Source organism: Synechococcus sp. PCC 7502, assembly GCF_000317085.1.
Taxonomy (GTDB): Bacteria; Cyanobacteriota; Cyanobacteriia; order Pseudanabaenales; family Pseudanabaenaceae; genus PCC-7502.
On sequence record NC_019702.1, the window covers coordinates 1495784 to 1721739 of the forward strand.

257 protein-coding genes, 6 tRNA genes, 3 pseudogenes and 1 other annotated feature (2 of these 267 running past the window's edge) are annotated in these 225956 nt (G+C 40.5%); of the genes and pseudogenes, 121 read left to right on the forward strand and 145 right to left on the reverse strand.

Annotated elements, in window-relative coordinates; genetic code table 11:
* Positions 1 to 413 carry the 5' portion of a hypothetical protein gene (locus SYN7502_RS07285; protein WP_015168204.1) on the reverse strand. It extends 286 nt beyond the left edge of the window, so 413 of the gene's 699 nt are visible here — the first part of the coding sequence; its start codon is at positions 411 to 413; the stop codon falls past the left edge of the window.
* A gap of 28 nt (positions 414 to 441) precedes the next feature.
* On the opposite strand from SYN7502_RS07285, the gene SYN7502_RS20500 reads away from it, so the two are divergent.
* Positions 442 to 726, forward strand: coding sequence for a hypothetical protein (locus SYN7502_RS20500; RefSeq protein WP_144050184.1), 285 nt, complete (start codon positions 442 to 444; stop codon positions 724 to 726).
* Positions 727 to 971: 245 nt separating this feature from the next.
* Here the strand turns inward: SYN7502_RS20500 and SYN7502_RS07295 are convergent, their stop codons facing one another.
* Positions 972 to 1307: a hypothetical protein gene (locus SYN7502_RS07295; RefSeq protein ID WP_015168206.1), complete on the reverse strand. Its 336-nt coding sequence runs from the start codon at positions 1305 to 1307 to the stop codon at positions 972 to 974.
* A gap of 189 nt (positions 1308 to 1496) precedes the next feature.
* Between SYN7502_RS07295 and SYN7502_RS07300 the strand changes: the two genes are divergently transcribed.
* Genes SYN7502_RS07300 through SYN7502_RS07315 form a run of 4 tightly spaced genes read left to right on the forward strand, consistent with a single transcriptional unit; the run spans position 1497 to position 3226 of the window.
* The gene (locus SYN7502_RS07300) at positions 1497 to 2135 is read left to right on the forward strand and encodes a hypothetical protein (RefSeq protein WP_015168207.1); all 639 of its coding nucleotides are present in this window, start codon (positions 1497 to 1499) and stop codon (positions 2133 to 2135) included.
* 42 nt (positions 2136 to 2177) lie between these two features.
* Positions 2178 to 2453, forward strand: a complete 276-nt coding sequence (locus SYN7502_RS07305; protein ID WP_015168208.1) for a hypothetical protein — start codon at positions 2178 to 2180, stop codon at positions 2451 to 2453.
* A 26-nt stretch (positions 2454 to 2479) separates the two neighbouring features.
* Positions 2480 to 2692, forward strand: a complete 213-nt coding sequence (locus SYN7502_RS07310; protein WP_015168209.1) for a hypothetical protein — start codon at positions 2480 to 2482, stop codon at positions 2690 to 2692.
* Positions 2693 to 2704: 12 nt separating this feature from the next.
* On the forward strand, positions 2705 to 3226 hold the full coding sequence (locus SYN7502_RS07315; RefSeq protein WP_015168210.1) for a hypothetical protein: 522 nt from the start codon (positions 2705 to 2707) through the stop codon (positions 3224 to 3226).
* 223 nt (positions 3227 to 3449) lie between these two features.
* Here SYN7502_RS07315 and SYN7502_RS07320 read toward each other — a convergent pair whose 3' ends face one another.
* Positions 3450 to 4316: a hypothetical protein gene (locus SYN7502_RS07320; RefSeq protein ID WP_015168211.1), complete on the reverse strand. Its 867-nt coding sequence runs from the start codon at positions 4314 to 4316 to the stop codon at positions 3450 to 3452.
* A gap of 3 nt (positions 4317 to 4319) precedes the next feature.
* Complete coding sequence (locus SYN7502_RS07325) at positions 4320 to 5423, reverse strand: tyrosine-type recombinase/integrase (RefSeq protein WP_015168212.1); 1104 nt, start codon at positions 5421 to 5423, stop codon at positions 4320 to 4322.
* 282 nt (positions 5424 to 5705) lie between these two features.
* Here SYN7502_RS07325 and SYN7502_RS07335 point away from each other — a divergent pair, with 282 nt between their 5' ends.
* Positions 5706 to 6806: a site-specific integrase gene (locus tag SYN7502_RS07335; RefSeq protein WP_015168213.1), complete on the forward strand. Its 1101-nt coding sequence runs from the start codon at positions 5706 to 5708 to the stop codon at positions 6804 to 6806.
* On the opposite strand, the gene SYN7502_RS07340 is transcribed toward SYN7502_RS07335, so the two are convergent.
* The 16 genes from SYN7502_RS07340 to SYN7502_RS07405 all read right to left on the reverse strand — a co-directional run bounded on the left by SYN7502_RS07340 (position 6787) and on the right by SYN7502_RS07405 (position 13807).
* Positions 6787 to 7236 (reverse strand): thermonuclease family protein, encoded by a 450-nt coding sequence (locus SYN7502_RS07340; RefSeq protein WP_015168214.1) that lies wholly within the window; start codon positions 7234 to 7236, stop codon positions 6787 to 6789. The two genes, SYN7502_RS07335 and SYN7502_RS07340, sit on opposite strands and share 20 nt — an antisense overlap.
* A complete protein-coding gene (locus SYN7502_RS07345) occupies positions 7233 to 7421 on the reverse strand; it encodes a hypothetical protein (protein ID WP_015168215.1) in 189 nt (62 codons plus the stop codon). Before SYN7502_RS07345 ends, SYN7502_RS07340 begins: the two co-directional genes overlap by 4 nt.
* On the reverse strand, positions 7418 to 7669 hold the full coding sequence (locus SYN7502_RS07350; protein WP_015168216.1) for a hypothetical protein: 252 nt from the start codon (positions 7667 to 7669) through the stop codon (positions 7418 to 7420). The genes SYN7502_RS07345 and SYN7502_RS07350 overlap by 4 nt, the downstream gene beginning before the upstream one ends.
* Positions 7666 to 7830, reverse strand: a complete 165-nt coding sequence (locus tag SYN7502_RS20165; protein ID WP_015168217.1) for a hypothetical protein — start codon at positions 7828 to 7830, stop codon at positions 7666 to 7668. The genes SYN7502_RS07350 and SYN7502_RS20165 overlap by 4 nt, the downstream gene beginning before the upstream one ends.
* Positions 7830 to 8402: a glycoside hydrolase family 24 protein gene (locus tag SYN7502_RS07355; protein ID WP_015168218.1), complete on the reverse strand. Its 573-nt coding sequence runs from the start codon at positions 8400 to 8402 to the stop codon at positions 7830 to 7832. The genes SYN7502_RS20165 and SYN7502_RS07355 overlap by 1 nt, the downstream gene beginning before the upstream one ends.
* A 4-nt stretch (positions 8403 to 8406) precedes the next feature.
* Positions 8407 to 9081, reverse strand: a complete 675-nt coding sequence (locus SYN7502_RS20505; RefSeq protein WP_210391332.1) for a nuclease A inhibitor family protein — start codon at positions 9079 to 9081, stop codon at positions 8407 to 8409.
* A gap of 124 nt (positions 9082 to 9205) precedes the next feature.
* Positions 9206 to 9937, reverse strand: a complete 732-nt coding sequence (locus SYN7502_RS07365; protein WP_015168220.1) for a hypothetical protein — start codon at positions 9935 to 9937, stop codon at positions 9206 to 9208.
* 134 nt (positions 9938 to 10071) lie between these two features.
* Entirely contained in the window at positions 10072 to 10248 is a 177-nt protein-coding gene (locus SYN7502_RS07370) for a helix-turn-helix domain-containing protein (protein ID WP_015168221.1), read from the reverse strand.
* 160 nt (positions 10249 to 10408) lie between these two features.
* Positions 10409 to 10687, reverse strand: coding sequence for a hypothetical protein (locus SYN7502_RS07375; protein WP_015168222.1), 279 nt, complete (start codon positions 10685 to 10687; stop codon positions 10409 to 10411).
* Between the two features lie 284 nt (positions 10688 to 10971).
* A complete protein-coding gene (locus SYN7502_RS20510; RefSeq protein ID WP_015168223.1) occupies positions 10972 to 11292 on the reverse strand; it encodes a DUF3768 domain-containing protein in 321 nt (106 codons plus the stop codon).
* A complete protein-coding gene (locus tag SYN7502_RS20515; protein WP_041429309.1) occupies positions 11293 to 11808 on the reverse strand; it encodes a siphovirus Gp157 family protein in 516 nt (171 codons plus the stop codon).
* A 1-nt stretch (position 11809) separates the two neighbouring features.
* On the reverse strand, positions 11810 to 11947 hold the full coding sequence (locus SYN7502_RS20170; protein ID WP_015168225.1) for a hypothetical protein: 138 nt from the start codon (positions 11945 to 11947) through the stop codon (positions 11810 to 11812).
* Between the two features lie 67 nt (positions 11948 to 12014).
* A complete protein-coding gene (locus tag SYN7502_RS07390) occupies positions 12015 to 12569 on the reverse strand; it encodes a hypothetical protein (RefSeq protein ID WP_015168226.1) in 555 nt (184 codons plus the stop codon).
* A gap of 81 nt (positions 12570 to 12650) precedes the next feature.
* A complete protein-coding gene (locus SYN7502_RS07395; RefSeq protein WP_015168227.1) occupies positions 12651 to 12956 on the reverse strand; it encodes a hypothetical protein in 306 nt (101 codons plus the stop codon).
* Positions 12957 to 12967: 11 nt separating this feature from the next.
* On the reverse strand, positions 12968 to 13267 hold the full coding sequence (locus SYN7502_RS07400; RefSeq protein ID WP_015168228.1) for a hypothetical protein: 300 nt from the start codon (positions 13265 to 13267) through the stop codon (positions 12968 to 12970).
* A gap of 93 nt (positions 13268 to 13360) precedes the next feature.
* Positions 13361 to 13807: a hypothetical protein gene (locus SYN7502_RS07405; RefSeq protein WP_015168229.1), complete on the reverse strand. Its 447-nt coding sequence runs from the start codon at positions 13805 to 13807 to the stop codon at positions 13361 to 13363.
* A gap of 97 nt (positions 13808 to 13904) precedes the next feature.
* On the opposite strand from SYN7502_RS07405, the gene SYN7502_RS07410 reads away from it, so the two are divergent.
* On the forward strand, positions 13905 to 14330 hold the full coding sequence (locus tag SYN7502_RS07410) for a hypothetical protein (RefSeq protein ID WP_015168230.1): 426 nt from the start codon (positions 13905 to 13907) through the stop codon (positions 14328 to 14330).
* A gap of 113 nt (positions 14331 to 14443) precedes the next feature.
* Here SYN7502_RS07410 and SYN7502_RS19670 read toward each other — a convergent pair whose 3' ends face one another.
* The 5 genes from SYN7502_RS19670 to SYN7502_RS07425 form a co-directional block, all read right to left on the reverse strand.
* Positions 14444 to 14887 carry a hypothetical protein gene (locus SYN7502_RS19670; RefSeq protein ID WP_015168231.1) on the reverse strand — a complete coding sequence of 148 codons (444 nt, stop codon included), beginning with the start codon at positions 14885 to 14887 and terminating at the stop codon, positions 14444 to 14446.
* Positions 14888 to 14923: 36 nt separating this feature from the next.
* The gene (gene rppB, locus SYN7502_RS07415; protein WP_015168232.1) at positions 14924 to 16252 is read right to left on the reverse strand and encodes a two-component system sensor histidine kinase RppB; all 1329 of its coding nucleotides are present in this window, start codon (positions 16250 to 16252) and stop codon (positions 14924 to 14926) included.
* The gene (gene rppA, locus SYN7502_RS07420) at positions 16252 to 16932 is read right to left on the reverse strand and encodes a two-component system response regulator RppA (protein ID WP_015168233.1); all 681 of its coding nucleotides are present in this window, start codon (positions 16930 to 16932) and stop codon (positions 16252 to 16254) included. The genes rppB and rppA overlap by 1 nt, the downstream gene beginning before the upstream one ends.
* A complete protein-coding gene (locus tag SYN7502_RS20175; protein ID WP_015168234.1) occupies positions 16929 to 17084 on the reverse strand; it encodes a hypothetical protein in 156 nt (51 codons plus the stop codon). The genes rppA and SYN7502_RS20175 overlap by 4 nt, the downstream gene beginning before the upstream one ends.
* A gap of 79 nt (positions 17085 to 17163) precedes the next feature.
* Positions 17164 to 17622: a hypothetical protein gene (locus SYN7502_RS07425; protein ID WP_015168235.1), complete on the reverse strand. Its 459-nt coding sequence runs from the start codon at positions 17620 to 17622 to the stop codon at positions 17164 to 17166.
* A 305-nt stretch (positions 17623 to 17927) separates the two neighbouring features.
* Here SYN7502_RS07425 and SYN7502_RS07430 point away from each other — a divergent pair, with 305 nt between their 5' ends.
* The 7 genes from SYN7502_RS07430 (at position 17928) to SYN7502_RS07460 (ending at position 23194) form a co-directional block, all read left to right on the forward strand.
* Positions 17928 to 18365, forward strand: a complete 438-nt coding sequence (locus SYN7502_RS07430; RefSeq protein WP_015168236.1) for a heavy metal-responsive transcriptional regulator — start codon at positions 17928 to 17930, stop codon at positions 18363 to 18365.
* Between the two features lie 5 nt (positions 18366 to 18370).
* Positions 18371 to 19009 carry a DUF3105 domain-containing protein gene (locus tag SYN7502_RS07435; protein ID WP_015168237.1) on the forward strand — a complete coding sequence of 213 codons (639 nt, stop codon included), beginning with the start codon at positions 18371 to 18373 and terminating at the stop codon, positions 19007 to 19009.
* Positions 19010 to 19188: 179 nt separating this feature from the next.
* Positions 19189 to 19929, forward strand: coding sequence for a DUF305 domain-containing protein (locus tag SYN7502_RS07440; RefSeq protein WP_015168238.1), 741 nt, complete (start codon positions 19189 to 19191; stop codon positions 19927 to 19929).
* Positions 19930 to 19974: 45 nt separating this feature from the next.
* A complete protein-coding gene (locus SYN7502_RS07445; protein WP_015168239.1) occupies positions 19975 to 20169 on the forward strand; it encodes a heavy-metal-associated domain-containing protein in 195 nt (64 codons plus the stop codon).
* A 17-nt stretch (positions 20170 to 20186) separates the two neighbouring features.
* Entirely contained in the window at positions 20187 to 20408 is a 222-nt protein-coding gene (locus SYN7502_RS07450; protein WP_015168240.1) for a hypothetical protein, read from the forward strand.
* Positions 20409 to 20456: 48 nt separating this feature from the next.
* Positions 20457 to 22691, forward strand: coding sequence for a heavy metal translocating P-type ATPase (locus SYN7502_RS07455; protein ID WP_015168241.1), 2235 nt, complete (start codon positions 20457 to 20459; stop codon positions 22689 to 22691).
* An 11-nt stretch (positions 22692 to 22702) separates the two neighbouring features.
* A complete protein-coding gene (locus SYN7502_RS07460) occupies positions 22703 to 23194 on the forward strand; it encodes a cupredoxin domain-containing protein (RefSeq protein WP_015168242.1) in 492 nt (163 codons plus the stop codon).
* 3 nt (positions 23195 to 23197) lie between these two features.
* On the opposite strand, the gene SYN7502_RS07465 is transcribed toward SYN7502_RS07460, so the two are convergent.
* The 9 genes from SYN7502_RS07465 to SYN7502_RS07505 form a co-directional block, all read right to left on the reverse strand.
* A complete protein-coding gene (locus SYN7502_RS07465) occupies positions 23198 to 24580 on the reverse strand; it encodes an MFS transporter (protein WP_015168243.1) in 1383 nt (460 codons plus the stop codon).
* A gap of 18 nt (positions 24581 to 24598) precedes the next feature.
* Complete coding sequence (locus SYN7502_RS07470) at positions 24599 to 25513, reverse strand: cation diffusion facilitator family transporter (protein ID WP_015168244.1); 915 nt, start codon at positions 25511 to 25513, stop codon at positions 24599 to 24601.
* Between the two features lie 51 nt (positions 25514 to 25564).
* Positions 25565 to 25984, reverse strand: coding sequence for a hypothetical protein (locus tag SYN7502_RS07475; RefSeq protein WP_015168245.1), 420 nt, complete (start codon positions 25982 to 25984; stop codon positions 25565 to 25567).
* 51 nt (positions 25985 to 26035) lie between these two features.
* Positions 26036 to 29173 (reverse strand): efflux RND transporter permease subunit, encoded by a 3138-nt coding sequence (locus SYN7502_RS07480; protein WP_015168246.1) that lies wholly within the window; start codon positions 29171 to 29173, stop codon positions 26036 to 26038.
* Between the two features lie 160 nt (positions 29174 to 29333).
* Positions 29334 to 29750 (reverse strand): PIN domain-containing protein, encoded by a 417-nt coding sequence (locus SYN7502_RS07485; protein ID WP_015168247.1) that lies wholly within the window; start codon positions 29748 to 29750, stop codon positions 29334 to 29336.
* A gap of 12 nt (positions 29751 to 29762) precedes the next feature.
* Positions 29763 to 29996, reverse strand: coding sequence for a hypothetical protein (locus tag SYN7502_RS07490; RefSeq protein WP_015168248.1), 234 nt, complete (start codon positions 29994 to 29996; stop codon positions 29763 to 29765).
* A 52-nt stretch (positions 29997 to 30048) separates the two neighbouring features.
* Positions 30049 to 31620 carry an efflux RND transporter periplasmic adaptor subunit gene (locus SYN7502_RS07495; protein WP_015168249.1) on the reverse strand — a complete coding sequence of 524 codons (1572 nt, stop codon included), beginning with the start codon at positions 31618 to 31620 and terminating at the stop codon, positions 30049 to 30051.
* Between the two features lie 33 nt (positions 31621 to 31653).
* A complete protein-coding gene (locus SYN7502_RS07500; RefSeq protein WP_015168250.1) occupies positions 31654 to 32274 on the reverse strand; it encodes a DUF305 domain-containing protein in 621 nt (206 codons plus the stop codon).
* Between the two features lie 125 nt (positions 32275 to 32399).
* Positions 32400 to 33062 carry an XRE family transcriptional regulator gene (locus SYN7502_RS07505; protein ID WP_015168251.1) on the reverse strand — a complete coding sequence of 221 codons (663 nt, stop codon included), beginning with the start codon at positions 33060 to 33062 and terminating at the stop codon, positions 32400 to 32402.
* A 197-nt stretch (positions 33063 to 33259) separates the two neighbouring features.
* On the opposite strand from SYN7502_RS07505, the gene SYN7502_RS18230 reads away from it, so the two are divergent.
* The 3 genes from SYN7502_RS18230 to SYN7502_RS07520 are packed head-to-tail and all read left to right on the forward strand — an operon-like array spanning position 33260 to position 37092.
* A complete protein-coding gene (locus SYN7502_RS18230; RefSeq protein WP_168130337.1) occupies positions 33260 to 35980 on the forward strand; it encodes a DUF3987 domain-containing protein in 2721 nt (906 codons plus the stop codon).
* 7 nt (positions 35981 to 35987) lie between these two features.
* Entirely contained in the window at positions 35988 to 36737 is a 750-nt protein-coding gene (locus SYN7502_RS07515) for a DNA cytosine methyltransferase (RefSeq protein WP_015168253.1), read from the forward strand.
* Entirely contained in the window at positions 36727 to 37092 is a 366-nt protein-coding gene (locus SYN7502_RS07520; RefSeq protein WP_015168254.1) for a hypothetical protein, read from the forward strand. Before SYN7502_RS07515 ends, SYN7502_RS07520 begins: the two co-directional genes overlap by 11 nt.
* 36 nt (positions 37093 to 37128) lie before the next feature.
* Here the strand turns inward: SYN7502_RS07520 and SYN7502_RS07525 are convergent.
* From SYN7502_RS07525 to tnpA, 4 genes are all read right to left on the reverse strand, one after another.
* Positions 37129 to 37202 (reverse strand) — tRNA-Pro (locus SYN7502_RS07525).
* Positions 37203 to 37273: 71 nt separating this feature from the next.
* The gene (locus tag SYN7502_RS07530; RefSeq protein WP_051023577.1) at positions 37274 to 37864 is read right to left on the reverse strand and encodes an IS982 family transposase; all 591 of its coding nucleotides are present in this window, start codon (positions 37862 to 37864) and stop codon (positions 37274 to 37276) included.
* Between the two features lie 4 nt (positions 37865 to 37868).
* Positions 37869 to 38183, reverse strand: coding sequence for a hypothetical protein (locus tag SYN7502_RS20520; protein WP_210391333.1), 315 nt, complete (start codon positions 38181 to 38183; stop codon positions 37869 to 37871).
* Position 38184: 1 nt separating this feature from the next.
* On the reverse strand, positions 38185 to 38628 hold the full coding sequence (gene tnpA, locus SYN7502_RS07535) for an IS200/IS605 family transposase (protein WP_015168255.1): 444 nt from the start codon (positions 38626 to 38628) through the stop codon (positions 38185 to 38187).
* A gap of 441 nt (positions 38629 to 39069) precedes the next feature.
* On the opposite strand from tnpA, the gene SYN7502_RS07540 reads away from it, so the two are divergent.
* Together SYN7502_RS07540 and SYN7502_RS07545 are read left to right on the forward strand one after the other, a co-directional pair.
* The gene (locus SYN7502_RS07540; RefSeq protein ID WP_015168135.1) at positions 39070 to 39381 is read left to right on the forward strand and encodes a transposase; all 312 of its coding nucleotides are present in this window, start codon (positions 39070 to 39072) and stop codon (positions 39379 to 39381) included.
* Positions 39335 to 39805: a transposase gene (locus tag SYN7502_RS07545; protein WP_371257766.1), complete on the forward strand. Its 471-nt coding sequence runs from the start codon at positions 39335 to 39337 to the stop codon at positions 39803 to 39805. The genes SYN7502_RS07540 and SYN7502_RS07545 overlap by 47 nt, the downstream gene beginning before the upstream one ends.
* A gap of 309 nt (positions 39806 to 40114) precedes the next feature.
* On the opposite strand, the gene hisD is transcribed toward SYN7502_RS07545, so the two are convergent.
* The 3 genes from hisD to SYN7502_RS07560 all read right to left on the reverse strand — a co-directional run bounded on the left by hisD (position 40115) and on the right by SYN7502_RS07560 (position 44854).
* On the reverse strand, positions 40115 to 41413 hold the full coding sequence (gene hisD, locus SYN7502_RS07550) for a histidinol dehydrogenase (protein WP_015168257.1): 1299 nt from the start codon (positions 41411 to 41413) through the stop codon (positions 40115 to 40117).
* A gap of 116 nt (positions 41414 to 41529) precedes the next feature.
* Positions 41530 to 43968 (reverse strand): phenylalanine--tRNA ligase subunit beta, encoded by a 2439-nt coding sequence (gene pheT / locus SYN7502_RS07555; protein ID WP_015168258.1) that lies wholly within the window; start codon positions 43966 to 43968, stop codon positions 41530 to 41532.
* Between the two features lie 76 nt (positions 43969 to 44044).
* Positions 44045 to 44854 (reverse strand): fumarylacetoacetate hydrolase family protein, encoded by an 810-nt coding sequence (locus SYN7502_RS07560; protein WP_015168259.1) that lies wholly within the window; start codon positions 44852 to 44854, stop codon positions 44045 to 44047.
* Positions 44855 to 45119: 265 nt separating this feature from the next.
* Between SYN7502_RS07560 and rplS the strand changes: the two genes are divergently transcribed.
* The 10 genes and pseudogenes from rplS to murD all read left to right on the forward strand — a co-directional run bounded on the left by rplS (position 45120) and on the right by murD (position 50827).
* Positions 45120 to 45485, forward strand: a complete 366-nt coding sequence (rplS, locus tag SYN7502_RS07565; RefSeq protein ID WP_015168260.1) for a 50S ribosomal protein L19 — start codon at positions 45120 to 45122, stop codon at positions 45483 to 45485.
* A gap of 68 nt (positions 45486 to 45553) precedes the next feature.
* Positions 45554 to 45626: transfer RNA gene (locus SYN7502_RS07570), tRNA-Trp, on the forward strand.
* Between the two features lie 88 nt (positions 45627 to 45714).
* Entirely contained in the window at positions 45715 to 45954 is a 240-nt protein-coding gene (gene secE, locus SYN7502_RS07575; RefSeq protein ID WP_015168261.1) for a preprotein translocase subunit SecE, read from the forward strand.
* Positions 45954 to 46559, forward strand: a complete 606-nt coding sequence (nusG, locus tag SYN7502_RS07580; protein WP_015168262.1) for a transcription termination/antitermination protein NusG — start codon at positions 45954 to 45956, stop codon at positions 46557 to 46559. Before secE ends, nusG begins: the two co-directional genes overlap by 1 nt.
* Positions 46560 to 46650: 91 nt before the next feature.
* The gene (gene rplK, locus SYN7502_RS07585) at positions 46651 to 47076 is read left to right on the forward strand and encodes a 50S ribosomal protein L11 (protein WP_015168263.1); all 426 of its coding nucleotides are present in this window, start codon (positions 46651 to 46653) and stop codon (positions 47074 to 47076) included.
* A gap of 98 nt (positions 47077 to 47174) precedes the next feature.
* A complete protein-coding gene (rplA, locus tag SYN7502_RS07590) occupies positions 47175 to 47891 on the forward strand; it encodes a 50S ribosomal protein L1 (protein ID WP_015168264.1) in 717 nt (238 codons plus the stop codon).
* Between the two features lie 45 nt (positions 47892 to 47936).
* Positions 47937 to 48059, forward strand: a sequence feature (ribosomal protein L10 leader region).
* Positions 48060 to 48084: 25 nt separating this feature from the next.
* Entirely contained in the window at positions 48085 to 48609 is a 525-nt protein-coding gene (gene rplJ, locus SYN7502_RS07595) for a 50S ribosomal protein L10 (protein ID WP_015168265.1), read from the forward strand.
* 98 nt (positions 48610 to 48707) lie between these two features.
* Entirely contained in the window at positions 48708 to 49094 is a 387-nt protein-coding gene (gene rplL / locus SYN7502_RS07600; protein WP_015168266.1) for a 50S ribosomal protein L7/L12, read from the forward strand.
* Between the two features lie 70 nt (positions 49095 to 49164).
* A pseudogene (hisE, locus tag SYN7502_RS07605) lies at positions 49165 to 49443 on the forward strand (phosphoribosyl-ATP diphosphatase); the annotation flags it as partial.
* Positions 49444 to 49495: 52 nt separating this feature from the next.
* Entirely contained in the window at positions 49496 to 50827 is a 1332-nt protein-coding gene (gene murD / locus SYN7502_RS07610) for a UDP-N-acetylmuramoyl-L-alanine--D-glutamate ligase (protein WP_015168267.1), read from the forward strand.
* Here murD and SYN7502_RS07615 read toward each other — a convergent pair.
* From SYN7502_RS07615 to malQ, 4 genes are all read right to left on the reverse strand, one after another.
* The gene (locus tag SYN7502_RS07615) at positions 50817 to 52262 is read right to left on the reverse strand and encodes a mechanosensitive ion channel domain-containing protein (protein WP_015168268.1); all 1446 of its coding nucleotides are present in this window, start codon (positions 52260 to 52262) and stop codon (positions 50817 to 50819) included. The genes murD and SYN7502_RS07615 overlap by 11 nt on opposite strands.
* Positions 52263 to 52268: 6 nt before the next feature.
* Positions 52269 to 52538, reverse strand: a complete 270-nt coding sequence (locus SYN7502_RS18240; RefSeq protein ID WP_051023595.1) for a hypothetical protein — start codon at positions 52536 to 52538, stop codon at positions 52269 to 52271.
* Positions 52539 to 52569: 31 nt separating this feature from the next.
* Positions 52570 to 52869: a photosynthetic electron transport-dependent transcriptional regulator PedR gene (gene pedR / locus SYN7502_RS07625; RefSeq protein ID WP_015168270.1), complete on the reverse strand. Its 300-nt coding sequence runs from the start codon at positions 52867 to 52869 to the stop codon at positions 52570 to 52572.
* Between the two features lie 156 nt (positions 52870 to 53025).
* Complete coding sequence (malQ, locus tag SYN7502_RS07630) at positions 53026 to 54522, reverse strand: 4-alpha-glucanotransferase (protein WP_015168271.1); 1497 nt, start codon at positions 54520 to 54522, stop codon at positions 53026 to 53028.
* An 87-nt stretch (positions 54523 to 54609) separates the two neighbouring features.
* Between malQ and SYN7502_RS07635 the strand changes: the two genes are divergently transcribed.
* Together SYN7502_RS07635 and SYN7502_RS07640 are read left to right on the forward strand one after the other, a co-directional pair.
* Complete coding sequence (locus SYN7502_RS07635) at positions 54610 to 55683, forward strand: histidinol-phosphate transaminase (RefSeq protein ID WP_041430037.1); 1074 nt, start codon at positions 54610 to 54612, stop codon at positions 55681 to 55683.
* Positions 55684 to 55721: 38 nt separating this feature from the next.
* A tRNA-Met gene (locus tag SYN7502_RS07640) sits at positions 55722 to 55795 on the forward strand.
* Between the two features lie 194 nt (positions 55796 to 55989).
* Here the strand turns inward: SYN7502_RS07640 and SYN7502_RS07645 are convergent.
* Genes SYN7502_RS07645 through ftsY form a run of 3 tightly spaced genes read right to left on the reverse strand, consistent with a single transcriptional unit; the run spans position 55990 to position 59244 of the window.
* Positions 55990 to 56256, reverse strand: coding sequence for a hypothetical protein (locus SYN7502_RS07645; protein ID WP_015168273.1), 267 nt, complete (start codon positions 56254 to 56256; stop codon positions 55990 to 55992).
* 57 nt (positions 56257 to 56313) lie between these two features.
* Positions 56314 to 57672, reverse strand: coding sequence for a PP2C family protein-serine/threonine phosphatase (locus SYN7502_RS07650; protein WP_015168274.1), 1359 nt, complete (start codon positions 57670 to 57672; stop codon positions 56314 to 56316).
* Entirely contained in the window at positions 57673 to 59244 is a 1572-nt protein-coding gene (gene ftsY / locus SYN7502_RS07655; protein WP_015168275.1) for a signal recognition particle-docking protein FtsY, read from the reverse strand.
* Positions 59245 to 59491: 247 nt separating this feature from the next.
* On the opposite strand from ftsY, the gene SYN7502_RS07660 reads away from it, so the two are divergent.
* Both SYN7502_RS07660 and SYN7502_RS07665 read left to right on the forward strand, forming a co-directional pair.
* Positions 59492 to 59974, forward strand: coding sequence for a Dps family protein (locus SYN7502_RS07660; protein ID WP_015168277.1), 483 nt, complete (start codon positions 59492 to 59494; stop codon positions 59972 to 59974).
* 307 nt (positions 59975 to 60281) lie between these two features.
* On the forward strand, positions 60282 to 61445 hold the full coding sequence (locus SYN7502_RS07665; RefSeq protein ID WP_015168278.1) for a GuaB3 family IMP dehydrogenase-related protein: 1164 nt from the start codon (positions 60282 to 60284) through the stop codon (positions 61443 to 61445).
* Between the two features lie 16 nt (positions 61446 to 61461).
* Here SYN7502_RS07665 and SYN7502_RS07670 read toward each other — a convergent pair whose 3' ends face one another.
* Positions 61462 to 61851, reverse strand: a complete 390-nt coding sequence (locus tag SYN7502_RS07670) for a VOC family protein (protein ID WP_015168279.1) — start codon at positions 61849 to 61851, stop codon at positions 61462 to 61464.
* Between the two features lie 234 nt (positions 61852 to 62085).
* Here SYN7502_RS07670 and SYN7502_RS07675 point away from each other — a divergent pair, with 234 nt between their 5' ends.
* On the forward strand, positions 62086 to 63723 hold the full coding sequence (locus SYN7502_RS07675) for an iron uptake porin (RefSeq protein ID WP_015168280.1): 1638 nt from the start codon (positions 62086 to 62088) through the stop codon (positions 63721 to 63723).
* A 76-nt stretch (positions 63724 to 63799) separates the two neighbouring features.
* Here the strand turns inward: SYN7502_RS07675 and SYN7502_RS07680 are convergent, their stop codons facing one another.
* Positions 63800 to 65392 carry an NB-ARC domain-containing protein gene (locus tag SYN7502_RS07680; protein ID WP_015168281.1) on the reverse strand — a complete coding sequence of 531 codons (1593 nt, stop codon included), beginning with the start codon at positions 65390 to 65392 and terminating at the stop codon, positions 63800 to 63802.
* Positions 65393 to 65514: 122 nt separating this feature from the next.
* Between SYN7502_RS07680 and SYN7502_RS07685 the strand changes: the two genes are divergently transcribed.
* Entirely contained in the window at positions 65515 to 66126 is a 612-nt protein-coding gene (locus SYN7502_RS07685; protein ID WP_015168282.1) for a DedA family protein, read from the forward strand.
* Here the strand turns inward: SYN7502_RS07685 and SYN7502_RS07690 are convergent.
* Positions 66119 to 66811 carry a response regulator transcription factor gene (locus SYN7502_RS07690; RefSeq protein ID WP_015168283.1) on the reverse strand — a complete coding sequence of 231 codons (693 nt, stop codon included), beginning with the start codon at positions 66809 to 66811 and terminating at the stop codon, positions 66119 to 66121. The genes SYN7502_RS07685 and SYN7502_RS07690 overlap by 8 nt on opposite strands.
* Positions 66812 to 66892: 81 nt before the next feature.
* On the opposite strand from SYN7502_RS07690, the gene SYN7502_RS07695 reads away from it, so the two are divergent.
* Positions 66893 to 68485 (forward strand): hypothetical protein, encoded by a 1593-nt coding sequence (locus tag SYN7502_RS07695; protein WP_015168284.1) that lies wholly within the window; start codon positions 66893 to 66895, stop codon positions 68483 to 68485.
* 2 nt (positions 68486 to 68487) lie between these two features.
* Here SYN7502_RS07695 and SYN7502_RS07700 read toward each other — a convergent pair whose 3' ends face one another.
* Positions 68488 to 69615 (reverse strand): aldo/keto reductase, encoded by a 1128-nt coding sequence (locus SYN7502_RS07700; RefSeq protein WP_015168285.1) that lies wholly within the window; start codon positions 69613 to 69615, stop codon positions 68488 to 68490.
* A gap of 158 nt (positions 69616 to 69773) precedes the next feature.
* On the opposite strand from SYN7502_RS07700, the gene SYN7502_RS20180 reads away from it, so the two are divergent.
* On the forward strand, positions 69774 to 69935 hold the full coding sequence (locus SYN7502_RS20180) for a hypothetical protein (RefSeq protein ID WP_015168286.1): 162 nt from the start codon (positions 69774 to 69776) through the stop codon (positions 69933 to 69935).
* Positions 69936 to 70549: 614 nt separating this feature from the next.
* On the opposite strand, the gene SYN7502_RS20945 is transcribed toward SYN7502_RS20180, so the two are convergent.
* The 4 genes from SYN7502_RS20945 to SYN7502_RS20535 are packed head-to-tail and all read right to left on the reverse strand — an operon-like array spanning position 70550 to position 71719.
* Positions 70550 to 70699, reverse strand: coding sequence for a hypothetical protein (locus tag SYN7502_RS20945; RefSeq protein WP_246829022.1), 150 nt, complete (start codon positions 70697 to 70699; stop codon positions 70550 to 70552).
* Positions 70657 to 71223 carry an IS630 family transposase gene (locus SYN7502_RS20525; protein ID WP_015168288.1) on the reverse strand — a complete coding sequence of 189 codons (567 nt, stop codon included), beginning with the start codon at positions 71221 to 71223 and terminating at the stop codon, positions 70657 to 70659. The genes SYN7502_RS20945 and SYN7502_RS20525 overlap by 43 nt, the downstream gene beginning before the upstream one ends.
* Positions 71224 to 71225: 2 nt before the next feature.
* Positions 71226 to 71441, reverse strand: a complete 216-nt coding sequence (locus SYN7502_RS20530; protein WP_210391335.1) for a winged helix-turn-helix domain-containing protein — start codon at positions 71439 to 71441, stop codon at positions 71226 to 71228.
* The gene (locus SYN7502_RS20535) at positions 71438 to 71719 is read right to left on the reverse strand and encodes a helix-turn-helix domain-containing protein (RefSeq protein WP_210391303.1); all 282 of its coding nucleotides are present in this window, start codon (positions 71717 to 71719) and stop codon (positions 71438 to 71440) included. Before SYN7502_RS20535 ends, SYN7502_RS20530 begins: the two co-directional genes overlap by 4 nt.
* A gap of 34 nt (positions 71720 to 71753) precedes the next feature.
* Here SYN7502_RS20535 and SYN7502_RS18805 point away from each other — a divergent pair, with 34 nt between their 5' ends.
* The 4 genes from SYN7502_RS18805 to SYN7502_RS07735 all read left to right on the forward strand — a co-directional run bounded on the left by SYN7502_RS18805 (position 71754) and on the right by SYN7502_RS07735 (position 73816).
* A complete protein-coding gene (locus SYN7502_RS18805) occupies positions 71754 to 72065 on the forward strand; it encodes a transposase (RefSeq protein ID WP_041429315.1) in 312 nt (103 codons plus the stop codon).
* Positions 72019 to 72603: a transposase gene (locus SYN7502_RS07725; protein WP_041429317.1), complete on the forward strand. Its 585-nt coding sequence runs from the start codon at positions 72019 to 72021 to the stop codon at positions 72601 to 72603. The genes SYN7502_RS18805 and SYN7502_RS07725 overlap by 47 nt, the downstream gene beginning before the upstream one ends.
* Entirely contained in the window at positions 72593 to 73282 is a 690-nt protein-coding gene (locus SYN7502_RS07730; protein ID WP_015168289.1) for a hypothetical protein, read from the forward strand. Before SYN7502_RS07725 ends, SYN7502_RS07730 begins: the two co-directional genes overlap by 11 nt.
* A 75-nt stretch (positions 73283 to 73357) precedes the next feature.
* Positions 73358 to 73816, forward strand: coding sequence for a hypothetical protein (locus SYN7502_RS07735; protein WP_015168290.1), 459 nt, complete (start codon positions 73358 to 73360; stop codon positions 73814 to 73816).
* 173 nt (positions 73817 to 73989) lie between these two features.
* Here the strand turns inward: SYN7502_RS07735 and SYN7502_RS07740 are convergent, their stop codons facing one another.
* Together SYN7502_RS07740 and SYN7502_RS07745 are read right to left on the reverse strand one after the other, a co-directional pair.
* Entirely contained in the window at positions 73990 to 74781 is a 792-nt protein-coding gene (locus SYN7502_RS07740) for a hypothetical protein (RefSeq protein WP_015168291.1), read from the reverse strand.
* Between the two features lie 85 nt (positions 74782 to 74866).
* Positions 74867 to 75268 carry a hypothetical protein gene (locus SYN7502_RS07745; RefSeq protein ID WP_041430039.1) on the reverse strand — a complete coding sequence of 134 codons (402 nt, stop codon included), beginning with the start codon at positions 75266 to 75268 and terminating at the stop codon, positions 74867 to 74869.
* A 228-nt stretch (positions 75269 to 75496) separates the two neighbouring features.
* Between SYN7502_RS07745 and SYN7502_RS07750 the strand changes: the two genes are divergently transcribed.
* A complete protein-coding gene (locus tag SYN7502_RS07750) occupies positions 75497 to 75691 on the forward strand; it encodes a hypothetical protein (RefSeq protein WP_168130339.1) in 195 nt (64 codons plus the stop codon).
* Between the two features lie 120 nt (positions 75692 to 75811).
* On the opposite strand, the gene SYN7502_RS07755 is transcribed toward SYN7502_RS07750, so the two are convergent.
* From SYN7502_RS07755 to SYN7502_RS07765, 3 genes are all read right to left on the reverse strand, one after another.
* A complete protein-coding gene (locus SYN7502_RS07755; protein ID WP_015168294.1) occupies positions 75812 to 77032 on the reverse strand; it encodes a heavy metal-binding domain-containing protein in 1221 nt (406 codons plus the stop codon).
* 300 nt (positions 77033 to 77332) lie between these two features.
* Positions 77333 to 77722 (reverse strand): type II toxin-antitoxin system VapC family toxin, encoded by a 390-nt coding sequence (locus SYN7502_RS07760; RefSeq protein WP_015168295.1) that lies wholly within the window; start codon positions 77720 to 77722, stop codon positions 77333 to 77335.
* Between the two features lie 8 nt (positions 77723 to 77730).
* Complete coding sequence (locus SYN7502_RS07765) at positions 77731 to 77976, reverse strand: type II toxin-antitoxin system Phd/YefM family antitoxin (RefSeq protein WP_015168296.1); 246 nt, start codon at positions 77974 to 77976, stop codon at positions 77731 to 77733.
* Between the two features lie 165 nt (positions 77977 to 78141).
* On the opposite strand from SYN7502_RS07765, the gene SYN7502_RS07770 reads away from it, so the two are divergent.
* Together SYN7502_RS07770 and SYN7502_RS07775 are read left to right on the forward strand one after the other, a co-directional pair.
* Complete coding sequence (locus tag SYN7502_RS07770) at positions 78142 to 78966, forward strand: M90 family metallopeptidase (RefSeq protein WP_015168297.1); 825 nt, start codon at positions 78142 to 78144, stop codon at positions 78964 to 78966.
* 436 nt (positions 78967 to 79402) lie between these two features.
* Positions 79403 to 80104 carry a putative antibiotic biosynthesis monooxygenase gene (locus tag SYN7502_RS07775; RefSeq protein WP_015168298.1) on the forward strand — a complete coding sequence of 234 codons (702 nt, stop codon included), beginning with the start codon at positions 79403 to 79405 and terminating at the stop codon, positions 80102 to 80104.
* On the opposite strand, the gene SYN7502_RS07780 is transcribed toward SYN7502_RS07775, so the two are convergent.
* Positions 80085 to 80849, reverse strand: a complete 765-nt coding sequence (locus SYN7502_RS07780) for an SIMPL domain-containing protein (protein ID WP_015168299.1) — start codon at positions 80847 to 80849, stop codon at positions 80085 to 80087. The two genes, SYN7502_RS07775 and SYN7502_RS07780, sit on opposite strands and share 20 nt — an antisense overlap.
* Positions 80850 to 80974: 125 nt before the next feature.
* Here SYN7502_RS07780 and SYN7502_RS07785 point away from each other — a divergent pair, with 125 nt between their 5' ends.
* Positions 80975 to 82090, forward strand: coding sequence for a GNAT family N-acetyltransferase (locus SYN7502_RS07785; RefSeq protein ID WP_015168300.1), 1116 nt, complete (start codon positions 80975 to 80977; stop codon positions 82088 to 82090).
* Positions 82091 to 82112: 22 nt separating this feature from the next.
* On the opposite strand, the gene SYN7502_RS07790 is transcribed toward SYN7502_RS07785, so the two are convergent.
* Both SYN7502_RS07790 and SYN7502_RS07795 read right to left on the reverse strand, forming a co-directional pair.
* Complete coding sequence (locus tag SYN7502_RS07790) at positions 82113 to 83489, reverse strand: hypothetical protein (RefSeq protein ID WP_015168301.1); 1377 nt, start codon at positions 83487 to 83489, stop codon at positions 82113 to 82115.
* Between the two features lie 206 nt (positions 83490 to 83695).
* Positions 83696 to 84958 (reverse strand): efflux RND transporter periplasmic adaptor subunit, encoded by a 1263-nt coding sequence (locus tag SYN7502_RS07795; protein WP_015168302.1) that lies wholly within the window; start codon positions 84956 to 84958, stop codon positions 83696 to 83698.
* Between the two features lie 215 nt (positions 84959 to 85173).
* Here SYN7502_RS07795 and SYN7502_RS07800 point away from each other — a divergent pair, with 215 nt between their 5' ends.
* Positions 85174 to 85422, forward strand: coding sequence for a Ycf34 family protein (locus SYN7502_RS07800; protein WP_015168303.1), 249 nt, complete (start codon positions 85174 to 85176; stop codon positions 85420 to 85422).
* Here SYN7502_RS07800 and SYN7502_RS07805 read toward each other — a convergent pair.
* Positions 85408 to 87306 carry a polysaccharide deacetylase family protein gene (locus SYN7502_RS07805; RefSeq protein WP_015168304.1) on the reverse strand — a complete coding sequence of 633 codons (1899 nt, stop codon included), beginning with the start codon at positions 87304 to 87306 and terminating at the stop codon, positions 85408 to 85410. The two genes, SYN7502_RS07800 and SYN7502_RS07805, sit on opposite strands and share 15 nt — an antisense overlap.
* A 136-nt stretch (positions 87307 to 87442) precedes the next feature.
* On the opposite strand from SYN7502_RS07805, the gene SYN7502_RS07810 reads away from it, so the two are divergent.
* The 7 genes from SYN7502_RS07810 to SYN7502_RS07840 all read left to right on the forward strand — a co-directional run bounded on the left by SYN7502_RS07810 (position 87443) and on the right by SYN7502_RS07840 (position 94013).
* The gene (locus tag SYN7502_RS07810; protein WP_015168305.1) at positions 87443 to 88726 is read left to right on the forward strand and encodes a SufS family cysteine desulfurase; all 1284 of its coding nucleotides are present in this window, start codon (positions 87443 to 87445) and stop codon (positions 88724 to 88726) included.
* A gap of 173 nt (positions 88727 to 88899) precedes the next feature.
* Positions 88900 to 89247, forward strand: a complete 348-nt coding sequence (gene rplU, locus SYN7502_RS07815) for a 50S ribosomal protein L21 (RefSeq protein WP_015168306.1) — start codon at positions 88900 to 88902, stop codon at positions 89245 to 89247.
* A 55-nt stretch (positions 89248 to 89302) separates the two neighbouring features.
* Positions 89303 to 89581: a 50S ribosomal protein L27 gene (gene rpmA / locus SYN7502_RS07820; RefSeq protein ID WP_015168307.1), complete on the forward strand. Its 279-nt coding sequence runs from the start codon at positions 89303 to 89305 to the stop codon at positions 89579 to 89581.
* Between the two features lie 216 nt (positions 89582 to 89797).
* Positions 89798 to 90547, forward strand: coding sequence for a nickel pincer cofactor biosynthesis protein LarB (gene larB, locus SYN7502_RS07825; protein ID WP_015168308.1), 750 nt, complete (start codon positions 89798 to 89800; stop codon positions 90545 to 90547).
* A gap of 124 nt (positions 90548 to 90671) precedes the next feature.
* Positions 90672 to 92249, forward strand: coding sequence for a photosystem II high light acclimation radical SAM protein (locus SYN7502_RS07830; RefSeq protein WP_015168309.1), 1578 nt, complete (start codon positions 90672 to 90674; stop codon positions 92247 to 92249).
* Complete coding sequence (locus SYN7502_RS07835) at positions 92249 to 92665, forward strand: hypothetical protein (RefSeq protein ID WP_015168310.1); 417 nt, start codon at positions 92249 to 92251, stop codon at positions 92663 to 92665. The genes SYN7502_RS07830 and SYN7502_RS07835 overlap by 1 nt, the downstream gene beginning before the upstream one ends.
* A 142-nt stretch (positions 92666 to 92807) precedes the next feature.
* Positions 92808 to 94013, forward strand: a complete 1206-nt coding sequence (locus SYN7502_RS07840; protein WP_015168311.1) for a site-2 protease family protein — start codon at positions 92808 to 92810, stop codon at positions 94011 to 94013.
* 169 nt (positions 94014 to 94182) lie between these two features.
* On the opposite strand, the gene SYN7502_RS07845 is transcribed toward SYN7502_RS07840, so the two are convergent.
* The 3 genes from SYN7502_RS07845 to SYN7502_RS07855 form a co-directional block, all read right to left on the reverse strand.
* Complete coding sequence (locus SYN7502_RS07845) at positions 94183 to 95193, reverse strand: phosphoribulokinase (protein ID WP_015168312.1); 1011 nt, start codon at positions 95191 to 95193, stop codon at positions 94183 to 94185.
* Between the two features lie 105 nt (positions 95194 to 95298).
* The gene (locus SYN7502_RS07850; RefSeq protein ID WP_015168313.1) at positions 95299 to 95868 is read right to left on the reverse strand and encodes a DUF3611 family protein; all 570 of its coding nucleotides are present in this window, start codon (positions 95866 to 95868) and stop codon (positions 95299 to 95301) included.
* Between the two features lie 21 nt (positions 95869 to 95889).
* Complete coding sequence (locus tag SYN7502_RS07855; RefSeq protein ID WP_015168314.1) at positions 95890 to 96513, reverse strand: Mo-dependent nitrogenase C-terminal domain-containing protein; 624 nt, start codon at positions 96511 to 96513, stop codon at positions 95890 to 95892.
* Between the two features lie 272 nt (positions 96514 to 96785).
* Here SYN7502_RS07855 and SYN7502_RS07860 point away from each other — a divergent pair, with 272 nt between their 5' ends.
* From SYN7502_RS07860 to SYN7502_RS07875, 4 genes are all read left to right on the forward strand, one after another.
* Entirely contained in the window at positions 96786 to 98012 is a 1227-nt protein-coding gene (locus SYN7502_RS07860) for a hypothetical protein (RefSeq protein WP_015168315.1), read from the forward strand.
* 15 nt (positions 98013 to 98027) lie between these two features.
* A complete protein-coding gene (locus SYN7502_RS07865) occupies positions 98028 to 99719 on the forward strand; it encodes a SpoIID/LytB domain-containing protein (protein ID WP_015168316.1) in 1692 nt (563 codons plus the stop codon).
* A gap of 87 nt (positions 99720 to 99806) precedes the next feature.
* Positions 99807 to 101522 (forward strand): diflavin flavoprotein, encoded by a 1716-nt coding sequence (locus tag SYN7502_RS07870; protein WP_015168317.1) that lies wholly within the window; start codon positions 99807 to 99809, stop codon positions 101520 to 101522.
* 11 nt (positions 101523 to 101533) lie between these two features.
* On the forward strand, positions 101534 to 101854 hold the full coding sequence (locus tag SYN7502_RS07875) for a DMT family transporter (protein ID WP_015168318.1): 321 nt from the start codon (positions 101534 to 101536) through the stop codon (positions 101852 to 101854).
* A 200-nt stretch (positions 101855 to 102054) separates the two neighbouring features.
* Here the strand turns inward: SYN7502_RS07875 and SYN7502_RS07880 are convergent, their stop codons facing one another.
* Positions 102055 to 103155, reverse strand: a complete 1101-nt coding sequence (locus SYN7502_RS07880) for a hypothetical protein (RefSeq protein WP_015168319.1) — start codon at positions 103153 to 103155, stop codon at positions 102055 to 102057.
* A 334-nt stretch (positions 103156 to 103489) separates the two neighbouring features.
* On the opposite strand from SYN7502_RS07880, the gene SYN7502_RS20540 reads away from it, so the two are divergent.
* Positions 103490 to 103651: a hypothetical protein gene (locus SYN7502_RS20540; RefSeq protein WP_210391336.1), complete on the forward strand. Its 162-nt coding sequence runs from the start codon at positions 103490 to 103492 to the stop codon at positions 103649 to 103651.
* A gap of 121 nt (positions 103652 to 103772) precedes the next feature.
* Here SYN7502_RS20540 and SYN7502_RS19700 read toward each other — a convergent pair whose 3' ends face one another.
* Positions 103773 to 103934 carry a hypothetical protein gene (locus tag SYN7502_RS19700; RefSeq protein WP_015168320.1) on the reverse strand — a complete coding sequence of 54 codons (162 nt, stop codon included), beginning with the start codon at positions 103932 to 103934 and terminating at the stop codon, positions 103773 to 103775.
* A gap of 196 nt (positions 103935 to 104130) precedes the next feature.
* Between SYN7502_RS19700 and SYN7502_RS07885 the strand changes: the two genes are divergently transcribed.
* The 5 genes and pseudogenes from SYN7502_RS07885 to SYN7502_RS07895 all read left to right on the forward strand — a co-directional run bounded on the left by SYN7502_RS07885 (position 104131) and on the right by SYN7502_RS07895 (position 106752).
* Complete coding sequence (locus tag SYN7502_RS07885) at positions 104131 to 105144, forward strand: methyltransferase (RefSeq protein WP_015168321.1); 1014 nt, start codon at positions 104131 to 104133, stop codon at positions 105142 to 105144.
* Positions 105145 to 105224: 80 nt separating this feature from the next.
* Positions 105225 to 105344 (forward strand): IS1 family transposase, encoded by a 120-nt coding sequence (locus SYN7502_RS21380; RefSeq protein WP_371257815.1) that lies wholly within the window; start codon positions 105225 to 105227, stop codon positions 105342 to 105344.
* Between the two features lie 191 nt (positions 105345 to 105535).
* A pseudogene (locus SYN7502_RS21385) lies at positions 105536 to 105910 on the forward strand (IS1 family transposase).
* A 57-nt stretch (positions 105911 to 105967) separates the two neighbouring features.
* Positions 105968 to 106258 carry a hypothetical protein gene (locus SYN7502_RS18245; protein WP_051023597.1) on the forward strand — a complete coding sequence of 97 codons (291 nt, stop codon included), beginning with the start codon at positions 105968 to 105970 and terminating at the stop codon, positions 106256 to 106258.
* Entirely contained in the window at positions 106201 to 106752 is a 552-nt protein-coding gene (locus tag SYN7502_RS07895; RefSeq protein ID WP_051023598.1) for a hypothetical protein, read from the forward strand. Before SYN7502_RS18245 ends, SYN7502_RS07895 begins: the two co-directional genes overlap by 58 nt.
* Here the strand turns inward: SYN7502_RS07895 and SYN7502_RS07900 are convergent.
* Positions 106741 to 107569, reverse strand: a protein-coding gene (locus tag SYN7502_RS07900; RefSeq protein WP_144050186.1) for an IS5 family transposase whose coding sequence is annotated in 2 segments (ribosomal slippage) — positions 106741 to 107185 and positions 107184 to 107569 — 831 coding nt in all. Because the reading frame shifts where the segments join, the coding sequence is not laid out codon by codon here. The two genes, SYN7502_RS07895 and SYN7502_RS07900, sit on opposite strands and share 12 nt — an antisense overlap.
* Before the next feature lie 151 nt (positions 107570 to 107720).
* Here SYN7502_RS07900 and SYN7502_RS07905 point away from each other — a divergent pair.
* The 10 genes from SYN7502_RS07905 (at position 107721) to SYN7502_RS07950 (ending at position 114671) form a co-directional block, all read left to right on the forward strand.
* Entirely contained in the window at positions 107721 to 108281 is a 561-nt protein-coding gene (locus SYN7502_RS07905) for a Uma2 family endonuclease (RefSeq protein WP_015168322.1), read from the forward strand.
* Between the two features lie 11 nt (positions 108282 to 108292).
* Positions 108293 to 108871 (forward strand): NUDIX hydrolase, encoded by a 579-nt coding sequence (locus SYN7502_RS07910; protein WP_015168323.1) that lies wholly within the window; start codon positions 108293 to 108295, stop codon positions 108869 to 108871.
* Between the two features lie 63 nt (positions 108872 to 108934).
* On the forward strand, positions 108935 to 110041 hold the full coding sequence (wecB, locus tag SYN7502_RS07915; RefSeq protein ID WP_015168324.1) for a non-hydrolyzing UDP-N-acetylglucosamine 2-epimerase: 1107 nt from the start codon (positions 108935 to 108937) through the stop codon (positions 110039 to 110041).
* 112 nt (positions 110042 to 110153) lie between these two features.
* Positions 110154 to 110750 (forward strand): PFE-CTERM domain-containing protein, encoded by a 597-nt coding sequence (locus tag SYN7502_RS07920; RefSeq protein WP_015168325.1) that lies wholly within the window; start codon positions 110154 to 110156, stop codon positions 110748 to 110750.
* A 185-nt stretch (positions 110751 to 110935) separates the two neighbouring features.
* Positions 110936 to 111379: a T3SS (YopN, CesT) and YbjN peptide-binding chaperone 1 gene (locus tag SYN7502_RS07925; protein ID WP_015168326.1), complete on the forward strand. Its 444-nt coding sequence runs from the start codon at positions 110936 to 110938 to the stop codon at positions 111377 to 111379.
* Between the two features lie 28 nt (positions 111380 to 111407).
* Positions 111408 to 111956, forward strand: a complete 549-nt coding sequence (locus tag SYN7502_RS07930; RefSeq protein ID WP_015168327.1) for a hypothetical protein — start codon at positions 111408 to 111410, stop codon at positions 111954 to 111956.
* A gap of 197 nt (positions 111957 to 112153) precedes the next feature.
* Entirely contained in the window at positions 112154 to 112681 is a 528-nt protein-coding gene (locus SYN7502_RS07935) for a phosphate-starvation-inducible PsiE family protein (protein ID WP_015168328.1), read from the forward strand.
* 106 nt (positions 112682 to 112787) lie between these two features.
* The gene (locus tag SYN7502_RS07940; protein WP_015168329.1) at positions 112788 to 113279 is read left to right on the forward strand and encodes a CGLD27 family protein; all 492 of its coding nucleotides are present in this window, start codon (positions 112788 to 112790) and stop codon (positions 113277 to 113279) included.
* Positions 113280 to 113286: 7 nt separating this feature from the next.
* Positions 113287 to 114039, forward strand: coding sequence for a M15 family metallopeptidase (locus SYN7502_RS07945; RefSeq protein WP_015168330.1), 753 nt, complete (start codon positions 113287 to 113289; stop codon positions 114037 to 114039).
* A gap of 2 nt (positions 114040 to 114041) precedes the next feature.
* Positions 114042 to 114671, forward strand: coding sequence for a hypothetical protein (locus SYN7502_RS07950; protein ID WP_015168331.1), 630 nt, complete (start codon positions 114042 to 114044; stop codon positions 114669 to 114671).
* Positions 114672 to 114685: 14 nt separating this feature from the next.
* On the opposite strand, the gene SYN7502_RS07955 is transcribed toward SYN7502_RS07950, so the two are convergent.
* From SYN7502_RS07955 to SYN7502_RS07965, 3 genes are all read right to left on the reverse strand, one after another.
* The gene (locus SYN7502_RS07955; protein ID WP_015168332.1) at positions 114686 to 115828 is read right to left on the reverse strand and encodes a glycosyltransferase; all 1143 of its coding nucleotides are present in this window, start codon (positions 115826 to 115828) and stop codon (positions 114686 to 114688) included.
* A 264-nt stretch (positions 115829 to 116092) separates the two neighbouring features.
* Positions 116093 to 117136, reverse strand: coding sequence for a PRC-barrel domain-containing protein (locus tag SYN7502_RS07960; RefSeq protein WP_015168333.1), 1044 nt, complete (start codon positions 117134 to 117136; stop codon positions 116093 to 116095).
* A 275-nt stretch (positions 117137 to 117411) separates the two neighbouring features.
* Positions 117412 to 119004 (reverse strand): NAD(P)H-quinone oxidoreductase subunit 4, encoded by a 1593-nt coding sequence (locus SYN7502_RS07965; protein WP_015168334.1) that lies wholly within the window; start codon positions 119002 to 119004, stop codon positions 117412 to 117414.
* A 276-nt stretch (positions 119005 to 119280) separates the two neighbouring features.
* Between SYN7502_RS07965 and SYN7502_RS07970 the strand changes: the two genes are divergently transcribed.
* On the forward strand, positions 119281 to 120138 hold the full coding sequence (locus SYN7502_RS07970; RefSeq protein ID WP_015168335.1) for a class I SAM-dependent methyltransferase: 858 nt from the start codon (positions 119281 to 119283) through the stop codon (positions 120136 to 120138).
* 14 nt (positions 120139 to 120152) lie between these two features.
* Here the strand turns inward: SYN7502_RS07970 and SYN7502_RS07975 are convergent, their stop codons facing one another.
* Positions 120153 to 121883 (reverse strand): hypothetical protein, encoded by a 1731-nt coding sequence (locus SYN7502_RS07975; protein WP_041429321.1) that lies wholly within the window; start codon positions 121881 to 121883, stop codon positions 120153 to 120155.
* Positions 121884 to 121909: 26 nt separating this feature from the next.
* Positions 121910 to 123613 (reverse strand): ABC transporter permease, encoded by a 1704-nt coding sequence (locus SYN7502_RS07980; RefSeq protein WP_015168337.1) that lies wholly within the window; start codon positions 123611 to 123613, stop codon positions 121910 to 121912.
* A gap of 91 nt (positions 123614 to 123704) precedes the next feature.
* On the opposite strand from SYN7502_RS07980, the gene SYN7502_RS07985 reads away from it, so the two are divergent.
* Positions 123705 to 124784, forward strand: a complete 1080-nt coding sequence (locus tag SYN7502_RS07985; protein WP_015168338.1) for an ABC transporter ATP-binding protein — start codon at positions 123705 to 123707, stop codon at positions 124782 to 124784.
* Positions 124785 to 124916: 132 nt separating this feature from the next.
* Here the strand turns inward: SYN7502_RS07985 and SYN7502_RS07990 are convergent, their stop codons facing one another.
* Positions 124917 to 125798: a glycine-rich domain-containing protein gene (locus SYN7502_RS07990; RefSeq protein WP_015168339.1), complete on the reverse strand. Its 882-nt coding sequence runs from the start codon at positions 125796 to 125798 to the stop codon at positions 124917 to 124919.
* A 167-nt stretch (positions 125799 to 125965) separates the two neighbouring features.
* Between SYN7502_RS07990 and SYN7502_RS07995 the strand changes: the two genes are divergently transcribed.
* The 7 genes from SYN7502_RS07995 to psaI all read left to right on the forward strand — a co-directional run bounded on the left by SYN7502_RS07995 (position 125966) and on the right by psaI (position 132673).
* Complete coding sequence (locus SYN7502_RS07995; protein WP_371257816.1) at positions 125966 to 127033, forward strand: Fe(3+) ABC transporter substrate-binding protein; 1068 nt, start codon at positions 125966 to 125968, stop codon at positions 127031 to 127033.
* 127 nt (positions 127034 to 127160) lie between these two features.
* Positions 127161 to 127535, forward strand: a complete 375-nt coding sequence (gene trxA / locus SYN7502_RS08000; RefSeq protein ID WP_256377872.1) for a thioredoxin — start codon at positions 127161 to 127163, stop codon at positions 127533 to 127535.
* Positions 127536 to 127637: 102 nt separating this feature from the next.
* Entirely contained in the window at positions 127638 to 128720 is a 1083-nt protein-coding gene (locus SYN7502_RS08005; protein ID WP_015168342.1) for an alkene reductase, read from the forward strand.
* Positions 128721 to 129039: 319 nt separating this feature from the next.
* The gene (locus SYN7502_RS08010; RefSeq protein WP_015168343.1) at positions 129040 to 129408 is read left to right on the forward strand and encodes a YccF domain-containing protein; all 369 of its coding nucleotides are present in this window, start codon (positions 129040 to 129042) and stop codon (positions 129406 to 129408) included.
* 307 nt (positions 129409 to 129715) lie between these two features.
* Positions 129716 to 131329: a B12-binding domain-containing radical SAM protein gene (locus tag SYN7502_RS08015; RefSeq protein WP_015168344.1), complete on the forward strand. Its 1614-nt coding sequence runs from the start codon at positions 129716 to 129718 to the stop codon at positions 131327 to 131329.
* 126 nt (positions 131330 to 131455) lie between these two features.
* A complete protein-coding gene (locus SYN7502_RS08020) occupies positions 131456 to 132421 on the forward strand; it encodes a LysR family transcriptional regulator (RefSeq protein WP_015168345.1) in 966 nt (321 codons plus the stop codon).
* A gap of 147 nt (positions 132422 to 132568) precedes the next feature.
* Positions 132569 to 132673 (forward strand): photosystem I reaction center subunit VIII, encoded by a 105-nt coding sequence (psaI, locus tag SYN7502_RS18815; RefSeq protein WP_015168346.1) that lies wholly within the window; start codon positions 132569 to 132571, stop codon positions 132671 to 132673.
* A gap of 140 nt (positions 132674 to 132813) precedes the next feature.
* On the opposite strand, the gene SYN7502_RS18820 is transcribed toward psaI, so the two are convergent.
* The 5 genes from SYN7502_RS18820 to thiD form a co-directional block, all read right to left on the reverse strand.
* The gene (locus SYN7502_RS18820; protein WP_015168347.1) at positions 132814 to 132933 is read right to left on the reverse strand and encodes a photosystem II reaction center protein J; all 120 of its coding nucleotides are present in this window, start codon (positions 132931 to 132933) and stop codon (positions 132814 to 132816) included.
* Between the two features lie 36 nt (positions 132934 to 132969).
* Positions 132970 to 133086: a photosystem II reaction center protein L gene (locus SYN7502_RS18825; RefSeq protein WP_015168348.1), complete on the reverse strand. Its 117-nt coding sequence runs from the start codon at positions 133084 to 133086 to the stop codon at positions 132970 to 132972.
* A 39-nt stretch (positions 133087 to 133125) separates the two neighbouring features.
* Positions 133126 to 133254: a cytochrome b559 subunit beta gene (gene psbF, locus SYN7502_RS18830; RefSeq protein WP_015168349.1), complete on the reverse strand. Its 129-nt coding sequence runs from the start codon at positions 133252 to 133254 to the stop codon at positions 133126 to 133128.
* A 24-nt stretch (positions 133255 to 133278) separates the two neighbouring features.
* The gene (psbE, locus tag SYN7502_RS08025) at positions 133279 to 133524 is read right to left on the reverse strand and encodes a cytochrome b559 subunit alpha (RefSeq protein ID WP_015168350.1); all 246 of its coding nucleotides are present in this window, start codon (positions 133522 to 133524) and stop codon (positions 133279 to 133281) included.
* Positions 133525 to 133608: 84 nt separating this feature from the next.
* Positions 133609 to 134421, reverse strand: coding sequence for a bifunctional hydroxymethylpyrimidine kinase/phosphomethylpyrimidine kinase (thiD, locus tag SYN7502_RS08030; RefSeq protein WP_015168351.1), 813 nt, complete (start codon positions 134419 to 134421; stop codon positions 133609 to 133611).
* Positions 134422 to 134506: 85 nt separating this feature from the next.
* On the opposite strand from thiD, the gene SYN7502_RS08035 reads away from it, so the two are divergent.
* A complete protein-coding gene (locus SYN7502_RS08035; protein WP_015168352.1) occupies positions 134507 to 135118 on the forward strand; it encodes a Uma2 family endonuclease in 612 nt (203 codons plus the stop codon).
* 148 nt (positions 135119 to 135266) lie between these two features.
* Here the strand turns inward: SYN7502_RS08035 and nuoH are convergent, their stop codons facing one another.
* Together nuoH and SYN7502_RS08045 are read right to left on the reverse strand one after the other, a co-directional pair.
* Positions 135267 to 136385, reverse strand: coding sequence for an NADH-quinone oxidoreductase subunit NuoH (nuoH, locus tag SYN7502_RS08040; protein WP_015168353.1), 1119 nt, complete (start codon positions 136383 to 136385; stop codon positions 135267 to 135269).
* A complete protein-coding gene (locus SYN7502_RS08045; RefSeq protein WP_015168354.1) occupies positions 136385 to 137566 on the reverse strand; it encodes an NAD(P)H-quinone oxidoreductase subunit H in 1182 nt (393 codons plus the stop codon). The genes nuoH and SYN7502_RS08045 overlap by 1 nt, the downstream gene beginning before the upstream one ends.
* 274 nt (positions 137567 to 137840) lie before the next feature.
* Here SYN7502_RS08045 and SYN7502_RS08050 point away from each other — a divergent pair, with 274 nt between their 5' ends.
* Entirely contained in the window at positions 137841 to 138209 is a 369-nt protein-coding gene (locus SYN7502_RS08050; RefSeq protein WP_015168355.1) for a DUF2614 family zinc ribbon-containing protein, read from the forward strand.
* 6 nt (positions 138210 to 138215) lie between these two features.
* Here the strand turns inward: SYN7502_RS08050 and SYN7502_RS08055 are convergent, their stop codons facing one another.
* From SYN7502_RS08055 to SYN7502_RS08065, 3 genes are all read right to left on the reverse strand, one after another.
* Positions 138216 to 138533, reverse strand: coding sequence for a DUF1825 family protein (locus tag SYN7502_RS08055; RefSeq protein WP_015168356.1), 318 nt, complete (start codon positions 138531 to 138533; stop codon positions 138216 to 138218).
* A gap of 18 nt (positions 138534 to 138551) precedes the next feature.
* A complete protein-coding gene (locus SYN7502_RS08060) occupies positions 138552 to 138998 on the reverse strand; it encodes an FHA domain-containing protein (RefSeq protein ID WP_015168357.1) in 447 nt (148 codons plus the stop codon).
* 75 nt (positions 138999 to 139073) lie between these two features.
* Positions 139074 to 142100, reverse strand: coding sequence for an AAA family ATPase (locus SYN7502_RS08065; protein WP_015168358.1), 3027 nt, complete (start codon positions 142098 to 142100; stop codon positions 139074 to 139076).
* 86 nt (positions 142101 to 142186) lie between these two features.
* On the opposite strand from SYN7502_RS08065, the gene SYN7502_RS08070 reads away from it, so the two are divergent.
* Positions 142187 to 142366 carry a 50S ribosomal protein L32 gene (locus SYN7502_RS08070; protein WP_015168359.1) on the forward strand — a complete coding sequence of 60 codons (180 nt, stop codon included), beginning with the start codon at positions 142187 to 142189 and terminating at the stop codon, positions 142364 to 142366.
* Positions 142367 to 142392: 26 nt separating this feature from the next.
* On the opposite strand, the gene SYN7502_RS08075 is transcribed toward SYN7502_RS08070, so the two are convergent.
* Positions 142393 to 143142: a GvpL/GvpF family gas vesicle protein gene (locus SYN7502_RS08075; protein WP_015168360.1), complete on the reverse strand. Its 750-nt coding sequence runs from the start codon at positions 143140 to 143142 to the stop codon at positions 142393 to 142395.
* 4 nt (positions 143143 to 143146) lie between these two features.
* Positions 143147 to 143329, reverse strand: coding sequence for a hypothetical protein (locus SYN7502_RS08080; RefSeq protein ID WP_015168361.1), 183 nt, complete (start codon positions 143327 to 143329; stop codon positions 143147 to 143149).
* 101 nt (positions 143330 to 143430) lie between these two features.
* On the opposite strand from SYN7502_RS08080, the gene SYN7502_RS08085 reads away from it, so the two are divergent.
* Positions 143431 to 143832, forward strand: a complete 402-nt coding sequence (locus SYN7502_RS08085) for a cupin domain-containing protein (RefSeq protein ID WP_015168362.1) — start codon at positions 143431 to 143433, stop codon at positions 143830 to 143832.
* Between the two features lie 111 nt (positions 143833 to 143943).
* On the opposite strand, the gene SYN7502_RS08090 is transcribed toward SYN7502_RS08085, so the two are convergent.
* Both SYN7502_RS08090 and chlG read right to left on the reverse strand, forming a co-directional pair.
* Entirely contained in the window at positions 143944 to 144885 is a 942-nt protein-coding gene (locus tag SYN7502_RS08090) for an aldo/keto reductase (protein WP_041430046.1), read from the reverse strand.
* Between the two features lie 13 nt (positions 144886 to 144898).
* A complete protein-coding gene (gene chlG, locus SYN7502_RS08095; RefSeq protein ID WP_015168364.1) occupies positions 144899 to 145888 on the reverse strand; it encodes a chlorophyll synthase ChlG in 990 nt (329 codons plus the stop codon).
* Positions 145889 to 146099: 211 nt separating this feature from the next.
* On the opposite strand from chlG, the gene psbA reads away from it, so the two are divergent.
* A complete protein-coding gene (gene psbA / locus SYN7502_RS08100; RefSeq protein ID WP_015167006.1) occupies positions 146100 to 147182 on the forward strand; it encodes a photosystem II q(b) protein in 1083 nt (360 codons plus the stop codon).
* Between the two features lie 481 nt (positions 147183 to 147663).
* Here psbA and serS read toward each other — a convergent pair whose 3' ends face one another.
* From serS to metG, 10 genes are all read right to left on the reverse strand, one after another.
* Positions 147664 to 148938: a serine--tRNA ligase gene (gene serS, locus SYN7502_RS08105; protein WP_015168365.1), complete on the reverse strand. Its 1275-nt coding sequence runs from the start codon at positions 148936 to 148938 to the stop codon at positions 147664 to 147666.
* Positions 148939 to 149253: 315 nt separating this feature from the next.
* Complete coding sequence (gene ctpC, locus SYN7502_RS08110; protein ID WP_015168366.1) at positions 149254 to 150522, reverse strand: carboxyl-terminal processing protease CtpC; 1269 nt, start codon at positions 150520 to 150522, stop codon at positions 149254 to 149256.
* A 231-nt stretch (positions 150523 to 150753) separates the two neighbouring features.
* On the reverse strand, positions 150754 to 151809 hold the full coding sequence (locus SYN7502_RS08115; protein WP_015168367.1) for a hypothetical protein: 1056 nt from the start codon (positions 151807 to 151809) through the stop codon (positions 150754 to 150756).
* A gap of 282 nt (positions 151810 to 152091) precedes the next feature.
* Positions 152092 to 153708, reverse strand: coding sequence for a dipeptide ABC transporter ATP-binding protein (locus tag SYN7502_RS08120; RefSeq protein WP_015168368.1), 1617 nt, complete (start codon positions 153706 to 153708; stop codon positions 152092 to 152094).
* A gap of 65 nt (positions 153709 to 153773) precedes the next feature.
* The gene (locus tag SYN7502_RS08125; protein WP_015168369.1) at positions 153774 to 154211 is read right to left on the reverse strand and encodes an ATP-binding protein; all 438 of its coding nucleotides are present in this window, start codon (positions 154209 to 154211) and stop codon (positions 153774 to 153776) included.
* A 16-nt stretch (positions 154212 to 154227) separates the two neighbouring features.
* Positions 154228 to 155577 (reverse strand): gluconeogenesis factor YvcK family protein, encoded by a 1350-nt coding sequence (locus tag SYN7502_RS08130; protein ID WP_015168370.1) that lies wholly within the window; start codon positions 155575 to 155577, stop codon positions 154228 to 154230.
* A gap of 19 nt (positions 155578 to 155596) precedes the next feature.
* Entirely contained in the window at positions 155597 to 156025 is a 429-nt protein-coding gene (locus SYN7502_RS08135; protein ID WP_015168371.1) for a secondary thiamine-phosphate synthase enzyme YjbQ, read from the reverse strand.
* The gene (locus SYN7502_RS08140; RefSeq protein ID WP_015168372.1) at positions 156019 to 156840 is read right to left on the reverse strand and encodes an RsmE family RNA methyltransferase; all 822 of its coding nucleotides are present in this window, start codon (positions 156838 to 156840) and stop codon (positions 156019 to 156021) included. The genes SYN7502_RS08135 and SYN7502_RS08140 overlap by 7 nt, the downstream gene beginning before the upstream one ends.
* Positions 156841 to 156920: 80 nt before the next feature.
* Entirely contained in the window at positions 156921 to 157523 is a 603-nt protein-coding gene (locus SYN7502_RS08145; RefSeq protein WP_015168373.1) for a LabA-like NYN domain-containing protein, read from the reverse strand.
* Positions 157524 to 157760: 237 nt separating this feature from the next.
* Positions 157761 to 159344 (reverse strand): methionine--tRNA ligase, encoded by a 1584-nt coding sequence (gene metG, locus SYN7502_RS08150; protein WP_015168374.1) that lies wholly within the window; start codon positions 159342 to 159344, stop codon positions 157761 to 157763.
* Positions 159345 to 159513: 169 nt separating this feature from the next.
* Here metG and psbU point away from each other — a divergent pair, with 169 nt between their 5' ends.
* The 4 genes from psbU to SYN7502_RS08170 all read left to right on the forward strand — a co-directional run bounded on the left by psbU (position 159514) and on the right by SYN7502_RS08170 (position 162384).
* Positions 159514 to 159888, forward strand: coding sequence for a photosystem II complex extrinsic protein PsbU (gene psbU / locus SYN7502_RS08155; protein WP_015168375.1), 375 nt, complete (start codon positions 159514 to 159516; stop codon positions 159886 to 159888).
* A gap of 225 nt (positions 159889 to 160113) precedes the next feature.
* Positions 160114 to 160404 (forward strand): hypothetical protein, encoded by a 291-nt coding sequence (locus tag SYN7502_RS08160; RefSeq protein ID WP_015168376.1) that lies wholly within the window; start codon positions 160114 to 160116, stop codon positions 160402 to 160404.
* Positions 160405 to 160509: 105 nt separating this feature from the next.
* Complete coding sequence (locus SYN7502_RS08165) at positions 160510 to 161517, forward strand: sulfate/molybdate ABC transporter ATP-binding protein (RefSeq protein WP_015168377.1); 1008 nt, start codon at positions 160510 to 160512, stop codon at positions 161515 to 161517.
* A 6-nt stretch (positions 161518 to 161523) separates the two neighbouring features.
* Positions 161524 to 162384 carry a sulfite exporter TauE/SafE family protein gene (locus SYN7502_RS08170; RefSeq protein WP_246828990.1) on the forward strand — a complete coding sequence of 287 codons (861 nt, stop codon included), beginning with the start codon at positions 161524 to 161526 and terminating at the stop codon, positions 162382 to 162384.
* Between the two features lie 203 nt (positions 162385 to 162587).
* Here SYN7502_RS08170 and SYN7502_RS08175 read toward each other — a convergent pair whose 3' ends face one another.
* From SYN7502_RS08175 to SYN7502_RS08190, 4 genes are all read right to left on the reverse strand, one after another.
* Positions 162588 to 163364, reverse strand: coding sequence for a sulfite exporter TauE/SafE family protein (locus SYN7502_RS08175; protein WP_041429323.1), 777 nt, complete (start codon positions 163362 to 163364; stop codon positions 162588 to 162590).
* 181 nt (positions 163365 to 163545) lie between these two features.
* Complete coding sequence (locus tag SYN7502_RS08180) at positions 163546 to 163881, reverse strand: ribulose bisphosphate carboxylase small subunit (protein ID WP_015168380.1); 336 nt, start codon at positions 163879 to 163881, stop codon at positions 163546 to 163548.
* A gap of 75 nt (positions 163882 to 163956) precedes the next feature.
* Positions 163957 to 164331, reverse strand: a complete 375-nt coding sequence (gene rcbX / locus SYN7502_RS08185; protein WP_015168381.1) for a RuBisCO chaperone RbcX — start codon at positions 164329 to 164331, stop codon at positions 163957 to 163959.
* 86 nt (positions 164332 to 164417) lie between these two features.
* Positions 164418 to 165848 carry a form I ribulose bisphosphate carboxylase large subunit gene (locus SYN7502_RS08190; RefSeq protein ID WP_015168382.1) on the reverse strand — a complete coding sequence of 477 codons (1431 nt, stop codon included), beginning with the start codon at positions 165846 to 165848 and terminating at the stop codon, positions 164418 to 164420.
* Positions 165849 to 166409: 561 nt separating this feature from the next.
* Here SYN7502_RS08190 and SYN7502_RS08195 point away from each other — a divergent pair.
* The 4 genes from SYN7502_RS08195 (at position 166410) to SYN7502_RS20185 (ending at position 168184) form a co-directional block, all read left to right on the forward strand.
* Positions 166410 to 166754, forward strand: coding sequence for a Uma2 family endonuclease (locus SYN7502_RS08195; protein ID WP_051023599.1), 345 nt, complete (start codon positions 166410 to 166412; stop codon positions 166752 to 166754).
* A gap of 29 nt (positions 166755 to 166783) precedes the next feature.
* A complete protein-coding gene (gene lpxD, locus SYN7502_RS08200; RefSeq protein WP_015168383.1) occupies positions 166784 to 167818 on the forward strand; it encodes a UDP-3-O-(3-hydroxymyristoyl)glucosamine N-acyltransferase in 1035 nt (344 codons plus the stop codon).
* Between the two features lie 70 nt (positions 167819 to 167888).
* A tRNA-Lys gene (locus tag SYN7502_RS08205) sits at positions 167889 to 167960 on the forward strand.
* A gap of 86 nt (positions 167961 to 168046) precedes the next feature.
* Positions 168047 to 168184, forward strand: coding sequence for a hypothetical protein (locus SYN7502_RS20185; RefSeq protein ID WP_168130343.1), 138 nt, complete (start codon positions 168047 to 168049; stop codon positions 168182 to 168184).
* Here the strand turns inward: SYN7502_RS20185 and SYN7502_RS08210 are convergent.
* From SYN7502_RS08210 to SYN7502_RS08220, 3 genes are all read right to left on the reverse strand, one after another.
* On the reverse strand, positions 168173 to 169213 hold the full coding sequence (locus tag SYN7502_RS08210) for a WD40 repeat domain-containing protein (protein WP_041430048.1): 1041 nt from the start codon (positions 169211 to 169213) through the stop codon (positions 168173 to 168175). The two genes, SYN7502_RS20185 and SYN7502_RS08210, sit on opposite strands and share 12 nt — an antisense overlap.
* 8 nt (positions 169214 to 169221) lie before the next feature.
* Positions 169222 to 170349, reverse strand: coding sequence for a DctP family TRAP transporter solute-binding subunit (locus tag SYN7502_RS08215; protein ID WP_015168385.1), 1128 nt, complete (start codon positions 170347 to 170349; stop codon positions 169222 to 169224).
* Positions 170350 to 170452: 103 nt separating this feature from the next.
* Positions 170453 to 171229, reverse strand: coding sequence for a class I SAM-dependent methyltransferase (locus tag SYN7502_RS08220; protein ID WP_015168386.1), 777 nt, complete (start codon positions 171227 to 171229; stop codon positions 170453 to 170455).
* 281 nt (positions 171230 to 171510) lie between these two features.
* On the opposite strand from SYN7502_RS08220, the gene SYN7502_RS08225 reads away from it, so the two are divergent.
* Together SYN7502_RS08225 and SYN7502_RS08230 are read left to right on the forward strand one after the other, a co-directional pair.
* Positions 171511 to 172494 carry a WD40 repeat domain-containing protein gene (locus tag SYN7502_RS08225; RefSeq protein ID WP_015168387.1) on the forward strand — a complete coding sequence of 328 codons (984 nt, stop codon included), beginning with the start codon at positions 171511 to 171513 and terminating at the stop codon, positions 172492 to 172494.
* Between the two features lie 10 nt (positions 172495 to 172504).
* Entirely contained in the window at positions 172505 to 173518 is a 1014-nt protein-coding gene (locus SYN7502_RS08230; RefSeq protein ID WP_246828978.1) for a WD40 repeat domain-containing protein, read from the forward strand.
* 308 nt (positions 173519 to 173826) lie between these two features.
* On the opposite strand, the gene SYN7502_RS08235 is transcribed toward SYN7502_RS08230, so the two are convergent.
* The 9 genes from SYN7502_RS08235 to SYN7502_RS08275 form a co-directional block, all read right to left on the reverse strand.
* Positions 173827 to 174264, reverse strand: a complete 438-nt coding sequence (locus SYN7502_RS08235; protein WP_246828979.1) for a GlcG/HbpS family heme-binding protein — start codon at positions 174262 to 174264, stop codon at positions 173827 to 173829.
* 251 nt (positions 174265 to 174515) lie between these two features.
* The gene (locus tag SYN7502_RS08240; protein WP_015168390.1) at positions 174516 to 175520 is read right to left on the reverse strand and encodes a polysaccharide deacetylase family protein; all 1005 of its coding nucleotides are present in this window, start codon (positions 175518 to 175520) and stop codon (positions 174516 to 174518) included.
* 14 nt (positions 175521 to 175534) lie between these two features.
* Positions 175535 to 176410: an alpha/beta hydrolase gene (locus tag SYN7502_RS08245; protein ID WP_015168391.1), complete on the reverse strand. Its 876-nt coding sequence runs from the start codon at positions 176408 to 176410 to the stop codon at positions 175535 to 175537.
* A 2-nt stretch (positions 176411 to 176412) separates the two neighbouring features.
* A complete protein-coding gene (locus SYN7502_RS08250) occupies positions 176413 to 177279 on the reverse strand; it encodes a sugar phosphate isomerase/epimerase family protein (RefSeq protein ID WP_015168392.1) in 867 nt (288 codons plus the stop codon).
* The gene (locus tag SYN7502_RS08255; protein ID WP_015168393.1) at positions 177276 to 178076 is read right to left on the reverse strand and encodes a cupin domain-containing protein; all 801 of its coding nucleotides are present in this window, start codon (positions 178074 to 178076) and stop codon (positions 177276 to 177278) included. Before SYN7502_RS08255 ends, SYN7502_RS08250 begins: the two co-directional genes overlap by 4 nt.
* Positions 178077 to 178100: 24 nt before the next feature.
* Complete coding sequence (locus SYN7502_RS20190; RefSeq protein ID WP_041429326.1) at positions 178101 to 178310, reverse strand: hypothetical protein; 210 nt, start codon at positions 178308 to 178310, stop codon at positions 178101 to 178103.
* Complete coding sequence (locus SYN7502_RS08265; RefSeq protein ID WP_015168395.1) at positions 178301 to 179140, reverse strand: cupin domain-containing protein; 840 nt, start codon at positions 179138 to 179140, stop codon at positions 178301 to 178303. The genes SYN7502_RS20190 and SYN7502_RS08265 overlap by 10 nt, the downstream gene beginning before the upstream one ends.
* Before the next feature lie 36 nt (positions 179141 to 179176).
* Positions 179177 to 179545 carry a putative quinol monooxygenase gene (locus SYN7502_RS08270; protein WP_246828980.1) on the reverse strand — a complete coding sequence of 123 codons (369 nt, stop codon included), beginning with the start codon at positions 179543 to 179545 and terminating at the stop codon, positions 179177 to 179179.
* A 433-nt stretch (positions 179546 to 179978) separates the two neighbouring features.
* Complete coding sequence (locus tag SYN7502_RS08275) at positions 179979 to 181766, reverse strand: SpoIIE family protein phosphatase (RefSeq protein WP_015168397.1); 1788 nt, start codon at positions 181764 to 181766, stop codon at positions 179979 to 179981.
* Between the two features lie 470 nt (positions 181767 to 182236).
* Here SYN7502_RS08275 and petP point away from each other — a divergent pair, with 470 nt between their 5' ends.
* From petP to SYN7502_RS08295, 4 genes are read left to right on the forward strand one after another with little or no spacing between them, the layout of a single operon-like run.
* On the forward strand, positions 182237 to 182431 hold the full coding sequence (gene petP, locus SYN7502_RS08280) for a cytochrome b6f subunit PetP (RefSeq protein ID WP_015168398.1): 195 nt from the start codon (positions 182237 to 182239) through the stop codon (positions 182429 to 182431).
* A complete protein-coding gene (locus SYN7502_RS08285; protein ID WP_015168399.1) occupies positions 182431 to 182784 on the forward strand; it encodes an HU family DNA-binding protein in 354 nt (117 codons plus the stop codon). Before petP ends, SYN7502_RS08285 begins: the two co-directional genes overlap by 1 nt.
* Positions 182756 to 183814 (forward strand): Get3/ArsA fold putative tail anchor-mediating ATPase NosAFP, encoded by a 1059-nt coding sequence (locus SYN7502_RS08290; protein WP_015168400.1) that lies wholly within the window; start codon positions 182756 to 182758, stop codon positions 183812 to 183814. Before SYN7502_RS08285 ends, SYN7502_RS08290 begins: the two co-directional genes overlap by 29 nt.
* The gene (locus tag SYN7502_RS08295) at positions 183814 to 185091 is read left to right on the forward strand and encodes a sensor histidine kinase (RefSeq protein ID WP_015168401.1); all 1278 of its coding nucleotides are present in this window, start codon (positions 183814 to 183816) and stop codon (positions 185089 to 185091) included. The genes SYN7502_RS08290 and SYN7502_RS08295 overlap by 1 nt, the downstream gene beginning before the upstream one ends.
* 28 nt (positions 185092 to 185119) lie before the next feature.
* On the opposite strand, the gene SYN7502_RS08300 is transcribed toward SYN7502_RS08295, so the two are convergent.
* Positions 185120 to 185812 carry a Bax inhibitor-1/YccA family protein gene (locus SYN7502_RS08300; RefSeq protein WP_015168402.1) on the reverse strand — a complete coding sequence of 231 codons (693 nt, stop codon included), beginning with the start codon at positions 185810 to 185812 and terminating at the stop codon, positions 185120 to 185122.
* Positions 185813 to 186001: 189 nt separating this feature from the next.
* Here SYN7502_RS08300 and SYN7502_RS08305 point away from each other — a divergent pair, with 189 nt between their 5' ends.
* The 4 genes from SYN7502_RS08305 to chrA all read left to right on the forward strand — a co-directional run bounded on the left by SYN7502_RS08305 (position 186002) and on the right by chrA (position 190080).
* Positions 186002 to 186415 (forward strand): hypothetical protein, encoded by a 414-nt coding sequence (locus tag SYN7502_RS08305; protein WP_015168403.1) that lies wholly within the window; start codon positions 186002 to 186004, stop codon positions 186413 to 186415.
* A 318-nt stretch (positions 186416 to 186733) separates the two neighbouring features.
* Positions 186734 to 187711 carry a LysR family transcriptional regulator gene (locus SYN7502_RS08310; protein ID WP_015168405.1) on the forward strand — a complete coding sequence of 326 codons (978 nt, stop codon included), beginning with the start codon at positions 186734 to 186736 and terminating at the stop codon, positions 187709 to 187711.
* 29 nt (positions 187712 to 187740) lie between these two features.
* Positions 187741 to 188781 (forward strand): anthranilate phosphoribosyltransferase family protein, encoded by a 1041-nt coding sequence (locus tag SYN7502_RS08315; protein ID WP_015168406.1) that lies wholly within the window; start codon positions 187741 to 187743, stop codon positions 188779 to 188781.
* A 111-nt stretch (positions 188782 to 188892) separates the two neighbouring features.
* On the forward strand, positions 188893 to 190080 hold the full coding sequence (gene chrA, locus SYN7502_RS08320; RefSeq protein ID WP_015168407.1) for a chromate efflux transporter: 1188 nt from the start codon (positions 188893 to 188895) through the stop codon (positions 190078 to 190080).
* Between the two features lie 47 nt (positions 190081 to 190127).
* On the opposite strand, the gene SYN7502_RS08325 is transcribed toward chrA, so the two are convergent.
* Genes SYN7502_RS08325 through pyrH form a run of 4 tightly spaced genes read right to left on the reverse strand, consistent with a single transcriptional unit; the run spans position 190128 to position 192169 of the window.
* Complete coding sequence (locus SYN7502_RS08325) at positions 190128 to 190391, reverse strand: TMEM165/GDT1 family protein (RefSeq protein WP_015168408.1); 264 nt, start codon at positions 190389 to 190391, stop codon at positions 190128 to 190130.
* 36 nt (positions 190392 to 190427) lie between these two features.
* A complete protein-coding gene (locus SYN7502_RS08330; RefSeq protein ID WP_015168409.1) occupies positions 190428 to 190871 on the reverse strand; it encodes a DUF29 domain-containing protein in 444 nt (147 codons plus the stop codon).
* A 28-nt stretch (positions 190872 to 190899) separates the two neighbouring features.
* Positions 190900 to 191448, reverse strand: a complete 549-nt coding sequence (gene frr / locus SYN7502_RS08335) for a ribosome recycling factor (protein ID WP_168130345.1) — start codon at positions 191446 to 191448, stop codon at positions 190900 to 190902.
* Positions 191435 to 192169 carry a UMP kinase gene (gene pyrH / locus SYN7502_RS08340; protein ID WP_015168411.1) on the reverse strand — a complete coding sequence of 245 codons (735 nt, stop codon included), beginning with the start codon at positions 192167 to 192169 and terminating at the stop codon, positions 191435 to 191437. The genes frr and pyrH overlap by 14 nt, the downstream gene beginning before the upstream one ends.
* 150 nt (positions 192170 to 192319) lie before the next feature.
* Between pyrH and SYN7502_RS08345 the strand changes: the two genes are divergently transcribed.
* Positions 192320 to 192391 (forward strand) — tRNA-Gln (locus SYN7502_RS08345).
* A 34-nt stretch (positions 192392 to 192425) separates the two neighbouring features.
* Here the strand turns inward: SYN7502_RS08345 and SYN7502_RS20950 are convergent.
* The 5 genes from SYN7502_RS20950 to SYN7502_RS08370 form a co-directional block, all read right to left on the reverse strand.
* On the reverse strand, positions 192426 to 194399 hold the full coding sequence (locus tag SYN7502_RS20950) for a bifunctional serine/threonine-protein kinase/formylglycine-generating enzyme family protein (protein WP_246828981.1): 1974 nt from the start codon (positions 194397 to 194399) through the stop codon (positions 192426 to 192428).
* 116 nt (positions 194400 to 194515) lie between these two features.
* A complete protein-coding gene (locus SYN7502_RS08355; protein WP_015168413.1) occupies positions 194516 to 196366 on the reverse strand; it encodes a ribonuclease J in 1851 nt (616 codons plus the stop codon).
* A gap of 107 nt (positions 196367 to 196473) precedes the next feature.
* Complete coding sequence (dapA, locus tag SYN7502_RS08360; RefSeq protein ID WP_015168414.1) at positions 196474 to 197403, reverse strand: 4-hydroxy-tetrahydrodipicolinate synthase; 930 nt, start codon at positions 197401 to 197403, stop codon at positions 196474 to 196476.
* 86 nt (positions 197404 to 197489) lie between these two features.
* A complete protein-coding gene (locus SYN7502_RS08365) occupies positions 197490 to 198509 on the reverse strand; it encodes an aspartate-semialdehyde dehydrogenase (RefSeq protein ID WP_015168415.1) in 1020 nt (339 codons plus the stop codon).
* A gap of 348 nt (positions 198510 to 198857) precedes the next feature.
* Entirely contained in the window at positions 198858 to 199130 is a 273-nt protein-coding gene (locus SYN7502_RS08370) for a DUF3143 domain-containing protein (protein WP_015168416.1), read from the reverse strand.
* 131 nt (positions 199131 to 199261) lie between these two features.
* Here SYN7502_RS08370 and SYN7502_RS08375 point away from each other — a divergent pair, with 131 nt between their 5' ends.
* From SYN7502_RS08375 to SYN7502_RS08385, 3 genes are all read left to right on the forward strand, one after another.
* Positions 199262 to 199699 (forward strand): NfeD family protein, encoded by a 438-nt coding sequence (locus tag SYN7502_RS08375; protein ID WP_015168417.1) that lies wholly within the window; start codon positions 199262 to 199264, stop codon positions 199697 to 199699.
* Positions 199700 to 199843: 144 nt separating this feature from the next.
* Positions 199844 to 200785 carry an SPFH domain-containing protein gene (locus SYN7502_RS08380; RefSeq protein ID WP_015168418.1) on the forward strand — a complete coding sequence of 314 codons (942 nt, stop codon included), beginning with the start codon at positions 199844 to 199846 and terminating at the stop codon, positions 200783 to 200785.
* Positions 200786 to 200869: 84 nt separating this feature from the next.
* Entirely contained in the window at positions 200870 to 203452 is a 2583-nt protein-coding gene (locus tag SYN7502_RS08385; RefSeq protein WP_015168419.1) for a trans-splicing intein-formed DNA polymerase III subunit alpha N-terminal partner DnaE-N, read from the forward strand.
* Positions 203453 to 203503: 51 nt separating this feature from the next.
* Here SYN7502_RS08385 and trpA read toward each other — a convergent pair whose 3' ends face one another.
* Positions 203504 to 204298 carry a tryptophan synthase subunit alpha gene (trpA, locus tag SYN7502_RS08390; protein WP_015168420.1) on the reverse strand — a complete coding sequence of 265 codons (795 nt, stop codon included), beginning with the start codon at positions 204296 to 204298 and terminating at the stop codon, positions 203504 to 203506.
* A gap of 147 nt (positions 204299 to 204445) precedes the next feature.
* Here trpA and SYN7502_RS08395 point away from each other — a divergent pair, with 147 nt between their 5' ends.
* The gene (locus tag SYN7502_RS08395) at positions 204446 to 205183 is read left to right on the forward strand and encodes an SDR family oxidoreductase (RefSeq protein ID WP_015168421.1); all 738 of its coding nucleotides are present in this window, start codon (positions 204446 to 204448) and stop codon (positions 205181 to 205183) included.
* A gap of 133 nt (positions 205184 to 205316) precedes the next feature.
* The gene (locus SYN7502_RS08400; RefSeq protein ID WP_015168422.1) at positions 205317 to 205745 is read left to right on the forward strand and encodes a SufE family protein; all 429 of its coding nucleotides are present in this window, start codon (positions 205317 to 205319) and stop codon (positions 205743 to 205745) included.
* Positions 205746 to 205974: 229 nt separating this feature from the next.
* Here the strand turns inward: SYN7502_RS08400 and SYN7502_RS08405 are convergent.
* The 13 genes from SYN7502_RS08405 to SYN7502_RS08465 all read right to left on the reverse strand — a co-directional run bounded on the left by SYN7502_RS08405 (position 205975) and on the right by SYN7502_RS08465 (position 214509).
* Positions 205975 to 206046, reverse strand: a tRNA-Asn gene (locus SYN7502_RS08405).
* Positions 206047 to 206174: 128 nt separating this feature from the next.
* Positions 206175 to 206684: a carbonic anhydrase gene (locus SYN7502_RS08410; RefSeq protein WP_015168423.1), complete on the reverse strand. Its 510-nt coding sequence runs from the start codon at positions 206682 to 206684 to the stop codon at positions 206175 to 206177.
* 12 nt (positions 206685 to 206696) lie between these two features.
* Positions 206697 to 208355 (reverse strand): SulP family inorganic anion transporter, encoded by a 1659-nt coding sequence (locus tag SYN7502_RS08415; protein WP_015168424.1) that lies wholly within the window; start codon positions 208353 to 208355, stop codon positions 206697 to 206699.
* A 220-nt stretch (positions 208356 to 208575) separates the two neighbouring features.
* Positions 208576 to 208983 carry a DUF4259 domain-containing protein gene (locus SYN7502_RS08420; RefSeq protein ID WP_015168425.1) on the reverse strand — a complete coding sequence of 136 codons (408 nt, stop codon included), beginning with the start codon at positions 208981 to 208983 and terminating at the stop codon, positions 208576 to 208578.
* 151 nt (positions 208984 to 209134) lie between these two features.
* Entirely contained in the window at positions 209135 to 209530 is a 396-nt protein-coding gene (locus SYN7502_RS18590; RefSeq protein WP_015168426.1) for a DUF2283 domain-containing protein, read from the reverse strand.
* 76 nt (positions 209531 to 209606) lie between these two features.
* A complete protein-coding gene (locus SYN7502_RS08430; RefSeq protein WP_015168427.1) occupies positions 209607 to 209798 on the reverse strand; it encodes a DUF4258 domain-containing protein in 192 nt (63 codons plus the stop codon).
* Between the two features lie 24 nt (positions 209799 to 209822).
* On the reverse strand, positions 209823 to 210305 hold the full coding sequence (gene tadA, locus SYN7502_RS08435) for a tRNA adenosine(34) deaminase TadA (RefSeq protein WP_015168428.1): 483 nt from the start codon (positions 210303 to 210305) through the stop codon (positions 209823 to 209825).
* A gap of 35 nt (positions 210306 to 210340) precedes the next feature.
* Positions 210341 to 211243, reverse strand: coding sequence for a 2-carboxy-1,4-naphthoquinone phytyltransferase (gene menA / locus SYN7502_RS08440; RefSeq protein WP_015168429.1), 903 nt, complete (start codon positions 211241 to 211243; stop codon positions 210341 to 210343).
* A 106-nt stretch (positions 211244 to 211349) separates the two neighbouring features.
* Positions 211350 to 211616: a TIGR03643 family protein gene (locus SYN7502_RS08445; protein WP_015168430.1), complete on the reverse strand. Its 267-nt coding sequence runs from the start codon at positions 211614 to 211616 to the stop codon at positions 211350 to 211352.
* A gap of 5 nt (positions 211617 to 211621) precedes the next feature.
* Positions 211622 to 212944, reverse strand: coding sequence for a PP2C family protein-serine/threonine phosphatase (locus SYN7502_RS21160; RefSeq protein ID WP_015168431.1), 1323 nt, complete (start codon positions 212942 to 212944; stop codon positions 211622 to 211624).
* 154 nt (positions 212945 to 213098) lie between these two features.
* Positions 213099 to 213593 (reverse strand): hypothetical protein, encoded by a 495-nt coding sequence (locus SYN7502_RS08455; RefSeq protein WP_015168432.1) that lies wholly within the window; start codon positions 213591 to 213593, stop codon positions 213099 to 213101.
* A gap of 335 nt (positions 213594 to 213928) precedes the next feature.
* On the reverse strand, positions 213929 to 214279 hold the full coding sequence (locus SYN7502_RS08460) for a DUF5615 family PIN-like protein (protein ID WP_015168433.1): 351 nt from the start codon (positions 214277 to 214279) through the stop codon (positions 213929 to 213931).
* On the reverse strand, positions 214276 to 214509 hold the full coding sequence (locus SYN7502_RS08465) for a DUF433 domain-containing protein (protein WP_015168434.1): 234 nt from the start codon (positions 214507 to 214509) through the stop codon (positions 214276 to 214278). Before SYN7502_RS08465 ends, SYN7502_RS08460 begins: the two co-directional genes overlap by 4 nt.
* Positions 214510 to 214832: 323 nt before the next feature.
* Between SYN7502_RS08465 and SYN7502_RS08470 the strand changes: the two genes are divergently transcribed.
* Positions 214833 to 215444: a hypothetical protein gene (locus tag SYN7502_RS08470; protein WP_051023602.1), complete on the forward strand. Its 612-nt coding sequence runs from the start codon at positions 214833 to 214835 to the stop codon at positions 215442 to 215444.
* Here the strand turns inward: SYN7502_RS08470 and SYN7502_RS08475 are convergent.
* Positions 215428 to 216012, reverse strand: coding sequence for a transposase (locus SYN7502_RS08475; protein WP_371257757.1), 585 nt, complete (start codon positions 216010 to 216012; stop codon positions 215428 to 215430). The two genes, SYN7502_RS08470 and SYN7502_RS08475, sit on opposite strands and share 17 nt — an antisense overlap.
* Positions 215966 to 216277: a transposase gene (locus SYN7502_RS08480; RefSeq protein ID WP_041429164.1), complete on the reverse strand. Its 312-nt coding sequence runs from the start codon at positions 216275 to 216277 to the stop codon at positions 215966 to 215968. The genes SYN7502_RS08475 and SYN7502_RS08480 overlap by 47 nt, the downstream gene beginning before the upstream one ends.
* Positions 216278 to 216402: 125 nt before the next feature.
* Between SYN7502_RS08480 and SYN7502_RS08485 the strand changes: the two genes are divergently transcribed.
* The 9 genes and pseudogenes from SYN7502_RS08485 to pgeF all read left to right on the forward strand — a co-directional run bounded on the left by SYN7502_RS08485 (position 216403) and on the right by pgeF (position 225308).
* Positions 216403 to 216843 (forward strand): hypothetical protein, encoded by a 441-nt coding sequence (locus tag SYN7502_RS08485; RefSeq protein ID WP_051023603.1) that lies wholly within the window; start codon positions 216403 to 216405, stop codon positions 216841 to 216843.
* An 11-nt stretch (positions 216844 to 216854) separates the two neighbouring features.
* Positions 216855 to 218474 carry a tubulin-like doman-containing protein gene (locus SYN7502_RS08490; protein WP_051023604.1) on the forward strand — a complete coding sequence of 540 codons (1620 nt, stop codon included), beginning with the start codon at positions 216855 to 216857 and terminating at the stop codon, positions 218472 to 218474.
* Between the two features lie 23 nt (positions 218475 to 218497).
* A complete protein-coding gene (locus SYN7502_RS08495) occupies positions 218498 to 218809 on the forward strand; it encodes a transposase (protein WP_015168729.1) in 312 nt (103 codons plus the stop codon).
* Positions 218763 to 219347, forward strand: a complete 585-nt coding sequence (locus tag SYN7502_RS08500) for a transposase (RefSeq protein ID WP_371257817.1) — start codon at positions 218763 to 218765, stop codon at positions 219345 to 219347. The genes SYN7502_RS08495 and SYN7502_RS08500 overlap by 47 nt, the downstream gene beginning before the upstream one ends.
* Positions 219337 to 221010, forward strand: coding sequence for a hypothetical protein (locus SYN7502_RS08505; protein WP_041429329.1), 1674 nt, complete (start codon positions 219337 to 219339; stop codon positions 221008 to 221010). Before SYN7502_RS08500 ends, SYN7502_RS08505 begins: the two co-directional genes overlap by 11 nt.
* 47 nt (positions 221011 to 221057) lie before the next feature.
* A pseudogene (locus SYN7502_RS19325) lies at positions 221058 to 221876 on the forward strand (IS1 family transposase).
* A 98-nt stretch (positions 221877 to 221974) separates the two neighbouring features.
* Positions 221975 to 223720: an ABC1 kinase family protein gene (locus SYN7502_RS08515; protein WP_015168435.1), complete on the forward strand. Its 1746-nt coding sequence runs from the start codon at positions 221975 to 221977 to the stop codon at positions 223718 to 223720.
* A 10-nt stretch (positions 223721 to 223730) separates the two neighbouring features.
* Positions 223731 to 224498 (forward strand): PP2C family protein-serine/threonine phosphatase, encoded by a 768-nt coding sequence (locus SYN7502_RS08520; protein ID WP_015168436.1) that lies wholly within the window; start codon positions 223731 to 223733, stop codon positions 224496 to 224498.
* Between the two features lie 39 nt (positions 224499 to 224537).
* The gene (gene pgeF / locus SYN7502_RS08525) at positions 224538 to 225308 is read left to right on the forward strand and encodes a peptidoglycan editing factor PgeF (RefSeq protein ID WP_015168437.1); all 771 of its coding nucleotides are present in this window, start codon (positions 224538 to 224540) and stop codon (positions 225306 to 225308) included.
* Positions 225309 to 225318: 10 nt separating this feature from the next.
* On the opposite strand, the gene SYN7502_RS08530 is transcribed toward pgeF, so the two are convergent.
* On the reverse strand, positions 225319 to 225810 hold the full coding sequence (locus tag SYN7502_RS08530; RefSeq protein WP_015168438.1) for a hypothetical protein: 492 nt from the start codon (positions 225808 to 225810) through the stop codon (positions 225319 to 225321).
* Positions 225811 to 225897: 87 nt separating this feature from the next.
* A protein-coding gene (locus tag SYN7502_RS08535) for a GNAT family N-acetyltransferase (protein WP_015168439.1) crosses the window boundary here: on the reverse strand, positions 225898 to 225956 show its 3' portion. The gene runs 1141 nt beyond the window's last position; the window shows 59 of its 1200 coding nt (coding positions 1142–1200); the start codon falls outside the window, past its right edge; it ends in the stop codon at positions 225898 to 225900.

Below are 225956 nucleotides of genomic sequence, written 5' to 3' on the forward strand. Positions count from 1 at the left end.
ATACTCTCAAATATGGCATTGCTGTAGATATACCCAACCTCAATACCATCCTCTTCAAGTTGCTTAGTCCTCTCTGGTTTACGGCTTAATTGCTGTAACCTTTGGTGAAAGTTTTCAGATAGTTCTTTCACTAGGTTAGATTCATTCTCCACACTGGGTTTAGCGGCTTCGACTGGGTTAATCTTAACCTCTAACTCTGACAATGCTTTATGGAGACTGGCAACATCATTAATTAGCGTCTCGACTAGGTAGCTATCCCCGCCATCTCCCAGATTTTGGTTAAACAGACTGTCATCGTTGCCAGTGTCATCTATGGAGAGCGATCGCCATAAGGTTTTTAACTTTCCTGCTATTGAAGCTGTCTGAGTCTTAAGTTTGGCTATTTCTAACTCTCTGTTTAATTCGATATTCATTGCTAATTCTCCTAATTGATTTTATGTTTTGGTTAATTTGAGTGTTGCGATCGCATTGTTGAGTAAGTCTTATTTATGCGATCGCTCTTGGGGTAAAAGTTATAACTGGCAGTCCCATTTAGTGCGGACAACCTTATCTAGTAATTTGCAGACTAGGCGATCGCCACCTAGCGATCGTGCATTTGGGCAGTTCCCACAGGTTTTAGTTTTGGTTTCAGTGGTAATCATGATTCACCACCATCAAGGCGATCAAAGTATTGACTTCTTAACTGGGTGCGCTGATTGCTGGTTAAAGATTGCCAATATTGCTTAGTGAATCCCATACGGGCATAGAGGGGAGATTCTTGATTGCTTGGACTCCAAGAGCCACAATCTTTGTAATGGTGTTTTAGGACTGTTCTTGATAGCATTGGATTAATTCCTTAATTGGGTTTTGTAGAAGAAGCGATCGCCGTGGTAAGTGAGTCGCTTTTTCTATATCTAAATAGTACTTTATTTATCAAATACTTGTCAAATACTTGTCAAGTAGTTTATAAAGTATTTTATTTGTAAATTACTTTAAGCAATTACAAGCTTTTTAGGTCTGCCCCGTTTCCTTTGAGTCATTGGTACTATGACAACTCCAGAACTAGGCAAAACAGGCGGGGTTATTAGCGTTCTAGGCTGCGTACCTGAGAGTAACCCAATTACAGTAGATGCACTTAGAGTAAGGGTTTTAGGATGCGTACTTGATTGATCATCACACCATTTATTAAGTGACTTTATCACCAATGCGATCGCCTTAATAGTTATTGAAAGTAGTTGGATTACGCTAGAGATTAGAACTATTGTAAGCAGAGCAAAACCAGTAAAAATGAGCTTTGTAGCGGTTAAAGTTAATTTAGTATTGTTCATTGTTGGTTCCTGTGTAGAGGTTAGGAGTAGCTATCAGCGTGTAGAGATTGCTGAACTTTTTGTATAGTACTTTATTTATAAACTACTTGTCAAGTACTAAACAAATAAAATACTTTAGATATACTTTATATTGTACTTTTATTTAAGGTACTTGGTATATACTTTATAAGTACCTTATAAATAATTGATATGGCAAAACCTCTAAATATCAAGCCTGTGCAGATTTACCCTAGTCCAGAGCTTTATGATGCTATTAAAGAAACTGTCGATAATGGTACTTATAGAAGCATGAATGCTGCTGTGATTGCCTTGGTAGAAAATGCTCTATTAGGGAGTAACAAAGCTGAAAATAATCAATCCCCTGTCGATATTGGGACTGTAAAGCAGTTAATTAAAAATGAAATTGCAGGGCTAAAACAGCAATTATTAGATGAGTTATCAATTCTGATCGCTAATTTTGGCAGTGGTCAGGCTGATAATGTGATCGCTATCCCTGAAACTCAACAGAACAAAGTTGATTTAACGGATATTCCTGCTACTCAGGCGATTCCTACGGATGCGGTTCCCGCCGCAGTTAGTCCAGAAATTACCCCAGATAATCCAAAACCCGCTCAAGTTAGTTCAGAGCATCCTTACCCCATTGGCACTGAGATAAGGCTTAAAGAGTTATCAGAGCATCTAGGGTTCAACCTAATTAATTACTCAACCTATGCCAAAAAGCAGGGTATTACCCCTGATGAGTACGTTAACCAACGGGCGATCACTAAAGGGGAATTATGGGAAATTGCCACGGTAGGTAACAAGAAAATTGCTACTAGAGTTGGTTGAAATGTTAGGTTTTGTTAGGTTTTACACTAAGCGATCGCAACCATGAACCAAACCCTTAGATCGTTGCATTTACTCTGGGAAGTTGACTCGAATAACTATCCTATAGCCCGTGCTTATTTGAGTAAGTTAGGGGTACAGCTACCAAAGAATCCTAGTCCTGAAAGAGTTAGATGTGCAATGGTAGAGGTGCTTAGTAAATCGGGTTTGACTAAGGTTAGTAAAAACGAGTTGAGGGTTTTAAGAAAAAATGCAACTGAGGCAGATAAGGAAGCTAAACATTTAGCTCCATACCCAATCAACCCCAGTAAGAGAGGATAATTTAGTAAATAAAGGAGGGACAAAAAATGAACCAAAAAGTGACTCAAATAAATCAACCGATGCGGGGCAAAGCTAAACAGACACTTAGCGACCTAGAAATGATCGATTCAGCTATCCAAATATGCTACGAAGCTATTCAGAAGCTTGAGTTTCAAAGTAAAGAGGGGGCGGTAGAGGCTTTCGTTAGAATGTCAGAGCTGCGATTGAAATATATAGATTGGCTAGATAACCAGAAATAAGCTGAGGTAATAATGGCTAAATATGACTGGACAAAAATTAAAGCTGAGTATGTCGAGGTAGTCAGTGAGTCTGAACGCCCTACACTAGATGCCCTTGCTAAAAAGTACGGTTGTAATCCAGATTATTTAAGGGCTAAAGCGAGCAAAGATAATTGGTTAGAAGACTCGAACAAATTTCTAACATTAACCTCACAGAAACGGCGGGTTAAAAAGTCAGACTTAATGGCAGAGGCACAGTCACAGTTTGATACAGAGTGCTTAAGACTCGCTAAAGCGGGTTTAAGCTATGTTGCCCGTGAGATGGAAGATTTACAAAATAATCCAGATAATCGCCGTTTTATAAGTGTTATGAAAGTTTTAGAGATGTCTCAAAAGGTCGGGAAAACTGCAATAGGCGATATTAATTGGGCAGTCGGTCAAATCCTGAACTGGGGATATATAGTTTCAGCCCCTACAGAAGAACAGACAGAGGAATATTTTGGGTTTACTGATGTGATCGATCCAGAACCTAGAGAGCCTAATTACCTAAAATAATACTATTGGAGCAAGCGATCGCAAAGTAAGGGTGCTGACATACGGGAATGTTTGAGGCATGATAGGTTTAACTGCCATAGGTTAATAAACTCCTAAGTTATTAATTTGTGGTTTGGTTAGTCCAATAGCTTGCGGGTGAGATCGTTGGGCTATTGGGCTTTTACTGGGGAATAAGGCTTTTTGGAAGCTGTAAATTAGGATATTAGAGACAGAAAACCCATAGTTATTCTGCGGACAAAATCCATCCTTTGTAATCTTTCTTAATAATAGATAGTGCTTGAAACTCTTTGGATCGTTCAATGGTTCGAGCCATTGCATTTTCTGCCCTGTGGAAATCTTTCCAAGCGTCAATAACAGATTGGTCTTTTTGGCAATTTCCAAGCTTCAATATAAAGTCCTTAATAGATATGAATTCCTCTAAAGTCTCAAATGTAATTTCACGGGGAATCCTTACAGATTCAATTGGAGCAATTTCAATCTTATTAAGGTTAATTCCAGTAATGTCTTTAATACGGGTTAGATTTCCTTTGCTATCTTTTTTATAAAAAGTATTGCCAATCGGGTCTTGAGCGTATTCAGACATCAATTGGGTAGCTTTATACATCGCTTGCTTTGTCATTCCTTTTCTTAAAGGTTCATTCCCTAGGATTCCATTATTTCTAAGTTCTTGTTCGCATTGCTGCAAAATATGATTACAAAATAAGCTATCGATTGTCCACACCTTAAAAAGATTGGGGCATCTAGTTTCCACCTCATTTGATACAGCCATTTTCTTTAATAACGTGAATAGACTAATGTCAACCTGTGCAAAACTTTCATATTTTTTCGCTTCTTTAGAGTGTTTAATTTCAAGTCTTTGAGATATATCGTTGAGAACAAGATACCTAAACCATAAAGATTTTGCTTTATAAATTTTTTTAACAGCATTGAAGTTCTTTCTGTGGAGATCGGATGGGAAGTCCTCATAGTTAGTGCAAGCAGATGTTGGAAACCAATACTGGATTAATTTGTTTGGGACTTCCTGATAATGCAAAAGGAATTGGTTTATATATCCTTCTGGGGTATTGTTCGGTATGTAGATTTTCTTCATGCTCTAAAACTCCACAAATATAGATTTTTGGTTTATTGAACTAGCGTAATTCTGAAACATCACCTTGGGATTATGCCCAGATGCCTCCGCAACATCAAGATAATTTGCTCCATTGGCTAAAGCATGAGATATAGCAGAATGTCTTGTACAGTATGGTTTACGGTATTCAATTCCAATCTGATTAATTATCGTTTTCCATGCCCTGCGATTGAAGTTATGGTCATCTATCGGATTTCCTTTAGGAGAGGTGAATACTAAATCATCTGGTTTGTGGGGATGTTCAGAATGCAGTTTAAGCATTGCCGATACCCTAGGACTAAGAACCACTGTCCTAGCTTTACCCGTCTTGGTAGTATTCCTATGCTCTCCCCTGCTTATCGTTTCGCAAAAGATAATGTGACTAAAATCATCAGCTACATTTCTCCATCGCAAACCTACAGCCTCACCAAATCGGCAACCCGTGCCAAACAGGAAAGATACTAAGGGGTAATAGTGGGAATAGTAGCGATCGCACTTAAACGCATTCAGGATTAATTGAATCTCATTAGCAGTGAAAGGTTTAACTCGTTTGGATTCACTTACTTTAATCTTGGGTATATGGGCAGTCCAAGGGTTAGCATCGGCAATCTGATATTTCCCCCTTGCCCACTCCCAACAACTTTGTAGTAACCAGAGCCTAGCTTTTGCTGTGCCATTGGTTACTTGCTCTAATTGCAATGCCACAAAATTACCTGCCAGAGTTTCCGTAACCCTATTAGCGGGAATATTTAGCGATCGCTCTAAATGTCTCTGGAGTGGTTTATATCTTGCCTCAACAGAGCGTGGGGATAAACATTTCTGCTTTGCCTGATACTGAGTAAATTTCTGGAATAACTCAACCGTACTAATTTCTGTAGCAGTTTTACCCCTTGTTCGAGGTTTGTACTTTAGTAATGTCGGATCAAAATATCCTGCTTGAATATCTAGCTCAATCTGGGCTGCTTTCTGTTTTGCTACGGCTCTACCAGTTGGATCGTCATTAACACCACAAGACATTTGAAGTCGTTTGCCTTGGTATATCCAACGTAGCCTTAGTCTGCCATCGTGATTTTCTATGGTAATTTTCATCGGGGTAAAAATCGGGGTAGTTTTACAACCCAAATAACCCTTAAAAGCCCATATTTAACTCTCTTAATGAGAATGAATGATCTTTTAGAAGTTACTTGGAACTCCCAAAAGCCTTACCAGTTATGGCTCCCCAGCCAATCGGAATGTTGGGATTTGAACCCAAGACCCCCACTACCCCAATGAGAGGTACAACCTAGCAATAGCTTGATTTTATTAAGTCTCCGACAAGATTCTGTCGAAAACCTGTCATAATTTATCATGACTTATACAGGAAATTGGTAGATGAATGGTAGACAAATAATCAAGATTGGAGAAGATAAGGGATGGCTCCGATTGCGATGGACTTTTCAAGGTAAACGGTATGCTCTAACCCTTGGGCTGCCTGACTCTAAAACAAATCGTGTGGTGGCAAGCAGACGTGCTAATGAGATCGAGATTGATATCATCTCTGGGCATTTCGATTCTAGTCTGAATAAATATCGCTCCAATTGGCAGAAAGTGGAAACGATGCAGAAAACACGGGTTTTCTTGTCGGGTGCTGTAGCACAGTTTGTCCAATACAAATGCGATCGTGTGGATGTGAGAACAAAGGAAAGGTACGGACTATTTCAGAGACAGTTTGTAGAGTTCTTTGGTGATATTGATTTACTGCTGTTCTCACAGGTAGAGTGCGAACGATATACTAAGGAACTATTCAGCAATCTATCTCACAGTACAGCTTCAGAGAAAGTAACTATCGCTAGGTCTTTTTTTGATTGGGCTATCAAGAATGACCATGCTACGGTCAATGTCTTCAGCGATTTACCTATACCACGCCGACCACAAAAAGAGAGTGCCAGACCTTTTAGCCAAAGTGAAGTAAAGACGATCATTTCAGCTTTTGAAACTAACCGATATTATGCTTGGTACTATCCGTTTGTCTCGGTTCTATTTGGAACAGGTATGCGCTTGGGAGAAGCCTCGGGTTTGGAGTGGTCAAAGATTAGTAGCGATCGCACTCAAATTGAAGTTAGTCAGTCCTATAGCGATAGCAGGATGAAACCCACAAAAACTAACCGTAGTCGCATTTTTAAGGTATCAGCTAGTGTTACTAAGATTCTTGAATCTCTGCCAGTAAGGGATGGTTTTATCTTCCAGTCAGCTAAAGGAAATCCAATAGATCTTCGTAATTTTAGAAATCGGGCATGGGCGGCGATTATGGAACAGACGGGAATTGAGTATCGTAAGCCTTACATAACTCGTAGCACTTTCATCTCTCATGCCTTGGCTTCTGGGATGCACCCGCTTATGGTTGCTCAAATTACTGGACACGATCCAGAGACTATGTTTGCTAACTATGCAGGATTTATCAATTCAATTCCAACTACTCCCGATCTATTCTAATTTTTGATTGGGTTCTTCGATATTCCCAAGGGCGTTGTTGTCCACTTACGCCAGATTGCCAAACTCCAAATTTATTGGCGATCGCACTTTTCTCAGCATTTCCTAAAACTGTCTTTTGCGTGGGGCAGGTGCCATAGGTGTAAGCAAGTCCAGACCTGATAAGCTCGGCATTGAGTAGTCGATTATCTAACCAAACTTCCGCAAGGATTCTGTGGTAAATATCGATGCCATTACTGACAAGACGGACATTTTTGTTTAGTGCCAGTTGGGTCAGCTTGGCGGTGGCGGCTTTACCAAACGGTTGTAATTTTTCAGGAGCGTCCGCGCCACAGAGCCTGATTTTCAGTTTGTCGCACTCAAGGGTATCTCCATCAATCACGCGCTTAACGTGGCATATTCCAATGTTCGGGGGTACAAAGTAGGGTGTCATCCGCCCTCAGTTGATTTGGCATCATCTAAGGGTTCTTTGGTGCCTTTTTCATCTGTATAAGGATTGACGTTGCCCTTGGCGGTGTAGTTGTCGGTATCGGTATGATTGGCTTCGGTGCGGAAGTGGTTTTTAACCTCAGTGCCATCTTTACGGATGTACTTTTTGACGTAGGTATCGTTGTTCATTTTTTAGTCTCCAGTTGTCGTTCAATGTTGCTAAGTCGGCGTTCTAGCTGCATATCATGCTGTTCAGCTATGGCTTTGAAGGCAGCGAATTCTTTTGAGACTACTAAGTTGCTCATCTGATCGCGGAGTAGGGCTACATCCTGCCTGAGTTGTAACACTGTTCCAGTTAGAGCTATCAGTAAGGCGATCATGCAAGCTTGGGCGATCGCACTTGGGTCTATTCTGAGATTGTTGGGTGCGTTGTTCATTTTGCTCGTGAGGTATCGGTGGGTGTGGGCAACCAGTAACCTAAAATGCCTGATAGGGTTGACCAGTATGCAGCTTCTGTTCTGCCAGACATGATGCTGACAATACAAAAGCTGATAATAATCAGGCTTAGTAAAACTTGAATGCGAAAGCGTTTGTCCATTACTGCAACTTGCCTCCAAACTTTACAAATAGTGCCTCGCACTCTATATAACTAATTGAGGGCTGCCCATAGCGACCAGGGGGCAGACTTGCCCATTCCCATGAGCATTTATCCAAGGCAGTTCTGATATTGCCATCTAGGATGTTTTGATAAGCGAACCGCCTTTTGATTAGTTCTATTGCCCCTCTATCTTGATTCTCTGGGGAGAAGTCTGGCAAATTAAGAGAATCCCAAGTGGTACTGAGAAACTGATAGGCACCTGCGGCATCAGAGCAAAGTTCTCCTGCACATTGGATGATTCTAGGATGGTCGGCAAAGGATGAAAATCGCTTGCCTGTGAACATGATGCGATAACCGTCTATTCCAGTGGTACCTTCAGGAACTCGGATGAGGTTTAGGAAAGCTTTGATTTGGCTGTTTTCCTGATCTGGGGAAACTGGTTCAGGAGTACGCCAAATATATGCAAACTTGTCTATGACTGGCTTGGAAATGTTGTTTTGCAGGTAGGCGATCGCTTTCTTCTGGTGGTCTAGTCCTTTGTAGAAAGCGATGACATCAAGTAGTTGAATCATAGATTTAGGTTTCTACAAGTTTGGTTTTCAATGCTACGGTGCCTTGGGGGTGAAGCAACAGCACTATTAGCTCGTGGGTATATTTCTTCTGTTTGACGGGATAGTGCCATGCAGTGACAGAAGCATTGTTTTTGATAAAGCTATACAAGGCTTGCCATCTGTTAGCTAAACTTGCCCTTTCGACATTGCCAGATTGTTGATCATCGGGATCAATATTGCGTAGAAAGTTGGGAATTACCCGATCTAGGCTGCGAACTTCAATCCCCTTGATGGGTGGCATTTTGCTGCTAAATCCTTTTGATAGAATTTCGATGGGGAAGTCGGACTCGCTAGGATAGAGTAATCCTTTGGTAAGAGTGGTTAGCTGTTTTTCGAAGTCAGCTAGGTTTAGCTTGGAATCAAGATCGCAGTAGCAATGTTCGGTCGGTGCTGGTGGCACTGGCTCCACTACTAGGATAGATACTGGTGGTGAAGGCTCAGTCACAGGTATCGGTTCAACTACTGGGGGGAGTGGCTCGGGTACAGGTGGAGTTATTGGAGAATCTATGATTACAGGTGGTATAGGTTCTGGTTGTACTGAGATAGGAGGAGCAGGATCGATTACTAAAATTATCTCAACTACAGGCTCAGGAGTTGGTTCAATAACTGGTGGTAATTCAATTATTGGAACTGGTTCCATAGCTACTTCTTTGCAAGAGACTCTGATTACAACCTCAGTGTTGCAGGGGATTTCGATATTATGTTCGGTCATTTTCTTTTATTGGAATAAGTGATTTAAGGATTAATTGAGAACTAAATACGAGTTAGGCGAAGTAAATATCAAGAATTTGAGCTACGTTATACGCTCCATTTTGGAGGTCATAGAACTCACCGCTTACCTGTTGGTAGAACTTGATTGCTATGGCAATGATCACCAGTTCGGTAGTTGGGGCTTCGTAGATAAGTGGAGGTAAGGAAATAGGTTCGCTCTTAGTGGCGATTTCGGATTGGGCTACGATAATATCCTTAACCTGTAGGACTTCAGGCGAGATGTCGATTATGGCTGCTATGGCGATCGCTGCGGCGTGAGTGGTGCCATCGGGGCTGTATAAATCCTTCAAGGTGACATCTCCATCAGTGAGGCTTTTTATCTCAATCGCGGTTTCAGTTGCTCCAGTATTGAAGTTGATTTTGATCGGGGCGACAGATAACAGATTAGCATTGCCGTTTAGCTCAAAGCCCTTGAGGACGGTCTTTGCTTCGTTGTTACTGAGAATACGCTTGCCGCGTTCGTTGGTTTCGTCTAGGGCGATTCCACTGCGAACTGCTTTGACCATTCGAGAAGAAAGATATTTGTCGCCTACATCTAGAACTCGTAAGGCATCACGAATGACTTTGCCTTGTTTGGAGGCGATCGCAAATTCGGAATTGTTTTCTTTGGTACGGCTAGAGGTGATGGTACGAGACTTGGCTGCCATTTTAGCTACGCCGTCCTTGTCAATCGTTACGCCATCAAGGGTTCCTTGGAATTTGATTAAACTGGTTACTTTTGCCATTGATCTGGGGGTGATATGGGACTGATCTGAACTATCCCTGAATCATCTCTGGATTTGCTATGGATTACAACCACAAGTGATACCCCAGATAACGCATCACTTGTTGAATTACTTGGGGTATTACTTGTTGAATTTTAATGCTTACTGAGTTGGGTAATCTTCTCTAAAGCTAAGGGTGAAGGATGGGATTTACCATTTTCCCAACGGTTGATCGTGTTGAGGGTTACTCCCAATTCCATAGCAAACTGTTCTTGGGTCATTCCCAAGCGATAACGCAGTTCTTTAACAAATTTGGCGGTGTGAGTAATCACGATTAATTATAGAAGTCTACCTATATTTAGTGTATTTTAGCTTTATTTCACTAATTATCATACTAAATATGAAGAGCTTAAGTAATATGGATAATTGTCACATTACTAAAAAAAGGAGTAATTGGGAATAAGGAACCGATATTTCCCTAATCTGAAACTCTTAAAACTTTTTAACTTCTGGCTCTGCGTAGCAAACCATCTGGAATTCACAATTTACTGACATCATTAGTGCATTCATGCTGTCTAAATTGGGAGCATTTTCACCCTTAAAGTATCGCTGAACTTGAGCAAATTTACCTCGCTCATTAGTCTCTGTTATCCTTGCATATTCTTTGACAATCTTAGCCAGCCACTTATCTCCCCATAAGGCGATCGCTCTTTCTTTAATGGCTTGTATCTGCTTTTCAGTTAGCTCCTTATACTTTAGTTTTTCCGACATATTACACAATTTGATTGTTATTCAGCTAACAGCATAGCCTAAAGTTTTAACTAATTGTTTTCATTAAAGGTAACTATTGTTGATAGATTTTTACCAGTTTAGTTCAGGTCAAGGCGGCTCTGCCGACTAAAACAATTTAGAACAAGGCAGCTATGCTGCACAGGATAAATAAATCGGCTCTGCCGTCTGCTTTGAGGGTGGGCGGGTTGGGTAAGAAAAATCGGGCTTGTCCCGTCAACATCTCGATCCGTTTGACTAGGGTTAGTATCTTCCCCTAGTAATAATTAATATTCGCTGCTGTGCATGATGGTCATAACTCTACGGGTGAGTTCTGGATCGCTTGGGTCTTCGCTTCCGTATTCTAAATCTAGGTCAAAGTAATCTATCTTCCAGAAATATCTCTCTCCTTGGATTTCAATACTTCCGAAGTCATGCTCTCTGTATGGATCGTTGTCTTCGGTAAAGGTGTCAAATGTAGCGATCGCTTTCAAAAGTTCTACCGCTTCTTCTCTAGCTCCTTGTGTAAATCTCCAATCCTGATTAGGCGGTAATTTACGAAACCGATCGTTTAATTCGGCAATTGGGTTTTTAGTCGTGGTTTTCATTTATTTAATTCTCATTGAGTAACTGCGATCGCCCAGTCGGGCAAATTCTAAAACTTCACCTTTTTCCAAGGCTTTACGGATTGCTTCACGGTCTGGCTCACGGCTTGTTAACCGATCTGGGATGTTGGTAGTTGGGTAGTTTTCGTCAAGAATCATAGGAGCTTTGCCGCCGTTCTTGGCTAGGGTCAATCTATATCGATCTGTTTCGATGGTCTTGAGTTCGTGGGCTTGAAAGAATCGCTGTAAATTGGCTTTGAGAGCTTTTATTTTGTTCTCGTCAATCTGTGATCGCTTGCTAAGTCTATTAGCTTCTGCCTTTCTTGCATCTGCTCTAGCCTGTAATTCTTGGATCAAGGCTGCATAGTTGTCTAGCTTTTGGTCTCGTTGGGCTTCAATATTTTCAAGCCAAAACCATCGGTCTATCAATCGATCCTGTGCTTCAGGATTATCGAATAACTCCTCTAGCTGTTCTTCAAGTTCGATTAAATCTCTGGAAATTTGGATAAGTGTAGTCATTTTATTGGTTCCCATATCGTAAATAGTCATCCATAAGCTCGTTTTCCTCTTCTTTTAGAAATGCTTCTTTCTCTTCATCGTTTAGCTTTAAGCTCTCTAAATCTTCATTTTCGATCTCAAAATCATCAATTATCTGCATAATGGTTAAATCCTTAATTAGGTGATGCCCTAGCCGCTCTGATAAATTGACTAGGGCTTAATTGTTTCTAAGCTGCGATTAAGGCTGGTTGCTCTCTGACTGGCAACATCTCACGGGTTCCGTTTGAGTCTCCCAAGATTGGGTTAGTCTGCATGAATCCGATGATCTGGGTTAACTGCTTCTTTTCTTCTGGAGTTTTACGCTGTCTCCAATCAAACTTTACAGATTTGTATGGATCGCCTTTGCCGTTTTGGTGACTCAGGAAAGAAAGGATAAAAATACCTTCGGCGGGTTCGCCATTTTCCATCAATCGGGTAATGGTCTGGGTAAATTGAGATAGAGAGCGAGTTTTGATGTAGCTGACACAGACTGTATTAGCTGGTAAAAACTTGCAAGTTGGAGCAGGAATGTAGAAAATCTGTAGCCACTCGGTTTGCTTGGTTTTGCCCAAGTTCCCAAAAAGTTGCTTAACTCCGATTATGGAGATTTCCATTGAGTTACCAAGAAATTCATCATCACCGATCGCTACTTGTCCAGCTTGGCAATTTAGTCTCACTGCGTATGGATTTTGTGGAAGAAAGATAGAATCTTTGGGTTTGGTTCCAAATACTGTTAATGACATAGTTTTATTTGTTGTTATTGTGTTGAATTGGTTGAATTGATACCCTAGCTTTTAGAGACATCGAGGGCGTTGGTCATTTGGTTAGAGATTATTAGCTATCTCTTCGATTACTCCGTCCATCTTGATCGCTTGTCCAGTGGTGCATCTGCCCCACCAAGTACCGTAATCATTGTCTAGGATTGGCTGTTTATGCTCTCTTAGCTTCTCGGCTAACCAGTTAGAGATCGACCACCATTCAAAGATTTCTCGATACTCGTCTGTCTCTTCATCGTTTAGATTTTCGATGTCTTCGATAGAGAATAAAGAACTCTCAAAACACTTTTCGATTAGTGAGCTTTGGCATAGATAGACATCTTCACTTACGATCCTCTCGGTTACTGCACACATGGCTATTACCTCTAGGCTGCTAGGATTTGATCGAAGATATGCTGATCGTATTCATCCTCTACGGTGTGATCTGGCTTGAGCCTAGCGATCGCATTATGGAAACTATAAGCAAACAATTCATGCTTATTGGTGCCTCCTGCTGCCCAAGGCATACATTCTTCTAAAAGATTTTCGATAGCAGTTTCGAGCCATGCTGTGTAAATCCCTTTCAACTTGTCTAGGTCGTGGGATTCTCCGAACTCTGCCCACATTTGCTGTCTGGCTTTGAATGCTGCTGCTGCGATCGCCTGTTCTATTTTTTCGTTAGTCATGGTATTTTTTAAGTTAAGTAATTTGGTTTACTGCCTCTCCGACTCTGACCAGTCTTTGAGGCTCTTTTTTTGCTCATTTCTGAATTGATAAAATTATATCAAATTAGAAGCTAAAATACAAGCATTATTAATATAATCTTTTAAACTTGAATAACCTAATTGGGCTAAAACTGCGTAACCATGCTTGCAGACTCCACGCCCAAAAAACTCGGTTTGATTGCGATAATCTTCACACTCACAAGCGATCGCTGCCGCTCCCAGAACAACTGTGTAAACACTTCTTTTAGCCTCATTTTTAACGCTATAAGAACAACTTTGATAAGCATTTCGAGTAACGACTAATCCCCGTGCTTGAGCTTTGCGGCGATCTACAAAGTGCTGCTTAAATGCTTTTTTGCTGATAAATGTAGGGCGTTTACCTTTAATCCACACCCAGACAACTTTTGCGAACTCTTGAATTTTGACTAGGGTGCGATCGCCTAAGCCTAATAACCGCTTGACTGCGGAAACTGAGTAGAGAATGTTTGAAGAAGTAACCATGTGAATAACTTTGAATGAGTATATAGATATTATAGCAAAATAGAAGCTAAAATACAATCAATAATAATATAATATAGAAAAGAAAGTAAGGAAAAAGATGCAAGTGATAGGCGTAACGGGGGCAAGAAAACTAACAGCCGTAGAAATAGAACAGGTAAAGTACGAACTATGGGAATTAGACCGTGATGGAACTCACTGGCACATAGGAGACGCTGATGGAGTGGATAAAACTGCGAGAAACTGGGTAGCTGGTGAGCAAACCCACTACAACACTGAGGGAATGCAAAAATGGCAACTAGCAGCTAGAAGTACAAAACTGGTAAAAGCACTGGCGGCAAACGGGGGAATGCTCCACGCATGGGCTAATAAACCAGCACCCGTAGGGCTAAAACCCAGTAGATGCTGGAAGTGTGCAAGCGGGTCGGGAACTTGGGGAACTGTAGCTCTGGCGGTGGGACTGGGGGTAAAAGTAGAATTGCATTGGCTGGGGGAGGAACGGGTAAAACCTGACTGGTTGCTGTAGATCAAAATTTGGGATTGAGGGCTTCGCCCCCTCTACATATACGCACTCATATTCCACCACCACACAGTAAATAAATCGGCTTTGCCGTCAATATAAATAGCGAGCGAAACACACTACAAAATCATCTCCACAGGTACTCCTGTGATAAAATCGCCCATCCTGAGCAGCGAGCCAAAATTCCGAAATGCGTAGCAACAATAAATCTTTCTGCCGTGCCTCGCGGCGTTCGAGCGTAGGGATTTTATTATTGAGCAAGTGAGGTTTGAGTTAGGGGTTATTCTTATGCGATCGCGAGAATCTAAATGTTTGAAATGGGGTGGGCGATCGCAACCCACAAATAAGCCAAAATGCACGGCTGGGTTTCCCCTGAGGGCAGTGGTGCCAGAGAGTAAAATTGAAGTGGGCTTTAGCTGACTGAAGTCAATATAATTACCATGCCGATGCTGCACCGATTCGGCTCCCGTGAGTTGAGCGAAGGCACAATAAACCGCTACTGTCAGCGCACGATAGGAGTAGGCAGACTGGCGGATAAGTTGAATGCAGTGAATCCTTATCATTTAATGGGGGTGGCAATGATTGTATACACATAAATATTATTTGTCATACAGCAGGACTATAAACTTACTACCTTTATCTGATTCGCTGCTTACTGTGATGTTTCCTTTGTGACTGAGAGCGATCGCCTTGGCAATTGCTAAACCCAGACCAGAACCACCTGTAGTTCGAGAACGATCGCTACTAATACGATAAAAACGCTCAAAGATTTTTTCTTGTTCTTCTGGGGCTATGCCGATGCCTGTGTCTTGGACTTCGATGATGGCATAGTGATCTTTATGGGAGAGCGTGACTGTAACTTCTCCTCCTTCATGGTTATAGCGGATGCCATTGGCGATCAGGTTGGCAAATAGACGATAGAGTTGGTCTTCGTTTCCTGTAATTTGGATTGGGGTAGTGGAAATACTAGATTTGAGGGCGATCGCTTCAGAAACTGCTAAGGGTGCTAATTCTTCTAATAAATCATTCAGGATGTCATTTAGACAACAAGGTTGTTTTTGGGCTTGGTGTATGTGTAAATCCATGCGGGACAGTAGCAGCAAATCTTTAACCAGTTGTGACAGTCTTTGATTTTGGCGATCAATGGTTTTAAGGGTGTCTTTTGCTTCAAGTTCAGAGAGAGTATCTTGGCGCAGGACTGATTCTGTGGTGGCTTGAATTGCGGCTAAGGGAGTCCTCAATTCGTGGGCAGCATCGGCGGTAAATTGTTGAATTTGCTGATAAGACCGATATATAGGCTGCATGGCTTTGGCAGAGAGCCACCAACTGGCAATACTAATCAGTGATAGGGCAATCGGTACGCCAATTAATAAGGCAAGTTTCGATTCTCCTAAATGGCGGTCATAGTCGTTGAGAGATCGCCCTACTTGAACATATCCCCAGTCTTGTCCTTGAGCAGTTTTGAGTAAAAGCGATACTTGATGATAGCGTTCTCCTGTTTCGTCAACTATAGTCTGCCAATTTTCTGTAGAGATAACTAGAGAACTATCTGCGGGTTGAGGCTTGAGTGTGGCTAATAATTTACCTGAGAGAGAAACTAGACGCAGATAATAGCCGTCTTGATGCACTCCTCCTAGGATATGCTGCTGAGTATTTGCAGAGCGATCGCATACTTTATCCACTATACAAAGTTTGGGTAATATCTGTTTTGAGCGATCGCTCAGTTGATTGGGAACATTTAAGTTTGGTTCGAGAATGTCATGAAATGTACCTGCTACTGAGGCTAATTCTCGATCTAAGGATTGCCAGTGGGCGTGTGCCATTACCAGATAGGAGCCAATGCCACTGAGACATAAAATTCCTCCCATGACCCCTGCATACCAAATGGCTAGACGAGATCGCGCTGTTAGGAAAACTTTCTCTCTCATTATTGGGGTTTGAGCCTATACCCTAATCCGTACACTGTCTCTATTATATCGTTGCAGCTATATTCAGCAAATTTGCGCCTTAATAATCGCATCTGAGCAGCAACCACATTACTAGAAGGTTCAGAATTGATTTCCCAGATTTGTTCAATAATTTGATCACGGGTGAGAATTTGATTTGGAGGATGTTGGAGGAAATATTCTAATATTTGAAACTCTTTGGCGGTAAGTGGCACGACTGTATTTTGAATGGAAATTGAGGAGGTGCTGTAGTCAAGGGTCAAATTGCCGACTTGCAGATTTTGAGTTTGAAATTGGGGCGATCGCCTAGCTAAAGCTCTTACTCTTGCCAGTAATTCGGGGGTGTTGAAGGGTTTGATTAAATAATCGTCGGCACCTGCATCTAGTCCTTGTACTTTGTCTTCGATCCCATCTTTAGCAGTCAACATCAAAATGGGGAGTGAACTAGATTGAGAACGCAAACGCCGACATAGCTCAATGCCTGTAAGTTTGGGTAGCATCCAATCAAAAATGCCCACTTGGTATTGTGTCCATTTATATTCTAAATAATTCCATGCTTCCAGTCCATCTTGCGCCCAATCCACCACATATTTTTCTTGGTTGAGCGTATGCTGAATAGCTTTGCCTAAGTCGGGTTCATCTTCTACTAGGAGGATTCTCATATTTCGACACGAATTAAGCTAATAAAAATAGGTTCTTGATTGCCTTGTAATTGGACTGAAATTGCCCCGTCCCAAATCCGCTCCGTTTTAGCTTTGATGCCGTGAATATAAAAGTTGAATTTTGTGTCCAAGTCATACTTTTGCTCCATCATTGCTAACACACCAAGTTTTAGATTAGAAGGTGAATATGAAATTAGGATGAAATGAGGAAGTTGATTTTTTTGCGATCGCCTATTTACTCTGATAGCCCAACATCTGATGTTTAGCCATGTACAAAACTAAAGGCGGCAGGATTATCCATTGCAGGAGTGGCAGCCAGCTAATGTTAAACACTGGCACAAGTAGCACTGAAACGCCGTAAAGTTTGGCAATGTGAACGCGATAAATTTCTGAAATGAAGGTATACATCCAACCTAGAGCCGTAAATAGAACTATTGATTTCCAAGTTGGGCTAAGCATCCATTGACGCGATCTATATAATCCAGAGATCGCCCAGCCACTAATCACAGTGATTACTCCGTCTCCCACAGTGCAGTGGGTAATGTAGTTGACCTTGTCTGACAAAGAAGGCATGGCGTAGAAGTCAAAGTATGGAGATTGCCAAACTTCATAGACAAAGTGCATTAAAAAGGCGAATAAAAATAAGTTTGTTTCTGGGGCAGCCAGAATGTGGGCGATTAACTTCTTCATCTTTCTTTAGGATTTGAGATGGAGTTTGATGGTTGACTGGGCAGTGTTTTCATGTCACTTAGTCCCCAAGCGATGGTCAGGATGATCACCAAACAGTAGCCAAGTATTTCGAGCCGAGTCATAGAGCAGATTTTTAACTATTTAGCCACAAAATAACGCAACAAAATGAAATCAGGATGAAAAGTCATTTAGAATTTCATTCCCATTTCATAATTGCCTGTAAAAATAGGGCTTGACTCTCCACTCAACCAGAGAGTGTATAAATTACTTACTTGAGAAATCGGGTGCTTTTAGGAGGTTTCAATATGCTCGCGATCGCTAAATCAGTACAAAGTTTGGATTTGCTGCAAATTGGTAGCGTTGCTGATCGCAGTAATGTGCCGATTAAAACCATTCGCTACTACGAAGAAATTGGCTTGCTAAAGTCATCAGGGCGGACGGAAGGAAAGTTTCGTTTATTTGCCCCAGATGTAATTAAGCGAATTGGCTTCATTAAAAGGTTGCAGAAACTGGGCTTGAGCCTCCAAGAGATTGCCGAGATTTTACAAGTTTACGATCAAGGGCTAACTCCCTGTGAGGAAATTGAGCAACGCCTGAAGGGGCAAATCCTTGAGATTGATCGCCATATTGCCGAACTAACAACTTTACGCGGTGAGATTAGCAATTTGCTCAAAGACTGGATACCTGTGCAAGGACTAGAGGCAGGAAAAATTTGTCCGATATTACAGAAAGATGATTTTTAGAAGTTATGAACAAATCAAACAAAATATTGCGTAAACGTCCTTCTCATTTTTGGGAAAAAGTTAGAGAACACATTTGGCTAGTTTTTCCATTTGGGATCGTGGCGATCGTGGTGATATTAGCAATTGTCAACAATAAACCACAGATATTTGAGCCATTTGAGATAACTACCCAAGGCAATCCCCTTCCACCTTTGAAAGCTGGGGTTATTCTTGCTGGTAAAACATTCCCAAACTTGGGGCAGAAGCACATTCCAGAAGGAGAACGAGTTACTTATAATTCCAATCCTCCCACATCTGGATCGCACTATCAGATACCTGCGGCTTGGGGAATTTATAGCTCAAACCCGCCTGTTGATGAGCGTTTAGTGCATAACCTTGAACATGGTGGCATTATTATTAGCTACAATCCTGACCTGATTAAGACTGAGGATTTAGAAAAGGTAAAAGCTCAGGCAAGAGAATTAAGAGCAGTCAATCCCCGCCTAATTGTGGTTCCGAGAACAAGTATTGATACGGCGATCGCTCTAACTGCTTGGGGATACTTGCAAAAGCTTCAAGGTTATGACTCTCAGGCTATAAAGACATTTTATGATGCTCATATTGCTCGCAGCCCTGAATGTCAGAACGGATTATGTCCGATTTAATCTTTATACCTAAAAAAGTTGGTCAACCCTCTATCTTACTAGAGAGTAGGTTGAATATTGGATGAAGATCATCACGTTTTGTTCTGAAATCAATCAATTCCGTTAAATCAAACCCGATATCAATCAGTAGCGTGAATTAATAGAAGTGAAAAAGCTTATAAATTACCCAATCTAAAATTATGAATAAGAAGTTTTTAGTTTACAGCCTAGTTGGGCTACTCAGTAGTGTTGCTGCCACTGGATTTGAGCTTGCTAATAGTATTCAGGCTCAGTCATTACCCCCATCAAAAAATCCTCAAACCATGCGATCGGTTCAAGTTGATCAGCACTTTATCGAAATGATGATTCCTCATCATCAAGATGCGATCGCTATGGCTGACATTGCTTTAACCCGTACCAAACGTCCTGAAGTGAAGAAATTAGCTGAAGCGATTAAAAAAGATCAAGCTCGTGAAGTTCAAGAGATGCGGACTTGGTACAAGCAATGGTATGGCAAAGAAGTTCCTCTAACTTCAATGAATATGGCTTCAATGAATATGGGCATGATGGGAAATTCTGCCATGCAAGGTACTCCGATGATGGGGATGGGTAAAGACATGATGAACATGGGACAGGACATGATGAAACCAAACTCCATGATGGGAAGAGGGCAAGAGATGATGAATATGGGACAAAATATGATGAGCATGGGGCAGAACATGATGACTATGGACATTGAAGCTCTCAAGACAGCCTCAGATTTTGACAAGGAATTTGTGCGTCAGATGGTTCCCCATCATCAAATGGCAGTAATGATGGCTCAAATGGCAATTAATCGGGCTACTCGTCCAGAGACTCGGACTTTGGCTCAGTCAATCATCAAATCTCAGAATGCTGAAATTGCTCAGATGCAAGGATGGCAAATTGCTTGGAATCGTTAGATTAACCAATGAGATAGAAGAATGCAAACGTAAGGATTTAACATTATGAAACTCGAATTAAAAGTTCCTGACATGACCTGTGGTGGCTGTGTGAACAACATCACTAATGCGGTTAAGACCATTGATGCTAATGCCACCGTGCAAGGCGATCCAAAGACCAAGATTGTTTTGGTGGAAACTCAAGCTTCTGAAGCTGCTATTAAGAGTGCGATTACTACGGCTGGCTACCAAGTGAATTAATTTACAGGATGAATTTAATGAATAGTAAAGAGCCAAATAACCAGAGTAATGAATCGAAGGATTCCAATATGTCTGGAATGAAGATGATGATGGCAATGATGATTGCCTGTTGTGCTATTCCGATCGCTATTATCTTTTTTACAGGAGGAGGTTTGGGCTGGTGGCTAGGACGATCTAACCAACCATCTAACACTCAACCAACCAATCAGCCCAGCAATTCCCCAAAACCTCAGAATTAGTAACAACGGGTTAGACCCAATAGATATTTAGCTAACAAGGATTTAAAGATGAGTAAAGTCACGCTTAATTTAAAAGGAATGCACTGCGCTGGTTGTGCTAGTAGTATCGAAGCCAAAACTCAATCTGTAGTTGGTGTTGCTAGTAGTAATGTCAATTTTGCGACCGAAGAAGTAGCGATCGAATATGATGCTCAAAAGACCAGTCCTGCGGCAATTCAAAAAGTGATTAAGGATATAGGCTATGAGGCGGTCTTGCCAGAGCAAGTAAATGAAGACGCTGATAAAAAAGCCCGAATAACAGAAACTCAAGATTTAACCCGTAAAGTCTGGGTTGGTGGTGTAAGTGGCGTAATTTTAGTAATCGGTTCGGTTTCCATGATGACAGGATTATCTATTCGCATAATTCCTGAATGGCTGCATAATCCTTGGCTCCAACTTGCTCTTGCCTTACCTGTGCAGGTATGGTGTGGGAGTTCATTTTACATTGGAGCTTGGAAGGCATTTAAGAATCACACAGCCACAATGGATACGCTGATTGCCTTGGGAACACTTGCAGCATTCTCTTACTCGATTACCGTTACTCTCAATCCTAATTTCTTTATTTCCCAAGGTCTACAACCTGAAGTTTATTATGAAGTTTCAGTAGTCGTGATTACCCTAATTCTTTTGGGTAAATTATTTGAGAATCGGGCAAAGGGAGAAACATCGGAGGCAATTCGCCAGTTGATGGGATTACAAGCAAAAACTGCCAGAATACTTAAAGATGGTCAAGAGTTAGATATCCCCATAGAAGATGTGCAGATTGGCGATGTAGTTTTAGTGCGCCCAGGAGAGAAAATTCCTGTGGATGGTGAAGCGATCACGGGGTTATCTACCGTAGATGAATCGATGGTGACGGGTGAAAGTATTCCCATTGAGAAAAAAGTGGGCGATCGCTTAATTGGCGCAACAATTAATAAAACTGGGAGCTTGCAAATTAAAGCCAGTCATATCGGTAAAGACTCAGTGCTATCGCAAATCGTGCAACTGGTCAAGGATGCTCAGGGTTCTAAAGCTCCAATTCAAAGACTTGCCGATCAAGTTACGGGTTGGTTTGTGCCTGTAGTAATCTCCATTGCGATCGCCACATTTGTGATCTGGTTTGAGATTATGGGTAATGTCACTCTGGCAACCATTTCGGCTGTGGGTGTGCTGATTATTGCCTGTCCTTGCGCTTTAGGCTTAGCGGCTCCGACTTCGATTATGGTAGGGACTGGGAAGGGAGCCGAGAACGGGATTTTAATTAAAGATGCTGGCAGTTTGGAACTTGCCCATAAAATTCAAACGATTGTTTTGGATAAAACGGGGACTCTAACGGAAGGGAAGCCAGTTGTGACGGATATATTCTCTGTGAATAAGAATGATGATGAATTATTAAAGCTAGTAGCAGGGATCGAGCGTAATTCTGAGCATCCTTTGGCTGAAGCAATCGTAAATCATGCCAAGCAAAAGAATATTACTATTCCTGAAGTGTATGATTTTATAGCGATCGCTGGCAGCGGAGTTCAAGGAAAAGTCAATAATTCCTTAGTTCAAGTTGGAACAAGACGATGGATGAACGAGTTAAAGATTGATACCAGTGGATTACACCAATATCAGGATTCATGGGAAACAGGTGGAAAAACTGTGGTTTTAATTGCAGTTGATAATATTGCCCGTGGTTTAATTGGCATTGCTGATAAGCTTAAACCTTCATCTCAGTTAACAGTTGCGGCTTTACAAAAACTGAAAATAGAAGTGGTAATGCTGACAGGGGATAATCAATCAACGGCGGAGGCGATCGCCCGTGAAGTTAGAATTAAGCGCGTATTTGCTGGGGTACGTCCCGATCAGAAAGTGGAAAAAATTAGAGAGTTACAAGCTGAAGGTAAAGTTGTGGCAATGGTTGGTGATGGGATTAATGATGCTCCAGCTTTGGCTCAGGCAGATGTCGGATTGGCAATTGGGACGGGAACTGATGTGGCGATCGCAGCAAGCGATATAACTTTAATCTCTGGCGATTTACAGGGTATTGTGACCGCAATTCAACTCAGTCGTGCCACGATTAGTAACATTCAACAAAATCTCTTCTTTGCCTTTATCTATAATGTACTGGGGATTCCAATTGCGGCTGGGATTCTCTATCCGATTTGGGGTTGGCTGCTGAATCCAATTGTGGCGGGTGGAGCTATGGCACTTAGTTCTCTTTCGGTAGTCACAAATGCTTTAAGGCTGAGAGGGTTCCATCCTTCTGCAAGTAAATAGGACAAATAATTATGAAAAAACTAACAAGTATTTTACTCAGTATGGGCTTATCCGTTGGGATCGCTTCTAGTATGTCAGCACAGGAGATGAAACACAATTCCGCTAAATTTCAACCAATTGAACAGCCTATTACTCTGAAAATTGCGATCGCTCTCGGTGGTTTATCTCTAATCGGTGCACAGCTTTGGTGGTTTCTGGGAAGTAAGCCTAAATCTCAAAAGGCAGAAATAAGTGATGGTGTTCAAGAGGTGACGATTACGGTTGATGGTGGTTATGTTCCATCTTTAGTAACGGTTAAGCGGGGTCAGCCTGTACGCTTGCAATTTAATCGCCGTGATCCTAGCAGTTGTTTAGAAAAGGTTCTTTTCCCTGACTTTCATGTTGCTCAGGATTTAACTCTCAATCAAACTACGCCTGTGGAATTTACGCCTGACAGCCTTGGGGTATTTCAGTTTAGTTGTGGGATGGGAATGTTTCACGGGGCGATCGCTGTGGAGGAGTAGAATTTAGTGGCTATGTAAATGATGAATGTCGGTGTAATGAGCATGACTATGGCGCACTGGAGAATGCTCGTGAGAATGAGTATGCGGCTCAGTTAGCAATGCACCTTCAGGATGATCGTGTTGATGATGCTCATCGTGAGTATGCTCATGATCGTGCCAGAGATACTCGTGTTGATGTTTGTGAATTTTGGGAGATAGCAATACCTGGACTCCTGCTAGAAGGGTGAATCCAATCAAGCTGCCGTAAAGAAAAGAATTATTCCCCTGACTGCCTAACCACCCTGCAATGGGATAGGAAACAGCCCACCAGAGATGACTCCATGCAAAATGTGCGCCATAAACTCGTCCTTGAAAGTTAGTCGGAATCTGTTCGGCAATTAGGGTTTGAGTTGGGAGATTTACTAAAACTTGCCCCATTCCTGCGATCGCCCAAAGTAGCATTAATGGCACTAAGCCTACATAATTGGCGGGTAGAATTGCTGAAGTAATTAAAACTGCGCCAAATAGAACTACAGCCGTGCGTTCCCATTTCTTCCCAATCGCCCCTACCGTCACCGCCGCTATGGTTGCCCCAATCCCAAAAGCTGCCATTACCCAGCCGTATTCTAAGCTACTCAGTTTGAGAGTTCCTTTGATGTAGCCTACGGTATTTACTAAAATTTGCGCCCCAGAGATCGATGCTACGAGTTGCAGGAAAAGAGCATAGCGAATAAAAGCATTGGCAAATAAACGGGTTGTTCCTTCTTTAACATCACCGATAATTTTGCTTAAAACTCCTCGTTCCAAAGGCTCACTTTGCTTAACTTTAAGTTGATTTGGAAGTGTAAATATGAGAACTGCGGCGATCGCAAAAGAAATTGCATCTAGGAAAAATATCTGTCTCGATCCAATCCATGCCGAAACACTACCAGCAATGCCCGGACCTAAGACTCCCAAAAGTTGATAAGTTGCCGCTGAAAGAGCGATCGCACCTGCATATTCAGCTTTACCTATGACTAAGGGAATTGTGGCTTGATAGGTTGGGGTAAAGAAGGCATTGAATACATTCAGCCCAAACACCAAAATATAAATTTGCCAAACTGCATTTACAAAAGGCATTGTGCCAATAATCAACATCCGCGCAATGTGAGTGATAACTAGGATTAATTTTCGATCTAGGCGATCGGCGATCGCACCTGCTATTGGCGAAAGAATCACAAAAGCCGTTACCCGCAAAGTTAAAGCTACAGAAAGAACTACGGCACTATCTTTTCCTGCTAATTCAAAAGCAAGTAAAGCCAATCCCAACCAAGTCAGAGCATCGCCAAATAAGCTGATAGTTTGAGCAAGATAGAGCCTAGTAAAAACTGGATTTCTTAAACTTTGAAATAAGGTGAAGTAATTCATAAAGAAAGTAGATTTTAATTACACAGCACGATCAGAGACAGGGTGATGAAGATGCGCCGAGTCACCTAATTCAATTTGAATGGTGGGATGTACGATATCAAAGCGATCGTGTAATTCATGACGAACTTCTTCTAAAAATCTATCTCCTGGATGTCCGTCAGGCATAACCAGATTAACTGTGAGACAGATTTCAGTAGTACTCATCGCCCAAATGTGCAAATGATGAACCCTAGTTACTCCCTGAAGTTGCTCAAAATAGCTAGAAACTACAAGGGGATTGATTGCTTCGGGAACAGCATCCAAAATTAAATTGCCAGATTCTCTAAATAACTGCCATGTGCCAGATGCAATCACTGCAATTACAACTAAACTCATCACAGGATCGATCCATTGCCAGCCAGTGAATATGATTACAATTCCAGACAAAACAACTCCTATTGATACAAGGGCATCAGCAGCAAGATGAAGAAATGCTCCACGGATATTCAGATCGCCTTTGCGTCCAACGAAGAACATTGCTGCACTGATGGAATTAATTAAAGTTCCCACCAATGCCACAATAATTACAGTTCCTCCTGCTACAGCCGAAGGTTCGCGTAGCCGCTGAATTGCTTCCCATGCGACACCACCTGATACGATTAGCAAAAAAGAAGCATTCAAAAGTGCTGCCAAAATTGACGATCGTTTCAGCCCAAAAGTACGGCGTGGTGTCGGTAAGCGGCGCACAAGCAGACTTGCACCCCAAGCCAACAGTAGACCAAGAACATCACTTAAATTATGACCAGCATCAGCAATTAATGCTAAAGAATTAGCGAGAATCCCATAGCTCACTTCAACTATGACAAATCCAGTATTAAGGGCAATACTAACGGCAAAAGCCCGACTGAAGTTTTTTGGGGTATGCGAGCGATCGTGACTATGGGAATGTGTCATTTATTTTTATTCAAAGCTTGGATATAAAGATGTAAATGCTTTAGCTAAACATTATCGCTTAAAGCTAAATCTGCCATTCACCTTCTTGCCCCCAATGTCACAGAGTATCGCCACCTTAAAATCTCCTTTAGCTTTAGTTTCCAGCAAGGCAGTGTAATGCTTTTCCTTAGCATCGTACTTGAGGGCTAGAGTTTGCTTTTTGCCATCGGGCATAGTCACTTCAGCTTTCACATTTGCATTGCCTACAGATGAATGGTTATCACCTTTTTGCAGATAGAAGTCGAGATGTGCGCCCTTATCAGTTTTTTCTGGCACAAATTCCAAATGATAGCCTTGGGTTTCTACTACTTGTCCACCATTTTTGCTTTCTGAATTGGCGATCGCCGCAAACTGCCCAAAAGAAGTGTTAGAGATAAATGGGGAGCCTGAGACTGCCAGTATTGCAGTAAAGACAAGAATTTGATTACGCATATTTTTTAGTATGGATTAACAGCAATTAGAGAATGACACACAATTATGAAATCAGGATGAAATATATTTTTCTACCCCTAAGAAATTATCTTCAGTAATCCCTTCTAACTTTTTAGGAACAATATATTTACCAAACATAGAATACAAAGCTGGCAGCACCAGCAAGGTTAGGGCTGTGGAAGTAAATAATCCTCCTAAAACCACAACTGCTAAGGGTTGGAGAATTTCTTTACCTGCGCCAGTGCCAATTACTAAAGGAACCATACCCAAGGCTGAAGAGAGAGCAGTCATGAGGATGGCAACGAGGCGTTCGAGTGAACCTTCCATTAACACTTCGGATAGTGGGATGCCCTTGGCTAATTTGGTGTTGTAATTATCCACTAACAGCAATCCGTTCCGAGTAGCAACGCCGAAAAGCGTAATGAATCCTACCATTGAGGCGACTGAGATAATACCTCCACCTAAAGCCACCGAGATCACACCACCCACAAGGGCTAGAGGTAGATTGACCATAATCATCAAAGTCGCAGGAATAGATTTGACCGCAAAGTAGATCAAAATTGTGATCACAGCGAAGGCGATCGCCCCTGCAATTAGTAAGGTTTCAGTTGCTCGTTCTTGGGATTCAAACTGTCCGCCGTATTGAATGTAATAACCCGATGGTAGTTGAACTTGAGTTTTAATGCGATCGCGGATGTCGGTAATCACTGAGCCTAAATCTCTACCATTCACATTCGCCGATACTACAATCAGCCGTGAGACATTTTCTCGATTGATCGTGTTAGGTCCTGTGCCGAAGGAAACTTTTGCCACCTGAGAAAGTGGGACTTTTTTGCCTTCAGGTACATCTACCAAGAGATTGCTGATGGTTTCTAGGCTATTGCGAGAACTCTCATTCAGCCATACTACCAAGTCAAATACCTGCTGTTGTTCCAAAACCTGAGAGACAATATTGCCATTGAGGGCAGTTTCGATGGTTTCCGCTAAATCTCCGACTCGCAATCCATACCGAGCCGCCGCCAAGCGATCAAAGCGAATCTGTAGTTGTTTGATTGGTACCTGTGGCTCTACTTGCAGATCGACTACGCCATTGATCCCACTCATGGCAGATTGTACCTGTTGCCCCAGATTACGCAATTGATCTAAATCGGAACCAAAAATCTTGACAGCGATCGCACTTCGCACACCAGAGAGAACTTCATCTAGTCGGTGAGAAATAAATCCACCAATGTTTACAGCTACACCGGGGATTTTGGCAAATTCTTTTCGGAGAATTTCGATACTTTCTTCCCGTTTCTTTACGCCATCTTCGCTCAATTCTACATCTAGTTCCGCAAAGTTTACGCCTCCCACGTCGCTATCTCCCGGCGCACGTCCTGATCGCAGTTGCAAGGCGTTGAAATGTTTGTCGGTTTTGAGGTTTTGTTGAATGGCAAAGCTTGCTTGATTAGTAGTTTCCAGCGAAACCCCTGGATAGAGAACTGTAGAAATCACTAGCGATCGCTCTTGAAATTCAGGTAAAAATACTCGTCCTAATGATGGCAGAATAATTCCAGAGGCAATTAAAGTGGCGATCGCTACACCTAAGATAATACTAGGGCGGCGAATGGCAAAGGTTAAAGCAGGACGATAGATTTGTTGAGATTTATGGGCGAGCCAAGTTTCATCGGGCGGTAAGGGACGATTGACCAGTAGCAAAGCACAGAGGGCGGGAGTCAGAGTTAAAGCTACCAAAGTAGAAGCAACAATGGAGAGTAAATATGCCACACCCATCGGTGTAAAAATTCGACCTTCCACCCCAGACAGGGCAAAGATAGGAGCGAATACCACAGCAATAATTACCGTAGAAAAGAGGACGCTGACTCGGACTTCCACAGAGCCATTAAAAACTACTTCCAAAGGCGGTACGGGTGTTCCTGCTAGTTGATTCTCCCGAAGACGACGATAGACATTCTCCATATCCACGATCGCATCATCTACTACTGAGCCAATTGCTACAGCTAGTCCACCCAAAGTCATGGTGTTAATGCCTTGCCCCGTCCATGATAGAACCATCATCCCCATTAAAAGTGAGATTGGTAATGCACTCAAACTGATGATCACCGTGCGCCAGTTCATCAAAAACATCACCAGTACTACCGATACGATAATCATGCCATCTCGTAATGCTTCTTCTACATTCTTGAGTGAGGCTTCGATAAATTCGGCTTGACGGAAGGTATTTTCAACTTTGATATCGCTTGGTAATCCTTGCTTAATTTCAGCGATCGCCATTTCTACGCCTTTGGTCACTGTGGGAGTATCAGAGATCGGTTGCTTGTTCACGATTACCACAACTGCCCTTTTCCCATTAACAATGCCATCTCCTCGTTTTAGTTCTGCGCCAATTTTGACATCAGCAACTTGCCCTAATAGAATTGGCACGCCTTTGTGGGATTTAATTACCGATTGCTGTAATTGCTCTGCGGATTCAATTCTACCGATCCCACGCATTAGTAATTCTCGATCTGGACTGATTAAAAACCCACCTGCGGCATTCACATTCGCTTTTCTGGCTGCTTCGGTCACTTCTGCCAAGGTAACATCGTATTGCTGCAATTTGGCTGGATCGACTAGCACCTGATACTGACGAATATCGCCTCCAAAAATTACGACTTGAGTTACCCCCGGCACTGCTAAAAGTCGGTTTTTCACCTGCCAATCCACAATTCGCCGTACTTCCATTAGGTCGGTCTTGCCGCCTTCTTCTATGGTAAAAGCATATTTAGCGATTGCTCCAATCGGAGAACTAACGGGCGAAATTTGAGGTATGCCCACGCCTTTGGGTAATTGGCTTTGAGCCTGTTGCAATCGTTCTGTTACCAGTTGTCTCGCTCGATAAATATCTGTATCCCAAGTGAAAATCACTTTTACCACCGAAATGCCTACTGCCGAAGCCGATCGCACTTTTTCTACGCCCGGTGTGCCGTTAATTGCACTCTCAATTGGTCGGGTAACTAAGGATTCTACTTCTTCAGGAGCAAGACCTGCCGCTTCGGTTTGAATCTCTACCTGTGGTGGGGCAAAGTTGGGAAATACATCTAAGGGCATCTGAGTAAGTACCCGAAATCCCCAGAGACTGATTAAAATTGAGGCAATTACGATTAACCAGCGCTGGGCGATCGACCATTTGACAACGGCATTGAGCATAATTTCAGGTAATTTTAGGCTTTATATTGCCTACTCTGCCATGAGATTATGAAATCAGGATGAAATTTAGCCCCTTGGTGTAAGCTGTGACTATCTAGACATACAAAAAATTCCCCACTTCTCAGGTTCTCTAGGATATTTTTTACACGCCTACTAGGAATTATCGCCAATTATCTAGGAGTAGGCTGTAGCCAAAATTTTGAATGCGTTGATAGTGAGAAGTATTTCCAGTAACTAGAGTAATTTTATTATTGATAGCGATCGCCCCAATGATACAGTCAGGATAACCAATCCTTTGTCCAGTACGCTCCAAATCCGCATAAATTCTACCTGCTAAGTCTGCATCGGCTAAAGTCATTGGTAATACTTCTTCAGTAATTAAAGTGCTTAAAAACTGTTTGATCCGTGCTTCATTTTGCCGTCTATGCCAACCTTCGACAATCTCCATTACCGAAATAACAGAAGTTGTATAAAACCCAAACTGACTTCTATAGGCGATCGCTTTTGTCCGAATATTTGGATCGATGCCCTTAAGAATTTCTGAAATAATATCGGTATCTAGTAATGACTTACTCAATTTAAAGACACCTTAAATAAAAGATTTACGATTCTCAAAAGCCTCATTAGATATATCCGTCATTATTTCACTTTCTTCTGCAAAAATTCCCAACCAAGGGTTTTCAGGAGACAACGTACCTTGGCTTAAAGAATTTTCAGGAATTTCTTGATCTAGCATCTGGCGTAGAGTGATTTTTTCCTCAAGACTCAGGGAGTGAATTGATTCAGCTAATGCTTCTGAAGGAATTGTTACTGTAATTGGCATAAAGACCTCATTGCTAACTGGCTAATTAAGAGTATAACCTGCGTTAATAGTTCTAACGATCAATGCGGCGGGACGCATCCCTGCTGAGTGGGGAATCGCTTGTAAGTTCAGGCTCACGCAGGATCACCATTTTTGTACCAGACCTTCTGCCTAGCCAAAAGGCACCAGCCACAATTCCACCACCCGCGATCGCTCCTGTTAAAAGCATTGTCCACACGGGAGGAGAAAAACTAGATTCTTTTACTTCATTTGGTTTAGGTTCTGATTCGGTGGGTTTGCTGCCACCTCTTAAAGACTGGGCATAGAGTTGGGTAGCTCTTTGGGTGGCGATCGCATCTCCTTCAAACAAGCCATTATCCACTTCGACAAAATCCCCAGAGGTTCTGCCTAAAACCACTTCTACGGGTTGAAAAGCATTGCCATTTTGGACGAATACCAGATTTCTGCCATTTGCTTCCACTACTGCTGCCGCAGGAATTGCCACAACTGATTCAGATTTTTCGGTAAGGACTTCTAACTCGGCAAACATTCCTACGGTGAGAGTGCGATCTGGGTTTTCAATCTCGGCTTGAACGGGAATAATTCGAGTTTCACCATTCACAACTGCGCCGATGGTTCTGACTTTACCTGTGAATTTACGTCCTGCTGCTGTTACTCTCACCCGTTGACCGATTTTGATTTTGTTCAAGTCTTTTTCATAGATATTGGCGGTTGCTAGGAGGCGATCGCTATTCACAATGGTCATTATGGGTTTACCAGCATCTTCACCCGATTCTGCCAGAGTAGCTTTTAGTTCGGAAACTGTACCTGTAATTGGTGATGTAATGGCGATCCTGCCATCGGCATTGGCATTTGCCCCCAATTGATTTAGTCGAGCATTATAGGTAGAATCGCTGAGTTGAATCCGTTCTTTTGCTACTTGGAGTGCTGATTTTGCATTTTTTACTTCGGCTTCAGCTTTTAAAACTTCTAATTTGCTTTCAGCTTTGGTAAGCGCAGCTCTGGCGGTGGATAACTTCGACTCTGATTCCATCACTTGACGGCTGGGAATTGCTCCACTCGCTAAGAGTTCTTTATCGCGATCGTAACGCTCTCGATCTACTTTTAGTTCGATCTGTGCTTGTCTAATTTCAGCATTAGCTATTTGCTGGCTGCGATCAAGGTTTTGTAGGGCTAGGGTTAAGTTTGCCTGTGCTTCTCGCAAATTCCCATCGGCTTCGGCTCTCTTCTCAAAAGAGGCTACTCTTAATTCGGCAATCTCTGGACTGGATAGAATTGCTATGGGTTGTCCCGCTTGAACGCGATCGCCCAGTTTGACTAGCAGTTGAGTGATTTGCCCTTTAGTTGGAGTGGTGATTTCGACTTTGCGATCGGGCATTGCCTCAATTTGTCCGTTAGTCTTGATGCCAAGTTCCAATTGCCGACTGGCGACAGATTCAACTTTGATCCCAATTTGTTTGGCGGTATTTGTATCTACTTGGATTGCATCTTTAGGCTGAGTATCGCCACTTTTAAATTCATCACCATGACCACCGTGGGCAAAGACTTTAGTAGGTGCAGAAAAAATTACAAAGCTAGTGATAATTACTGATACAAATCTATGGGCATTTTTGGAGCTAGGCATAAGGTTATTCTCTCAAATTAAGGTTTACATTAACTATTTTCCATACCAAGCTTTACGCCACTGCTGCATTTGCGTAATTTCTGCTTTCTGAGAAGAGAGAATGTCTTGGGCGAGTTTTTTGACTTCGGTACGCTTGGTTTTACCTTGTGCCTCTGTTGCCATCATTAATGCCGCTTCATGATGGGGAATCATCGCATTAAGAAAGCGCAGATCGAAGTTGGCATCAGAGGCTCCTAAATCTTCACTCATCATCATTCCTTTCTTCTGGGAGTCTGTCATTGTCATCATGTGACCCATTTCTGAATTCCATGCCATAGGAGTGCTGCCCACATTTGGATACCAAGATTTACGCCATTTTTGCATTTGAGCGATTTCTACTTCCTGTGCTTTGATGATTTCGGCTGCGAGTTTCTTGATTTCGGGACGCTTAGATTTTTGTAATGCTTCTTTTGCCATTGCGATCGCCCCTTGGTGGTGAGGCATCATACCGTCAATAAAGCGAAGATCGAGGTTGGCATCGGCTTTACCCAGTTCCATCGACATTCCGCTCATGTTGTGGTTCATTTTGCCCATCTGTGCGGCGGACTGCCATGTCCCAATGCCGATCGCTGCGGTTAAGGCGATTATTGCTAACGTGTGAGGTTTTAGTTTCATGAGTTTGAGTTTGTAATGCTTGCAGATTAAGCTTTACACAAGATTATGAAATCAGGATGAAATTTGTTTTACTTTGGGCGATCGCTTCTGTCACTAATCCCGGTTCGGACGGATCGCCTCCCAAATTATCCCGTAACCTTGTGGACAGTCCAGACTACTTTACCAACTACTCGAAAATCGGTGGACTCATCCGCAAAGTTCACAATATATGGCTGATAGGCGGGATTATCACTTGTCACCCTAAGCTGACCACCGGGCTGCCGTTGCAATCGTTTTACTTGTAATAATCCATCCGAATGCAACACATAAATTCCATCACCAATCTGTTCCACATTAGAAGAGACCAGTAGCACATCGCCATTATTTAGAGTCGGCATCATGGAATCGCCTCGCACAAAGATTAAGCTGGCATCTTCAGGTCGGACTTTAAGCTGATTTTCTAGCCAATCTTTATCTACCCTTACCATCTCTGCTTCAGGTTCTCCATCCACAAAAGCACCCATTCCTGCCGAAGCTGCGACATCAAACTGGGGAATTTTTACATACCGTTCTGCTTCAGTGCGAGAACCTCTGCCCGTAATCAGCCAAGTGTAATCAATATGGTGACGTTCGCAAACTCTGGCAATCACTTCAGCATCGGGTAAGCGATCGCCATTTTCATAACGAATGAGCGTACTTTTAGCAATATTTAGACTATTGGCAAAAGCCTGTTGGGTCATCTTTCCCCGTACTTCAAGAATGCGATCGCCTATGCCAAAACAAAGATCGGCAGTTGTAGTGGTATCCATTTTGCAAATAAAAATAAATTGTTAAAAAGTTCAAAAGTAGTCCAAACGGACAACATTATTTTCTTAATCCATGATACCATTATTTCAGTCGAAGTTTTCAACAACTAAATAATTCAAATTACTGATGATGATTCTACATATTCTCTCGAATGGCTATGTTCGAGGTCTGGTTTTACTATGTCTACAAACTACTAACTATGCAAGAAAAAAGAGGCAAGATGAATAGTTTTCGGACTTCTGCGAGAAATCCCTGCCCTGTCTGTGGCAGAACTAAGGATGGTGATTGTGCGATTGATGAAGTTGAGTCGGGGCTTAAGGTGCGGTGCCATACTCATCTGAGGGATGCTGGGATTGAAGATTTTGTCTATCGAGGTCAGACTGAATGTGGGATGTGGGGTTTGTATTATTCGGTACCTCAAGATAGTTCAGATAGACCTAAAGCGATTCGAGTTAAAGGTACTCAGGAGTATTTCTATCCTAATATCAAGGGCGATCCTCTGGCTAAGGTGGTAAGAACTGATGATGGTCAAGGGATTAAGAAGTTTGCCCAGTGGCATCGGATTCATGGCAAGGGAATAGTCTGGTCTTTGGGTTTTCCTGAGAAGTTGCAGAAACAGGTGCATCTTTATCGGATTGGAGATGAGATTAATAAAGGGGCGATCGCTAGTAATGAGCAGATTCTAATTGTTGAGGGTGAAGGGAAGGTCGATCTGCTTTTATCTATGGGTATCGCTGCTACTTGTGTGATCGGTGGTGCTGGAAAATGGCGTAGATATGGCTATCCCAACTATCTTGAAGATTTACAGGGTGCTGCTGTAGTTCTGGTGCCTGACCGAGATACTAAGGGCTTGGAACACATGAAGGATGTTGAGAAAGATTTTCCTAATTCTCAATGGCTCTATCCCTATCCTGATTCACCGCTTTGGAATAGATTACCAGAGAAGGGAGGTTTAGATATTGCCGATTGGATTGAAGATTTTAAGTTAACCAAAGTGCAAATCATGGATGCTGTGGGCAAAGTTCCCTTACCTCCAAAAGTGGCTAATCCACAAGAACTTAATGAGCAAGAAGATAATGACATTCTCAAAAGTGAAACTCAGACTTTACTCGGTTGGGTATCTGAATCTATTGCGATCGACTCGCTGATTCCTAGTCTGGCTATTCCTTTTACTCAAGTTGCTAAGGCTTTTAATATTCCCGAAGTTGTCTTAGTGTCTGCCCTTCTGCCAATTGCAGCATCCCTTTTAAGAGTCGGCACTAAGATCGAGATTGCTGCGGCTACAGAATTTTATCCACCTCCCATTATCTGGACTGGCATTATTGCTGAGTCTGGGGCTACAAAGTCCCCTATCTTCAAAATACTTACTAAACCTCTTAAGGTGCTACAAGCTGAAGCTGAGGAAGATTACAAGGCTGTTCTGCAAGAGTACGAAAAGCAATTGGCTAAGTTTAATGCTAACCCTAACACCGACCAAGAAAAGCCAATTAAGCCCAATCCTCGCAACTATTTCTTTCAAGATTTCACGACTGAAGGGCTGGCTCAAAGCTTAGAGGGTACAACTCATGGTACGGCGATCGCTATTGATGAACTGGCAGAGATGTTGGCTGGCTTTAATCAATATAAGGGTGGCAAAGGTAACGACAGACAAAAATGGTTGACGATTTATGATTCTGGGGGGATGAAGGTTGACCGCAGTAGTGGGAAGAGAATGTTTCTAACCCATACACCCGTGAGTATTTTAGGCACGATTCAGCCTGACGTTCTAAAGCAACAGATGGGAGATTTATATACGGTTGATGGTTTGTGGCAGAGATTTCTATGGGTTAATTTGCCTGTGACTCGTCTACCTGCTCCCAATGATGGCGTGACTTGCAATATTAGTGAGTTATTACTGGGGATATATCGGCGTTTGGAGAATTTACCTGCGATCGCCTACTCCATTTCCAAAGAAGCAAGAAAGCTCTGGTCACGCTGGCATGACTGGTGTGAAACCCAGAAATTAGCTGAAGCACATCCAAGTATTAGGACACTTTACCCAAAGGCTCGTGAACGGGCAGCGAGAATAGCATTGGTATTCCATATTGTGGAGGCTGTGGCTAAGGGGCAGATGCCGAGCCATGAGATTTCTGCTGATACTTTAAATGCTGCTATTCAGTTTGTCCAGTGGACGATCAAACAGACACGGTTGCTCTACGCCGATTTAGGGATTACTGAACATCAAGACTCTGCCAAAATTACTCGTTTTGTCGAGCGGTTTAGGTATGCAGATTGGATTACAGCTAAACAAGTTAGGTCTTGGATTCCTGCCCGACAAAAGCCAACTTGTGATGAGTGCCGAGAGTTTATGCAACAGATTGTGGCTATGGGTTATGCCATAAACAACGGGCAAACGGGTAGAAAATATAATATTAAAATACTCTCTAGTAGTCCCTTTAGTCACTTTGACCCTCAGACCCAGACAGAGTATACACCTGAGCGTAGTCACTTTGGTAGTCCACAGGTAGTCACTTTAGTCACCTTTAGCCAAGATTTACCCCTAAATTCTGAGAAAGCCAATTCAAATTGCCAAGTTGGTTGTAATTTATCGTTAGAATCTGAGTCTTCTAATTTACATCTAAACTCTGCTGTCAAAAGTGACTACGGTGACTACGCAGTGACTACAAAGGTGACTACGTTTAAACCCATTCAGGGAGAGGATTTGAACCCCATAGTGACTAAAGTGACTACCCCTATAAATATAAGTGTTGGGGATAGAGTGCGCTATCGGGGCAAAGGTGAGAATGGGCTATTTACTCTGAAGGGCTTGAAGACTGATGAGTTAACGGTTGTGGCGATCGCTGAAGACATGGTTGTGGTGTCTAGTCCACGTTGGCTGACTACCCAGAATATTCCTGCTAAAGATTTAGAGAAAATTTAGACGCTATATGAAACATCTCGACCTGTTTTCGGGCATTGGTGGCTTTACTGTGGCTGCGCGATCGCTCGGTATTCAAACAATCCAGTTCGTAGAAATTCACGATTACTGCTGCCATGTCCTTACCAAAAACTTTCCAAATATTCCAATCCACCGAGATATTCATACCTTCTATGCAAAACCCAATCAATTCGACCTCATCACTGGCGGATCTCCCTGTCAAGACCTTAGCCTCGCTGGAACAAGAACTGGAATTACAGGAGAGCGATCGTCCCTCTGGTTTGAAATGCTCCCAGTCATCAAAGAATGTAGACCCAAATATGTTGTCTGGGAAAATGTCAAAGGTGCAATTTACGCAGGCGGACTTGCCGAAGTCTTACGAGGACTCAGTGAACTTAGCTATAGCTTTGATGTGGAAATCATATCGGCTGCGGAAGTTGGTGCGCCGCATTTGCGGGAGAGGGTTTTCGTGGTTGCCTACGCCTATGAGCTATTCGGGAAAACGTCATGCTGGTCAAACCAAGTTAGATCGGAAATTAAGGCTGTTACCCACCCCGACAGCTTCTCAGGGCGGGGACTTTCCGAAAAGGGTAAAGGCTTATCTCCCCACTGGTCAAGTGTTGAATCCCCAGTTTGTGGAGTGGCTTATGGGCTTCCCCACCGATTGGACAGACTTGCGGTGTTAGGTAATTCGGTTGTGCCTACGGTGGCGGCGATCGCCCTTAAACGAGTTTTATTTTTGGAGGAATATGGCAGTTAAAATTACTATCGAAGTGGATGGTGCCGATCCTTACCTTGGCGATCGGCTACAAGCAATATTGCAAAGTATATTTGAAGCCAGTGGCAGCGATGAGGATAGAAGCAACAGTGCCGATAAACACATTGCCGCTAAAGCATTGGGCATAACCGTCACTAAGCTCAGAGATTTACGACTGAGTGGGGAATTGCATGAAGGAATACATTACTCCCGTATTTCGCCCCAAACTATTCGTTATAACTTGCCTATGCTCAAGGATTGGTGGGTAAATCGCAACGATCCTGCTGCTCATCAAAGAGCAATCGACCAACATTTACGCAGTTTACCGTCTAACCAGAAATCTAAAAGTGGTAGATAATTGGTAGACGATTAAATTGCGATCCTTGAAACCCTATCGGAATGTTGGGATTTGAACCCAAGACCCCCACTACCCCAAAGTGGTGCGCTACCAAGCTGCGCTACATCCCGTTTTTAGTGCGTCTATAAATATAACATCAATTCTAAATTTTGATAGATGCAAATCTTTGTAATATTAAAACCTAAGTTGCTACCCATAGATTAACGCTAAGAGCAAGGACAAAGAGCATAGCTTTAAGCTCAAATCCCTTAGCCGTGACAGCATGAATAGATTTAGGTAAAAGTTGGGATATTAAACTGCCAGTGGTTTCAATAACTTTGCGCTTATGGTGTTGAAGAAACTGAACATAACCAGCAAGAGGTCGAGTTGAGCTGCTTTTTCGCATAGCTGAGAGCTGGATATTTTCGGCTTCAAGCAACAAATCCTCAACCTCATAATCGTTGTAAGCTCTATCTGCATAGACCACAGAGCCTTCAGGTAAATCAAATGGAAATACTCTCAAGCCCTTAACATCAGCAAATGAACCATTAGTTAGAAAAAATTCCACAGGCTCTCCTGACTCCGTCACCATCAGATGAATTTTAATACCATAAAAGTATCTTCTCTTGCTGGCTTGATAGCCTCGATACTCTTGTTTGCCATCATAGATTTTTGACCTTGGAATGCGGATATTGGCACAGACAGGTATGGGAAAACTATCAATGCTGTAAACCCATTCCGTGTTTAGTTGTTTCCATGTTTGCCCCAACGCTTCAAACAATATCAACAGCATTTGCTCAACTCGATATAGTCTGCGGTTGATCTGATAAATATTTTCTTTCCCTCTCGTAATTTCTACAAAAATACATAGTGGCAACTATAGCGGTGGTCATTACTTCGCCATCACTCATTTCTTGTTGTCGATCACCACGATGATTCATTGCTCTTAGAATGTCATCGCATAAGCAATAAATCGCTATAATTTCATCATTCATTTTTCTTGCTGCTACTTGCATCTTTTCCTTTGTAGCAGATTTCTTTCCCTCAGCTATTAGGTAGCAACTTGGGTTATTAAAAATGAATAACCCCGCCGCTTGCGGCGGGGTATCCAACTTAAAAGAGTTCTAGCTGATTATTTATGTGTAAGCCTGTGTAATCTTTTCCTTGAGCTTCTACATACTTTTTAACCATTCCTTCGTTTCCATGCTTTCCAACTATACTTGCGTAATACCCGTCACTCCAAAATTCACCTCCCCACAATTTTTTCTTGACCCATGGGCATTTCTTAAATATTTCTCTTGCTGTTAGACTTTTGATCAGTCTTACCAATTTTGTAACGCTATATGTCGGTACTGATTGAACAAGATAATGAACATGATCTTTATCTACTCCTATTTCTAAAAATTTAACCTCATATCGTTTCTCTATCTCTAAACAAACTTCTTTTAGTACCTGATCTACTTCTTGATCAAATACCGCCCTTCGATATTTTGCTGGAAATACAAGATGATATATCAATACACTTACGTTATGTTTTTTGTGTATATATTCACTCATTCCTGAATGTTAATCGAAAGCCGCCCCAACGGGCGGGGAATTTACCCAAGAGATTAAAAAAGTCAGCTTGGAGATGTATTAGATAATTAATTCGCATTCTTCGATTTTCACGAGAAACCTGTCCACAATCAGCAAACATCATTCTTATAGGACTTACGCAAAGGGGGGAATGAGTTAAAAAGGAAGAATAAAATGTCAAACAACTTTACTACGTTAGATTATTGGCAGTACTTGCTAAGTAGTCAGATAAATTACAAAATCATAAATTTAGCAGACCATTTAGAAGGACATAATCATGACAAGATCAAGCGATATTTGGCATCACAAAGATTAATACCGAGATTGCTATGGCAGAACGTAAAGTCAACAATCATTACAAATGAAACTGAGTATAGAGCCTGTTTCATATCTATTATGAGCAAGATGTATGATGCTTAGAAAATGCTAAATCCATACTCAAGTAGCCTAACAGATAAAGAATGGGAAATTATAGAACCATTGCTCCCAAAGAAAAAGCAAACTAGACCGCCAACTTGGACAAAAAGACAAATTTTAGACGGCATACTCTACCAACTCAAAAACGGCTGTAATTGGCGAGATATGCCCCGAGACTTACCACCATTCTCTACAGTGTATCGATACTACAAGGAGTGGAAAGATACAGGTACATTTACTGCGATTATGGAAGCTTTGCATTCAACAGCCCGTGAACAGTCAAAAAAAATCAAAATGGACAACTTTAATCATCATTGACTCACAAGCAGTGAAAAATACTTGTAATGCAAGTATAGAATCCAAGGGCTTCTGCTCCTACAAAGCAACTAACGGGATCAAAAGACATTTAGCCGTTGACACTCTGGGATTTCCTTTCTTTACCTATTTAACAAGAGCAAATGTATCAGATGACCAAGGACTGATTGAGATGTTAACGTTTAACATTGATTACTTCAAATCGAAGCCAGATGACATTACCCTAACTACGATATTGCTGGATAGTGGTTATCATATCGAAAAATTGACGACTGATTTACAGAAGGTTTATCCTGAGATTATGACTAAGATTAGGTTTGAAATTTCTCCTAAGGTATCAAAGCAACAGAAGGCAGAAAAAGGTCTGTCTGGGTTTGTAGTTGTGCCGACAAGGTGGGTACTTGGGTTGAAAGATGCAAAATCTTAGTTAAGAACTTTGAGAGAACTCTTTTTAATGCTACGGCTAAACTCAATCTTTGCTTTATTCGTTTGATGCTAAAAACAATTGCTACTCATGAGATATGAAACAGGCTCTATACTCCTGCCATTTTTTTCTTTGAACTCGGTTTATATATTTATACCATCTGTAGCCTATACTCTTCGATTTGGTATAAGGAGAAATTTATCACTAGAAAACTTACAGTTATGATTCACCTCAAAGATATAGAATCTGTTGATTTCTATGAACTTGAAGAGTTTTTAACATCAGCCTGTTTTTAGTTCAAATTTATGAGGTTTACAAGTCTTGAAGCCTCAGTCTTACAGAATCACCGTGGGATGGTAAGCCTTCTGCTTCGGTTAAAGCGGCGATCGCCCCCGACACATCCTTTAATGCCTCCGGGCTGAACTGGATAATGCTGGAATGTTTCATAAAGGTCTCTACGCCCAAAGGTGACGCATAGCGGGCTGCTCCCGAAGTTGGCAAGGTGTGATTAGGTCCTGCTAGATAATCTCCCACCGCCTCTGGGGTGGAATGCCCGAGAAAAATGGCTCCTGCATGGCGAATCATCTCTAACATTTCCCAAGGTTCTTCGATCGCTAGTTCCAAATGTTCTGGCGCAAATAGATTAGATAGATCAGCAGCAGTTTTGAGGCTATCTACAACAACGACTAAACCATAATTTGCGATCGCTTTTTCGGTGAGGATACGACGGGGATGTCTTTCTAGTTGAACTTTGACCTCTTCTGTCACTTTATTTGCCAAACGGGCATCGGTGGTAATTAAAATCGCCGCAGCTAAGGAATCATGCTCTGCCTGTGCCAAAAGATCGGCGGCAATATGCACGGGATGGGCAGTTTGATCGGCAATAATTAAAACTTCTGAAGGACCAGCCAAAGAATCGATCCCAACTTTGCCATAGACTTGTTTTTTAGCAAGGGTAACGTAAATATTCCCAGGTCCAGAAATCACATCAACGGCGGGAATAGTTTCGGTTCCATATGCCAAAGCGGCGATCGCCTGCGCCCCCCCAATCCGATAAATTTCATCAACCCCAGCAATATCGGCAGCAACTAAAATGGCGGGATTAATAGTTTTATCTTTACCCGTCGGTGTGACCATGACAATCCGCTTTACCCCAGCCACAACCGCAGGCACGGCATTCATCAACACTGTACTTGGGTAGGTGGCTTTACCACCAGGTACATAAATTCCCGCAATATCCACGGGACTGTAACGTTTACCAAGCACTGTATTTTTATCACCGAATTGTACCCAACTTTTCGGTACACGCTGTTTATGGAAACTTAAAATGCGTTCATGGGCAGTTTCGATCGCTTTCAGCAATTCACTATTGACTTTTTGATAAGCTACATCTAGCTCTGCTCCACTAATGCGGAGATCAGCTTGGGTAATAGTCTGCCCATCAAACTCAGCCGTATAGCGAATTAGAGCAAGGTCTCCCTGTCGGCGTACTGTTTGAATTATTTCACTGACGGTAGCTTCTTTATGAGTTACTTGGTCATCATAAATGCGATCGCAGATTCTTTTTATTTCAGTTTCTGCCTCAGGTCGCTGAGTAATAATTCGCAGCATAGGTATTAGAGCATATAAAATCTAGACTATTAACCCCAGCTTAACCTGATTTTTTAAGATCAAGCTCAGTTCTGGTATGTATCCTATTGTAATGGTTTGCAATTTAATCTGTAAGCCTAGCTGCGTAAGGTTGCCCTAAATTTTTCTTCTAACACATCTCGAATTTTCTGGTGTACAGGATTAATATCGGCATCGGTCAAAGTGCGATCGCTAGCTCGATAAATTAAGCGAAAAGCCAGACTTCGTAAACCCTGTGGTACTCCTTCCCCTAGATACTGATCAAATAATTGCACAGACTCAAGTAAATTTCCACCGGTAAAAGTAATAGCCCGTTGAATTTCTGCCACCGATACCTTTAATGGCACAAAAAAGGCAATGTCCCGATCGCTAGGGGGAAAACTGGAAAAACCTTGAAAAATTGTGATCGCCTTCCGATCAATTGCCTCTAGTAATGCGCCTAAATCCAACTCAAAGGCATAAATCTCCGAGGGTAAATCATGGATTTGACAAACTTGGGGATGCAGTTGCCCAAAGGTGCCAAGGCGTTCCCCTGAAATCCACAGTGAAGCGGTGCGACCGGGATGGAGACGGGAATTTTGTTGATCGGGCTGGTATTCTACCGTTACGCCCAAACGCTGAAATACAGTTTCTAAGACTCCCTTAGCGGCATACCAATCAAGGGGTTTAGTATTATGCTGCCAAGTCCCAACCGTTGGATCACCACCAAAAATACCACCAACATGATCTGCTTCAACGCTACCTTCTTCATCCTGCCAAAACACCCGCCCAATTTCAAAGCCCCATAACCAACCATTACCTTGATTTAAGTTATAGGCAAACGCCTCAATTAAGCCTGACAGTAAATCTAAGCGCAAAGCACTATACTCTAAGGCAACGGGATTGGTGATTTTGACTTGAGTAGATTGAGTTGGACTACACAAAGAACTATGGGTAACTTCAGTTAAGCCCACACCCCGAAGACATTCTCGAATTTGTCGTTTTAGTAATTCATCGGTGCCTAAATAGCCTAGTTCTGTCCGCGGGGGCAAGGTTTCTTGGAATTTATCGTAGCCATAGATGCGAGCAATCTCTTCAATTAGGTCAATCTCCCGCTCTATATCCGCATAACGATAGGTGGGCACGGCTACTTCCCAAGTATCTGGGTGCAAATTATCAGCTTTCAATTCATCATTAGCTTTTAACTCAAAGGATAAGGCTGTTAGAACCTTAGTCACGATTTCCGCCGATAAATCAACGCTATCCCCATCCTCAGTTTCAATGGAACCTAAAACTTCCTGTACTCGTTCTAGCCTGAGGGTAATTTTTCTGGTTTCCGTGGGGCGGCGATCGCTAATACTTTGACTGATAATCTCACCACCTGCCAGTTCCAAAATTAATTCTAAGGCTCTTGCTGTGGCAATTTCTAACCCCGCTTGATTTACCCCTCGTTCATAGCGTGCCGATGCCTCTGTGCGTAACCCCTGCGCCCTTGCTGACTTGCGCACTACAGTTTGATCAAATAATGCTGCTTCTAGGACTAAATTGACCGTGCGATCGCTTACCTCTGTTTCTTTACCACCCATGACCCCGGCGATCGCCACAGGGATATCACCTGAAGTAATGAGTAAATTTTGACTAGATAAATTTCGAGTTTGTCCATCTAGGGTAATTAGGGTTTCCTGTTCACGGGCAAAGCGCACACCGATCTTTAGATCAGACTCTAAATCGGAACCTAAAGTATCGGCATCAAAACCATGCAACGGCTGTCCCCATTCCAACAAAATATAATTAGTAATATCTACAATATTATTAATTGATCGCATACCTGCCGCTTGAATCCGCCGTTGTAGCCACTGGGGAGAATCTTGAACTTTTATGCCCTTAATTAAAGTGCCAATATAGGCAGGACAAGCTTTAACTGCATCTCTAGAATCTACAGATACCCAATTTTCAGACTTGATCTCATAGTTTGATTTAGCGATCGGTAACTTAACTTTCTCACCGATCAAAGCTCCTAATTCCCGTGCCATCCCGACCATACTCAAGGCATCAGCCCGATTTGCCGTAGAGCTAACATCTAAAATCACATCATCCAATCCCAACAACGGACGCACATCTGCCCCAATAGTTACACCTTCAGGAAATTCATGAATACCACTGGATTCCTTTGCCAAACCTAATTCTGACAAGGAGCAAATCATGCCCTCTGAGCGCACCCCCCGTAATTTTGTAGGACGTAATTTTAAATCTACCGTAGGTAAGTAAGTGCCAATAGTCGCCACAGGTACATATAACCCAGTTCGGGCATTTGCCGCCCCACAGACAATGTTTAAAGGTTCATTCCCACCCACATCTACGGTACAAACTTGAAGGCGATCGGCTTGGGGATGACGCTCTGCATTTAAAATTTTGCCCACCACCACACCATCAGCCCAGGTACGGCGATCTTCAATACCCTCTACTTCAAACCCAGCCATAGTCAAAGCATCTGCAACTTCTTGGGGAGATAAGGAAAAGCTTACTAATTCTTGCAGCCAGTTTAGGGAAATATGCATTGATCAGCTGTGGGTTAATTTAACTAGAGGGAGTTTTAAGTCTAATTTATCATGTTTAAGGATGGCTCAAAACCGCTTAGCTCTCATCCTCTTCCAAGTTTGCTAAAGGGCTACGTAGGTCTACATAATTTTGCAACTTGCCAATTCCTTCGATTTCAATGGCAATGCGATCGCCCACTTGTAAAGCTCCAACCCCTTGAGGTGTTCCTGTCAGGATTATATCTCCTGGGAGCAATGTCATAATTTGACTGATATAAGCTACTAAAAACTCTGGACTAAAAACCATATTGTCGATGGTATCAGCCTGTAAGGGTTGCTTAGAACTTTGTAAGAAAGTTTGAATCTGTGCTGTAGGGCTGATCTCGCGCACAATCCAAGGACCCAGGGGGCAGAAAGTATCAAAGCCTTTAGCCCTTGTCCACTGATTATCCTGTCTTTGTAAATCCCTTGCGGTTACATCATTGGCGATCGTATAACCCCAAATAGCTGAGGAGGCTTGATCTAAGGAGCAGTTAGTACAGTAGCTACCAATTACTAAAGCCAATTCTCCTTCATAATCAATTTGCTTAGACTGCGATGGTAATAAAATCTTCCCCTCTGGCGCAAGAATAGCACTCGATGGCTTTAAAAATATTAAAGGTTCTGTAGGTACTGGGCTATTCATTTCCGCAGCATGTGCCACATAGTTTTTACCAACTGCCACAATCTTACTGGGTTCACAGGGAGCCAATAATTCATAACCATCTGGGGCAATTAAGTCATTAGTAGGCTTACCTCCCAACCAAGGAGCCGCACTTAATATCTGTACAGATTGGTTTAATTGCAAAATACCGTAAAAAACTCGCTCATGACTGGCGGTTTTGACTCGAACATAGCGATCTGCCATATTGTCTTGGCTTAAGTTTTATTAATGATCATTTTACCTGAATCTGCCTTGATCTCACCTCGTCCAATTTAATCTACAGCAATTTATTTGCAGATTACAGTCTATTTGAGGATTAAGGGATAGGTTGGGTTAGGGGCTGCGGGTTTTACCCCTGTACCCCGTACTACGCAAATCCATAAAAAACTGTAATTGCAGAAATTTATAACTTCTAGACTTATTAACAAAACTAAGATATCATTAAAGACTGTGATTTTTTAAGACTCCTATGAATGCCCAAGCGATCATCAGCGAAATTGAAGCTAAATACTTAAAGTCAGATATCCCTCAACTCTATGTGGGAGATACTGTCAAAGTTGGTGTCAAAATTAAGGAGGGTGATAAGTTCCGTACTCAACCCTACGAAGGTGTAATTATCTCCAAAGCTCGTAGTGGTATCAACTCTACTATGACTGTGCGTAAAACTTTCCAAGGTGTTGGCGTAGAAAGAGTATTTTTACTCCACTCCCCCCAAGTCGAAAGTATAAAAGTTATACGTCGAGGTAAGGTCAGAAGGGCTAAATTATACTATCTGCGCGATCGCATCGGTAAAGCCAGCCGTGTTAAGCAAAGATTTGATCGAGATCTCACCTAAGTCCCTGCGAAAGTACGAGGATTATGCTAAAGTCAATTTATCTCAAGTTTAATTAAGCTACGAAAATTGCGCTCTTAGTTCAGTTGGTAGAACGCAGGTCTCCAAAACCTGATGTCGGGGGTTCAAGTCCTCCAGGGCGCGCTCGCCTATCACCTTCAAGCCTAAAATTTGAAACTTAAACTTTTCAAAAATTAGCAACCAAAAAATTAGCAACCAAAAAATTGCAATCATGACTCACAACGAAGCTAAAGATATTAAAGACGGGGAAAAGCGATCGCTAAGTCCTAGTTCTGATTTATCTGATTTTTTTAAGAGTACTAAGGCTGAGCTAGATAAAATTGTATGGCCCTCACGTCAACAACTAATTAGTGAGTCCGCAGCCGTAATTCTCATGGTTGTAGTTTCTGCAGGCTTAGTATTTTTGGTAGATAGTATTTTTGGATGGATTTCTAGTCGGATATTTCTGTAATGTTTGCTGAAAATCAAGATACAACCCAAGCTACAGACCCTAATGTGTGCCACTGGTATGCAGTTCAAGTTGCTTCAGGTTGTGAGAAACGGGTTAAGTTAAGCCTTGAACAAAGGATTCAAATGCTTGATGTTCAAGATAAAATTGTCCAGATAGAGATTCCTCAAACTCCTATTGTTAAGGTGCGTAAGGACGGGTCACGGCTTAGTTCTGAGGAAAAGGTTTTTCCTGGCTATGTACTGATCAAGATGTTTATGAGTGATGATGCTTGGCAGGTAGTGAAAAATACTCCCCATGTAATTAACTTTGTTGGCACTGAACAGAAGCGTCATTATGGTCGAGGAAGAGGGCATGTAACCCCCCGTCCCTTTGGCAGAAGTGAAGCAGAACGCATTTTCAAAATCGCTGAACTACAAGAGCCAGTCATCAAGATTGATATGTCTGTGGGAGACAAGATTAAAGTCCTCTCAGGACCATTTAAAGATTTTGAAGGAGAAGTGGTTGAGGTAACGCCTGAACGCAGTAAACTCAAAGCCCTACTTTCAATTTTTGGTAGAGACACTCCCGTAGAATTGGAGTTTAACCAAGTTCAAAAAAATAATTAAAGTTTTTCATTTCAAGCTTTGAGTGAGGCTTTAAGACTATCGTGTCAATCCAAATTAATATAAAAAGTTAATCCAAAATTAATCCAAACCAATGGCAAAAAAAGTTACCGCAATTATTAAACTCGCACTCAATGCGGGTAAAGCAAACCCTGCACCTCCTGTTGGTCCAGCTTTAGGACAACATGGTGTCAATATCATGATGTTTTGTAAGGAATACAATGCCCGTACTGCCGATCAGGTGGGTACGGTAATCCCTGTGGAAATTTCTGTGTTTGAGGATCGGAGCTTTAGCTTTGTGCTGAAGACCCCTCCAGCTTCGATTTTGATCCAAAAGGCAGCAGGACTAAGCAAGGGCTCAGGCGAACCTAATCGTAAAAAAGTCGGTTCTATTACCCGTAATCAGTTGCGAGAAATTGCTCAGATTAAGCTCCCAGACTTGAACGCCAATGATATTGATGCTGCCATGAACATTATTGAAGGCACTGCTAAAAATATGGGTGTCACAATTACAGCTTAGTTGACCATATTGGCTTGTTTGAGTTAAGATTAAAGACTTAACTAATTATTTATCGGGGGAGAGGCTCTAAACTTCGTTATTACCCCAAGGAAGGAAAAATGGCTAAAAAAGCTTCAAAGCGGGTGCGTTTAGCGCAAAGCAAAGTCGAGTTAAGGGCTTATATGCCCTCGGAAGCGTTAGCTTTATTAAAAGATACAGCTACTGCTAAGTTTATAGAATCTGCCGAGGCTCATGTGCGGCTGGGTATTGATCCAAAATATGCAGACCAACAACTAAGAACCACCGTAGCATTACCCAAAGGGACAGGAATGACTGTGAAAGTTGCGGTAATTGCGCGTGGGGAAAAAGTAGCTGAGGCAGCGGCGGCTGGGGCAGATATTTCTGGTTCTGAAGACTTGATTGATGAAATCAGTAAAGGAATGCTGGATTTTGATCTATTAATTGCTACTCCAGATATGATGCCTCAGGTGGCTAAATTAGGGCGGCTTTTGGGTCCAAGAGGGCTTATGCCTTCTCCTAAGGGTGGTACGGTTACCTTTGATTTAGCAACGGCGATCGCTGAGTTTAAGGGCGGTAAGATTGAGTTCCGTGCTGATCGAACTGGTATTGTCCATGTCTTGTTTGGCAAAGCTAATTTTACCGTTGAGGATTTGCTGACAAACCTTAAAGCGCTCCAAGAAGTGATTGATCGTAATCGTCCTTCGGGTGCTAAGGGTAGGTATTGGCGATCGCTGTATGTATCTTCAACTATGGGTCCTGCCATAGAAGTGGATATTAGCTCTTTGCGAGACCTAAAATTAGGTGAAGCTGCCTAACTATACTAGACCTTAGATGTGGAGATATTGCCTACTGAAATTTTTTACAACTTGATATTGTAGCCGTAGATAGCAGGGGCATTGCTTAATTTCCTGCTGAGGTGAAGTTAATAGGGTAAATCTCTATTGCCTCGCCTTGCTATAGGTTGGGGCTTTTATTTTTGCAAAATATACCGTTAAGGAGGTGAGAAATATGGGAAAAACTTTAGAACAAAAGCAAGATGTAGTCGCTAAGCTGGAAGCAGAAATTGCTGATGCCCAAATGATTATAGTGCTTGATTTTGCCACATTAACCGTAGCAGAAATTACTAAGCTGCGTCGGCAAATGAGACCCTCTGGGACTGTGTGTAAAGTGACTAAAAACACTTTGATGAAAAAGGCGATCGAGTCTAAATCCGAGTGGCAACCTTTGGAAACTTTTTTAAAGGGAACCTCTGTGTGCTTAGTGATTAAAGAGGATGTTGGTGCTGCGTTCAAAGCCTATCAGGGATTTTTAAAGGAAACTAAAAAAACTGAACTGCGGGGCGGAGTATTTGATGGTCGGGCTTTAAATCCAGAACAACTTAAGGCGATCGCCGATCTGCCATCTAAGGAAGTACTTTTGGGACAAATTGCTGGCGCAATCAATGGTGTTGCTACAAAACTGGCATTTGGCATCAAAGAAGTACCTCAATCTTTGGCGAGGGCAATCAAAGCCATTCACGAAGAAGCTGCGTAAAAGTAGCTTAATCCTTTGCTCAATTAACTTGATTAATTAAACATTCAAGTAAGCATTCAAATAAACAATCAACATAATTAAACTTAAGGAGAAATTCGATGTCTGCTGTAACTGATGAAATTATTGAGAAACTAAAATCACTAACCCTACTAGAGGCTGCTGAATTAGTTAAGGCAATTGAAGAAACCTTTGGAGTATCTGCTGCTGCTCCTGTAGGCGGTGTGGTCGTTGCTGCTGCTGCTGCTGCTCCTGTGGAAGAAGTAGAAGAAAAAACTGCATTTGACTTAGTATTAGATGCTGTACCTGCGGATAAGAAAATTTCAATCTTGAAGGTGGTACGGGAAATTACTGGTCTTGGCTTGAAAGATGCTAAGGATTTAGTGGAAGCTGCACCTAAAACCGTTAAAGAAGGTCTGCCTAAAGCCGATGCTGAGGCTGCTAAGAAGCAACTAGAAGATGCCGGTGCTACTGCTTCTGTTAAGTAAGGTTTTGAGTTAACTGTAGGGATGCTATGGTGTCTCTACAGATTTTTTATGATTTTTTATGACTGATCAACCATCAGATCCGCTATCAGAGCTTTTCACCGTAATTTGTGATCGGCTTGAGCATCCTCGCCCTAATTCCTATACCTGTCAGCTATTTGCAGGGGGCGATAATAAAATCCTCAAAAAAATTGGCGAAGAAACTGCCGAGGTAGTAATGGCTTGTAAGGATAATGATCCTGATGCGATCGCTTCTGAGGTGGCTGATCTTTTTTATCACACGCTTGTGGCTATGGCATATCACCAAGTAAGTTTAGCCAGTGTCTATACAAAACTAGAACAACGCCGCTAGTAATTAAAAATCAAGAATTTAAAAACTAAATATTATTTATCCAAAAGCAAAAATGCCGATCGCACATGTATTAGGGCTAGGAAAATCTGGAGTTGCGGCAGCCCGTTTGTTAAAATCTAATGGCTGGCAAGTGGCGGCAAGCGATCAAGGAACTAACCCCAGCTTAATGCGACAACGAGATTTGCTAGAGTCTGAAGGCATTGAAGTAACACTAAATAGTAGCCCTAGCTGGGAAGACACCTCAATTGAATTAATTATTGTTAGTCCAGGAATTCCTTGGGATAGCCCTATTTTACAAAAAGCGAGAAATTTAAGCATTGAGACCATTGGCGAAGTGGAGTTGGGTTGGCAATACCTTCATAAAATTCCTTGGTTAGCAATTACTGGCACCAATGGTAAAACTACAACTACAGCTTTAGTGGCGGCAATTTTTCAAGCGGCAGGGATAAATGCTCCCGCTTGCGGCAATATTGGTGTACCTGTGTGCGACGTTGCCTTAAATTCTCAACTACCTGATTGGATTATTGCCGAAATTAGTAGCTACCAAATTGAGTCGGCTCCCAGTATAAATCCGCAAATTGGTGTGTGGACAACCTTTACTCCCGATCATCTCAATCGTCATCGTACCGTTGAGGCGTATCGAGATATTAAATATAGTCTGATCAAGCGATCGCGGCAAATTATTTTAAATAGCGATGATCAATACCTGTCCCAACATGGTGCTTCCCTATGTCCTCAGGCTGTATGGACATCCTGCACTAATTCTACTAATGGGGCATACATTGAGGCGGGATGGGTAAAATTTGCTGATCAAGATGTAGTAGCTGTACATAAATTTAAGTTGATCGGGCAGCACAATCTCCAAAACTTATTAATGGCGGTAACCGCAGCAAAACTGGCAGGAATTAGTTCTGAAGCTATTGCCGCAGGAGTAGCTGAATTTAATGGGGTTGCCCATCGCTTGGAATATATTTGTGATCGCCAAGGGGTACAGTTTATTAATGATAGTAAAGCCACTAACTACGATGCCGCATTGGTGGGATTACAAGCCATAGAAAATACAACCATCCTAATTGCTGGCGGCGAACCTAAAACTGGAGAACCCCAAGCATGGCTAGAACTAATTAAGCAAAAAGCAGCTAAGGTACTTTTAATTGGAGAAGCTGCTCCCTTATTTGCCAAATTGCTCCAAGGGGTAAATTATTCTACCTATGAAATTGTAAATACCCTTGAAGTAGCAGTCCCTAGGTCATTAACTTTAGCGGTAAGCCTTAAGGTTAAAACAGTTTTATTCTCTCCTGCCTGTGCTAGCTTTGATCAGTTTGCTAACTTTGAACAACGGGGCGATCGCTTTCGAGAACTATGCCTAGATATTAACGCCTAAGATTAGGTTGGATTGATTTTTGGAGATTATTTAATGCCCTCCGTCGGATTTCTAGAACTTGACTAATTTCACGGGAAAAACTCGGTTGGCGCTCGATCATTTTATCCACTTCATTGGCAGAGATCATCATCAGTTCTAAGTCCTGCTTCGCCCTAACAGTAATCATGCTGACCTCTCCTGAAAATAGCGTCATTTCACCAAAAAACTCACCCGGATTAATTTGGAGTACCTCATGTTCATCGCCATTGGGATCAACTACGGTCATTACGGCGATACCGACAATCACGATATATAAGGCACTACTAGGATAACCCTGTTGAATCACATTCTCCCCTGCACCAAAATGTTGCAAATTTATATCAGGCGATCGCAGGTTATAGTCCCGTTCCAGTGGCACAAAAGCAGGAATCGAATCTAGGCTTTGGGCAAATTTCTTACTACCCTCTGCCTGTGAAGTTGGTCCGTGGAAATGATAGAGAGTGCGAATCGGAAAGGGAATATTGAGATTATTGCGTTGGGCAGCATACCAAACCCTGGTCATAAAGCGATCGCGAATTTCTTCTAAGTCGGCATAGTCTTCGATAAAAAACTTCACCTCATAGGTAATTGATGAATCGCTATAGCCTAAGGTAAAAATATACGGCTCTGGATTAGCCAAAATGCCTTGAGTCTCTAGGGCAGTGTTTTTTAAGACGTACTTAGCAAGGTTAGGGGGGTCTTTATAGGAAAACCCCACTTGGACTCGTTCCGCATGAATCCGTTGGGGGCGACTAAAATTACGAATTACTTCCCCCGAAATTACTTTATGGGGAATAACCACCATTTCCCGTTCTAGGGTGACAAGACGAACCGATCGCCAATTAATATCAATTACCTGTCCCACTAAACTACCAACTTTTAACCAGTCCCCTACCGAAAATGGTTGCTCAAAAAGGAGTGCAATTCCTGACATAACACTGCCCAGAGTATCTTGCAATGCCAAACCAATGACGATCGAGCTTACGCCTAAGGCAGTCACAAGTCCAGCTAAATCAGCATTCCACACCGTTGCCAAGACGATCGCTGTCCCTAATAGCACCAAAAACAAGCGGGACAAATCAATTAATAACTTAGGAACCTTTGCCTGCCAAGTGTCCGCCTTTGCCTGCTCAAATAAAACTGTATTTAGTAGTGATAACGCACCATGAATGACACAAATCCAGAGGAGGGTCTGGATACTTCGTACCCGTTCATCTTGAGGTGGTAGCTCTAAAACATGTTGAGTAAATAGTAAAAAAATTAGTACGGGTAAAACTAAATTTCTAATAATTTGTAAGGTAGCGACAAAGGGCTGTTTTTGCTTTTGCAGACGATGAATTAATTCTCCCAATAGAACCACTGCCACAGGGAAACCAATAATTAAAGCGATCGCCCAAAGCCAGAGACCGTTAATCAAGATCAATTAGCTCCAATTACTTGTCATTACCTCTAAATCAACACTAGCTTTAGTCTCAGCTACTTGGTGCCATGTGCCGTAGTGATTTAGGATTCGAGTGATTAGCTCTGGCATAGCATTATTATTATCCGAGTTGTGATTAACATCGGGATCAAAGGTAATACTTATCGCCGCAATTTGACTGTCATTATAGTCAAAATTCTGAGCATCTTGCCAATGTAACTCAGTACTTACGGCGGGTACTTGCCCTAGGTGAACAGCCAACTCTTTATACATAGCTAGGGGCAGAGATGGCGAAAAACTAATTCTATGCACTCTGCAATTCATCTTGAGACTTGGGAGACTTGGGCTTGTTAATTATGCAACAATTTACCTGATCAATACAGACTTTGCCCCATTGCAAAGCCCATCGTACTAATGCCACCCGATTATCGGTATGGGTTTTTGTCAAAATATTACTGATGTGATTATCTACGGTGCGTTTACTAATTTCCAACTCGGCTGCTATCTCTTGATTGGTTAACCCCGAGGCAACTAGCTCAATTACCTGAAGTTCTCTGTCTGATAAGGATGTGACGTTGGGAGTGAGTTGGAGTGAGTTGGTCATAGCTAGGTGATATAAATACTTATCAATATGTTATCAAGATGGGGATCATAATTGGTGACTAGTTTTTGGCTAATTTTCACCAATGTTGCCTAAATGTTGCCTAACGGAAATTACCAAAGTGTATATTCAACCATTTAAAATGACTTTTACAACCAACTATCGGCTGTATAGCTGCGTTAAATTGCGGAGGCGATCGCTTAAGTCAGAAGTTAATAAATCGTTAGAACTATAACGCCAAGCCCAGTTACCTGTGGCAGTGCCGGGCATATTCATCCTTGCTGTGTTATCTAAGCCCCAAATATCCTGTAAAGGGATCACCGCCAAATCAGATACCGATGCTAAAGCTAGTCGAATTAATAGCCAATTTATTTCCTTAACCTCATCTACTCCAACATAATTTGTCAATAATTCTTGCTCATGCTCACTTGCACGTTGCCACCAACCCACTGCCGTATCATTATCATGGGTGCCAGTATAAACTAAGCTATTTTTAACATAGTGGTGGGGGAGATAAATATTGTTAGAGTCGCCCCCAAAGGCAAACAGTAAAATCCTCATCCCCGGAAATTCAAATTGATCCCTGAGTGCCTCAACTTCAGGGGTGATAATTCCTAAATCCTCTGCCAAAATTGGTAACCCACCTAAAACTGCCCTTAAAGTCGTAAATAGCTCCTGCCCTGGTGCCAATTTCCATTCTCCATTTATGGCTGTATCTTCACCCGATGGTACCTGCCAAAAGGACTCAAACCCACGAAAATGATCGATGCGAATAATATCCACATACTGCAACATGAACTTAAAACGATTAATCCACCAGCTAAAATTATCCTGTTGCAATACCTCCCAGTTATAGACTGGATTTCCCCATAACTGCCCTGTCTCACTAAAATAGTCCGGTGGCACACCAGCCATTAATGCAGGTTCAAAACTTTCTGGATCAAGGACAAAGATACTAGGATTTGCCCAGACATCAGCACTATTGTGTGCAACATAAATGGGAATATCGCCAATAATTAAAATTTCCTTTTGATTGGCATAGCCGCGTAATTCTGCCCACTGCTTAAAAAACTGGAATTGCAAAAATTTATGGAAGCTAATTTGCTCTTGGAGAAGTTCAGTATGGTGACGGATTGCCTCTGGTTCCCGTTGGGCGATCGCCTCCTCCCAGGTATGCCAAGGCTTATGTTCGTAGGTTTCCAAGATTGCCATGAATAGGGCATAGTCATCTAGCCAGATACTTTGGTTTGCACAGAAATCTGTAAATTCAGGATTTTCATTAGTAATAAAGCGATTTTTAAATCGATCATACGCCAGTCGGAAAATATTAGTCTTATAGGGAATTACTCGATCAAAATCCGTGAAATCTCGCTCAAAATCTGGTAAGGATTCCAAATCTGATTCCCATAGTAATTCCTGCTTGATCAATAGATCGGGACTAATTAACATAGGGCTGCCAGCGATCGCACTGAAACACATATAGGGAGAATTACCGTAACCAGTGGGTCCTAGGGGTAAAACCTGCCAAAGCTTCTGTCCACTTGCTTCCAGAAAATCTATAAATCCATAGGCAGAGGTGCCTAGGTCACCAATTCCAAATCGACTAGGTAAGGAGGTGGGGTGAAGCAGGATTCCACTGGAACGTTTGAACGACATGGCAAAGTCTGAATATAGGGATTTAATTTACTCTATCAGTAACTGGTATGATCTTCTATGTGTCAGATTTCAAACTCTAAAACTCCAATGCCCTCACCTATTCGACCTGATTTAGCTGCGTTGTCCTCCTATCAAGCTGAGGAATATTTAAGTCTAGATCATCCTATCGATAAACTTGACGCCAATGAGGTCTCCGTAGATTTACCCGATTGGTTTAAACAAAAATTAGGAGCGATCGCCCAGTCGGAAATTTTGGCTAATCGTTATCCCGATGGTAGTTATTTAAATTTAAAGAAATTGATTGCCGAATACACAGGAGTACAGCCCGATCAAATTTCCCTAGGTAATGGCTCCGATGAATTAATTCGTTCTCTATTAATTGCCACCTGTTTAAGCTCTGATTCCAAGCATGGTAGTATTCTGACCCTAGAGCCGACTTTTTCTATGTACGGAATTTTAGCGCAGGGACTGGGGATTCCTGTAATTAAAGTGCCTCGTCACCACAATGATTTCAGTATAGATATAGAAGCTGCCAATATCGCCATCTTATCTGGAACAATTAAGGTTGTCTGTTTAGTTCATCCCAACTCGCCAACGGGCAACTTATTAAATGCTCAAGAATTAGCTTGGGTGCGATCGCTCCCTGAACATATACTGGTGGTAATTGATGAGGCATACTTTGAGTTCTCAGGTCATAGCCTGGTCCCGGAGTTAGCTCAGCATCCCAATTGGTTAATTTTGCGTACTTTTTCTAAAGCCTTTCGTTTAGCAGCCTATCGTGTTGGTTATGCGATCGCCAACGTCGAATTAGTCACTGCCCTCGAAAAGATTCGCCTACCCTATAACCTGCCCACAATTTCTCAACTGGCGGCAGAGTTAGCCATGGGACATCGCCATGAACTGCTGTCGAATATTCCCGAAATTTGTCAAGAGCGGGATTTTCTATTTACACAAATTAAAAATCTAGGCATTTCAGTATGGAAAAGTGATGCCAATTTTCTGTATCTTCGTACCCCTAAGGACTCAGAAATCCTGAGTTCTCTAAAAACCAAGGGTACACTAATTCGGCAAACTGGCGGAGGACTGCGCCTCACCATTGGAACTCCAAACCAAAATCAACGGACTTTAGAAAGATTAAAGGAATCGATCAATTATTTTTAACACAATTCCTCTTATTTCTGATACACTAGTACAACTGTCGCGGGGTAGAGCAGCCTGGTAGCTCGTCGGGCTCATAACCCGAAGGTCAGTGGTTCAAATCCACTCCCCGCCATTTTTTATTCTGTATCTGCAAATCAAGGCTCGTTAATTATAAGTGTTCAATAGGGTAATCAAAAATGGGTACCCAGACATTTTTTAAGGTGGTTTAACATCGATTTATCTGGATTTAGGTCATTTAATAATGAACCTTAAGTACCCCACATTCATAACCCCTTGGACGATTACCTTTTATTTTTGAGCCAAGATTTAGAACGAGGTAATACTCTTAAATAGGTAGCCTAAGGTAAGTCCAATCAGTAATGCCCATACCTGTCCGCTTCTAATAAAGTTGTTCCAGCCGCCAGCTATATCTTTAGAGACATCTTGTTTGAACTGTTGTGCAAGTGGCTGCCAATCTAGGTGCAAATGACTAAAATTTAACGAACTAAAGTCAAAAGAGCTAAGGTCGAAAGAACTTAGTTCTAATGTTGCGATCGCATGGTTAACTGCATCTAAGCCGATTTCAATCATCATATTTTTGTGGTTTTGCTTAAGTTTGATCTGAAGTTTAAATATATATACCTTACTTTTCTAATTTTGTACCTGTAAAACTATTAGAGTCATGTCATCACTGTAGGTTGATTCTTTGCCTATAAAGTTTTCCAATTTTTCAAAAATGTAATCTAGGATTAACTGTGGATAGTTATTGGTTTCAGGTTTATAGTCTTTAGAAATTTTTTGACAAGCTTGATTAAGGTAGAATCTCAAATTTTCCTCATCAAAGCGATCTCCTTTAGTGTTGGCTGCCTCCGTAAAACCATCGGTGTAGTAGATCACAACATCTCCAGCATAAAGTTGGACATTGCGTTCATCGTACCTAGAACCGGGTTCTAAGCCAATAATGGCACCCAATGTATCCAGGGAGCAAATACTGGAGTTCTGAGATCGCCATAATAGAGCGGGTAAATGGGCAGCATTACTGTAGGATAGGACTTGCTTTTTAGGGTCATATTCTGAGTAAAACATCGTTACAAATCTGTGTGACTTATCTAAGTCATCAAACATAATTTGATTAAGATGCTCTAAAATCATGCCAGGACTATGACCATTCAAAACTTCAGCCCGCAGCATCCCCCTAGTCATGGTCATAATTAATCCTGCTGGCACCCCCTTCCCCATGACATCACCGACCACAATACTCCAACGTTTACCTTTTTGAATGGGAATGAAATCATAATAGTCACCCCCCACCCGACTAGCAGTTAAACATCTGGCTGCTAATTGCAGTCCTTGAATATGGGGACAGTTTTTGGGCAAAAGTTGGCGCTGGATTTCGGCACCAATCTCTAATTCTCGATCTTGCCGTTCTTTTTTTATTAATTCTGTAGCTAAGGTATTATTCTCGATCGCCACTGCCGCTTGATCTGCAACTAGGCGTAGTAATTTTTGTCTTGTCGTATTCCAAGTGTAATTTTGGTCATAACTAAAAACGTATAATCGACCAACTACCGCATTTTTAATTAAAATTTGGGTGTAAAAAAGCTTAACGACAGAGCCGAGGGCATGCTGGACTACTCGATCTAAAACTTCAACCGAACCAGAAAGTGATTGAATCTCCTGCTCTAGCCGCCGCCGTAGGTGCTGGAATTTAACCTGATTAGAGACTTGCTCATTGTACTGTAAAGACTCTAAACGAGCCTGTCCATCGGGCTTAAATATGATTAAAAGGGAACCATCAGCATTATTTACTCGACTGGCGAAAAGTGGTACTACTTCCAAAAACTGATTAAGATTATTGAAACTTCTAAGCCCAAATCCCAAAAATCCTAGTAATTCCTGAATCTGCTCTTGCTCTTGTTTTGTCTCAGCTTCATTTTTCCCCGTTGTTGCTAACAGCGTAGGAGTTTTTTGCGGGTCTGGGGTTTTACGAAGTGAGGGAATAAAGGACATTTAACTACTCAAAAGTGCCTCAACAAATTCATAACTAGAGAAAGGTCTAAGGTCATTAATACCCTCTCCAGCTCCAATAAACCGAATCGGTAGTCCAAGTTGTTGTACCACAGCGATCGCCACCCCACCTCGGGCTGTACCATCTAGCTTAGTAAGGATAACCCCACTAATCCCAGCAGACTTAGTGAAAACTTCCGCCTGTCTTAAACCGTTCTGCCCTAGAGTTGCATCTAAGACTAGCAGAGACTCTACCTTTGCACCAGTAGCTTTTTTATCGACAATGCGGCGGATTTTACTCAATTCATCCATTAAATTCTGTTTGTTTTGTAGCCTTCCCGCAGTATCTACCAAGAGAAGTTCTGTCCCACGAGATTGAGCAGACACGATCGCATCAAATACCACTGAAGCTGGATCAGTATTTTTGCCAATATTAGCAATGACTTCAACCCCAGAGCGATCGCCCCACACTTGCACTTGTTGCACAGCAGCAGCCCTAAAGGTATCGGCGGCGGCAATTAAGGTACTATACCCAGAATTTTTAGATAAATGTGCTAACTTACCAATGGTTGTGGTTTTACCTGCACCATTTACCCCAGTAATTAACCAAACATTAAGCTGATTCTGTTCGGGAGCTAATCTCACTGGAGTTCGGGTATTTTGAAATGGCTGCTCTAATATTTCCTGTAAAATTTGTTTTAAAAAAGCGATCGCGGCCTCGGGAGGTAGAACTTCATCACGGATTTTAGCTTGAAGTTTTTGAATAATTAAGTCCGTAGCTTTTACACCCACATCGGCTTGGAGCAGTAAAGCTTCAATCTCATCGACCGCATCAGCATTAAGTGGTCCCTTACCCACCAGAGCTTTAAGCTGATTTACTAAACTAAGACGAGTTTTATCTAAACCCTGCCGTAGTCGTTTTAACCAAGCAATTTCCTCTACTGAGACATCTTGAGGACGACGACCCTGAGCCGCTAAAATTTCGGCTGACCACAGAAACCCCTCATCCAATCCTTGATCTACTGGTAATTCTGGAATTGAACTAGCGATCGCAATTGATTCTGTTACATCGACTGGTTCTTCGATCACATTAGCATTTAGGGCAGCAATCCGAGCTTGGCGATCACTATCTGCCCAAAAGGGTAAAGACTCAGGTTCTTTAACTTCTATAGCTTTTATAACTTCAACTTCTGAAATTTCCGAGATTCCCTCACTCGATTCTGAGCGATCGTTTACTACTTGCGGATCAACATTATCGACAATAGTTTCAATAGGGGTTTCTGATAATGCCGTCTCTGTAAGTTCTAAAACTTCTGGCTCAGATATTTGTACACTTAATGATTCTGGTGGGCTAACTTCCGTAGATTCAGATAATGATTCAGTAGCTAAGGTATTAGATGTATTTTCATTATTCTCCCTTGCCTGAATATTGGCATAGGCGGTTTTTGCCCAGTTGAGTAAATCTTGAGCGGGGACAGCAGGTGTATCAACTTTCTCCACAGGTTTTTCGTCAGGAGTTACCGTATTTTTCTCCTGCTCATCATCAAATTTGCGCCGAAACCAGTTGAATACCATGTCAAAACCTGCTTTAACCTTATAAGACAAATATTATGGGGGTAATTAATCGAGAAATTATTAAATTTGAGAAATTATTAAATTTTAATTTTAAACAAACAAATTCTAAACAAACATTAGACAAACATAAATTGAGATTACTGCGTCTGGATCTAAATCTTTGATCAAAACCCATTGAGCTTCAACTGCTCTAAACTTATGATTAAGGCAATAAAAGACTAAATTAAACACCTCAGGTAAAATTACTATGCCATCATCAGCTATTGAAATTAATCTTGGAATTGATGCCCAAGATAGAGAGGAAATTGTTGCAGGACTATCTCGGCTCCTTGCAGATACCTATACCCTTTATCTAAAAACCCATAACTTTCATTGGAATGTCACAGGACCAATGTTCCAGACATTACATCTGATGTTTGAAGGACAATATACAGAGTTGGCATTAGCTGTAGATTTGATCGCTGAACGGATTAGATCACTGGGATTTCCTGCCCCCGGCACCTATTCCGACTATGCTCGACTTACTTCAATTCCAGAAACCATCGGAGTCCCCAAGGCAGAAGAGATGATTCGCCTGCTGGTAGAAGGACAAGAAGCAGTGGTGCGTACTGCTCGATCAATTTTTGCCGTGGTAGATAAAGCCAATGATGAACCTACAGCAGATTTATTAACTCAAAGAATGCAGGTACATGAAAAATCTGCATGGATGCTCAGAAGCTTATTAGAGTAGTCTTCTCACCGAATTAAATAGAATTGAATTAGATGACATCGGATAAATTTTAGAATAATGGGGTAGGCTTCAGGGATGTAAAAACTCTCAAAAATTTTGAGCCTACTCTTTAAAAATATCTTTAATGCTTTTAGCATTTTTAGCTATGGCTTTATGGGATTTAGATCTAGGATATTTACAAAATTAAAGACAAAAAATAAAAATTTAATAAAAGTTTATCTAACGTCCTGATTTTTGGTATTATTTAATACCTTTGACAACATTTCTCAGACTCTGTTAGTCTGTCTTAAAGATCGGGAGCAAAATAGTGAATATTCAAATTGGACGGGGAAAATCAGCGAGAAGAGCCTACGGCATTGATGAAATTGCCCTAGTTCCTAGTGGTAAGACTCTTGATCCTAGCCTAGCCGATACCTACTTAACCATAGGTAATATCCGTAGAGAAATTCCCATAATTGCCAGTGCTATGGATGGAGTGGTTGATGTCAAAATGGCGGTGTTACTCTCAGAGTTGGGTGCTTTCGGAGTCATTAATCTGGATGGCATTCAAACAAGGTACGAGGATACAGCCCCGATTCTCGATAAAATTGCTTCTGTGGGTAAAGAAGAATTTGTCGGTTTAATGCAGAAACTCTATGCCGAACCTGTCAAGCTTGAACTAATTGAGCAAAGAATTAAGGAAATTAAAAATAGCGGAGCGATCGCTGCCGCAAGTAGCACTCCTATTAATGCTGAAAAATATGGGTTCCTAGCTACTCAAGCAGGCTGTGATTTGTTTTTTGTCCAATCTACCGTCGTCTCCACAACTCACTTGTCTCCAGATGGCTTTAAGTCCTTAAATCTGGCTGAATTTTGTCAGAAAATGCCTATTCCCGTAATTTTAGGAAACTGTGTAACCTACGATGTCACCCTCGAACTACTACAGGCGGGTGCCGCAGGAATTTTAGTGGGAATTGGACCTGGTGCAGCTTGTACCTCTAGGGGTGTTTTAGGTGTGGGCATTCCCCAAGCAACGGCTGTAGCTGATTGTGCAGCAGCTAGAGATGATTTTTATACCCAAACTGGAAAATATATTCCCATAATTGCCGACGGCGGACTAATTACAGGTGGGGATATTTGTAAATCGATCGCCTGTGGTGCAGATGGAGTGATGATTGGTTCACCTTTAGCACGGGCAGCAGAGGCTCCGGGTAGAGGTTTTCATTGGGGCATGGCAACGCCTAGTCCAGTTTTACCAAGGGGAACAAGAATTAAAGTTGGAACTACGGGTACGATTGCCCAAATTTTGAGAGGTCCTGCTGGACTAGATGATGGCACCCATAATCTATTAGGCGCACTTAAGACTAGTATGGGTACCTTGGGAGCAGAAACTATCCGTGAAATGCAACAGGTTGAAGTGGTAATTGCTCCATCATTATTAACTGAAGGCAAGGTTTACCAAAAAGCACAGCAGCTTGGTATGGGTAAATAATATATCTAGGGAGAAGTTAATTTTGGATTAATTCAATTGGCAAACCGTCAGTATCGGCAATAAAGGCAACCCTATAAGTGCGATCGCCAATTTCTTGAGTCCTAGGGGTAAGTAAGAGCTTAAGTTTACCTAACTTTGCCACTAATTCCTGTAAGCATAGTTCCAAGTTATCCACTTCAAAAGATAAATGGTAATAGCCTACATAACTTTCTGCCTCAAAACCATTGGCAGTTGGTTGTGGTTCAGGTACCTGCATTAGCTCAAGCCTTGTATTAGCTCCAATCATCCAGCAAGCAAGGGTAATACCAGACGTAAATCGACTTTCCACGGTAAAACCCAAAGCCTCATAAAAGGCGATCGCCTCAAAAATATCTGCGGTTTTAATTGAGATATGGTGGGAACGCATTGACAGCTTTTAAAGTCTCCAATTTACATCAATCCTAATATTCTGTAACTTCTATTACAGCAAACCTTAACCATTAGTTAACCAAAATCACTGTCCAATTTAATAATTTTCAATTAGAATAGGCTTATGTTCAGTATGAACTTTGCCAAACAAGATTAAATGCCGTGTAAATCTGCAAATCTAGACAGCAAGTTTAATCGTATAAAACTAAAACGAAACGTGAGGAATTTTCAAATGTCAAAATCAAGACTAGGTTTTCTGGTAGCTGCGATCGCTACAACGTCTGTGCTTGGAGTATCTACTGCATCTGCTGCTCCTGAGAGTGGAACTGGTACTCAATTGATTCAAAACATGAATCGTGATGCCCTGATTGCTAACCCAACCATCTTACAAAATACCAACGCCCAAGTTACATCCGTATCTCAATTCAGTGATGTCCAACCCACCGACTGGGCATTTACCGCACTGCAATCTTTAGTAGAAAGATATGGTTGCATTGCTGGTTATCCTGATAGCACCTACCGTGGTTCAAGGGCTTTATCCCGTTATGAATTTGCTGCTGGCTTAAATGCTTGCTTAGACAAAATCAATGAATTAATTTCCTCAGGACTAGCTGATAAAGTAGGCAAAGAAGACTTAGCTACCTTACAAAAACTACAGGAAGAATTTTCAGCTGAACTAGCTGCCCTCAAAGGTCGTGTAACTGCCCTCGAATCTAAGACTGCTACCCTTGAAGCTCAGCAATTCTCTACTACTACAAAACTAACTGGTAGTGTAATCTTCACTGGTGCTGGTTCCTTTGGTGATAATTCTGCTGTTGATGGAAACAGAAACATTACTTTTGCTGGACGTACTCGTTTGAACTTTAACACCAGCTTTGGAGGAAAAGATTTACTATTTATCCGTTTGCAAGCTGGAAATATTCCTAACAATGCTGGTGGCAACTTACTAAGGCTAGCCTTTGATGAAAATACAGCTACCGCAGCAGGTGGCTCCACTCTTAACGTTCAACTTGATAGACTGTATTACCGTTTCCCTTTAACTAACCAAATCAACTTACTGGTTGGTACTACAGTAAATATTGAGGATGTCTTGGATGTCTCTAACCCTGACTTATTAAGTTCTGAGACAGGTTCAATTTCACGCTTTGCTCGTCGTGATCCATTAATCTTCCGTGGACAAGGAGATGGAAATGCTGCTGCTGCCGTAAAAATCAAGTTCAATGATCAATTTGGCTTAAATATTGCTTATTTGGCTAACCAAGCTCAAAACCCATCAACAGTTTTAGCTGATGCAGGCGTATTTGGTGGTGGTTATACAGGTGCTGTTCAAGTTTTATTCACTCCCTTCAAGCCCCTTGCCTTAAGCTTTGTATACGAACGTACTTACGATCCATCTCCAACTAACCTTTCGTCTGGCACTGGTACCTCTCTAGCTAACACTACCTATGGGCTTGCTTCAGTAGGTGGAAGTGCTGACAGATTTGGATTCCAACTAAACTATAACTTTAGTCCTAACTTGAGCTTTAATGGTAGAGTCAGCTATGCCACTACCCGTGCGGTGAGTGGGGATACAACTGCTGATATTTTGAGTTGGTTAACTTCTATTACCTTTAAGGATTTGTTTGTTCAAGGTAACCAAGCATCTATTGCCTTTGGTCAACCTCCTTATGTAGTTGGCGGCAATATTGCTCGTGCTGATAGCTCTCAAAATCCATATCACATTGAAGCCTTTTATCGCTTCCAACTTAGCAAAAATATCTCTATTACTCCTGGCTTAATTACCGTTCTGAATCCAGGTACAATTACTGGTGGTGGTGTAGATAATAGACCTGAATTTGTTGGAGTACTACGTACTAGCTTGACCTTCTAATCTAGGTTAAAACTAACTTAAAAATACTAACTAAAGGCAGTTCTGTGATAGGGGCTGCTTTTTTGTGGGCGTAATCTTAAATCCAAATACCGAGAAGTGTCATATTTACCTCGACGTATCCTCCTTGGTTAAAGGATTTAGCTAGAACTTGCGTAAGATCAATGGACTGGTTAATAAGTACTAGGGTATCTTTTAAGGGCTTAAGGGTCATGCGAATTTGGGCAGCGCGGACAGTATCAGGCGCAAAGTCTTCGACGAGACTATGACTGTGTAAGAGCTTAAGAGATGATAAATTCTGATTGATGGCGATCGCCCGTATTTCTTGAGATACCTGTTCGAGAAATTTTTTATTTACATACTTAGTTAGTACTGGTTCTAGTAAAAATAGGACTTCTTCACCCGCGGAGACTTTTTCAATGAGTGATCGCCAACGTAAGGATTCTAGGGCATTTAATAATTCGGCACCTCCGTTAGGCATAACAGATCGCAGATCATTTACCGATGTGGGACGTCGCTTGATTGCTAGCCAATAGATTACATCTTTTTCCAAATGAGAAAGTCGCTCAAACTGCTCATATAAGAGGGTTTGTAATACATCTCCTAAGACAAGAGCGGTTTGCTTTAGAAATGCGGAAATATTGCAATCAAATAATTCATTAATGGTACTTGCCACAATTTTGAGGGCGGCGGGATTACCTCGATATTGTTGAATGAGTTGATCTATGCCTGCTTGATCCCCAGCAAAGCCTTTAGTCTTGAGGAGAGCGATCGCTCCTTGTTTTTCCAGACCTTGAAGTTTGTAGGAACGGAGACTATCACTTTGAAGGAGAGAAATTTGTTTGGGTTGTTCTCGACTGATCACTAAAATGCAGCTTTGATGCCTTTCTATACCTAAGCGTTCTAAAAATTGCCCATAGTCTGAGTAGCCTTGGCGATAGGAACCAACGAGTTCTCCATCTTGGAGGGTGGCTTCAAAGTCATCAATAATAATTAGACAGCGATTATTTTTGAGAATTTCGATAAATTGGGATAACTCTTCGAGCTTTGGATCGGAATTGGGTAAAAATCGACATAAGTCTGCTAAAAGTTGGTTTAAGGGTGGAATATATTTAAGCGATCGCCAGATTAAGTAAGTAAATTCCCCTTGTAATTGTTCTGCTAATTTTACAGCTAGGGCGGTTTTGCCGATTCCTCCCATTCCCCACAGGCATATTTCTCGACAGTGATCGCTAATAATATAACGTTCTAGTTCTTGAAGCTGGTCTTCTCTTCCTAATAATGTGGTAATTTCTGGTGCTTCGCCCCAATCCTGCTTTCCAGATATTTTGATGTCTTGACGACGGGATGATTCCACTTTTTTATAGCCATTATCAGCTAACCAATCTCCTACAACTTCCCATTTCAATGTATTGGGGGGATGGGCAGTGAGTTCTTCGATGTAGCGATATAAGCCCTTATTTAACTCAACCCTTAATGCCCCAGATGTCCAACTTAGTTTGAATGCCAACTGTCCCGGGCGATACCGACAGAGTAGCCCTCTTAAACAGGCTTTTTCCATGGACTTAAGGGGTTTGTGGTTAACTTTTTCTAAGTCTGCATAGAGTTTTTCCAAGTGCCAAGCTTGTTCTGCTTCAGTAAATAGACTGCTAAAATTATCGGCATTAGTCATTGGCTTTTACAGTCTTGATCATTCAGACTCTCGATCTGCATCCTAGCAAAGAACATACACAAAAATAACTGTCAACACACCTAACGTATTGTTAGATCAACTCTAAATTTACTAAATTTATTATGCTTGAGTGGGTAACGGAAACAATATATAACCTTGGATATGTGGGCATTGGATTTTTAATGTTTTTAGAGAATTTATTTCCACCAATTCCATCAGAATTAATAATGCCTTTAGCAGGTTTTGTGGTGCAGCAAGGCAAAATGGATTTTACACTAGTTGTCTTGGCAGGAGTTGTGGGAACTGTCCTAGGAACTTTACCTTGGTATTATACAGGACGATTATTGGGTGAAAAAAGATTGACAAGATTTTGCGATCGCTATGGTAAGTGGATCGGAATTTCTGGAGAGGATATTAGTAAAGCTACCAGATGGTTTGATCATCATGGCAATAAAGCTGTACTTTTTTGTCGCCTTGTTCCTGGAGTAAGAACTTTAATTTCAATCCCTGCTGGCATTGGCAACATGGAGCTAGTAGCATTTTTAGTTTACTCTAAGATCGGTACAACTCTATGGGTGGGGTTGCTAGCCTATGCGGGGTTTATCTTGGGACAGAATTATAAAGTAATTGAAGGGTATATCGATCCAGTTTCTAAGGTGGTTGCGATCGTAATTATTGGGACTTTTTTAGGTTATGTGCTGGTCAAATTTACTAGAAAAAATGCTACTAGATAACTAAACCATTTTGTAAGGCATAACGGACAAGTTCGGTGCGGCTGCTAGTACCAGTTTTATTAAATAGACGGCTTACATACTTTTCCACATTACGAATAGTGGTGCCTAAGCGACTGGCAATTTCTTTATTCATTAACCCTTCCACTACCAGTTCTAAGACACTTTGTTCACGGGCAGTAAATTCAATTTTGATGGTCGGTACTTTGGTGGCAACATTAATGCGCCCTTCATTGGGTTTTTGTTTTAGTAATGCCTTAATTTCAGCAATTTGATCGGCTAAATCGGCAATTTCTGGCGGGGTATTAGTTTGCAGACCTCTTTGTTTTAGGAGGTTTTCAATAATTGCAACTAATTCATCGGGATCAAAGGGCTTGGATAAATAGGCATCACATCCCGCTTGATAACCCAGAATGCGATCGCTCGTCATCCCACGGGCAGTTAAAAATATAACGGGTAATAGGGCAAATCTTTCATCGGCACGCATTTGCTTGAGAAATTCATAGCCATTAACTTGGGGCATCATGACATCGGAAATCACAAGGCTAGGGGTGAAATGTTCAATTAATGTCCAAGCTTCTCGAGCATTACTAGCCACAGTTACGGTAAAACCACAGTCTTCTAGGTAAGCTTTAACTGCTTCACGCACTCCGGGTTCATCGTCAACTAGTAGCAAATGTCCAGACATATATTTAGATCAACTATTTAGATAAAGTATGTAGTATATAAGTTTAATTTTAGACTTGATCTGTACGTTCCCCCGCAGATTATGCAGCGATCACCCCACTCTCTATTCCATTATAAAACCTTAGAAAAACGGATGCTTTCCTTTGGGTTTCCTAAAAATTTGAGCGATCGGCTTCAAGTAATTAAAAAATGGGTGGCATATATTCAATCTGGTAATCAACCCAATCCAGTTAGTGATGCTGAATTTATCCATGATTTATGTGTAGATGTTTTAGGCTATCGATCGCCATTTATTCCTAATACTAAAACTTGGGAATTAGAATTTACACCTACACCTGCGTTAGGATTCTTTGGTACAGAATCAAGTCATGTATTAGCAGAAATTATAATTGATGATATTTGGGTACAACCGCAACTAAATTATGCAACAACTGCTTGGGTTATCGTTACAAATTATAAATGGATACGGTTATATGCCCGTGAAAGTATAGGGATATTCTATGAGCAGTTTAATTTAGAAGATATTGTTGATAATTATGAGTACTTAAAGCAGTTTTATTTCATGCTTTGTCGGCGGACTTTATTAAGTGCCAACTCCCAAGAGCAATCCCGTTTATCTAAATTATTAGACGAATCTCAGACCTTAATTCAAGATGTAATTAACAACTTTTATTATCAATATTGCAAAATTCGTGGAGAGCTAATTAAAGATTTTTGCTATCGTCTATCTTCTCATTCAGATTTGAAGTCAAATTTAGATTTAGAATTCAATCATACAAATATTAAATTTATAGCGATCGCTAAGGCACAGAAATTATTAAATCGGATTTTATTTATTAGCTATGCTCAAAATCATCACCTATTACCAAATACTTTAATTATTAATGCCTTTGAATTTATTAATCCTTATATTTATCAGCCAATTTGGGCAAACTATAAGGCTATATTCAGTTGGATTTATAAAGGCAATGCTGGGCAATCAGTATTTGGATATGGCAGTAGTTTATTTGAACACGATCCAATTTTAGATGAATTATTATTCGTAGGTGATGAATTATGTAGGCAAATCAAAGAACTCAGTCGATTTAATTTTTACGATGATATTTCTGACTTGGCGATCGCTTATATTTTAGAAGAATTAAACAAAGATGTAGAAATACTTAAAATTCAAGATTCATTTAAGCGCAAAAAACTTAAATATCCTAGTAAAATTTTGCAAATGTATGAATCAGTAGAAAATCTAGTTAAATCTCAGTTAAACCGAAAAGTTCAACTCGAAACTAGCTCTCAAATTAATAGTTGGACACTACATAAAATAGTTTTAGAAAATTTTAAAATATACGCTCCCGAATGTAAATCTGGCATATTCCTAGTATTAGCTTTGAATATATTACTAAGACAATATCAACAAATATATGATGCGCTTAACTTAGAATCTGATCCTAAGGTTGCTGTTAGAGTTTTACCAGACCAAATTTTACAAAATCAAATCTATGGCAGCGATCGCAACTCAGAATCTGTGGAAATTACTAAGTTAAATCTGTGGCTGCATACAATCACTGCAAATCAAACTCTTTTAGACTTAGATCATAATATTCAAGTTGGTAATAGTCCTAGCTTTTCCGAAATTATAAATCTTGCCCAAACCACGGAAAATTTGTTGATTTTAAAGTAATTTTATTCCCATAGTCTTTTGCCATCTTGGGTATGTAAGCGGTTATGAGTATCTCGCAGTAAATCAGGAATATTTAAGTTTTCGGGACAACGGGGTAAACAATCACTACAGTCATTACATTTATTTGCTTTTGCTCCGGGGAACCAATGTCCAGCATTTTCAAACATTTTATAGCGATATTTACCAAACTCTTCCATATCAAAGGCGATCGCCAAGTTGCGTAATCTTAAAACCTCGGGAATATTAATATTTTCGGGGCAGGGTAAACAGGCATAACATTGCGAACAGCGATCACTCCCTAAAGCCAAATATTGAGTATCTAAATTTTTCAGTAAAGACTGCTCTAGTTCACTTAGGGGTTGATCGTTATCCCACACGCGTTTATGGGAGTCAAACTCTTGGGGATTTGCCGCACCTAAGCTCAGGGTATGGATTCTGGGATCAGCTAACAAAAAGCGAGCGTTTAATTCCACTGGGGTATAAGGATGACAAAGTTGTTGAAGTTTTGCGGGTGGGTCATAGAGCATTCCACCTTTATCTGATGGAGAAATTATAAATACCCCCATATCTTTTTGGTGCGCTAATGCAATGGCGGGGGCGTTACGTTGATTGAAATAGTAATAGTGCAAATTTACCGACTCAAATAAATCCGTAGCGATCGCTCCCATAATTACTTCTAAGGAACCGTGGGTGGAAAATCCAACATGACGAATTAATCCCGCCTGCATTGCCTCCCGTACAGCCTGCATACAACCGTTGGGCTGCTTTACCATTTCTATATGCTCCCAAGTATTGATGCCATGAATGTCAAAGTTATCGATGTAGTCAAGTTGGAGTTTTTGCAGAGATTCTTTGATGAATTGCCGCATGGTACCAGCATCCTTGGTGGGTGGAATTTTTGTAGTTACAATTAGTCGCTCTCTTTGCTGCTTCAGTCCAGCCTTAAATGCTGCGCCAATATATACTTCGCTTTTGCCGTAACCCTTGGCAGTTTCCAGATGATTAATGCCTAGCTCTACCGCCTTAAAAGTTGTGGCAACAGCATTAGCTTCTGATTCTAAATAGCGCATGGTGCCAAAGGAAAACACCGACAAGTTCATTTCCGTCTTTCCGAATCGGCGATCGCGCATAGGTAATATCAAATTAAGATCAAGTTAGTTAATTACTAGTTTAATTAATAATTTATTGTTGTATCCTAGAAACTCAGTATAGTTAAGGGTTTAAAACCTCATCCCAAATTATTACTGCACCTATTTATTTTTATTCGTTATTTTTATTCTGCAAAATTATGGCAGCGATCGCTCGAGAACTTGGTCTAGCTCAAACCCTAAGTATTAGTAAGCTAGTGACAAAACTACAGGAAATTAAGGACTCAAAGGAAAAAGTCTCAGATAATGCTATTTCCGATCAAGATGCACCTAAATTAGATGCCAGCCCAGAGGGTGAGTAAGTTATATCAAGTCGCAAAGATTAAGCTACGGATATTAATAGAACCTATTCTTATCTTTTATTCCATTGCTGAAATTTTCAGCCTATATCCCCTATAGGCAGATTAGCCTGAAACTTTCCGTCTAATACATAGTTAGCTCATAGGAAAGATCACCGAATGTCTTATGTAGTAATAGATACTAACATTCTATATTCATTGGTTCAGATATCCCCGAACCCTAAAGTCAGTGCTAGCAATATTAAAAGCTATCAGTTAGCTACTACTACTGCCACTTTAATAGAGGCGATTTCAAAATTTCGCGGAGACCTACAATCTCTGCAAGCGTGTTTGCATCCTATTGTTAACGAGGAATATACCCTGCTAAGTGTTGGGCATGCGCCGCTATCTAACGAAGTTATAAAAGCTATCTTCAACGCAGGAAATCTCAGTGAGGTTCAAGATGTCATTGACCAAGTTGTTTCTTTCAAGATTTCAAGGGAGGCGGAATTCCTTAGGTTTGTCCTTATAGAGCCTGTTTCATATCTCATGAGTAGCAATTGTTTTTAGCATCAAGCGAATAAAGCAAAGATTGAGTTTAGCTGTAGCATTAACGAGAGTTCTCTCAAAGTTCTTAACTAAGATTTTGCATCTTTCAACCCAAGTACCCACCTTGTCGGCACAACTACAAACCCAGACAGACCTTTTTCTGCCTGCTTTTGCTTTGATACCTTATACCAAATCGTTAAATACGAGCTACAGATAAAGCCTCTAAAATATAATCCCACCCAACAATCGAAGCAATTACCTCCTGAGTCATAACTTCTAACCTTTCCCGCATTAATGCACGCAACTGGTCAAGATCTTTTGGCAGTTTCCACCTCAACCCTAATTTGAAATGCTGCCACACTCTTTCAATGGGATTAGTCTCAGGTGCATGGGCAGGCTGAAATAGCAAAATAATATTTTTAGGAATCTTTAACCGTTTTGCTCTGTGTGCTCCTGCTTGATCCACTTGCATAACGATGATGTCACCTTGAAAATATGTGCTTACTAAGTTCAGAAATACTTGGAAGCATTCACTATTAAGGTGAGTAAATTCATAGAAAAAGCTTTCCCCTGTTGATGGTTCTACAATTCGATAGAGGTAAGTTGCCTTAAACTGCCACTGAACTTTACCTTTGGGTTTGACTCCTCTTGCTGTGATCTTCCTTCCACTAATTGTCTTTAACCCAATTCGTGTTTCATCTTGACAAAAGAATCTCACTTTGCCATTTAGTCCGATTATATTAATGCCGAACCATGCAATCATGCTTATATTACTGGCAAGGTTTTTTTATATGCTTCTACTTGCTCTTCTGACTTTCCTGCACTGACTGGACGTGTCACTTTCGGTCTGGCTTTCAGCCGATATCGGACTAGATGATGCACAGTTTTATAGTTTGATTTGATTCCTAATTGGTTCTCTAACCATTGGCAGATCTGCCCATAACTTTCAAAGCCTTCTGCTTCTTCCAGCTTTTTTATCAATGCTTTCTGCGCCCATTGTGGAATACTCTGTTTTCGCCCTGTTCTAGGTTTAGTCCTACTATTCCCCCTTTGCGATAATTCCCTAACCAATCTTGCAATGTAACTCGATGCCGTCCCAGTATTGTCGATGCTGTCTGGATTGTGCTTGCTTGTTTTGTTTTTAACAGATACAGCATCTGAATTCTTTCTTTATCTGATGCGGTCTTTTGCACTCTCAGCATATGTTTTAGCTCTTCTTCACTTTCGCTGATCTCTAATTTGTATAGAGCCTGTTTCATATTTATTATGAGCAAGATTTATGATGCTTAGAAAATGCTAAATCCATACTCAAGTAGCCTAACAGATAAAGAATGGGAAATTATAGAACCATTGCTCCCAAAGAAAAAGCAAACTAGACCGCCAACTTGGGCAAAAAGACAAATTTTAGACGGCATACTCTACCAACTCAAAAACGGTTGTAATTGGCGAGATATGCCCCGAGACTTACCACCATTCTCTACAGTGTATCGATACTACAAGGAGTGGAAAGATACAGGTACATTTACTGCGATTATGGAAGCTTTACATGCAACAGCCCGTGAACAGTCAAAAAAAATCAAAATGGACAACTTTAATCATCATTGACTCACAAGCAGTGAAAAATACTTGTAATGCAAGTATAGAATCCAAGGGCTTCTGCTCCTACAAAGCAACTAACGGGATCAAAAGACATTTAGCCGTTGACACTCTGGGATTTCCTTTCTTTACCTATTTAACAAGAGCAAATGTATCAGATGACCAAGGACTGATTGAGATGTTAACGTTTAACATTGATTACTTCAAATCGAAGCCAGATGACATTACCCTAACTACGATATTGCTGGATAGTGGTTATCATATCGAAAAATTGACGACTGATTTACAGAAGGTTTATCCTGAGATTATGACTAAGATTAGGTTTGAAATTTCTCCTAAGGTATCAAAGCAACAGAAGGCAGAAAAAGGTCTGTCTGGGTTTGTAGTTGTGCTGACAAGGTGGGTAATTGAAAGGTCAAATGCTTGGGTTGAAAGATGCAAAATCTTAGTTAAGAACTTTGAGAGAACTCTCGTTAATGCTACAGCTAAACTCAATCTTTGCTTTATTCGCTTGATGCTAAAAACAATTGCTACTCATGAGATATGAAACAGGCTCTATAGCGGTAACTGTAGGAATTGTTGAAATGCTGCGGGACGAAGGATACAAATTTGAAGATCAAAATTTATCGCAAAAACAAACACTCCTTACTCGATCAATGCTTGAAGGGAATTTGGAATTCTTTGAGAAACACTTCCAACAGGAACTACGGAAAGGGTATAACGAAAATAATGAGCAAACGGCAGCGCTCGAAGCGTTTGCAATAAAATTGTCGTCACTGATCGATGTCTTTATATTCAATTTTCACATGGTTAAAACTGGAGTTCTGCTAGGTGAATCCTATAGCGAGGAAGATGCAGAGAGGTTGAAAAATAGTATTAGCTCAGACGTAACAAAGAAAAGAATAGCCAATATTCCTTTGAGCTATTTTGCCAAAAAGAAATACCATACGGTTGTTGATAGCTACCTCGTCCAAGTAAGAAATGAGCTGACAGGGAATGAAAATATGACAAGCGAAGCTTTAGAATACATAATTTCAAAAATGACTACCATGTATAAGCAAAAGGCAAAATTTCAAAAAAATGACATCTTTGATTTTTTCATACTGTTCTCTCTCCACCTTCCTAATGCATGCTTAGTTACACTTGATGAAAAATTCCTAGCATTGCTAAATTCAATCGATGCCAAAAGCTACTCACTCTGCAAGACCCTTGGATTCGTGAGCTAACAAGTTGCCACATGCGGAAAAATTAGGAGCGCAGCGAGTAATTTTCTGGTAAGCAAAGCGTTAGCATGGAAGAGTATGAAAATAACTACAGACAATGTACATGAAGCTGAAAATGCAATTAGAGACATTCTCTACATGTATTATGACCTCGTAAAATCTTATAAAGGTTTCGGTCATAATATTGAGTCTGGGAAGTTTAACCCGCTCAATTATATCGACGCAGTATTGGAAGAGCCTATTGGTTATACATTCGCTGTCGACATTGAACTCTTACAAAATGGTTCTGCAGTCGCGCTATTATGTGACTTAGTAAATATGTGGGACGAATTTGAAACTTCAGACGTACAGGTTTCTCCCATTATTGACCAAATTAAAGCAGCCTTAGTTTCTGGTCGTTTTAGGCATCTACCGGAATTCCAAAAAGCTATTGAGCTTGGTCTTGGTAATTCAGAAGAAGCATTTCGTAAAGAAATTATTTCTATTTATCAAAAGCATGTTTGTGGTTATTTTAATCGCATGAAAAATCAATGCTGACAAGTGGTTGCAGCAACAGTCGCTACGCTCCTTGGACAGTTTTTAAGTTATCTGTTTATCACTAAGATTAAGCACTTAAAAATGATTTGCTTCGTTGTTTAGTTCTGAGAGGTTGTTGGCGATCGCGGTTCAACTTTTGTGAGGAAATTAGAGAAGGTTTTGGACAATACTGCTTAGGAACTTCCCATTATCCAGTCAAGCTTACCAATAAGATCCCGATCTTCAGTAAGATCGGTTGCTACCCCTAGAGGACATTGTGCTGGTATCCGCAAACCCATTCGAGGCTCAAACCATCCATCTAGATCTGGGCGATCGATTTCCATATCCAACGAAAAGGGAACTAAGTGAATCAAATAGCCAATCCAATGTAGCGGTTGTTCGGCAATCGTAATTCGACCGAGTTTTACGCTTTCTTGGATGGGATACCATTCATCATCTGTGTCTACATCTTCATAGGCAAACATGGCTGCTAACCATGTTGGTAATGGTGAGTTTGGATGGTCTTGGCGAAACCATTGACTTAGCTTAGGGAAGGGAGAAGGGGTGAAATCATCACTTAGCCACACAGCCCCATTCATACTATGCAGATAAGTATATAACACCACCTGATAGTCTCCAGACGGCAGTGCGATCGCTTGAACGTCTGAGCTGTCTCCTGCCTCCATCCAATTATGCAGACAATCAGGATCGAAACCACCAGCGATCAGTACTTGTTCGTTGATTATTTTTAGTCGCCAACGCGCTCTTGCGATCCATTCTGAGGATTCGATTTCAGTAAGCGGTTCGTTCGTAACTACGCGAATCACACTATAGTCATCACCTTCTAAACTAAAGAGCGCAACCTTATTAGCCTCGACAAACTGTAGATCATGTTCACGATGGTCTGCCACAATCTGAGCAACTGCATCACCGGCAATCACACTCCAACTACCTGCATCATTGTAGAGATAAATATCTTGGCGCATAATTTCTGAGGGGGAGCAAACTGTTACTGTTGATTTTAATCAAGTTATCACTTCTCAAGTTATTTCAAAAAAAGTTCAGCCGATCTCAAACTTTTATCGACTCTAATTCCTTAATATTCTTAGGCACTTGTACCGTTATATATTTTCTCAATTCATCTTCTAAATTTTCAGCATTACGGTGCGCTTCCCAATTTTGAAAGCCAAGCATCCCAAAGAAATCCCATTTGCCCTGCATAGAATTATCATCTTCTGAGATAGTACCTTTATAGTTGACTGAGGCGCGTTTTTTAGTAATCGATATGTAAGTTTTGACAAAGCTGATATTTCGTCCTACCACTTCACCTTGTAATGTCGCCTCTCCCAGATAGCTATCATCCAAAATATTGCCGCAAAGCATATTACCATTCTGGATAAAGGTAGCCTGAAAACGAGTAGGTTTGCCCCTTTGCCAGTAAGTGCCAAGCCATGAGCCTGTAATATTAGCCATACTATCCATTACCAGTAGATATAACAGCAACTATAAAGCAAGTGGATCGCTAACCGTTACAAAATATGCTTTAGTTTTGGATCGGATAACGCTTTTGTTGAACGGAAAGTTTTATGACTAAGGATAAATTTAAAAAGATTTATGCTGAGAGTCTGGGGTTTGTAAGAGTCAACTCATACTTGCAATCAATTAGTAGTTGATTCTATGCTTATCCTTGGTGGGACACTGATGAGTGTGTTCGTTGTTTTCTTTGCTAAAGCACCAGCGATCGTAGGCATTTTAGTAATCCTGATCTTTACTAGCATTGCCGTATTCAATGGTTGGAAAGGATATGTCGAGCTTAAAGGTAATCCCATTATGATTCTTACCCCTAGTCAAATGGTTGTTGCACGGCTTAGTGATATTGTTGATACAAATGATTAGAAACTTGTTGGGGTAGTACTTTTCTCTCAAAGCAAATTTCCTCTAGGATTTTAGCTTGATTAACTACAAAAAAGTAACCATCTAAATGGGCTGATCTAGCATTAATGACTGTAAATATTTTTAACGGTGAACAAATCGAATGAAAATAAATATCAGCCAAAATACAAAAAACACCAACCCCGCAACTATTGCAAGAATGCTAGATGAGTTTGTGGGTTGGTTCAAGGAGACCGCCGAAGTCGTATCCGCAGTATTAATGAAGGTATCTTGATCACGAATAATTGCCTGTGGGATCAGGTTCTCTGATTCAGTCCTAACATCTGGCATTTGCTTTACGGCTGTACCAATGGCTAAAAACTCAATAATTCCACCACCTAAATTGTAAACATAGGTTTTGATGCCAACCACCTGATCCGCACCACAACGACGGGCATCTTCGGCGATATGCTTTAATGCCTCTTCTCTAGCTTCATAAATCAGCGTTGTCAACTCTCTAATTTCACCGCGCACAAAAGATTTGAAAAATGAGCTGATACCACCTAGCAATCCCAAAGAGTACACTGAAACTCCTAAGACTAGCTGCACAGGCATATATCCTTGGTTAATCAGGTTCCACATTTCTTCATTAGTTAGATCGCTAGCGATCGGGTTTTGGCGATAAACATCTGGTAGTAGTGGATGATGGGAAGCAGTACCAATCATCACCATTTCTTGCATTGCGCCCAATGGTAAAATCGATGTCTTGATGCCTACAACTGCATTGGCTCCTACTTCCCGTGCTTCTGATTTGATACGCTGAAGTGCTAGATGACGGGTTTGATTAAAAATGCGTGAAAATTCTTTGATCTCTCCCCTAGCAAGACTTTTCAAACTGCCTAATAGACCACCACCAACTCCAATCGAATAGGCGACATTGCCAAATACAAATTGTTTGGGCGTAAATCCACAATCAAGTTGGCAGTATAGAGCTTGTCCATCAGCTGATGTCGAAAATTCAAAATCTCTTGTTTTTTTGCCTTCACGATATACACAGGAACCGATCGCTAAAAATTCCACATTTGTACCGTGAAAAATTAGTTCATTAGAAACGCCCGTAATTCCCACGCCGCCGTGATGTTTAGCTTCTTCAAGCATTCTGGCATAGGCGCGATGCCTACCTTCATGAATAATCTTCGTGATTTGATGAACTTCACCTCCAACTAGAGTTTTCAGTCCCGAACCAATACTACTAATCAATCCAAGGGAGATCACACTGTTGCCAATCACTAGATCGCCTGCGGTTAGACCATGTTTTCGCAAACAGAAAATCTCATTGCCTGATAACCCTGTAATTACTACCATGTCTGTATCCCTTTATAAATTGAATGAATTTTTCTGATTTTTGGATCGCAAGCTGTTACAAAACTTGATACACGTAAGATTGGTTAGTGTAACAGAGCTAATATCTCAGGTTAGTATCTAGAAAGTAAATCTATGAAAGCACAACCTTAATTTTGTAACTCCTGAAGGGGAACGCAAGCAAGGAACTTTTAAAGCAGTTTGGCAGAAATCGCAAATTACCAGATTCTAGAGAACTTGCCCTTAGATATGACAGATCGGGATTCGGTATTTGTGAGGAAACTGGAGAAGACAAATATATCACTATGAATTTGCTGCCCAAAGGATAGAAATGTCTTGATATTGACTAAACATATTATCAGCCGTCACAATCGTCATATTTTCTATTTGAGCTTGTGCGATTAAGAGTCTGTCGAATGGATCGCGATGATGTAAAGGCAAAGCCGCAGCTTGGATAGCATGGTTAACTGAAATGTCAAGTGATCTTGCTCCCAATTGCACCATGCGACTTGATATATAGCTATCTAATGGTTCTGGTAATGGCAACTTGCCGATCGCTACTTTAATACCCATTTCCCACACACTTGCCACAGAGAACCACACTTCATTAGCTTCATCAACAATACAAGCGATCGCCTCCTCGCTAAGAAGCTCTGGCTGAGAAAACCACCACAACCAGCAATGAGTATCCATTAGAAGTTTCACCCTTCACTACCCTCAAATGCTGACAAAATATCTTCTGGCAAAGGAGCGTTAAAGTCTTCAGGCACAATAAACCTTCCCCGATCTATCCCTAAACTAGCCTTACGATTAGAAGAAGTAGAAAATGGCACTAGCTTAGCCACAGGAATACCTCGATTAGAAATAACAATCTCTTCCCCAAGTTCTACCCTCGACAAAAGGCGTGAAAGATTGGTTTTAGCCTGATGAATATTAACAGTTTCCATATAAACACACTAGACTAAGTTTATAGACTAAGTTTAGTATGGTTAATAAATCTTGTAAATGCAAAATCGTCACATATCCTAATGCGATCGCCGTTCGCCATTGGTAGCAAAATTTGAAAAGATGATGGCAGAGGGCTAAGAATCAGTTACCAGTAAAATTGCAATATGTTGCAACCCCTAGTTTTTTTAGTAACCATCGGATTAATAATTCTCTGGATTATCTTTCAACCAGTAATTTTGGCATTTCAACGCAAACGCATTGCCCAGCAGCCTTTTCCCGAACGATGGTTAGCGATTATTACCCGTAATGTTGCTATTTATCATTACCTAGACCCCGATCAACAAAAAGAACTGCAAGGACATATTCAGATATTTCTCAAGGAAAAGCAGTTTATTGGATGTCTGGGGCTACTGGTAACTGAAGAAATGAAAATTACAATTGCCGCGATCGCTTGTCTATTACTATTCAACAGACGACATACTTACTTTCCCAACTTACGCTCAATTTTGGTTTATCCCAATGCTTATATAGTCTCGGAAACGATTAGCGATGGATTGCTTTTACAAGAGAGACGAACGATTAGACTTGGGGAGTCATGGACAAAAGATCAGTTAGTTTTAGCATGGGCGCAGGTCGAGCAAGATATTACCCGATGGCAAGATGGACGTAATGTGGTTTTACATGAATTTGCTCATCAATTAGATCAAGAGGAAGGAAAGACGGCAGGTGTGCCAATTTTGCTGCGCCAGTCGGATTTTGAGTTATGGGCAAAAGTAATGAGCAAGGCGTATTTAGAGTTATGCGATCGCTTAGAACGGAATAAGAAAACAATAATTAATAGCTATGGAGCCACCAGCCCCGCAGAATTTTTTGCAGTTGCCACAGAAACTTTTTTTGAACAACCAATGGCACTAATGAAAGAGTACCCCGATCTATACTCCCTGTTTGAATACTACTATTACCTCAATCCCGTTGAATGGGGAAAGTAATTTCGGTAGTGTTATCAAGGAAATGTTCTTTAAAACTTTTACAACGTAATGTAAAACTATTTTTGAGCTATTGCTCTGAGTTTCTTTGAGCTACCGAAAACTTAAACTTCTCAAACAAGAGTGCAAACTTAGATTTGTCTATGATCACCTTGCCAAGCACATAGTTATCAACACATCCCGTTTATGAAAACCAATACAGTTAAAGACGATTATGATCGATAAATTGCTTCTGTTTTTAGCTGGATAACAGGCAACTCAGAAATAGCAATCAAGCATAATCATGAGTTTCTGTATTAGGCGATCGCTAGCTATTCCCAGAAAATAACTAATTTTGCACCTAAAATTAAATAACGATTAAATAATGAAACTTTGTAAAGCATGGGTACCAATATCCTCGCGCAATCTCTTACAAAACAAGGCATAGATGAGATTGATTATGTCCGAAGCTGTAAATAGTTTTAATGATCCTTCTGTTACAGTTGTGATCTCAAGACGGGTTAAACCCGAATGCAAAGTAGAATTTGAGTCATTTTTATCTGGAATCGTTAATGCCTGCGGGCAGTTTCAAGGACATTTAGGTACCAACATTTTTCGACCTGTTAATTCCGACGACCCAGAGTATCGCATCATTTTTAAGTTTGATCGCCTTAGTAATCTTCGGAACTGGGAGAAATCACCAGAACGACAGCACTGGTTTGCCATAGCAGAACCTCTTACGATCAGTCCGCCCCAAATTCAGGTAGTAACTGGCTTGGAGACTTGGTTTACCCTTCCCGGTAATCCGTCAATTACACCTCCACCTCGATATAAGATGGCTGTGGTGACATGGTTGGCAGTCTTTCCGTTAATTACTTTGATTTCTGTAGCTCTGAAGCAACTATTGGTGATGCTACCTTTAGTAATCCGTGTGGCAATTATTACGGCGATCGCAGTTCCAACAATGACCTATCTCCTTATGCCCCAAATGACCAAATTATTCTCAAGTTGGTTATATCCAATAATAGATATGGCAGATACGGCATCACCTGCAAATAATGAGAATTTAAAAGTACTAGAAACTAGCCAATTCGCAAACCCACTGCCTAAATTGGAAACTGCTAAAGAAGACCTTGACTTAATTAATCTACGGCAAAGGTAATGGAAACCACGGCGGTAATGTCTTTGTCTATGGTTGCAGTGTTATAGACTCCCCCGCCACTTACTTCTGTGGAAAATCGAGGTGTAATTTGAAAGGCATCGGTTTCAGCACGACGGACAACACCCACTTTATTCCCAGTTACGGAAGCGATCGCATCGGCACGGGCTTTAGCATTCTTAGCAGCTTCGGCAATCATTTCTACCCGTAGTTGACTGAGTTGGGTATATAAATATTCTGGTGGCTCAGATACATAGGGAATACCTTCGTTAATTAAATCCGTACTAGATTGCGCTACCTTGGCGATGGCATTTACATCCTTAGAACTAACTTCAAAGCGCTGGGTCAGCTTGTATGCCAGAGTCTTACCCGTAGGATTACCGTTAATATACTCTGCGATCGCCTCCGTAGTAATGGCACTGAGACTAAGAGAACTATCACTAATATTCTGGGACTTTAGGTAAGCAAGTACGCGATCGCTTGAGCGTTTTACCTCTTGATAAGCCTGCGGTAGGGTAGATTGCTGACTAGATACGGAACTGCGCCACACAGCATAATCCGCTTGAATTGGACGTTTCGCCGAACCGATAATGGTTAGGGAATCACTGACCCGTAATGACCGCAAAGCTGAACTTCCGACAATTGCTGACCCACTTACTGCGATCGCGATCGCCACCAACCCCCAAAAGACTTGTGGAAACCTGCTAACCTGTTTTTGATCTTCTTGATCCTGTGCTTGATTAGACATAAATTAATTATCTTTCTAACTTTTAGATTAGAGCATTCTCTTAGAACACAGATCGATTTGGCAAAACCTCTGAACTGCTATATATAGTATGCTAGATATTACATGTAAACTCTCAAGCGATCGCTATGCAGCCTTTTTCTCCTCCCAGTGTAACAGTCCGACCTGTGCAGTATCGAGATTTAGAAGCGATTCATCTTTTACAAAATAGTTTTGAAATATCATCTCCTGACTACGCTCCCGACTATGTAGGGCAGATTAATCAATGGTTTAAGGTGGTGCGCTTTATTAGCTGGCTACCTAACCCTTTGAGCAATCTATTTAGAGCCTATGTTGCTGAAGTAGGTGGACAAATTTTAGGATTTATTCGTGTATCTCCAGTTAATCACAGCCGTACTACATGGCAGATCGATCAAATTAGTGTCATGACTGGAATTCAACGCCATAATATTGGCACCCAGCTAATTCGTCACTGTCTTGAGTCCTGCTGGGAAGCACGCACCTGGATATTAAATGTAGATGTTAACTGCAAAGATGCGATCGCCCTGTATAGACAAAATGGTTTTCAACCCCTGGCACAAATTACCGACTGGGAAATTCCCTTTGCCTCTCTCCATGAAATTGCCCAAAATCAACAGCCCGATCTGCCCAATCTCTTGCCTGTGAGTAATGCCGATGCCTTTCTGCTGTACCAACTAGATACTGCTGCCATGCCGCCACAGATTCGCCAAGTTTATGATCTAAGCATCAATGATTTTCGTCAGAGTCTTGTGGATAAAGCGATCGAACATGGTCAAAATGTCTTAAAGTCAACCCAGCATGTCACGGGCTATGTATACGAACCTCAACGCAAAGCAGCGATCGGCTATTTTTCCCTAGTTTTACAATCAGCCCAATCAACCCACAACTGTCACCTCACAGTTCATCCCGCCTATACATGGCTATACAAAGAGCTTGTCGCCCAAATGGCACGCATTATTGATCAAGAAAAAACACCATCCTCTGTACTAGTTTCCTCCGCCGACTATCAACCCGAACGAGAAGCATACCTAGAGCAAATTCAAGCTACGCGCAAACGTCACTCTATGCTGATGGCAAGGTCGGTATGGCATAAGGTTCGAGAAACTAAACCCGCCTTAGATGCCCTGCAACTATCGAGAATGCTGACAGGACTCCAACCTGTGCAAAAACCCATTCCAGGTAGAATTGATACACCTCCGTCGGCAAACCCAGATAATCAATAATCCCAACTAATGATTCATCTCATCACTTATTCATTTCATCATAAATGGCAGCCGTACTAGGTGATGAGCTAGTTAAAGCTTGGAACACCCAGAATTTAATCAAGCCATCTAAAAATACAGGCACAGTGGCAATAAAAGCCAAGGTTAAATCTCGGTTTTCTGGTAAGCCAAAATGTACAGAGAAGGTATCGATTAAAACTTCCCAGCCATGACTAGAATGGTAGCCAACAAAAGTATCAGTTATTACAATGATTAAAAATGCCTTGGCATTATCGTTGAGACCATGAATAGTCTCATCTATGAACTGTTTAATTATTTTTACTTCTTTTTTGCCTGTCAGTAAAATAGCGTAAACGACAAATCCTGCGGTCATGTCAGCAAATAAGTTTTGAACTCCTTCTAAGCTTAAGTCTTGATAAAGCTTATAGATTTCTTGTACTTTTTCTTGCAAAATCTCCTCAACTTTTTGCCCACTTACCTCATCAGGTCTCCCAGAGAGTAAAGCCTGAAACTCGACTTTTGCCCTTTCTTCTCGGTATTCAGCTAAGGCACGTTCTTCAATTTCTTTACTAAACTGAAACTCAACTTTGTGACGACTTTCCCAACTCTTAACCAGGGGTTTATACAAAAAGTTTTTAGATACCTGCTGGGTGGAAATAGTAACTACAACCAAAATAATAATAAATCTAATGCCAATATTGATCCGCCGTCGAGTTTGTCGAGCATCTTGAACTAGTTCTTGTTCGTACTTATCACCAGAGGTAATGTTGCGACGAATTCGTTCTAGGGATTGCAAAATTGAAATCGGCACATAGGTTTGCTCCACATATTTGGGGGTAAAGTCACTATGCTCAACGCTCATACTTACTGAATTAGCATCTGACTTAATAGGACTTTTGGGTGTATTGTTATGAGTCTTGGGAGCAATACCTTTAACTCCTTCTAAAAGTTTGGCAGACTGATGACTAGCCGCAGTTTCATTCACAGGCTCAGAAATATTGGCACGATACCTAGATAAAATTAGATCGATGAATACTAGCTTCTGTAAAATCGTGGGCGTAGCATACTCTCCATTAGTATTTCCATTACCATTATTTATGGCTTTGACTGGCGGTTTAATCGCATCGGATTTTAAAAAGTTGGGAATTCTGGAGCTTAATCGATATTCTGCTAACCTGACATCTATAGTGATCAAAGCATTCTGCAACTGAGTTTGAAATAGACTGTAGGTATTATCAGCATAGCCCCAATTTCTGGATATAGGATTACCTTCAAAATAGTCATCTTCTAACTTTTTAACTGCAACTGCGGCTTTGTAGGCTAGGTCAATTGCTCTTGCGGGAGTATCTTTAACCCAGCGATTTAGGTCAGACCAGAAATTTTTAAATCCACCTTTCACGATTAATTTAATTCCTTAATTTTTATTAGTTATTAATTCAGCTATTAATTCTAAATATTTTAGCTATTTGCTATTTTTAAATTTTTCATGGTTTTTAAAATTTGTTTTTACAATCAAGACCTCTTTGAGCGAAGCTTTATTTATATCAAATTTGCATTAACTATAATTAGCTAGTAACTAGATTATTAAATAGATTAAATTGAATACTAATTAGTTTTAGGTAGCTGATTATCTGGAAGCTTAATAAATACTAAATTCCCAGAGGTAACACCAGTTAAAATTTGAGTCTGATTATCAATGGTGATCCCAATGGTAACCGCTTGAAACCGAGGTTTTTGATTTTGATCCGGAGTATATACCCCTGTTTGCCCTTTTTCGGTGGCGATCGCTACGGTCGGTACCAATAGAGCGTTATTAATTCTTGATCCCAGAAATATGAGATTAGCATTCATCCCTGATTTTAGCTGAGATAAACCCGTATTTAATTTTACCCTAACTTGAAAAGAGGTAACATTCTGCTCGATTACGGCTTCGGGGGCAATGAGGCGTACCTCTCCCATAAAAGTTTGATCGGGATAGGCATCAGCGATAATTTCTACTTTCTGCCCAATTTTAATTTGAGCAATATCTACCTCCGGAACTTTTGCCAAGATTTCTAGCCCACTAGCAGCCGAAACAATCGAAGTTGAACTACCCGATCCCACCGCCGACGCAGAGGTTGTCGGAGTGACAAATGCCCCCACATTGGAAAATTTCTGGGTGATAATGCCATCAAAGGGAGACTTGATAATTGTGTCGTCTAACTGGACTAGTGCCGCATCTAAGCGGGCTTTTGCTTCTTGTGCTTGTGCTAGAGCTTGGGCAATATCTTCAGGTCTTGAGCCATTTTGCAAAAGTTCCAGTTGCCTTTGCAGTTCGATTAAGTTGGCGGTGGTTGCTTTTTGATCTGCGAATAATTCATCAAGGCGATCGCGGGTAATTACTCCTTGGTTTGCTAAATCTTGATTGCGGACTAAACGGGTACGGCTAAGGTTAGCTCTGGCTCTAGCAGATTCTAGTCGAGCTTGGGCAGCAGCAATATCTTCGCGCCGACTACCCGATTGCAATTTATTCAGGTTGGCTTGGGCATTGGCAAAACTAGCTTGGGCTTGGGCAATTTGGGTTTGAATGCTGCGGTCATCCATTTTGGCAATAATTTGTCCTTTACTAATGCGATCTCCCTGTTCCACATAAAGCTGTGCCAATTGACCTGCAACTTTAGGACTAAGGTTTACGGTTTGGATCGGTTGAACTATACCACTAGCTCTGATTTTGAGGTTTAAGGATTTAGAAGTAACAGGAACCGTTAAATCAGTTATATTTTGGGTCTTTTGAGTTTGGGTGAGGGAAAAAGTAGCGATCGCCCCTACTGTAACTAAGCCTGTAACTATAACAGGTAGCAACCAAGAATTCGGCTTAGAAATTTGCATTCAGTATTTTATTCCTTTAAGTCTCATATCCATTTTAGCCAAATCTAGATTTAAAAGGGTTCGGTTCTAGGGCAAAACCCCAATTGAGGACAAAGTTCCAAGTTCTCTTCGTCCGTACTTTATTCTGTAAATCTGAGTGCGTAAGTTCTAATTTAAGTGAGTTAAATAAGTGAGTTAAGATAGAAAGCAATTGCAGTTAAGTTGGGGAAAAGTATATGTGTATTTGCGTCAACTGTCACTATGTCGATCGCTGTATTACTTACCATGCCGTCGAAGAGCAGCATCAGCAACCCCATTTAACTGCTAGTCCAGATTTTGAGGCAAATTCACCCAGTATAAACGTCAATATTCGCACCGATAATCAAGGGATTGAGATGGAATGGGATGTGGTGGGCTGTCTCAGCTTTTCTGAAGAACTAGGTAAATGGGCAAAACTCCGCCCTGGTCAGTTAATTCCGACTTAAGCAAGTAACTGCTCCATCCCACTTGGTACTCATAGTTTGGTCTGGGTTTAAAAGCGCAACAATGTGGGGAACGGGACGGGGATCATAACTCATCAGAGACTTACCCCGATATGCCAAGGAGGCACTAGCTCCAGAATCTAGCATGACCGCCTCTTGCAAGCCAGCTTTTGCTAGTAATTTTCCTAGGTTCACAGAATCAATCATTTCCATGGTCACGCCAATTACGGGTCTTCCCTTGCGATCTATACCCCAGAACGCCCGATCGCGATTGGCATCAAAACCATACAATTTACCAAAACTAGCTGCATCCTGAGGCTGTCCATTTTTTACCAGCCACCCAGCCGCGACAAAGGCATCGGTAACATCGGGCATTTCTGCTTGTAATTGCTCTTTAGTCGAGTGCAGAGTGGGATTGTAAGGAATAAACTTAATATCGCTAGGGCTAATTAACACTAGGGGACGATTTTTAAGTAGGGGATTTTCACCTGATCGCCCCACATCTAATACCCCTGCATCCTCAGCAAATTGACTGAGCACTGGTCCAATCATTTTATTGCTTTCTAGGGATTGCAAAGAGAAAAAGCCCCCATCAACGGCAGCGATCGCCTTGGCAGTTTTCATAATTTCTCGCACTTGAGCGCGGGTGTGGTGATGCACAGTTACAGGTCTTCCGCCAGAGATTAGCGTGATGGGCAGACCATCAAAATTCACCAGTTTTTTGGAAATTGGACTGGCAAAGTTGACTACGGTGCTGTCGGGTAAGTTATCTATGTCCTTATCGCTGGTATTTCCTGAATCAGGTACTCCATTACTAGCGATCGCTATGACATCAGCAAAACGAGATTGTCCATAACGTCTAATTGCTAATAGATCATCGGATTTTTCTGCGGGCAATTCATCCCTCGGATCGAGGCTCATGGTTAGGGCAGCTTCATAGCCAACTTCTTTAACCTGATCTTTAATGCGATCGCTATAGGAACCCTCAGGATAGGTGAAATATTTAATAGCAATGCCCAATTCTTTTTCCAGAACTTGCTTAGAAATGCGTAACTCGCGATCTACTTGAGCTTCATCAATCCTCGATAAATTAAAGTGATTGACCGTATGGGAGGCGATCGTAATTAATCCGCTTTTATACATTTCTCTAATCTGATCCCAATTGGCTTTAGGCTTGTTTCCGCCTTTACCCACAAAACCTGTGTGAATAGACCAAACCGCAGGATAGCCATATTTTTTTAGTAATGGAAAAGCATACTCGTACTGACCAAGGTAGTTATCATCAAAGGTCAATAAAATTGGATTTGCTGGCAGAGTTGCTCCCGTTCTCAGATGATTAACCAACTGATCCATGGTGATCGGCGTTAAGCCATTGGCTTGAATGGTTGCAAAATGCTGTTCTAGTTCTTCGGGAGTGACATCCCAATCTAGTTGCTTATCTTTAGTAATGTCGTGGTACATCACAATTGGTACACTGGCACGGCGGGCGCGATCACTAATTTGGGGAAAGGGAGCAGGATAGAGTCTAGCGACTAGATCAGGAGCCATTTGATTATTAAAATATTGCCATGCTGGTAGGGGGTTTGTAGCGATTTGAGCAGCTTGCCATGCTCCATTTAGGGAATTTGCAACGGCAACGGTGGAATTTAAGCGGCAGGATTGAGTAGCAACTGGATTGAAATTTATATTCGTTGAGTTTGCGTTTGAGGCGATCGCCACATTATTATTTACAGAATTATCAGGCAAGTTATCTGATGGAGAACCATAAAAAGCACTGAGCCTAATATTTTTAACACCTCCAGTCATTACCGCCGCAATTCCAGCCCCAATTCCTACACCAGCAACGGTTAAGCCTACTAAAGCCCCCACCATTGTTACTTTGTTCATACCACTACCGTAAAACAGCTAGGATATTTATATCAATATTTGTTGCTTTTTTAGTTAAATTATCAAATCTATATTTGTCACTCCTTGTTACGAAGGGCAATGCTAGAATTCAGGTACCATAAAATTTCTATTCCCAATGATTTTAGTACCCGAGCTAATTAGTCTAAACTCTGAAACCTTAGCTAATCAGACCCGCCCAGATTTTCCCATCTTAGATCAAGACATTAATGGACATCCCTTGATCTATTTTGATAATGCTGCCAGTTCCCAAAAACCACTTCAGGTTCTCAATGCTTGGCGTAACTATTATGAACATGATCATTCCAATGTGCATAGAGGGGCACATACTCTGAGCCGTAGAGCCACAGAAGGTTACGAAGCCGCCCGTGACAAAGTGGCAAAATTTATTAATGCTCGTTCTGCTCAGGAAATCATTTATACCCGCAATGCTACCGAGGCGATTAACCTAGTTGCCTATAGCTGGGGTATGGCAAACCTCAAAGCTGGGGATGAAGTAATTTTGTCGGCAATGGAACATCACAGCAATATTGTCCCTTGGCAAATAGTGGCGCAAAAAACCGGGGCGGTTCTGAAATTTGTGCAACTAACTAAAAGTGAAGAATTTGACCTAGATCACTACAAATCCTTGCTGAGTGATCGCACTAAATTAGTATCCATCGTTCATATCTCTAATACCTTAGGCTGTATTAATCCAATTGCCGAGGTAATTACCCTAGCACATCATTACGGTGCCAAAGTCCTAATCGATGCCTGCCAAAGTGTCCCCCACATGCCCATTAATGTCCAAGAGATTGATTGTGATTGGTTAGTTGCCTCTGGACATAAAATGTGTGCGCCCACAGGTATCGGCTTTCTGTATGGCAAATCCGAGATTTTGAATCAAATGCCACCTTTTTTGGGCGGAGGGGAAATGATTGCTGAGGTGTATTTAGATCACTCTACCTATGCCGATTTACCCCATAAGTTTGAAGCAGGAACTCCCGCCATTGGTGAAGCGATCGCCCTTGGTGCTGCCGTTGACTATTTAACAGCGATCGGGATGGAGCGAATTCATCGCTATGAACAGGAATTAATCAGTTACCTAATACCCCAGTTGCAGGATATTCCTGAGTTAAAAATCTATGGCAACCTTAACCACCGTGCTGGATTAGCATCGTTTAGTGCTACGGGTTATATCCATGCCCATGATATTGCCCAATTATTGGATCAAGAAGGCATTGCCATTCGGTCTGGACATCACTGTACACAGCCCCTCCACCGCTACTTAGGCATAACTGGTACCGCTAGAGCTAGTCTATATTTCTACAATACTAAAGCTGAAATTGATGCTTTTATATTCTCCCTCAAAGAAGCGATCTCCTTTTTCCTCTCCATAGATTTACTTCAACAGCAAGATTAAGCTTGCATGGATAATTATAGTTAATGTATAGTTAGGGACTGTGTAATTATTCACGCTCGGATCAGGTAAGTTTACGATTTGACGATCATTTGTCCTTGCAAATACTTCAAAACCTAATCAAACCTTAAATTGATTAACTTCAATACCTGTACGGCATTCAATCTATAAAAATTATGAGCTACGCAATTATTCAAACAGGTGGGAAACAGTATCGTGTGGAACCAGGACGGTTCTATGACGTAGAATTACTGCATTTTGAACCAGATTCTAAACTAACAATTACCGATGTACTGCTGGTCAGTCAAGATGATACTACGGTGATTGGGCAACCTTTGGTTACAGGCGCAACGGTTGAAGCTACGGTTTTGCAGCACCTAAGGGCAAAAAAAGTAATTGTCTATAAGATGCAACCTAAAAAGAAAACTCGCAAAAAAAATGGGCATCGCCAGAATTTGACTCGAATTATGGTTGATACCATTAACTTGGGGACAACTGAGACAGCTACAACTGAGGCAGCATAATCAGTTACTGTTAGTACTTTTATTTTTTAGATTAATTTTTTGGAGATAAATAGCGATGGCACACAAAAAAGGTACGGGTAGTACTAGAAACGGACGGGACTCTAACGCTAAGCGTCTAGGCGTAAAACGCTATGGTGGCGAAACTGTTACCGCAGGCAGTATCATCGTGCGACAAAGAGGGACTAAAATCCATCCCGGTAATAACGTAGGACGTGGTAATGATGATACTTTGTATGCCACCGTTGAAGGGGTAGTTACCTTTGAACGTCTGGGTAAATCTCGTAAAAAGGTTAGTGTTTATCCTGTAGCACCAGTTGCGATCGAAGCAGCCTAAGCAAATATTTTGAATTAATTTGAATTAAAAGTGGAAAGTAGGTGTTACCCAATAATGGTAATGCCTTTTTTTATAGCATTTTACCGCTCTATATCTATTGATTAAGTCTATTTATTAAGGCTTTGCGACTCTCACTGCTAATCGAAGTCGAATAATATATTTATTCAGCATTTTTACTCTATTTTTGTTCCTATATTTTCTATATTTATTTACGGTATGTCCGAAAACCTCAGTAACCTCCTGCAAGCCGTAGCGATCGGAGAAATTTCGCCCCAAGAGGCTCTGCAAAAGCTGCAATATCTCAACTTTGAGCCAGTTAGTGATTTTGCCAAAATCGATCACCATCGGTCATTACGCACTGGGTTTCCTGAGGTGGTATTTGGGTTAGGTAAAACTCCCGATCAAATTATTGCCATTATGAAAGTTTTATACGCTAAAAGCGGACAGGCGATCGCTACCAAAATTAGCTCTTCGGTACATAGTCAAATTCAACCATTTTTACCAGACTTACAATACTCGGCGATCGCTCAGATTTGTTATCTAGGAGAAGTTCAATCTAATCAAAAGGGGAAAATTGCAATTATCAGTGCAGGAACTGCCGATTTACCCATTGCCGAAGAAGCTGCCCTGACGGCAGAATTATGTGGTTTCACGGTTCAAAGGCTTTGGGATGTGGGAGTAGCGGGAATCCATCGTCTGTGGCAACACCAGCATCTATTAACAACGGCAGATGTATTAATTGTGGTGGCGGGAATGGAAGGAGCTTTACCTAGTGTGGTGGCAGGCTTGGTTAGCTGTCCCGTGATTGCTGTACCTGCTAGTGTTGGCTATGGGGCAAATTTTAATGGCATTGCGCCTCTTTTAACTATGCTGAATTCCTGTGCCACTGGTATTGGAGTGGTGAATATTGACAATGGGTTTGGAGCCGCAATTTTAGCAGGGAAAATCCTAAAGCTAGGCAAATGAGCTAAAACTTGGGCGATCCCCGCAGCTATTGCGTTAAAATTAGGGATATGTAAAGACTTTTTAACAACTTTTAATATCGATTTAATATCAATTAAAACTAACCACAAAATTAATTAGAAGAACTATGGCAATTAGCAATTCCCTTCAGGATGCGTACCGCCGCATTCTCTATGTTAGGCTCCCTTGCAATCCGATATTTCCCATTGGGGTAGTTTATCTTGCCGATCATATTCATAAAATTGCCCCAGATGTAGAGCAATGTATCTTTGATATGGGAACTGTCCCCCCTTTAGATTTTTTCACAGCCCTAGATGCCAGTATTGATGAATTTAAGCCCAATTTGCTAGTATTTTCATGGCGAGATATTCAAATCTATGCGCCGGTGGGTGGACGCGGTGGCAATCCTCTGCAAAATGCCTTTGAGTTTTACTATTCCCTCAATCCCATTATCAAACTTCGTGGAGCCTTAAACGGACTGCGTTTATTTACTTCCTATTACACGGAGCTATGGCGCAATTCTGCTTTGATTAAACGGGGATTAGCACGGGCAAAACAATATCATCCTGAAGCTAGGGCAATGATTGGTGGTGGTGCAGTTAGTGTGTTTTATGAACAATTAGGAACTAAGCTACCCAAAGGTACAATTATCTCGGTTGGTGAAGGGGAAGCTCTTTTAGAAAAATTGGTAAAAGGTGCAAGTATTGAGAGCGATCGCTGCTATGTCGCAGGAGAACAAAAACCTCGAAAAGGTCTAATCCACGAGCAACCCGCCCCGATTGAAAAAACTGCTTGCAATTACAACTATATTGAGTCGATTTGGTCAGACTTTAATTATTATTTCCGCGATCGCGACTTTTTTATTGGAGTGCAAACTAAACGAGGCTGTCCCCATAATTGCTGTTACTGCATTTATACGGTGATTGAGGGCAAACAGGTACGCATAAATCCTGCGGATGAAGTTGTCAAAGAAATGCGAGAACTTTATGATCGGGGCGTACGTAATTTTTGGTTTACCGATGCTCAGTTTATTCCTGCGAAAAAATATATTGATGATGCCGTAGAACTTTTAGAAAAAGTCGTTGATTCGGGGATGACCGATATTCATTGGGCAGCATATATTCGGGCGGATAATTTGACCCCAAGACTATGTGAACTGATGGTACAAACGGGCATGAGCTACTTTGAAATCGGTATTACCAGTGGCTCCCAAGAGTTAGTACGAAAAATGCGGATGGGTTATAACCTCCGAGTTATTCTGCAAAACTGTCGTGATCTGAAGTCGGCGGGATTTAATGAATTGGTATCTGTGAATTATTCATTTAATGTAATTGATGAAACCTTTGATACTATTCGCCAAACCATTGCCTATCATCGGGAATTAGAAAAAATATTTGGTGCCGATAAAGTGGAGCCAGCTATCTTTTTCATTGGCTTACAACCCCATACCCATCTAGAGGAATATGCTTTTAAAAATGATATCCTCAAGCCTGACTATGACCCTATGAGTATGATGCCTTGGACAGCTAAAAAATTATTGTGGAACCCCGAACCCTTGGGATCATTTTTTGGCGAAGTATGTCTACAAGCTTGGCAACGAAATGAAAATGATTTTGGACGAGAGGTAATGAATATCTTAGAAGAGCGTTTAGGTAAAACTGAGTTGGAGTCAGCCTTAGTTGCGCCAGTTTTGGTTAAAGCTTAATGCAGAATCGCCGTAATATCACAGCTTTTCTCACAATTTTATTCATCATAATTTTAGTAGTGATTTTGACGGAAAAATTTATTGCTAAATCTGCCAAGGTTCGTGTTCCTACTCCTCCCAAACCGCCTGATTCTTCTCCGCAGTCCCAGCCTTTTACTGTCCCCAAAGTATCAAATCCAGAAAAAAAGGAACTTGTTGGAACCAAAACAAATCAGAATTCTAAAAAAGTATCAAGGGGAAATGAGCTTGACTTAAGTAGTTTCCAAGATGATAAAAGTAAAGAAAGAGGTAAAAATAATATTGGGCGATCGCCTGAGGAGAAAAACCCTACCTGTATAGTTCAGCTTAACCAAAATGCTATGCAAGACTATATTGTCCAAGATTTCATCGATCGCTATGAATGCTCAACTAAGTAATCTAATCATCTAAGTTTCTACTCAATTTCTACTCAACAGTATGGCAATATGGTTTTATATCTCGTCTTAATCGCTAAATAGTCTTGAAATTTAGGATTTATAAGTTAGGAGGAAGTCAATTGGTAACAGCAGGACAAAAATCATGAAAGGTGGCATTCGGGTTGGGGCAATTTGGGGCATTCCCCTCTATATAGACCCATCTTTAGTTTTAATCTTGGGACTATTAACCATAGACTTTAGTGCCTCCTATACGCGTATAGCTCCCAATTTAGCGTGGCTATTTGGACTGATTACCGCCTTATTACTATTTACATCAATTCTTTTACATGAGCTTGGGCATAGCCTCACCGCCAGAGCAAACGGCATCGGGATTGAAGCTATTACCTTAAATTTTTTAGGTGGCTTAACCTCCATGAAAAGGGAAACCCAAAACCCTGGTACTGAATTTAAAGTAGCGATCGCTGGACCATTGGTAAGTTTAGCATTAGCGATAGTTTTACTGTGGACTGCATTTTTGCTCCAAGCTATTCAGCCCATAATTAGCATCGTAGCTTTGCAATTGGGGCAGATTAATTTGGTGCTAGGTATTTTTAATTTATTACCTGGTCTTCCCCTTGATGGTGGACAAGTTCTCAAAGCCGCCGTTTGGAAATATACAGGCAATTATTTTACTGGGATTCGGGTTGCTGCCCGCAGTGGTCAAGTCCTAGGCTGGTTTGGCATTCTCTGGGGTTTTGCTGTTTCCCTAAGTTCAGGGCAGTTTTTATCAGGGCTATGGCTAATAGTTTTAGGCTGGTTTATTCTTGCTAATGCAGGTGCCTATCTTCAGCTTACTGATCTGCAACAGGCTTTATCAGAAATTACGGCAGAAACTGCTATGACCAGAGACTTTCGGATTATAGATGCTGATATGTCTATCCGCCAATTTGCCGATGAATTTTTACTAATGCGGGAATCAGAAACCCAACCATTATTTTTTGCTTCTTCTAACGGACGCGATCGCGGCATGGTAATACCCTCTGAAATCAAAAATAGCGATCGCCAAGAATGGGTAACAAAAACTATCAATGACATTACCAAACCAATTAAATCCTTGGATGTCGTCGAGTTAAATACCAAAATTACAGAGGTAATTAAAATATTAGAAACCAAAAAATTACGAGAACTTACTGTGCTATCAAGGGTTGGTTCTGTAGCAGGCGTAATAGATCGGGGTGATATCATTCGGGCATTGTCTCAAAAGCTCAACTGGCGCATCTCCGAATCCTATATTAAACAAATTAAAGCCGAAGGCAGATTTCCTCTAAATTTAAATCTCCTTGAGATCATCTCTCAAATATCGACATAATCTTGATTTTTAGTGAAAGATAAGGTTTGCGGGTGTGGGGCTTCACATTTATAGACTCAAATTTATACACTCAATAAAAAAGCCCCAAAATTAGGGCTAATTAGATAAATTACAAACTTAGTTTTAAATTAGTTTTTCAAGTGTTTTTTACCTCTCCCAGACTAATTTCTTAGACCAAAGATGGGACTCTAGTAGCAACCGATTCTTTTGTTAAACGTTCGTAGGTGGCACGCATTTTTAAGCCCACAATTACTTGTAGCAAACCAGTACCATTATTAGAACCGGGATAATCAGGGTGCTTTAATAATAATTGGGTCATTTCCCCATAGTCCTTGGTATCAAGATTACTTAAATGATTTTCGATATAAATCACTTCATCAAGGCGATCAAATTGACCATCCACTTCTAACACAGTAACAGGGTGTCCGTAATAGGAATCCGAACCGTAGTAAAAGCGCATTCCGGGATAGGAACAGGTAAGTTTCTTGCCGCAGGGTGTCCAAGTAATATCCGAGCCTTCATCAAACAAGTAAACTGGCTGGAAATTTTCCACAGAGTCTCTCTGCACAAGACGGACACGCAGAACTTTGCGATCCTTATCGTCTTTGATTAAGTTGGTGGGTAAAATTTGAATTACTACGTCAGCATGAGCTTTTTGGGGATCAATATATGCGGAGAAATCTGGACGACGAGCTTCGATCGCCTGCATAACATCAGCTAAAGTATGACCACGTTCCGCCATATCTCTTTGAATTTTCCAAGCAATTTTTACTTCATCACTGAGATCAAGGTAAACGCTGAAATCAAGGAGCGATCGCACTCTTTCGTCATAGAGAGGATGTAAACCTTCAATCACGATAATGTGGTTTGGTTTAATCAATTCTGGTGGATCAATTAAGCCAGTCTCATGATTATAGATAGGCTTCATAATCGACTCACCGCTTTTTAATGCTTTGATCTGCTCGTACATCAGGTCAAAATTATTTGCACGAGGATCAAGAGCAGTAATACCTGTCTGCTTACGTTGCTTGCGATCAAGACTATGGTAATCATCCAAGCAAATAACCGTCATAAATTCTTCGCCAAACAGGTCTATTAGTCGGCGTAAAAAAGTGGATTTTCCACAGCCAGAATCTCCTGCCACGCCTATCAAGACAACGCGCTCGGGCTTATTGCTCATAAAACTTAATTGATCCTTTAGACTTTGTGTATTTAATACTACTTTATAGCGTTAGGTCACGCAAACCACTTAATTTTTAAAATTATTTCCAAAAAACTTTTTTTACTATTTACTAATTCGATCAAGTAACCATACCGAAGTTACTAAACCTAAAAAGTGGGCAAGAATGGTATTAGTGTTAGCTTGCACTATAAATATATCTATGGGCTGCACCAACCGATTAAAGCTATCAGGGTTAACAAAGGCAGTTTGTGGTTGAGATAGGGACTTGGCAACTAAAACCCCAACGATCGCTTCAGCCCCCAACAAGGTTATAAACATACCCACAAAACCAATAATTATGCCAATTTTTAATTGCTTAATAGTTTCAGCACGACTCGGTCGGTTGTCAGAAGTTCGCAGTTCCTTGGCAAGCATGGTATAGCGAAAATTCCAAAATATGCTTAAGTACACGGCAATCAAGCCTAAAAAGGCTAAAAATGTACCCGCACCAGTTCCAGGATTACTTTGGGCAGAGCCACCCGCACTCCGACTAATGATTGCAAACAGCAAAATCAAAGTGGAAATAACAGCTAGTACTGATTGTGCCCAAAAGCCAATCCATCCCGCCATATTCAGAGCGCGCACAACTTTTAATACATTTGTCGATAGAGAGGTATCATCTTCCTTTGCCATGTTATAACCCGATCTTGAACCCTAACAAAATTCGGAAATGTCTTCACCACATTCATCGGCTAAATATGATAGCGATCGAAAACGTAATCCAACTAATTGATCGTACAACGGATTGATCTGGCACATCGCAGGAATATGGACAAGTTTGCGCCCAAATAAAAATACATCTCGTTCAAAGGGACATTGAGCAGGTATAACCTTACATAAAACTCGAGCAACTCTGGAATCTTTAATATCTAAGTGATCTAACCAGTCTTTAATGGGATCAAGAAGGTGAGTATGATGCCCGTGATTTCCTTCTAGCTGGCTTCTCAGGTCTGACATAATATTTGACTCTTGATTTAGAGCAGTAGAAAATTCTTGAATTAATTGATGTTCATTATCGGAGTAATCACCATCCACCAAAGCTACCATTACTACAGTTCGTAGAAAATTTTGAGCTAGGTCTGGACTATTACCAAACACCGCAGCAACCTCCTTAGGAGTAATTGGTTCTAAGGTGGCAATGTGATTGTCTTTGAGTAAATCTTGAATTAGGTCTTGTTCTTTTTGGCTGTACTCATTATCTGCTAAAGCCACGGTCAGTAATCCTCTTAGCCATACTGATCGCTGTTCTTTAGTGAGTTCAGGATAAAAGTTGGACATATCTTACTTTGTGTCTTGTATCCTTGTGTCTTACACGATTCTAGAGGAATATACTTAATACTATTATACGAAAACTCTGGATATATCGATAAAGTTAATATGTTCTAAAGGATCATAGCTTAAAGTTAATATCTGATTAATCTTCATGGAGCTAGTTGTAAATAACTCAATCCTGTTCTTCAGATCAATTCTGGGATCAATTAGATAAGATCAATTAGAATAGATGCGGCTGTACAAGTGAATGATTTCTAAAGACTTCTATATATTTATCTATGCCCAAGCCCGATCAAAAAGTTACTATTAGTGCTGCTCTCCAGCGTCCCCAACGTCACAAAGCCTTACCTAAGCCCATTGCTCAGAATCTTGAGAGTGTTCTACAGCCAATTCCAGAAACATTAGCATTAGAAAAAGCTGAGATTCAGGAGCTAGCCTCGCCTGTACTAGAAGAATCAACCGCCTCTGATCAAATTCCAACTCAAATTTCTGATCAAGCTTCCAATAAAATTAAAGATTCAGTTAAAAGCACAACAGAAAGTCCTACTAAAAGTACCTTTGCAAAACCTAAGCTCAAACCTAAACTTAAAACTGACACAAGTGAGCAGGTAGTCCTAAATATAGAACCACAGATAGATTCCGAGGCAAAAGTTGATTTAAATAATGCTCAATCAAGCGATCTGCCCAGTGATTTATTAACGTCCCTCCCACTTACCAATAATGCAGATAGTCCGCTTAATTCAACTAATGCAGAAGTTATCGAAGAACCCATAGAAATTCAAAACTTGGAACTTGAGCAATTAGCTGATCCCGATCATCTTGATGAGCAGATTAATTTAGACCCAAATTCAGAGCTGAATCCAACTGCGATCGCTCAACAACATCAAGATCATAAGCAAGATCACAAAGCGCAAGAAGAAAGTTTACCAATATTTTGGTGCCAAGCCGTAGGACTAGTTGCAGGTAAATATGTACCCAGTGCCGAAGCTTTTTATAAAGGTGAATTGATCATAACTAATGGCTCAGCCTATAAAGCATACGTTTTAAGTAAGGCAATTAAGGCATTAGAAAAGAAGATTGATTTATCGTTAGAGCATCAGTTTGTGGTTTATCCCAAGACCAGTAAAATCCACGGGCTGCGCTTAGAAATTTTAGCGACTGATGTTTCTAGCAAGATCGAAGAGTTTGAAGATGGGCAGTTTAATATTCGCGGATTTATCACTAAAAAACTAGAAAAGCAATTGGAAAATTCTTTCTTAGTAGAAATTCAACGCCGACCAGAATATTTGCAACCGTCTCAAAACGATCGCTTTACCTTAAATGTTAAGGGTGATATTCCCCTAGAACTAGTTCAACAGTTTGTGTATTTGAAATGTCAATTAATTGGTGATGACTTAAAAGTTATTGACTATGAGCATTTAGCTTGCCCAGTTGTTACTAAGAGATTAACTACGGTGGAGAAGCCGATTCTAAAGCCTAAAGTCCCGAAACCTGAACTAGATTAGTTTCAGTTAAAAATTATGAGTAATTCTCCAACCTTCCTAGTTTCGGGCTTAATCTGGGGTATCACCAGGCAAAAATGGATCGGGAAAGTTCTTGTTGGCTGTGTTTGGGTGATCGTCTTAGGCGGAGAAAGTCTGCAAGCAGCACCGGATACAAATCCGATTATGCAGATGGGAATTATCCAACGATTTGGGGAAAATCCTCAAGATCAGATCACCCTTAAAGCAGTTCAGGGAGATAAGCTTAGTCTTACTTTTAAGTCAAATGATGGTAAATTCCAAACCATCCAAACCAATGAAGTCAGTATTAGTATATTTCAACAACCCTTAAGTAAGCCTCGCCTGGAAGAAAAAGTGATTTTGAGTAATCACCGTAGTTTTGAGAACGCCGCAGCTAGTGCTTACCGTTGGCGGGCTATGCGCATTCAAACTGAAATTGCTCAACCACGGCGCTGGCAAGTATGGGCAAAAAGAAGTATTTATGATGCTTTTCCCCTAAGTAGTCTTTTAACCTATTACTTAAAATTACAGGGTTACAACCTTGTGCAACTGGATCGTAAGGTAATTAAGCAAGAGCCATTGGTATCTTGGGTGGTTGGGGGCAATCGCTATAACCGAGATAGTTTAGATATTTCCAGTAATTTAGGTGTAATTGCTGTTAACCAAAGACGGTATGCGGGTACTTTAAGGCTGCAAAAAAATGCCCATCAAAGCTATACCCTTGTGAACCAAGTTCCTTTAGAGACCTATTTACGGGGAGTTGTCCCCCATGAAATTGGCTATAAGGCTCCATACCCTGCCATTGAAGCACAGGTAATTTTGGCACGCACCTACGCCCTTGCTAGTCGTCACCGCTTTGCTGTGGATGATTATCAGCTATGTTCTACAACCCAATGCCAAGTGTATCGAGGACTGGAGGAAACTAGTGAGTTGGCAGATCGGGCGATCGCTGATACTAAGGGACAGGTTTTAACTTTTAATAATAAAGTGATTGATGCTTTGTATTCCTCAACCACGGGTGGTATTACCGCTAACTATAATGACCTGTGGGATGGCAGAAAACGCCCTTACCTGACCTCAGTTTTAGATTCAGTCAATCCCTTTGATCCCAATAAGTTAGATTTATCCAGCGAAGATAATTTCCGTGCTTTCATTAAGCAAAAAGCTGGCTTTAATGAAGAAACTTGGTCTGCCTTTAGGTGGAGAGTCGAAAGTAGCATGGAGGAGATCAAAACTACAGTTCGGGAATTTTTGCGACTATCGGGAGACATGGACACTAAGTTTAATGAGATTAAGTCGTTACGGATTGTGCAGCGATCGCCCTCAGGGCGAGTCTTAAAAATTGAGGTGGAGACCGATACGAAAACTATTCTTTTAGAAAAAGATGAAATTATTGATGCTCTGTATGCTCCAAATAGCACATTTTTTTATATAGAACCTCTCTATGAGGAACCTAAGTCCGATCAGGCTCGGCGACGTAAAGTCGAAGTCACAAAAACGAGCCAGCCTAGTAATAATCCGATCAAAGGTTATGCGTTTATTGGTGGAGGGTTAGGACATGGGGTGGGTATGAGTCAAACTGGCTCCTATAATTTAGGTAAGTTGGGATGGTCTTATGAAAAGATTTTGAGCTTTTATTTTAAGGGAACTAAGTTGCAAACTCTTCGACCCGAATTCCTCTGGACACCCGCGGAATTGGCAGCCCAGTAAAGCTGAAACTCTTTTTTCTGGAATTAAACTTTAGAATTGAATTAAATCCAATTTAAATTAAAAATTAAATTAATAAGGACTCAAATTATGCGAACCCCACCCCGAGATGTCCAGATATTACCGATCGCTGCTGAGACTTTAGCTTTAAGGTGTCGTAGTTGGAATCGACTTAGGTTTGAGGTGGAATATGCCCTAGAACGGGGCACAACAGCTAATTCCTTTTTAATTCAGGGTGAAAAAACAGCTTTAATCGATCCACCAGGCGCAACATTTACGGAGATTTTCCTTGAGCAACTTCAAAATCGGTTGCCCATTGAGCAAATTGACTATGTAATTTTAGGGCATATAAATCCCAACCGTATAGAAACAGTTAAAGCCCTAGTAGCTCTGAACCCCAATATCACCTTTATCTGTAGCAATCCAGGGGCGATCGCCATTAGAAATATTCTGGAAAAATCCGATGCAGTGTCAGCACTCAAACTAACAACTGTGCGGGGTGATGAAATTTTAGAACTGGGTAAAGGTCATACTCTACAGTTTGTGACTACTTCTACGCCTAGGTATCCGGATGGGCTTTGTACCTTTGATCAAAAGACTCAAGTTTTATATACAGGTAAACTATTTGGTGCTCATATCTGCGGGGATCAACTATTTGATGAAGGTTGGTCAGCGTTATTAGAAGATCGCCGCTATTACTTTGACTGTGTATTGGCAAACCAGACCCGCCAGCTCGAAAGCATTATGGATAAGTTGGCAGAATTTACGGTCAGTTTTTATGCACCTGGTCATGGCACCATGTTGAAGTATGGACTTAGTCAACTCCTAATTTCCTATCGCCAGTGGGCTGAAGCGCAAAAGCAAAAAAATATCTCTGTGGCTTTAATCTATGCCTCTGCCTATGGGAATACAACGATTCTAGGACAAGCGATCGCCCGTGGGATTACAAAGGCAAATGTGGCAGTGGAACTAATTAATTGCGAATCCGCTACTCCAGAGGAAATTAAGGCAGCGATCGAAAAATCATCAGGCTTTATGATTGGTTCTCCAACCCTAGCTGGGCATTTACCTACTCAAGTACAAACGGCTTTGGGCTTAGTATTAGCAAATGCTCCCAAAGGTTCCTTGGCAGGGGTATTTGGCTCCTTTGGCTGGAGCGGTGAGGCGGTGGATATTATTGCTGACAAACTCAAAGATGCGGGATTTAGTCTGGGATTTGAGCCAATTCGAGTTAAATTTGCCCCCACAGAAACTACCTTACAAATGTGTGAAGAAACTGGTACGGACTTTGCCCAAGCCTTGAAAGCAGCCAAGAAGATTAGAAATACCCTCAATCCCGGTAGCTCCATTGAACAGGCAGTAGGAAGAGTTGTAGGTTCGCTGTGTGTGGCTACGGTACAAAAAGGAGATGTGCGAACGGCTATGCTTGCCTCTTGGGTGGCGCAGGCAACTTTTAACCCCCCCGGATTTACCATTGCTGTAGCTAAAGAACGGGCGATCGAATCCTATCTACATTTGGGTGATCGCTTTGTGTTAAATATCTTGGAGCAGGGTAAACAATTGCGAAAATATTTCCTGAAAAGGTTTGCCCCCGGGGAAGATCGATTTATTGATGTGGCGACCGAAACCGCACAGAACGGATCGCCAATTTTAACCGATGCCCTAGCATACCTAGAATGTAAAGTAGAGCAGCGTATGGAAGCGGGGGATCACTGGATTATTTATGCCGTAGTCGATCAGGGGAAAGTTTTACAAGCTAATGGGATTACTGCTGTGCATCACCGTAAGTCGGGTGGACATTATTAATTTAATTATTTATGGCTTGGTTATATCTAGTGTCTGCCTGTGGTTTTGAAGTAATCTTTGCGATTGCTCTGAAATATACCGATGGCTATTCTAAACTTCTCCCCAGTGCTATTGCTACCGCCTGTGCGATCGCCTCTGTTGCTAGCTTATCAAAGGTGCTTAATCAGATTCCTGTGGGAATTGCCTACTCAATCTGGACAGGGGTTGGTGTAGTTGGGACAAATCTTTTGGCAGTGGTACTTTTTCAGGAATCCCTTGATTTCAAAAAAGTATTTTTTATCGCTTTAATTCTAGGTGGAGTTTACGGGTTGTATGCCGTATCTGAGCCTTAGACTGACCGCTTAGTTTAGATAGAATTTCATCCCATAATATCCCTTATTGCTTGATTAACCAGAAACTTTTTGTCTAAATACATAGTTATGTAGCCCAACTTGTCAGTGAGAGCAGAATCGAAAACCACCAATAATGAAGGAAGGCAATAGATTATAAATTTGTACAGTAGCCCTGCCAGTTGCTTCTAAGTGTTACCCTACTACCAAGATGCATCAGCTAGCATCCTATCGTGGAGAATCACAAATGATAGTGCATCTAACAGTATCAAATACTTTATAGAAATTACTTCGCTTTCAAAACCTGTGAAAGCTCCATGCACCACGCCATGACGATTTATTGAAGATGTTGAATCAGGGATTTCCCAACTTTTTTTCCAAAAAGAACCGTCTTCAAGATAATCGAATATTGAATCAAGAATAGTCCTAGAAAAGCAAACTACTTTTCTTGAAAGTACAACATTTCTGAGCTGCTTTACGCAGTCTAAGTATCCATTTGGCGGATTTTTACCGCAAAGACGCAAGTAGTCTTTCACAATACCCTCAAACTGAGGTGCCAAGACGTAGATAGAACAAATATAATCCTTTTCAAGATGAGCTTTAATGGCTCTTTCTATGTACTGAATTCTATGCTCAAAAAACCTAGTTTCTTGCCAAAAAGCGATCCTTTTCCGCCAAAAATCATCGCTGTAAGCTTGATTCACAATTTCTAAGAAAGAATGATCATCTATATTTTGGTTCTGATGAATATATAATGCAGCATGTCTGTAGTAGCCAGGTGCAGGAATCCAGTTACTATTTATCAACACCTGAAGCTTCTCATGTGGATTGACTATATCTATAAATTCTTTGTTTTCTGCATACTTTAGGATTGGATAATTGAGAGTTGCTTTTTTCAGTTCTTCAATTTCCTCCTCCGATAGACCTAACTGATTCGCTCTACAATCAAAGAACATGTAATAATCTAGCAGAAAAGTTTGGCAAAGGAAGTATGCAGCAGGTTGCCCATCATATAGGGGTGGCACAATAAGGCATTCCTCTGGATCAATCTTGTTGAGAGTTAATGCTTCCCCTGCTTGCACTGCCTGATTAAATTTGACTTGTAAAGTTAAATTTATTTCGTTGTTGATCTCAACAATGGGTTGAATACTGCCATCCGACAATTGCCTTTGTATAGCTCTGAGCTCAAGTGGTAGTTCTTCTACTTTGACTGAACCCTTGTTAACTCTACCCTCAACTTCACGTACAACAAAAAGCCGAAGAATATCAGAGATTGATCTGTAGAAGAGTAAATTGTTATCCATAGTGGGTCTGGCTATACAGGCAAGTTTTTGGATTACTAGATTACAAAAACATACTTTACATTTTTTGTATTATACTGTAGTACAGTCAGATGAATTATTTTCCCTTATCTGGAAACTGCATAATACCAAATCCAAGAAACTAAGCTACAGATGATCTGACACAATATCTTGCAGTCTATTTATCTTTGAAAGATGTGTAGCCAAATCTTAAAGAATTGGTATTACTAAGTATTAGCAATTGATACCCGATCTGAGCCGAAATGGAAAATCTCGGCTGTCATTTCTGGCTTCTGTCCAAGATATTGCCAAGATCGGATGTTACTGTTACTCCTTTATGATTCCTCATTTTACCGCCCATCCCTTACCTTGGCAGATATTTGCTTATTTACAACTCTATTTCGATTTGATGTGTTTATTACAGTTTCAAAATTATCCCAACCTAGCAATTTATTTAAGAGATATCTATCAACTAAATGGAGTGGCTGATACCTGTTAATTAGAGTAAGTGAATCAAGACTATTTCGGTAATCTCTTTCCACTTAATCTAGTGGCATCATTCTTTCTACACAGGATGTCACTAATTTGTTAAAACCCTATTCCAGAGAAAAAGTTGGCAATCAATGATGAAACTTTTTATGCTTAGCTCTTTCTTTATAAATCTCCCCCGTATATGGCATTGCACCAACAACTGGATAGTCATCCTTTTGCGGACTAAAGACTTTTAGAACTCCATAGCTCAGAAATTCCATAACACTGGATAAAACTTTGACGAGTTTCATAATCAAGCCTCCTTAAGGAATTAATAGATTGTATCTATCTATACATTCTATTAATTCCCACATCCATTTGCACCGATTTAGTACTTAACTTAATCAATATTTGAATTATTTAACAATATCTAAATCCGACTCCTCAACATAATATGATCACATTACTTCCCAACCCTAGATCCCGATTTTAGACAAGGAGAAATGTATGCAGGAACAACTCAGTCCCGAAAAAATCCTACAAACAGGAATGGCATTTTGGGCATCAAAGACTTTATTGAGTGCTGTGGAATTGGGAGTTTTTACTGAACTAGCACAAACCCCAATGTCCTTTGATAATCTAAGTGGACGACTAGGATTACACCCTCGCTCAGCTAGAGATTTTCTTGATAGCCTTGTCGCACTTGGTTTTTTGACAAGAAAAGCTGATGTTTATAGCAACACACCAGAGACAGAAATTTTCCTCGATCGCCATAAACCCTCCTACATTGGTGGAATTTTAGAGATGGCTAACCATCGGCTTTACCCCTTTTGGGGACATCTTACCGAAGCACTGCGAACCGGCTTACCCCAAAGTGAAGCTAAAAATGGTGGAACTGGTCTATTTGAAACCCTCTATGCCGATCCAGCCAGATTAAAAGAGTTCCTAGCGGCAATGACTGGGGTTAGTCATGGTGCCAATATAACCATAGCCAATAACTTTCCTTGGGCAAACTATCAAACCTTCGTAGATGTTGGTACGGCTCAAGGCGATCTGGCTGTCCAAATTGTTCTCGCTCATCCTCATCTTCAAGGTGCGGGGTTTGATTTACCTGAAGTCGCCCCAATTTTTGAGGAATATGCTGCTATTAATGGTGTCACTGACAGGCTCAAGTTTATTGCAGGAGATTTTTTTACCCAAGAAATTCCTCAAGCCGATGTGGTGTTGATGGGACATATATTGCATGATTGGGATTTACCCACCAAAAAAATGTTGATTAAAAAAGCATACGAGGCAATTCCAGTGGGTGGGGCATTCATTGTGTATGAAGCAATTATTGATGATGATCGGTCAAAAAATGCCTTTGGCTTGATGATGAGTTTGAATATGCTGATTGAGACACCCGGCGGTTTTGACTATACTGGTAGTGACTGTGCAGCATGGATGAAAGAAGCTGGATTCTCGACAACTCGGGTAGACCATCTAGTGGGGGCTGACTCGATGGTAATTGCTATTAAGTAATAATGACTAAAGATTAGACGGTAATGTTACAAAGTTGTTGAGAGGAGATAAAGTAGAGTAATTAGATAAAGACAAAAAAGATGGTAACAGAAGCAATCAGATGCCCAACTTGTGGACAGACAGATATTTACCGTCATGGACATAGTGCCACAGGAAAAAAGCGATATATTTGCCGAAATGTAGAATGCACCCATTCATAATCGATTACACCAACAAAGGTTACTTGCCAAGTGTCAAAGAAAAAATAGTAGATATGGCAAGTGGAATACGAGACATAGGAAGGGGGTTAGGTATCAGTCCCACAACGGTAATTAGCGAATTAAAGAAAATGCTATTGACATAGAACCAGTTAACTACCCACTATTAGAGCAACTGGACACGAACAAACTAGATGTGGAGTTTTGTTGGCAGTAAAAAACAGCAAAGATGGCTATGGCACGCTATTGATCATGACACAGGTAAAGTTCTAGCGTATTAGCACCTCACCAAGATCATGCTTTGGTTTCGTTGATCAATCTATATGGCTCCTTTCGGTATCACTCGATTCTTCACAGATGCTTGGGGTGGCTATGAACGCATCCTCGACCCGACTACTCATGTAGTTAGCAAAGTATATACTCAGAAAATTGAGCGTAAACATTTAACTTTGAGAACTCGAATTAAACGATTGGCGAGAAAGACTATTTGTTTCTCTAAGTTGATTCTGATGCACGATATTGTAATCGATCTATTTATTAATCGGTATGAGTTTTCTATTCTTCTCTAATTTAATCTGTTCAACAACTTTGTAACACTACCACTTTAGCCAAGGAGTATTTCTTACATGAGTAACTTTGATAACATCGGTCAATTAATGTATTTGCCATTAGAAAAAATTGAATCGGAAATAGAATTTACTGAATCTGAGTTTATTCTGGAGGCAGCAGTCGAAGCTGTAAAGAATGCAAATGGACGCATTTGGATTCCTCTGATAGTTCAAGAGGTTGGGAGTAAATATAAGCTGATTAGCAATCCGTTTGTATATGCGGTGATGCTTAGGGCAAATTTAGAGAAAGCGTGGGCGATCCAGATCCCAAAAATATTGAACAGGCTAAAATTCTCTCAAAAGATATAACTCCCAAAATAAATCTTTCTACAGCCTCCCGAAGCGCAATTGAGTCTGGGTTAAGGTTTTTAGGAATTCCAGATACAACTGTAATTACAGCAACTAATAAAATTGAGGAAGCTGATAGAGAAACTTGGAAAGACCTTAGCCCCATAATCAAACTTAAATGTGGATTTACTACACAAGCGAAGTTAGAACCACTCAAAAAGGTCTTTTATGTTGTACCTCCTGTAGAGTTAGTTATCCCTGAGCCACCGAAAAAAGTAAGTATTAAGAAAGCTACTAGGGATCAAATTTTTGAGCGTCTTAACTATCTACATACTTACAAAATCGGAGGCCTTGGTAAAATCGATCCTGATCAGACTACTGATTCAATATTTAATGCCTATAAAACCAAATGGACGAGCTTAAATCCACTTTTGGAACTAGATTGTGGAATTGATACTAATAAATTGAAAGAACTTAAAAAACTAGACCTCTTGCTTGTGTATTTAAGAAGATAGTTTTAATTTCAGCTCATAATTATAGGTACCAGTAATCAAATTAAACCTTAGCCCAAAATGTTGTCTTCGATTGCGATACCTTCCAGATAATATTCTAAATATTTTTAGTTTCCTAAAAGTATGTTCAATAGCAATTCTCTCCCTAGCTAAAGTTCGATTAGATTGCTTTTGTTCTTTTGTTAAGTCTTTACCCCTTGGCTTTTTATCTGGGGTTTTACTATTTTTATGAAGCTTCTTTATCCGTTGATATCCTTTATCAGCAATTAACTCAATATCTTTACTGATATACATTCTACTTTTTTTGAATAATTTAAGGTCATGCTTTTTCCCTTTATCGAAATCGGTACAAATTATTTCTTTAGTATCTATGTTAATTACTACTTGTGCTTTTAACGTATGGTACTTTTGTTTCCAGTTGTAATAACCTTTTTGTTTTTTTTGGACGTTCAATTTCTACCTCAACTACATCTATTGCTACTGTTTTTATCTCTGTGTTATTTTGCTGTAATTTTCGTTGGGATGGCAAGGAAAACTCTCCTGATTCTATCAACATATTTTCAATTCTTTTCACTGTGCGACAAACTGCTGATTCACTGATGCCAAAGTCTCCTCCAATGTGAAATAGTGTTCGATATTCTCTGTGATAATCTAATGTTAGTAATATTTGGTCTGGTATTGATAGTTTTGCCCGCACTCCTGCACTGCCCCGTTTAGCTTTAGTAACTATTTTCACCATTTTTATAAATGTATCTTTTTGAACTCCACAATACCTATTGAACTCTTCTAATGGCTTTTTACTTAATTCAATGTAAAGCATTAACTGGTTTTCCTAAATTTTATACTTTTCTAATAGTTTCGCAAGAGGTCTACTATTTACTAAGTAATTTCACAATAAATCAATTTATAGACCAATATTGCTTAAGGACTTATCTAATATGGTCTTAGCTCAATCCTAGCCCCAACAATTAATGCTAAATGTGAGTGATGCCATTCTTCACGTTGGTCGCACGCAATTTGAGCATCTCTGCCAAACAAACCCTGATCTGCGCCTAGAGCTAACAAGTACAGGAGAATTAATTATCATGGCACCCGCAAGCTGGGAAAGTTCTAAACGAAATTTAAGTTTAAGCTCTCAAGTTTATCTTTGGAATCAACAAGACAAGCTTGGCGAGGCGTTTGACACTTCTGGAGGTTTTACTCTTCTGTCTGGGGCAGTGCGATCGCCTGATGTCACTTGGATTTCTAAGGCAAAATTAACTGCTCTTTCTCCTAAAGTTGCCTTTCCGTCTGTAGTTCCAGATTTTGTGATTGAGCTTTGGTCTAAAACAGATCACCTAAAAACTCTTCAAGAAAAAATGCTCGAATATCAAGAGAATGGCGTGCCTTTGGGGTGGTTGATTAATCCCGAAGATCGAGAAGTGGAAATATACCGCCTTGGTCAAGCTGTGGAAGTATTGAAAAATCCGACAGAAGTTAGTGGAGAAACAATACTGCCTGAATTTATATTAGACTTAACTACAATTTGGTAGAAATTAACTTCATGCATGAATTACCCCCCATTGGTGCCATTATCGACTCTGAGGTACTGTTAAATCGGCTCAAATATCAAGGACGAAAATATACATATCGGGTCGATCGCTTAAAACTACCCAATGGCAAAATTGGCGACTATGAATACATCCAGCATCCAGGGGCAGGTATTGCTATTCCGATTACTGCGGATGCTAAATTTGTGTTGGTTAAACAATATCGGTTTGCTATTTCCCGCTACATCCTTGAATTCCCCGCAGGTACCCTTGAACCCAACGAAGACCCCGCCGACACGATCAAACGAGAGCTAGAAGAAGAAACAGGTTTCCGTGGTCATACTTGGCAAAAACTTGGTTCTTTTTTCCTGTGTCCGGGCTATTCCGATGAAGTGATCCATGCCTATTTAGCTCAGGATTTAGAAAAATTGACACATCCCCCCGCTGCCGATGAAGATGAAGAAATCGAAGTTGTACTTTGCGATCGCCATGAATTAGAGCAGTTAATTAATTCTGGAGATATTGGTACCAGTTTAGATGCCAAGTCAATTACAGGCTTTTATCTAGCACTTAAATATCTTGATAACCTCTAAAATTTAGATACCGAAATAAATTAGATACTGGAAAGCCCATAACTCCCAATAATTTAAATAAATATGGATTTTAGTCAGGTTCACATTTGCGTTATTTTGGGAACCCGTCCCGAAGCCATTAAACTTGCTCCCGTCATTCAGGCTCTACGTCCAGAATTTAAAACCACCGTAATTTTGACTGGACAGCACAAGGAAATGGTAGCTCAGGTTATGGATTTATTTGATCTCCAAAGCGATCGCAACCTAGAGATCATGAAGCCCAAACAGACCTTAACCCAAATTACCTGCGGCACCCTCGAAGGCTTAGAGCAAGTATTTCAAGAAATTCATCCCGATCTAGTCTTGGTTCAAGGAGATACTACTACCGCCTTTGCTGCTGCCCTTGCTGCTTTTTATCATCGGATTCCCATTGGTCATGTGGAAGCAGGTTTACGCACCGATGACCTATTTAATCCCTATCCCGAAGAAGCTAATCGCCGCCTAGTTTCTCAGATTACGCAATTACATTTTGCTCCCACCCTCGCTGCTGTGGAAAACTTGAAACGAGATGGAGTTCGAGGCGGAATTTATCACACAGGAAATACGGTAATTGATGCCCTTTTATATGTTTCCAAGCGATCGCCCGCCTGTGATATTCCTAACTTAGATTGGACTTCAAACCGTGTCATCCTTGCTACCGTGCATCGCCGAGAAAATTGGGGAGAACCATTAACCCAAATAGCAAAAGCTTGGCTAGAAATATTAGCAAAGTTTGCCGATGTGTCCCTTGTTCTGCCTTTACACCTTAATCCCACTGTGCGAGAACCACTCAGGGCATTATTAGGTAATCATCCTCGAATTTTTCTGACTGAGCCGTTAAATTATGCCGAATTAGTCGGAGCAATGCAGCGTTGTTATTTAATTATGAGTGACTCTGGCGGCATTCAAGAAGAAGCGCCTAGTCTGGGTAAACCTGTACTTGTGCTTCGGGATAATACCGAACGTCCCGAAGCGATCGCCGCAGGTACTGCCAAATTAGTCGGGGTAGAAACCACAGGTATAGTGAAAGCAACCACAGAAATTCTGGAAAGCTCTGATTTGTATAATTCTATGGCAAGCAAATCTAATCCTTTTGGTGATGGACAGGCAAGTGAGAGAATTTTAAAAAGCCTCAAGGAATTCCTAGCTTAACTTATACACTTCCCAGCTTAACTTATACACTTTATGACAATGTACTTAATGAAACATTAAGAATCATTTTCTTATGCTACATCTTTAAAGTAACCACTCAACGGGAAAAATCATGAAAACTCTAGCACTCAGTCTCGCTACCTGTAGCACTATCTTCCTCTCCGCCACAGCTGCTCAAGCTGTTCAAATTTCAGGGTCATTTAGCTACAATTCATTTAATGTAACGACTCTGTTTCTTCCACCTCCTGACAATGTTCAAAATGTCGAAGCCGGGACTCTTAATTTCACCTATAGCACTACCACGAATACTGGAACTACTTCTGCTGTTGTTTTCTTCCCTTTACAGCCTATATCGGGTACGATTAAAACTGTTGATAGTACTTTTACCGCAACACCACTATTTGATAATTTTGTTGCCAACTTTTTAATAGCTGGCGCTGGTACACCTGGTGATCTAACTGACGATATAACTTTGAAATTCACCACTGATTTTAATGGTTTAACCTCTGGTGGTCCAGTAACATTTGATATTACAACTGAAGGATTAACTCCATTTGTGACTGGTTCAGGTACTATTAGTTCCTTTAGTCAAAGTAGCACCGCAGTTCCCTTTGAATTTTCTCCCGCCATTGGCTTGGTGGCTGTGGGTGGATTATTCGCTACTAAAAAGCTTCTCAAAAAAGCTACCCGTAAAGAGTTGCAGGGCTAGATTCCTCACCTTAATGTTTTTGCATTTTTAGTTGTGGCAGGGCTGATCTCAATTTGTTGTAACTAAAATTCCCAAGGTTAAGTAATGGTAATGGTAAACATTTTTAAATAAAGCTATTCTGATGTGGAAGATTTTTGAGATGTTCCAAGTAATTTTTAGTTAACAGGTGAGTTACAGGTTAAGTTATGAAATTTAAAACCTCTGCCCAGCAAATTTGCTATGACAAAATAGAACCTTGGGTTGCTGATATTTGTAAAGATCAATATATTCCCCCTAGCAATCTTCCTATTTTCATTGTACCTGTGGGTTCAGCAACTGCCATGATCGAGGTCTTACCTTGGGGTGAAACTGAATCGGTAATTTCGGCATGGTCGTATGTGGTAACTGGAGCAGATATTACGCCAGAATTAATGCGATTTTTATTAGAGCAGAACTTTGACCTTCAATTCGGGGCTTTTAGCTTGGATAAAGATGGAGATATTAGATTTCAAGCTAGTTTGGTTGGCTCTTCCTGTGATAAAAATGAATTAGAAACTTCAGTTAATGCAGTTTTAAAAGTTGCCGATGATTACGATGATCGCATTATTGAGACTTGGGGCGGTAAACGAGCAAGCGATCGCCTAGCTTAATTAAATAGGCTGTAGAGAGAAGCTACTAATGAGAAGTTTAAATTTCTTAGCTTTACTCCTATTGGCTAATTTGGGCGGGATTAATCAGGGAGCGATCGCCGCAATATTTCGCACAGAGGATAAAATTTATATTACAGACCTTAAACCCAAGGCTAAAGTTGAGATCACAGTTCAACGCATCACTTTTCGTAAACTAGTAGCCGATTCCTGTGGTGAAGTCAGTTTTGAGTCAACGACTATTCCCGCTTTGGTTTTGGTGGCAAACCAGATATTTACGCCTGCTAAATTTACCCTAGAGTCGAGCCGAGTATGCACAAAGGACTCTGTTAGGTCTGATCGCAGCTATAAAACCTCAGTTACTAGATTTGTATTGGCTGGGCTTAAGCCGCTAGAGACTCAATTGGTTAAAATTATTAAATCTGAAACTAAAACCTTAAAAACTAATAGATGCGGCTATGGAGCAATTCCTATTACTCAATCCCTAACTCCCTATGCCGACTCCTATGAAGATAATATTTATGCTGTAAATGGTAAGAAGCTCAAGGATTTACCAGAGCGAAAACCTCCAAAATGCTAAATCTATTTAAATCTAGAAAAGCAAGTTAAATCTAGAAAAGCAAGAAAATTTTAGACAGGAATATAGGGACTTGAGAATTTAATGCTTATCATAATAAATTCTAATATTGAGACAGATAAAACATAAGATAAACTTAATAAAAAATTCCAAGAAGTTATAGCACTTGCCATCGATATAAGCTCAAGCAGGAGAACACAATGCAAAAAACCCCTAATCAAATTTCAGGTCAGCCAATCGCTTGGATCGAACGTAATTTTGTGGTTCGAGCTTTGGAAACTGTACAAGACCTGATCGTGATTTCTTTATGTATTGGTTTATTCGGCGTAATGGTACTTCAGCTTAAGGAAATGTTTACCTCACTATTGTCGCCCTCAAATTTTCAGTTTCATGTCATCACAGCGGATATTTTATTTGTATTGATATTGGTGGAGTTATTTAGATTATTAATCATTTATTTACAAGAACATCGGGTTTCCATCGGGGTAGCTGTTGAGGTCTCGATCGTTTCAGTATTGAGGGAAATCATTGTCAGAGGGGTATTAGAAACTCCTTGGGTACAAATTCTTGTCACTGGTAGTTTTCTTTTGGTACTTGCAGTTTTACTTGTGGTTAGGGTCTGGATACCGCCGACTTTTGAGGGGATCGATCCTGAAACTCGCATTGCTCAGGCATATAACCTACATAACAACTTGCCAAATGAATTACCAAACAAAATAAACAAATAAATCTACTTGAATACTGATTAGTTACTGATTAACGGCTGATTAAGCGAGTCTAAGGATGTCAATAAGTTAAACTTTAGTAAGTTTTCATCAGTCTTCTAAAGTAATTATGACTAATTGCCCTGTCCCCAATGAACAGCAACCCCTAAATGAATATTTAGCTTTGAAAGAAGCCTTTGTATTTCGTTGGGCTACCTTAAATATTGGAGCGTATATTAGGGTGTTAATTCTAATTTGGGCAGGCTGGTGGATCGTCTCGGCACCTATTTCCGCAGTCAGTTTTTCCCCAAGTCGGCATTTACCAGAGTTTTTATGTTTAGGAGCGATCGGGGCAACGGTGGGGCTATTTCTGCCTTTAGTGCAAATGTTGTTGGGGTGGAGATATGTGAAAAATCGGCTCCAAAGTACAAAAGTACTCTATGAGGAGTCGGGCTGGTACGATGGTCAAAGTTGGGAAAAGCCAGAATCAGAATTGCTTAAGGATCGTTTGGTGGTAAATTACGAAGTCCAACCCATAGTCAATAAAATTAAGTTAACCCTAGTGAGTACGATCGCTCTATTAGGGATGCAAATTGCTATATTACAGGTGCTGCTTTACTAGGTTGGTTATGCCCTCTCCCAAAGATGTGCCGATTGCGCGGCGAGTTAATCATATTTCTCCTCCTCCCAAGCGGGTTAAAAATAAGTGGGGCAGAATTATATTCCTAATTTTTCTGGTAATTTTTGTGGCGATCGCGGCGGTAGTTATCTCCACCATAGTTTTAAATATTAAATCACCTCAATCTGAGCCGATACCAATTGTTGAGGTTACGCCTATCCCTAACGCAGTTCCCACTCCCACTGATAACAAACTTCTAGGGCATTTTGCCTATACCGAGGCACCATTAGATAGCTTGGAAGTGGTAGCGATCGCCCCCGATGGTCATGAAATTAAGCTGCGTCATGCTGCTGCGGAAAAGTATAGACAAATGGTGTCCGATGCCAAGGCTAGTGGGATAGAACTTATGGCAATTTCCGGATTTCGCAGTATTGAAGATCAACGCCAATTATTTTTTGAAATTAGTCGTGAGCGTAATCAAACACCCGCCCAACGCGCCAAAGTTAGTGCGCCTCCCGGTCACAGTGAACACCACACAGGTTATGCCATTGATATTGGCGATCGCAACACGCCTAGTACCATTCTCAATCCCGCTTTCAATCGGACAGATGCTTTTAGATGGCTCCAAAAAAATGCGTCTAAGTATAGTTTTGAGTTGTCATTCCCTGAAAATAATTCCCAAGGGGTAATGTACGAGCCTTGGCACTGGCGATTTGTGGGCGATGATCAAAGTCTTAGTACCTTTTATAAACATACCAACTAGTCATGGGTGAAACTGCTGTTAATTTATTGGCGATCGCAATTTTTACAATTACGATGACAGCACTCACAAGCCCACTTACAGGAATTTCCCCTTTTATTCCCACAGGTATAACTGTCTTTTGTTTAGCAATCTATGCTTTAGATAATGCGTACCAAGAAGGTAAAGGCGGTGCCGCAATTATTAGCTGGATTGAATCTAAGTTCCCCAACCATAAAGAGAAACAAGCCAGAATTTTGTACCATGAAGCAGGACATTTTCTAGTTGCCCATCTCTTAGGCATAAAAGTTGTGGGCTATAAGCTCAAGCCTCAAGCGGGGGTAGAGGTGGATAACTCCACTGTTGGTTTAAATACCCTAGAACGCTACTGCACAATTTGGATGGCGGGGATTGCGGCAGAGGAATACTTGTACCAGAATGCTAATGGTGGTGATGATGATTTATTAAAACTACGGGCAGCGATCGCCCACACTCCCAATCCCGGACTAGAAGAACGATGGGCAAAGGTCAGGGCAAGGAATTTAATTAGAGCTAATAAGGAAGCTTTTGCAGCTTTAGTGGGCAAAATGCAGGAGGAAGCACCAGTAGAAGCATGTTATCAAGTAATTGATGCCCTAGCCATACGAGAGCTTTAATTTGAGCTTTTAATTTAACGAGCAGTACCTACTAGAGTAGATGCTTTATTGGCAGTGATCACTTGGTCGTAATATCCCTGTAATTGCCGTGTGGCATTAGTCCATCCCCATTTTTCAGCCTCGGCACGGGCATTTTGACGGAGTAAGTCCTGAGGGTTTGCTAATAATCTTTGGGTTGCCCTTAATAAACTATCTTGAGCTTGGGAATCAAATAGATAACCATTCACGCCATCGGTGACAATATCGGGAATTCCCCCAGAATTTGCGGCGACGACGGGACAACCTGCTGCCATCGCTTCTAAGAGAACCAGCCCTAGGGTTTCAGTGCGCGAAGGAAACATAAACACATCACTGGAGGCAAACGCAGCGGCAAGCTCTTCCCCCTGTAAATAACCAACAAAGTGGGTTTTAGTTCCTGCAAAGATTTTTTCTAGTTCCGCCCGATAGGGACCATCGCCAACCAAAGCCAAGCGACTGTTAGGGATTGCTTCTAGCACTGGCAGAATTTGGGTAATTTCCTTTTCCGCAGACAACCTGCCCACATACAGCATTAATGTGCAGTCTTCATGTCCTTGACTGAGGTGCGATCGCATTTTCCCACTTTTAAACCTAGGATGAAATCTATCCGTATCCACACCTTTTTGCCATAAATCCACCCGTTCAATGCCGTGCGATCGCAGTTCTGCAACCATCGCATTAGAAGTACAAAGATTTAAACCCGCATTATTATGGGCAGTTTTTAGCAACTCCCACATGGTACTTTCCAAAAAACCCAGTCCGTAGTGCTGAAGATATTGAGGTAGATGGGTATGGTAGGAGGCAAGTAAGGGTAAGTTCATGGATTTAGCAAAAAATAGCCCTGCTAAACCTAGAACCACAGGATTAACAACATGGACTATATCAGGGGCAAACTGCTCAATTTCATAGCCAATAGAGGGTCGAGGTAGTGCCACCTTTAGCTCTGGGTATAAAGGCAGGGGAAACCCAGAGACTCCATAGACCTTGGCACCAGCATATTCAGTGATCCCACCATCGGGAGCAAAAACTATTACCTCATCACCTAATTTTACTAACTCGGCAACGGTATGCTTGAGACGTGTGACAATTCCATCAACTTTAGGTAGGAAGGTTTCTGTAAAAATAGCTACTTTTCGCATTGAAATCCAAAAACACAAGGTATCTTTGGAATCTAATCATGCCATATTATGTAATCTGGTTTACTAAATTTATGTAATTTGTTCTACTAAAAATCTAGTGATATATTGCAATTTTCAGTTAAATGTGGCAGAGAGAAAATACTAAAAATAAGTTAGGTGTTAGTGCTGCCACCCTTTTTTCCCGACCTTAATCAAAAACCACAATAGAACTTACATACCCAAACTTATAAAGTACTGAATAAAGTACTGATAGAAGGGAAAAATCTAGATTTCTTCAATTTCCTCTTGTCTTTGTCTGATTTTTTTAGGTTCTTCTGCCCACACATCCTTAACGTCATCTTCAACATCGTCTTCGTAGGGGTCTAGGTTTTGGGGCTTAGGTTGAATGTTTGCAGAGCGTCTGGGCTGTTGCGGGATGGAACGACTTTGGCGATTACTCCAGTTATCATCTTCGTCATAGTCATCATAGTCTTCGTCTATACTCTGGCGAATATCACTTTGACGCACATCTGGGCGGACATCTCGCACTGGCTGTACTCTAGATTGGCGACGCGCAGGCTGCACGGGAGTTCTTTCATCTGCCCAATTATCGTCATCATCCCAAGCTTCTTCCCGTCTATATACAGGTCTTTCTGGCGATCGCTGTGGTCTATACACATTGCCACCCCTTAGTCCACTACCGAGGGCATTACCCGATACCGAAGCTGGGGGTAAATACTCATCTTCAAACTCCTGTTCCCAAGGTGGCTTACCTAAACCTAGTCGCTCTAGTACCCCTTTGGTTAATTGAGTCAATCGCTCTTCCATGCCTTCAGTAACAATAATGCGATCGCGACCTACGGCAATAATTTCATTGACATCCAGTTCGTAGGTACTAACTAAAACCGCAGGAATCAGGGGATTACCCATAGCGGAAAGAATTAAATAAAATAAATCACCCGTAGCTGGATCAAATTTAAAGTCTCTAACTTTACCCAGTAGTTCGCCCGACTCAGTAACGACTTCATTACCCATGAGATTTGTATAGCGATCGCTAGCAACTAAGTCTTCGAGTACATCTTCATCATCGACAAGGATGGCGTCTTCTCCCAACAGAGATACTCTCTCTAAGGACATATAAAAATCTTCACCAATTCCAATGGCAGTACCAGGTAAAAATCTTTCAGCTACGCTTAACCCCATTACTCTTCTTTGATCAACATCCAGCCAAATTTGCGTGACGATACCTAATCGTTTTGCTGAGGATTTACTGATAACTTGAGTGCCAAGAATTGCAGCGCGTTGAAGGATTGAATCAGATGTGATCATATCTTTTAATAAATCTAGAGATTTCCCAGTCAAAGGAATCAAAGGAATAGATAGATTTTAGCAGAGACCATAAAGATCAATTTTGAATTTGGGATAAATCGTGATGTTAAGACTATGCTACATGATTAAGATTTGTAAAGATTTAATTAATTTCTCTCCTAATAAACACACTAGAAGTTACCCACTCAAATTTATAAAGTGCTGATAAACGGGAGTTTGAGGCTCAGTCCCCCCACCCCCGATACTATAATCCTTACAATGGGAAAGGAGAAATGCTACTCAAGGACAGGCGCAGTTTTAGGAGTTGCTAAATTGAGTCCGACCGTAGGATTTGAGGCTTTAGCCAAACTAGGCAAGGCATTACGCAGAGTAGCAACTAGACTTTGGGAAGTAGAATCATAAACTTGAGTAATCAGCTTGGGATATAAACCAATGCCAATAATTGGGATGAGCAAGCAGGCAATAATAAATACTTCACGAGGTTCAGCATCCACCAGTTCCTCATGGCTAGTTAGCTCTTTATTCTCGACTCCATAGAATATTTCCCGCAGCATAGATAGTAAATAAACGGGAGTAAGGATCACACCGACTGCTGCTAAAATGACTGTAACAAGCTTAAAAGTATCGCTGTAGGCATCACTGGTGGCAAAACCAACGAATACCATGACTTCGGCGACAAAACCACTCATCCCCGGCAATGCTAAAGAAGCAAGGGAGCAAGCTGTAAACATGGCAAAAATTTTCGGCATTTTCTGTCCAACTCCACCCATTTCATCCAAAATCAGGGTGTGGGTGCGATCGTAGGTAGCTCCAACTAAAAAGAATAAACTGGCACCAATTAAGCCGTGGGAGATCATCTGTAAAATTGCACCACTAGTCCCAAGGTTAGTAAATGATGCGATCCCAATTAACACAAACCCCATGTGGGAAATAGAGGAGTAGGCAATTTTGCGCTTTAGGCTGCGTTGGGCAAAGGAAGTAAGGGCAGCATAGATAATATTAACAATACCTAAAATCACTAAAATTGGGGCAAAGTAGGCATGGGCATCGGGCAGCATTCCCGCATTCATCCGCAGTAGAGCATAGCCACCCATTTTGAGTAAGATTCCTGCTAGTAACATGTGGACAGGGGCAGTCGCTTCGCCGTGGGCATCGGGTAACCAAGTATGGAGCGGAAATATAGGTAGCTTCACCCCGTAGGCAATTAAAAATCCACCGTATGCCAATAGTTGGAAAGTTAGAGGATAGTCTTTAATGGCGAGCGATCGCATGTCAAAGGTGACATTATCGCCATAAAATGCCATTGCTAGGGCAGCCAAGAGAATAAATAGGGAACCGCCCGCTGTATAGAGAATAAACTTAGTGGCGGCATACAAGCGTTTCTTTCCACCCCAAATCGAAAGCAATAAATAAACAGGAATTAGTTCTAGCTCCCACATAAAGAAAAATAGGAGCATATCCTGCACAGCGAATACACCAATTTGTCCGCCGTACATTGCCAACATTAAAAAATAAAATAACCTCGGCTTTAGGGTAACGGGCCAAGATGCCAAAATCGCCAAAGTGGAAATAAAACCTGTAAGCAAGATCAAGGGCATAGATAGCCCATCAGCTCCCACTGACCAATTTAGACCTAATTGCGGTACCCAAGTGTAGCTTTCGACTAGTTGTAGGTCGGGTTTAGCAAAATCATAACCAGTGCAGAAGGCATAGACTATGGCGGTGAAGTTAATTAATCCCACAACTAGGGCATACCATCGAATCTTTTTACCATCCCCCTGATCTGGAATAAAAGGAATCAGCAGAGCCATAATCACTGGGAATAGAATGATAAAGGTAAGCCAAGGAAAATTTTGAAGATCGAGCATGGTTGGTTTCAATAGCTAAGGAGATGATTAACCTATGATTTTTCTAGTGTTTTTCTAGACTTTATTTTTTAGAATAGTTTAACTTGAAGTATCTAAGTAATTCTGAGATCGCCATAGGCTAAGACCACTATAAACTCTATCTTGTGACGACTAAAGACAAAAATATGGTTCTTAACAAAAAAATCAATTTCTCTCGACGGTTCAAAATGTAAACCTATAACTAGTTACTACTCGTGCTTAGTGGTTTAATTCTTCTTAGTACTACCAATAAACCCAATGAACGTACATTCTTGCCCAGTCTGCCAATCTCCAAACTTTACGGATAAGTGGGTTACAAAAAACTACAAACTTCTAAAATGCCTAGAATGTCATACCTGTTGGGATGCTAGCCCAGATATTACAGGTATCTATGGTGAAAACTACTACAGGAGCGCATCTCTCAAGGGTGGATATAGTAACTATCTTGATGGAATGATTCTAAATAGTAAAACCTTTACCTATCGTTTAAATCTAGCTCAAGCCAAACTAGGGAATAAGGGGAAATTACTTGATGTCGGTTGTGCCCTCGGAGATTGCCTCATTCAAGCTAAAAATCTAGGATGGACGGATGTGGTGGGAATTGATGTTTCTCAGTTTGCAGTTGATTTTGCCCAAAAACGAGGACTATCAATATTGGAAGGGGATTTAACTAATCATCCATTTACGGCAAATAGTTTTGATCTGATTCTGCTCCAAGATGTGATCGAGCATATTGCCAATCCGATCGCCCACCTCCAAAATGCCTATCACTTATTAAAACCAGGTGGTCAGATATTGCTTATAACGCCTGATCTACATGGACTACTGACAAAGATATTAGGAGCTATGTGGTATCACTATAAACCCAATGAGCATCTAACTTATTTTTCCCAATCTAATATGAAGTTAGCATTAGAGAAAAGTGGCTTTGTTAATATTCAATCAAAACCTACAGTTAGTTATATGAGTATCGGCTATGTGTGCGATCGCCTGCGTTTTTATCAACCTATTTTATTTTCCCAAGTATTAAAAACTCTAAAAATTCTAAAAATTACAGATATGGTTTTACCATTTAATATTGGTGAATTTGAAGCATGGGGACAGAAGCCAAACTAAGATTATGTTGAGGATTATTTCCAATACTTTCCCAGCACTCCATAGTCAAAAAACATGGATATAGAAGCTAGACCCGTTAAGTCTACATTAGCAAATATAAATGTTAGGAATACTAAAGAATAGGCATATTGCTTGAGCAATGAACTTGCTATGATTGAGATCGCTATAGTATTGACTGTGTAAACAGCAAAGGAGAGTCGAGGTTGAATGTTACCTATGCTAAATAACTTGGTCTGAGGAGCTACAAAAATCATAGACAAGATAAATAATGCGCTTGTTAGTAAGGCGATCATTAGGAATAGTTTATTTTTATCTACTTGATCAAAAGAACTAATTTCGTAGTAATCATTTTCACCTATTTTCGTCTGCTTTCGCTTTATAAATAGGTGAATAATGTATAAAAATAGGGCAATAAAACCGACAATAAAACTGCCATAAATATATGCTTGTATGCCTCTTATTATAAAATTTAACCCAGAACTAATATCCAAACTACCTAGAATTTTGATCCACGATTCAAGATTATAAACTAAAATTCTAGAGCCATTACTTAAGCTATTAATATCGCCTACTGTGCCTAAAATTTTGTCTAACCAGATATTTCGCCAAGCATATCCTAATAAAAATTGCAGAAAAATAATTAAGAAAGCAATCAGTCTTTTTTTATAAATAAAAAGTGGGATAAAACAAGCTAAGGTGAGAGGATAGGTTTCATAAAACAGGCTACCTGAAGCGATTATTAAGATAAATAAAGCAGTTTTGTAATAGTTAAAACTATTTAATATTTCTAAAGTTGCCCAAATTGTAATTGAGGCAAAGGCATATGAAGCAACATGAGGCGAAGGTTGTCCTACAAAGTAGGTAAATCCAAAACTAGTGGCACAACAAAGCATCGAAATTCTTGCTACCTTTGAAGATAAATTAAGATTAATACAAGTCTTGTAAAGAGCAACACAAGCAAATAGCCATAACCAAAGATTAATTGTAAAACTGGCAATCCATCTATTATTTCCTATTCCGATTAAAGAACTAATATAGCCATAGAAAAAACGTTGTAATAAAACTGAAAATGTTGGCTTGTAATCTGGTTCAGTAAATATTTTTTCTGAAGCAATAAAATGTCGCATATCACAGCTTACAGCGATCTTAGAATCAGCGTATGGACATTCCCATGTTGTATTGTTATCAACGGTTATTAAAAAGTCAGAAGTGCGATGATTGATGACTCTAAACCCATATGTATAGGGTGAATTTAGGGAAATATGAGTACAAGCATTAAATAAAACTATTAAAACTGTAATTAAAAAAAGTCTAATTTCTTTTCTTTCTCTAAAATAATTTACTAAGTTACTAAATGCGATTGCAATTAACATCAAATATATCCACCAATTCAGACCTTCCAAATTTCGAGAAATTGTGGCTGGCAAACGTAAAGTTAGTATAAATCCTAAAAAAAATATTGTATACGAAAATTTTTGTTGATTAGTTAGATCAAATCGATAATTAGTTGCAGTTTTAGCAAAATAGTATGAAATTCCTAAAAACACAAATGTGGGTAATGTATTTAAAAATCCAACGGATTGGGAAATAAATACTGAAGTCCAGATACATTGAAGTGCTGTACTTAGGGTTATTATGACTAGATCACCTAAAAAAGATATCCAATTAAACCGTTTATCCTCTTCTTGAAAATCTCGAAAGTTCAAGAAATTTATTAACAGTGTTGTTTTTTGTTTTAGGAACATAAACTTCATATCTGCCTTTACAAATTTCAATTAGATTTATTTTCTTCTTTTGTAATTTGCCAACTCAGTAAAACCACTGGTAGCAATCCGACTAATACGATCGCGATCGCAGGGGCAGCAGCCTCAATTAATCTTTCATCGGAGGCATATTGATAAACTCGCACAGCTAAAGTGTCAAAGTTAAAGGGGCGGATTACTAAGGTAGCGGGTAGTTCTTTCATCACATCCACAAAAACTAACATAATCGCCGTAATTAGCCCACCCGATATAATGGGAGTATGAACTCTTAGCAAAGTGTCAGTGGAATTAGAGCCTAGACTATGGGCGGCATCATCAAGGTGGGGTTTGATTTTTCCCAAACTAGCTTCGACCGTATTAAATGAAACTGCCAAAAACCTGACTAAATAAGCAAAAATCAAGGCGGCGATCGTGCCACTAATTAATAAGCCCGTGGAAACTTGGAAATATTGACGCATCCAGCTATCAATGGCATTATCCACTGTACCCATAGATACTAAAATTCCCACCGCAATGACTGAGCCGGGGATCGCATAGCCCATAGCTGCTACTCGCACAGGAAAACCAATGAGCCAATTGTGAGGGTTTAATCTTTTCCCATAGGCGAGGATCACTGCTAGCACAACACCTAAAGCGGCGGTAATGACCGCTAGGACTATACTATTTGTGAAAACCTGCCAAAAACTTTCATTTATTATCGTACTGCCCGCAGTGAGGGTCATCTTTAGTAATAGCCCCACGGGTAATAGAAACCCAAACACAATAGGAATTAAACAAATCAATATGGCGATCACTGCTCTGAATCCCGAAAGTTGATATTTACTTTTAGAAATATTTCCAGATCGATTCACGGAAAAATATCGTGCCCGTCGGCGTGAGTATAGCTCTACGAAAATTAAGCCCAAAATAAATAGCATTAATACCGTTGCCAATTGGGATGCCGCATTTTTATCTCCTAGACCAAACCAAGTTCGATATATCCCCGTGGTAAAAGTCTGCACCCCAAAAAATTCAACTGTACCAAAATCGTTAAGGGTTTCCATTAATGCCAGTGCCAATCCCGCCATCACCGCAGGACGAGCTAAGGGTAGTCCAACCCGCCAGAAACTCTGCCAAGGATTACAGCCTAAACTGCGGCTAGCTTCTAAACTACAGGCTGACTGTTCTAAAAATGCCGCCCGTACGATCAGATAAACATAGGGATATAACACCAAAACCAAAAGGATAATTGCCCCCGCCAGCGATCGCACATTGGGAAACCAGTAATCCGAAGCACTTTCCCAACCAAATATCTGCCTTAATCCACCTTGGACGGGACCATAGTATGCCAAAAATTCAGTATAAACATATGCCAATAGATAGGCAGGAGCAGCCAAAGGTAATAGTAGTAAAACTTCTAGCCAGCGATCACCCCAAAATCGACACATTGTCACTAGCCATGCTGTACTCACCCCCAAGCCTAAAACGCCTACCCCCACGCCCAGCATTAATACCAAGGAATTGGTAATGTATAGCGGCAAAACCGTAGAGACAAGATGTTGCCATATTTCCACAGAGTTACTTGAGCCAGCCCCAATCACGCAAATAATCGGGATAAGAACTAAACCACTTACACATATCACCGTAAAAGCCCAGGGATTAATCTGGCTAATTATTCGACGAATTATCAAACGGATCAAGTCTTGAGGATTCCAGCTTGGCGAAATTGACATTAGTAAATCATAGTGAGAATTAATTGCAAAAGCTATTGTAATATGGTGAAGCTAGCTCAAATTATTAATTAAGTAAAATATCTGCGTTTTCATGACCTCAGTCCCCATTTTCCAGCCAATTTTAAGATTAGAAAGCCTCTCAAAATCCTTTAATCAAAATTTGGTGGTAGATGGTATTTCCCTAACCTTAAATCTGGGTGATATTTTAAGTATTTTAGGTCCATCGGGCTGTGGTAAAACCACTCTACTGCGTCTAATAGCTGGATTTGAACAACCCCAAACTGGCAATATTTACATTAGCGATCGCCTAGTTGCAAGTAATAATTATTTAATGTCACCTGAACTGAGAAATGTGGGTATGGTCTTCCAAGATTATGCTCTGTTCCCCCATTTGACTGTGCATGAGAATATTGCCTTTGGTTTGCGTCGCCATCCCCATAAACAAAAACGCATTCAACAGGTATTAGAAATGGTGCGCCTTGAAGGTTTAGGTCGCCGCTATCCCGATCAATTATCTGGGGGACAACAACAACGAGTAGCCTTAGCCAGAGCGATCGCTCCCAATCCAGCTTTAATTTTGCTAGATGAACCCTTAAGTAATTTAGATGCCCAAACTCGGTTACGTCTGCGTCAGGAATTACGAGATATTCTCAAAACTGCTGGTATATCCACAATTATTGTTACCCATGATCAAGAAGAGGCAATGGCAATTTCCGATCAGGTGGCGGTGATAAAAAATGGCAGACTAGAACAATTGGATAGTCCTGAACGCATTTATCAAGAACCAGCTTCCAGATTTGTCGCCGAATTTGTGACCCAAGCGAATTTTCTCTCCGCCCAGCGTCACGGTGATATTTGGAAAACAGAAATCGGTACCTTTGCCATCGCTGCACAAAATGATCAAAATCAAGAGTCCCCAAATCCATATCAAGACGGGGTAATTATGATTCGCCAAGAGGATATAGTCCTAGAAGAAGTTTTAGCAGAAATGCCATCATCCAACCATTTAACTATTCGCGATCGCCTATTTGTGGGACGAGAATTAATTTACTGTGTGCGAACTGCTTCAGGACAGGATATTTTTGCCCGCAGTTCTAAACATATTCCCATTGGGGCTAGGGTCAAGTTATCAGTGCGATCGCAGGGTTTGAAAACCTTTGCATATTCTTAAGGGCACCTCTGCTCATAATTGCTTTTTAAGTAAAAAAATAGGGCGGAAAGTACTGAACACTCGTTGTTCATTTTCAGAAAATTTGACATTTGAGGGTTGCGCTTAAGCACTAGTGGGCTTGCTTCACTCCGATCAACCTCCACAAGCTCCACAACCTCCACAACCTCCACCACCGCAGCCACTATCACCAGAATCACCAGAACTATGTCCACTAGAATCGCCCCATCCACTATTCCACCCTCCACAGCTAGGAGAGCCACAACCACTGCCACCAAAAACTCCGATGGTAGGACGAAATGAAAGATTTTTCATAAGACTTCCTATTCCTAAAAGAAATTGAATAAATCCAAATGCTGTTGCAATACAAAAAACGACGATTAAAGCCCCTGCCAATGGGTTGATATTATTTTCAGAATTGCTTATGTAAAAAACACTTAATATCAAAGTAAAAAGAATAGCAATACTAATGGTTACCTTTTTTTGAACTTGCAACTTTGACAAGATCCAATTCTGTTGAGTGTTAATTCGTACAAAATATAAATCGCGTCCAAATCGATCTTTGGGTGCTGACCAAATCTCTGCTGGAGGTTTTACTCCAAAAAATCGTTCGTAGCTCTCCAGAGTTCTACTGTACCAATCATCAAATTTTTGATTTTCTGCCTCTCCGCCAAGAGTTGGATCATGATGCAACGATGTTTGCAAAACCTGCGAACAGAACTCTTCCCAATACGATCGCGTATAGGTCAAGTGTAGATGCCAAACTTGGTCTACTTGGTCTGAAGGCGTAACTGGATGCCCCGATGCTATAGCCAAAAAAGCAAACTTCTTGTACTCCTCAATAGCCTGCCGAGCATACTGTAATGACCAACCATTATCCCTTGCAAGTCTTTTGCTAAAGGACAACTGAACATCTGGTTTATCTAATGAAAATGCTTGAATTCGCTCATACAACTTTGTTTCCTCAGCATTCATCATTTGAACACCCGTGTTAGCCAACCCTTCAGAGTTCACCATCTTTTTCATTTAACTTGAAGAAACTTTACTCTGAATTTTACACTGCCTTCAACCTTCGTTAAATGCTTACTCTAAAGTCAAATAAATCGACAACTCAAGCCGAATAACTTGCAATTAATTTGAATTTTGCTAAACTTATTAATAATAATTATCATTTAGAGACGATTTTGATGAACAAAATTTCACGGCGTGTTCTCCTTGGACTTCTTCCTCTGGGGGCATTTGCTCTGACTACCAGTAGCTATTTTTATGGTTCCCAAGATTCTTTGGCACAGAATACTACAGGGGTTTTAAACCTCTATTCCGCCCGACACTATGACACAGACAATAGTATTTATCAGTCATTTACGCAAAAAACAGGAATCAAGATCAATTTAGTCGAGGCTGATGCCGCCAAATTAATTGAGCGCATTAAAAGTGAGGGGGCAAATAGTCCCGCCGATGTGATTTTAACTGTAGATGCAGGTAATCTCTATCGAGCGCAGGAATCGGGTATTCTCCAACCTATTCGCTCACGGTTACTTGAGACCAGAATCCCTGCCAATTTACGAGAGCCTTCAGGTTATTGGTTTGGCTTAACTAAACGAGCTAGGGTAATTGTTTACAATAAAAGCAAGGTCAATCCATCCAAACTCAGCACCTACGAGGACTTAGGATCACCAAAATGGCGTGGTAAAATCATTGTGCGCTCCTCCAATAATATCTATAACCAGTCTTTAGTCGCATCACTGGTGGCAAGTATAGGTGCAAAAAATACGGAAACTTGGGTTAAAGGGTTTGTTAGCAATTTTGCCCGTCCACCTGAAGGTAATGACACTGCCCAAATTCAGGCTGTAGCATCAGGAGTTGCGGATTTGGCACTTGTAAATACTTACTATGTAATCCGTTTAGCAAAGTCCAATAAGCCCGATGATCAAGAAGTAGCCTCAAAGATTGGGATATTCTTTCCTAACCAAAACAATCGGGGTACCCACATTAATGTTAGTGGGGCGGGAGTTGCCAAAAATGCACCGAATCGCTTAGCAGCCATTAAATTTATTGAGCATTTAACTGAATATCAATCTCAACAAATATTTGCTTTAAGTAATAACGAATATCCTGTTCTGCGTGGAGTTCCCATTGAGCCAATTTTAGGAGGATACGGACAATTCAAAGAAGATGAAATTAATGCTTCGGAGTTGGGGAAAAATAATCGTACTGCCCTACAAATCATGGATCGAGCAGGTTGGCGTTAGTATTGTTGGGATAGAGTGGGATAGAAAAGCAAAGAGGGGAGAGTATATTTCCCTTAACTAAGTTCTACCATAATCCTACACTTTGACAGTACTTGACAGTAATAGAATTGTTCGAGATAATCGAACTATCGAACAAAATAAAAACTGTATGACGGAATTAATAGAAACGGCAAATGTGGTCATAGAGATTAGCGATCGCACCTTTGAACAGGAAGTAATCCAGAGCGATTTGCCTGTGATCGTAGATTTTTGGGCTAGTTGGTGTGGTCCTTGTAAAATTATTGCCCCAATTTTGACCGATATTGCCCAAGAGTATAGTGGCAGTGTTAAGGTGGTTAAACTGAATGTTGATGATAATTCAGAAACTCCCAGTCAATACGGTATTCGCAGCATTCCAACTTTAATCATTTTCAAAGATGGGAAAAAAGTTGAGTCCCTCGTGGGAGCTTTACCAAAGACGAGTATTATCAAAGCAATACAGAGTGTATTAGACAAGATTTAAGATTGAACTGCAGAATCAACTTGAAATTTACGAGTTAAATCGGATTTATCTCTAATTCACCTAAGTACATATCAACTCTATACCTAAATTCCGACCTGAATTATGAGTACGCCAAACCTATTTACCCCGATTAAACTTGGTAATCTTGAACTTGCCAACCGTATAGTCATGGCACCACTTACCCGTGGACGGGCGGATGTACGGGAAATTCCCAATGCCTTGATGCAGGAGTACTATACCCAACGAGCAAGTGCAGGGCTGATTATTTCCGAGGCTACTCATATTTCCCCCCAAGGTAGAGGCTGGTTTGGTGCACCCGGTATTTATTCGGAGGCGCAAATTCAAGCTTGGCAGCTAATTACGCAGGCAGTACATCAAAAAGGTGGGAAATTTTACTTGCAACTTTGGCACATGGGTCGAGCCTCTCATCCCGATTTTCAACCTAATGGGGAACTGCCCGTGTCTGCTTCAGCGATCGCCATTAGAGGAGAAGTTTCAACTCCTTCTGGGAAGAAACCCCATGTTGCGCCCCGTGCCTTAGAAATTGCTGAAATTCCCCAAATTGTTCAAGATTATGTGGTTGCTGCTAAAAATGCGATCGCTGCGGGTTTTGATGGCGTAGAAATTCATGGAGCTAATGGTTATTTAATCGATCAGTTTTTACGGGATGGCTCTAATCAACGCACCGACGACTATGGGGGTAGTATCGAGAATCGTGCCAGGTTTCTATTGGAAGTTACGGGTGCTGTGGTGGATGCGATCGGTGGTGATCGAGTCGCCCTAAGACTTTCCCCAACGAATACTTACAATGATATGAGCGATCGTGATCCTGTTGCCACATTTACCTATGCTGTGGAAAAATTAAATGCCTTTGGTTTAGCATATTTACATATTTTAGAAGCTCTACCCGGACATCCTTTAGCTGCCGAAGGCACAAGAGTTTCTCCCCATTTACGCAAAATTTTTAAGGGTTTATACATGCTCAATGGTGGTTACGATCAACAAACTGGGGAAGCAGCGATCGCTAACGGTGAAGCAGACCTAATTGCCTATGGGGTACCGTTTATTGCCAATCCAGACTTAGTGGAAAGGTTCCGTCTTGGATCAGCCTTAAATCCACCCGATCAATCAACTTTTTATACCCACGGAGCAGAGGGCTATATTGACTATCCTACGCTTTCTTAAAACTTCTCAGACTTAGGGATATTTTATTAAGCCTATAATACTAACAGCCTTGAGCGGCTTTAGAAATTTGTTAAAAAGTAATGTCTCTATTCTGTTTATTATGGTGATTTTTCTTCTTTTAAGTTAGCTACAGCCTGTTTCACTGCTAAGGGATAGGTTGGTGTGTGGGACTGCGCCTATAGTCTGATTCTACTCATAAAATAGTATTAAATTTGCGCTCTCAGTCTTTGAAAAACCTATTACTGTATTCTTTTATTCGGAAGGGAGTAGGTTAAGGCAGACTATTTATGTAGGGTTATAGCGTGAAAAATTTGGCAAAATGAGTTTAATCTTAAATATCCTCTGGCTAATCTGTGGTGGTCTGATTGTTGGAATTGTTTATATGGTCGGCGGTTTGCTGCTATGTCTAACTATCATTGGCATTCCCTTTGGGTTGCAGTGCATAAAACTTGGGGCAGCAACTATGACCCCATTTGGCAAGCAGTTAGTGGAATCTCCCCATGCCTACAGCCCTTTAAGTACTGTATTTAATATTATTTGGGTCATATTTTTTGGTATTCCGATCGCTCTAGCTCATATTACCCATGCCATTCCTTTATTCATCTCGATTATTGGGATTCCCTTCGGCATACAGCACATTAAGCTAGTACCTTTGGCTCTTTTCCCCTTTGGACGAGATTTAGTATAAGTTTTAACAGTTAAAGGCTCAGATTAGGGCAAGTACTGTAATATTAGTTAATCTTCGGTAATATCTAAGCAATATTTAAGAATATTTCTGGAATAAATCTAGATATTCTTACAGCTTGTTGCAGGTTTGTTTAATACGAGGTGTAGGGGTGGAACCTCCACGTGGGGCTTCGCTCCACACCACTTTGTAGCAGTTGTATCTTCAATAGGCTGTATTGAGTACACAAGGGATTATAAGTCCTTAAACCTAAAGATAATTTGCTAAGTCTTTCTAATTAATTGGCTCTATGAGGATCAAAAGCTAAATAATGCGTACCTTACTAATCTATCCCTTATTTCCTAAAACCTTTTGGTCATACGAAAAAATACTAGAAATGGTTGATCGCAAGGTTTTACTTCCACCCTTAGGATTAGTAACTGTCGCCGCCATCCTACCGCAAACTTGGGAATTTAAGTTAGTCGATCGCAATATTCGCGAAGTCACCGAAGCTGAATGGGAATGGGCAGATATAGTGATTATGTCGGCAATGATTGTCCAAAAAGCAGATTTAATTAATCAAATAAAAGAAGCAAAACGGCGGGGTAAATTAGTAGCGATCGGTGGACCTTATCCCACATCAGTTCCACACGAAGTTCAAGATGTCGGTACAGACTTTTTAATTTTAGATGAAGGTGAAATTACCCTACCCATGTTCGTTGAGGCAGTAGAACGGGGTGAGACGTCAGGAATGTTCCGCACTAGTGAAAAGCCCGACGTTACCAGTACGCCAATTCCCCGGTTTGATTTATTAGAACTAGATGCCTACGATATGATGTCGGTGCAGTTTTCCCGTGGCTGTCCATTTCAATGCGAATTTTGTGACATTATCGTTCTCTATGGGCGCAAACCTCGAACTAAAACCCCTGCTCAGTTATTAGCAGAACTAGATTATCTCTATGATCTCGGCTGGAGAAGGGGCGTATTCATGGTCGATGACAACTTTATTGGCAACAAGCGTAATGTTAAGTTGCTATTACAGGCATTAAAAATCTGGATGGCTGAACATCAATATCCGTTCCGTTTTGATACAGAGGCATCGGTGGATTTAGCTCAAGACTCTGAACTCATGGAGCTTATGGTGGAATGTGGCTTTGCGGCAGTGTTTTTGGGTATAGAAACCCCCGATGAAGATAGTTTACAGTTAACTAAAAAGTTTCAAAATACCCGTGGCTCATTGATCGATGCCGTCCAAAGTATTATTAAAGCCGGATTACGTCCGATGGCAGGATTTATCATTGGCTTTGATGGCGAAAAATTGGGAGCAGGCGATCGCATTGTCAGATTTGCTGAATTAGCTGCTATTCCCTCTACTACCTTTGCGATGTTACAAGCATTACCCAATACTGCCCTATGGCATCGGTTACAAAAAGAAGGGAGGCTAAGGGAAAATACCGATGGGAATATTAACCAGACTACATTGATGAATTTTGTTGCAACTCGTCCTTTGGAAGATATTGCGAGGGAATATATAGAAGCATTTTGCGCTTTGTACGATCCAGTTAAATATTTAGATCGTACCTATCGTTGCTTTTTGATGATGGGTTGTGCCTCTTGGACTGCTCCTGCTAAAGCTCCAGATTTGAAAATTGTTAAAGCTTTACTAATTGTGATTTGGCGACAGGGCATAAAACGGGAAACTCGTTGGAAATTTTGGCATCATTTGTTTGACATTGCCAGAAAAAATCCTAGAGTGCTAGAACATTATTTAGCAGCCTGCGCTCATAATGAGCATTTCTTGGAATATCGCCAAATTGTGCGGGATCAAATTGAAAGCCAACTCACTGAATACTTAAAACAAGGTGCTGAAACTCCATACATTCCAATTCCTGCCCAGACCAAAATGCAGTCAAGTGCTATATCAGAACAGGCGATCGCTGGTTAATTAGACCAGTGCATTTATATAGGAGTACTAAATTTTTGAAGTACATTGTTAATTTAATATTGTAAATTTAATTGATTTGGCTTACGATGATAGAGATATATCTATAATATTGGCGGGATACATCAGTTGAGACAGGCTACACTCCATCAGTTAAAGGTTTTTGAGGCAGTTGCTCGACATAATAGCTTTACAAGGGCAGCAGAGGAGTTATTTTTAACCCAGCCTACGGTCTCTATGCAGGTAAAGCAATTGTCTAAGGCAGTTGGACTTCCCCTATTTGAACAAGTTGGTAAGCGACTGTATCTTACAACAGCAGGTAAAGAACTGTTTGGAACCTGTAAGGAGTTATTTGATCGGCTTTCTGAATTTGAAAGTAAGATTGCTGACTTAAAGGGACTAAAGCGGGGAGTTTTGCGTTTATCGGTAATTACTACGGCAAAATACATAATTCCCCGATTACTGGGCTTATTTTCGCAACGTTATCCAGGTATAGATATTTCCCTAAAGGTTACTAACCATGAACGGATTTCTGAGCGCATGTTAAATAACCAAGACGATCTATATGTTATGAGTCAGCTACCTGAGGACTTTGATATTAACGTCCATTCATTTTTAGAAAATCCTTTAGTTGTTCTGGCTCCGCGATCGCACCCTTTAGTAAAAGAAACAAATATTCCACTCCAACGCTTAGCAGATGAGCTATTTATTATGAGGGAACCGGGTTCCGGGACAAGGCAGGCAGTGCAAAAGTTATTTGATGAACAGAATATTAAGGTTAAGGTCAAACTCGATCTGGGTAGTAATGAGGCTATTAAGCAGGCGATCGCTGGCGGACTAGGTATTTCTGTGCTGTCTCGTCATACCCTAACCTCAGAAAATATGAATAATGAAATAGCTGTTTTAGATGTGGAGCATTTTCCCATTCGCCGTCACTGGTATGTCATTTATCCTGCGGGTAAGCAATTATCAATTGTGGCAAAGACTTTCTTTGATTATTTAATGAACGAGGGTAAAGTGATCGCTGAACAGAATTTTATTCATAATCACAACATCAATGTTACTAGTGACCTTAATTATCCAGCTAAGGATTGAAGGTTGTGACTTAGCCTAAAGATCGCTCAAAAAATTGCCCAGAAAATTATTGGATAAGAAAATATGTAACTAATCTTAAAATATAGGTTTCATCACTTATTGGTATTCTATATTCAAGTAAACTTTAAAAATTTTAGGATAAACCTCATGGCTGCTAGTTACTTACCACCTATTTTTGTTCTACTCACTGGTCTTGTCTTTCCTGCGGTAGCAATCACCTCTTTGTTCCTATATATTGAACGTCAAGCTTAAGTGCACTTTCATTATTAGTTTCACATTTTATTTTTTCACATAATAAAAACATTAAAAAGCGTCAGATCCTAGAGAACTTCCGACGCTTTTTTATTTTCACTTTTTGACTTAAGCAAGTTTGATTTTAGATAATATCTAAATTAGCCTGCCGAACCTAGTCCGACATAGGAGCCATAAAAGAATACACCTACTAATGTGAGTATGCCAGTGCCAGCGACTGTTGCTACTAACCATAGAGGGATACGTCCACCTTGTTGCATTTAATGATTCTCCGTTGATTAATTTTATTTGAATTTCTAATTAAAGAAGTAGCTAGAGAAAAGTAGTACAGTTACAAAAATTAAGAGTAAGCCAAGGAAGAGTGAAGTGCGATTCAACTCTACAGGTTGGCTATTAGGATTTTTTTCAGCCATAGTAATATCTTGGGTATTTAATAGGTTTTCAGCGACTAATTAGCGACTAATAAATTGCATGGCTGTGATCGCTCCGAGGAAGAATACAGAAGGTACTCCTAGAGCATGAATAGTTAGCCAACGAACGGTAAAAACAGGATATTGAACAGGAAGGTTGGGATTGCTCATAACAACTGATAGAAAATTTATATATTATTTATTGTAGTTAGGAATTTCTTGATTAGCATCGTAGCGATCGCGGAGAATGGGAGCCTCTTGGCGATCGTTAGTATAGTATTCATTGGGGCGGGGCGTACCAAAAATATCGTAAGCAAGACCAGTTTGTACAAACAGCCATCCAGCTAAAAATAAAGCGGGGATAGTCAGACTGTGAATTAACCAGTAACGAACACTTGTAATAATATCTGAGAACGGACGTTCTCCAGTAGTACCTGCCATAAATTTTTATCCTAATAAGCTATTTTATGTAGTAATAATTTAACATTCTACATCGTAAGTTTACACCTAATAAAAATCTAAAGCTTAGGGAGTAATTAGTAACGGGAAAAAATGTCCCACTGGTTCCTGTCCCTGCCCGATCGCTAGGTTAAATTTCAAAGCATTGGTGATATAGTTTTTAGCTTGGATCACCGACTCTAAGGGAGATTTGCCTAAGGCTAAATTGGCAGTAATCGCAGCAGAGAGGGTGCAACCTGTACCATGAGTATTAGTTGTATTGATGAATTCAGTTTTTAGAACCTCTGAGTTTTCGCCATCAAACCACAGATCAACGCCCTTAAGTTCGCCTGCCATTCCGCCGCCCTTGACTAATACCGCCTTAGCTCCAAGTTTATAGATTGCCTCAGCCGCTGTTTGCATATCGGAGAGCGTATTAATAGTTAAATTACTTAGAATTTCAGCTTCGTAGAGGTTAGGAGTAGTAACTGTGGCTTGGGGAATCAGGAGATTTTTAATTGTAGCGATCGCATCGTCATTTAATAATTTTGCACCTGTGCGAGATACCATAACGGGATCAACAATCACATTTTTTAAGTTTAGGTATCTAAGTTGCTGAACCACTGCGGTAATTATTTCTTGGTTCAATAGCATTCCTGTTTTGACTGCTTGAACGCCAATATCGCTAACTACAGATTGAATTTGAGCAGTTATACTCTCTATAGGTAACGCATCAACACGGTTAACTCCCAAGGTATTTTGAGCCGTGACGCAGGTAATAGCACAGGTGCCATGCACACAATGAAAGGCAAAGGTTTTTAGGTCAGCTTGAATCCCAGCACCACCACCACTATCTGAGCCAGCGATCGTCATTGCTATGGGGATATTGGATATTGTCATGGTATGAAATGGGAAATAAAATTCAGTATAAAATCAAAGAAGCCATTGAAATTAATTTGGAATTAATTGGGGATTACTAATTAGTATGATTGCACTACAAGATATTAACTATATTTCGGCTGAGGAATATATGAAACGGGAACACCTTAGCCAAACTAAGCATGAGTATAAGCAGGGATATGTTTATGCTATGTCTGGAGCAAGCGATTCTCACAATGCAGTTTCTGGAAACTTGTACATTTTAATTAGAAATCATCTGCGAGCTAAAGGCTGTCGAGTTTATGCTTCTGACATGAAAGTCAGGATTGATAAATTGGATATTTATTACTATCCTGATCTGATGGTAACTTGTGATCCAGAGGATACTAAGTACAACTACTTTAAAAAGTCACCCTGCTTAATTATTGAAGTGCAATCTCCTAGTACAGCAAACTTTGATCAAAATGAAAAATTTGAGGATTATAGTCAGATTGAATCTTTGCAAGAATATGTCATAGTTTCTCAGAATCGGATGAACGTAAAATGTTTTCGCCGCAATTCTGAGAATCTTTGGGTTCAGCAATCCTATAAATCTGGAGATCGCCTTGAATTAAAGTCCATAGACTTAACTACAGAAATTGAAAATCTCTATGAAGATGTGGTTTTTAGTGAAATTACTACAGATCGGCTTTTGCTACCAGAAGATTACCAAAGCTAGTAAAAACTATAAATCAGCAGAGATTTTAACAAGTATCCTTTTTAAAGTATTGCTTCTCATAAAAAAAGCTGAAAGACGAGCCTTCAACCTTTTTTAAAGTTGCAAGATAAATAGTTGCAAAATAAATTGCAAAATTGCAGATCAATAACTAACCACCAAAGGCAAAGGGGAAAGTCAACTTTAGAGCGGCGGTCAATAAAAGATTAACTAAGCCAATGGGTAATAAAAACTTCCAGCCTAAGTCTAGTAGTTGGTCGATTCTAACCCTTGGTACAGTAAAGCGTAATAACACAGCAAAAAAGATAAAGAAATAAGCTTTAAGTAAGGTCATCGTAATTCCCAACGTCGCAGCTATAACTTGCCACCATCCTGCATTAGGGCTAATTCCTAAAAAGCCAGAAATTGTATCAATGGGGAAAGGTAACTCCCAACCACCTAGGTACAAAATTGCCACCAGCAGACCAGCCAAAAGTAGGTTAGCGTAGGAACCACCATAAAACAGGGCAAATTTAATGCCGCCATACTCATTTTGATAGCCTGCTACCAGTTCTTCGTCAGCCTCAGGTAAGTCAAAGGGTAAACGTTCACATTCCGCAAGGGCAGCGATCGCAAAGATCATAAAACCCACAGGTTGCCGCCAAATATTCCAAGACAAAATGCCATAACTTGCTTGCTGATTGACAATATCAACGGTACTGAGTCCATTGGACATCATGGCGATCGCTAAAGCTGCAAGAGCTAGGGGAATTTCATAACTAATTGATTGCGCTGCGGCTCTTAAACCACCAATTAAGGCGTACTTATTATTGGAGGAATACCCAGACATGAGTAAGCCAATGGGCGAAATACTGGAAATAGCGATGATAAAAAATATACCTGTACCCAGATCGGAAATCAGTAAATTCTGCCCAAACGGTACAACTAAATAACAAAGAAATATCGAAATAAATACTAAAAGCGGACCCAAGGTAAACAGGATCGGATCAGCTTTGGCCGGAATAATATCTTGTTTAATTAATAACTTGCCCACGTCGGCTAGGGGTAGCAAAATTCCAAAGGGTCCGGCATACTCTGGTCCAATTCTTTGTTGCATCGCTGCGGAAATTTTACGTTCCAACCAAGTACAGGCTAATGCTCCAACCGTAACGCCCAAAACAATTACCACCATGGGAATTAACATCCAAATTACCTTAGCCAGACCAAAGGGTAGTCCCAGTCCTGTTAGCAATTCAATTAGCGATCTCTGTAAATCAATACCTGTATTCATTAGCGGTCAACCTCACCCATAATAATATCAACACTACCTAAGATTGCCATTAAATCTGCAATTTTTGAACCTCTTACAAGTTCGGGTAACGGCTGCAAGTTTACAAATCCAGGTGGACGAATCTTAAACCGCCAGGGGAAAATGTTATCTTCACCAATTAAATACACGCCCAACTCACCCTTTGGAGCTTCTACTCGCACATAATGCTCACCCTCAGGTACCTTAAATGTAGGCGAAGATTTTTTGCCAATAAACTGATAGTCAAAGGCATTCCACTCACTTTTAGGACCAGCTAATACTCTCTGTGCCTCTAGATTTTCGTAGGAGCCACCGGGAAGTTGTTTTAATGCCTGAAGTACCATTTTCGTAGATTCACGAATTTCTCGGACTCTAACCAAGTAGCGGGCAAGGCAATCACCACCAGTTTCAGTTTGCACCTGCCAATCTAGCTCATCGTAGAGTTCGTAGTGATCGACTTTACGCAAATCCCAATTTACGCCAGAGCCACGCAGCATTGGTCCCGAAAGTCCCCAGTTAATTGCTTCCTCGCGACCGATTGTACCTAATCCTTCTACCCGTTTGCGGAAAATAGGATTGTTTGTAATTAGTTTTTCGTATTCATCGACTTTGGGTGTCAAGTAATTACAAAAGTCTTCACATTTATCAACCCATCCATAGGGTAAATCTGCGGCAACACCACCAATACGGAAGTAGTTGTGCATCATCCGCATCCCTGTAGCTGCTTCAAACAGATCGTAAACCATTTCCCGTTCACGGAAAGTATAGAAAAATGGGCTTAAGGCACCAATATCACCCATAAAAGTTCCTAGCCAAAGCAAATGGGAAGCAATGCGACTAAGCTCTAGCATAATCATGCGAATATAGCTAGCACGGCGGGGAACAGGGACATTTGCCAATTTTTCTGGGGCATTTACCGTAATTGCCTCGGTAAACATGGTGGCAAGGTAGTCCCATCGGGTGACGTAGGGTAAATACTGAACTACAGTGCGGTTCTCAGCAATTTTTTCCATGCCTCTATGGAGATAACCCAATACTGGCTCACAATCTACAACATCTTCCCCATCAAGGGTAACTATAAGCCTGAGTACACCGTGCATGGAGGGATGATGAGGTCCCATGTTAATTACCATGCGTTCTGCTTTTGTTTCGATCATCACCATAGTTTGCGATCGCCTCTTTCTTTAATTTTGTGACTTTAAATCTGTGATTTTAATTTTGCGAGAGATTTTGTGAGATTTTATAGCTAAATTCAAGAGATCAGTATACCTGAATTAGCTTTGCCCGTGCCAACTTGTCATCTATGATCACCATAGAGATTCAATAAGATACTGGAGAAACTATCAGAGAAAAACCCTACTAGATCAAAACGGTTAACTCTACCTGTAGTTCAAACCTAAGGGGTATGATGAAATAACAATAAAGTAGGTAAAGGCGATGAGATTTTATACCTTTAATAGTGGTAATAATAATGACCGATTTGGGGGGATCAGATTTTGGCTGACCACATTTTTGGTGATTTGGGGACTAAGTTTTTTGGGCTTGGGCTGGATTGTTAACTCTATTTTTATTTTAATTGGGATTTTAATTGCGTTGCCAGTAATTGGGGCGATCGCTTTGCAATGGTGGGTCGGTAGAAGCATTGTTACTAGTAGTTGTCCCGTGTGCGAACATACCTCTACAGCAACCGTTAGTAGCCAATTTTACTGCCCTAGTTGTGGCGAACCTTTACAGGTAGAAAATCGTAAATTTATCCGTATCAGTACCCCTGGCACCATCGATGTCCAAGTCGAAACTATTTATTAAGGCAAATCAGTCACCAAGTTCGGATTTCATACGCTCTAGGGTAACGTGCATCTGCTCAAACATTTGCTGGGGAGTGACCCCAAAATTACCTAACTGACTTTGCATTTGCTTCATAGTCATTTGTGCCATAAAGTCGTCAGATAGCTCAAATCTTTTGGTAAAAATTGCAAACCTATCCATCATTTCTTCCATTTTAGTAATGAATAGTTTTTTGCCTTCTCGATCAAATTTACCGTAATTACTGCCTAGTTCTATGAGTGCTTGATAATCTTGGAACAGATTACGAGCTTCTTGCTGCACAATGTCAGAGTCAAAAAATCCCATAGTAGATTAATGAGTAAATTATTGAGTTCGTCTAACTTTAATTTCATTAATTAATGTGTCAGATTCATCGCTGCCGCCAGTGTTTTGATGTCTGCCAATTTTTGAAACCTCCATCCCAACTGTTTCGCCAATTAGGTAGGTGATTTGAGCATCTGGGGCAAGGGAGATCACATCGCCGTGGGATAGCTCGTAGGAAGCAACTTTAGTATTGCCATTAATAATGACACCATTGACGCTAGGTTTACCAGATAGGTCTCCATCAATAATGCGATAGAGATGAGTACCAGCGATACTGCCGGGGATTCTAAGCAAGACGGCATGCTGGCGTGAGACATACTTAGAGTTAATACTAATATTATTGCTAATATCTCTGCCCAAGGTGTACTTTAGCTCTTTGAGAGCCACTTTTCTAGTGCCTTTAGTATCTGTAATTAGCAGAGTGTGAGTGTTGGGGTTCTCGTTCATTGGTACTGAATTTACAGTTATCTCCTAGTATGGCATGGTAGCAGGCTAGTGATGAATTGCAAGCTTAGAGCTATTCTAAACCAGAAGGTTGATTTTTGAACCTGATTCAGTTTTTGTGATCTCAATTAGGGTGCTAAATGCTTCTTTGAGTTGGGGCATATGGGTAATTACTAGGATACAGGCAAAGTCTGAAGCTATGGCATTAATAGCAGAAAGTAGGCGATCGCAACCCTCAGAATCTTGGGTACCAAAGCCTTCATCAATAATTAAGGTTTGTAGCGTTCCACCCATACGTTGGGCAGTAATCCTTGCTAGTGCTAACCTAATTGCAAAATTAATCCGAAATACTTCGCCCCCAGAGTAGGTTTCGTAGGGACGGGTACCACGACTATCGGCAATTTCAATTTCTAGGGTGTCTATGACTTTATCAGCTTTTTTACCTGCTTTTTGGGTAATAAATCTGACGTTTAACTGGTAGTTGCTCAGCGTCGAGAGAATGCGGTTAGCCTCGGCTTCAATTTGGGGCAGAATTATTTCAATCATTAATGCTTGAATCCCATTTTTGCCAAATGCTTGCTGTAGTTCTTGGTGTATGAGTTGGCGTTTTTGGGTTTGGCTAATTTGAGCAGTAACCTGTTGCAATTGATTGAGCAGATATTGACGCTGGGTTTGGGCGGCTTGGAGCCTACCGATTTCCCCAATTAGATGATCTAAATGCGATCGCCTGTTTATGATTTGCCCTTGAAGGTCTTGAATTTGACTTGAGGGATCGGGGGTTTCCTGAAGACTAAGCTCTAGGCTCCTAATTTCGGTGGTGATCCTTTGCAGTTCTACAGTGCGATCGCTCATCAGGTTTTGATTTTTCTGAAATTCGGCGAGCAGGTTAGGGTACTGCTGTTGTGCCAAGTTTAATTCTTGATATTGCAGCAAAAAAGGCTGAGCTTGTTCTTTCTGGGTTCTAATTTCTTGATGCTGATCGGGATCGTAGTTAATTTGTTCAAGGGTGCGATCGCAGGTTTCAAGACGTTGTTGTAATTCCAGATCAATGGTATTGGTGTGCAAATGGTGCGCTAATTTTTGGATGAGGGCTTGCAGTTCTGGAATTTTTATAGATAGGCTTTCCCACTGACGGCGAGAGGTTTTAAGCTCATTGACTTTGGCTTCTGCCCATCGCCATCTTTCTACTTCCCCACGGGCAAGGGCATGATTTTTTTCATCATAGTTAAGGCTGGATAGGCTGGCTTCTATTAATTGCAATTCCGTTTGAGCATCATTTTGATCATTATTTCGATCGTCAGTGCAGAAGTTTTGGCGATCAAGTTTGTGTTGTAAGGCTTGGATGTCTTGGTCTAATCCTTGGAGCTTAGATTCAGCTTGGTGATGGGATGTTAACTGTGCCTCGAGGTTACCTTTTTTTTGTAAAAGCGGATTTAATTGTTCTAGCTCTTCTTTAAGGTGGCGGTACTCATCTCTCAGAACTTGAATTTCACACTCTGAAGCACTTTGTTGTTCTTTAATAATCCAAAGCTCCGCCTGCAATTCTTGGGATAGTACCTGGTGTTTTTGGGCAATTATCTGCCAATGTGCCTGATCTAAGGGGCGATCGCATAGGGGACAGGGAGTATCAGGTTGTTGTAGTTGCTGGGATTTAGTTTGTTGCTCTTGAATCCTTTGTTCACAGTCTAGTTGACGCTCTTTTAGCCGATTGAGGAAATCTCGTCTTTCCAGCCCTTTTTCATGGACTCGTTGTTGGTAAACTTGCTTTTTTTCCAGAATTTTAATTTGCTGCTCTAGTCCCTGTAAATTATGGATTAAATTGGGTTGAGCTTGCGATCGCAGTAGTTGCTGCTGTTTCTGAATTTGATCTAGTTGGGCATGGATTTGAGCAATTTCTCGATCAATGGTTCTTTGCAAAACTTGCCGACGTTGGTATAGGGGTACAGACTTGATCTGCAGTTCCTCGACTTCTTGGAGCTTAATTTTTGCCTGTTGCAACTGGGCGATCACCGATTCAATTTCTGGAGCTTTATTTAAAATATTTTGCAGGTCTTGTTTTTGCTGCATTATTAACTCTAGCTGTGCCTGATAATGACGTAGGCTGCCATTGAGTTCGCTTTTCTTTTCTGCTAACTGTTGTTGTATGTGTGTGCGATCTCCACTAATTTTTTGATATTGCTGGAGTTTGTGGTTATAGGCTGCTTCTTGGTTAGCTAATTGCTGATAATGCCGATATTGATTCGTAATTGTTTCTTGATGATTTAGTAGATTCTCTAGATTTTTAATTTGCTGATATTGCTGATCGACTTGTTGCTGTAACCTTGCGATCTCTGAGTTCAATTGTTGAGTTTGTTGCTGCTGCCATTGCCATCTTTGCTCCCAGTTTTGCCGTTGTTGTTGTGTTTGTTGAAGAACCACTAACTGTTGTTGAGTCACAGCATCTTGAGCTTGAACCTGCTCCAATTCTGAAGTTAGAGTTTGCAAATCAGAATCTATGTGTGCGCCCGCAGTAATTTGGGTTTCTAGGTTTTGCCGGGCATTTTCTAATGCCGTGATTTCACCTTTACAAATTCTGGTAATATCCTTTGCCTTTTCACTGAGTTCATCATACTGCCCTAAATTTAACATTTCTGCGAGTACAGCCTTGCGATCGCTAGGACGTTTTAGCATAAATTCATCAGCCCGTCCCTGTCGTAAGTAGGCAGAGTTGACAAAAGTACTGTAATCCATTTTGAGGTGGGCAATAATCACTTGCTGCGTTGCCCTCAATCCCCGTTCGGTCAGAGACTTAAACTGTTCGTTATTTTTAATTTGAAATTCCAGTGAACCTGCACTACCCTTGGGGCGAGTCCGAATAATCCGATAAATCTGTCCCTGCGCCTTAAAGACAAAATCTACCTTTGCCTCCTTTGCTCCGACATAAATCATGTCATCTTCGCTATTGGCACGACTGATCCCCCATAATGCCCAAGTCATTGCCTCTAATAATGAAGATTTACCCGCTCCATTGGCACCACAAATACAGGCAATATGCAAGCCCGAAAAATCCAAAGCCAGATTTTGATAGCTCAAGAAATTTGTCAGGCTTAGCTTTTGGGGAATCATAATTTTTGATTGGCAAACTTTTAATTGGCAGAAAGTAGCTAGTTAGTATAAGATAGTAATTCTGTAAAAATTAGTTTAGCTTAATCATGGCAGTCCCCAAGAAACGCACCTCAAAGTCAAAGCGTGATATTCGTAAAGCCGCATGGAAACGTAAAGCCGCTGTCTCCGCAGCCAAGGCTCTGTCTTTAGGTAAATCAATCCTAACTGGCAATAATACTGGATTTATCTATCCTCAACCCGATGCTGAGGAAGAAACTGAAGAATAGACTGATTTTAAGTTAATAAACTTAAGCTAAGGCTGCCCCAAGTTCACAAAATTAAATGGGGCGGTAAAGTTGTTATAGCGTATGCGTAAGCGATGATCGTACTTGGCATCTAAGTTTTCAATAGCGATCGCAAATTCTGATTCTCGATCCCATGCAATTAGAAAAGCGGCATTGTAGAGCATGTTTTCTGTCAGCAAATCTCCCACCACATATTCATAGCTCAAGGGTTGGAGAACTTCCAAAAAAGTGCCAACAATTTCTTCCCGTTTTTGGTTTAGTGCCGATTCTAGTTCTTTGCCAATAGCGATCGCTGCATCCATACTCAAGGTTTTACCCATTAGCGACTCTCGTTTCTGGTTCAATTCAGTATTTTCACCCAGGATTAAATTCAACTCAGCAATTTGATCCCAAAATAATTTAATCCCCACTTCCCTCTTTCCCTGCAGCTTGTTTAATAAATCCTTTAAATCCGATTGATGCCCCTCAATTAGTTTTTGTTTTACCTCCGCCCAGTCATCAACCACTAAGCCAAATTGCAAGGGTAAAGGTACATTGTAAACATCCACCTTCATTACGGCTTCAATTACCCGTTCGTGGGTCAATAAATTAGCGCGACTGGCAAGATATCTCTCCTGTAGTGCTTCACTATATACAAGCGTGAAGGGATCGATCTCCTGAAATTGGACAGGCTGTTGATTCATCCCCTCGATTTTTAGGCTGTTTTTGAGTTTTTCAAGGTCTTGCCCGTTAGCGATCGCATACAAATATAAGCTCATGGGTTTAACTAATGGCTAAATCGGGGAAGGTTTTTTGAAAATCAGCAATCAAGTCATTAATTTCTTCCAATGCCTGCACCACATCTATAGTTAGATTACCTAAATCTTCACGATTAGAAAGCTGAATTAGTACTGAGCGTTTCAAAGCGATCACTGCAATTTTTTCCTTAATAGATTCAGGAGTCATGATTTATGTAGGTGTAAAAAGTATAGATTTTGTATTTCCCTAATCTTATCCCAGCCTAACCATTATGATTGAATAGAGGTATAGACAAACTTGGTGTAATCATGGATAAGGATATCGTTACCGTCAGACCAGAAATTACTACAGATACAATTCAGAAACTACCTAATTATGTCGGCATATCGGGGTTGACCGTTGGAGCCAAAGGAATTTCTATGAATATGGTGGTAATACCTCCGAGTTCTGCCGCTGAACCACATTTTCATAAGGGTTTTGAAACAGCAATATATCTCTTAAAGGGCAAAGTAGAGACTTTATACGGAGAAAATCTAGCAAAGTCAGTTGTAAATACAGAGGGGGATTTTATATTTATTCCCGAAGGTGTGCCTCACCAGCCTAGAAACTTGAGTAATACTGAAGCGGCGATCGCCATAGTATCTCGTAATGATCCTAATGAGCAAGAGAGTGTTCAGGTTTACAGAAGCAAGACATCGGATCAAAGCTAACATGCTTCAAATAAGCTGGTTGGGTTCAGTTAATATTTTCTGCTCACTCCCTTTCCAAGTTATCGAGTTATCAAGCTAAATTTCCTTGGCAACATGCAGAGTTCAGTATTTTTAGGCATACTTCCCCAACTTACCTAGTAACAGATTTTCTTCAGGACTAATAGACCAACCTAATGCCCCTGCATTTTCACGAGCTTGACTCGCAGTTTTAGCACCTGGAATTGGGATCACTTGGCTCTGGGACTTACTTTGATAAATCAACCAATTCAAGGCAATCTGAGCAGGAGATCGATTATATTTAGCTCCTATTTCTTCAAGCAGTTGTAGTAACGGTTCAATTTTGGTTAAGCCTACAGGTTTAAACCTTGGGTCTATTTTCCTTGCACCTGTGGGGCGGATAGTGGTTCCACTATTTCTATACTTACCTGTCAATAAACCTTGGGCAAGGGGGCTATATGCCAAAATTGTCACACCTAGCTCTTTGGCTGTCGCCAAAATGCCATTAGTTTCAATTTCTCGATCCAATAGTGAATAGCGCACTTGATTGACTGCCAGTTTTACCCCCTCTTGTGTCAGATATGTATGAGCTTCTCGCATTTGGCTAGCCGAATAATTACTAATACCTACTGCCGCAATTCTGCCTGTTTTAACTTCATCAGCTAAGGTCTGCATTAAAGTTTTTTGACTGATTAAAAAGCTCACTGGCTGGTGTACCTGATACAACGCCACCGTATTTAGTTGTAAACGGTTTAGACTAGCAGTTATAGAATCTCTAATGTTTTGGGCATTAAATCGCCAAGGTAATGGCATAAACTTGGTTGCAATTTGCACATTTTGAGACTTAACCCCTATTTCCTGAAGAAACTTGCCAATTAATCGCTCAGATTCCCCTAAGCCATAGACTTCAGCCGTATCAAAAAATGTAATCCCTGATTCTAGGGAAGTCAAAAATGCATTTCTCACCTGCTCTTTATCATTGGCTTGAGCATAATCCCAAAATAAATTATCCCCCCAAGCCCATGTGCCAATACCAATCTTTGGAAACTCAGTCATGTTAAGGTTCTCTTCAAATTCCCGCATGTCCCATGGCAACACCTGCAACTAGCATCCCAATTACCAAAAAAGGTTGAGCACTTGCCTGATACTTAACATCATTTTTAAGTGGGTCTCTTAAATAATACATATCCTGGAATGTAATCTGGGGAATAATCAACAGCATTAAAACACTTGCATAGAGTTGTTCGCCCAAGGTAACTAAATAAGCAGCTATACCTATTTGAAATACATCGATCATGATCGCCGAGATCAATGCCGCGCGATTTACCCCAAACATTACAGGTAAAGATTTCAAACCCAAAGTGCGATCGCCTTCAACGCTCTTAAAATCATTAACAATGGCAATGCCTAAGCCTGCCAAACTATAAAACATAGTGATTGCTACAACTTTCCAATTGAGTTCACCAAATAAAGCATGACCCACACACCAAGGCAAAGTGATATAGCTGGCTCCCAACGCATAGCTACCCAACCAGCCATTTTGCTTAAGTTTTAGAGGTGGAGCAGAATAGATATATGCCAAAAATGCCCCAATCACAGCAATTTTAGTCACAGTAAAAGATTCATGTCCAGCCCAAAAGTCCAGAGACACAGCGATCTCCATACCGACAATTAATAAAAACCAAATTTGAGCAATCACTTGCTTTAAAGAAATTGCGCCCGAAGGAATAGGACGATAGGGTTCATTAATGGCATCAATTTCCCGATCATAATAATCATTCATGATTTGGGTGTAACCCGTCATAATTGGACCAGATAGGAGCATACAGGCAGCAGAGATAAGTACATTTTCTAAAGTCCATGTATATTTTCCTGAAGAAGCTGCTCCACAGATTACTCCCCACATTAGTGGGATCCATGTAATAGGCTTCATTAGTTGCAGCCTTAGCTTCCAAATTGAAGTTTCAGTGGCAGTTGCTCCCTTCATTCCCAGAATCTGCCGAGTCCGAAGATCGTTAGTATTTGATTGATTTAATTGATCGGAATTGTCTAAGGTCATGGATTTTTAGCACTACTATTTTAAAATCATCGCATTAATCCCATTTATCTATAACAAATAGAGTAACTAGGACTATTTTAATTAGCGCATTCATCTACATTGTTACAAAAAGTGAAGCCAAAATAATTTCTTTACAAAAGTAAACAAAAGAGTGTATATTACATCTATAGGGAAACCTAATAAATAAACATTCATACAACCAAAAGCAATTATGACCACAACAGTACAAAGACGCGAAAGCGCCAGCGTATGGGAACAATTCTGCCAGTGGGTAACCAGCACCGAGAACCGCCTATACGTAGGCTGGTTTGGAGTACTAATGATTCCATGCTTACTAGCAGCAACCATTTGCTTCACCATCGCCTTCATCGCCGCCCCTCCCGTAGACATCGATGGCATCCGTGAACCAGTCAGTGGTTCCCTACTATACGGCAACAACATGATTTCCGCCGCCGTAGTACCAAGTTCCAACGCCATTGGATTGCACTTTTACCCCATTTGGGAAGCCGACAGCCTAGACGAATGGCTCTACAACGGTGGACCATACCAACTCGTAATCTTCCACTTCATCATCGGCATTTGCTGCTACATGGGAAGAGAATGGGAACTATCCTACCGCCTCGGCATGCGTCCTTGGATTGCAGTAGCATACTCTGCACCAGTAGCTGCAGCCCTAGCCGTATTCTTAATTTACCCTATCGGACAAGGTTCATTCTCCGACGGTATGCCCCTAGGCATCTCTGGAACCTTCAACTTCATGATCGTATTCCAAGCAGAACATAACATCCTGATGCACCCCTTCCACATGTTGGGCGTAGCAGGCGTATTTGGCGGAAGCTTATTCAGCGCAATGCACGGAAGCTTGGTAACCTCCAGCTTAATTCGTGAAACCACCGAAAACGAATCTGCAAACTATGGATACAAATTCGGACAAGAAGAAGAAACCTACAACATTGTTGCCGCCCACGGATACTTTGGACGCTTGATCTTCCAATACGCCAGCTTCAACAATAGCCGTAGCTTACACTTCTTCCTAGCACTATGGCCAGTAGTCGGTATTTGGTTCACTGCACTGGGCGTAAGCACCATGGCATTCAACCTCAACGGATTTAACTTCAACCAATCCATTGCAGACAGCCAAGGACGAGTAGTACCAAGCTGGGCAGATGTAATCAACCGTGCTAACTTGGGTATGGAAGTAATGCATGAAAGAAATGCACATAACTTCCCACTTGACCTAGCTGCTGTAGAAGTTGCTCCTGTTGCTCTAACTGCTCCTGCGATCAATGGTTAATTTCTAGTCTAGGAATAGCCGAACAGCGATTGAACTGAATTGAATGTAAATGTATTTTTAGGGAGGGACTTCAAGCCTTCCCTTTTTTGGTTTCTACCCCTTAGTACAGCTTATTTCACTACTAATGCTATTCTTGTCGATGTAGGTTTTAAAGAACTGAGATAATAACCAATGTGCTGATATGGAACTTCTACTCGTGTAGACATGCGTTCAACACTAATTACACTCTTCACTCCAGTCCATTTGGTATCTGTGTCTACTGGTGGCTCAAATACTTTAACTATTCTTTGAATTTGACAGTCTCTAATTTTTTCCTCTGGCTAGGGTTCAAACAAGTTCATGATAGACATTGGCAAATTGAATGTTTCCACAGGGTAATCAATCAGGTTTGCCATTCGTCAATTTATCTTAGAAAATCTCTCACAACCTGTATCAACTTGAATCTATACATCGCCATTATTGATAGACTTTTAATCAGTTTTTACAGATATTCTCTACCCAGGTATGGTTGCAAAACTTCAGGAATCACTACTCTACCGTGGACATCTTGATAGTTTTCTAAAATTGCTGCCATCGTCCTTCCTACGGCTAAAGCTGATCCATTTAGAGTATGGACAAATTCGGTACCTTTTTGTTTTTTGGCTTTAAACCTGATGTTGGCACGGCGAGCTTGAAAATCGTTAAAGTTAGAGCAACTGGAAATTTCTCGATATTGATTGACTGAAGGTAGCCATACTTCTAGGTCATAGCATTTTGCTGCACCAAAGCCCAGATCACCTGTGCAAAGTTCGATCACACGATAGGGTAGTTTTAAGGCTTGTAAAATAAATTCAGCATCGGCAACTAAACTCTCATGTTCATCGGCAGAGCGATCGGGATGCACAAATTTAACAAGTTCGACCTTATGAAACTGATGTAAACGGATTAAACCTCGGACATCTCTCCCATAGCTGCCAGCTTCTCGGCGAAAACAAGGGGTAAAAGCACAGTGATAAATTGGTAACTTCTCAGCCTCTAAAATTTCATCACTATAGAGATTAGTCACAGGCACTTCGGCAGTGGGGATTAGCCATAGATCATCTTCAGCACATTTGAAGGCATCTTCGGCAAACTTGGGTAATTGTCCTGTACCGATCAGTGATCCTGAATTTACTAGATAGGGAGGTAAAACCTCTTGATAATTTCTTTGAGTATGGGTGTTGAGCATGAACTGAATTAATGCCCGCTCTAGGGCTGCTCCTGCCCCTAGTAAAGTTACAAATCGGCTTTGAGCAACTTTTACGGCACGCTCAAAGTTCATGATTCCTAGTTTCTCCCCAATTTCATAGTGGGGCAGTAAATTTTCTAAGCCCTTATATTCATTTCCCCAACGCCGAACTTCAATATTTTCTAGCTCATTTTTGCCAATGGGTGTAGTTTGATCGGGAAGGTTGGGAATTACGAGTAAAAGTTGACGAATTTGGTCTTTTAAAGCTTTTTCTTCTGGTTCGGTACTGGCAATTTGTTGCTTAATTTCGTTAGCTCTGTCTTTTAGTGCCTGAATATTTACACCGTCTTTATTCCCAGCTTGGATCAGCTTTCCAACTTGCTTACCGATGTCATTACTTTCGGCTTCTAGTTGCGATCGCCTAGTTTCTAGTTCTCGAACAGTTTGATCTAAAGTAAGGATTTCTGTTAGGTCTATGGTTCCTCCTCGCAGATTGAGACGCTCTTGAATTTGGGTGGGCTGCGATCGCAGAAGTTTAATATCTAACACGGGATTATGTAATTGGCAGAGTAAATACTATGTGATCGTATGGTAAATCAAATTGCCTGAACTTTAATTTGAAATTTGATAATTTGAACTTTTCAATTTTTTGGACGGGGGAAAGATATCATTGACAATCTTATACTGCAAAATAAAGACTAACCATTGAACCACAAGAGGATGGACTACTAACTCCTTACCTAATATGGTTTTGATTATTCCTATTTCAAAGCTATTCTTTCAAAGATAAAAACCAAAAAAGGAGAGATAACTTCCCTCCTTAGATCAAATTTTAGAACTTCAATAGAAATTGAATAAATTTATTTAGTTGATACTAGCCGTAGGATTTTTAATCCGCTTAGTCAAAACTTCTAAAGCCTTGGTATATTGTGGATCACCATTACTACCAATTTCCGTACGGTTTTTAATTATCTCTTCCCTTTGAGCATCAGTTAGTTCCACAACTACATCGGGTTTAATGCCAGAGTGATTGATATCTGTGCCGTTAGGAGTTAAATACTTAGCGATCGTCACTGCCATACCTGAGCCATCACCAAGGGGAACTACAGATTGGACTAGTCCCTTACCAAAGGTTTTGGTACCAACAAGAATTGCTCTCTTATTATCCTGTAATGCCCCAGATAATATTTCACTAGCACTGGCTGAGCCCCCATCTACTAAAACCACCACAGGTTTATCGGTTAGTGATTGACGATTGGCAACTAGTCTTTCACTTTCACCCTTGCGATCGACAGTTGAAACAATTGTGGCATTATCAATAAACATCCGCGCAATTTCGGCACTAGAATATAGCAAGCCACCGGGATTAGAACGTAGGTCTAGGATAAATCCACTCACATTTTTATCAACTTGGCTTTGGATTGCTTTACGCATATCGGCGGTAGCATTAGCATTAAACTGGGTGAGGCGAATATAGCCGACTTTACCAGTAGGGGTATCCCTAATATCGGCTTTGACTACATGGAGTTCAATCTTAGAACGGGTTAACTCCACATCAAAGGTGCGATCGCCCCGCTTAATTCCCAAAGTAATTTTAGAGTTTACTGGACCACGAATTAGAGCCACAGCTTGGTTAATATCCATGCCTTCGGTACTTTTACCGCCAATACTGACTACTATATCCTTGGAAATAATACCAGCCTTAGCTGCGGGCGAATCTTCAATTGGGGATACAACCGTTAGTTTTTTTGTGGTTTCATCCACACCCAGTTGAATACCTACACCAGTTAGCTCCCCTGAAGTATCAATTTGCATACTCTTGAATTGCTCAGGGTCCATAAACCGAGTATAGGGATCATCAAGGGTTTTAAGCATTTCTCTAACGGCTCTGTAGGCATCTGCTTGAGAAGCATAGTCCCGACTCAGATATTGCTTGCGAGTTTTTTGCCAATCAACTTTATTAAATGTCCCATCAACGTACTCACGGTTAATGACTTGCCAGACCTCATCTATTACTTCTTTGGGGCTGGATCTAAATGCTGCGATGCTTGGGGTAACTAATTGGAAACCAACAACTGCCACTGCCGCCATCAGTGCTGCCGTTGAACTAAGGATAAGTCTGTGCTTTGCCATGACCTTTAATTGTAGGGTTACTACCTGAAATATACAGTTAATCTAGCACAACCGAATGTGTCTAAACTTGCTGTAGTTATTTTAGTGATTAATTTAGACTGAAATATAATAGCTCAGGGTTCAAATGGGTTTAGTGAGATGGATCACAGCATAAATATGCAGCGCAGAAGAAGTGGGGTGAGTGAGATATAGGTATTTAATCAAGTCTAGTCACCCCTAAAAGCCAGAAAACTACGCAGCCACTGCTTCTCGATCAATCAGTACCTCCTCTGAAAACATCCCCCATAGAGCCTTAACGTAGGGTCTAAATTGATCCATATCAGTGGGATTGAGGCGAATAGCTAACTCCTGTCCAAGTAGTCTAAGCATGTTCCGAATTAAACCCCAACTTACTTTTAAGGGCGGATAAAGCATGACGCAGAGTGGAAAAAGCTCTTCTTGAATTGCGGCAAGATTACCTTCAAGCACAGAAAGACAGAGATAAATTTGAAACATTTCTACATCTCTGATGCTGGAGGCTCTGATTGCAGGGTCGGGTAGTTTACCATTGTAGCAATTGTATGTGGGATACATTTCAATCACATTGTCACAAATAGCCTGAGCAATTTCACTGGTCATGGGCATTAAGTCTCGCACGGCTATTAGTTCTGGTGAATTATAGGTATGATCGGCAGCCGCTTCATAGGCACGTTGTAGAGGCATATAGAGATGATCATCAATTACCTTAAAGTAGGAACCAATGGTGGCTTTCTCAATGGGATTAAGTAACTCTAAAAGCATTTGCCCTGTGTAATGAAACTGCATACTCACAAACCCTATTACACGAGGGTCTTTAGATGTATATTTATGGCGTACTCTACCTACATCTTTAGCGATTTCCGTGGCTAGTTTGGTTGAACTGGGGAAGTCACTGGTGGTTTCAGTTTCGAGGGAAGCGATCGCTATGGGACGCAGGGCAGACTTTTGGGTATAAAAATCTAGGGTTTTATCAAAAAGTGCGTGGGAGTCAACGGAAATTTGCCAAGGGTCAATTAGATTAGTATTGATGTTATGTTTTTGTACTTCTGGTGCCAAAAGAGTTTCAGTTTTTGCCCATGCTTGTGCGCTAGTGTACCTGAGAGCCTCTTGCAATTTCGTTACAGTTATTTGCCGACCTGGTTGCGATAATACTGTCTTTAAATCAGTAGGGTCAGTCTGTCCCGATTCAACAGCAAGGCTTTGTATATATTTTTTAGCCCACACCTGTGCCAGAGAAGTCACAGATTCGTTATTTTCATTATTTGACATGGAAGTATGTGTGTTATTTATAGGTTATTTCAAAGATATTGCAAAAATATTAAGCGTAAGCACTTGTTCTATGATGGACAAGCTTAATTTGTCAAAAATTTTTTTTATTGGTGTAAATGTTATCAGAAACTGACAATGCTTAATTCAACTGATTTTCAATAAGTATTTATATCTAAAGCTAGCTATTTCTGCGTTTCTGGTAAAAAGTTGAGACTACTCTCCCGTTGGCACAAGTCAGGAAGTCATAACATATCTACTTATTTGGATTATTTGGAGGCTTGATCAAACATGAGGAATGGATGCAACTAAGCTTTGGGTATAGGGGTGCTGAGGGTTAGTGAGGATTTCTGTTGTTCCTGATTCAACTATTTTGCCCTGATACATCACAATTAGGCGATCGCAAAAGGATTGTGCCACCGCTAAGTCATGGGTGATGAATAAATAGGTGAGGTTAAATTCTGCTTTTAGTTCAACCATTAGTTCTAACACTTGGCTTTGAATGATGGCATCTAACATACTGACTGGCTCATCACAAATTAAAAATTGCGGTTGGGTAATTAAAGCTCTAGCGATCGCTACTCTTTGCAATTGTCCACCAGAAAGTTCCTTGGGTAAGCGGTCTATAAATGTACTTGATAATCCAACTCGATCTAAAATATCTAAAACCTTAGGCTTACAAGCTGCTAAATTCGGCTCAATTTTGTGAATTAATAAAGGATCAGCCACTGCCCTAAGAATGTTCATGTAAGGATTTAAGCAAGCTCTAGGGTCTTGGAAAATCATCTGCATTTGCGATCGCATTTGGCGTAGATCAGGTTTTGCTAATTTAGTTAATTCCACGCCATTAAACTGCACGGAGCCAGAGTCGGGTTTGATCAGTTGTAAAATTGCTCTTCCCGTTGTGCTTTTCCCTGATCCACTTTCCCCAATTACACCTACAACTTCACCAGTTTTAATTTGAAAGCTAATCTTTTCAATCCCTTTGACCGTACGTCCTGTTAGCCAGTTCCCAGAGACATAAAGCTTGGTTAAATCCTGAACCTTAACAAGAGTATTGACATTATCATCATTAATAGCAGGCTCAGTAATTTTTCCAGTTTCCGCAAAATGAATTACCGATCGCCACAGTTTTTGAGTGTAGGGATGCTGAGGATTTTTAAATATATCTTTGACCTTGCCAGTTTCCACAATTACGCCTTCAAACATAACTGCCATGCGATCACAATACTTGCCAACTAAGCCTAGATCGTGAGTAATCAAAATCAGTCCCATATTTCGTGATTGACGTAAAAGCGTTAACTCTGCCAAAATCTCCGATGCGATCGTTACATCTAAACTAGTAGTTGGCTCATCGGCAATGAGCAAAGTTGGATTTAATAGCAAAGTCAAGCCAATCATCACCCTCTGCCGCATCCCGCCACTAAACTCATGGGGATATTGATTAATTAGTTTTGGATCAATATTTACTGATGCTAAGGTATTTTGAACTTGTTGCCGTGCCTGTGGTTTTGTGAGTTGGGGATAATGCGATCGCAGCACTTCAATGCCATGATCAGCAATGGTCATTAGAGGATTTAGCCTAGTCATGGGGTCTTGGAAGATTAATCCTACCTTTTCGCCCCGCCAATGATTTAACTGCGTTAGGGATTGCACTAGACTTAAAGATTCGCCCCCAACTTTAATTTCTCCTTGCCATTGGGCATTTGGCGGTAACATTTGGATTAGCGATCGCCCCAAAGTTGACTTGCCACAGCCACTTTCCCCAACTAATCCTAGACTTTCTCCCGCTTCTAATTGCAGGTTTATATTCTCAACGGCTGGCTTAGAAACTGGCTTAAAAGACTGAGAATTAGATGTCAAGTTGTACTGAATTTTCAGGTTTTCTATTTCTAAAAGCATTTGATTAAATTAAGCCTGATATAAAAATAGAGAGATATAAAGACCAAAGCTGGGGATATTTTCAATTAGAAACTTTTATAAATTACTAAACAATTACGATTTTTAAATCGCTCATAACTAAATCGATCAGCGATCGCTTGGGTAATCTGTAGTCCCCTACCGCCAGTGGGCAGGTTATCAATATCCGTGGGGTCAATCTGGTGTTCTTGAATTTCTTTTAGCTTCTGTAATAAATCAAAGGGCTGCCCAAAATCCCAAATCCTGATTTCGATCGTATTTTTATCAAAAATAACCTCAATATCAACGGGTGTATCTATGGGTAAATGCTCATGGGCATGGTAAATAACATTGGCAAAACCTTCTGCCAGTAATAAATTCATTTGCTGCAATACTCGCTCAGTTGCATTAGTTACGGAGGAATTCCCAAATTGCTGAAACCACTTCTGCACAGTAGTTAGATCATAAATATCAGTCTTGACTCGCAGAGAGTATTTTTCAGCCATACTTTTTTGCACTAGATCAATGTCGATTGTACCAACGCATTAGCACCCCTGATAATTTATCTGAGTCATGAATTACCGAACCGTTAGCATTTTCTTTCATCACATCTGCCAACAGGATGGGGCAATTTAACTCCACTAAATAATCTCGATCCAGTTCAATAAAGTGTGAATCTTGGGCTTGATATTTAGCTAGCGATCGCTGGGATGGCGGAAATTTTTGAACTAAAACAGCATCAAATAAACGAGTTCCAGCTACAGTATCGAGAGCTTGGACATGGTCACCCACTGTGTAATCTTGGGTCTCCCCCCTTTGGCTCATGATATTACAGACATAAATGCAAGGGACTTTACGCTGGGCGATCGCCTCTAAAATTTCAGGTATTAATAAATTCGGAATAATACTGGTATAAAGACTGCCCGGACTAATAATAATGCAGTCAGCTTCAGCAATTGCCTTAACCGCTTGGGGTACAGCTCTAGGATGATCTGGCTTACAACCAATTTGTCTAATTACTCCATTTGCCTCGGAAATAGCCGACTCCCCCTCAATATACTGACCATTTTCTAGTACCGCCCATAGGACTACATCCTCTAAGGTTGCAGGTAAGACTCGTCCCCGCACTGCCAAAACATTGGAACTAGCACTAATTGCCTTTTCTAAGTCTCCAGTAATTTCACTCATAGCCGTGAGAAATAAATTCCCAAAACTGTGACCTGAAAGCCCTTCTCCTGCTTGAAATCGATATTGAAATAATTCTGTAACTAATTTCTCTTCGTCTGCCAAAGCCGCCAAGCAGTTACGAATATCACCGGGAGGTAATACCCCATGTTCTCGCCTCAATCTGCCCGAAGAACCGCCATCATCAGCCACTGTCACGATCGCCGTAATATTGGCACTGTACCTTTTTAGTCCCCTTAATAAATTCGATAACCCTGTACCACCGCCGATCGCTACCAATTTGGCACCACGATGCAGTTTATGGTGAGTGAGCAGTTTATCCACTAGCTGCTGATCATCATCGGGCATCAGTACTTGGGTAATTGATGCCAAAACCTGTTTATGTCCCATCCACAGCAATGTCAGTCCGCCAATAATTGCCAAGGGACCACTAATATAATTGGGTAAAAGATTAACTATGCCCTCGGTAATAGTGCTAAGCACACGGCTAATAAATAATACAGGGCGCAGTTTGATCGAAATTGCCAAGCCCAAAACAATCAGAATCCCGCCCACAAAACTTAAAAACAGCCATCTTTTTACCAACAAGCCCGGTTGCAGCCATTTAAACCATGAACCTTTACTACTTTTAGTTCGGATATTTGTCACTGGACGAGTACGCACCCGCCCACGGGAAGATTTTGCCATCGTCTTTTTGGCTACGGTTCTAATTGCCACAAATATGTACCACTACTTCACGATTACGACCTAAACTGCGATGTTCCCATACATAAATACCCTGCCAAGTTCCTAATGTTAAACACCCTTGAGCAATTGGAATCGTTTCAGAAGTGCTAGTTAAGGCAGTGCGAATATGGGCAGGCATATCATCATCACCCTCACTGGCATGAATGTAAAGTTGACTATTCTCTGGCACTAATCTAGCAAAAAAATTTTCTAAGTCAATTAAGACATCGGGATCGGCATTTTCTTGAATGATCAAACTGGCAGAGGAGTGCCGTAAAAATAATGTACAAATACCGATCTGCACCCCTGAATTTTTCACAACAGCTTGAACTTGCTTAGTAATATCATGCAGTTTTTTACCACTGGTGGGAATGGGAAGAATAGTTTGACTGTGGTTTGTGACTAGCATTGATGGGACGCAATATTGTACTCAATAACAGCAGTAACTAGGGACAATGCCATTACTGGTGCCGTTACAGCAGCAAGAATACGGTTTCCTAGACTAACAGGTATAAAATTATGGGCGATCGCCATAGTTATTTCTGATTCCGTCCAGCCACCCTCTGCCCCAGTAAAAATCACAAGTTTGCTTGGCAATGGCTTCAAGTCTAGTAGAGAGTGTAGCAAATGGGAAGTGGGTTTGGTGGTAACACAGATATATTTTGAGATCGGGATATGATCAAACTTACCAATAGCCTCAGCAAAGGTTTGGGGTGCGTCGATATTAGGAATATAGCTGCGGTGAGACTGCTCGGAAATTTCCTGAGCAATTTTTACCCAACGTTCCAGTTTAGATGTACCTAGAGGAGTGTGTGGTCTAATTACTGTGCGATCGCTCCAAAGGGGCAGAATGTTACTAACTCCCAATTCCGTAGCCTGTCGAATTATTGATTCCATGCCATTACCCTTGGGCATAGCGATCGCTAAAGTTATATCTATACCTAATTCAGAACCAAAGTTAGGATTAAAGGCAGAATTAATGGGAATTTGCTCAATAATTGCCGCCTGTCCTAAAACCTCAGTCAGAACTGCCCGCCACCAACCACCTTTCCCATCAAGAGCAGTAAATTCTGCTCCCGCCTTTAGTCTTAAAACCTTATATAAATAATTACTTTGGTCAGGAGTGAGACTAAATTTTTCCCAGTTGCCATTTTTATTAAATCCAGAATTTTTAAATATTTGTGTAAGTTGTTGGGGTTGCAAAACCAATCTCTGTTTGGTCATATCTTTAAAAGCCCTTGAGCTCCCACTCTAGGTAGGAGCCACTCACACACTGAATAAACTGTTCACTAATCTAGTCCTCTCTAGTCCTCGATCCCCATCACTGAACCTACCCCAGAGACTGGACGATAGCTGTAGCCGCCATTGCGTGAAATCTTTTGAATTTCCTCTTTAATTGCTTCTAAATCAACATAGCGATCCGCAACATTAATTAAATGGTCACTGGTCATAGAACGCAGGCTCACAACTTCAACCCGCACGCCTCGATAACTGGCAGCATCGACAGCATAGGCAAGATCGCCATCACCACTGACCAGAATTGCCGTATCATAGGAGCCAGCCAATGCCATCATATCGACCGCAATTTCCACATCTAGGTTGGCTTTTTTGGAGCCATCAGGTAACTGCACTAATTCCTTAGAAATTACCCGATAACCATTGCGGCGCATCCATAGTAAAAACCCCTGTTGTTTTTCGTTGGTACGGTCAACCCCAGTGTAAAAGAATGCTCGTAACAATCTCGATCCCTCGGTTAGACGAGACAATAGTTTGGTATAGTCAATTTCTATGCCTAGCTGTAACGCTGCATAAAACAAGTTAGAGCCATCTATAAAAATGGCAACCCTACCACGATTCTCAATCACCTGTTCGGCTGTGAACGCGGAGTCGTTTTCAAAGTTTAACATTTGGTTTCCTATAAAGTTAGTTTATAAAGGGTTTGATTAAATTAAGTCTTACCTTTATCAAAAATAAATCAAAAATAAATATGAGATAGTGGAAATTATAAAATCACTACAATGAGTATATATGCTTAAAAGTAAATGTGTTATGAAATTAATATATTTTTAATAATTAATGAGTGAATACTCACCTAAATTAAATCCTATTTAAATCTTGCCCATAATTTCTAAAATCTAATCAATTTAATCAATAGTGTCAATTCTTTGAAATAAAGGCTTAAATTCACTTAATATTGTCGTAGATTTCAGTATCCCCCAGCCAGTGTTTTCCCACGACGGAGGCTTAAGTTCATCAAAATCTAGGCATAATTGTCGATATATTTCTTTACTTAGATTCGGAATAATTGGTGATATTAGATAGGCGGCTATGCGAATGATTTCCAAAATACTATACAAAAGTTCATTTACTTCAGCATGCTTGCCCGCTTTGAATAATTTCCAAGGGGTGGAGTCGTCAATTAATTTGTTGCAATCCCGAATCACCTCTAAAATTTGTTCACAGGCGGAACGAAACGAAAGGTTGGTATAGGCAATAGTTACCCGATCTCCCAAGCTTATAGCCTTAGATTTAACAGGTGCGATTAGGTCTCGTATATTTGGATCAAGATTATTAGGATTAGTGTCTGGAATTTGGCGATCGCAATACTTAGTAACCATACCTAAACTCCGATTCAGGAGATTTCCTAAGCTATTTGCCAAGTCAGCATTTACACTGGAAATAAATCGGTCTTCACTAAAATCACCATCTTTGCCAAACTCAATTTCCTTTAAAAAATAATAGCGAATGGGATCGGCTCCATATTTTTGGACAAGGGCATAGGGATCAATAATATTACCAAGGGTTTTACCCATTTTTACCCCATCTTTGGTTAATAAGCCATGACCAAAAATTCTTCCAGAAATTTCTAAGCCTGCGGACATTAGCATTGCGGGAAAATATACGGCATGGAAGCGGAGAATATCTTTACCAATAATATGTAATTTAATTGGATACCAAGTTTTTAAAGCATTGGCTAAGGTCGGTTCATCATCGGGATCAAGTAAAGCGGTAATGTATCCCAGTAAGGCATCAAACCAAACATAGATGGTATGCTGCGGATCATTGGGCATGGGAAAACCCCAAGTGAGATTAACCCGTGAGATCGAAAAATCCGTTAAGCCCTGGGCGACAAAACCTAAAACCTCATTGCGTCGAGATTCAGGCTGAATAAAATTGGGGCGATCGCGATAAAGTTGCTCCAGTTTTTCTTGATATTTAGATAGGCGAAAAAAGTAATTAGCTTCGTCTCGCCACTCGCAGGCAACGGAGGTATGAATGTGACAATGGTGTTCGGCTAAAAGTTCGCGTTCTTCTTTAAATTCTTCACAGGCGACGCAGTACCAACCCTGTTGTTGACTTAAATAAATATCTCCAGTGGCATAGACAAGTTGAAAAAATTCATTGACGATCGCTTGATGACGTAAATCGGTAGTTCTCGAAAATCGATCATATTTAATATTTAGCTGCTGCCAAAGACTCTGGAATTCTGTAACTATGCGATCGCAATGGTCTTGAGGTGAAATATTTTGTTCTTCCGCAGTACGCTGAATCTTCTGCCCATGCTCATCGGTACCAGTAATAAATAGAGTGGGATGACCACGCAGACGATAAAAACGAGCTAAAGCATCAGCAGCAATCGTGGGGTAAGCACTGCCAATATGAGGCAAGCCATTTACATAGTAAAGTGGAGTAGTGATTGCGATATGCTCAGAATCCTGAGAATTCATAAATTAAATATGGAGATGGAAGATTAAACCTTTAATCTAGCACAGGTAAAAAACTCCAGATAAAAACATCTAGTTTATGAATAGTCTTTACTATTAGGGGTAAATGTTAATCTTTTCTGCTAATGTCTAAGAAAATTAACTTTTAGAATTAATTAAGAGATACAAGCCAATGAAAGCAGTAGTTAGCTTTTCAATCGTCGCCCTCTTGGCGATCCTCACCCTTTGCACATTTGGTATTTCTGGCAATGCCGTTAATGCCAACGAATTACCTAAGACAAATTTTATTAAAGTAGATTCCAGTAAGATCGATCTTAATAACTCTAATATAAACGCCTTTAAAAAAATTAGTGGATTTTACCCAACCCTTGGTAGAATTTTGATCCAAAATGCTCCCTATAAATCTTTAGATGATGTTCTGAATATTCCCGGTTTAACCGAGGCGCAGCAGCAAAAAATCAAAGATAATGCCGATAAATTTACCCTCTATCAGCCAGATAACTCTCTAAATCGGGAACGATACAATAATTCTCTGTATAGACTTTAAAACATTAATTTAACCTAGATCAAAAATCATCATAATCAGCTCGAGCATTTAGGTTTCGGGCTTTTTTTGTTTGCTTATAGTTAAGGCGATCGCATCTGCAAGCATAACATTTGGCATTTTCCAAGTTGATAGGCAGTAATTTTTATCATAAATCTACTATTTATACTTGTAATTAACGTAGATTAAGTGTATTAATAAACTAAATCACTTACCACCATTAAGCCAATGTCGATTAGTCCTTTAAATCTGACAAGAAGAAATTTGACAAGAAATTTGGTAAATCGGAAGCCAGCTAAGCCAACTACTATCAATGCCCTTGGGCAGTCCCTAAAGTCCGCAAATAGATTAAGTGCTTCTATTAAAGGTTTCTTTAGATTGGCATTAGAATTTGGGCAACAGCTTTGGTGGAAGGCTAAAGCCACAATCATTCTATTATCAGTACTTCTACTTTCTGCGATCAGTTTAGCAATGCTCTGGCTCCAGCATAAGTTTTATAAGCTAACTACCAAAAGCTAATTAGTAGAGGCAGATGTCCAAATCTACGCTATGCTTCTGGACATATAGTGGTTTTAGTGTTAAGAATAGTTTTAATATATCTCAACGGGAAAGGCATATAAGAGCATGAGTATCGTAATCAAAGATGTTTCTAAGAGTTTTGGCAGCTTTCAAGCCCTTGATCAGATTAACTTAAGTGTGGAAGATGGGGCATTACTAGCATTATTAGGACCCTCTGGTTCAGGCAAGTCCACCTTGTTACGGGTGATGGCAGGCTTAGAGAGCGCAGATCAAGGTAGCGTATGGCTTGATGGAGTTGATACTACCCACGCTCCCGTGCAAGAACGCCAAATTGGATTTGTATTTCAGCACTATGCCCTGTTCAAACATCTGACTGTGCGTGAAAATATTGGGTTTGGGTTGAGTATCCGTAAGGCTCCTAAAAAAATAATTCAGGCTAAGGTTGACGAATTATTAGAGCTTGTGCAACTAAAAGGTTTAGGCGAACGATATCCTTCCCAGCTCTCAGGCGGACAAAGACAAAGGGTGGCACTGGCACGATCGCTTGCGGCAGAACCCAAAATTTTATTCCTTGATGAACCATTTGGTGCATTAGATGCCAAGGTACGCAAAGAGCTACGAGCATGGCTACGGAGACTCCATGATGAAGTTCATGTCACCACAATTTTTGTTACCCATGATCAAGAAGAGGCAATGGAAGTCGCCGATACAATTGTTGTCATGAATAAGGGTAAAATTGAGCAAGTTGGCACACCTGCCGACATCTATGATCGCCCCGCTTCTGCCTTTGTAATGCGTTTTATTGGTGAGACAAATACTGTGAGCAATGCCAAAGCTTTATTCCCATTTATTGAAATCCCTGAGGAAAATCATGTTTTCTTTAGACCCCACGAAATCTTAATCCAAGCTGAACCTGAGTCAGACTTTACCCCCGCACAGGTGTCTCAGGTATCTAACCTTGGTTGGAAAGGACAAGCAGAATTAATCCTCCAAGATGGGCAAAGGCTGGTGGTACAACTTGAACGGGAAGTCTTTAACCTATTGCAATTGCAACCTAAGCAGAAAGTATTTGTTAAACCAACTCAACCTAGAGCTTTCCCTGCAGTCGCCTAGTTGGCGGTGGTTCTATCAGGGTTAATATTACTAATTAGCGGGTTCTTAGCTGGCGCAATTACGGGGTTATTGGGCATGGGGGGAAGTTTAATGCTTGTTCCTGTGATGATGTCCCTTAGCTTTGAACCTGTGCAAGCTGTAGGTAGTTGTAGCCTTGCCATGTTTATTACCACAATTAGTGGTAGTTGGAGCAATTGGCAATCTGGGAACTTAGGATGGCAGCAAGTTTTAACCATTGGTATCCCTGCATTGATAACAGCCCAAATAGGGGTATATCTAGCAAGTGCGGTTTCTCCAGAATTTTTACTGTTGGTGATTGCTTTATTAATTGCGATCAATATCTACTTTAAACTCAAGCCTGTGGTTCAAAATCAGGCAAAAAATTACATAACTAGCGAATCAAAAATCCCAGAAACTCAGAAATTTAAGAATTTATTTGCCTTTACCTCCCTTGAACATCTTAAGCAGATAGCGATCGGTACTATGGCTGGTTTAATTTCAGGATTAGTGGGCATTAGTGGTGGGGTGGTGATTGTGCCTAGTCAAATATTATTATTGCAAACTGAATACGAAGTGGCGGTGCAAACCAGTGTTGGCGTAATGATTCTAAGCACTGGTTCTGCTTTCATTGGGCATAGTCTTAATGGTCATGTATTGCTAAAAGAATCCTTAATTTTAGGAAGCTCAGGTGTTTTAGGAATTCAATGTGGTACATGGCTATTAATAAACTCTCGCAGAATTGTCAACATTAGCTCTCAATCTGTCTTAGTAATTTTGATTTGTGGCTATTTAACTTGGCAGACTTTGATCGGAGTGGATAAGCAACTTTCTTTGGAGATGAGCCAGCAGAGGAAAATACCTAATTAGGCAGCATAGTTTTCTTCCCCAGCTTATTGATTTCTAATATATTCTGCTCTACGAGAAAATACAGTATCATCTTGTAGATACAGAAATTTCTTGCTCAATATATTTCTAATACATTAAAAGGGCAGCTAAAGTTTTTAATTGGTTAGGCTAGGGGGTAAATCTAGTTCATTTTGGAGTAGCGAATTTGCAAAAAATGCCTTTCCTTAGCTTTTGATAAAAAAGTAGATAGTCATACTAAAACCGACAAATATAACAAAACGGCGTATGTAAGTGGGATTTAGTTTTTGGGCATAGTAAGCACTTAAATAACCACCTAAACCAGCACCGATCGCCATTAAAATTGCCGCATGCCAATTAATAATTCCCGCAATTACAAAAGGAACAATTGCCATACCGTTAATTAATGCAGCTAATACGGTTTTAATCCCATTCATTTTATTGATATTTTCCATTCCCATTAGGGATAGTAATGCCAACATTAAAATGCCAATCCCCCCACCAAAGAAGCCCCCATATAGAGCGATCACCCCTTGAAATACAGGCATTCCATACTTACTTAGGCTATTAGTACTTTCAGAATCAGGTAACTTAGAGGTTTGGGATTTTAGCCACTGAGTTAGGGATTTACTAAAGGTAAATAGCAATGTGGCAGAAAGCAAAAGATAAGGGAGTAACTTAACAAATAGATTTTGCGGAGTATTCAACAAGACAATTGCGCCCAAAATACCGCCGATAATACTGATGACCACCAAACTTAAAAACTCTGGATCACGCCAATTAACTTGATTACGATAGGCTCCAACACTAGCGATCGATCCAGGTAAAAGCGCAACCGTACTGGTGGCATTGGCATTAATCGGTGATACTCCAGCAAATATTAGAGCGGGGAAAGAGATAAAACTACCTCCGCCTGCGATCGCATTTAATCCTCCTGCCAACACCGCTGATCCAAAGATTAATATTTGCTGAAAGCTGTTCACTTGTAATCTATCAACACTTAAGAATTTAGCTTTAGAGTTTAGCTGTGGGGCTAGTTATAGCATAACTTAAGCTTATTTGTTTGTAGCAAACATTTTTTACTCACATTTAAGAATAAAACTCAAAATAAAAAAGAGAGGCAAGATAATACCTCTCCAATACAAGTTAAAACTTGAGAACTTCTTAGAAACGGCTAGAAGTTGGCTTGTGGACGATAAAGCTCATGGTTTGGCATTGTTTGACGTTATCAAAACCAATCACGCGGATAAAAGAGTTGGAATACTCAGAACGACAAGCTTGAATTTCGCTTAATACTTCTTGAGTAGATTTTGCACCAAATAAAGGTAGCTTCCACAATGTCCAGAAATAAACAGTAGGCTCAGAAGTTTCGTTGAATTCGATCGCAGGAATAAAACCTTGGCTTAGGATGTACTGAATTTGTTTAGCAATCTTAGCATCGGTCAAAGGAGGTAAGTAGGAGAGGGTTTCGTAACGACGCTCTTTAGGAAGGGTTTTCATGATTTGAGTTCTTATTGAATGGGTTTGAGTAGTTGGTTGATTAAACTAATTGATTAGACTAGTTAATCTAGTTAATTAAATGGCATCTGGATCGGAACTTTCGGTACTGAGATTAAACTGAGTTACTTTTTCTAGGTATTGACATCGGTGCTTCATATTGGCTTGAGCGATCGCAGCGATTGTCATTTCAGGTAAAAACTCTGTAACTTCTTGAGCTAAGTGTTCTCTTACCGTCATGATGCGAAAAGCGAGGGGCTGCTCCACTCCCATTAACTCTTGGATGTATGCTTCTCCATCTTGGATTTTAGCCGTTGAAGAGAAATTACTCAGCCAAATTGCTAAGGGGGGATTAGTTTCACTTAATTGCGATATTACGACTTTCACTGCCTGATAGGTCAAGTAACTAGACAGAACCTTTGTTGTATCTTTTGCAACCTGTTTTAAATCCATGGTTCGCCAAGAAGAATTTGAATAGATGAGAACTAACTAAAATTGATTAGGCTTAGATAGCTCTCACCATAGCTAAATGCCATCAATTAGACGGTATCCACAGCCTCAAATTCAAACTTGATTTCCTTCCATAGTTCGCAAGCAACAGCAAGTTCAGGAGACCACTTAGCAGCTTCACGAATAATATCCCCACCTTCACGATAAAGGTCACGACCTTCGTTACGAGCTTCAACGCAAGCTTCCAATGCCACACGGTTAGCGGTTGCACCAGGTGCATTACCCCAAGGATGTCCTAAAGTACCACCACCAAATTGCAGAACAGAATCATCACCAAAGATTTCCACCAGAGCAGGCATGTGCCAAATGTGGATACCACCAGAAGCTACAGCCATTACCCCAGGCATAGAAGCCCAATCTTGGGTAAAGTAAATACCACGGGTTTTGTCTTGTTCTACATAATTTTCACGCAATAGATCGACAAAGCCTAAAGTAATTGCCTTATCACCTTCTAATTTACCAACAACGGTACCAGTGTGAATATGGTCACCACCAGACATACGCAAGCACTTAGCCAATACACGGAAGTGAATACCATGATTTTTTTGACGGTCAATTACAGCGTGCATAGCACGGTGAATGTGAAGTAATACACCATTATCACGACACCAGTGGGCAAGCGTAGTATTAGCAGTAAATCCAGCCGTTAAGAAGTCATGCATAATGATTGGCATATTGAGTTCTTTAGCAAACTCGGCACGCTTTAGCATTTCTTCCACAGTACCAGCAGTAACGTTGAGGTAGTGTCCTTTGATTTCGCCAGTTTCGGCTTGAGCTTTGTGAATAGCATCAGCTACAAACAGGAAACGATCGCGCCAACGTTGGAAAGGCTGAGAGTTAATATTTTCGTCATCTTTCGTAAAGTCAAGACCACCACGTAAGCACTCATATACTGCACGACCGTAGTTTTTAGCAGATAGACCTAATTTGGGCTTAATAGTACAACCGAGTAAAGGACGACCATACTTGTTGATTTTGTCCCGCTCTACTTGGATACCATGAGGAGGTCCTTGGAAAGTTTTGAGGTAAGCAACAGGAATGCGTAAATCCTCAAGACGTAGAGCTTTTAATGCTTTGAAACCAAATACGTTACCAACTAAGGAGGTTAATAGGTTGGTTACAGAGCCTTCTTCAAACAAATCCAAAGGATAGGCGATATAAGCAATAAACTGGTTATCTTCACCGGGTACGGGTTCGATGTCATAACAACGACCTTTATAGCGATCAAGATCAGTTAAAAGATCAGTCCACACAGTTGTCCATGTACCTGTAGAAGATTCGGCGGCAACAGCTGCTGCTGCTTCTTCAAAAGGCACACCTGGCTGTGGAGTAACACGGAAGGCTGCCAGAATATCTGTGTCTTTAGGGGTGTAGTCGGGAGTGTAATAGGTTAACCGATAGTCTTGAACCCCAGCTTTGTACCCAGCTTTTGCCTGAGTCTTTGTCTGCGAATACGCCATGTTTTTTTCCTGTTGTGTAATTTAATATCAATTCTAATTTTGACTGATAATTCGAGAGCTTATTAAAAGTCGCCCCTTCAATGCAGCGCATAGTTTGAATCTATCATTCACAAAACTCTCCGATTTGATCCAGAGAATGATTTTTTGTAAATGGGCTAGTTAAATGTCAATATGTCAGCTTAGATGACTGTAGTATAAAAGGTACTCAAACTTCAATAAGTTAAACATTGCAAGTTATTGACAAATCTATAAGTTTTATTAATATCCTTGTAATTCTATTTAACATAGTTACTAATACTACTTACTTGATTGACACGATGTAAATGAGCATTCTCTCCTATTTCATCCAAATTTCAGTGGTTTTATTTGAGGAATGGGCGATCGCCTCTCAATCTCTAAATCGCTATAATTAAGCCACTAATCTACTAGGTTAATAGGTTCAAAACTATGGTCAGCACTGTAATTTCTGCTTCTAAAGTTATGTCCCTTGAAGAATGGACACTTAACCCACCCAGTAGCGGAATTGAATGAATTGATGGGGAACTCGCAGAAAAAACAGGTATGACATTACTCCACAGCAGAATTCAAGGCAGAATCGTTAGGCTATGGGGTAACTATGTAGAATCATCTGGAATTGGCGGCGAGGTCTATACACCCGTATTACCCCAAAGTTTTCCTTTAATTGCTGAGATAGTCTCACCTACGGACATTGCCAATGAAGTGTTTGCTAAAGCCGATGAATATTTAGAGTTTGGTTGCGAAGAGGTTTGGTTAGTATTTGCCAAAGAGAAATGGATTATTGTTGTCACCCATACCTCCCGTATTATCTATGCTGCGGAGGAAACCTTAACTTCTCAGGTTTTAAAGGGTTTTAGTACCACAGTAAATGCTTTACTAGGCTCATAGAATTTGAAAGATTTTGCAAGGTTTACTGCATGAAATTTAGTGAGCTAATTATTGCCTTGGGTTTAGGAGAAAATTTAAGCCTTGATTATGGTGATCCAGAAATTTCTGGAGTTTCTACTTTATTAGAAGCTCAGCCCAAGGATTTAGGTTTTTTAGAAAGTAGTCGCTTTTTTCCGCAACTAACTGAAACTAAAGCGGGAGCATTATTTATTAATACCGATCCACAGGTTTTAGAGCTGGTTAACTCCCTTAAGATTCCCTATCTATCGGTACCACAGCCTCGGCTTTTATTTGCAAGGGCGATCGCTTTATTTTATCCACCTAAACCCGCTAAATCTGGTATTCATCCCACCGCCGTAATTGAATCTGATGTGGAAATTGGCGCAGAGGTTTATATTGCCCCCCACGTGGTAATTGGCTCAGGTTCTAAAATTGGGAATGGTGTAGTTATATACCCTAATGTCACTATTTATGAAGATGTAATCATTGGCGATCGCACTGTTCTCCATGCTAATTGTGTAATCCATGAACGTAGCGAAATTGGTAAAAATTGTGTAATTCATAGTGGCGCAGCAATCGGGGCTGAAGGATTTGGCTTTGTTCCCAGCAGTGATGGGACTTGGGCAAAAATGCAGCAGGTGGGTAAAACTATTCTGGAAGATAATGTGGAAGTAGGATGTAATGCAGCAATTGATCGAGGTGCGGTGGGCGATACCCGCATTGGGAAAGGTAGCAAAATTGATAATCTAGTCCAAATCGGTCATGGTTGCCAACTAGCAGAAAATTGTTTGATGGCAGGACAGTCAGGCTTAGCGGGGGGGGTAAAACTTGGCAGAAATGTGATCTTAGCAGGGCAAGCAGGTATTGCTAATCATATTAAAGTGGGCGATCGCACGATAATTGGAGCGCAATCAGGGGTGGGACAAGACCTAGATGCTAATTTACAGATTTTAGGTGCACCTGCGATCGATGCTAAAACCTTTATTAAAGCTGCTGCTTTATTTAGGCGGTTACCAGAAATCTATAAAATTGTCAAAAACTTACAAAAACGTTTTCAAGACTAGCTTAAATAGTTTATCAATTTGTGATATATTTACACTCTCTTTGAGAAAAAGAAGGGCTTTGAGATAATAAGGGTGACTAGCGCAACGGTAGCGCATCGGACTCTTAATCCGCTGGTTCTGGGTTCGAATCCCAGGTCACCCATCCAAGACGCACTAACACTTTCAGTCAATAAAACTTTACCTAGCAAGTGTTTGAACGGATGACCTTATGGCGGTTTGTACTGTTTTATGCTTTTATATGCTGTCTTTATTAATGTCCCAAGAATTGTCCTAGGCGGTTGTCCCGTATGTCCCCACTCAAAACGCCTGCTGCTGCTAACGATCGCCTCAAGTCTGGCAATATACGAATTAATATTAATTACCTAGTTTTGTGAGATTACATTGATATAAATATCCAGCAGCATCAGTTGCCAGAATAGTCTTATCATCCATAAACAGAACCCCTGTAATTCCTACGGATGATATTTTCTGTTCTTGTAACACTTTACCTGTGATCGATGAAATAATCCTGACATAGCCTTTATCATCAGCGATCGCAATAATGTTTTTGGAACTAATATCCAGACTACTAATTTGCGAATTAACTTGCAACAGCTTCCTAATTTGTCCGTTATCAATATCAATTTGTGCCAAATCGCCTGTGAAATATCCAACTATTAATTTATTACCCGATTCAAAAAACTTTAAAGCATTAATTCGGCTTTCTATGGGCTGAAATTTTACAGAATCAACTTTTCCTTTGGAAATATCTTTTGGTAAAAAAAGAACTACAATCTCTCCACTATCATAGCTAACTGCAAATTTAGATGTATTGGCGGTATTTGTAGGAACAACTGCTAAATTTCTAGCAACCCCGATTGAACGATATATTTTATAACTATCACCCGTAGTCTCTAATAAACTCTTAAGAAGATTAATTTGAACTGAGCCATCATCGGAAGAAGATATTAGATAATTATTAGTAATAAAGGAATCAGTAACAGCAGCTTTATGAATTGGGATCGAAAAATTCTGACCAGCATTAACAAGGGATGCGTTACCCGAATATATTGCTGAAGAAATTATTGATTGTCCATTCCAAACCCCGTACCTAGACTTAAATAGTTTGCCACATTTATCTAAGTAAATATTTTTTTGTGGTTCCAAGCTTGTATTCAGAATAACTAAATTGCAGTTTTCAAAACCTACTACTAATTGCTTATTAATTTTACTTTGATCAATAAAGCTAGGACTACCATATCGACTTAAGTCAATTTTTTTGATAATAAGATCTTGCTCTTGAGCTAGAGACTGAGAAGTTTCAAATCCACCTAAAAAAATTAGAGAAAATAGAAATAAAATTAATCTCTTTTGATTAAAGTTTTTATTAAAAATATTGAAAATTTTTTTTAACATGCCCATAATTAACTAAATTTAACTCCAGTTTTTTGTTCTAACTTAGACTTAATTAGTGATTTCGCCTGTGAATTAAGTTGATTATAAATTGACTTATATATTGGGATTAATTTTTGCACTGCTTCAGAGCAATCTGGTTGAGTCGCAGTCATACCATACTTTGTTGTCAATTCTTTATAAATAGCAGAGTTATAATCTTCCTGTGCTTTAATTTGCTTTGCTTGATATACAGGTAATAATTCTGAAATGACTTTACGATTAGATTGAGATAACTTATTCCAAAAGTTAGAGTTAAAAAAAGTGTTATAGCCCGACCAAGCGTGATTAGTCATATTCAAATATTTAGTAACTTCATACAGGGCAAATCCTTTTGCTATTGATAATGGATTTTCTTGAGCTTCTACAATCTGATTTTTAAGAACATCATAGACTTCATTCATCGTAAAAAACTTGGGATTGGCACCGAGGGCTTGCATTGCTTGTTGAAAGTCATTAGATGGGGGAATCCGAATAATTAAGTCTTTGAAGTTATCTAAGTTATAAATGGGTTTTGCTGCAACGGATGTAATATTACGCATCCCATTATCAAAAGTACCCTTGGGTAAATACTTGAGGTTATATTTAGCAACTGAGCGATCAAGAATTTCGGCAAAAACAGGTTGATTAATTATTTCAAAAACTTCCTTAGAAGATTGATAGATAAACGCTAGATTTTGAATGCCAATTACATCTGAAGCTAATTTATCAATAATTGGAGCCGCCACACTTACAACCTCAAATCGTCCAGTTGATACCAATCGTACAGCTTGGGGATCGCCACCTTGAAGCGCAGCATCCTGAGGCAGAGGAGAAATGAAAAGTTCGCCATTGGTTTTCTCAAAAACATCCAGCCATAGGGCTTCTAGGTTTTGATGTAAGGGACTAGATTTCGGCTGATTATGGAGATGAAAGGCTTTAATTTTAGCTTTCCCATAATTTTTTCCGTATTCTCCGGGAAGTCCTAATACTTTTTCTAATTCAGTTTCAAGGCTAGTATCTGATAATTTTGTATCCTTGGCAGCTAGTTTTTCCACTCCAATGGCTGTAAGGGAGGTTACACCTGCCATTAATAAAAAATTTTTACGGGAGAATTTCATCACACTTTACCTCTCAAATAAAATATTAGTTATATGAACAAATAAAAAAATGAAATCTGATAACTGTCTTTAGAGTATCTGTATGCAGTATCTTAAGACTCTTTTAAGTAAGGTGCCCATAATATAACTTTGTGTCATATTTAAAATTGACAACTCCATTACTCGAATGTTCAGCAAATAGTTCTTGAAGCAAAGTAGTCATTGCCTTAAACTGACGATTATCGTCTAAGGGTATATAAGAAGAGGATAAAGTTCTTCCAAGTAGTCCGTCATAATCAAAAATTTGCTCATTAGGAAACTGTTTAAGTTGATATTTAGAGTGACCAAAGAACTCATTCAAAATGTCTTCATTTACATTTTTATGATTGACTTGTTCATAATCAGTACTATTTTTAAGTAAAAAATATTCATATGCTTTTAAAAAAGGAGTCGTATCAGTTTGACGATCATTCCAAATCAGCACTACCCAAGACTGGGGATTTAATAGCCGCAAAAACTCACGTCTAGCTTTTTGTAGATCAAACCAATGAAAGGACTGTCCTGCCACAATAAAGTCGATACTAAGAGACTTAAGAGTAGTTAATTCAGCGGAACCGTCTATACTAGTAAAGTTAGGATATAGTTTAAGTAAGGACTCAGCCTCCGTCCGCATTTCTCTATTAGGCTCAACCCCAAATACCTGATTGCCATTTTTCAAGAAAAGTTCGGATAATATACCAGTTCCTGAGCCAATGTCTGCAATGACCGATGAAGGCGATAAATCTAGTTGATGTGACAGATAACCAATAATTTCATTAGGATAAGAGGGTCGGTACTTGTTGTAATACATGACCCGGCTAGAAAATCTTGTTTCTGCATCTGTAACTTTATTTGTGTCCATTATTGTTCCTCAAAAAACAGGGCTTTATCTAAAAATACTTGAATTATAGGAACTCTCTATGTTCTGCTGATTTGCTTAATGGGGTTAAGACTCAGGTTGAGTTGTGGCATAGGGATTCAGAAACACGTTGTCTGATTTATAACTTCTTAACTATGTAATACTTCTCAATGTTCGATTTGAGTTTAGTTACATTAATGTTAAAGTAAGCCAAATACTAGCACTCTAAGGTTCTAAATTAACCTGATTTTAGATGCTTAAAACTCTATCTAGAGGAGTCAACATTGAGCAATCAATTTCTCATTTGTTTATTACTTATTCTTATTTGGGGGGGCAGAACAGAGATAGGTTCGTCTGATACTCTTATCCCTGTCACTTCTTCAATGTCTGCTGCTCCCCTCAAGATTAAACAACAGTTTACTGTCGCAAAGGTTGCGTTAAATCGCATCTACTTTAGTCCAAATGGACAAAGTGTAGTAACGGCTTCCGCATCTGGAGTGGCATCGCTTTGGTCGCTGACGGGAGACTCCTTGTCCACCATGGATGGTCAAAAACCACCAATGTTTAATGCTAGGTTTTCGCCTAATGGGCAGACTGTTGCTACTACTGGCTATGATGGCACAATTCGTTTATGGAATACACAAGGAAAGCTCTTAAAACAACGACAACCTCATAGAGCTGCTGTGACGGATATTCTCATATTCCTTAACGAGAAGTTCATTGTTACTAGTTCCGATGATGGGCAAACCCAGATTTTTAATCGAGATGGCATAAAACTTGCTGGGATAATCAAACCAGGTACAGCGCGAAATTTAGCCTTCACCACCCAAGGTAATCTGATTGCCAGTGCCTATGATAGCGGAACCGTATATGTAATAAATCCCAATGGTGAAATTCAACACGAGATTGTTACAGGTCAAGGCAGAATTAATAATGTTAGGTTTAGTCCTAGTGGTAAGCAAATCTTAACATCAGGGATAAACGGGACTGCTAAGCTTTGGCAACTCAATGGTCAATTACTAGCTGAATTGAAAGCAAGTTCAATAGGCTGGGTGAATAGTGCAGCATTTCATCCCAACGGACGTTTGATTGCAACTGCAAGTGATGATGGCATACTCCGTCTTTGGCAAACCAATGCTGAACTTTTATATAGTATGCCTCTTGGGGAAAGTAATAAGCTGACTAGCCTTGACTTCTCATCGGATGGAAAGAAATTAGCGGTGGTTAGTAATAAGGGACAAGTCTGGATCGTTGATGTTTCTAACTAGAGAGATACCTGTGAATAAGAAATTCTTACCTGCCTTGGCTTTAAGTTTCAGTTTAGGACTAAGCACTTGTTTTATCCCCGGAACCGTTGGTCTAAATATCTCCCCAAATTTAAGGCAAAGCTCAGTTAAAAGACTTTCAAATCGTCTAAAACTGGAAGTTATGTCGCAATTTCAAGGGCATCAATTAACGGGAGAAGCGATTATCCATATTCACTATAGTAGGGACGGTCGCTATTTACTTTCTGTGGCTACGGATGGATTGGCTAAACTTTGGGCTACGGATGGAAAGTTTATTCGAGCATTTGTGGGACAGCCTGTAGCTATGGTTTTTAATGGGGCATTTAGTTCTGATAGTAGCCAAATTGTTACTGCTAGCTATGATGGCGTGGCAAGGATATGGAGTTTACAGGGGCAAGTCCTACGGGAACTACGGGGGCATACCTCAGGGGTTACAGATGTTAAATTTCTCTCTGAAGAACAAGGTATTGTCTCAAGTTCAGATGATGGAACAGTGAGATATTGGTCGAAAGATGGAAATAACTGGTTTACCGTGCCTAAGACAGGGGTCAGCCGCAATATGGATATTTCACCTCAAGGCAACCTGCTGGCAGTTACCCAAGATATTGGCACCATAACTCTATTAAGTTCTCGGGGAGATATTATCCGAACCATTGGAACTGGACAGGGTCGGTTAAATAGCGTTAGCTTTAGTGCCGATGGAAAGCTAATAGTGACTGCTGGGTTTGATGGAACTGCTCGTGTTTTTACTTTAGATGGCAAGGAAATTGTCAAACTCAAGGTTTTAGATAAAGGCTGGGTTACAGGGGCAGCCTTCAGTCGGGATAAGTTAATTGCAACTGTGTCGGATGACGGTATTTTGAGACTATGGGATTTAGACGGCAACTTACTAGATAGTTTTAACCCTGGATTAGAACGTTTAGGGAGTGTTGCTTTTCATCCTGATGGTAAGAATCTAGCTATCGCCGCATACCATGGCACCTTAATTTTATTGAAAATTAAGTAAAGAACACTCTAATTTGAAGTATGAACCAAATAATGCTTAAAGGCTAGGAATAATATCCAGCATAAACTTTAATTTCTAGGGTTTGTATATTTCATACCTCGATCTGCAACGCCCTAATTTGAACTTGGGTGGCTTACTTGAAAAAGATCGTTTCTAATCAATAGACTTTATCGGCAATAAGAGTGCAAAAATGACTTCAAAGTTTCACACAGAGAGCATTTGACGCTTGTTTTTTCGATCTGTGAAATCCTTGTATATCAAGGACTCTGCTATTTCCAATTAACTCTAATGTTTAAGAAGAGAGAAGCTTATAGGTCTGATAGGATAGCATCACGCCCTTTCAGAGCGCAGCCTTCGTCTATCATTCCCACTGGGGTGCCAGAAACTCCTAGTCCGCCAACAAGTTTTCCTTGAGACATAAGCCTAACTCCACCGGGGAATAATGTAATACCCCGTAGCGGGTCAGCAGGCATTGGCCAAATCCCTACACCGTTTGCTCCCTTGGCTTGCATGGAAGCAAGGATTCCTGATGTTGTGTCTAGGTTATGGTTGTTCGCTAGAGTAACAGCAGAATAGGCTTTGTTGAAAGATGTTTGAACTGTGTGTACTCCAGCTCCATCACTGCGAATGACAACAATCACATTCCCTTCAGGATTAACAACCGTTACAGTAGTGCCATAACCCTCTTTGCGGCATGCAGCAATAGCCGACTCTGCAGCCTTAATCGCAATTGTGGAAGAAAGCACAGGGGTTTGTTCAAGAGCTGTTCCTGGACAGGCAGGAATTATGAAAAAAATGAGTCCAAGTAGCGTCTTGACAGTGGTTTTTATTTGAATAAGCATAGATTTCCTTAAACCTAATTTAAATTGTTAGTAGCGAACGCAGTCTGTTGACTAAGATAAAAATTTTGAGAAATGGACAGTAGATTCAATCAATAACAAGATAACTCAATTCGAGTCTTAGTCAGCTTGAAACCAATGGATGTCAACTAATGATTTTAGGTTGTCTTCTTGACAAAATTAGGCACGTTAGGATAAACATTTTGAATATCTTCACGAATGGTGCGTTTGTCATTAATGGCAAAGTTAGCTATATCAATCTTTTTCATAAAAATCACCCCAGGTTTTTTGATCACATAGTTCAGAAAATTTTTAAACACATCAACATGTTCAGGACGCTGTAACCGATCATGCATAGTAACTGCCATCATCCGACGACGGTAGGCAGCTTCTTCGTAAAGTCCGTCAAATGAGCGGATTAATTCTGTTAAATACTGCTCTGATGAAAAATAGCGGGCTTCATAGGCACGAATATCATTCATATAGACTGCATAGGGAACCACAGCAATTGACTTACCATTATTGAGATTGACAATAAAAGGTTCATCCCGGCTAACATCATCAATGTGATAGACAAAACCTAATTCATTCAAAACAGAAAGAATATTGACGGAACCGCGTAGCCCAGGAGCATTGTAACCCACGGGTTTCTGACCCGTAACTTTAAGTACCATATCCACATTGCGTTGAATAAATGCTTTTTCCTGGTCCGCCGTCATGTTAAATTCGTTGTCCCAATTCCATCCGTGGGCTGCCGCTTCATGTCCCCGTTGAACAATTTCTTTGGCACGCTCTGGATACATTTCTACCGTGCGCCCGGACATGTGGGATGTCATCTTAATCTTGTATTTGTCTAATAGGTCAAGAATCCGAGGTACGCCTTCTGTATAGCCATAGCGATACCAAGTAATTGTTGGCATATCGTAGTAATCTGGTGGCGGCGTGAAGTTGCCAAGCGGAGTCGAGGCACCAGCCGGAGGTTGACTGCCAGTTTCAAACATCAAAGAGAGAGATATGGGCAGACGAATGCCATCGGGCCAGAATTTACCGTCTTTGATCGATTGAACTTGAGCTTTTGATGTTAAGGGATGAGTGAGAGCAAAGGTAGCCATAGCTCCAACACTCGCTGCCAGTCCTTGCTTGAATAACTCTCTTCTGTGCATAATGAAAAACTCCTTTAGGGTTGAAATGTTGTCAGAATTGCTTCAAGAATTTTCTCTGGAGCTTCTTCGGGGATATAATGCCCACATTGCTCAAGTACATAGCTCGTGATTCTATCGCAATAGGGTGACAATCCATTATAAATTAATGACTTCGTAGCAAATTCTCCACCCATAGCAAAAATCGGCTGATGGAAGCGAGTTTCAGGGCTTAAGGTATTAGTTTTAATACTTTCATCAATGAAGGAATACCATAGAAATCCTGCTTTCATGGCATGGGGACGACTGTAGTATCTGACATAGAAATCAATGACATCAGCAGAGAGATTTTCCTTACGAATGGATTTATTTGTAAAGTACCAAGATAGATATTCTTTTTCTTTCCCTTGGACTAGGTCTGATGCCAAATCACTATTTTTATGAAAATAAAACTGCCACACCTTTGCCGCATTGACGACAGAGAAGAAATCGGCACTAACTAAACCAGGAATTGCAGCATCAACCAATCCCGCCCCTTGAATTGATGCAGGAAATAGTTTGAGTAGGGTAAAGGCAACCCATGCCCCCACATCATGTCCCACTAAGTAAAAAGAGGTAATTTGTTTTTGAGCTAAATAGGCGATCGCTTCTTGGGCAGCCGTAGCACAATCATAGGCTCCATCAGGAATATCGGAATCACCTTGCCCCCTTAAGTCTAGGGCAATCACATAAAAAGACTTACCTAATTTTTCTAATAAAAGTCGCCAAGCATAACAGGTTTGAGGCCAGCCACCTAGTAATAATAAAGGTTTTCCTGTTCCACCCTCAATCGCATGTAAAGTAACACCAGAAACTGCAGTAAAAGTATGTTGAAATCCTGATGGCAGAGGAATAGGAATAAAAGTATCTTTCATGATTAAAGGGAATTATAGGTTTGACTCAGAAATTTTAGACCTTCACGGGCAATATACTCACTACTAGGAGCCAGCGATCGCCAGACTCGAGCCATTGTTGCTAGTTCTGGATCATGAAAGTTAAAGCTCTCAATCACAATCCAATCTTGGTAGTTTAGATCGCGCAAAACCTCAAACCATTGTTGCCAAGGGAAAGTATCACTTCCGGGAGTACCCCGATCGCAAGCACTAACATGGATATGAAAACAGCGATCACCTGCCAATCTAAAAGCCGATAGAATATCCTTCTCCTCAATATTCATGTGAAATAGGTCTAGTAATAAACCAAGTTGAGGGGAGCCAATTGTTTCTAAAATTTCTAATCCTTGCTCTACCGTATTTAAGATATAACCTTGAAAGCGGTTAAGAGGTTCCAGAGCTAACTTAATTTTAGTTTCAGATAGGGATTCAGCAACCTGAGCCAGACTATCTAGGAGTAAGTTTTTTTCCAATTCTTGGGGAGGGTTTCCAGTCAAATAACCCACTGGATGAATGAGTGGTCCCGATAGTTTAGTTATGCCACAAGCCTCACAAAAGGCGATCGCCTTCTGAATATAGTCAATGGACTGATCCCGAATCTGCTGATCATTAGTGGTTAGTGATAAACCCTGAGGCATACTTGTACAAAGGGTAATATCTAGTCCATAGCGATCGCGATAATCTTGAATCGTATCGGGATCGATCTGATCGAATAGATGGGTTGAGATTTCCACCCCAGCAAATCCCCAAGACTTAGCCTGTTCAAAGATAAACGCCTCTTCTCCTGCAAATTCTTTTTTCCAGATGAAGGTATGCACACCAAATTTCAGCGACGCAGGTATTAAACTCATGAGCAGTTCACTGATTTATCCCCTTGATTAAAGGCTTTGATTACCTTAATCACTTTCCCTAGATCTTGATCATTCTTGAGTTTAGCAAGTTCATCGGGAACCTTATCCGTAATTTTACTGACGTATTGCAGAAAATAAGCACTTTGGTTGATCCCATACTTAGGAGCTAGATTGACAAACGCTGCCCTAGAAGCATCGGTTACCTTAGGAAGATTATTAAGGTCAGTAATTCTGACCCCACTATCCGTAAAATATTCACGCATCCCCCCATCATGGAAGGGGAAATCTGGGGCAACCTTATCTTTAAGCCACACAAAAGTGATAGGCAAGGTTTTGGTTGTACTATTCACAAACCCGTGCACGTGATGTTTTGGAGAGTAAACTACTTGCTGCGGTTTCATATTAATAATATGGAGTTCAGTTTTACCGGCTGCATCTTGAGTTGGAGGTTTATTAATATCGGGATACTTGCGAACACTACTGTAGAGTTCAATCCCGCCTTCAGGAGTCCAAAACCACTCATTAATAAAGTAATGAACGTGAGGCATAGGGCCACCGCCAGGGGGAATTTTCGCTGAGGCAATGGCAAAGCTAATATCTTCAGTAGAACAAGAAGCAATATCAAAAATTTCAATCGCGGGAGTTAAAATCAGCAAAGGTTTTTCAATCTTAGGCATCGGAATATCTGCAATCGTATCTACCGTCTTGGCAGAGACTACAAAGGACTGAAGGAAAAAAATACTACAAGCAGCGATCGCCAAGAAAAACACAACAGACCAAGTTTTGATTTTTAACATTGAGTGTTCCTACTTAAAAAAGAATTAAAAAGCGATTTTTTCTTTAATGAAATTGTAAGTTACCTGTCCTAGTAAAACTGCTGCTGCGGCAACTAATCCTTGAAAAGGAGGAACTGGTAAAGGAAGCTTAAAAAAAGTAAAAATTACACCCAGTAACCAACCACCTAAAAATGCAAAACCTAATTCTTGACTCATTTTTTTAATCCTTTTATTTTCAAGAAATTTTAAAAACATTTCACAGACTGATCGCCCTGATTATAGGCATTAATTGCATCAATAATCTTATTTAAATCCTGATCATTACTCAAATTTGCTAAAGCTGCTGGTGGTTGACTTGATACCGCTGATACATATTTAAGAAAGTAGTTACTTTGATTAATGCCGTATGTGGGAGCATGAGTTACAAACTTCTCTTTTGCTAAATCAGTAATTGCTGGAAGGTTATTAACATCCTTAATGGGAATTCCGACATCTTGGAAATATTCACGAATTCCACCATCGTCAAAGGGATATTTAGGTGATGTTTGATCTCTAATCCACACAAAAGTTAGGGGGTTAGTTTTATTACTGGTATTAACGAATCCATGAACATGATACTTGGGACCATAGACAACTTGATTAGGCTTGGTATCAAAGGTATAAACAATTGTTCGTCCCGACTCATGATCATTGGTAGCTGGTTTATTTAAATCAGGATATTCATTAGCACTTTGAAATAGTTCAATATTGCCTTGGGGTGTCCAAAACCACTCATTCGTATAGTGATGAATATGGGGTAATGGACCAGCACCTGCGGGAATTTGGGCATTGGCGATCGTAAAGCCTAGACTGCCTTGATTACAAGTACTAAATTCAAAGATTTCTCCAGCAGGACCAAGAATGAGTTCAGGATTTTGTAATTTAGGTGTGGGAAAACTAGCTAAGGTTTTAATAGTTGATATTTCGGTAGCTTCTACAGAATCAAGTTGCGGTAATGGCAAAAATTGGATAAAAACCATTAAAAATGCAAGACCTACAGTAAACGTAATTATTGAATTAATCAACCACTTAAAATATTTTTTCATCTTCAACTTATCTTAAAAATTAGAGGTAAATTGTTCCTAGTTTAGTACCTTTAGCGATGCCACATGATAGATTTTAATTACAGGTGGCTCTGCTAATAAATCAGGTGCCTTTTTAACAAATTCTTTAAAGTAAGGAGTTTGAAAATGATAATCTAAAGCTGCTTGATTTTTCCATTCTTCATAAAAAATATAGACATTATCTTGAGTTCCATCTTTGTAAAAACTGTAGGATATTGCACCTGCTTCTGCCCTTGAAGGAGAGATTAAGCTTTCAGAAAAACTAATAAATTCCTTCTCTTTTTCGGGCTTCACCTTAACTTGCCCTGCTACAACTATAAGTTCATTATCATCATCTGCCCAGCTTGGGGAACCCCAAAATACAAAGCTAACACAGATAAGTATCATAGCTAAAATAGTGGAAATCAAGCTACTGAGCTTTTTTTTTAATAATATCGATTTCATATTAGGAGTATTTAAGATAGCAATTGATTAACTAAAAAGAAAATAGTTAGCGTAAACAGTCTTTAGGCAGTTTTAGATGATTTCTTAATTTTTCTCAACTTAATTTTGAAATTTAGTTTAAATATTTAAATAATAAAATCTCTTCGATTAGAAAGTTAAATACAGTTAATTATAAGGATTAAAGTAATTGAAGAAAATTAATCGACTTATTTGTAATAATTCTTATCATAAAAAATACGATTACGCTTGTTTAGATATTTGTAAGGTGATTTTTATAAAGTAATTTTTAAGTAGTGATGAAAGTATAAATTAATACTGAATTTAGGTTTAATGTATTCTAATTTCCTTGGTCACAAATACAGTCATTCATTACCTATTAATTACGTTGAATGGCTAAAAGAGTAATATCATCAAATTGATCAGCTTCTCCAATATGATTGATCACATTTTCAGTAATTTCAGTTAATAACTGGCTAACCGAAGAAATTGGCTTTGTTAAAATATTTAACAATTTTTGATCAGTAAAAAATTCGCCTCCAAAAGCCCGTGCTTCAGGTACCCCGTCTGTATAACCAATCAGAATATCACCAGCTTGTAACTGGGCTTGTTCAACTCTAAACTTCATATTGGGCATCATTCCCACTGCTGGACCAGTAGAGTTAAGTTTTTGTTCAATTTTACCTTCAGAATTAATGATAAATAATGGCTCATGTCCTCCATTGATGTAATATAGAATTCCCGTTTGTGGGTCTAGTACTCCAAAAAAAAGTGTTGCAAACATTCCCAAATCACCGTGGTACTCAGCTACATAATTGTTGGTTAAAGCAACAGCTTCTAATACATTAGTGGGAGTTAATTCAGCAATATAACTACTATCCGTTAATTTCTCAGATTTCCCAGATGAATCTAAGGTGAGGTGTTGATAGAAATTACGCATAGCTGTTTGAGATGCAAAAATCCGAATTAAACTCCGAAATAATGCCATGAATAGAGCTGCACCAACTCCTTTATCGCAGACATCGGCAATTACTAAACCTACATATTTTTCTAAAACTGGGAAGGTATCATAAAAATCTCCTGCAACCTGACGAGCGGGCTTGAAAAATGCAGAGATTTCCCAATTAGGGACTTGAAGTAACTCAGGAGGAAGAAAATTAAGTTGCATTTGCCTCCCCTTTTCTAGTTCTTGGTTGAGTTTTTGCGAGTAAATTTCAACTTGTTGTAGGTATTGTCTTTCGCGATCGCGGAATCTTTTTTTATCCAGAGCAGCACCAATCCTAGCTTTTAATAAAATTGGGTTAAAGGGTTTTGGGAGAAAATCTTCAGCTCCAATTTCAATACAGCGTACAACTTGATCAATTTCATCGGATGCAGAAATCATAATAACTGGAATATGTTGCCATTGCTCATCAGCTTTAAGCATTTTTAAGGCTTGATATCCATCTAAAATTGGCATCATTAAATCCAATAAAACTAGTTCATATTCTCCTGTTTTAATCATTGTTAACGCTTCTTGCCCGTTAGTTGCAGTTGTAACTATATATCCTTCCCTTTGTAATTGTCGGGTAAATAAATCTCGGTTATTTTCATTATCATCAACTACTAATAAGTGGCAAGTTTGATTTTCGATAAAATGATTTTTTTTCAGCAAATCATGAGAAATTTCTTTAACTAAATTATTGACAGACTGATTATTTGGATCTATTGACTGTAATTCGGAGGCTGTGAGTGCGGCTTGCAAACATTTATTTAATAGTTCTCGAAACCGAAAAGCGGAGACTTCAATGCGCTCAATATCAGGAATTAAAGAAGTTAAAGATTGATCATTTTTTAACAATTGGCAGTTCTCGATGACTCTTTGTAAGGAAGAATTACTTTCAATATTTACAGCTTCTAAGATCGGACTTAGACCTAATATAGCTTTAAGAGATTTTTCTAAAGAATTATCCAAATTTTGATTAACAATAGAAAGGAGTTCATGCCCTCCCACATTAATTTTTTGAAACCCACTAATTATCTCATTATCTTCTGTTTCAAGGTCTTCTAGCAGCATTTCACTATAGCCGATAATGGCATTAATTGGAGTACGAAAATCATGCCTGAGTTTAATAATCAACCCACTAAGATTATGATCTTGGGAAAATTCAGAAAATATATTATCCATTAGGTTTTATGAATGAGGAGTAGCGGTTATAGGGTTTGATTAAAAAATTAGGTAATGACATAAAAAAATTTAGATAAATATGTAACACTTGGTAAAACTTTTACAGGTAGCTAATTTCTGTTGATAAGGGATAAAGCCCAAAAAACTTGAATGTTATACATATTTGATGCACCGCCAATTAAGCAATTCGTCAGTGATAGTAGTGATATGGAGTCGTTTGGAACAACCCTTGTGGCGCAGCTAAACATAGAATTTAATTGGATGACCCCAATCTAGGATTAGTAACTTATCGGGCGATCGCATTGCAAATCATAGACTAGGCGATCAATTGAGTTCTACAGCAAATATTAATCCATGTAGCATATCTTTATAAATTTTTTGAGTAAATTTTTGAGTAATTGCCATGAATCATAACGATAAAGTGTAAACTTTGAAATAATTACAAATCAACATAAATCACAAAATTCCCTATGAAAGTCGGTCAAAAAGTTCGCATTCGTCCCCTTAAAGATAGAGTTAATAAAGAAGTCAGCACCCGCATTGGGGAAGTTGGAGTTGTGAAAGAGCCTAAAATCCTGGATGGTCGCAACCTCGGTTATATAGTCAAGTTCACAGATAATAAGGCTACTTGGTTTTTTCCTGATGAGTTAGAAGCGATCGCCTAATGGCTGATTTAAATCGCCAAGACCTAATTAAAGCAATGGTCGCAGAAGTTGATGGGCTAACTGTGCGGATGGCAGGAGCAAGCTTAGAAGCTATGATTACTTGCATTACTGAGGCATTGGCTGAGCATAAATCGATCTCAATTAATAACTTTGGTAAGTTTGGGGTTCGGACTCGGCGATCGCGTCTGGGTATTCATCCTCAAACTCAAACTGAAATTCAAATTCCTGCTACGATAGTTCCCTACTTCACTCCTAGCGTTGGTTTAAAGCAACTGGTTAATCAGCAAATTAATCCACCAATTAATCCACCTCATATCAAACAACATGAGCCAAATTCTGACATTTCTAGGTAAAGGTGGAGTCGGTAAAACTACCGTGGCGATCGCTGTAGCTAAAGCCTATGCTAATCAGGGTAAGCGTGTACTTTTGGTAGGGCAGCAAACAGGATATAACCTGATGCTCGGTCATGATCTAAGTACTGATCCCCGTGAAATTTCCCCTAATCTGCTGGCGGTAAACCTCAGTGCTACAGTGCTGTTAGAAAGGTATTGGGAAAAGATGAAAAATCTGGAGAGCCAATATCTACGAATTCCATTCCTAAAAGAAGTCTATGGACAGGAGTTAGGGATTTTGCCAGGGATGGATCAGGCTCTGGGTTTAAGTTTTGTCCGTGAGCAGGATGCTGAAAATAAGTACGACTATATTATTTACGATGGCTCAGGCGATCTAAATACGCTTCGCATGTTGGGAATGCCAGAGATTTTGGCGTGGTATCTGCGGAGATTTAAGCAGGTTTTAGTGGGTTCAGCCGTGGGACAGGCAATGTCGCCATTTATTGAGCCAATGCTGAAGAGTATTTTACAGGTTTCCGCTACGGAGGATTTAACTAATCAAGCGGGTAAGGTTCCCAATGTCCTCGAACAGGGGCAGCAGGCGGTTAATAATCCTAATCGGGTCGCAGCTTATTTAGTCACGACTAACTCAGAAATTGCGATCGCCGTTGCTAAGTACTTATGGAGTAGTTCTCAGCAGATCGGGTTAAGTGTAGCGGGCGTATTGAGCCATGAAGTGATTGCCGATTCAGAATTTGGTAATCTACCCGTACAGGTAATTCCTGATCATGTTGAAACCTTAGAAATTAGCGATCGCCTCTCACCTCATCTCGCTACCATATCCTTAACTGTTGATATATCTAAATCTCAGGTCAAGTTATTTTTACCCACCTTTGACAAAAAACAAGTAAAGCTAATTCAGTCGGGTCCTGAAGTCACGATCGAAGCGGGGGATCAAAGACGTAATTTATTTTTGCCGCCAGAGTTAACAGGCAGACAAGCTAGTGGAGCGAAGTTCCAAGATGGTTATTTAATTATCACCTTTGCCTGATGTTTCAATCGACACGACGTAGGCTTGCCCTTTGGTACAGCATAGTTACAGCAATTTTGCTTTTAATATTTGCCAGTGGATTTTATGGCTATGTGCGTTTAACTTTAATTGACCGCATTGATGACACGATCGCCCATGTGGTTGAAGTTTTAGAGCGATCACTAATTAGAAATATTAATCTTGAATCTAGGCTTGAATCTGGACTGAGTGATGATCTTGATGCTGATCACATAGATATTGAATGGTTTAGTCCCACAGGTGATCTAGTTTGGACTACCATGCCCAAGACCGCAACTTTACACCTAGAAATTCCTGATACTTCCCATTTTCAACCCCATTCTCAGCTATATCTGCAACCCAAATATCGCACTACATACGTCAATGACGAACCAGTGAGACAACTTACCGAGGCAGTAGTATTTGAGCAGAAACTTTTGGGCTATCTTCGGGTCAGCCATCCGTGGTTTGAAGTAACTAAACCGATTCAGCAATTATTAGTAGACTTAGCGATCGGAACTTCGATCATGATTGCCGTGGTTGCTCTCTGTGGTTGGTGGCTTTCAGGGCTGGCGATCGCCCCACTTAAAGAGGCATATCAACTACTCAAACAATTTACTGCCGATGCTTCCCACGAATTACGCAACCCGATCGCAGTTATTCAAACTAATGTCCAAGTCGCCCTAGCTGATCCCGAACCCAATTGGCAAGATCACCAACGGCAGTTAGAAATTATTGAACGCATCACCCGCCGCCTCAGCCGCTTACTAGAAGACCTATTATTTTTAGCCCGCCAAGAAACACCCCTCAAGGTTAATGATCAAAATCACTGCGATCTTTCCCAAATCTTGAGCAATGTCGTGGAAGAACAACAAATAATTGCCCAAAATCAAAATATTACCATTGAAGTTTTAAGCGCAGATGTGCCTGTCACCGTTCTAGGCGATCGCTCTCAATTAGTACGTTTATTTACTAACCTGATCAGCAACGCTATTAACTACACTTTGGCAGGGGGAAAAGTTACAGTTAGCCTAGCTACTATAAATTCCCATCAAGCCCAAATTGAAATTACCGATACAGGCATGGGCATCCCCAATGAGGCGATCGCACAAATATTTGAAAGGTTCTGGCGGTATCAACCCCAATCCAAGGAAGGTTCTGGACTAGGCTTGGCGATCGCTAAAACCATTACAGAAAACCATCTAGGACAAATTAAAGTTACTAGTAGCTTAGGCGTTGGTTCCACTTTTACTGTGACTCTACCTCTTAAAAAGAATTAAAAAGAATTAGTAAAGAATTAATTGCGTCCTAATTTCGACTATTTAATTGGATCAAAATTCGTAACACATACCAAAATAGCAACGCCACTGAAGCAAATAACTCCAAAGCCGCTGCCACATACTGATCCGTAGTGTAGTGATGGATCACATTAGAGGTGTCATAGAGAATCGCCGCACTAGCAAACACAATCATGGCAAAGGAGAAAAATATTCCCAATTTGAAGCCAAAAATTACACTGCAAATAATCATACCGAGGGCAACAAACCCCACCATTGTTAAAATACCGCCCAGAAATGAAAAGTCAGCCTTGGTTGTAAAAGCGATCGTGGTTAAACCTGCAAATAGCAAGCCCGTAAGAATTGCAGCACTGGGTAAAACTTCAGGGCTAGTAAAATGGACAGCAATGTAAAGCAAAGGCACAAAGATAATCGCTTCACCCACCACATATAAACCCAAGCCAATATACTGAGTTTGAATGGAACTAGTCCGACTAGCTAAGGTTCGTGCTAACCAGCCTAGGAGCATAAATCCCCCTAAAACTACTAACCACGAAAAGGGCAAACTAAAAATTAGAGAAATAATCGCATCGGCAGCAGGTGTAACAAATAGAATTACCTCTAGTCCTACAAATAGAGCAACTGCAGCGGCAAGGTGCAGGTAGGTTTTCTGAATAAATTGCTGACGGTCGTTGGGTGAAGCCTGAGAAACAATCGTAGTCATAGTTTTATGGTTTTTAGTACATCAGGTTAACCATATAATTTTACCCTTTGCCATCTGTAATTCCAATCTTTGACAAAGACACCCGAGGAATTCTAGTTCTTTCCGAGTTCTTTACTGGCAAAGTTATAGGCTTAATTCCATAAGAGGTTTTTCTCTTAATTCACTTATTCAATGTCTTTAGGAGTTACGATGATTCGTCTTAATTACAAGTTATTCACCGCTTCTGCGATCGCTTTTGTCGCTATAACTGGCTTCAAAGCCCCAGAACAATCAGCATTTGCCAAACCACCTGAATCTGTACCTGTAGCAGCAGCTCCTGAAAAAACCTCTGGATTTACTGCTTTACAAGGGATAGTTGCTAAAACCAAGTCAGATGTTGAAACTGGTAACTTTACTAAAGCCAAAGCAGAATTCAGCCAATTTAATGATGCTTGGAAAAAAGTACAGGACGGACTTAAGAAAAAGTCTCCTGATGCTTATAAAGCCATTGAAGCTGATGCTGCAACTGTAACTAAAGAGCTATCTGCTTCTAAACCCGACAAAGCTAAAGTTACAACTGCCCTCACCACTTTGGATAAAGCGATCACCAAAGCAGCAAAATAAATAACTAAGCTATAAAAAATCTTGATCATAGGGCATAAATAGCCCTTTTTTAGTGTCAATATCTCGAATCTAATTATTATTCTAAGTTTTATTCTTCCAAGTACGCTATTTCTAATTGTCTGGCACATTCACATACTACTCATAAAATAGCCTTGGAGTCTTTATTACATTTGCGCGTTCAGGCATAGTTTCTTCCCAGAATTGAAGTAAATCATAAGCATTCCCATATCTTGATTAAAGCAAGGAAGTCTGTATCAAATTGCACTAAAACTAGCTGACAAATCCCCTAGTTTGGTAGGCATTACAACTTAAATAAAAATGCGATTAGAACAGCTACAAGCTTTTATTGCTGTGGCAGAGACTGGGAGTTTCCAAAAAGCTGCCCAAAAATGTAACATTACCCAGTCCACAGTTAGCCGTCAGGTACAGTCCCTAGAGCAGGATTTGGGTGTGCAGTTATTGCATCGCCATTCCCAAGCTAAATTAACGATCGCTGGGGAAAGATTCGTTGGTCGTGCCAGAAAAATCTGTAACGAATGGGATACAGCCACTCAAGAATTAGCAGATTTGATCGCTGGAAACCAACCTGAGCTTTGTGTAGCAGCAATTCCTTCGGTGTGTGCTTACCAAATGTCTCCAGTACTGCAAAAGTTTCGATTTGCCTATCCAGATGTGCAATTACGGGTAACAGCCCTAGGAAGTGATCGCGCCCTTAAGGTATTAAAAGATGGCTTAATTGATATTGCTGTAGTTATGAATAATCGCTTTATTGCAGCCAGTCCCGAAATTGTTGTCGATTCACTCTACACCGAAACCATTATGGTACTAATGGCAGCAGATCATCCCCTAACCAAATATCGGGCAATACCTTGGCAAGAATTAGGTACCTATCCCCATGTGGTGTTTAAAGATGGCTATGCTACTCAACGTCTAGTCCAAGATCAATTTCGACTGCAACAGATTAAAGTAGATGCGGCATTAGAACTAAATTCCTTGGATGCCTTTCGGGACATAATTCGTCAAAGTAATTTGATTGCTTTACTTACCCAATCTTCTCTATCAGGAGTAGAAAAAGATTTATCCTTGGCAGTGCGAAATACGGAATCCCCAATTTTGACTACGGAAGTTGTGTGTGTAACTACTAGCGATCGCCTGCAAATTCCGCCAATTCGATATTTTCGTCAATTAGTGTGTGAATTAATTACCACCGATCAATCCGATCAAGCGCTAACTCAGACCGATTTAAGCCTATTCAACTCCCCCAAATATTCCCAAATATATAGAAGTAAAAAATAAAACTTAAAGAATAAAACTATAAATTAACTATGAGCCAAGCTTTCAGAACTCTGCTGCGTAAGGTAGCTAGCGGTACCCATACTAGTAAAGACCTAACTCGGGTTGAGGCTGAAGCTGCTTTAGAGATGATCCTTACTCAAGAAGCTACCCCTGCTCAAATTGGAGCTTTTTTAGTTGCTCACCGTATTAAACGACCCACATCTATGGAAATGGCAGGAATGCTGGATGCCTACGATCGCTTTGGGGGCAGACTTGAACCAGTTAGCAATAGCAAACCTGTAATTATTTTAAGTTCTCCCTACGATGGGCGATCCCGTACTGCTCCCATTAGTCCACTTACAGCTATGGTGTTAGCAGCCGCAGGCATTAATGTGATTACCCATGGAGGTGATCGCATGCCCACGAAAGCAGGTATCCCCTTTATGGAAATCTGGCAAGGCTTAGATGTGCATTGGCAAAATTTAGATTTAACTCAAGTCCAAACTGTTTTAAATCAAACTGGATTTGCTTTTGTCTATCTCGCGGATCACTTTCCTCTGGCACAGGCGATCGTTGCCTATCGTGATCAAATTGGTAAACGTCCTCCCCTAGCCACCCTAGAGTTAATGTGGGCACCCTATAAAGGAACGGCTCATATTGCCTGTGGATTTGTCCATCCCCCCACGGAAGCAACTATGCGAGAGGCATTTGCGCTCACGGACTGCAAAGACTATACAACGGTTAAAGGGTCAGAAGGTAGCTGTGATTTACCCCGCGATCGCAGTGCCATTATTGGCTTAGGCACAGAAAGATTAGTCCTTAATGCCCGTGACTTTGGCTTTAGTAATTTTGAGGTTCCTTTGACTACGACTGCGGAATTAATTACAGATATACAGCAGGTCTTGGCAGGGGAAAAAACTGAATATCAGCGATCGCTCATTTGGAATAGCGGGTTTTATCTCTGGCGCATGGGCATATCCCCAAATCTGGAATCGGGATTTACACTGGCAGAAAATTTAATTAATAGTGGCAAGGTTAGGGAGAAGTTAGGAGAAATTAAACAGGCTATCGCTAATTTGAAAAACCCATGAACTTGGCTATAGGGCATTGGAGATTCTGATTAATGTATTCCGCTATACTTGCTTAAGCTTTTAGAGACTATGTAAACTCTTGGATTGTATTCCATAGAGATAAAGAGCCGCATGTCAGATTACAGCCAACTTGACACCACAGTAAAGCGGGAGAGATTAAAAGACCTAGCAATCTCTTTCCTAAAACTGGGGACATTGGCATTTGGTGGACCCGCAGCCCACATGTCGATGATGGATGAAGAATTCGTGCAACGGCGGCAATGGCTTGATCGTTCTCAGCTATTGGATATGATTGGCTTTACTAGTTTAATTCCAGGTCCTAGTTCCACAGAATTGGCAGTTCTCATTGGTTTAGAACGGGGCGGATGGCTGGGACTGATTATAGCTGGTACCTGTTTTATCTTCCCTGCCTTAGTAATTGTGTGGATATTTGCGGTTATTTATAAGCAGTATCAGACCTTACCTCAACTCGGCTCACTGCTCTATGGCATTAAACCCGTAATTATTGCGATTTTGGTGCAGGCTCTATGGAAGTTTAGAAAGGCTGGGGTTAAAAATCTTGAAACAGGGATTGTCCTAGTAGCTACGATTATGCTGTTTTATGTGGGAGTTAACGAAATTCTATTGATTGTAGGATCGGGCTTACTATTAATGGCAGTTAAATATTGGCGATCGCCTCTCTCCCTACCCGCAGTATTTTTACCTGTATCTCTATCTACATCCACTAATAATCTAACCAGCAATCTAACTGCAACGATTAACACCCCTGAACCTGCAACTTGGGTAAGTATATTTTTAACTTTTCTCAAAATTGGTTCCGTCCTCTATGGTGGTGGCTATGTACTTCTGGCATTCTTGCAAAAAGATATAGTCGAAAGATTACATTGGTTAACATTCCAACAACTTTTAGATGCAGTGGCAGTAGGACAGGTCACCCCCGGTCCCCTATTTACGACAGCCACCTTTGTTGGTTATTTAATTGGTGGAAATTCTGGAGCGATCGCTGCCACAGTCGGCATATTTTTGCCTTCTTTTATTTTGGTGGCAGTGTTTAGCAGATTTTTAGTCAAACTCCGAAAATCCAACTTAATGGCGGGCTTTTTAGATGGGGTTAATGCGGCGGCATTGGGGCTAATTGTGCCAGTAACTTTTCAGCTTGGACAATCATCTCTCACTAATCCCTTAACCATAGGCATAGCTCTAATTAGTGGCGTAGTTTTATTTAAGACTAAGCTTAACTCTACTTGGTTATTATTAGCGGGAGCAGCGATCGGGCTAATTTCCAGCTTTGTGGGATGATCCTCTTCTATTCAGCTACGGCAGTTTTCGATTAATCAAGCCTTACCTTACTCCAAAACTTTAATTGCCATAAATGCAAATATTGCCGCAGCGATCGCCTTAAGGAACTTAGTAGGTATGATTTCTGCCATACTATCGCCCAAAAGTACACCAATTAAACTAGACAGTAATAATGCCGATGCCGATCCCAAAAATACATAGCGCAAGGCTTTGGAGTTGCTACTAATACTTAGGGTTGCCAGTTGGCTTTTATCCCCTAATTCTGATAGAAATACCGTGCCAAAGGTTAAGAAGAATAATTGCCAATCCATTGTTAATAATTCAATTAATAATCTAAGTTGCGAAAACTACGGCAGAAAATCAGGGTCTAAAACCTGTTCTTTAGAGAAATCACAAACCTCTGGAAAAGTTACTAAAGGTAATTGCGTCTCAGTCTTAGCGTCTTGGCGCGCATCTATATAACACTCATCAAATACTTGCTCAAAATACTTTTTCAAACTAGGGCTATGCTTAAAAGATATTAATATACGGCGACGATGTTCGACTATTGACCTACGCCAACTATCACTTTGCTTTTGGGGCTGATATTTATACTTGAGTAAGTGCATGAGCAAGATGACTAAATTACTTTCTAAAGCACTTTTCTCGCTTTTACCCATAGATTCTAGTTCAGCAACCAAATCCTCTAGATTAATTTGCCCAAAGTTGCGATCGCTTAAATTGATAATAGTTGTTTCCAGCCATTGTTGATAATCTAAGTTATAGAGTGAAGTCAATAGGTTTGTACTCATAAAATTAGCCCGTGAATTATCCAGTTACTTAAACCGTAGAGATTTCCTTTTCTTTCTCCGCTAGAATTTGATCCATTTTTTTAATGAATTTATCAGTGATTTTATCGATCTGCTCTTGTAAATTTTTGGATTCATCCTCAGAGATTTCCTTAGATTTTTCTTGTTTACGTACCGAGTCGATCGCATCACGGCGAACATTTCTCACCCCAACTTTGCCTTCTTCTGCCAACTTTGCCACTAGCTTAACTAATTCTTTGCGGCGATCGCTTGTTAAAGGCGGAATATTCAGGCGAATACTAATACCATCATTATTAGGGGTTAAGCCCACATCAGATTCAGAAATAGCACGGCTAATAATATTCAAGCTGCCCCGATCATAGGGCTGGATCATGATTGTGGTTGAATCAGGGGTAGTAACATTTGCCAAGGATTTTAATGGTGTGGGTGATCCGTAATATTCCACCATGACCCGATCCAATAAAGCAGTACTAGCACGACCAGTTCTTACGGTATTAAAGTTTTGTTGAGTTGCCTCAATCCCTTTTTGCATCCGTGCTTCCACATCAGTTAATTTCACAATTTCCTCCAACATAAGTACCAATTGATTCTCCCATAACTGCACGGCGAATGTTACCTGGGACACCAAGATCAAAAACAATCAGGGGAATATTATTTTCTTGACACATCGTAAATGCAGTTGTATCCATAACTTTAAGATTATGACTCAGAACATAATCATAGGTTAGATTGTGGTGGCGTTTAGCGTTAGGATTTTGCTTGGGATCACTATCATAAATACCATCAACTCGTGTGGCTTTGAAAATAACTTCAGCATCAATTTCTGCCCCCCGTAATGCTGCGGTTGTATCCGTTGTAAAAAATGGATTACCTGACCCTGCACCAAAAATTACTACCCGCTTATTTTCTAAATGGCTCATGGCGCGCCTACGAATGTAAGGTTCTGCCACTTCTTGCATGGCGATCGCGGTCATCACTCTAGTTTCGACAGGGTACTCTAAATGTTCTAAAGCATCTTGCAAAGTCAAAGCATTCATCACCGTAGCAATCATACCGATATAATCTGCTGTCGCTCGATCCATACCTGCGGCTGCGCCCTGCATACCTCTAAAGATATTACCGCCACCAACCACAATTGCGACTTCAACTCCATCTCGGACAATTTCCGCAACTTCCAGAGCAATGGTTTGGACAATCATCGGGTCTATTCCAAAATTGCGATCGCCCATAAGTGCCTCGCCACTTAATTTCAGCAAAATCCGCCGATATTTAGCACTCATTCCTTTATTCCTAGTTATGCACAAACAATCTAATTAAACCCTAGTTTGTCTGCAATATTATCTGTAATATTAAAAGAGCCTAGATAAAACTCAGATAAAAAAGTTGACAATCCCTAGGATAAATTTGCTATATTATACAAGCGCAACTAATGGGGTGTCGCCAAGTGGTAAGGCAGCTGGTTTTGGTCCAGCTATTCCGAGGTTCGAATCCTTGCACCCCAGTTTAAATTTTAAAATCTAATTTCTAAAATAAATTTTAAGAGCAGGCAATTCTAAACCCGTAATCACTGTACTCACTGGTAGGAAGGTCTCTAAGGCGACAAGCAGAACGGCAATCGTGAGGATCATTTCCCCATGAGCCACCACGCAAAATTCTATAACCATTATCCACCGCATTCTCTTCGGTCGCAAACTGAGATATGGTGCCATCGGGTTCAAGGATCGCTGTGTCTTCATTGCTATCACCTTCCCACACCCTAGCATCATTTGGAGCATCATTATAATTGTCATGCCAAGGATCGGCGCACCATTCCCATACATTGCCGTGCATATCATAGAGTCCAAAGGCATTAGCCACTTGGAAGCTACCCACAGAAGTGGTTTCTCGGCGACTCTTACCTTTGGTACCAAAGCCATAAGTTTTTTCGCCATTATAGTTAGCTAAATCTGAGGTAATCGTCATCCCAAAGTGAAAAGGTGTATTAGTACCAGCTCTACAGGCATATTCCCATTCAGCTTCACTGGGTAGACGATAGACTTGCCCCATTTTTTTCGATAATCTCGCACAAAATTCAATGGCATCATGCCAAGATACTCTCTCTACGGGGCGATTTAAACCCTTAAAGTTAGATGGCGATGCTTTTAGGTCACGGCTAATCTTAGGCAAGGTGACCACCATATCCCATTGCTCTTGGGTAACTGGATATTTGCCTATGAAAAATGGAGCAACTTTTACCATACGTTGAGGACTTTCATGGGGTTTGCGATCGCTTTCCGATTCAGGGGAACCCATTTGGAAAGTGCCGCCGGGAATAAATACCATTTCAAAGGTTCTACCTAAACCAATGTATCCAGTGAAAAATTCTGCTTCTTTAGTAGTTTTATAAACTTCACAACTATTTACTAATCCAAATAATCCTGTTTGCTTTAGAGCAACGGTGGCAACTTGAAATTTAAAATTCTTAAGCTCAAATACTGACAAGCTAGAACTAGAAGTATCTACAGTTTTGTTAGGGCGGATCTTTTTGACTTCAGCTTTTGGTGGTGGTGGAACTGGATTAACCAGAGCCGATACGATACCAGCAGTTGATCTACCTGTACCTTGGGTTAATAACTGTAAAGCTTGCAAAACAGCTTCCGAGGATTTGAAGCGATGTTTTAGCTCCCGTGCCAGCATTCGATCAAGAATATCTTTGAATTTATCACTTACAGGCATTTTGAGATATTTTTGCCATACCCATCCCCCCTCCGCATGGGAATATAACCGATAGTTAGGGGACTCACCTGTCATTAAATGTACACAGGTAGCTCCTAGTCCGTAAATATCACTGGCAAAGGTGGACTGTCCTACAGCTTGCTCTGGAGCATCGTAGTGGGGTGTACCAATTACCGTACCTGGTGCAGATAAGGCACTCTCGCTAACGGCATGTTTAGCTGCCCCAAAATCAATCAAGAACAGAGATTGATCCGTAGAGCGACGAATAATGTTATCTGGCTTAATATCCCTATGAATAACGCCCGAACTATGAATAAAGCTGAGAACGGGTAATAAATCCCGAAGTAGTTGAATAATTTCGCCTTCATCAAAAAGCCTAGCTCGACTTTTAAGTTCATCTTTGAGGTTTTGTCCATCTACAAACTCTTGGACTATATACTGGCGCTGATCCTGTTCAAAATGTGCCATTAATTCAGGAATCTGGGGATGCTTTCCCAATCGATCTAACTGCTCTGCCTCATGCTGGAATAGTCGGAGGGCAATAGAGGCACTAGCGGGGTCTTTGGGTGCAAATTGCTTGATTACACACTTGGGCTTGGAAGGCTTTGCCTCATCAACTGCAATAAACGTCTTACCAAATGCCCCTTTAGCCAAAGCATCGGATGGACGGTAACGACCTAAAAGTGGTGCCAAACTTTCTTTGCACTTAAGGCAAGCTTTAGCACCCTCTGGATTTTGAGGCGTTTGACAGTTGGGATTGAGGCAGTAGTAGCTCATGGTGAAAATACGGCGCACTCTCTATATTTTGTCTTACCCAGCCACTATTAAATGTGATCTGTTTATATATGATCTGTGTGATCAATATCCAAATTTAAACTATTCAAATTTAATTAGATTAATTTAGAGTAATTTTAGGATACAGCAGCAGTGCGTCTTCTTTTCCCTTCGGCGGGAGTTGTAGTCAAAGAAGTGATCGCCATTGGAGGTTTAGAGCTACCAGATATTGACTTCTGTAGTAATAAGACTAACATAGGACGACTTTGCATTTGATTTTTGAGCATCCGTGTAATATCTCGCTCTAGTTGATAACGTAAGCCTACCCAATCCACTTCTGATTTTTCGCCATTATTATGTACAAAGTCAGCCCAGCGATTTCCTAGGGTATCTTCGATCACTTTTTGAATATGGGTAGTTAGCTGCGATCGCTCAATTAGAGAAACCACGCCATTTAGTTGCACATCTAGCTCCGTTGCCAGTTTGCCATCTAGTCCAATCGTTGCCGCCACAGTGACAATGCCATCGGCTGCAATTTGTTGGCGATCGCGAAGAACCTCTCCTTTAACCACCCCATCACGGGAAGCATCGACTAGTTCCACACCCGAAGGCACCTTATCCACAATCCGAATATGTTGGACGCAAACTTCAACCACATCACCGTTTTCGGCAATAACAATATTTTCCTTGGGAATCCCCATTTCCTGAGCCATTTTACTGTGCTGCATTAACATTCTGAGTTCACCGTGGGTAGGGAAGAAAAACTTAGGTCGAACTAAATTTAACATCAGCTTTTGATCTTCTTGAGCGCCATGTCCCGACACATGAATACCTTTATCCTTTCCATAGATTACGTTTGCCCCTAGGGAAATCAATTTATCAATTACTCGCACTACAGGGATGGTATTACCGGGAATAGGATTGGAAGAAAATACGACCGTGTCACCCGCTTGAATTTGCAGTTGTCTGTGGCTACCGTTTGCCATGCGTGTGAGCGCAGAATTTGACTCGCCTTGGGAACCTGTGGTTAAAATTAAAATTTGATCATCACGGTAATGGCGCAGATTTTGTAAAGGCTGAAGTAATTCATCACGGCATTTGATATAGCCAAGATTACGGGCATGGGCAATCACATTCAGCATGGAGCGACCAATTACACCGACAATCTTGCCCTGCTTTTCAGCAATATCTAGAATAATACTCAGGCGATGTACAGAAGAAGCAAACGTCGTAACAATAACTCTGCCCTTAGCACTGGCAAAAGCTCGCTCTAAGCCTGGATATACTGAACGTTCGCTAGGAGTGTAGCCCGGAATCTCGGCATTGGTGGAATCACTAATTAGGCACAGCACGCCTTTTTCGCCATGCTCAGCCAGACGCTGAATATCAAAGAACTCGCCATCCACAGGGGTGTGATCAAACTTAAAATCTCCTGTGTGAATGACTAAACCCGCAGGGCTATTAATGGCAACGGAAAAACTATCTGCCATCGAGTGGGTGTTGCGGATAAACTCCACAAAGAAGCTACTACCAATTCTGACAATATCACGGGGGGCAACTCGGCGTAATTCTGTACGGTTTAATACCCCTGCTTCTGTGAGCTTTTCTTCTAGGAGTGCCATCGCCAATCGAGGTCCATAGATTACAGGAATCTCAAATTGCTTTAATTGGAAAGCGATCGCTCCTATATGATCTTCATGGGCATGGGTCACAATCATCCCTTTGATTTTGTGCTTGTTTTCTCGCAAATAGGTCATATCAGGTAGCACAATATTGACACCGGGCATACCGTCATCGGGGAAAGATAAGCCCGCATCCAGCAACATAATCTCGTTGTTAATTTCAAATACCCATGTATTTTTACCAATTTCTTTGAGTCCGCCTAGTGCCATCATTTTTAGGGCGGGAGTATCAGATGTGGATGTCTTGACAATTTTAGGTTCAGTCTTGGTTTCGGTTTTTCTCAAGGTTACAGGAGATTTAGTCATATAGGTTTAGGTGAAGTAAATAATAATTGAAGTAAACAATAATCAGAAATAAGGAAAACTGAACCTAGGGCAATTAGGTAGGATTAAGCGTATATAGAGTTAAGTCGCTAGCTTTTAGGAATTAAGTCTGGAATTAAATTTGGTATCAAATCAAGGGTTGCCATTATAGATTTAAGCTTGGCTTCCAGTTCCAGATTAGGTTTTGTCTGCACAAGGGGCGATCGCATTACACCTGTGTCTAAACCAATAATTTTTAATGCCATTTTGACGGGAATAGGGTTGGTAGTATAAAACAATGCCTTAAATAGGGGAAATAGTTGAATATGAATATCTGTAGCTGTTTGCACATTACCTGAGGTAAATGCTTGGATCATTTGTTGAATGCGATCGCCAGCTAAATGGGAAGCCACACTAATTACACCCTTTGCCCCCACTGCCATTAGGGGTAAAGTTAGCGAGTCATCACCAGAGTAAATGTCAAAGTCGGGAGGGGTTAGGGAACGGATACAACTAGCTTGGTCTAGGTCACCTGTTGCCTCTTTAATGCCCACTATGTTTGTAACCTTTGCTAATTCAGCTACGGTAGCTGCTTCGAGTTTGCAACCAGTTCTACTAGGAACATTGTAAAGGATCATTGGTAAATTTGGGGCAGCCAGAGCGATCGCTTGGAAATGTCCATACAATCCGTCTTGGGGTGGCTTATTGTAGTAGGGGGTAACCTGTAACGTGCCATCTAGTCCTAAATTAGCCGCTTTGACTGTGGCAGCGATTGCCTCAGCCGTAGAGTTAGAACCAGTACCAGCAATAATTTTAGCCTTACCTGAAATCGTTTCTTTAATGACTTGAAATAATTTGTATTCCTCATCCCAAGTTAAAGTTGGTGATTCACCCGTAGTTCCACAGATCACCAATGTATCTGTTCCGTGATTAATCAGGTGTAATGCCAGTTTAGCTGCTGCCCCATAGTCCACCTGTCCTTCTAAATCAAAAGGTGTGACCATCGCAGTAAGTAATTGCCCAAAATCGACTTTAGACATAGTCAAAGCAAGTATCCAAGGTATTTAATAGCATCAAGGGTTAGGTTATTTAGTAAATTAGATTAGAAAAATTAAGAAGCTCAGATTCATATTAAATTACGATCAATTAACACCTCGGCAATCTGCACAGCATTCAAGGCAGCACCTTTGCGAATTTGATCACCACATAGCCACAGTTCAATGCAGTTAGGATGAGAAATATCTTGGCGAATTCTACCCACTAAAACATTATCTTTTCCGCTAGCAGCAATCGGCATCGGGAAATATTGACGTGACCAATCCTCAATTAGTTCGACACCCGGAGCCTTAGATAGTAATTCTTTAGCAGTAACTATACTAAATGGTTCGGAGAATTCTATGTTAATAGCTTCAGAATGGGCGCGCAAGACGGGAACCCGAACACAGGTGGCAGTAATTTGTATATCAGGATAGTCAAAAATCTTACGAGTTTCATTCACCATTTTCATCTCTTCGGCACAGTACCCCTGATCATCCATGGGGGAATTATGCAAAAACAGGTTAAAGCCAATGGGGTAAGGTAAAATTTCCGCCTTAGGTTCCTGATTATTTAAAATAGCCTGACTTTGCTCAATCAATTCATCCATTGCCCTAGCTCCCGCTCCACTTACGGACTGATAGGTAGCCGCCACAATCCGCTTTACCGGCTTCATCTTGTGTAAAGGGTAAACTGCCAAATTCATTAAAATGGTGGTGCAGTTGGGATTAGCAATAATGCCTTGATGGTGATCCAGTGCCTGTGGATTTACTTCAGGGACAACCAAGGGAACCTTAGGATCTTGGCGAAACGCACTAGAGTTATCAATAACTACTGCTCCCTTAGATACGGCGATCGCTGCCCATTCCTTAGAAACACTGGCACCAGCAGAGGCTAAAACAATATCTATGCCATTAAAAGACTCTGGAGTTACAGGAGCAATCACTAAGTCCTGTCCATTAAAGCTTAGAGTCTTACCTGTAGATTTTGGTGATGCCAGAAGTTTTAAATCAGCAACGGGAAAATCTCTTTCTATCAGTAAGGACATGAGTTCAGAGCCAACTGCCCCTGTTGCCCCTAAAATTGCCACATTATATTTTTTTCTATGCAATCTTCTGTTCTCCTTATTTTTATTTACACTTACATTTTTAGATTTACCGATCTATTTAGTTGATCTATTTGACGACCAAACTATGATCAAATACTTTATGTTTAACTGAGTTTTGAATCTTATTTAACGGATTTCAGTGATTTTCCTTCAGAGATATATTCAACGGCATTTACTTCTAAATCTCTAAATTAAATCTCTAAAGACTCAGACTAGAGGGAGATGGAACTGTTTCATCTCCCCAAACTTCCTTTAAGATATTGAGGTGAAGTTACAAGAGAATTCCTAGTTGGGAATGAGTATATTTTTGAAATTAGGTAAAAGCAATATAACATTTTTTATGGGAAAAGATTAAGGTCCAGTAAAGATTGCATCTTCAATATCTCTTCGGCTTAAGGAGTAAGGAAAAGCTCTATTTATATCTTTATTTCCCGCTAGAGCATTAATATAGCGTACGCGAATCTCCTCAATATCCATGGAAATCTCTGCTTGCCAGTCTCGGTATTCTACTAGCCAATTGTTTAGCCTTTGGTTATCTTGTTTACAGTTTTTAGACCGCAACCAAGCTTCAACCATGTTAAGCGAATGATTATACAATGGTGTATCTGCGGGAGGAAGAGTCATAGGCGGGAGATGAGATCGTACTTACTTTAATACTTAATACTGGGTTTCATAACTATAGCTCAGATTCTATAATTTAACTAAGTCGGTCGATGCAACAGTTAACCTCAATTCAGCTAATTTAGCTATACATTATGCTCACTGCGAAAGTAGTTTGGTTTGCCTTAGGTATTACTTTACTGGTATTAGAGCTATTGGTACCAATTCCCACGCTTTTATTAGCAGGAGTTTTGGGTATAGGGGCTTTGGTTGTAGCAGCAATTTTATTGGTGGGTAATATCCCTATTGCCTTGCAACTATTAATTTGGGTATTAATTTCTGGATTCCTAGGTTGGTATTCCCGTAGATTTATACCAAAAGGGCTGGGCAGAATTAGGGATGCGGATGAAGCGGTAACGATCGCCGAAATCTTACCCGGACAAGCTGGTAGAGTTAAATATGAGGGCAATTCATGGAAGGCTAGGTGCGATGATCCCAAGACTGCGATCGCCATTAACCAAAAAGTCTATGTTTTACGGCGACAAGGGACTACGTTAATAGTTATGCCAGAACATTGGCTTCAGGAACATTAGGGGAAGTTAGGTTGTAAAGATTAGATTGTCGATATGGGCATAAGGTTAAATTTGTTCACCCTGAGCAGTTCGGCGGTATAATTGTGCCATTGCTGGCTCATGTTGGGGCATATAAGTAAGCAAGTAAATAAGCGAGGTCTGATTATGGAATTTATCTTTGGTACAGCGATCGTCGGGGCAATAGCCCTATTTAATTCCTTAAAGATTATCAACCAAGGGGAAGAGGCATTAGTTGCGACCTTCGGCAAATATAACCGCAAGCTTTTACCTGGACCCAACTTTATTTTTCCTATAATGGATACGATCGCCTACCGAGCCTCGGTTAAAGAGCAAGTTTTGGATGTGCCTCCCCAGCAATGTATTACTAAAGACAACGTACCAGTTACCGCCGACGCAGTAGTATACTGGCGCATTGTCGATATGGAAAAAGCTTTCTATCGAGTATCAGACTTAAATCGGGCAATGACAAACCTTGTCCTCACTCAAATTCGGGCAGAGGTAGGAAATTTAGAACTAGATCAAACTTTCACCGCTAGAAATGAAATTAATGAACTACTCATACGGGATTTGGATGAATCCACAGAGCCTTGGGGCGTAAAGGTAACAAGGGTAGAATTGCGAGATATTTTGCTGGCTAAGGCTGTACAGGAGTCCATGGAATTGCAAATGACCGCAGAACGTAAGAAGAGAGCTTCAGTCTTGACCTCAGAAGGGGAAAGAGAATCAGCAATTAATAAAGCCCGTGGTACAGCAGATGCTCAAATTTTAGCGGCAGAGGCATCGCAACGGGCAACTATCCTTAAAGCAGAGGGCGATCGTCAACAACAGGTCTTAAAGGCTAAAGCGATCGCAGAATCAGCAGCAATTATCTCAGCCCAGCTTAAAAGTAACCCTGATGCAGCTAAGGCATTTGAAGTCTTATTTGCCTTGGGTTATTTAGATATGGGGACAGCGATCGGTAGTAGTGACGGTAGTAAAGTCATGTTTATGGATCCCCGCACTATACCTGCTACCCTTGAGGGCGTAAAGTCAATTATTGGCGATATTCCAACTACTGATGCTCCCAAACCTACAAACTGGAAGTAAGTTAAAAATAAGTTAAAAATACCTAAAATTTCAGATTTTTCTGCTTTATGATCATCTTACCGAGTCACTTTGCAGGAATTTGTTATGTCAGAATTTGTTGGTCTTCATATCCACAGTGAATATAGTTTATTGGATGGAGCTAGCCAGTTACCAAATTTAGTAGATCAAGCCCTACAACTAGATATGAAGGCGATCGCTTTAACGGATCATGGGGTCATGTATGGGGCGATCGAATTAATTAAAACCTGCCGCAGTAAAGGCATTAAGCCGATTATTGGCAATGAAATGTATGTGATTTTAGGTGATATTACCAAGCAAGAAAAAAAGCGCAAGTATCACCAAATTGTGTTAGCGAAAAATAATCAGGGTTATAAAAATCTGGTTAAGCTTACGACTATTTCGCATTTACAGGGTTTTCAAGGCAAGGGTATATTTGCGCGCCCCTGTATTAGCAAAGAATACTTAGAACAATATAAAGAAGGCTTGATCATTACCTCTGGATGTTTGGCGGGAGAAGTACCCCAAGCAATTTTACAGGGACATCCTGATATCGCTAGAGACACTGCCCGTTGGTATAAGCAAATATTCAAAGATGATTATTATTTAGAAATTCAAGATCATGGCTATCCTGAAGATCGGATAGTAAATGTGGAGATCGTCAAAATTGCCCGTGAATTAGATATTAAAATTATCGCCACCAATGATTCCCACTTTGTCTCCTGCTATGACACCGATGCCCATGATGCACTGTTGTGTATTCAAACGGGAAAGCTGATCGAAGAAGAGAAACGCCTGCGCTATAGCGGTATGGAGTATCTGAAATCCGAAGCTGAAATGAAGTTACTGTTCCAAGATCATTTATCCGATGACATTATTTCCGAAGCGATTAGAAATACGGCGGAAGTTGCGGCTAAGGTGGAAACCTATGATGTTATGAGTGAACCACGGGCAGCTAGCTATGATGTACCTTTGGGCTATACTGCCGAAACCTATTTGGAAGAAGTAACATGGCAAGGGATTTTAGAAAGATTTCAGACGAAAAAGCGAGATGATATTCCCCTAAATTATCAAGAACGATTGCACTTTGAGTTGGGAATCATGCAGCAAATGGGATTCTCTACTTACTTTTTAGTTGTGTGGGATTACATTAAATATGCGCGCGATCGCCACATCCCCGTTGGACCAGGTAGAGGTTCGGCTGCAGGTTCGTTAGTTGCCTTTTCCCTAGGAATTACCAATATTGATCCAATTCATCATGGACTACTGTTTGAAAGATTTTTGAATCCTGAACGCAAGTCGATGCCAGATATTGATACGGACTTTTGTATCGATCACCGAGATGAACTGATTAAGTATGTGACCCAAAAGTATGGCGAAGATCGTGTGGCTCAGATTGTCACGTTTAACCGCTTGACCTCCAAAGCTGTATTAAAAGATGTGGGTAGAGTGTTGAATGTCCCCTATAGTGAAGCGGACAAAATGGCAAAAATGATTCCCGTATCCAGAGGTAAACCTGCCAAGCTAAAGGAAATGATTGGGAATGATACGCCTGCGCCAGAATTTAAGGAACGTTATGAAAAAGACCCTAAAGTATTTCAGTGGCTAGATATGGCAATGCGGATCGAAGGAGTGAACAAAAGTTCGGGAGTCCATGCCGCAGGAGTAGTGATTTCACCCATGCCCTTGGATGAAATTGTCCCTTTACAACGTAATGCTGATGGAGCCGTAATTACTCAGTACCCAATGGAGGATTTAGAGTCCTTGGGTTTATTAAAAATGGACTTTTTGGGGCTAAGGAATCTCACCACAATCCAACATACAGTAGATTTAATTAACCAACAGCACAAAGGACAAAATTTTGATATTAATGCGATCGCTCCCGATGCTAATACTGTAGAAAATCAGAAAACCTACGAAATTCTGGCAAAAGGCGAACTAGAAGGGATATTTCAATTGGAATCTTCGGGAATGAAGCAAATTGTTCGAGATTTAAAGCCCTCTAATATTGATGATATTTCTTCGATTCTTGCCCTTTATCGCCCAGGTCCTTTAGATGCGGGATTAATTCCTAAATTTATCAATCGTAAACATGGTCGGGAATTAATGGACTACGCTCATCCAGATTTAGAACCGATACTCAAAGAGACTTATAGTATTCTCGTTTTTCAGGAGCAAATTATGAAGATCGCTCAGGATTTAGCAGGATATTCCTTGGGAGAAGCAGATTTACTTCGCCGGGCAATGGGAAAAAAGAAACCCGCCGAAATGGAAAAACAGAGAGAAAAGTTCCTTGATGGGGCGGCAATAAATGGGATTAAATCTAAAGTGGCAACGGATTTGTTTGAGCAAATGGTTCTGTTTGCAGAATATTGTCTAGGCTATGATACCCCAGTGCTAACCGTAGAGTATGGCTTTATGCCCATTGGCAAGATTGTGGAAGAAAAAATACAATGTCATGTTTATAGTGTGGATCAGAATGGCTTAGTATTCACTCAGGCGATCGCCCAATGGCACAATCGAGGACAACAGGAGGTGTGGGAATATAATTTAGATAATGGGGATATAGTCCGAGCCACTAAGGATCACAAATTTATGACCATAGATGGACAGATGCTTCCCATTAATCAAATTTTTGAGCAGGGCTTGGAACTGAAAGTTATTGCCTAATTTAATTAGCTCTATTTTTATAATGGGAAAGGAGTAACCTGTAAATAACCACTAAATAACAGAAGCGATCGCCCGTTTCAAGTCAATACATAACTGCTCGATCGCTTTTAATCCTCCTTCTTCTGCTAATAGCCTGACCATCGCACTACCGACGATCGCACCATCTGCATTCCATTCAATTACCTGTTTAGCTTGATCGGGTTGGGAAATGCCAAAGCCCACAGCAATTGGCTTATCGGTTACAGTTCTGAGTCGTTCTAGAATTGATTGCACTTTTTTACTAACTTGGCTGCGTACACCCGTTACACCGACGGAACTAACTAGATAGATAAATCCTTGGGATTGGGAGGCGATCGCTTCAAATCTTTCCACTGGAGTAGTGGGAGCAACTAATAAAATTACTTCAATGCCAATTCTTGCCGCAGGTTCTAATAAAACATGGGATTCTTCTAGGGGTAAATCTGGAACTACTAAGCCTCTAGCTCCCGCCGCATAGATTTTTTGTAGGAATGTTTCTATGCCTAAATTTAAAATGGGATTGTAATAACAAAAGAGAATGATCGGCGATCGCAACTCTGGAGATACATTTTTAACAAGCTCTAAAACTTGATCTAAAGTTACACCCTTTGCTAACGCCCTAGTTGCCGCCGCTTGAATCACTGGTCCATCGGCTAAAGGATCGGAATAGGGAACCCCTAGCTCTATAAGGTCGGCTCCACTACGATCAAGAATTTTTAATGCCTCTGTAGTTGTTGCCAGATCGGGATCGCCAGCAGTGATAAATGGAATGAGGGCAGCTTGTCCGTGCGATCGCAATAGCTCAAACTTAGCAGAAACAGAGATCATGATTTTTATTTAAGTATCAAGTAATTAAGTAATAGCATAAAAAGCCAGAGCATAATTATCACCCTGATTGTGTAATTTAGTGGAGAGATACCGTGAGAATGGGTAAAATAAGCGTGATTTGCACTTCAACTAATTCATGGCTAATTCATGGCGATAAATCTTAAAGGTAAAAAAGCTCTGGTTACGGGTGGGAGTAAAGGTATTGGTAAGGAGGTAGTTTTAGAACTAATTAATGCTGGGGCAGTAGTAGCGATCGCATCTCGGCACATACCAGAAAATTTACCAGAATTGGAGCAGCTTAGTGGAATTAATGGAACAATAATCAAGGCGTATGGTATAGATTTAGCCGAGGTTAATAGCATTAGTGCCAGAGTTAATACAATTATTCATGACCTAGAAGGGTTGGATATTTTGATTAACAGTGCTGGCATGGCTTATACCAATGAAATTATTGATACACCTCTAGCAGATTTTCAACAAGTTCTAAATTTAAACTTAACAAGCGTATTTGCGTGTATTCAGGCAGTTTTACCGACTATGCGATCGCAAAAAAGCGGCATCATTATCAATATTGCTTCCATTGCTGCCAAACAGGCATTTCCCACTTGGGGGGCATACAGTGCTAGTAAGTTTGGGCTTTTAGGTTTAACGCAAGCATTAGCTGCGGAAGAAGGAACCCACGGCATTAAGGTCATGTCCATTTGTCCGGGTTCAGTTGATACCCCCCTATGGGACACTCTTGCACCCGAAGTCGCAGCAAATTTTGACCGTAAAGCCATGCTAGAAGCTAAAACCGTGGCAGAAATAATTATGTCGATGTTGACATTACCAGCTAATGCCGTAATTCAAGACCTAGTATTAATGCCTAATACTGGAGTTTTATAGAAAGTCTCGCTTTGCGTCTTTTAAGGACTGCTAAAACTCAAATCAAGATATAGCTATTCAACATTTAGCATATTAGTCAGGTTACAATAAGAAAACTGATAAATGATAACTAATAACTGATCCAAAGTTTGTAATGCAATCAACTACAGCCCAATTACCTGATGCCCTTGATCGAATAATTAAAAGGTTTCAACGGCTTTCAGACCCTAAACAACGTTATGAGCAACTAATTTTATACGGACAAAAGCTACCCAAATTTGCTGATAGCGATCGCACCCCTGAAAATAAAGTCCCTGGCTGTATTTCCCAAGTATTTATCACTGCTCAGTTAAATGATCAAAACCAGGTGATTTTTACTGGAGACTCTGACGGTTTGATTAGTAAAGGTTTTGCAGGACTATTAATCTCTGGGCTAAATAATGCCAGTCCTGAAGTAATCTTAAATCTTGCGCCAGACTTCATCAATGATACGGGTTTAATTGTGAGCCTTACTCCATCCCGTGCCAATGGCTTTTTTAGTGTATTTAAAACTATGCAGGCAAAGGTGAGAGTATTGGTTTAATTATGATTGTAGATTCATGAATTTAGCATACTCTCTAAACTACTAAGTCATACCCCATCTGGATCAATTCCTATGGCTTAAAGTCCACCATGGATAGCCAAGAATTAGGTGAATAGCAATTAAACCAGAAACAAAGAGTATGAGCAGGTAATTTACGGTTGTTGCGACTAGAAATTCGCTAAATATTGCTAATACAGGAAATGCAAGCTGTAATGATTAACATATAAAACTCCCCAGGCTGGATTCGAACCAGCGACCAGTCGATTAACAGTCGACTGCTCTACCGCTGAGCTACTGAGGATTAATTTTCAAGACTTTTCTAATGTTACATTATCTTTTTGCAGTTGTACAGAGTTTTCTAGTAATCTCACCAATTCTGATTATGGCTTTTCTCTGATTATGAATTTTCAAGGAGGAGCGAGTTTCAACTCAAGACATTACTTCTACTATTCCAGTCAAGTTAGCGAAGTAGCTTTGCACTTTAAGATCAGGATAGCGATTTTGAATTTTCTGTGTGGCATTTTTTAAGCAGGAAGAATGTATCTCTTTTTCCTGCTGCAGACTCTGACTAAGATTAGGATAAAGCATTTGATATGCGCCACAGTCCTGATGATCACAAATGATTACTTGACGGACATGGTGGAGTTTATAGGAAATATCAAGTTGATCCCAAAAAGCTTCGGTTTCGGCGGGATGGGGAAAGTTGGCAAGAGAGAGAGAGGCTCCTGCTAAGGCAGTCCAGTCATATTTACCTTCTAAGCCTTCGGTTTTTAAGAAGTGAGTAATTATGTGAATAAAACGGAAGTCTATGCAACTGAGAACTAGAGCGTTAGCATTTTCTTCTTTGGCGATCGCTTCTAAAATTGGTAACTGAGATAAAAGACCACCTGTAATTAATCCCTTAATCAGGCTACGGCGAGAACTATGATAGTGCTGCATATTAGTAAATTTCTAAATTTTAGCCAGAATAGTCTCTGGACGAGGAATACAACTACTGGGAAGAAGGGCGCAAACTGCTAGGTCAGTGGTTGGGTAACAGTTCTCTCTCCCAATTTTATCTAATAATCCTGTGCGATCAAGTAATTGCTCTACCTCGTTTTGCAAACCCGTGAGAATTAAATGACAATTATGCTGCTTCAAATCTCTATAAATATCCTCAAGAGCTACCAACCCTGTGGTGTCCATAATCGGCACAAACCGCATCCGTAAAATTAAATGTTTAACTTCAGGCTCATCTCTTAAAAATGTAGCAAATCTTTCTGCTGCGCCAAAAAATACAGGACCATCTATACGATAAACAGCAATTTCCTTCCCCAATTCTAAAGGTACACCTGCGGGGAAAGCCTCAACGTCTGGAATACGAGCTAGGTTAAGGTCACTCATGCGTTTGATAAATAAAGCTCCTGCAGCAATCAACCCAATTTCTACTGCCAATACTAAGTCAAAGCAGATCGTCACGCCCCAAGTTAGCAACATTACGCCCAGATCAGCATAGGTCGATCGCATTAATAACCCGATCGCCTCCCATTCAATCATGCGGATACTAACCACCATCAAAATCCCAGCTAATGCTGCTAGGGGAATTTTTGCGGCTAAAGGAGCCAAACTTAAAATAATTACTGCCAAAGCCACACCATGAATAATGCCAGATAACTTGGTTTTACCTCCCGATCGGACATTAACAGCAGTTCGAGCGATCGCCCCCGTAGCAGGAATTCCCCCAAAAAACGGTACCACTAAATTAGCAATACCCTGTCCAATTAGTTCTTGATTACTATTATGTTTTTCGCTGACGGTCATTCCATCTGCCACTACCGCCGAAAGCAGAGATTCAATACTACCCAAGGCAGCTAATGCCAAAGCTGGATTAATAAGTTCTCTTAATAAGCGGAGATCATTCCAGTGGGGGATACCGTGGGGTAAAGGTAAACTGCGAGGAATTTCGCCAATGGTTGGTAAATCAAGCTGTAAAAAAGAAGCGATCGCTGTGGTTAAAATTAAACCTATTAATGATCCAGGGACTACTGTAGTAATTTTGGGTAATAAAAGCTTTGTACCAATTACCACCGAGGCGATCGCTACAGCCGCCCAATTAAGAGCCTGAATATGGGTTACGGTATTCCACAAAGCGGGAAGAAAATGCTCACTGCGCTCTAATTTTAAGCCCATGAAATTATTAAGCTGCCCACAGAAAATAATTACAGCAATACCATTGGTAAAGCCTGCCGTCACAGGATAGGGAATGAATTTGACTAACTGCCCCATTTTGGCGATACCCAAGGCAATTTGAATAATTCCCGCCATCACTCCTGCAATCCAGACTTTTTCGATACCGTACTTAGCGACAATTCCTACTAAAACCACCGCCATTGCCCCTGTAGGTCCTGTGATTTGGACAGAGGAACCACCAAACAGTGATGCCAAAATCCCAGCCACGATCGCCGTATATAGTCCCGCCTTTGGCTCTACGCCACTAGCCACTGCAAATGCTAAAGCTAGAGGTAAAGCGACTACGGCTGCGGTTAATCCTCCAGTTAAGTCACCCTTGAGATGCTTAAAAGGTCGCCAATTGCGCCAGTTTCTCCAACCAGAGAATTCTACTTCAGCCATGTTACTCCCAAAAACTTAAGTGCTTATTCAATTTCATCGCTTATTCAATAAAAAATCAGTCTTGAAATAGCTAGACTAGAATGGAATCACTATAGTTTCTATAAAATTTATAGATTTGAATCTATTAATATTGGTAGATAGCCTAACCTGAATTTTTCGCACTTTTAATCATCTAATTCTTTAGTTTTGGCTGCTTTTAGCGATCGCTATTGAATGTACCCTATCTCAATCTATCCTTGAGGTCTTGTATTTCCCTAGCCCAATCATCAAAATCCTCTGAATCCTGCCATAGCTCCAGTAGTTCCGATGGTTCCGTTAAAATTCTATTCATAGCTAAAATAGCTAAGTCAACTAAAGCTTGGGGAGGAGTAAGCTTATGATTTTGAACCCACTGATCTAAGGATTCGGTATAACTATTTTTGACATAAAAGTTTCCTTTGAGTCGAGCAATCGTATCCGCAGCAGCGATCGCTTCATCTGCTTCTGGAACTTCAAGATAATCCGAACCAATATCAATCACATTTTGGAGGGTTTCGGCAATAAAGGAAAGGTCATTGGCTTCTACCAACGCATATATCCAATCTACGGCTGTATCATTACCAAATGGATCAGTACTCCAAGTTCCCATATTTTTCTATGATCTTGATTTTAAATTCTAAGGAATAAAATAAACTGAATTCTACAGTTCGCTTAGGAACAATCATAATTTTTCTAGATTTGAAGGGTTTTTTACTAGGTTTTATTACTAAAAGCTATATTGGGGAATGCTTCCCAATACTTTATTTTCTGTTAAATCTTGTCTTAGAGACTTCCAAAGATTCTTGAGTTGAGTCCAAAATACTAGGCGAACTTTCTAGTAATTTTTTTGCCATGCTTATTCTTTGCTTTGTTTGTTCGTTGTCAATCAAGTTTAAATCTGCTGACTCAACTAGAAAATCAAAAAACATTTGAGAATCAAAGGCTACCTTAATTACCTGTGCTGTAGGGATAAGTTTTTGAAGTTGCAATAAGTTGGTAATATTTCTTTTTACACTTAACAACTCAATACCAACAATGCGATCTAACTCATCATAATCAAATACCACGTTAGGCTGTATTTCTTCTGAGTCAACTATCTTGGCTGTTTCTAGCATTAAATAGGCTGCATCAACTTGCTGATCATATTTAATATTCATAATTTTCCCTTCATCCTTCGATCAAAGTGTGCAGTAACAATCATGGTAGGAGATCCAGTTTTCTTGTAAACAACCTTCAAAACGCTACCATTACGATCTTGAATTTTTTGAATGCTATTTCTAGCTCTGTATCAGTCTGATCTGGCTCTGTTTTATCAGGTTTCTCTATCGTTTCCTGTATCCATGTTAGCAATATATTTCTTGCCTCAATGCGTTCTTTAGCATGATCTAAAATTGCGTAAGGAAATTGATCAGATTGATTTGACATATCATATATCCTTGCGCTAATCTCCTAATCCTGTCGCCGTTTTTGAAACCAAGTTTGGAGAAGGCTTTGACATTCTAGTTCTCTAATCCCAGCGATCGCCTGCAATTTATGAAACGAAGCTGAACTATGGGGTAAATTAAGTACCGTATGAATTGCGCCTGTTTTGTGATCACTAGCTCCATAGACTAAGGTTTTGACCCTTGCTTGAATAATCGCTCCCGCACACATCGGACAGGGTTCGAGGGTGACATAGAGAGTTGCCTGATTAAGATGCCAGTCTTTAAGAACTTTCGTAGCATTTCTAATTGCTAGGATTTCGGCATGGGCAGTGGGATCACGATCTCGCTCCTTGCGATTTTCTCCTGTGGCTAAAATTTTCTGATCGCTACCAATAATAACTGCTGCCACAGGAATTTCTCCCTGTGATCCTGCTTGCTTAGCCAAGGCGATCGCCTGATCCATCCAAAAGCGATGTGACTCAAAGTCTATTTCTACCGAAGGATTCACAGGCAATATTTACCAGAATAATCTACTAGAAAAATTTACAAATGCAAAACAAAACCCAATCCCAATAGTAAACCACTCCAAAAATGCCAAGCCACAGCAATAAACTTACAATTACTGACTTCGGCGGGTTGGTTATGATATTGACTCACAAAATTAGTTAATTTCAGAGCGATCGCTAAACTCAGAAAAACTAAACCTGTTAATAAGGGAAAATATCCTAAACTAATACCAACGGGAATAATTAGAAATACCGCAATCACAAACCAAGGTAGAAGTTCGGCTGCTTTTTGAGTGCCTAATCTGACAATCGGCGATCGCTTTCCTGCGGCTAAATCATCTTGTAATTGATGGAAATGGGAACAGAAGAGAATTGCCCCTGTAGTAATACCGATAATCATAGAAGCGAACAAAGCCGTAATTGAGAAAGAATGGGTTTGACTATAGTAGGCGGCTGATACTGCTAAAGGTCCAAAACAGAAGAAGGAAATTATCTCTCCCAACCCATGATAGCCCAATCGAAACGGATGTCCTTGATAGGTATAACCCAAAAAGCAACAAAGACTGATAATGCCAACAACGGTTAAATCCTGCTGCTGCCAAGAAATGCTTAAAACCAGACCAATACCGGTAATCAGACAAATATTAGCGATCGCTAGAATCAAATTCTTTCTGCCTGTCAGATTCACTAGAGAATGATGTTTATTTTTATCAATACCCGTATCGGCATCAAATACGTCATTACAAAGATTTTCCCAAACGAGGATTAAAACTGCCCCAACTAAAAAAGTACTAAATATCTCCCAGTTTATCGCTGCGGTTTGATAATAGGCGATCGCTGTACCCGTAGTAATAGGAATAATGGCAACGCTATACATAGGGGGCTTAATTGCCGCCAACCATAATTTTTTTCGGTCAGATGACTCCACAATTGGCACCATGAACAAATCATAAATAATTAGGATAATTTGCCAATCCTAGCAAGGAATTTACAAAATATTAGTCATACTTTGCCAAAATTAACTCTTACCCCCTTTCCACAAGCCATTAGAGTAGGCGATTTTTTTGATCCGATGACTTAAATCTAGTAATAATTGCATCACGTTGTTTAAGATGTTTAGTCTTCCTTCCTGCAACTCGTTTGCGCCACATCCGAAAACTTGAAGCTTTCATTGCTTGACGCATCAGGGCAATTACTTGAGCTTCATTTAATCCAAATTGGAACTCAATGGCTTCAAAGGTGGTACGGTCTTCCCAAGCCATTTCGATAATGCGATCAGTTATTTCGGGTGTTAAGTGTTTAGATGGATTCACGATTATTACCTTTGCTTCAATATGATTAGAGTAATATCATCATAAATTTTTTGCTGACCAATAAAGTGCATTACGTCTTTGATGACCGCTTTACACACATCCGTGGCAGAGAGGTGGTGATACTTCTGGGCGATCGCACACATACGTTCTAAGCCATAAAATTGATTCTCAGAATTAGTAGCTTCAGGGATGCCATCGGTATATAGCAAAACCAAATCATCAGGTTGCAAGTCAATCACAGCCTCACCAATAAAAGCATCAATATCCAACTCCAGCCCCAAAGGAAAGCCCAAATCCATAGTGTCTAAACGTTCTAAACTGCCATCTCGCCGCACAATGATGATTTCTTCATGCTGTCCACTTACTCTTAAAGTTTGATTGGCATACTCTAGGATGGTAAGCGTCATATTTTTGCATGAGTCCATGCGATGGGCGTTATCGTATAAAGTCTGATTCACTGCTCCTAGAAATTTCACAGGATTGGTTTCTCCTGCACCAATGAGAGTACGCACCGCCGTTTGTGCCATCAGCATAATTATGCCGCTACTAAGTCCATGCCCAGTGACATCTCCGATCGCAATTTTAACTCTACCATCATGATAAATCACGTCATAATAATCGCCTCCAACCTCAGCCGCAGGTTCCATATAGGCAGCAACATCTAGTTCGGGAATTAGCTCTAGTTCACCCACCTTAGGTAAAATCATCATCTGAATTTTTTGAGCAACAGATAGCTCGGCACCCATGCGAATATTTTCCGCAGCCAACTTTTCATTGAGGCAATTGATAATACCGTTTGCCTGTTCTAGGTCTTTAGTGCGTTCTTCGATTTCTTGTAGTTTGAGGCGTAGCTCTAGTTGAGAAATTACCTGCCGACTTAACATCTTTAGGGCTGCTTCCTGTTCAGGCATAAGGGTTCTTGGCTTTTGGTCAATCACACACAAAGTGCCAATGGCAAAATCATCAGGTGTGACTAGGGGAAATCCTCCATAAAACCGAATATTTGTATCTCCAGTAACTAGGGGGTTGTCAGCAAATCTGACATCAGCAGTAGCATCCTCAACGATAAGCGGTTGATCAGGATTCAGGATGGCATGGGCGCAAAAGGCTTGATCTCTAGGCGTTTCACTGGATTCTAATCCGAGTTTTGACTTAAACCATTGGCGATCATGGTCAATTAAGCTAATTAAAGCAATGGGCATACCACAGATTTGAGACGCTAAGTGCGTAAAGTCATCAAATAAAACTTCGGCGACGGTATCAAGAATTTGATATTGGTACAGAGCAGCTAACCTAGCTTGTTCATTATCAGGAATCGGTGCTTTCATAGGTTTTAGCTACATTTATAATCTCTGTATATCTAAAATCCATCTTAAACCCGTAACTCCACCTGCAAAGATTTAGAAGATAACTTTTTATTAAAGCTTACGGAGTAATCATTGCCATCAATTTTAAGAAATTCCTTAAATGCTCAAATCTAAATTAACTTATAGTAGTTATCGTAGCGATCGCCTGCCTTTGTTCAGAATCATAACCCCATTTAGTGAGAAAATTAGCATATTCTCCTGTTCCAGACTCGGCTGCAGCTTTCATTAAATTAGCAATTCTTTTGACTTCAGTGAGATTGAGTAAGCTAATTAAGTTAGCGGTACGTTCCTTTACTTGTTGTGATCCTTGGGCATGACTTTCATCTTGATTGCGTCGATGGGCGATCGCCATAGCTGTGGACATTACTAAATTTTTAACTAATAACTCCGCACTAGGTTCAGGAACTGCTTGGATGGCTTTAATTACTGCTTCTGTAGGATGATTACCAACAGGATTAGTTAAGTAATAAACATAAAACCCCCTTGCGCCATTATCTGTCCTAATTAAGTCTGCGATCGCTTGTTGTAATTCTGGTTCGGATAAATCAGCAGAGGTAAATAAATTTTCGGTGCAGGCGATCGCCTCTTCAAAACTTAGGGATGCAATCATAGTTTAATGGTTTTTATTAGAAATTCAACTGAACTGAGAATAATAATTTTTCTGAAAAGATTTAGGCGGAGGATAAAGTCTCAAAGCCAGCTTGATAAAAATAATTATCTAAAATTAAAGCTGAAACAATTTCTCGATTTTTCATTAAGTAGGTAAACATAGGTAATCTAAAGATAGAAAGGGTCGTAGGACGAAGCCCCACAATGGGTTTTAGTTTTCTGCTCTCAAAAAGTGTTTACTTTTCTTTGACCTACCTACTTACTAAGCACTAGGACAACCTATAGTTAGGACAATTAGTATCTGCAGCGATCACCTTTTAAATTTTATAGGGGTTTCTATCTAATCCTGATTTTTCCTTCTTCAGCAATCCATAAATGTCCTTCTAGGGGATATTGTGAAAGTGCAGGAAGTATCTTTTCCAAGAATAATATTAAATACGGTTTATCTTGTTTACTCACCCTTAAAACAATTATTCCTTTATGGTCTTGTGGTGGATATGTTTGAATATCAGCAAAGTCTAAATCTAATGTAATCAAAGCTCGTTCTTCACGCTGGCACACAGAAATAACAATAGTATCTTTTGCTCCTTTTAAAGCTTCAGAATAAATGGTGGAGGCTTCATAGCCATTATTTTTCAAAATATCAGCAAATTCTATTGGTAGATTTTCATCAATTTTAAATTTCATACAGGTAATGGTAGTAAGATAACCTGCTCGCGTGCCAACTCAGCACCGTAGCTAATAGCTGCCAGAATATCCTCAGAAGTTAGTGTGGGATAGCTTGCTAAAATTTCTGCTTCACTAACTTGCGCTGCAAGATTATCAAGAATAACTGACACCATAATTCTTGTTCCTTTGATACAAGCTTTACCATGACAAATTGATAGATCCGTGGCAACTCTATCTCTCCACTTCATAATTCTTTTCTCCCTTATTAGGTTCAACAGCGATCGTACCAAAATGTTTTATCAAATTTAGAAACACAAAGTATTAATTTATGATAAGCCACACGCAATCTCTAAACCTATAGCAGCCAAAGGTAATCAGCATGGGTAACTAAAATCATTTTAGAGCGATCGCTAACGGAGCCTTGTAGATAAAAATAATCGCCTCTTCAAAACTTAGGGATGTAATCATGATTTAAAGCTTTCTTCCTCAAATACAGCCATTTAAGGCTACTCCTAACAAAATATAGGGTATATTAAGCTCTAACAACTACAAACTTTAGAGATAAGTCCCTGTGATTTTTTCAAGAGTTACCCCTGGTACGCCCTTAAGCCCATTACAAAGAAAAGGTATTGAGACTATATCTTACTTTCAAGGTCGAGATATTGTTTTAGCGATCGATACTACGCAAAGTGTACAGTTAAGTGATGAGGGCATATTGCGTTTAAAGCAAATAGTTAAGGATCAGTTAAAAAATGGTGATTCTATCTATATAACTCCCTTTGCTACAGACATAGATTTATCAAAACTGCCGATTGAGGTAAAAGATCAAAATGAAATTAATCAAGTTATTAGTTCCCTGCCTCTCCAAAGCGATCCCAATGTAGCTAATACGGATATTCAAAACGCTGAACTTAAAATTTATAAGCATCTTGCCCAGTTAAATCAAGATCGCCTAGTACAAAAGCAACCTGTAAAGTTTCAAGCTGTAGTTTGGATTACGGATGCCCCCCTATTTACCAAAACTGGGGATGAATGGATTGAAACTCCAAACAATAGTCCATTTAGAAATCCTAACTCTCCTGAAAGTCTGGAAAGAGCAAAATGGTTACACGCTTTACCCTTACAACCAAGATCGCAGAGCATTAATGATAACTATAGAGCCTGTTTCATATCTCATGAGTAGCAATTCTTTTTAGCATCAAACGAATAAAGCAAAGATTGAGTTTAGCTGTAGCATTAACGAGAGTTCTCTCAAAGTTCTTAACTAAGATTTTGCATCTTTCAACCCAAGCATTTGACCTTTCAATTACCCACCTTGTCGGCACAACTACAAACCCAGACAGACCTTTTTCTGCCTTCTGTTGCTTTGATACCTTAGGAGAAATTTCAAACCTAATCTTAGTCATAATCTCAGGATATATCTTCTCTAGTTCTTGGATCAGTTTCTCGATATGATAACCACTATCCAGCAATATCGTAGTTAGCGTAATGTCATCTGGTTTCGATTTGAAGTAATCAATGTTAATCGTTAACATCTCAATCAGTCCTTGGTCATCTGATACATTTGCTCTTGTTAAATAGGTAAAGAAAGGAAATCCCAGAGTGTCAACGGCTAAATGTCTTTTGATCCCGTTAGTTGCTTTGTAGGAGCAGAAGCCCTTGGATTCTATACTTGCATTACAAGTATTTTTCACTGCTTGTGAGTCAATGATGATTAAAGTTGTCCATTTTGATTTTTTTTGACTGTTCACGGGCTGTTGAATGCAAGGTTTCCATAATCGCAGTAAATGTACCTGTATCTTTCCACTCCTTGTAGTATCGATAGACTGTAGAGAATGGTGGTAAGTCTCGGGGCATATCTCGCCAATTACAACCGTTTTTGAGTTGGTAGAGTATGCCGTCTAAAATTTGTCTTTTTGTCCAAGTTGGCGGTCTAGTTTGCTTTTTCTTTGGGAGCAATGGTTCTATAATTTCCCATTCTTTATCTGTTAGGCTACTTGAGTATGGATTTAGCATTTTCTAAGTATCATACATCTTGCTCATAATAGATATGAAACAGGCTCTATAAGCTTACCGTAGTTGATATTCCTGCTACAGTTCAGGAATTTTGCACCCCCGCCCCCAGTGGACAAGAGACTTGTTTGGTCGATTCATATTTAATCAGTCAATTAGGGCTATCAGTTGCGATAGGAGTTGCTTCTATCTCGAGCATTTGTGCTTTGATAGGCTGGAAATTTTGGCAGGCGGACGGAAAAATTAAACTAGAGATTATAACTCCCGATATGGATGAACCCCAAAGATTTGAGCTAAAGAATAACCAAAAAATTGCGATCGGTGAATATGATGCAAGCTATGCTGGCTCGATCAATTGTCCAGGTGCCGAAATTCGAGGATATATTCAAAGGCAGGGCAGAAATTTTTATATTGTGCCTAGTGGCATTGAATTATCCACTTCAACGTCTATGTACTATGGAGAAAATGAAATCACAACACAACAAAAAATTTCAGGACGGCGAATTAGTTTGAACTGTCCAGATCGCAAAGGAAAAGAGTTTGTAGTAGAAATAGTTATTGATAAATAGGAGTGACAATTATGGCAGACTACCAAGGTATTACTCGCACCGTCTGTATTGGGATCGGCGGAACAGGCGAAAAGGTATTAACTCAGATTAAGAAAATAATCGTTGATCGCTATGGCTCTTTAGATAGCTTACCTGTGGTCAGTTTTGTCCAAATTGATACTGATGATGCCATCACTTCTAAAGGGGGTAACAGCTACAGAGGTAAAGATATAAGTTTTCGGGAAACAGAACTAGTTAAAGCCGTAGTATCTAAAACCGAAGCTGAGGCAATCTCTAATGGAATTCAAGAAGTCTATGACGATAAAGACCTGAAAACCTTGAAGCCTCAGTCTCATATTGCTAGGTGGTTCCCACCTCAATTGGTTAAAAATATTTCAGCCATTGAAAAGGGAGCGCAAGCCCGCCGACCCATTGGTAGATTAGCCTTTACTAAAAACTATGAAAAATTTCAACAAACTATCGATGCTGCCGTACGAAGAACTGATGGACACGCTGAATACCTACTTAGTAGTGAGCAAAAACTTAAACTGGATCCGGGTATAAACTTTTTTATCGTAGCTTCACTGTGCGGAGGTACAGGCAGTGGGATGTTTTTAGATGTTGCTTATGCAATTCGGGGTCTTTACAGCCCTAACCAAGTAAATCCTAATATTAGGCTTTCAGGATATTTAGTAATTAGCCCCCAAATTTACGGTGATACTCCCCGTCAGTATGCTAACTGCTACGCTGCCCTAAAGGAACTAGATTACTATTCCAGCGAACACACGACATTTGAAATTTGCTACACTCAAAATGATAATAGAGGTATTGTCCGAGAACCCCGTCCTCCTTTTGACTTTCCGTACCTTATTTCTAAGGACATAGCTGATACAGGTTCTACCATTTCAACTAGAGAAAAGTTGTTTAATATCACCGCCCAAAAGATTACTCTTGAGTTCTCTGATGAATTATCCCCTAGGGTTAAATCAATGCGGGATAATTTTCCTGACTATATGCAGCAGTGGGATACCCATCCTCGCTCTAACTGTCAGCAATATATGACCTTTGGCTTGGTCTCTATCCATTTCCCCAAGGAACGTATTAGTGCTATTACCCAATTTGAAGTTGGCTGTAAACTAACAGCATTTTGGTTAAATGGCATTGGTCAAAGTCCAGATTCGCAAGCATTAGTCGATCAGTTTTTAGTTAACTATAATTGGCATCCTAACCTTGCTAAGAAAGATGGATTTGTTAGTAGCTTGGAAAACATCACTGTAGAGGGCGGTAAAACATTCAAAAAAATTATTGAATCTAATAAAGCTGAATTAAAGAAATCTGTAGATGACTGCAAAACTGATAGCGATCGCCAAGCTTTAGCAAGTAAACTCAACACCCAACTCAATGCTAAATTCCGTAAGGTAATCCATAGCGATACGGAGGCTGAACGGGGAGAGTGGATAACTAAGCTGCAAAAAGCCAGACTAAATATCGAGAATCAATACAATCAGAATATTAAAGACTTTATCTCAGAGCTACTCAATCCCAGCAATTTCAAATTTTCCATTAGAAATACCCGTATCTGGCTTGAGGCGATGCAGACTGAGTTAAATAATTATCGCTCTGCTATAGAGCCTGTTTCATATCTATTATGAGCAAGATGTATGATACTTAGAAAATGCTAAATCCATACTCAAGTAGCCTAACAGATAAAGAATGGGAAATTATAGAACCATTGCTCCCAAAGAAAAAGCAAACTAGACCGCCAACTTGGACAAAAAGACAAATTTTAGACGGCATACTCTACCAACTCAAAAACGGTTGTAATTGGCGAGATATGCCCCGAGACTTACCACCATTCTCTACAGTGTATCGATACTACAAGGAGTGGAAAGATACAGGTACATTTACTGCGATTATGGAAGCTTTACATGCAACAGCCCGTGAACAGTCAAAAAAAATCAAAATGGACAACTTTAATCATCATTGACTCACAAGCAGTGAAAAATACTTGTAATGCAAGTATAGAATCCAAGGGCTTCTGCTCCTACAAAGCAACTAACGGGATCAAAAGACATTTAGCCGTTGACACTCTGGGATTTCCTTTCTTTACCTATTTAACAAGAGCAAATGTATCAGATGACCAAGGACTGATTGAGATGTTAACGATTAACATTGATTACTTCAAATCGAAACCAGATGACATTACGCTAACTACGATATTGCTGGATAGTGGTTATCATATCGAGAAACTGATCCAAGAACTAGAGAAGATATATCCTGAGATTATGACTAAGATTAGGTTTGAAATTTCTCCTAAGGTATCAAAGCAAAAGCAGGCAGAAAAAGGTCTGTCTGGGTTTGTAGTTGTGCCGACAAGGTGGGTAATTGAAAGGTCAAATGCTTGGGTTGAAAGATGCAAAATCTTAGTTAAGAACTTTGAGAGAACTCTCGTTAATGCTACAGCTAAACTCAATCTTTGCTTTATTCGTTTGATGCTAAAAAGAATTGTTACTCATGAGATATGAAACAGGCTCTATAGAAAATGAAATTACCCGCCTGAATGAAGCAAAAACTCTCGAAGATTTACAAAAAGTTGTTAAATCAAGTTCAACCGATATAGCTGAAGCTAATGAAAAATTTGAGATGCCTTTTTTCTCGGGAGGAAAGAATAAAAAAGTCAAAGAGATAGCCCAGTCTTTAATCACGACAGCCTATGGACTTATAGAGCATAATTTTCACTTAACTATCCATCAAGAAGCTCTAAAAATTTGCAAGTCTACAATATCAGCTATTGAAGACCACTTAAAACAACTAAATGACCTATATAACTCATGTTCTGGTTTATCAAGAAGATACCAAAATTCCAAAAAAGATAGTCAAGAATTTAACAATGAAGAAATTCATGGAGAAGCTGTATCCACTAATGAAGATGAGGAACGATGCTATAAAATTCTCATGCCAGACGGTCAAGAGAAATCAGCTCTAATTCAGCTTACAACAAATACCCTACAAGCTTTTGGCGATGAAAAATCTTTAGTTGGATTAAAAAATATTAGTGAAAACGATCTAGCTAAGGAACTCCCTAAAGTATTAGCTGAATTTCTTTCACCGCGTATGCAAGAGTTTAGTGGCTCTGTGATTAAACTCTTTGAGAAAAAATACTCTGCCCCAGAAAAACAAAGAATAAGATTAGGACAAATTATCAAGGATGGAGGATTGCTTTTACCTTTAGATTTGAGGGACGTTTACTTTCAAGACAGACCAGAAAAGAGTCTCCGAGTAGTTGGCTTTAAAAGTAGTGACGAACGGGAAGTTGGAAACTTTAAGAAAATTTTGCAAGATAATCAAGTTGAATCAAGCGAATACGAACCGACTAGCAGGGAAGATGAAGTTGTAATCACCTCTGAAAGTGCGGGCTTTCCTCTTCGGATTATTCGAGGAATTGAAAACTTCAGATTTCAGTATGAACTGCAAAAGCGAGACCCCAATATATCTTTGCATAACGATCGCCGTATTAGTTTTCCAGATATAATCCCTCCCGAAGCTAAGGCTGTGGAAAAATTGCAGAATATTTTTTATCCTTGCTTGGCTCTAGGAATTATTGATCGTTCTGGAAGTTCCCAAGAAATGACATTTTCCTATTACAACAACAGAAGAGAAAAGGAAGTTACTGAGAGTTTAAGTCCTAATTGGAACTTTGCCCTAGAACAAGTCTATTTAAATCGAGATATGGAATTTAGTATAGAAAGCAGACTAGAGGAATTAATTAATGGAACCAGTCAATCTGAATGGAAATCTAAGTATCGTCCAATGCTTGTAAGATTTAAGCAAGAAGTGGATAGCTTTACCGATAGAGATCAAAACTATCGAAGTAAAGAGCTAATTCTTGGTTCTAATCAAGTTTCTCCCCCTCAAATAGGGATAATTGACAAATTTGATCGAAAAGTTCAAGATCGACTTTTAGACAAACAAGCTAATAATGTATTAGCATCGGGTGAAAACTCTCTAGCTAGTAATAATGCTCAGTTTGTTGATGCAGAAGTAGTATCAGATTCAAAAGTATATAACTCTTCAACCAGTGAACTGGAAGAGGGAATAAAACGTCTTGACGATTTATTATTGGATGGAGTTATTGATGGAGAAGATTATCAAAGAATGAAAACAAAATTAATTGGAAAATATCGGTAGTGCATCAAGATGAGGTAGTATAGAGAAAAGAGATAGTAGATAAAGACATGGAATGCCTATTGTGTGGACATCATAAAGTTTATGGACATGGTACAACCAGCAAAGGCAACGTCAGGTATGAATGTCCTAAATGTAAGAAGACATTTGTGGAGACCTTGGATACGATTTACTATCATCGGCATATAGATGCAGAAAAGATTCATTTAGTCCTGCAAAGCCAAAGTGAAGGAGTAAGCTTACGAGGTATAGCAAGATTGAGTGGATTAGCATATAACACAGTGGTTAGCATAATTAGACAAGCCTCACAGAAAGCCCAAATGGTTCATAACCAAGAAGTTAAAGCAGTAGAGACAGAAGAAATCAGTAGTGATGAAATGTGGTCATTCGTAGGAAAAAACAGAAAAACTGCTTACCAACAGAACTTGAGTCAGGAGACTGTTGGATTGGGGTAAGCATAGGTAATGATAGTGGATTGATTTTAGCGGCAAGAGTAGGAAAACATACGGATGAATTAATTGAGGAGATAGTTAGGAAAGACCGATTGCCAGCATTGGAATACTGATGGGTGGGGAGGATATGAGAGAGTGTTGGCAGAATATGTAGAACACTATATCGGCAAAGATCGCACTCAAAGAATAGAGAGGACGAATGGTATTTTAAGGCAACAGACAGGTAGATTTCATCGACGACAGCATAAATTCAGCAAGTTATGGGAGTGGACTGAAATAGCAGTCAGATTATTAGTCACATTTTTTAATTGGATATGGATTCACTCTCGAAAAAAGACAACTGCTGCCCAGAGAGCTAATTTAACCAATAGAAAGTGGACTTGGGATAATATTTGCACCTACTCTACTTTACTTTGACGCACTACCAATAATTTGAAATTAACAAATCATACTTAATCAAGTAAACTCATTAGAAAAAGGTAGAATGTAAAGGTTTGTTGAGATAAATTAATCCTGTGTCTGCTGCCCTTCCATCTCTAACAACCAATGATCCAGTCTCTCAGCCTATGCCGAGATTTTTTGTAAGCACCTCTGATTCCTCTGATTATCGATGGAGTCGGGATAATTACTCACCCCTCGCCCGCAGCATAGATATATGGCGCACTATGCTGACCTTAGTTTTATACTCTTGGTTAGATGCTAGAGCTTGGAGCTATGTAGGCGGTAAAACTCCCGAAAAAGTGCAGAAGCGTCGCCGTAGTCGGGCAATTTGGCTTAGAGAATCAATGCTACAGCTAGGTCCAACTTTTATTAAGGTGGGGCAGTTATTTTCTACCCGTGCTGATTTGTTTCCCGCCGAGTATGTCGAAGAATTATCAAAACTCCAAGATCGGGTGCCTGCCTTTAGTTATGAAATAGCCCAACAAATTACCGAGACAGATTTAGGTAAAAGCCTAGATCAAATGTACCAATATTTTGATCCCGTCCCGATCGCCGCTGCCAGTTTAGGACAGGTACACAAAGCCAGATTACACTCAGGCGAAGAAGTTGTAGTCAAAGTGCAACGCCCGGGCTTACTTAAGCTTTTTGCCATAGACCTAGGCATTCTCAAACAAATCGCTCAATACTATCAAAATCACCCTAAACATGGTAAAAATAGAGATTGGCTAGGCATTTATGATGAATGTCAGCGAATTCTATACCAAGAGGCAGATTATCTCAATGAAGGACGTAATGCTGATACCTTTCGGCGTAATTTCCGTAGTAGCGATCGCATTCTTGTCCCTAAAGTCTATTGGCGTTATACCTCTAAGCGCATTCTTACTTTAGAATATCTACCCGGAATAAAGATTAGTGATTATAGTTCCTTAGAAGCCGCAGGCATAGACCGAAAAATCTTAGCAAAACTAGGGGCAGAATCCTATCTACGGCAGTTATTAAATGATGGATTTTTCCACGCCGATCCCCACCCTGGTAATCTTGCGGTCAATACCGATGGCTCCTTAATTTTCTATGATTTTGGCATGATGGGACAAATTCAACCCATTACGAAAACTAAATTAGTCAATGTTTTTTTTGGGATTGCCCAGAAGGATGCGGAACTAGTAATTGCATCCCTAATAGATTTAGGTGCTTTAGAGATTTCAGGGGATATTGATCCTGTGCGCCGTTCGGTACAATATATGTTAGATAACTTCATGGGTAAGCCGATGGCATCTCAATCGATCACCGCCATTAGTGATGATTTGTTTGAAGTTGCCTACGCTCAACCCTTTCGGTTTCCTGCCACATTTACCTTTGTGTTACGGGCTTTATCAACCCTAGAAGGATTGGGAAAAGGACTTGATCCAGATTTTAACTTTATGGAGGTGGCAAAACCCTTTGCTACGGATTTAATGGGAAATAATAATGGTTTTGCTTCAAGTTTATTGGGTGAGTTAGGAAAACAAGCGGCACAGGTGGGAAATACTGCCTTTAATCTGCCTCGGCGGATGGAAGAAACGATTGTCAAAATTGAGCGCGGTGATATTAAGCTTAGAGTGCGATCGCAGGAAACTGATCGGCTATTAAGACGCTTGAATGGAGTTGGTACTAGTGGAATTTATGCCATGATTGGCGTGGGTTTATCCCTAGTGGCAACAATTTTATTTGTAACAGATTGGTATTGGTTAGCGGCGATCGCTTTAATTCTAGGAAGTATCTGTATAATTACTAGCTTAAGGATGCTGGCACGCATGGATCGAATGGAAAAAATGTTTTAGTAAGAAGACTATGAAACTAGTATTTGCTGGAAATACCGATGTGGGCTGTGTGAGATCAGCAAATCAAGACTCTTTCTGGATTGATCCTGAGGGACGTTTTTTTGTTGTTGCCGATGGGATGGGTGGTCATGCTGGCGGCGAAGAAGCTAGTCGGATTGCGGTTGATGTCATTAAAACTTACCTAGAGACAAAGTGGGACGAAGACCTTGCTCCCCAAGAACTTTTACAGTCAGCGATTAATCTTGCCAATGATGCCATCTTAAAGGATCAGGACTCCCATCCCGTACGGCGTGATATGGGGACAACGGTGGTAGTGCTGGTATTTAGGGATAATGAACCTTGGTATTGTCACATCGGCGATTCCCGTTTGTATCGGTTGCGGGGTGCAAAGTTAGAGCAAATTAGTGCCGATCATACTTGGATTGCTAAGGCAATTGAAACAGGGACAGTAGATGCGGAAGAGGCGAGGTCTCACCCTTGGCGACACATGCTCATCCAGTGCTTAGGTAGAGAGGATATTGACAGGATTAAAGCTGCTAAAGTGGACTTCCAGCCCGGCGATCGCTTCTTAATTTGTAGTGATGGTTTAACCGAAGAATTGAGTAACGAGCGGATTGCTAACCAACTTAAAACTATTCGCTCCTGTGAACAGGCAACCACTGCCCTGATTAATGCAGCAAAAACTAAAGGTGGTAGAGATAATATTACTGTGGTAATTGTTGCTAACGATTTACAGAACCAAGAAGCTATAGACGAAGCAGAAGTAAGTGTAGAGTAGGTTTTATCTAGTTATGGAATTCAATCTTGAACTTAAGTAATGACCAAGGATCAAGCAAAGGAACATAGATGGTTCTGGCATAATGGGTTCTTAAGTTGTGATCTGCTTTCCCAATGGCATCATGGCTTTTTTACTAGGGATTATGCGCCTCAGACTCCACAGGCTTTACATAAATATTTTGGAGATTTTGGAGCTTCAAGGGCATATCACGCGAAACAGGTTCATGGCGATCGCATTGTTAATACTTCAGACTTTAGTGGTGATTATTTACCCGAGGCAGATGGTGTATTTACCTCCGATCCCAATACTTCCGTTTGGGCTTGTTCTGCTGATTGTGTACCGATCTTAATTGGCGATCGCTCATTAGGTACTGTAGCGGCAATTCATAGTGGTTGGCGGGGAACTGCTAAGGGAATTTTAGGTAAGGCGATCGCAAAATTTATAGAAAGTGGTAGTGATCTCTCGAATTTAGTCACTGCCCTTGGTCCTGCCATTTCAGGTACATCCTATCAAGTCCAAACCGATGTTGCTGATCAGGTTTTAACCACAATTAAAAACCCAGTGGGAGTATTCCCAGATGCTACCTTAGGGCATTGTCGGCTCGATTTGCGTTTAGTCCAACAGCAACAATTACTAGAGCTAGGTTTAACTATTTCCCAAATTGCGATCGCCCCCTACTGCACATTTCAAACCCCTGAACATTTTTTTTCCTATCGCCGTAACTGTTTAGAAAATTCGATAAAATCAAGTCCGCAAATTCACCCGCAAATTCAATGGTCGGGAATTGCATCGGTTGAACGCAGCAATTAGGACTCTATCTCTATCCTTTAACAGGTAAAAGAGTAGTTAGATCGATAAATTTGCATTGTACCAGTGCCAAAATTACCAAAGTGTAAGCTGTAGAAGAAAGAAGTCCCATCCATAGCTCTCGTTTGAGATTACGTTCTTGATTTTGCTGAGCTTTATTTTGAAAGGCGGCGATCGCTCCCCACTGCATTAATAAAATTCCCACCAAATTTGACAGCCAATAACCCACAAAGGTACCAGGTAATAATAGCTGTGGAGAAAATAGACTACATATATAACCAAATCCGTAGGCGATCGGCAGATTAAACACAATATCATTCCACCAGCAGAGGGGAGAAAGCATATAGCCCAGTCCCAGAAGTATCGCAGCTTTAATTTTCTGTACGGATAAATGTAGAGGTAAATTTAGAGCTAAACTCTTGGAAACTTGATTAGAAGGAGATTCTTGATTTTCTTTAGCTAATTGGTTGTCAATTTTGAGTGGATTAAAGATTAGGTTAAACATTAAAATCAATATTAAAAATTAAAAGCACAGTATCTTGATGTGGTTGCTGTAATATTATCGCTCAAATACTTTAAAGATTGCAAAAACCTAAAATTTCCATGTGTTGTATAGAGCTAAAGGTGGAAACCAACTTTCCAAAAGCGATC

Coding starts and splice junctions, on each gene's coding strand:
- SYN7502_RS07870 (WP_015168317.1), top strand. CDS start 99,807: ATGCGAACCCCACCCCGAGATGTCCAGATATTACCGATCGCTGCTGAG.
- SYN7502_RS18230 (WP_168130337.1), top strand. CDS start 33,260: ATGCAAGAAAAAAGAGGCAAGATGAATAGTTTTCGGACTTCTGCGAGA.
- SYN7502_RS07760 (WP_015168295.1), bottom strand. CDS start 77,722: ATGGATACTCATTGCTGGTTGTGGTGGTTTTCTCAGCCAGAGCTTCTT.
- SYN7502_RS08480 (WP_041429164.1), bottom strand. CDS start 216,277: ATGCTAAATCCATACTCAAGTAGCCTAACAGATAAAGAATGGGAAATT.
- SYN7502_RS08505 (WP_041429329.1), top strand. CDS start 219,337: ATGAGATATGAAACAGGCTCTATAGAAAATGAAATTACCCGCCTGAAT.
- SYN7502_RS20175 (WP_015168234.1), bottom strand. CDS start 17,084: ATGATGGAGCAAAAGTATGACTTGGACACAAAATTCAACTTTTATATT.
- SYN7502_RS07465 (WP_015168243.1), bottom strand. CDS start 24,580: ATGAATTACTTCACCTTATTTCAAAGTTTAAGAAATCCAGTTTTTACT.
- SYN7502_RS08160 (WP_015168376.1), top strand. CDS start 160,114: ATGTCGATTAGTCCTTTAAATCTGACAAGAAGAAATTTGACAAGAAAT.
- SYN7502_RS18590 (WP_015168426.1), bottom strand. CDS start 209,530: ATGAATATTAAATATGATCAGCAAGTTGATGCAGCCTATTTAATGCTA.
- SYN7502_RS07425 (WP_015168235.1), bottom strand. CDS start 17,622: ATGAAGAAGTTAATCGCCCACATTCTGGCTGCCCCAGAAACAAACTTA.
- SYN7502_RS20525 (WP_015168288.1), bottom strand. CDS start 71,223: ATGATTGCATGGTTCGGCATTAATATAATCGGACTAAATGGCAAAGTG.
- SYN7502_RS08220 (WP_015168386.1), bottom strand. CDS start 171,229: ATGGACACAAATAAAGTTACAGATGCAGAAACAAGATTTTCTAGCCGG.
- SYN7502_RS07680 (WP_015168281.1), bottom strand. CDS start 65,392: ATGACTAATGCCGATAATTTTAGCAGTCTATTTACTGAAGCAGAACAA.
- rplK (WP_015168263.1), top strand. CDS start 46,651: ATGGCAAAAAAAGTTACCGCAATTATTAAACTCGCACTCAATGCGGGT.
- SYN7502_RS18805 (WP_041429315.1), top strand. CDS start 71,754: ATGCTAAATCCATACTCAAGTAGCCTAACAGATAAAGAATGGGAAATT.
- SYN7502_RS07450 (WP_015168240.1), top strand. CDS start 20,187: ATGAATAGTAAAGAGCCAAATAACCAGAGTAATGAATCGAAGGATTCC.
- SYN7502_RS07540 (WP_015168135.1), top strand. CDS start 39,070: ATGCTAAATCCATACTCAAGTAGCCTAACAGATAAAGAATGGGAAATT.
- SYN7502_RS07850 (WP_015168313.1), bottom strand. CDS start 95,868: ATGGCAAAGGAAGATGATACCTCTCTATCGACAAATGTATTAAAAGTT.
- SYN7502_RS08055 (WP_015168356.1), bottom strand. CDS start 138,533: ATGGGATTTTTTGACTCTGACATTGTGCAGCAAGAAGCTCGTAATCTG.
- SYN7502_RS07840 (WP_015168311.1), top strand. CDS start 92,808: ATGAAAGGTGGCATTCGGGTTGGGGCAATTTGGGGCATTCCCCTCTAT.
- SYN7502_RS08065 (WP_015168358.1), bottom strand. CDS start 142,100: ATGATTCCCCAAAAGCTAAGCCTGACAAATTTCTTGAGCTATCAAAAT.
- SYN7502_RS07935 (WP_015168328.1), top strand. CDS start 112,154: ATGCAAAAAACCCCTAATCAAATTTCAGGTCAGCCAATCGCTTGGATC.
- SYN7502_RS07855 (WP_015168314.1), bottom strand. CDS start 96,513: ATGTCCAACTTTTATCCTGAACTCACTAAAGAACAGCGATCAGTATGG.
- SYN7502_RS07965 (WP_015168334.1), bottom strand. CDS start 119,004: ATGCTCGATCTTCAAAATTTTCCTTGGCTTACCTTTATCATTCTATTC.
- SYN7502_RS08460 (WP_015168433.1), bottom strand. CDS start 214,279: ATGAAATTTAAAATTGATGAAAATCTACCAATAGAATTTGCTGATATT.
- rplJ (WP_015168265.1), top strand. CDS start 48,085: ATGGGAAAAACTTTAGAACAAAAGCAAGATGTAGTCGCTAAGCTGGAA.
- SYN7502_RS07985 (WP_015168338.1), top strand. CDS start 123,705: ATGACCTCAGTCCCCATTTTCCAGCCAATTTTAAGATTAGAAAGCCTC.
- psbU (WP_015168375.1), top strand. CDS start 159,514: ATGAAAGCAGTAGTTAGCTTTTCAATCGTCGCCCTCTTGGCGATCCTC.
- SYN7502_RS07700 (WP_015168285.1), bottom strand. CDS start 69,615: ATGCGCGATCGCCGATTCGGAAAGACGGAAATGAACTTGTCGGTGTTT.
- SYN7502_RS08300 (WP_015168402.1), bottom strand. CDS start 185,812: ATGACTACGATTGTTTCTCAGGCTTCACCCAACGACCGTCAGCAATTT.
- SYN7502_RS20170 (WP_015168225.1), bottom strand. CDS start 11,947: ATGCAGATAATTGATGATTTTGAGATCGAAAATGAAGATTTAGAGAGC.
- SYN7502_RS19670 (WP_015168231.1), bottom strand. CDS start 14,887: ATGATAAGGATTCACTGCATTCAACTTATCCGCCAGTCTGCCTACTCC.
- SYN7502_RS08135 (WP_015168371.1), bottom strand. CDS start 156,025: ATGCTAGTCACAAACCACAGTCAAACTATTCTTCCCATTCCCACCAGT.
- SYN7502_RS07520 (WP_015168254.1), top strand. CDS start 36,727: ATGGCAGTTAAAATTACTATCGAAGTGGATGGTGCCGATCCTTACCTT.
- SYN7502_RS20190 (WP_041429326.1), bottom strand. CDS start 178,310: ATGTTTTTAAAATTTCTTGAAAATAAAAGGATTAAAAAAATGAGTCAA.
- SYN7502_RS07350 (WP_015168216.1), bottom strand. CDS start 7,669: ATGAACAACGCACCCAACAATCTCAGAATAGACCCAAGTGCGATCGCC.
- SYN7502_RS08215 (WP_015168385.1), bottom strand. CDS start 170,349: ATGAAATTCTCCCGTAAAAATTTTTTATTAATGGCAGGTGTAACCTCC.
- SYN7502_RS07405 (WP_015168229.1), bottom strand. CDS start 13,807: ATGGTTACTTCTTCAAACATTCTCTACTCAGTTTCCGCAGTCAAGCGG.
- hisD (WP_015168257.1), bottom strand. CDS start 41,413: ATGCTGCGAATTATTACTCAGCGACCTGAGGCAGAAACTGAAATAAAA.
- SYN7502_RS07295 (WP_015168206.1), bottom strand. CDS start 1,307: ATGAACAATACTAAATTAACTTTAACCGCTACAAAGCTCATTTTTACT.
- SYN7502_RS08035 (WP_015168352.1), top strand. CDS start 134,507: ATGATTGCACTACAAGATATTAACTATATTTCGGCTGAGGAATATATG.
- rplS (WP_015168260.1), top strand. CDS start 45,120: ATGAATGCCCAAGCGATCATCAGCGAAATTGAAGCTAAATACTTAAAG.
- SYN7502_RS07335 (WP_015168213.1), top strand. CDS start 5,706: ATGAATGGTAGACAAATAATCAAGATTGGAGAAGATAAGGGATGGCTC.
- rppA (WP_015168233.1), bottom strand. CDS start 16,932: ATGAGAATCCTCCTAGTAGAAGATGAACCCGACTTAGGCAAAGCTATT.
- SYN7502_RS07685 (WP_015168282.1), top strand. CDS start 65,515: ATGCTTGAGTGGGTAACGGAAACAATATATAACCTTGGATATGTGGGC.
- SYN7502_RS07395 (WP_015168227.1), bottom strand. CDS start 12,956: ATGTGTGCAGTAACCGAGAGGATCGTAAGTGAAGATGTCTATCTATGC.
- SYN7502_RS20165 (WP_015168217.1), bottom strand. CDS start 7,830: ATGGACAAACGCTTTCGCATTCAAGTTTTACTAAGCCTGATTATTATC.
- pedR (WP_015168270.1), bottom strand. CDS start 52,869: ATGACCAACTCACTCCAACTCACTCCCAACGTCACATCCTTATCAGAC.
- SYN7502_RS08385 (WP_015168419.1), top strand. CDS start 200,870: ATGTCAGAATTTGTTGGTCTTCATATCCACAGTGAATATAGTTTATTG.
- SYN7502_RS07410 (WP_015168230.1), top strand. CDS start 13,905: ATGCAAGTGATAGGCGTAACGGGGGCAAGAAAACTAACAGCCGTAGAA.
- SYN7502_RS07675 (WP_015168280.1), top strand. CDS start 62,086: ATGTCAAAATCAAGACTAGGTTTTCTGGTAGCTGCGATCGCTACAACG.
- SYN7502_RS07905 (WP_015168322.1), top strand. CDS start 107,721: ATGCTAAATGTGAGTGATGCCATTCTTCACGTTGGTCGCACGCAATTT.
- SYN7502_RS07635 (WP_041430037.1), top strand. CDS start 54,610: ATGCCCTCACCTATTCGACCTGATTTAGCTGCGTTGTCCTCCTATCAA.
- SYN7502_RS08380 (WP_015168418.1), top strand. CDS start 199,844: ATGGAATTTATCTTTGGTACAGCGATCGTCGGGGCAATAGCCCTATTT.
- SYN7502_RS07475 (WP_015168245.1), bottom strand. CDS start 25,984: ATGCGTAATCAAATTCTTGTCTTTACTGCAATACTGGCAGTCTCAGGC.
- SYN7502_RS07865 (WP_015168316.1), top strand. CDS start 98,028: ATGAGTAATTCTCCAACCTTCCTAGTTTCGGGCTTAATCTGGGGTATC.
- metG (WP_015168374.1), bottom strand. CDS start 159,344: ATGAATTCTCAGGATTCTGAGCATATCGCAATCACTACTCCACTTTAC.
- SYN7502_RS08195 (WP_051023599.1), top strand. CDS start 166,410: ATGACATTACTCCACAGCAGAATTCAAGGCAGAATCGTTAGGCTATGG.
- larB (WP_015168308.1), top strand. CDS start 89,798: ATGTCCGAAAACCTCAGTAACCTCCTGCAAGCCGTAGCGATCGGAGAA.
- SYN7502_RS20185 (WP_168130343.1), top strand. CDS start 168,047: ATGCTTTTATATGCTGTCTTTATTAATGTCCCAAGAATTGTCCTAGGC.
- SYN7502_RS07830 (WP_015168309.1), top strand. CDS start 90,672: ATGGCAATTAGCAATTCCCTTCAGGATGCGTACCGCCGCATTCTCTAT.
- SYN7502_RS07885 (WP_015168321.1), top strand. CDS start 104,131: ATGCAGGAACAACTCAGTCCCGAAAAAATCCTACAAACAGGAATGGCA.
- SYN7502_RS07795 (WP_015168302.1), bottom strand. CDS start 84,958: ATGCAAATTTCTAAGCCGAATTCTTGGTTGCTACCTGTTATAGTTACA.
- SYN7502_RS08455 (WP_015168432.1), bottom strand. CDS start 213,593: ATGATTGCATCCCTAAGTTTTGAAGAGGCGATCGCCTGCACCGAAAAT.
- rplL (WP_015168266.1), top strand. CDS start 48,708: ATGTCTGCTGTAACTGATGAAATTATTGAGAAACTAAAATCACTAACC.
- rplU (WP_015168306.1), top strand. CDS start 88,900: ATGAGCTACGCAATTATTCAAACAGGTGGGAAACAGTATCGTGTGGAA.
- SYN7502_RS08265 (WP_015168395.1), bottom strand. CDS start 179,140: ATGAAAAAATATTTTAAGTGGTTGATTAATTCAATAATTACGTTTACT.
- SYN7502_RS07470 (WP_015168244.1), bottom strand. CDS start 25,513: ATGACACATTCCCATAGTCACGATCGCTCGCATACCCCAAAAAACTTC.
- petP (WP_015168398.1), top strand. CDS start 182,237: ATGAAAGTCGGTCAAAAAGTTCGCATTCGTCCCCTTAAAGATAGAGTT.
- SYN7502_RS08090 (WP_041430046.1), bottom strand. CDS start 144,885: ATGACTGAGTTTCCAAAGATTGGTATTGGCACATGGGCTTGGGGGGAT.
- SYN7502_RS08130 (WP_015168370.1), bottom strand. CDS start 155,577: ATGGCAAAATCTTCCCGTGGGCGGGTGCGTACTCGTCCAGTGACAAAT.
- SYN7502_RS07390 (WP_015168226.1), bottom strand. CDS start 12,569: ATGTCATTAACAGTATTTGGAACCAAACCCAAAGATTCTATCTTTCTT.
- SYN7502_RS08275 (WP_015168397.1), bottom strand. CDS start 181,766: ATGGATAATATATTTTCTGAATTTTCCCAAGATCATAATCTTAGTGGG.
- SYN7502_RS08140 (WP_015168372.1), bottom strand. CDS start 156,840: ATGACCAAACAGAGATTGGTTTTGCAACCCCAACAACTTACACAAATA.
- SYN7502_RS07560 (WP_015168259.1), bottom strand. CDS start 44,854: ATGGCAGATCGCTATGTTCGAGTCAAAACCGCCAGTCATGAGCGAGTT.
- SYN7502_RS07920 (WP_015168325.1), top strand. CDS start 110,154: ATGAAAACTCTAGCACTCAGTCTCGCTACCTGTAGCACTATCTTCCTC.
- psbF (WP_015168349.1), bottom strand. CDS start 133,254: ATGAGCAATCCCAACCTTCCTGTTCAATATCCTGTTTTTACCGTTCGT.
- chlG (WP_015168364.1), bottom strand. CDS start 145,888: ATGACCTTAGACAATTCCGATCAATTAAATCAATCAAATACTAACGAT.
- SYN7502_RS08045 (WP_015168354.1), bottom strand. CDS start 137,566: ATGGTGATGATCGAAACAAAAGCAGAACGCATGGTAATTAACATGGGA.
- SYN7502_RS07960 (WP_015168333.1), bottom strand. CDS start 117,136: ATGATCACATCTGATTCAATCCTTCAACGCGCTGCAATTCTTGGCACT.
- SYN7502_RS08310 (WP_015168405.1), top strand. CDS start 186,734: ATGCGATTAGAACAGCTACAAGCTTTTATTGCTGTGGCAGAGACTGGG.
- SYN7502_RS07860 (WP_015168315.1), top strand. CDS start 96,786: ATGCCCAAGCCCGATCAAAAAGTTACTATTAGTGCTGCTCTCCAGCGT.
- SYN7502_RS07750 (WP_168130339.1), top strand. CDS start 75,497: ATGAGTGTGTTCGTTGTTTTCTTTGCTAAAGCACCAGCGATCGTAGGC.
- SYN7502_RS07645 (WP_015168273.1), bottom strand. CDS start 56,256: ATGATGATTGAAATCGGCTTAGATGCAGTTAACCATGCGATCGCAACA.
- SYN7502_RS07845 (WP_015168312.1), bottom strand. CDS start 95,193: ATGAGCAATAAGCCCGAGCGCGTTGTCTTGATAGGCGTGGCAGGAGAT.
- SYN7502_RS07355 (WP_015168218.1), bottom strand. CDS start 8,402: ATGATTCAACTACTTGATGTCATCGCTTTCTACAAAGGACTAGACCAC.
- SYN7502_RS08075 (WP_015168360.1), bottom strand. CDS start 143,142: ATGAGCTTATATTTGTATGCGATCGCTAACGGGCAAGACCTTGAAAAA.
- rppB (WP_015168232.1), bottom strand. CDS start 16,252: ATGAGAGAGAAAGTTTTCCTAACAGCGCGATCTCGTCTAGCCATTTGG.
- SYN7502_RS08115 (WP_015168367.1), bottom strand. CDS start 151,809: ATGTCAAATAATGAAAATAACGAATCTGTGACTTCTCTGGCACAGGTG.
- SYN7502_RS07695 (WP_015168284.1), top strand. CDS start 66,893: ATGCAGCGATCACCCCACTCTCTATTCCATTATAAAACCTTAGAAAAA.
- SYN7502_RS08210 (WP_041430048.1), bottom strand. CDS start 169,213: ATGTTAAAAAAAATTTTCAATATTTTTAATAAAAACTTTAATCAAAAG.
- SYN7502_RS07755 (WP_015168294.1), bottom strand. CDS start 77,032: ATGGTAGTAATTACAGGGTTATCAGGCAATGAGATTTTCTGTTTGCGA.
- SYN7502_RS08005 (WP_015168342.1), top strand. CDS start 127,638: ATGAGTACGCCAAACCTATTTACCCCGATTAAACTTGGTAATCTTGAA.
- SYN7502_RS07530 (WP_051023577.1), bottom strand. CDS start 37,864: ATGCTGTTGATATTGTTTGAAGCGTTGGGGCAAACATGGAAACAACTA.
- SYN7502_RS07505 (WP_015168251.1), bottom strand. CDS start 33,062: ATGGATACCACTACAACTGCCGATCTTTGTTTTGGCATAGGCGATCGC.
- SYN7502_RS07770 (WP_015168297.1), top strand. CDS start 78,142: ATGTTGCAACCCCTAGTTTTTTTAGTAACCATCGGATTAATAATTCTC.
- SYN7502_RS07650 (WP_015168274.1), bottom strand. CDS start 57,672: ATGTCCTTTATTCCCTCACTTCGTAAAACCCCAGACCCGCAAAAAACT.
- SYN7502_RS07990 (WP_015168339.1), bottom strand. CDS start 125,798: ATGGTGAACTCTGAAGGGTTGGCTAACACGGGTGTTCAAATGATGAAT.
- SYN7502_RS08060 (WP_015168357.1), bottom strand. CDS start 138,998: ATGAACGAGAACCCCAACACTCACACTCTGCTAATTACAGATACTAAA.
- SYN7502_RS07325 (WP_015168212.1), bottom strand. CDS start 5,423: ATGAAAATTACCATAGAAAATCACGATGGCAGACTAAGGCTACGTTGG.
- SYN7502_RS08165 (WP_015168377.1), top strand. CDS start 160,510: ATGAGTATCGTAATCAAAGATGTTTCTAAGAGTTTTGGCAGCTTTCAA.
- lpxD (WP_015168383.1), top strand. CDS start 166,784: ATGAAATTTAGTGAGCTAATTATTGCCTTGGGTTTAGGAGAAAATTTA.
- menA (WP_015168429.1), bottom strand. CDS start 211,243: ATGGTGCCAATTGTGGAGTCATCTGACCGAAAAAAATTATGGTTGGCG.
- SYN7502_RS08250 (WP_015168392.1), bottom strand. CDS start 177,279: ATGAGTTTAATACCTGCGTCGCTGAAATTTGGTGTGCATACCTTCATC.
- SYN7502_RS07460 (WP_015168242.1), top strand. CDS start 22,703: ATGAAAAAACTAACAAGTATTTTACTCAGTATGGGCTTATCCGTTGGG.
- SYN7502_RS18245 (WP_051023597.1), top strand. CDS start 105,968: ATGAGTAACTTTGATAACATCGGTCAATTAATGTATTTGCCATTAGAA.
- SYN7502_RS08370 (WP_015168416.1), bottom strand. CDS start 199,130: ATGACTCTTCCTCCCGCAGATACACCATTGTATAATCATTCGCTTAAC.
- SYN7502_RS07690 (WP_015168283.1), bottom strand. CDS start 66,811: ATGTCTGGACATTTGCTACTAGTTGACGATGAACCCGGAGTGCGTGAA.
- rplA (WP_015168264.1), top strand. CDS start 47,175: ATGGCTAAAAAAGCTTCAAAGCGGGTGCGTTTAGCGCAAAGCAAAGTC.
- SYN7502_RS08415 (WP_015168424.1), bottom strand. CDS start 208,355: ATGGCTGAAGTAGAATTCTCTGGTTGGAGAAACTGGCGCAATTGGCGA.
- SYN7502_RS18240 (WP_051023595.1), bottom strand. CDS start 52,538: ATGTATAAAGAGTTGGCTGTTCACCTAGGGCAAGTACCCGCCGTAAGT.
- SYN7502_RS07765 (WP_015168296.1), bottom strand. CDS start 77,976: ATGGAAACTGTTAATATTCATCAGGCTAAAACCAATCTTTCACGCCTT.
- SYN7502_RS08180 (WP_015168380.1), bottom strand. CDS start 163,881: ATGAAAACCCTTCCTAAAGAGCGTCGTTACGAAACCCTCTCCTACTTA.
- ctpC (WP_015168366.1), bottom strand. CDS start 150,522: ATGGCAAAGCACAGACTTATCCTTAGTTCAACGGCAGCACTGATGGCG.
- secE (WP_015168261.1), top strand. CDS start 45,715: ATGACTCACAACGAAGCTAAAGATATTAAAGACGGGGAAAAGCGATCG.
- SYN7502_RS07810 (WP_015168305.1), top strand. CDS start 87,443: ATGATTTTAGTACCCGAGCTAATTAGTCTAAACTCTGAAACCTTAGCT.
- SYN7502_RS08120 (WP_015168368.1), bottom strand. CDS start 153,708: ATGCTTTTAGAAATAGAAAACCTGAAAATTCAGTACAACTTGACATCT.
- SYN7502_RS08190 (WP_015168382.1), bottom strand. CDS start 165,848: ATGGCGTATTCGCAGACAAAGACTCAGGCAAAAGCTGGGTACAAAGCT.
- ftsY (WP_015168275.1), bottom strand. CDS start 59,244: ATGGTATTCAACTGGTTTCGGCGCAAATTTGATGATGAGCAGGAGAAA.
- SYN7502_RS07785 (WP_015168300.1), top strand. CDS start 80,975: ATGCAGCCTTTTTCTCCTCCCAGTGTAACAGTCCGACCTGTGCAGTAT.
- SYN7502_RS07955 (WP_015168332.1), bottom strand. CDS start 115,828: ATGCGAAAAGTAGCTATTTTTACAGAAACCTTCCTACCTAAAGTTGAT.
- SYN7502_RS07670 (WP_015168279.1), bottom strand. CDS start 61,851: ATGCGTTCCCACCATATCTCAATTAAAACCGCAGATATTTTTGAGGCG.
- SYN7502_RS08080 (WP_015168361.1), bottom strand. CDS start 143,329: ATGACTCCTGAATCTATTAAGGAAAAAATTGCAGTGATCGCTTTGAAA.
- SYN7502_RS08010 (WP_015168343.1), top strand. CDS start 129,040: ATGAGTTTAATCTTAAATATCCTCTGGCTAATCTGTGGTGGTCTGATT.
- SYN7502_RS08420 (WP_015168425.1), bottom strand. CDS start 208,983: ATGGGAACTTGGAGTACTGATCCATTTGGTAATGATACAGCCGTAGAT.
- SYN7502_RS07320 (WP_015168211.1), bottom strand. CDS start 4,316: ATGAAGAAAATCTACATACCGAACAATACCCCAGAAGGATATATAAAC.
- SYN7502_RS07775 (WP_015168298.1), top strand. CDS start 79,403: ATGTCCGAAGCTGTAAATAGTTTTAATGATCCTTCTGTTACAGTTGTG.
- SYN7502_RS07940 (WP_015168329.1), top strand. CDS start 112,788: ATGACTAATTGCCCTGTCCCCAATGAACAGCAACCCCTAAATGAATAT.
- SYN7502_RS08270 (WP_246828980.1), bottom strand. CDS start 179,545: ATGATACTTATCTGTGTTAGCTTTGTATTTTGGGGTTCCCCAAGCTGG.
- rcbX (WP_015168381.1), bottom strand. CDS start 164,331: ATGGATTTAAAACAGGTTGCAAAAGATACAACAAAGGTTCTGTCTAGT.
- SYN7502_RS07970 (WP_015168335.1), top strand. CDS start 119,281: ATGAACGTACATTCTTGCCCAGTCTGCCAATCTCCAAACTTTACGGAT.
- nuoH (WP_015168353.1), bottom strand. CDS start 136,385: ATGAATACAGGTATTGATTTACAGAGATCGCTAATTGAATTGCTAACA.
- SYN7502_RS20535 (WP_210391303.1), bottom strand. CDS start 71,719: ATGAAACAGGCTCTATACAAATTAGAGATCAGCGAAAGTGAAGAAGAG.
- SYN7502_RS07805 (WP_015168304.1), bottom strand. CDS start 87,306: ATGAACAAAGTAACAATGGTGGGGGCTTTAGTAGGCTTAACCGTTGCT.
- SYN7502_RS07500 (WP_015168250.1), bottom strand. CDS start 32,274: ATGAAACTAAAACCTCACACGTTAGCAATAATCGCCTTAACCGCAGCG.
- psaI (WP_015168346.1), top strand. CDS start 132,569: ATGGCTGCTAGTTACTTACCACCTATTTTTGTTCTACTCACTGGTCTT.
- SYN7502_RS20180 (WP_015168286.1), top strand. CDS start 69,774: ATGGCAGCGATCGCTCGAGAACTTGGTCTAGCTCAAACCCTAAGTATT.
- SYN7502_RS07740 (WP_015168291.1), bottom strand. CDS start 74,781: ATGCGCCAAGATATTTATCTCTACAATGATGCAGGTAGTTGGAGTGTG.
- dapA (WP_015168414.1), bottom strand. CDS start 197,403: ATGTCTAAAGTCGATTTTGGGCAATTACTTACTGCGATGGTCACACCT.
- SYN7502_RS08245 (WP_015168391.1), bottom strand. CDS start 176,410: ATGAAAGATACTTTTATTCCTATTCCTCTGCCATCAGGATTTCAACAT.
- SYN7502_RS08465 (WP_015168434.1), bottom strand. CDS start 214,509: ATGAAGTGGAGAGATAGAGTTGCCACGGATCTATCAATTTGTCATGGT.
- SYN7502_RS21380 (WP_371257815.1), top strand. CDS start 105,225: ATGGTAACAGAAGCAATCAGATGCCCAACTTGTGGACAGACAGATATT.
- pheT (WP_015168258.1), bottom strand. CDS start 43,968: ATGCATATTTCCCTAAACTGGCTGCAAGAATTAGTAAGCTTTTCCTTA.
- SYN7502_RS07310 (WP_015168209.1), top strand. CDS start 2,480: ATGAACCAAAAAGTGACTCAAATAAATCAACCGATGCGGGGCAAAGCT.
- SYN7502_RS08530 (WP_015168438.1), bottom strand. CDS start 225,810: ATGTTTAACCTAATCTTTAATCCACTCAAAATTGACAACCAATTAGCT.
- SYN7502_RS08070 (WP_015168359.1), top strand. CDS start 142,187: ATGGCAGTCCCCAAGAAACGCACCTCAAAGTCAAAGCGTGATATTCGT.
- SYN7502_RS07375 (WP_015168222.1), bottom strand. CDS start 10,687: ATGTCGGAAAAACTAAAGTATAAGGAGCTAACTGAAAAGCAGATACAA.
- SYN7502_RS08490 (WP_051023604.1), top strand. CDS start 216,855: ATGGCAGACTACCAAGGTATTACTCGCACCGTCTGTATTGGGATCGGC.
- SYN7502_RS07440 (WP_015168238.1), top strand. CDS start 19,189: ATGAATAAGAAGTTTTTAGTTTACAGCCTAGTTGGGCTACTCAGTAGT.
- SYN7502_RS08430 (WP_015168427.1), bottom strand. CDS start 209,798: ATGTCAAATCAATCTGATCAATTTCCTTACGCAATTTTAGATCATGCT.
- SYN7502_RS07980 (WP_015168337.1), bottom strand. CDS start 123,613: ATGTCAATTTCGCCAAGCTGGAATCCTCAAGACTTGATCCGTTTGATA.
- psbA (WP_015167006.1), top strand. CDS start 146,100: ATGACCACAACAGTACAAAGACGCGAAAGCGCCAGCGTATGGGAACAA.
- SYN7502_RS08285 (WP_015168399.1), top strand. CDS start 182,431: ATGGCTGATTTAAATCGCCAAGACCTAATTAAAGCAATGGTCGCAGAA.
- SYN7502_RS18820 (WP_015168347.1), bottom strand. CDS start 132,933: ATGCAACAAGGTGGACGTATCCCTCTATGGTTAGTAGCAACAGTCGCT.
- SYN7502_RS19700 (WP_015168320.1), bottom strand. CDS start 103,934: ATGAAACTCGTCAAAGTTTTATCCAGTGTTATGGAATTTCTGAGCTAT.
- SYN7502_RS08255 (WP_015168393.1), bottom strand. CDS start 178,076: ATGTTAAAAATCAAAACTTGGTCTGTTGTGTTTTTCTTGGCGATCGCT.
- SYN7502_RS08325 (WP_015168408.1), bottom strand. CDS start 190,391: ATGGATTGGCAATTATTCTTCTTAACCTTTGGCACGGTATTTCTATCA.
- SYN7502_RS07975 (WP_041429321.1), bottom strand. CDS start 121,883: ATGTTCCTAAAACAAAAAACAACACTGTTAATAAATTTCTTGAACTTT.
- SYN7502_RS07835 (WP_015168310.1), top strand. CDS start 92,249: ATGCAGAATCGCCGTAATATCACAGCTTTTCTCACAATTTTATTCATC.
- SYN7502_RS08305 (WP_015168403.1), top strand. CDS start 186,002: ATGATTCGTCTTAATTACAAGTTATTCACCGCTTCTGCGATCGCTTTT.
- SYN7502_RS08400 (WP_015168422.1), top strand. CDS start 205,317: ATGCAATCAACTACAGCCCAATTACCTGATGCCCTTGATCGAATAATT.
- SYN7502_RS21160 (WP_015168431.1), bottom strand. CDS start 212,944: ATGAAAGCACCGATTCCTGATAATGAACAAGCTAGGTTAGCTGCTCTG.
- psbE (WP_015168350.1), bottom strand. CDS start 133,524: ATGGCAGGTACTACTGGAGAACGTCCGTTCTCAGATATTATTACAAGT.
- SYN7502_RS08375 (WP_015168417.1), top strand. CDS start 199,262: ATGCTCACTGCGAAAGTAGTTTGGTTTGCCTTAGGTATTACTTTACTG.
- SYN7502_RS07305 (WP_015168208.1), top strand. CDS start 2,178: ATGAACCAAACCCTTAGATCGTTGCATTTACTCTGGGAAGTTGACTCG.
- SYN7502_RS07400 (WP_015168228.1), bottom strand. CDS start 13,267: ATGACTAACGAAAAAATAGAACAGGCGATCGCAGCAGCAGCATTCAAA.
- SYN7502_RS20510 (WP_015168223.1), bottom strand. CDS start 11,292: ATGAAAACCACGACTAAAAACCCAATTGCCGAATTAAACGATCGGTTT.
- wecB (WP_015168324.1), top strand. CDS start 108,935: ATGGATTTTAGTCAGGTTCACATTTGCGTTATTTTGGGAACCCGTCCC.
- SYN7502_RS07340 (WP_015168214.1), bottom strand. CDS start 7,236: ATGACACCCTACTTTGTACCCCCGAACATTGGAATATGCCACGTTAAG.
- pyrH (WP_015168411.1), bottom strand. CDS start 192,169: ATGAGTGCTAAATATCGGCGGATTTTGCTGAAATTAAGTGGCGAGGCA.
- SYN7502_RS08295 (WP_015168401.1), top strand. CDS start 183,814: ATGTTTCAATCGACACGACGTAGGCTTGCCCTTTGGTACAGCATAGTT.
- SYN7502_RS07910 (WP_015168323.1), top strand. CDS start 108,293: ATGCATGAATTACCCCCCATTGGTGCCATTATCGACTCTGAGGTACTG.
- SYN7502_RS07300 (WP_015168207.1), top strand. CDS start 1,497: ATGGCAAAACCTCTAAATATCAAGCCTGTGCAGATTTACCCTAGTCCA.
- trpA (WP_015168420.1), bottom strand. CDS start 204,298: ATGATCTCTGTTTCTGCTAAGTTTGAGCTATTGCGATCGCACGGACAA.
- SYN7502_RS20540 (WP_210391336.1), top strand. CDS start 103,490: ATGATTCCTCATTTTACCGCCCATCCCTTACCTTGGCAGATATTTGCT.
- SYN7502_RS08015 (WP_015168344.1), top strand. CDS start 129,716: ATGCGTACCTTACTAATCTATCCCTTATTTCCTAAAACCTTTTGGTCA.
- SYN7502_RS07780 (WP_015168299.1), bottom strand. CDS start 80,849: ATGTCTAATCAAGCACAGGATCAAGAAGATCAAAAACAGGTTAGCAGG.
- pgeF (WP_015168437.1), top strand. CDS start 224,538: ATGACCAAGGATCAAGCAAAGGAACATAGATGGTTCTGGCATAATGGG.
- SYN7502_RS07480 (WP_015168246.1), bottom strand. CDS start 29,173: ATGCTCAATGCCGTTGTCAAATGGTCGATCGCCCAGCGCTGGTTAATC.
- SYN7502_RS07445 (WP_015168239.1), top strand. CDS start 19,975: ATGAAACTCGAATTAAAAGTTCCTGACATGACCTGTGGTGGCTGTGTG.
- SYN7502_RS20515 (WP_041429309.1), bottom strand. CDS start 11,808: ATGACTACACTTATCCAAATTTCCAGAGATTTAATCGAACTTGAAGAA.
- nusG (WP_015168262.1), top strand. CDS start 45,954: ATGTTTGCTGAAAATCAAGATACAACCCAAGCTACAGACCCTAATGTG.
- thiD (WP_015168351.1), bottom strand. CDS start 134,421: ATGACAATATCCAATATCCCCATAGCAATGACGATCGCTGGCTCAGAT.
- murD (WP_015168267.1), top strand. CDS start 49,496: ATGCCGATCGCACATGTATTAGGGCTAGGAAAATCTGGAGTTGCGGCA.
- SYN7502_RS08125 (WP_015168369.1), bottom strand. CDS start 154,211: ATGGCTGAAAAATACTCTCTGCGAGTCAAGACTGATATTTATGATCTA.
- SYN7502_RS07365 (WP_015168220.1), bottom strand. CDS start 9,937: ATGGCAAAAGTAACCAGTTTAATCAAATTCCAAGGAACCCTTGATGGC.
- SYN7502_RS08315 (WP_015168406.1), top strand. CDS start 187,741: ATGAGCCAAGCTTTCAGAACTCTGCTGCGTAAGGTAGCTAGCGGTACC.
- SYN7502_RS08495 (WP_015168729.1), top strand. CDS start 218,498: ATGCTAAATCCATACTCAAGTAGCCTAACAGATAAAGAATGGGAAATT.
- SYN7502_RS08395 (WP_015168421.1), top strand. CDS start 204,446: ATGGCGATAAATCTTAAAGGTAAAAAAGCTCTGGTTACGGGTGGGAGT.
- SYN7502_RS07515 (WP_015168253.1), top strand. CDS start 35,988: ATGAAACATCTCGACCTGTTTTCGGGCATTGGTGGCTTTACTGTGGCT.
- SYN7502_RS07455 (WP_015168241.1), top strand. CDS start 20,457: ATGAGTAAAGTCACGCTTAATTTAAAAGGAATGCACTGCGCTGGTTGT.
- SYN7502_RS08050 (WP_015168355.1), top strand. CDS start 137,841: ATGAGATTTTATACCTTTAATAGTGGTAATAATAATGACCGATTTGGG.
- SYN7502_RS08145 (WP_015168373.1), bottom strand. CDS start 157,523: ATGTTAAACTTTGAAAACGACTCCGCGTTCACAGCCGAACAGGTGATT.
- SYN7502_RS07495 (WP_015168249.1), bottom strand. CDS start 31,620: ATGCCTAGCTCCAAAAATGCCCATAGATTTGTATCAGTAATTATCACT.
- SYN7502_RS08520 (WP_015168436.1), top strand. CDS start 223,731: ATGAAACTAGTATTTGCTGGAAATACCGATGTGGGCTGTGTGAGATCA.
- chrA (WP_015168407.1), top strand. CDS start 188,893: ATGTCAGATTACAGCCAACTTGACACCACAGTAAAGCGGGAGAGATTA.
- SYN7502_RS18825 (WP_015168348.1), bottom strand. CDS start 133,086: ATGGCTGAAAAAAATCCTAATAGCCAACCTGTAGAGTTGAATCGCACT.
- tnpA (WP_015168255.1), bottom strand. CDS start 38,628: ATGAGTGAATATATACACAAAAAACATAACGTAAGTGTATTGATATAT.
- SYN7502_RS07345 (WP_015168215.1), bottom strand. CDS start 7,421: ATGAACAACGATACCTACGTCAAAAAGTACATCCGTAAAGATGGCACT.
- SYN7502_RS08410 (WP_015168423.1), bottom strand. CDS start 206,684: ATGCAGCACTATCATAGTTCTCGCCGTAGCCTGATTAAGGGATTAATT.
- SYN7502_RS08240 (WP_015168390.1), bottom strand. CDS start 175,520: ATGCACAGAAGAGAGTTATTCAAGCAAGGACTGGCAGCGAGTGTTGGA.
- SYN7502_RS07430 (WP_015168236.1), top strand. CDS start 17,928: ATGCTCGCGATCGCTAAATCAGTACAAAGTTTGGATTTGCTGCAAATT.
- SYN7502_RS07875 (WP_015168318.1), top strand. CDS start 101,534: ATGGCTTGGTTATATCTAGTGTCTGCCTGTGGTTTTGAAGTAATCTTT.
- SYN7502_RS07735 (WP_015168290.1), top strand. CDS start 73,358: ATGAAAATAACTACAGACAATGTACATGAAGCTGAAAATGCAATTAGA.
- SYN7502_RS07730 (WP_015168289.1), top strand. CDS start 72,593: ATGAGATATGAAACAGGCTCTATAGCGGTAACTGTAGGAATTGTTGAA.
- SYN7502_RS07315 (WP_015168210.1), top strand. CDS start 2,705: ATGGCTAAATATGACTGGACAAAAATTAAAGCTGAGTATGTCGAGGTA.
- SYN7502_RS08290 (WP_015168400.1), top strand. CDS start 182,756: ATGAGCCAAATTCTGACATTTCTAGGTAAAGGTGGAGTCGGTAAAACT.
- SYN7502_RS07950 (WP_015168331.1), top strand. CDS start 114,042: ATGGGTGAAACTGCTGTTAATTTATTGGCGATCGCAATTTTTACAATT.
- SYN7502_RS07880 (WP_015168319.1), bottom strand. CDS start 103,155: ATGGATAACAATTTACTCTTCTACAGATCAATCTCTGATATTCTTCGG.
- SYN7502_RS07490 (WP_015168248.1), bottom strand. CDS start 29,996: ATGCCAATTACAGTAACAATTCCTTCAGAAGCATTAGCTGAATCAATT.
- SYN7502_RS07435 (WP_015168237.1), top strand. CDS start 18,371: ATGAACAAATCAAACAAAATATTGCGTAAACGTCCTTCTCATTTTTGG.
- SYN7502_RS07925 (WP_015168326.1), top strand. CDS start 110,936: ATGAAATTTAAAACCTCTGCCCAGCAAATTTGCTATGACAAAATAGAA.
- SYN7502_RS08330 (WP_015168409.1), bottom strand. CDS start 190,871: ATGAGTACAAACCTATTGACTTCACTCTATAACTTAGATTATCAACAA.
- SYN7502_RS07945 (WP_015168330.1), top strand. CDS start 113,287: ATGCCCTCTCCCAAAGATGTGCCGATTGCGCGGCGAGTTAATCATATT.
- malQ (WP_015168271.1), bottom strand. CDS start 54,522: ATGTCGTTCAAACGTTCCAGTGGAATCCTGCTTCACCCCACCTCCTTA.
- SYN7502_RS07660 (WP_015168277.1), top strand. CDS start 59,492: ATGCCATCATCAGCTATTGAAATTAATCTTGGAATTGATGCCCAAGAT.
- SYN7502_RS20505 (WP_210391332.1), bottom strand. CDS start 9,081: ATGGAACCAGTTCCAATAATTGAATTACCACCAGTTATTGAACCAACT.
- SYN7502_RS07800 (WP_015168303.1), top strand. CDS start 85,174: ATGTGTATTTGCGTCAACTGTCACTATGTCGATCGCTGTATTACTTAC.
- SYN7502_RS07745 (WP_041430039.1), bottom strand. CDS start 75,268: ATGGCTAATATTACAGGCTCATGGCTTGGCACTTACTGGCAAAGGGGC.
- SYN7502_RS08085 (WP_015168362.1), top strand. CDS start 143,431: ATGGATAAGGATATCGTTACCGTCAGACCAGAAATTACTACAGATACA.
- SYN7502_RS08355 (WP_015168413.1), bottom strand. CDS start 196,366: ATGACTAAATCTCCTGTAACCTTGAGAAAAACCGAAACCAAGACTGAA.
- rpmA (WP_015168307.1), top strand. CDS start 89,303: ATGGCACACAAAAAAGGTACGGGTAGTACTAGAAACGGACGGGACTCT.
- SYN7502_RS07930 (WP_015168327.1), top strand. CDS start 111,408: ATGAGAAGTTTAAATTTCTTAGCTTTACTCCTATTGGCTAATTTGGGC.